General features: G+C 67.9%; 189 protein-coding genes and 3 pseudogenes (1 of these 192 only partly in view). 94 read left to right on the top strand and 98 right to left on the bottom strand.

What is annotated here, in order from left to right; all coding sequences use genetic code 11:
* The 4 genes from BLV94_RS28830 to BLV94_RS28815 all read left to right on the top strand — a co-directional run.
* A protein-coding gene (locus BLV94_RS28830; protein WP_072945037.1) for a non-ribosomal peptide synthetase crosses the window boundary here: on the top strand, positions 1-20,559 show its 3' portion. It extends 5,100 nt beyond the left edge of the window; 20,559 of the gene's 25,659 nt are visible here — the last part of the coding sequence; its start codon lies beyond the left edge, outside the window; its stop codon occupies positions 20,557-20,559.
* Entirely contained in the window at positions 20,556-21,578 is a 1,023-nt protein-coding gene (locus BLV94_RS28825) for an alpha/beta hydrolase (protein ID WP_072945035.1), read from the top strand. Before BLV94_RS28830 ends, BLV94_RS28825 begins: the two co-directional genes overlap by 4 nt.
* A 387-nt stretch (positions 21,579-21,965) precedes the next feature.
* The gene (locus tag BLV94_RS50040) at positions 21,966-22,265 is read left to right on the top strand and encodes a hypothetical protein (protein ID WP_244163681.1); all 300 of its coding nucleotides are present in this window, start codon (positions 21,966-21,968) and stop codon (positions 22,263-22,265) included.
* The gene (locus BLV94_RS28815) at positions 22,189-22,542 is read left to right on the top strand and encodes a helix-turn-helix domain-containing protein (RefSeq protein ID WP_072945033.1); all 354 of its coding nucleotides are present in this window, start codon (positions 22,189-22,191) and stop codon (positions 22,540-22,542) included. The genes BLV94_RS50040 and BLV94_RS28815 overlap by 77 nt, the downstream gene beginning before the upstream one ends.
* 297 nt (positions 22,543-22,839) lie before the next feature.
* Here the strand turns inward: BLV94_RS28815 and speB are convergent, their stop codons facing one another.
* The gene (gene speB, locus BLV94_RS28810; RefSeq protein WP_072945031.1) at positions 22,840-23,856 is read right to left on the bottom strand and encodes an agmatinase; all 1,017 of its coding nucleotides are present in this window, start codon (positions 23,854-23,856) and stop codon (positions 22,840-22,842) included.
* 108 nt (positions 23,857-23,964) lie between these two features.
* Between speB and BLV94_RS28805 the strand changes: the two genes are divergently transcribed.
* The 4 genes from BLV94_RS28805 to BLV94_RS28790 all read left to right on the top strand — a co-directional run bounded on the left by BLV94_RS28805 (position 23,965) and on the right by BLV94_RS28790 (position 28,618).
* Complete coding sequence (locus BLV94_RS28805) at positions 23,965-24,585, top strand: helix-turn-helix domain-containing protein (RefSeq protein WP_072945029.1); 621 nt, start codon at positions 23,965-23,967, stop codon at positions 24,583-24,585.
* Between the two features lie 93 nt (positions 24,586-24,678).
* Positions 24,679-26,136, top strand: coding sequence for an amino acid permease (locus BLV94_RS28800; RefSeq protein WP_072945027.1), 1,458 nt, complete (start codon positions 24,679-24,681; stop codon positions 26,134-26,136).
* Entirely contained in the window at positions 26,133-26,933 is an 801-nt protein-coding gene (locus BLV94_RS28795; RefSeq protein WP_072945024.1) for a carbon-nitrogen hydrolase family protein, read from the top strand. The genes BLV94_RS28800 and BLV94_RS28795 overlap by 4 nt, the downstream gene beginning before the upstream one ends.
* Positions 26,930-28,618 carry a flavin monoamine oxidase family protein gene (locus tag BLV94_RS28790; RefSeq protein ID WP_072945022.1) on the top strand — a complete coding sequence of 563 codons (1,689 nt, stop codon included), beginning with the start codon at positions 26,930-26,932 and terminating at the stop codon, positions 28,616-28,618. Before BLV94_RS28795 ends, BLV94_RS28790 begins: the two co-directional genes overlap by 4 nt.
* Before the next feature lie 52 nt (positions 28,619-28,670).
* Here the strand turns inward: BLV94_RS28790 and ggh are convergent, their stop codons facing one another.
* The 3 genes from ggh to BLV94_RS28775 all read right to left on the bottom strand — a co-directional run bounded on the left by ggh (position 28,671) and on the right by BLV94_RS28775 (position 31,394).
* Positions 28,671-30,008 (bottom strand): glucosylglycerate hydrolase, encoded by a 1,338-nt coding sequence (ggh, locus tag BLV94_RS28785; protein WP_072945021.1) that lies wholly within the window; start codon positions 30,006-30,008, stop codon positions 28,671-28,673.
* A gap of 66 nt (positions 30,009-30,074) precedes the next feature.
* A complete protein-coding gene (locus tag BLV94_RS28780; protein ID WP_072945113.1) occupies positions 30,075-30,398 on the bottom strand; it encodes a ribbon-helix-helix domain-containing protein in 324 nt (107 codons plus the stop codon).
* Positions 30,399-30,566: 168 nt separating this feature from the next.
* Positions 30,567-31,394, bottom strand: a complete 828-nt coding sequence (locus BLV94_RS28775; protein WP_072945019.1) for a class I SAM-dependent methyltransferase — start codon at positions 31,392-31,394, stop codon at positions 30,567-30,569.
* Between the two features lie 236 nt (positions 31,395-31,630).
* Here BLV94_RS28775 and BLV94_RS28770 point away from each other — a divergent pair, with 236 nt between their 5' ends.
* The 6 genes from BLV94_RS28770 (at position 31,631) to BLV94_RS49665 (ending at position 37,698) form a co-directional block, all read left to right on the top strand.
* Positions 31,631-31,837, top strand: coding sequence for a heavy-metal-associated domain-containing protein (locus BLV94_RS28770; RefSeq protein ID WP_072945017.1), 207 nt, complete (start codon positions 31,631-31,633; stop codon positions 31,835-31,837).
* 30 nt (positions 31,838-31,867) lie between these two features.
* Positions 31,868-32,758: a hypothetical protein gene (locus tag BLV94_RS28765; RefSeq protein ID WP_072945015.1), complete on the top strand. Its 891-nt coding sequence runs from the start codon at positions 31,868-31,870 to the stop codon at positions 32,756-32,758.
* Entirely contained in the window at positions 32,758-35,028 is a 2,271-nt protein-coding gene (locus tag BLV94_RS28760) for a heavy metal translocating P-type ATPase (protein WP_072945013.1), read from the top strand. Before BLV94_RS28765 ends, BLV94_RS28760 begins: the two co-directional genes overlap by 1 nt.
* Positions 35,025-35,339, top strand: a complete 315-nt coding sequence (locus BLV94_RS28755) for a metal-sensitive transcriptional regulator (protein ID WP_072945011.1) — start codon at positions 35,025-35,027, stop codon at positions 35,337-35,339. The genes BLV94_RS28760 and BLV94_RS28755 overlap by 4 nt, the downstream gene beginning before the upstream one ends.
* 37 nt (positions 35,340-35,376) lie before the next feature.
* Complete coding sequence (locus BLV94_RS28750; RefSeq protein ID WP_072945009.1) at positions 35,377-37,449, top strand: heavy metal translocating P-type ATPase; 2,073 nt, start codon at positions 35,377-35,379, stop codon at positions 37,447-37,449.
* A gap of 72 nt (positions 37,450-37,521) precedes the next feature.
* On the top strand, positions 37,522-37,698 hold the full coding sequence (locus tag BLV94_RS49665; protein WP_167372188.1) for a hypothetical protein: 177 nt from the start codon (positions 37,522-37,524) through the stop codon (positions 37,696-37,698).
* A gap of 102 nt (positions 37,699-37,800) precedes the next feature.
* Here BLV94_RS49665 and BLV94_RS28745 read toward each other — a convergent pair whose 3' ends face one another.
* The 5 genes from BLV94_RS28745 to BLV94_RS28725 form a co-directional block, all read right to left on the bottom strand.
* Positions 37,801-38,433, bottom strand: a complete 633-nt coding sequence (locus BLV94_RS28745; RefSeq protein ID WP_072945007.1) for a sigma-70 family RNA polymerase sigma factor — start codon at positions 38,431-38,433, stop codon at positions 37,801-37,803.
* A gap of 488 nt (positions 38,434-38,921) precedes the next feature.
* Positions 38,922-39,746 carry an ABC transporter permease gene (locus BLV94_RS28740; protein ID WP_072945005.1) on the bottom strand — a complete coding sequence of 275 codons (825 nt, stop codon included), beginning with the start codon at positions 39,744-39,746 and terminating at the stop codon, positions 38,922-38,924.
* Positions 39,743-40,669: an ATP-binding cassette domain-containing protein gene (locus BLV94_RS28735; protein WP_072945003.1), complete on the bottom strand. Its 927-nt coding sequence runs from the start codon at positions 40,667-40,669 to the stop codon at positions 39,743-39,745. Before BLV94_RS28735 ends, BLV94_RS28740 begins: the two co-directional genes overlap by 4 nt.
* A gap of 284 nt (positions 40,670-40,953) precedes the next feature.
* A complete protein-coding gene (locus BLV94_RS28730; protein ID WP_143051430.1) occupies positions 40,954-42,180 on the bottom strand; it encodes an MFS transporter in 1,227 nt (408 codons plus the stop codon).
* A 4-nt stretch (positions 42,181-42,184) separates the two neighbouring features.
* Positions 42,185-43,561: an NAD(P)-binding domain-containing protein gene (locus tag BLV94_RS28725; RefSeq protein ID WP_072945001.1), complete on the bottom strand. Its 1,377-nt coding sequence runs from the start codon at positions 43,559-43,561 to the stop codon at positions 42,185-42,187.
* A gap of 103 nt (positions 43,562-43,664) precedes the next feature.
* Between BLV94_RS28725 and BLV94_RS28720 the strand changes: the two genes are divergently transcribed.
* The 6 genes from BLV94_RS28720 (at position 43,665) to BLV94_RS28695 (ending at position 47,988) form a co-directional block, all read left to right on the top strand.
* Positions 43,665-44,528 (top strand): helix-turn-helix domain-containing GNAT family N-acetyltransferase, encoded by an 864-nt coding sequence (locus tag BLV94_RS28720; RefSeq protein ID WP_072944999.1) that lies wholly within the window; start codon positions 43,665-43,667, stop codon positions 44,526-44,528.
* A 25-nt stretch (positions 44,529-44,553) separates the two neighbouring features.
* Positions 44,554-45,084: a DinB family protein gene (locus BLV94_RS28715; RefSeq protein WP_072945109.1), complete on the top strand. Its 531-nt coding sequence runs from the start codon at positions 44,554-44,556 to the stop codon at positions 45,082-45,084.
* 101 nt (positions 45,085-45,185) lie between these two features.
* Positions 45,186-46,028 (top strand): class I SAM-dependent methyltransferase, encoded by an 843-nt coding sequence (locus tag BLV94_RS28710; RefSeq protein ID WP_072944997.1) that lies wholly within the window; start codon positions 45,186-45,188, stop codon positions 46,026-46,028.
* Between the two features lie 78 nt (positions 46,029-46,106).
* Positions 46,107-46,496, top strand: coding sequence for an ArsR/SmtB family transcription factor (locus BLV94_RS28705; RefSeq protein ID WP_072944995.1), 390 nt, complete (start codon positions 46,107-46,109; stop codon positions 46,494-46,496).
* Positions 46,493-47,584, top strand: coding sequence for an ACR3 family arsenite efflux transporter (gene arsB / locus BLV94_RS28700; RefSeq protein ID WP_072944994.1), 1,092 nt, complete (start codon positions 46,493-46,495; stop codon positions 47,582-47,584). The genes BLV94_RS28705 and arsB overlap by 4 nt, the downstream gene beginning before the upstream one ends.
* The gene (locus tag BLV94_RS28695; RefSeq protein ID WP_072944992.1) at positions 47,581-47,988 is read left to right on the top strand and encodes an arsenate reductase ArsC; all 408 of its coding nucleotides are present in this window, start codon (positions 47,581-47,583) and stop codon (positions 47,986-47,988) included. Before arsB ends, BLV94_RS28695 begins: the two co-directional genes overlap by 4 nt.
* Before the next feature lie 96 nt (positions 47,989-48,084).
* Here the strand turns inward: BLV94_RS28695 and BLV94_RS28690 are convergent, their stop codons facing one another.
* The 3 genes from BLV94_RS28690 to BLV94_RS28680 all read right to left on the bottom strand — a co-directional run bounded on the left by BLV94_RS28690 (position 48,085) and on the right by BLV94_RS28680 (position 52,001).
* On the bottom strand, positions 48,085-49,749 hold the full coding sequence (locus tag BLV94_RS28690) for an FAD-dependent monooxygenase (RefSeq protein ID WP_072944990.1): 1,665 nt from the start codon (positions 49,747-49,749) through the stop codon (positions 48,085-48,087).
* Positions 49,750-49,785: 36 nt separating this feature from the next.
* Positions 49,786-50,748, bottom strand: coding sequence for an MBL fold metallo-hydrolase (locus BLV94_RS28685; protein ID WP_072944989.1), 963 nt, complete (start codon positions 50,746-50,748; stop codon positions 49,786-49,788).
* Between the two features lie 197 nt (positions 50,749-50,945).
* Positions 50,946-52,001, bottom strand: a complete 1,056-nt coding sequence (locus BLV94_RS28680) for a YeiH family protein (protein ID WP_072944987.1) — start codon at positions 51,999-52,001, stop codon at positions 50,946-50,948.
* A gap of 101 nt (positions 52,002-52,102) precedes the next feature.
* Between BLV94_RS28680 and BLV94_RS28675 the strand changes: the two genes are divergently transcribed.
* Complete coding sequence (locus BLV94_RS28675; protein WP_072944985.1) at positions 52,103-53,008, top strand: LysR family transcriptional regulator; 906 nt, start codon at positions 52,103-52,105, stop codon at positions 53,006-53,008.
* Positions 53,009-53,015: 7 nt separating this feature from the next.
* On the opposite strand, the gene BLV94_RS28670 is transcribed toward BLV94_RS28675, so the two are convergent.
* Genes BLV94_RS28670 through BLV94_RS28660 form a run of 3 tightly spaced genes read right to left on the bottom strand, consistent with a single transcriptional unit; the run spans position 53,016 to position 56,286 of the window.
* Positions 53,016-53,747 (bottom strand): sulfite exporter TauE/SafE family protein, encoded by a 732-nt coding sequence (locus tag BLV94_RS28670; RefSeq protein ID WP_072944983.1) that lies wholly within the window; start codon positions 53,745-53,747, stop codon positions 53,016-53,018.
* A gap of 50 nt (positions 53,748-53,797) precedes the next feature.
* Positions 53,798-54,874 (bottom strand): phosphotransacetylase, encoded by a 1,077-nt coding sequence (locus BLV94_RS28665; RefSeq protein WP_244163680.1) that lies wholly within the window; start codon positions 54,872-54,874, stop codon positions 53,798-53,800.
* 41 nt (positions 54,875-54,915) lie between these two features.
* Positions 54,916-56,286: an aspartate aminotransferase family protein gene (locus BLV94_RS28660; RefSeq protein WP_083395694.1), complete on the bottom strand. Its 1,371-nt coding sequence runs from the start codon at positions 56,284-56,286 to the stop codon at positions 54,916-54,918.
* 219 nt (positions 56,287-56,505) lie between these two features.
* Between BLV94_RS28660 and ald the strand changes: the two genes are divergently transcribed.
* From ald to BLV94_RS28635, 4 genes and pseudogenes are all read left to right on the top strand, one after another.
* Complete coding sequence (gene ald, locus BLV94_RS28650; RefSeq protein ID WP_072944981.1) at positions 56,506-57,627, top strand: alanine dehydrogenase; 1,122 nt, start codon at positions 56,506-56,508, stop codon at positions 57,625-57,627.
* Between the two features lie 103 nt (positions 57,628-57,730).
* Complete coding sequence (pdxR, locus tag BLV94_RS28645) at positions 57,731-59,200, top strand: MocR-like pyridoxine biosynthesis transcription factor PdxR (protein ID WP_072944979.1); 1,470 nt, start codon at positions 57,731-57,733, stop codon at positions 59,198-59,200.
* A 312-nt stretch (positions 59,201-59,512) separates the two neighbouring features.
* Positions 59,513-60,118: a dihydrofolate reductase family protein gene (locus tag BLV94_RS28640; RefSeq protein WP_072944977.1), complete on the top strand. Its 606-nt coding sequence runs from the start codon at positions 59,513-59,515 to the stop codon at positions 60,116-60,118.
* A 360-nt stretch (positions 60,119-60,478) separates the two neighbouring features.
* Positions 60,479-62,460, top strand: a pseudogene (locus tag BLV94_RS28635) (Tn3 family transposase).
* Positions 62,461-63,056: 596 nt separating this feature from the next.
* On the opposite strand, the gene BLV94_RS28630 reads toward BLV94_RS28635, so the two are convergent.
* Positions 63,057-64,070, bottom strand: coding sequence for an AraC family transcriptional regulator (locus tag BLV94_RS28630; protein WP_072944975.1), 1,014 nt, complete (start codon positions 64,068-64,070; stop codon positions 63,057-63,059).
* A gap of 91 nt (positions 64,071-64,161) precedes the next feature.
* Here BLV94_RS28630 and BLV94_RS28625 point away from each other — a divergent pair, with 91 nt between their 5' ends.
* Genes BLV94_RS28625 through BLV94_RS28615 form a run of 3 tightly spaced genes read left to right on the top strand, consistent with a single transcriptional unit; the run spans position 64,162 to position 67,348 of the window.
* On the top strand, positions 64,162-65,421 hold the full coding sequence (locus tag BLV94_RS28625) for an acyl-CoA dehydrogenase family protein (RefSeq protein ID WP_072944973.1): 1,260 nt from the start codon (positions 64,162-64,164) through the stop codon (positions 65,419-65,421).
* A complete protein-coding gene (locus tag BLV94_RS28620) occupies positions 65,418-66,182 on the top strand; it encodes an SDR family oxidoreductase (RefSeq protein ID WP_011595757.1) in 765 nt (254 codons plus the stop codon). The genes BLV94_RS28625 and BLV94_RS28620 overlap by 4 nt, the downstream gene beginning before the upstream one ends.
* Positions 66,179-67,348 (top strand): phosphotransferase family protein, encoded by a 1,170-nt coding sequence (locus BLV94_RS28615; protein WP_072944971.1) that lies wholly within the window; start codon positions 66,179-66,181, stop codon positions 67,346-67,348. Before BLV94_RS28620 ends, BLV94_RS28615 begins: the two co-directional genes overlap by 4 nt.
* A 190-nt stretch (positions 67,349-67,538) precedes the next feature.
* Here BLV94_RS28615 and BLV94_RS28610 read toward each other — a convergent pair whose 3' ends face one another.
* From BLV94_RS28610 to BLV94_RS28575, 8 genes are all read right to left on the bottom strand, one after another.
* On the bottom strand, positions 67,539-68,147 hold the full coding sequence (locus BLV94_RS28610; RefSeq protein WP_011595759.1) for a TetR/AcrR family transcriptional regulator: 609 nt from the start codon (positions 68,145-68,147) through the stop codon (positions 67,539-67,541).
* Positions 68,148-68,526: 379 nt separating this feature from the next.
* Positions 68,527-69,636: a saccharopine dehydrogenase family protein gene (locus BLV94_RS28605; RefSeq protein WP_072944969.1), complete on the bottom strand. Its 1,110-nt coding sequence runs from the start codon at positions 69,634-69,636 to the stop codon at positions 68,527-68,529.
* A 237-nt stretch (positions 69,637-69,873) separates the two neighbouring features.
* Positions 69,874-71,205: a YhgE/Pip domain-containing protein gene (locus BLV94_RS28600; RefSeq protein ID WP_244163677.1), complete on the bottom strand. Its 1,332-nt coding sequence runs from the start codon at positions 71,203-71,205 to the stop codon at positions 69,874-69,876.
* A 536-nt stretch (positions 71,206-71,741) separates the two neighbouring features.
* Positions 71,742-72,695 (bottom strand): alpha/beta hydrolase, encoded by a 954-nt coding sequence (locus BLV94_RS28595; RefSeq protein ID WP_072944965.1) that lies wholly within the window; start codon positions 72,693-72,695, stop codon positions 71,742-71,744.
* A 212-nt stretch (positions 72,696-72,907) separates the two neighbouring features.
* The gene (locus BLV94_RS28590; RefSeq protein WP_072945100.1) at positions 72,908-73,879 is read right to left on the bottom strand and encodes an NAD(P)H-quinone oxidoreductase; all 972 of its coding nucleotides are present in this window, start codon (positions 73,877-73,879) and stop codon (positions 72,908-72,910) included.
* A gap of 197 nt (positions 73,880-74,076) precedes the next feature.
* Positions 74,077-75,669: a succinic semialdehyde dehydrogenase gene (locus BLV94_RS28585; RefSeq protein ID WP_072944963.1), complete on the bottom strand. Its 1,593-nt coding sequence runs from the start codon at positions 75,667-75,669 to the stop codon at positions 74,077-74,079.
* 50 nt (positions 75,670-75,719) lie between these two features.
* The gene (locus BLV94_RS28580; RefSeq protein ID WP_072944962.1) at positions 75,720-76,634 is read right to left on the bottom strand and encodes an acetoacetate decarboxylase family protein; all 915 of its coding nucleotides are present in this window, start codon (positions 76,632-76,634) and stop codon (positions 75,720-75,722) included.
* Positions 76,635-76,702: 68 nt separating this feature from the next.
* The gene (locus tag BLV94_RS28575) at positions 76,703-77,314 is read right to left on the bottom strand and encodes a TetR/AcrR family transcriptional regulator (RefSeq protein ID WP_016882070.1); all 612 of its coding nucleotides are present in this window, start codon (positions 77,312-77,314) and stop codon (positions 76,703-76,705) included.
* Positions 77,315-77,421: 107 nt separating this feature from the next.
* On the opposite strand from BLV94_RS28575, the gene BLV94_RS28570 reads away from it, so the two are divergent.
* Positions 77,422-78,699 carry an NADH:flavin oxidoreductase/NADH oxidase family protein gene (locus BLV94_RS28570; RefSeq protein WP_072944960.1) on the top strand — a complete coding sequence of 426 codons (1,278 nt, stop codon included), beginning with the start codon at positions 77,422-77,424 and terminating at the stop codon, positions 78,697-78,699.
* Between the two features lie 193 nt (positions 78,700-78,892).
* Complete coding sequence (locus BLV94_RS28565; protein ID WP_072944958.1) at positions 78,893-79,618, top strand: type 1 glutamine amidotransferase domain-containing protein; 726 nt, start codon at positions 78,893-78,895, stop codon at positions 79,616-79,618.
* A 221-nt stretch (positions 79,619-79,839) separates the two neighbouring features.
* On the opposite strand, the gene BLV94_RS28560 is transcribed toward BLV94_RS28565, so the two are convergent.
* The gene (locus BLV94_RS28560) at positions 79,840-81,174 is read right to left on the bottom strand and encodes an MFS transporter (RefSeq protein ID WP_072945098.1); all 1,335 of its coding nucleotides are present in this window, start codon (positions 81,172-81,174) and stop codon (positions 79,840-79,842) included.
* A gap of 182 nt (positions 81,175-81,356) precedes the next feature.
* Between BLV94_RS28560 and BLV94_RS28555 the strand changes: the two genes are divergently transcribed.
* Positions 81,357-82,622 carry a PucR family transcriptional regulator gene (locus BLV94_RS28555; protein ID WP_482822427.1) on the top strand — a complete coding sequence of 422 codons (1,266 nt, stop codon included), beginning with the start codon at positions 81,357-81,359 and terminating at the stop codon, positions 82,620-82,622.
* 87 nt (positions 82,623-82,709) lie between these two features.
* Here the strand turns inward: BLV94_RS28555 and BLV94_RS52175 are convergent, their stop codons facing one another.
* A complete protein-coding gene (locus tag BLV94_RS52175) occupies positions 82,710-82,919 on the bottom strand; it encodes a recombinase family protein (RefSeq protein WP_072944954.1) in 210 nt (69 codons plus the stop codon).
* Positions 82,920-83,168: 249 nt separating this feature from the next.
* Between BLV94_RS52175 and BLV94_RS28545 the strand changes: the two are divergent.
* Positions 83,169-83,552 (top strand): annotated as a pseudogene (locus BLV94_RS28545) (hypothetical protein); the annotation flags it as partial.
* Positions 83,553-83,635: 83 nt separating this feature from the next.
* Positions 83,636-84,163, top strand: a complete 528-nt coding sequence (locus tag BLV94_RS28540) for a hypothetical protein (RefSeq protein WP_244163675.1) — start codon at positions 83,636-83,638, stop codon at positions 84,161-84,163.
* Positions 84,164-84,549: 386 nt separating this feature from the next.
* On the opposite strand, the gene fdhA is transcribed toward BLV94_RS28540, so the two are convergent.
* The 3 genes from fdhA to BLV94_RS28525 all read right to left on the bottom strand — a co-directional run bounded on the left by fdhA (position 84,550) and on the right by BLV94_RS28525 (position 87,959).
* Positions 84,550-85,767, bottom strand: coding sequence for a formaldehyde dehydrogenase, glutathione-independent (fdhA, locus tag BLV94_RS28535; protein ID WP_072944952.1), 1,218 nt, complete (start codon positions 85,765-85,767; stop codon positions 84,550-84,552).
* Positions 85,768-85,873: 106 nt separating this feature from the next.
* On the bottom strand, positions 85,874-86,836 hold the full coding sequence (locus tag BLV94_RS28530; RefSeq protein WP_072944950.1) for a PDR/VanB family oxidoreductase: 963 nt from the start codon (positions 86,834-86,836) through the stop codon (positions 85,874-85,876).
* A 1-nt stretch (position 86,837) separates the two neighbouring features.
* A complete protein-coding gene (locus tag BLV94_RS28525; RefSeq protein WP_072944948.1) occupies positions 86,838-87,959 on the bottom strand; it encodes an aromatic ring-hydroxylating dioxygenase subunit alpha in 1,122 nt (373 codons plus the stop codon).
* Positions 87,960-88,086: 127 nt separating this feature from the next.
* Here BLV94_RS28525 and BLV94_RS28520 point away from each other — a divergent pair, with 127 nt between their 5' ends.
* Positions 88,087-88,692, top strand: a complete 606-nt coding sequence (locus tag BLV94_RS28520) for a PadR family transcriptional regulator (protein WP_072944946.1) — start codon at positions 88,087-88,089, stop codon at positions 88,690-88,692.
* A 320-nt stretch (positions 88,693-89,012) separates the two neighbouring features.
* On the opposite strand, the gene couM is transcribed toward BLV94_RS28520, so the two are convergent.
* Genes couM through couN form a run of 3 tightly spaced genes read right to left on the bottom strand, consistent with a single transcriptional unit; the run spans position 89,013 to position 91,318 of the window.
* A complete protein-coding gene (gene couM / locus BLV94_RS28515) occupies positions 89,013-89,486 on the bottom strand; it encodes a p-hydroxycinnamoyl-CoA hydratase (protein WP_072944944.1) in 474 nt (157 codons plus the stop codon).
* Between the two features lie 33 nt (positions 89,487-89,519).
* Entirely contained in the window at positions 89,520-90,410 is an 891-nt protein-coding gene (gene couO / locus BLV94_RS28510; RefSeq protein WP_072944942.1) for a 4-hydroxyphenyl-beta-ketoacyl-CoA hydrolase, read from the bottom strand.
* Positions 90,407-91,318 carry a 4-hydroxyphenyl-beta-hydroxyacyl-CoA dehydrogenase gene (gene couN / locus BLV94_RS28505; protein ID WP_072944940.1) on the bottom strand — a complete coding sequence of 304 codons (912 nt, stop codon included), beginning with the start codon at positions 91,316-91,318 and terminating at the stop codon, positions 90,407-90,409. The genes couO and couN overlap by 4 nt, the downstream gene beginning before the upstream one ends.
* 99 nt (positions 91,319-91,417) lie before the next feature.
* Here couN and BLV94_RS28500 point away from each other — a divergent pair, with 99 nt between their 5' ends.
* Together BLV94_RS28500 and BLV94_RS28495 are read left to right on the top strand one after the other, a co-directional pair.
* Entirely contained in the window at positions 91,418-91,888 is a 471-nt protein-coding gene (locus tag BLV94_RS28500; protein WP_072944938.1) for a MarR family winged helix-turn-helix transcriptional regulator, read from the top strand.
* A 343-nt stretch (positions 91,889-92,231) separates the two neighbouring features.
* A complete protein-coding gene (locus BLV94_RS28495; protein ID WP_072945094.1) occupies positions 92,232-93,806 on the top strand; it encodes an FAD-binding oxidoreductase in 1,575 nt (524 codons plus the stop codon).
* Positions 93,807-93,867: 61 nt separating this feature from the next.
* On the opposite strand, the gene BLV94_RS28490 is transcribed toward BLV94_RS28495, so the two are convergent.
* The gene (locus BLV94_RS28490; protein WP_244163674.1) at positions 93,868-94,371 is read right to left on the bottom strand and encodes a MarR family winged helix-turn-helix transcriptional regulator; all 504 of its coding nucleotides are present in this window, start codon (positions 94,369-94,371) and stop codon (positions 93,868-93,870) included.
* A 177-nt stretch (positions 94,372-94,548) separates the two neighbouring features.
* Between BLV94_RS28490 and BLV94_RS28485 the strand changes: the two genes are divergently transcribed.
* The 4 genes from BLV94_RS28485 to BLV94_RS28470 all read left to right on the top strand — a co-directional run bounded on the left by BLV94_RS28485 (position 94,549) and on the right by BLV94_RS28470 (position 99,939).
* Positions 94,549-96,033 (top strand): aldehyde dehydrogenase family protein, encoded by a 1,485-nt coding sequence (locus BLV94_RS28485; RefSeq protein ID WP_072944934.1) that lies wholly within the window; start codon positions 94,549-94,551, stop codon positions 96,031-96,033.
* 52 nt (positions 96,034-96,085) lie between these two features.
* On the top strand, positions 96,086-97,201 hold the full coding sequence (locus tag BLV94_RS28480; RefSeq protein ID WP_072944932.1) for an NAD(P)-dependent alcohol dehydrogenase: 1,116 nt from the start codon (positions 96,086-96,088) through the stop codon (positions 97,199-97,201).
* Positions 97,202-97,276: 75 nt separating this feature from the next.
* Positions 97,277-98,839, top strand: a complete 1,563-nt coding sequence (locus BLV94_RS28475) for an acyl-CoA synthetase (protein ID WP_072944930.1) — start codon at positions 97,277-97,279, stop codon at positions 98,837-98,839.
* A gap of 122 nt (positions 98,840-98,961) precedes the next feature.
* Positions 98,962-99,939 (top strand): AraC family transcriptional regulator, encoded by a 978-nt coding sequence (locus tag BLV94_RS28470; protein ID WP_083395691.1) that lies wholly within the window; start codon positions 98,962-98,964, stop codon positions 99,937-99,939.
* A gap of 73 nt (positions 99,940-100,012) precedes the next feature.
* On the opposite strand, the gene BLV94_RS28465 is transcribed toward BLV94_RS28470, so the two are convergent.
* Positions 100,013-100,696, bottom strand: coding sequence for a PAS and ANTAR domain-containing protein (locus BLV94_RS28465; protein WP_072944927.1), 684 nt, complete (start codon positions 100,694-100,696; stop codon positions 100,013-100,015).
* Between the two features lie 271 nt (positions 100,697-100,967).
* On the opposite strand from BLV94_RS28465, the gene BLV94_RS28460 reads away from it, so the two are divergent.
* The 6 genes from BLV94_RS28460 (at position 100,968) to BLV94_RS28430 (ending at position 108,075) form a co-directional block, all read left to right on the top strand.
* Positions 100,968-101,909, top strand: a complete 942-nt coding sequence (locus tag BLV94_RS28460) for a recombinase family protein (protein ID WP_072944925.1) — start codon at positions 100,968-100,970, stop codon at positions 101,907-101,909.
* Between the two features lie 968 nt (positions 101,910-102,877).
* Entirely contained in the window at positions 102,878-103,129 is a 252-nt protein-coding gene (locus BLV94_RS28450) for a hypothetical protein (protein ID WP_072944923.1), read from the top strand.
* Positions 103,130-103,312: 183 nt separating this feature from the next.
* Entirely contained in the window at positions 103,313-104,071 is a 759-nt protein-coding gene (locus tag BLV94_RS28445) for a ParA family protein (RefSeq protein ID WP_072944921.1), read from the top strand.
* Positions 104,071-104,583, top strand: coding sequence for a hypothetical protein (locus BLV94_RS28440; RefSeq protein WP_072944919.1), 513 nt, complete (start codon positions 104,071-104,073; stop codon positions 104,581-104,583). The genes BLV94_RS28445 and BLV94_RS28440 overlap by 1 nt, the downstream gene beginning before the upstream one ends.
* A gap of 397 nt (positions 104,584-104,980) precedes the next feature.
* Complete coding sequence (locus BLV94_RS28435) at positions 104,981-106,522, top strand: alpha/beta hydrolase (protein WP_072945091.1); 1,542 nt, start codon at positions 104,981-104,983, stop codon at positions 106,520-106,522.
* A complete protein-coding gene (locus tag BLV94_RS28430; protein WP_072944918.1) occupies positions 106,522-108,075 on the top strand; it encodes a serine hydrolase domain-containing protein in 1,554 nt (517 codons plus the stop codon). Before BLV94_RS28435 ends, BLV94_RS28430 begins: the two co-directional genes overlap by 1 nt.
* Before the next feature lie 85 nt (positions 108,076-108,160).
* Here the strand turns inward: BLV94_RS28430 and BLV94_RS28425 are convergent, their stop codons facing one another.
* Positions 108,161-108,724, bottom strand: coding sequence for a dihydrofolate reductase family protein (locus BLV94_RS28425; RefSeq protein ID WP_072944916.1), 564 nt, complete (start codon positions 108,722-108,724; stop codon positions 108,161-108,163).
* 250 nt (positions 108,725-108,974) lie between these two features.
* Between BLV94_RS28425 and BLV94_RS28420 the strand changes: the two genes are divergently transcribed.
* A complete protein-coding gene (locus tag BLV94_RS28420) occupies positions 108,975-109,556 on the top strand; it encodes a dihydrofolate reductase family protein (protein WP_072944914.1) in 582 nt (193 codons plus the stop codon).
* Between the two features lie 2,093 nt (positions 109,557-111,649).
* On the opposite strand, the gene BLV94_RS28410 is transcribed toward BLV94_RS28420, so the two are convergent.
* Positions 111,650-112,729 (bottom strand): IS110 family RNA-guided transposase, encoded by a 1,080-nt coding sequence (locus BLV94_RS28410; protein ID WP_244163556.1) that lies wholly within the window; start codon positions 112,727-112,729, stop codon positions 111,650-111,652.
* A gap of 108 nt (positions 112,730-112,837) precedes the next feature.
* On the opposite strand from BLV94_RS28410, the gene BLV94_RS28405 reads away from it, so the two are divergent.
* Positions 112,838-113,179 (top strand): barstar family protein, encoded by a 342-nt coding sequence (locus tag BLV94_RS28405; RefSeq protein ID WP_074933818.1) that lies wholly within the window; start codon positions 112,838-112,840, stop codon positions 113,177-113,179.
* A gap of 18 nt (positions 113,180-113,197) precedes the next feature.
* Positions 113,198-113,635, top strand: coding sequence for a hypothetical protein (locus BLV94_RS28400; protein ID WP_072942472.1), 438 nt, complete (start codon positions 113,198-113,200; stop codon positions 113,633-113,635).
* 342 nt (positions 113,636-113,977) lie between these two features.
* Here the strand turns inward: BLV94_RS28400 and BLV94_RS28395 are convergent.
* From BLV94_RS28395 to BLV94_RS28380, 4 genes and pseudogenes are all read right to left on the bottom strand, one after another.
* Positions 113,978-114,252, bottom strand: a pseudogene (locus BLV94_RS28395) (DNA ligase-like domain-containing protein); the annotation flags it as partial.
* Positions 114,253-114,347: 95 nt separating this feature from the next.
* Positions 114,348-115,964, bottom strand: a complete 1,617-nt coding sequence (locus tag BLV94_RS28390) for an amidohydrolase (RefSeq protein WP_072942475.1) — start codon at positions 115,962-115,964, stop codon at positions 114,348-114,350.
* Positions 115,965-117,458: a sodium:solute symporter family protein gene (locus BLV94_RS28385; RefSeq protein WP_072942476.1), complete on the bottom strand. Its 1,494-nt coding sequence runs from the start codon at positions 117,456-117,458 to the stop codon at positions 115,965-115,967. It abuts the gene before it with no gap.
* On the bottom strand, positions 117,455-117,712 hold the full coding sequence (locus tag BLV94_RS28380) for a DUF3311 domain-containing protein (RefSeq protein ID WP_072942478.1): 258 nt from the start codon (positions 117,710-117,712) through the stop codon (positions 117,455-117,457). The genes BLV94_RS28385 and BLV94_RS28380 overlap by 4 nt, the downstream gene beginning before the upstream one ends.
* 175 nt (positions 117,713-117,887) lie before the next feature.
* Between BLV94_RS28380 and BLV94_RS28375 the strand changes: the two genes are divergently transcribed.
* The 4 genes from BLV94_RS28375 to BLV94_RS28360 all read left to right on the top strand — a co-directional run bounded on the left by BLV94_RS28375 (position 117,888) and on the right by BLV94_RS28360 (position 122,767).
* A complete protein-coding gene (locus tag BLV94_RS28375; RefSeq protein WP_072942480.1) occupies positions 117,888-119,069 on the top strand; it encodes a PucR family transcriptional regulator in 1,182 nt (393 codons plus the stop codon).
* A gap of 100 nt (positions 119,070-119,169) precedes the next feature.
* Positions 119,170-119,952 carry an IclR family transcriptional regulator gene (locus tag BLV94_RS28370; RefSeq protein ID WP_244163672.1) on the top strand — a complete coding sequence of 261 codons (783 nt, stop codon included), beginning with the start codon at positions 119,170-119,172 and terminating at the stop codon, positions 119,950-119,952.
* A 179-nt stretch (positions 119,953-120,131) separates the two neighbouring features.
* On the top strand, positions 120,132-121,403 hold the full coding sequence (locus BLV94_RS28365; RefSeq protein WP_072942483.1) for a hydroxyacid-oxoacid transhydrogenase: 1,272 nt from the start codon (positions 120,132-120,134) through the stop codon (positions 121,401-121,403).
* Positions 121,400-122,767, top strand: coding sequence for an MFS transporter (locus tag BLV94_RS28360; protein ID WP_072942485.1), 1,368 nt, complete (start codon positions 121,400-121,402; stop codon positions 122,765-122,767). The genes BLV94_RS28365 and BLV94_RS28360 overlap by 4 nt, the downstream gene beginning before the upstream one ends.
* A 52-nt stretch (positions 122,768-122,819) precedes the next feature.
* On the opposite strand, the gene BLV94_RS28355 is transcribed toward BLV94_RS28360, so the two are convergent.
* Together BLV94_RS28355 and xsc are read right to left on the bottom strand one after the other, a co-directional pair.
* The gene (locus BLV94_RS28355) at positions 122,820-123,575 is read right to left on the bottom strand and encodes a sulfite exporter TauE/SafE family protein (RefSeq protein WP_072942486.1); all 756 of its coding nucleotides are present in this window, start codon (positions 123,573-123,575) and stop codon (positions 122,820-122,822) included.
* A gap of 162 nt (positions 123,576-123,737) precedes the next feature.
* Positions 123,738-125,546 (bottom strand): sulfoacetaldehyde acetyltransferase, encoded by a 1,809-nt coding sequence (xsc, locus tag BLV94_RS28350; protein ID WP_072942488.1) that lies wholly within the window; start codon positions 125,544-125,546, stop codon positions 123,738-123,740.
* A 198-nt stretch (positions 125,547-125,744) separates the two neighbouring features.
* Between xsc and BLV94_RS28345 the strand changes: the two genes are divergently transcribed.
* The 4 genes from BLV94_RS28345 to BLV94_RS28330 are packed head-to-tail and all read left to right on the top strand — an operon-like array spanning position 125,745 to position 130,007.
* A complete protein-coding gene (locus tag BLV94_RS28345; RefSeq protein WP_072942490.1) occupies positions 125,745-126,578 on the top strand; it encodes an IclR family transcriptional regulator in 834 nt (277 codons plus the stop codon).
* A 10-nt stretch (positions 126,579-126,588) separates the two neighbouring features.
* Complete coding sequence (locus tag BLV94_RS28340) at positions 126,589-127,557, top strand: AAA family ATPase (protein WP_072942491.1); 969 nt, start codon at positions 126,589-126,591, stop codon at positions 127,555-127,557.
* 10 nt (positions 127,558-127,567) lie between these two features.
* The gene (locus BLV94_RS28335) at positions 127,568-129,280 is read left to right on the top strand and encodes a cobaltochelatase CobT-related protein (RefSeq protein ID WP_072942493.1); all 1,713 of its coding nucleotides are present in this window, start codon (positions 127,568-127,570) and stop codon (positions 129,278-129,280) included.
* A gap of 43 nt (positions 129,281-129,323) precedes the next feature.
* The gene (locus BLV94_RS28330) at positions 129,324-130,007 is read left to right on the top strand and encodes a phosphonatase-like hydrolase (RefSeq protein WP_072942495.1); all 684 of its coding nucleotides are present in this window, start codon (positions 129,324-129,326) and stop codon (positions 130,005-130,007) included.
* 48 nt (positions 130,008-130,055) lie between these two features.
* Here the strand turns inward: BLV94_RS28330 and BLV94_RS28325 are convergent, their stop codons facing one another.
* Both BLV94_RS28325 and BLV94_RS28320 read right to left on the bottom strand, forming a co-directional pair.
* A complete protein-coding gene (locus BLV94_RS28325; RefSeq protein WP_072942497.1) occupies positions 130,056-131,081 on the bottom strand; it encodes a glutamate ABC transporter substrate-binding protein in 1,026 nt (341 codons plus the stop codon).
* A 37-nt stretch (positions 131,082-131,118) separates the two neighbouring features.
* The gene (locus BLV94_RS28320) at positions 131,119-132,666 is read right to left on the bottom strand and encodes an amino acid permease (protein ID WP_072942499.1); all 1,548 of its coding nucleotides are present in this window, start codon (positions 132,664-132,666) and stop codon (positions 131,119-131,121) included.
* 295 nt (positions 132,667-132,961) lie between these two features.
* Here BLV94_RS28320 and BLV94_RS28315 point away from each other — a divergent pair, with 295 nt between their 5' ends.
* A complete protein-coding gene (locus tag BLV94_RS28315; RefSeq protein ID WP_072942501.1) occupies positions 132,962-134,569 on the top strand; it encodes an SLC13 family permease in 1,608 nt (535 codons plus the stop codon).
* Between the two features lie 93 nt (positions 134,570-134,662).
* Positions 134,663-136,258: an alpha/beta fold hydrolase gene (locus tag BLV94_RS28310; RefSeq protein WP_072942503.1), complete on the top strand. Its 1,596-nt coding sequence runs from the start codon at positions 134,663-134,665 to the stop codon at positions 136,256-136,258.
* 21 nt (positions 136,259-136,279) lie between these two features.
* Here BLV94_RS28310 and BLV94_RS28305 read toward each other — a convergent pair whose 3' ends face one another.
* The 6 genes from BLV94_RS28305 to BLV94_RS28280 all read right to left on the bottom strand — a co-directional run bounded on the left by BLV94_RS28305 (position 136,280) and on the right by BLV94_RS28280 (position 141,405).
* Positions 136,280-137,038, bottom strand: coding sequence for an SDR family NAD(P)-dependent oxidoreductase (locus BLV94_RS28305; protein WP_072942505.1), 759 nt, complete (start codon positions 137,036-137,038; stop codon positions 136,280-136,282).
* Positions 137,035-137,808 (bottom strand): SDR family NAD(P)-dependent oxidoreductase, encoded by a 774-nt coding sequence (locus BLV94_RS28300; RefSeq protein ID WP_208613717.1) that lies wholly within the window; start codon positions 137,806-137,808, stop codon positions 137,035-137,037. The genes BLV94_RS28305 and BLV94_RS28300 overlap by 4 nt, the downstream gene beginning before the upstream one ends.
* A gap of 45 nt (positions 137,809-137,853) precedes the next feature.
* Entirely contained in the window at positions 137,854-138,642 is a 789-nt protein-coding gene (locus BLV94_RS28295) for an amino acid ABC transporter ATP-binding protein (RefSeq protein ID WP_072942507.1), read from the bottom strand.
* Between the two features lie 52 nt (positions 138,643-138,694).
* On the bottom strand, positions 138,695-139,429 hold the full coding sequence (locus tag BLV94_RS28290; protein WP_072942509.1) for an amino acid ABC transporter permease: 735 nt from the start codon (positions 139,427-139,429) through the stop codon (positions 138,695-138,697).
* Positions 139,430-139,440: 11 nt separating this feature from the next.
* Entirely contained in the window at positions 139,441-140,289 is an 849-nt protein-coding gene (locus BLV94_RS28285) for a substrate-binding periplasmic protein (RefSeq protein WP_072942510.1), read from the bottom strand.
* 387 nt (positions 140,290-140,676) lie between these two features.
* Positions 140,677-141,405: a GntR family transcriptional regulator gene (locus tag BLV94_RS28280; RefSeq protein WP_083395689.1), complete on the bottom strand. Its 729-nt coding sequence runs from the start codon at positions 141,403-141,405 to the stop codon at positions 140,677-140,679.
* Positions 141,406-141,673: 268 nt separating this feature from the next.
* Here BLV94_RS28280 and BLV94_RS28275 point away from each other — a divergent pair, with 268 nt between their 5' ends.
* The 11 genes from BLV94_RS28275 to BLV94_RS28225 all read left to right on the top strand — a co-directional run bounded on the left by BLV94_RS28275 (position 141,674) and on the right by BLV94_RS28225 (position 156,326).
* A complete protein-coding gene (locus BLV94_RS28275; RefSeq protein ID WP_072942512.1) occupies positions 141,674-142,939 on the top strand; it encodes an NAD(P)/FAD-dependent oxidoreductase in 1,266 nt (421 codons plus the stop codon).
* Between the two features lie 44 nt (positions 142,940-142,983).
* A complete protein-coding gene (locus BLV94_RS28270; protein ID WP_072942513.1) occupies positions 142,984-143,691 on the top strand; it encodes a GntR family transcriptional regulator in 708 nt (235 codons plus the stop codon).
* A gap of 18 nt (positions 143,692-143,709) precedes the next feature.
* Complete coding sequence (locus BLV94_RS28265) at positions 143,710-144,612, top strand: dihydrodipicolinate synthase family protein (protein ID WP_072942515.1); 903 nt, start codon at positions 143,710-143,712, stop codon at positions 144,610-144,612.
* Positions 144,613-144,629: 17 nt separating this feature from the next.
* Positions 144,630-145,742 carry a proline racemase family protein gene (locus BLV94_RS28260; protein WP_072942516.1) on the top strand — a complete coding sequence of 371 codons (1,113 nt, stop codon included), beginning with the start codon at positions 144,630-144,632 and terminating at the stop codon, positions 145,740-145,742.
* Positions 145,742-147,235 (top strand): gamma-aminobutyraldehyde dehydrogenase, encoded by a 1,494-nt coding sequence (locus BLV94_RS28255; RefSeq protein WP_083395688.1) that lies wholly within the window; start codon positions 145,742-145,744, stop codon positions 147,233-147,235. Before BLV94_RS28260 ends, BLV94_RS28255 begins: the two co-directional genes overlap by 1 nt.
* A gap of 143 nt (positions 147,236-147,378) precedes the next feature.
* Complete coding sequence (locus tag BLV94_RS28250; RefSeq protein WP_072942518.1) at positions 147,379-149,304, top strand: APC family permease; 1,926 nt, start codon at positions 147,379-147,381, stop codon at positions 149,302-149,304.
* Entirely contained in the window at positions 149,301-149,897 is a 597-nt protein-coding gene (locus BLV94_RS28245) for a short chain dehydrogenase (protein ID WP_072942519.1), read from the top strand. Before BLV94_RS28250 ends, BLV94_RS28245 begins: the two co-directional genes overlap by 4 nt.
* Before the next feature lie 300 nt (positions 149,898-150,197).
* Entirely contained in the window at positions 150,198-151,613 is a 1,416-nt protein-coding gene (locus tag BLV94_RS28240) for an amino acid permease (protein ID WP_244163858.1), read from the top strand.
* Positions 151,614-151,757: 144 nt separating this feature from the next.
* On the top strand, positions 151,758-153,104 hold the full coding sequence (locus BLV94_RS28235) for a hypothetical protein (protein ID WP_083395939.1): 1,347 nt from the start codon (positions 151,758-151,760) through the stop codon (positions 153,102-153,104).
* The gene (locus BLV94_RS28230) at positions 153,104-154,114 is read left to right on the top strand and encodes a glutamate ABC transporter substrate-binding protein (protein WP_072942523.1); all 1,011 of its coding nucleotides are present in this window, start codon (positions 153,104-153,106) and stop codon (positions 154,112-154,114) included. The genes BLV94_RS28235 and BLV94_RS28230 overlap by 1 nt, the downstream gene beginning before the upstream one ends.
* 40 nt (positions 154,115-154,154) lie before the next feature.
* Entirely contained in the window at positions 154,155-156,326 is a 2,172-nt protein-coding gene (locus BLV94_RS28225) for a serine/threonine-protein kinase (RefSeq protein ID WP_072942524.1), read from the top strand.
* 8 nt (positions 156,327-156,334) lie between these two features.
* On the opposite strand, the gene BLV94_RS28220 is transcribed toward BLV94_RS28225, so the two are convergent.
* A complete protein-coding gene (locus BLV94_RS28220) occupies positions 156,335-156,550 on the bottom strand; it encodes a hypothetical protein (RefSeq protein ID WP_072942651.1) in 216 nt (71 codons plus the stop codon).
* Between the two features lie 206 nt (positions 156,551-156,756).
* Between BLV94_RS28220 and thiG the strand changes: the two genes are divergently transcribed.
* Positions 156,757-157,524: a thiazole synthase gene (gene thiG / locus BLV94_RS28215; RefSeq protein WP_072942526.1), complete on the top strand. Its 768-nt coding sequence runs from the start codon at positions 156,757-156,759 to the stop codon at positions 157,522-157,524.
* Positions 157,525-157,565: 41 nt separating this feature from the next.
* The gene (locus BLV94_RS28210; protein WP_072942528.1) at positions 157,566-158,375 is read left to right on the top strand and encodes an MBL fold metallo-hydrolase; all 810 of its coding nucleotides are present in this window, start codon (positions 157,566-157,568) and stop codon (positions 158,373-158,375) included.
* Between the two features lies 1 nt (position 158,376).
* Here the strand turns inward: BLV94_RS28210 and BLV94_RS28205 are convergent, their stop codons facing one another.
* Together BLV94_RS28205 and BLV94_RS28200 are read right to left on the bottom strand one after the other, a co-directional pair.
* The gene (locus tag BLV94_RS28205) at positions 158,377-159,270 is read right to left on the bottom strand and encodes a class I SAM-dependent methyltransferase (protein WP_072942530.1); all 894 of its coding nucleotides are present in this window, start codon (positions 159,268-159,270) and stop codon (positions 158,377-158,379) included.
* A gap of 116 nt (positions 159,271-159,386) precedes the next feature.
* Positions 159,387-160,265 (bottom strand): alpha/beta fold hydrolase, encoded by an 879-nt coding sequence (locus BLV94_RS28200; protein ID WP_072942531.1) that lies wholly within the window; start codon positions 160,263-160,265, stop codon positions 159,387-159,389.
* Positions 160,266-160,351: 86 nt separating this feature from the next.
* Between BLV94_RS28200 and BLV94_RS28195 the strand changes: the two genes are divergently transcribed.
* Positions 160,352-162,274 (top strand): AfsR/SARP family transcriptional regulator, encoded by a 1,923-nt coding sequence (locus BLV94_RS28195; RefSeq protein WP_072942533.1) that lies wholly within the window; start codon positions 160,352-160,354, stop codon positions 162,272-162,274.
* 33 nt (positions 162,275-162,307) lie between these two features.
* Here BLV94_RS28195 and BLV94_RS28190 read toward each other — a convergent pair whose 3' ends face one another.
* Together BLV94_RS28190 and BLV94_RS28185 are read right to left on the bottom strand one after the other, a co-directional pair.
* The gene (locus tag BLV94_RS28190; protein WP_072942652.1) at positions 162,308-163,306 is read right to left on the bottom strand and encodes a PHP domain-containing protein; all 999 of its coding nucleotides are present in this window, start codon (positions 163,304-163,306) and stop codon (positions 162,308-162,310) included.
* A 45-nt stretch (positions 163,307-163,351) separates the two neighbouring features.
* Positions 163,352-164,227, bottom strand: a complete 876-nt coding sequence (locus tag BLV94_RS28185; RefSeq protein WP_072942535.1) for a LysR family transcriptional regulator ArgP — start codon at positions 164,225-164,227, stop codon at positions 163,352-163,354.
* A gap of 72 nt (positions 164,228-164,299) precedes the next feature.
* Here BLV94_RS28185 and BLV94_RS28180 point away from each other — a divergent pair, with 72 nt between their 5' ends.
* The 5 genes from BLV94_RS28180 to BLV94_RS28160 all read left to right on the top strand — a co-directional run bounded on the left by BLV94_RS28180 (position 164,300) and on the right by BLV94_RS28160 (position 167,172).
* Complete coding sequence (locus BLV94_RS28180) at positions 164,300-164,920, top strand: LysE/ArgO family amino acid transporter (RefSeq protein ID WP_072942537.1); 621 nt, start codon at positions 164,300-164,302, stop codon at positions 164,918-164,920.
* Between the two features lie 46 nt (positions 164,921-164,966).
* Entirely contained in the window at positions 164,967-165,548 is a 582-nt protein-coding gene (locus BLV94_RS28175) for a hypothetical protein (protein WP_072942539.1), read from the top strand.
* Positions 165,548-165,952: a TIGR03668 family PPOX class F420-dependent oxidoreductase gene (locus tag BLV94_RS28170; protein ID WP_072942541.1), complete on the top strand. Its 405-nt coding sequence runs from the start codon at positions 165,548-165,550 to the stop codon at positions 165,950-165,952. Before BLV94_RS28175 ends, BLV94_RS28170 begins: the two co-directional genes overlap by 1 nt.
* 56 nt (positions 165,953-166,008) lie before the next feature.
* On the top strand, positions 166,009-166,677 hold the full coding sequence (locus BLV94_RS28165; RefSeq protein ID WP_072942544.1) for an SDR family oxidoreductase: 669 nt from the start codon (positions 166,009-166,011) through the stop codon (positions 166,675-166,677).
* 153 nt (positions 166,678-166,830) lie between these two features.
* A complete protein-coding gene (locus tag BLV94_RS28160) occupies positions 166,831-167,172 on the top strand; it encodes a hypothetical protein (protein WP_072942546.1) in 342 nt (113 codons plus the stop codon).
* A gap of 3 nt (positions 167,173-167,175) precedes the next feature.
* Here BLV94_RS28160 and BLV94_RS28155 read toward each other — a convergent pair whose 3' ends face one another.
* A complete protein-coding gene (locus BLV94_RS28155; protein WP_072942548.1) occupies positions 167,176-167,826 on the bottom strand; it encodes a maleylpyruvate isomerase family mycothiol-dependent enzyme in 651 nt (216 codons plus the stop codon).
* Positions 167,827-167,975: 149 nt separating this feature from the next.
* Between BLV94_RS28155 and BLV94_RS28150 the strand changes: the two genes are divergently transcribed.
* From BLV94_RS28150 to BLV94_RS28140, 3 genes are read left to right on the top strand one after another with little or no spacing between them, the layout of a single operon-like run.
* The gene (locus BLV94_RS28150) at positions 167,976-168,845 is read left to right on the top strand and encodes a TIGR04222 domain-containing membrane protein (RefSeq protein ID WP_072942550.1); all 870 of its coding nucleotides are present in this window, start codon (positions 167,976-167,978) and stop codon (positions 168,843-168,845) included.
* Positions 168,842-169,687: an MbnB/TglH/ChrH family RiPP precursor modification enzyme gene (locus BLV94_RS28145; RefSeq protein WP_072942552.1), complete on the top strand. Its 846-nt coding sequence runs from the start codon at positions 168,842-168,844 to the stop codon at positions 169,685-169,687. Before BLV94_RS28150 ends, BLV94_RS28145 begins: the two co-directional genes overlap by 4 nt.
* On the top strand, positions 169,684-170,007 hold the full coding sequence (locus BLV94_RS28140; RefSeq protein WP_371851553.1) for an SCO6045 C-terminal-like domain-containing protein: 324 nt from the start codon (positions 169,684-169,686) through the stop codon (positions 170,005-170,007). Before BLV94_RS28145 ends, BLV94_RS28140 begins: the two co-directional genes overlap by 4 nt.
* Here the strand turns inward: BLV94_RS28140 and BLV94_RS28135 are convergent.
* Positions 169,988-170,950, bottom strand: a complete 963-nt coding sequence (locus tag BLV94_RS28135) for an alpha/beta fold hydrolase (RefSeq protein ID WP_072942556.1) — start codon at positions 170,948-170,950, stop codon at positions 169,988-169,990. The genes BLV94_RS28140 and BLV94_RS28135 overlap by 20 nt on opposite strands.
* A gap of 122 nt (positions 170,951-171,072) precedes the next feature.
* Here BLV94_RS28135 and BLV94_RS28130 point away from each other — a divergent pair, with 122 nt between their 5' ends.
* Positions 171,073-171,828, top strand: coding sequence for a GntR family transcriptional regulator (locus BLV94_RS28130; protein ID WP_072942558.1), 756 nt, complete (start codon positions 171,073-171,075; stop codon positions 171,826-171,828).
* Between the two features lie 93 nt (positions 171,829-171,921).
* On the opposite strand, the gene BLV94_RS28125 is transcribed toward BLV94_RS28130, so the two are convergent.
* Both BLV94_RS28125 and BLV94_RS28120 read right to left on the bottom strand, forming a co-directional pair.
* Complete coding sequence (locus tag BLV94_RS28125) at positions 171,922-172,623, bottom strand: phosphonatase-like hydrolase (protein ID WP_072942559.1); 702 nt, start codon at positions 172,621-172,623, stop codon at positions 171,922-171,924.
* 49 nt (positions 172,624-172,672) lie between these two features.
* Entirely contained in the window at positions 172,673-173,815 is a 1,143-nt protein-coding gene (locus BLV94_RS28120; RefSeq protein ID WP_072942561.1) for a TIGR03364 family FAD-dependent oxidoreductase, read from the bottom strand.
* Positions 173,816-173,999: 184 nt separating this feature from the next.
* Between BLV94_RS28120 and BLV94_RS28115 the strand changes: the two genes are divergently transcribed.
* Positions 174,000-174,809, top strand: coding sequence for a CPBP family intramembrane glutamic endopeptidase (locus tag BLV94_RS28115; protein ID WP_072942562.1), 810 nt, complete (start codon positions 174,000-174,002; stop codon positions 174,807-174,809).
* A 9-nt stretch (positions 174,810-174,818) separates the two neighbouring features.
* On the opposite strand, the gene BLV94_RS28110 is transcribed toward BLV94_RS28115, so the two are convergent.
* The 7 genes from BLV94_RS28110 to BLV94_RS28080 form a co-directional block, all read right to left on the bottom strand.
* Positions 174,819-175,922, bottom strand: a complete 1,104-nt coding sequence (locus BLV94_RS28110; RefSeq protein ID WP_072942564.1) for a DUF6777 domain-containing protein — start codon at positions 175,920-175,922, stop codon at positions 174,819-174,821.
* Positions 175,923-175,992: 70 nt separating this feature from the next.
* A complete protein-coding gene (locus tag BLV94_RS28105) occupies positions 175,993-176,367 on the bottom strand; it encodes a nuclear transport factor 2 family protein (RefSeq protein ID WP_072942565.1) in 375 nt (124 codons plus the stop codon).
* A 161-nt stretch (positions 176,368-176,528) separates the two neighbouring features.
* Positions 176,529-177,938, bottom strand: coding sequence for an MFS transporter (locus BLV94_RS28100; protein WP_072942567.1), 1,410 nt, complete (start codon positions 177,936-177,938; stop codon positions 176,529-176,531).
* A gap of 74 nt (positions 177,939-178,012) precedes the next feature.
* Positions 178,013-178,741 (bottom strand): enoyl-CoA hydratase/isomerase family protein, encoded by a 729-nt coding sequence (locus BLV94_RS28095; RefSeq protein WP_072942569.1) that lies wholly within the window; start codon positions 178,739-178,741, stop codon positions 178,013-178,015.
* 4 nt (positions 178,742-178,745) lie between these two features.
* Positions 178,746-179,945: an acyl-CoA dehydrogenase family protein gene (locus BLV94_RS28090; protein ID WP_072942570.1), complete on the bottom strand. Its 1,200-nt coding sequence runs from the start codon at positions 179,943-179,945 to the stop codon at positions 178,746-178,748.
* 19 nt (positions 179,946-179,964) lie between these two features.
* On the bottom strand, positions 179,965-182,037 hold the full coding sequence (locus BLV94_RS28085; RefSeq protein WP_072942572.1) for an acetate--CoA ligase family protein: 2,073 nt from the start codon (positions 182,035-182,037) through the stop codon (positions 179,965-179,967).
* Positions 182,034-182,867, bottom strand: coding sequence for an SDR family NAD(P)-dependent oxidoreductase (locus BLV94_RS28080; protein ID WP_072942574.1), 834 nt, complete (start codon positions 182,865-182,867; stop codon positions 182,034-182,036). The genes BLV94_RS28085 and BLV94_RS28080 overlap by 4 nt, the downstream gene beginning before the upstream one ends.
* Before the next feature lie 254 nt (positions 182,868-183,121).
* On the opposite strand from BLV94_RS28080, the gene BLV94_RS28075 reads away from it, so the two are divergent.
* Together BLV94_RS28075 and BLV94_RS28070 are read left to right on the top strand one after the other, a co-directional pair.
* Positions 183,122-183,751: a TetR/AcrR family transcriptional regulator gene (locus tag BLV94_RS28075; RefSeq protein WP_005249163.1), complete on the top strand. Its 630-nt coding sequence runs from the start codon at positions 183,122-183,124 to the stop codon at positions 183,749-183,751.
* A gap of 36 nt (positions 183,752-183,787) precedes the next feature.
* Entirely contained in the window at positions 183,788-184,687 is a 900-nt protein-coding gene (locus tag BLV94_RS28070) for a DMT family transporter (protein WP_072942576.1), read from the top strand.
* Positions 184,688-184,708: 21 nt separating this feature from the next.
* Here the strand turns inward: BLV94_RS28070 and BLV94_RS28065 are convergent, their stop codons facing one another.
* From BLV94_RS28065 to BLV94_RS27995, 15 genes are all read right to left on the bottom strand, one after another.
* Positions 184,709-185,071 (bottom strand): hypothetical protein, encoded by a 363-nt coding sequence (locus tag BLV94_RS28065; RefSeq protein ID WP_072942577.1) that lies wholly within the window; start codon positions 185,069-185,071, stop codon positions 184,709-184,711.
* Complete coding sequence (locus BLV94_RS28060) at positions 185,068-185,310, bottom strand: hypothetical protein (protein WP_072942579.1); 243 nt, start codon at positions 185,308-185,310, stop codon at positions 185,068-185,070. The genes BLV94_RS28065 and BLV94_RS28060 overlap by 4 nt, the downstream gene beginning before the upstream one ends.
* 179 nt (positions 185,311-185,489) lie before the next feature.
* Entirely contained in the window at positions 185,490-187,238 is a 1,749-nt protein-coding gene (locus BLV94_RS28055; RefSeq protein WP_072942581.1) for a sigma-54-dependent Fis family transcriptional regulator, read from the bottom strand.
* Between the two features lie 189 nt (positions 187,239-187,427).
* Complete coding sequence (locus BLV94_RS28050) at positions 187,428-187,748, bottom strand: hypothetical protein (RefSeq protein ID WP_072942583.1); 321 nt, start codon at positions 187,746-187,748, stop codon at positions 187,428-187,430.
* Positions 187,745-189,115 (bottom strand): FAD-binding oxidoreductase, encoded by a 1,371-nt coding sequence (locus BLV94_RS28045; RefSeq protein WP_072942585.1) that lies wholly within the window; start codon positions 189,113-189,115, stop codon positions 187,745-187,747. Before BLV94_RS28045 ends, BLV94_RS28050 begins: the two co-directional genes overlap by 4 nt.
* Before the next feature lie 48 nt (positions 189,116-189,163).
* Entirely contained in the window at positions 189,164-189,490 is a 327-nt protein-coding gene (locus BLV94_RS28040; RefSeq protein WP_072942586.1) for a putative quinol monooxygenase, read from the bottom strand.
* Between the two features lie 112 nt (positions 189,491-189,602).
* On the bottom strand, positions 189,603-191,252 hold the full coding sequence (gene groL, locus BLV94_RS28035; protein ID WP_072942588.1) for a chaperonin GroEL: 1,650 nt from the start codon (positions 191,250-191,252) through the stop codon (positions 189,603-189,605).
* 46 nt (positions 191,253-191,298) lie between these two features.
* Positions 191,299-192,324 (bottom strand): NAD(P)-dependent alcohol dehydrogenase, encoded by a 1,026-nt coding sequence (locus BLV94_RS28030; protein ID WP_072942590.1) that lies wholly within the window; start codon positions 192,322-192,324, stop codon positions 191,299-191,301.
* Positions 192,321-193,064 (bottom strand): iron-sulfur cluster assembly protein, encoded by a 744-nt coding sequence (locus tag BLV94_RS28025; RefSeq protein ID WP_072942591.1) that lies wholly within the window; start codon positions 193,062-193,064, stop codon positions 192,321-192,323. The genes BLV94_RS28030 and BLV94_RS28025 overlap by 4 nt, the downstream gene beginning before the upstream one ends.
* Positions 193,061-194,113, bottom strand: coding sequence for an amidohydrolase family protein (locus BLV94_RS28020; RefSeq protein WP_072942593.1), 1,053 nt, complete (start codon positions 194,111-194,113; stop codon positions 193,061-193,063). The genes BLV94_RS28025 and BLV94_RS28020 overlap by 4 nt, the downstream gene beginning before the upstream one ends.
* Positions 194,114-194,178: 65 nt before the next feature.
* Positions 194,179-195,225 (bottom strand): zinc-binding dehydrogenase, encoded by a 1,047-nt coding sequence (locus BLV94_RS28015; RefSeq protein ID WP_072942595.1) that lies wholly within the window; start codon positions 195,223-195,225, stop codon positions 194,179-194,181.
* 118 nt (positions 195,226-195,343) lie between these two features.
* Positions 195,344-195,685, bottom strand: coding sequence for a propane 2-monooxygenase effector subunit MimD (gene mimD, locus BLV94_RS28010; protein WP_072942597.1), 342 nt, complete (start codon positions 195,683-195,685; stop codon positions 195,344-195,346).
* A complete protein-coding gene (locus BLV94_RS28005) occupies positions 195,682-196,788 on the bottom strand; it encodes an aromatic/alkene monooxygenase hydroxylase subunit beta (protein WP_072942598.1) in 1,107 nt (368 codons plus the stop codon). The genes mimD and BLV94_RS28005 overlap by 4 nt, the downstream gene beginning before the upstream one ends.
* A gap of 51 nt (positions 196,789-196,839) precedes the next feature.
* Positions 196,840-197,883 carry an FAD-binding oxidoreductase gene (locus BLV94_RS28000; RefSeq protein ID WP_072942600.1) on the bottom strand — a complete coding sequence of 348 codons (1,044 nt, stop codon included), beginning with the start codon at positions 197,881-197,883 and terminating at the stop codon, positions 196,840-196,842.
* Positions 197,884-197,968: 85 nt separating this feature from the next.
* Positions 197,969-199,603 (bottom strand): ferritin family protein, encoded by a 1,635-nt coding sequence (locus tag BLV94_RS27995; protein WP_072942602.1) that lies wholly within the window; start codon positions 199,601-199,603, stop codon positions 197,969-197,971.
* Positions 199,604-199,901: 298 nt separating this feature from the next.
* Between BLV94_RS27995 and BLV94_RS27990 the strand changes: the two genes are divergently transcribed.
* Positions 199,902-201,374: a catalase gene (locus BLV94_RS27990; RefSeq protein ID WP_072942603.1), complete on the top strand. Its 1,473-nt coding sequence runs from the start codon at positions 199,902-199,904 to the stop codon at positions 201,372-201,374.
* On the opposite strand, the gene dmpG is transcribed toward BLV94_RS27990, so the two are convergent.
* Genes dmpG through BLV94_RS27975 form a run of 3 tightly spaced genes read right to left on the bottom strand, consistent with a single transcriptional unit; the run spans position 201,357 to position 204,168 of the window.
* A complete protein-coding gene (gene dmpG, locus BLV94_RS27985) occupies positions 201,357-202,388 on the bottom strand; it encodes a 4-hydroxy-2-oxovalerate aldolase (RefSeq protein ID WP_072942604.1) in 1,032 nt (343 codons plus the stop codon). The two genes, BLV94_RS27990 and dmpG, sit on opposite strands and share 18 nt — an antisense overlap.
* Positions 202,385-203,356, bottom strand: a complete 972-nt coding sequence (locus BLV94_RS27980; RefSeq protein ID WP_072942606.1) for an acetaldehyde dehydrogenase (acetylating) — start codon at positions 203,354-203,356, stop codon at positions 202,385-202,387. The genes dmpG and BLV94_RS27980 overlap by 4 nt, the downstream gene beginning before the upstream one ends.
* A complete protein-coding gene (locus BLV94_RS27975; RefSeq protein ID WP_072942608.1) occupies positions 203,353-204,168 on the bottom strand; it encodes a 2-keto-4-pentenoate hydratase in 816 nt (271 codons plus the stop codon). Before BLV94_RS27975 ends, BLV94_RS27980 begins: the two co-directional genes overlap by 4 nt.
* Before the next feature lie 87 nt (positions 204,169-204,255).
* Here BLV94_RS27975 and BLV94_RS27970 point away from each other — a divergent pair, with 87 nt between their 5' ends.
* Positions 204,256-205,050, top strand: a complete 795-nt coding sequence (locus BLV94_RS27970; RefSeq protein WP_072942609.1) for an IclR family transcriptional regulator — start codon at positions 204,256-204,258, stop codon at positions 205,048-205,050.
* An 81-nt stretch (positions 205,051-205,131) separates the two neighbouring features.
* Here the strand turns inward: BLV94_RS27970 and BLV94_RS27965 are convergent, their stop codons facing one another.
* The 3 genes from BLV94_RS27965 to BLV94_RS27955 all read right to left on the bottom strand — a co-directional run bounded on the left by BLV94_RS27965 (position 205,132) and on the right by BLV94_RS27955 (position 207,445).
* Positions 205,132-205,776, bottom strand: coding sequence for a dihydrofolate reductase family protein (locus BLV94_RS27965; RefSeq protein ID WP_072942611.1), 645 nt, complete (start codon positions 205,774-205,776; stop codon positions 205,132-205,134).
* Positions 205,777-205,865: 89 nt separating this feature from the next.
* Positions 205,866-206,699, bottom strand: coding sequence for an aldo/keto reductase (locus BLV94_RS27960; RefSeq protein ID WP_072942612.1), 834 nt, complete (start codon positions 206,697-206,699; stop codon positions 205,866-205,868).
* The gene (locus BLV94_RS27955) at positions 206,696-207,445 is read right to left on the bottom strand and encodes an SDR family NAD(P)-dependent oxidoreductase (protein WP_072942614.1); all 750 of its coding nucleotides are present in this window, start codon (positions 207,443-207,445) and stop codon (positions 206,696-206,698) included. The genes BLV94_RS27960 and BLV94_RS27955 overlap by 4 nt, the downstream gene beginning before the upstream one ends.
* Positions 207,446-207,610: 165 nt before the next feature.
* Between BLV94_RS27955 and BLV94_RS27950 the strand changes: the two genes are divergently transcribed.
* Complete coding sequence (locus BLV94_RS27950; RefSeq protein ID WP_072942615.1) at positions 207,611-208,768, top strand: dihydrodipicolinate synthase family protein; 1,158 nt, start codon at positions 207,611-207,613, stop codon at positions 208,766-208,768.
* Between the two features lies 1 nt (position 208,769).
* Positions 208,770-209,573 (top strand): sugar phosphate isomerase/epimerase family protein, encoded by an 804-nt coding sequence (locus tag BLV94_RS27945; RefSeq protein WP_072942617.1) that lies wholly within the window; start codon positions 208,770-208,772, stop codon positions 209,571-209,573.
* A gap of 45 nt (positions 209,574-209,618) precedes the next feature.
* On the opposite strand, the gene BLV94_RS27940 is transcribed toward BLV94_RS27945, so the two are convergent.
* The 10 genes from BLV94_RS27940 to BLV94_RS27895 form a co-directional block, all read right to left on the bottom strand.
* Positions 209,619-210,629 (bottom strand): LacI family DNA-binding transcriptional regulator, encoded by a 1,011-nt coding sequence (locus BLV94_RS27940; RefSeq protein WP_072942619.1) that lies wholly within the window; start codon positions 210,627-210,629, stop codon positions 209,619-209,621.
* 37 nt (positions 210,630-210,666) lie between these two features.
* Positions 210,667-212,100: an MFS transporter gene (locus BLV94_RS27935; protein ID WP_072942621.1), complete on the bottom strand. Its 1,434-nt coding sequence runs from the start codon at positions 212,098-212,100 to the stop codon at positions 210,667-210,669.
* Positions 212,101-212,146: 46 nt separating this feature from the next.
* On the bottom strand, positions 212,147-212,983 hold the full coding sequence (locus BLV94_RS27930) for an enoyl-CoA hydratase/isomerase family protein (protein ID WP_244163671.1): 837 nt from the start codon (positions 212,981-212,983) through the stop codon (positions 212,147-212,149).
* Positions 212,980-214,599, bottom strand: coding sequence for an acyl CoA:acetate/3-ketoacid CoA transferase (locus BLV94_RS27925; protein WP_072942623.1), 1,620 nt, complete (start codon positions 214,597-214,599; stop codon positions 212,980-212,982). The genes BLV94_RS27930 and BLV94_RS27925 overlap by 4 nt, the downstream gene beginning before the upstream one ends.
* Positions 214,600-214,678: 79 nt before the next feature.
* The gene (locus tag BLV94_RS27920) at positions 214,679-215,725 is read right to left on the bottom strand and encodes a LacI family DNA-binding transcriptional regulator (RefSeq protein WP_072942625.1); all 1,047 of its coding nucleotides are present in this window, start codon (positions 215,723-215,725) and stop codon (positions 214,679-214,681) included.
* 401 nt (positions 215,726-216,126) lie between these two features.
* Entirely contained in the window at positions 216,127-216,927 is an 801-nt protein-coding gene (locus tag BLV94_RS27915; protein ID WP_174705500.1) for a TetR/AcrR family transcriptional regulator, read from the bottom strand.
* 38 nt (positions 216,928-216,965) lie between these two features.
* On the bottom strand, positions 216,966-218,549 hold the full coding sequence (locus tag BLV94_RS27910) for an FAD-dependent monooxygenase (RefSeq protein ID WP_072942628.1): 1,584 nt from the start codon (positions 218,547-218,549) through the stop codon (positions 216,966-216,968).
* Between the two features lie 158 nt (positions 218,550-218,707).
* Positions 218,708-220,405, bottom strand: a complete 1,698-nt coding sequence (locus BLV94_RS27905) for a (2,3-dihydroxybenzoyl)adenylate synthase (protein WP_072942630.1) — start codon at positions 220,403-220,405, stop codon at positions 218,708-218,710.
* A gap of 40 nt (positions 220,406-220,445) precedes the next feature.
* On the bottom strand, positions 220,446-222,770 hold the full coding sequence (locus tag BLV94_RS27900; protein ID WP_072942631.1) for a hydantoinase B/oxoprolinase family protein: 2,325 nt from the start codon (positions 222,768-222,770) through the stop codon (positions 220,446-220,448).
* Positions 222,771-222,782: 12 nt separating this feature from the next.
* Positions 222,783-224,885 carry a hydantoinase/oxoprolinase family protein gene (locus BLV94_RS27895; protein WP_072942633.1) on the bottom strand — a complete coding sequence of 701 codons (2,103 nt, stop codon included), beginning with the start codon at positions 224,883-224,885 and terminating at the stop codon, positions 222,783-222,785.
* Positions 224,886-225,162: 277 nt separating this feature from the next.
* Between BLV94_RS27895 and BLV94_RS27890 the strand changes: the two genes are divergently transcribed.
* From BLV94_RS27890 to BLV94_RS27870, 5 genes are all read left to right on the top strand, one after another.
* The gene (locus BLV94_RS27890; protein WP_072942635.1) at positions 225,163-225,921 is read left to right on the top strand and encodes a maleate cis-trans isomerase family protein; all 759 of its coding nucleotides are present in this window, start codon (positions 225,163-225,165) and stop codon (positions 225,919-225,921) included.
* Positions 225,922-225,944: 23 nt separating this feature from the next.
* Positions 225,945-226,589 carry a VOC family protein gene (locus tag BLV94_RS27885; RefSeq protein WP_072942654.1) on the top strand — a complete coding sequence of 215 codons (645 nt, stop codon included), beginning with the start codon at positions 225,945-225,947 and terminating at the stop codon, positions 226,587-226,589.
* Complete coding sequence (locus BLV94_RS27880; RefSeq protein ID WP_072942636.1) at positions 226,586-226,831, top strand: hypothetical protein; 246 nt, start codon at positions 226,586-226,588, stop codon at positions 226,829-226,831. The genes BLV94_RS27885 and BLV94_RS27880 overlap by 4 nt, the downstream gene beginning before the upstream one ends.
* Positions 226,828-228,063 (top strand): alpha/beta hydrolase, encoded by a 1,236-nt coding sequence (locus tag BLV94_RS27875; RefSeq protein WP_072942638.1) that lies wholly within the window; start codon positions 226,828-226,830, stop codon positions 228,061-228,063. Before BLV94_RS27880 ends, BLV94_RS27875 begins: the two co-directional genes overlap by 4 nt.
* Before the next feature lie 67 nt (positions 228,064-228,130).
* The gene (locus BLV94_RS27870) at positions 228,131-229,444 is read left to right on the top strand and encodes an MFS transporter (protein ID WP_095865423.1); all 1,314 of its coding nucleotides are present in this window, start codon (positions 228,131-228,133) and stop codon (positions 229,442-229,444) included.
* Between the two features lie 184 nt (positions 229,445-229,628).
* Here BLV94_RS27870 and BLV94_RS27865 read toward each other — a convergent pair whose 3' ends face one another.
* Entirely contained in the window at positions 229,629-230,648 is a 1,020-nt protein-coding gene (locus tag BLV94_RS27865; protein ID WP_244163670.1) for an AraC family transcriptional regulator, read from the bottom strand.
* Positions 230,649-230,686: the final 38 nt, after the last annotated feature.

Genomic DNA, 230,686 nt, shown 5'->3' with positions numbered 1-230,686 from the left:
ATGCCGCTGTTCGTCAAGGACTTCCTGCTGCTGTACGCGTCGGACGCGCCGATCGCGGCACCCGCGCGCCCCTACCGCCGGTATCTGTCGTGGCTCGCCGGACAGGACCGCGCCGGCGCGCTCGACGACTGGGCCGCCGCCCTCGAGGGAGCCACCGAACCGACCGTCCTCGCCCCGCAGCACACGGGCCAGGGGTCGACTCCCCGGGACGTCGACATCCCGGTCACTGCTGAGGTGGCCGAACAGCTAGTCCGCATCGCCCGCGAGCACGGCGTGACCGTCAACACGGTGATTCAGGCAGCGTGGGGAATCCTGCTGGGCGGATTGCTGTCCCGTGACGACGTGGTGTTCGGCGCCACCGTCTCCGGACGTCCGGCCGACCTCCCCGGCGTCGAGGAGACGCTCGGGTTGTTCATCAACACCGTTCCCGTCCGTCTGCGCCTCGATCCGGACGAACCCGTGTCGTCCCTCCTGCGCCGGCTGCAGGACGAGCAGGTGCGGCTGCTCGACCGGCACCACGTCGGTCTCACCGAGATCCAGTCGGTCGCCGGTCCGGGCAGCGTGTTCGACACCCTCACCGTGTTCGAGTCGTACCCCGTCGACCGCGCGGCACTGGACCCCGATACCGACATCGACGGACTGCGGATCCGTGGTATCGACGTCACCGACGCCACCCACTACCCCCTGGCGCTCGTCACGGTGCTGGAGCCGGAACTGCATTTCACGCTGGAGTATTCGGCGGATGCGTTCGGCGCGGACGACGCCCACCGGGTCTCGGAGCGGTTCGCGCGGGTGCTGACGGCGATGACCCGGCCGCACACCCCGGTCGGCGCCGTCGATCTGCTCGGGGACGCCGAACGCGCTCGCACCCTGCAGGCGTGGAACGCGACCGATCACGCGATCGACGCCCTCACCCTCGTCGATCTCCTGGGCGACGCCGCGCTCCGCACACCCGACGCGGCGGCGGTCACGTTCGGGCAGGAGACGCTGTCGTACACCGAGTTCGACTGCCGGGCGAACGCCACTGCTCGCCATCTGATCTCGCAGGGGGTGGGCCCCGAATCCATCGTGGCCGTCACGCTGCGCCGGTCGCTCGATCAGCTCGTCACCCTCCACGCCGTCGTCCGCGCGGGCGGGGCCTACCTGCCCGTCGACCCCGACCATCCGCAGGCCCGCATCGCCCACGTACTCGGCAGCGCCCGCCCTGCGCTGGTGCTCGCGACCGCGGCCGACACCGGGGTCGTCCCCGACGGCCTGCGCACGGTGCGGGTGGACCGGCTCGACCTGTCCACCGTCGCGACGACACCGCTGTCCGACGCGGAGCGTCTCGCCCCGCTGCGCCCCGGCCACCCCGCGTACGTGATCTATACGTCGGGTTCGACGGGACGCCCGAAGGGTGTGGCAGTGTCGCACGCCGCGATCGTCAACCGGCTGCTGTGGATGCAGGACAGCTACCCCCTCGAAGCGCAAGACGTGGTGCTCCACAAGACCCCGGCCACGTTCGACGTATCCGTGTGGGAACTGTTCTGGCCGTTGCTGACCGGCGCCCGCACCGTGATCGCCGAGCACGACGGGCACCGGGACCCGCACTACCTGTCGCGGCTGATCCGCGACGAGGGTGTCACGACGCTGCACTTCGTCCCCTCGATGCTCGACGTGTTCCTCGAGCACGCCGACACCGCGCTCTGCACGACCGTGCGGCAGGTCTTCGCCAGCGGTGAGGCGCTGCCGCGCACCACCGTCACGCGCTTCCACCGCCGGTTCGGTGCCGCGCTGCACAACCTGTACGGGCCGACCGAGGCCGCGGTGGACGTGACGTTCCACCGCACCGATCCGTCGGCGACCGGTCCGGTGCCGATCGGCGCCCCCGTGTGGAACACCCGGGTGTACGTCCTCGACTCCCGGCTCCGCCCGGTGCCCGTCGGTGTTGCGGGCGAACTGTATCTGGCCGGCACCCAACTCGCCCGCGGGTACGTCGGACGCCCCGACCTGACATCCGACCGGTTCGTGGCCGATCCGTTCTCCGCAGGCGGTGCCCGCCTGTACCGGACCGGCGACCTGGTGCGCTGGACCGACGGCGGGGAGCTGGAGTATTTGGGCCGCACCGACTTCCAGGTGAAGCTGCGTGGACAGCGACTCGAACTCGGCGAGATCGAGGCCGTACTCCTGAACCATCCCGACGTGGCGCAGGCGGCCGTCCTGGTGCGCGGGGAAGGTTCTGCCGAACGGCTCATCGGCTACGTCGCTCTCCGGTCCGGAAGCACCGCGGACCCCGAGCGGCTGTCCGCTCACGCGGCTGCGGAGTTGCCCTCCTACATGGTGCCGTCGGCGTTCGTCCTCCTCGACGCGCTGCCCCTGGGTCCCAACGGCAAACTCGATCGCCGGGCACTGCCCGAGCCCGCACTCGCGACCGCCACATTCGAACCGCCGGCGACGGCCGCGGAGATCGCCGTCGCCCGGATCTTCGCCGACGTCCTCGGCGTCACGGACGTCGGCGCCACCGACAACTACTTCGACCTCGGCGGCAACTCGTTGACCGCCACCCGGGCGGTCGCCCGGATCAACGCCGAACTGGGTTCCGCGCTCGGTGTTCGGGAGTTGTTCGATGCTCCCACCGTCCGCGCTCTCGCGGCAGCGTCGACCGCGGATCCCGGGCACACCCGTCCCGCCCTCGTCGCCGGCAGGCGCCCGTCGCGGCTGCCGTTGTCTCCGGCGCAGTACCGGATGTGGTTCCTCAACCGTTTCGACACGACGTCCGGCGCCTACAACATCGCCGCCGCGCTGCGGCTCACCGGAGAGCTCGACGTCGACGCGCTCGGCGCGGCCGTCGGCGACGTCATCGCGCGTCACGAGGTCCTGCGCACCGTCTACCCCGATTCCGCCGACGGACCGCACCAGGTGGTGCTCGACAGGACCACCGCTGACCTGGCGCCGGCCCCGACCACGGAGCAGGAACTTCCGTTCGCCGTCGAAGACCTCGTGACCCGTGGCTTCGACGTGACGGCGAACGTTCCGCTGCGCGTGGCCCTGCTCCGCGTCACGCCGGACGAGCACGTGCTGGTTCTGGTGACCCACCACATCAGCGCCGACGGCTGGTCGATGGGACCCCTGGCCCGGGACGTCATGTCCGCGTATGTCGCCCGCGCGGCGGGCACCGCACCCGAGCAGCCACCGCTGCCCATGCAATATTCCGACTACGCCCTGTGGAAGCTCGACGTCCTCGGCGACGAGGGCGACGCCGGATCGCTCGCCGCCCGACAGATCGACTATTGGACGAACACCCTCGCCGGGTTGCCGGAACGGATCGAACTCCCCACCGACCGTCCGCGACCGCACGTCGCGTCGCACCGCGGTGACACCGTCGACTTCGCCCTCGACCCCGAGACGTACGGCGCGATCACCGCACTCGCCCGCACCGTGCGGGCGACCCCGTTCATGGTGCTGCACACCGCCCTGTCCGTGTTGCTGTCCCGGCTGTCCGGTAGCACCGACGTCGCCGTCGGCACCCCGGTGAGCGGCCGCGGGGAGGCCGCACTCGACGACGTGGTCGGCATGTTCGTCAACACTCTGGTCCTGCGCACACAGGTCGACCCGGCGCTGACGTTCGGCGCGCTCGTCGAGCAGACCCGCGGCACCGACCTCGCCGCCTACGCGCACGCCGACATCCCGTTCGAGCGCCTGGTGGAGATCGCGAACCCGGCCCGCTCGACCGCCCATCACCCGCTGTTCCAGGTAGTGCTGTCGATCGACGACGTCGCGCCGCCGAGCATCGACCTCCCTGGACTGACCGTCGCGGCTCTTCCGCTCGACGAGGCCGTCGCCAAGTTCGACCTGCAACTGTCGGTGACGGAGAACGCGGACGGGTCCGGCGCCCGGGGCAGGTGGACGTTCGCCACCGACCTGTTCGACCTCGCGACCGTCGAGGCGTTCGGGCGCAGGCTCGTCCGGATTCTCGCCGCCGCGGTGTCGGAACCCGCCCTCGCGGTCGGTGACATCAACCTTCTCGACGACACCGAACGCGCCGCTCTCGTCACCCGCACCGCCATCCGGAACCCCGGAAGCCGCACGCTTCCAGAGATTCTCGCCGACGGTGCCGCTGTGGGCGGCACGGCGCTGGTCACCGAGGACGGGGAACTGTCCTATGCGGAACTCGATGCCCGCTCGAATCGCCTCGCCCGGGCTATTCTCGCGCGGGGCGCGGGCCCCGAAACGGTGGTCGCGGTGGCGCTCACCCGCTCCGCGCTGTCCGTGACCGCGGTGTGGGCGGTGGCCAAGACCGGTGCCGCGTTCGTGCCCGTCGACCCGGACTACCCCGCGGATCGCATCGAGCACATGCTGACCGACTCCTGCGCGGCTCTGGGCCTGACCGACTCCCACACGTCGGCGACCCTGCCCGGAACCACCGACTGGCTCCTCGTGGACGACCCGGAACTGGGTGCGGGCGCATCGGCCGATCCGATCACCGATGCCGACCGGACGCTGCCGTTGCGTGCCGAACACCCCGCCTACCTGATCTACACGTCGGGTTCGACGGGAATCCCCAAGGGTGTCATCGTCACCCATGCCGGTCTCGAGGCGTTCGCAGCCGAGCAGGTAGAGCGATACGCACTCGACCCTCTCAGCCGGACGCTGCATTTCGCGTCACCGAGTTTCGACGCGTCGATTCTCGAACTGCTGATGGCGTTCGCCGCAGGCGCGACGCTCGTGATCGTGCCGACCGCTGTGTACGGCGGGGAGGACCTCGCATCCCGGATCCGCGACCGGCGGGTGACCCACGCCTTCGTCACTCCCGCCGCGCTCGCCACCCTCGACCCGAACTCGCTGCCGGATCTCGGGACCGTGGTGGTGGGCGGCGACGCCTGCGATGTGTCTCTGGTGGAGAAGTGGGCACCCGGCCGCCGGATGTTCAACGCGTACGGGCCCACCGAGTCGACGATCATGGCAACCCTGTCGGGTCCGATGACGGCGGGCGACCCGGTGCGGATCGGCGCGCCGATCCGGGGAACCACTGCGCTGGTGCTGGATTCGCGGTTGCACCCCGTTCCCGACGGTGTCGTGGGTGAACTCTGTCTGGCGGGGCCCGCGCTGGCCCGCGGCTACCACGACCGTCCCGCGCTCACCGCCGAGCGTTTCGTGGCGAACCCGTACGCCCCCGGGCGCCTGTACCGCACCGGCGATCTGGTGCGATACACCCCGAACGGTGAACTGGAGTACCTCGGCCGCGCCGATTTCCAGGTGAAGATCCGCGGCTTCCGCATCGAACTCGGCGAGATCGATGCCGCGGTCGCGGCGCACCCGAGCGTCGAATTCGCGGTCACCACCGCGGTAGCCGTCCGAAACGACGCGACGGCGCTGGTTACCTACGTGCTGCCCGCCGACGGATCTGCTGTCGACCCTGTCGAGGTGGCGGCGCACGCCGCCGGCCTCCTGCCCGGCTACATGGTGCCGTCCACCGTGATGGTGCTCGACCGGGTTCCGCTGACCCCGGCAGGCAAGGTGGATCGCACGGCCCTGCCCGAACCCGTCTTCGCGGTTCGCGCGTACGTGGCCCCGCGCACCGACACCGAACGGCTGGTCGCGGCCGCCTACACCGACGTGCTCGGTGCCGAGATGGTAGGAGCCGAAGACGATTTCTTCGACCTCGGCGGCAACTCGCTGAGTGCCACCCGGGTGATCGGCCGGGTCAACGAGTCGGCGGGCACGTCGCTGGCAGTGCGGGTGATCTTCGAGGCGCCCGGCGTCGCCGCCCTCGCCGCGGTGATCGACACGGCCGAGCGCGGGGACCGCCCGGTGCTCGCCGGCATTGCACGGCCGGATCGTATTCCGCTGTCCGCGGCGCAGTCCCGGATGTGGATCCTCAACCGCTACGACCCCGAGTCGGTGGCCTACAGCATCCCGCTCGTGCTGCGCCTGTCCGGCGACCTGGACACCGCCGCCCTCGATGCGGCACTGCGGGACGTCCTGGAGCGCCACGAGGCGCTGCGGACCGTGTACCCCGAGTCGGCCGACGGTCCGTACCAGCGGATCGTTCCCCTGGGCGACCTCGTCGTGGATCTCGAACCGCGCCTGGCCGAGGACGAAGACCAGCTGTTCGCACTGCTGACCGCCGAGCTGTCGACCGGATTCGACGTGACGACGGCGGTCCCGTTGCGCAGCAGCATCTTCCGACTGTCACCGGACGAACACGTCCTCGTCGTGGTGGTGCACCACATCAGCGCGGACGGTGCGTCGATGGGGCCGCTCGCCCGCGACCTGATGCTGGCGTACACCGCACGCGCCGGGCACCGGGAACCGGAATGGTCACCGCTCGCGGTCCAGTACGCCGACTACAGCGTGTGGCAGCGGCAGCTTCTCGGCGACGAGACGGATGACCGCAGTGTCGCAGCGCGTCAGGCCGCGTACTGGCGTCAGCAGTTGCGCGGTGCCCCGGAGCTGCTCGAACTTCCCACCGACCGGCGACGCCCGGCCGTGGCGTCGCTGCGCGGGGAGGTCGCGACGTTCCGCCTCGACAGCGCACTCGTCGAGCAGGCCACCGCATTCGGAGGCAGCCACGGCGCCACCCTGTTCATGGTGGCGCACGCGGCCCTCGCCACCCTCCTCGCGCGCCTCGCCGCCACCACGGACGTGGTGGTGGGCACTCCCGTCGCGGGCCGCGGCGAGCAGGCGCTCGACGATCTGGTGGGCATGTTCGTGGGGACACTCGCGCTGCGCACCCACATCGATCCGGCGCACTCGTTCGCCGAGGTGCTGGGACATGTCCGGGAGACCGATCTCGCGGCGTACGACAACGCCGACCTGCCGTTCGAGCGGCTGATCGATCTGCTGCAACCGGCTCGCTCGCAGGCGTATTCGCCGATCTTCCAGGTGGCGCTGTCGCTCGAGGACCAGACCGTAGACCAGCTCGCCCTGCCCGGGTTGTCCGTGTCCGCCATGGATCTCGGTGTGGTGCCCGCGAAGTTCGATCTGCAGTTGACCCTCCGTCCCGACGGCACGGGGATGGCGGCGTCGTGGATCTTCGCCACCGATCTCTTCGACCGCGCCACGATCGACTCGTTCTCCGTCCGCTTCGAGCGGATCCTGCGGGTCGCGATCACCGAACCGGGGCGCGCGGTCGGCGACCTGGACCTGCTGGACGCCGCCGAACGCGCCACACTGACCGTGCTGCCCGCACCCTCCGCCGTGGCCGCGCGGACGTTGCCGGACATCTTCGCTCGCGGAGCCGAACACGGCGGGATCGCACTCGTCTCGGAGGAGGGCGAACTCTCCTACGCCGACCTCGACGCGCAGTCGAACCAGTGGGCGCGCGTGCTCATCTCGCACGGCGTCGGGCCGGAAACGGTGGTGGCGCTGGCACTTCCGCGGACGGCGCGGGCCGCACTCGCCGTGTGGGCCGTGGCCAAGACGGGCGCCGCGTTCGTGCCCGTCGATCCGAGCTACCCGCGCGAACGCATCGAGCACATGCTCGCCGACTCGGGTGCGACGCTGGGGTTGACCGACACCGCCACCGCGGCGGTGCTGCCCACCGGCGCCGAGTGGCTGTTGCTGGACGACTCCGCACTCGTCGCGTCGGCCGCGCCGGTCACCGACCGCGACCGCACGACGCCGCTGCGCCTGACACACCCGGCGTACTTGATCTACACGTCCGGCTCCACCGGAACTCCCAAGGGCGTCACGGTCACCCACACGGGTCTGAGCGCGTTCACGGCGGAGGCGCGCCCCGAACTGGGTACCACGCCGCAGTCCCGCGTGCTCCGGTTGTCGTCGGCGAGTTTCGACGCCTCCGTGTTCGAGATGATCCAGGCGTTCAGCGCCGGGGCCACCCTCGTGATCGCACCGCCGTCCGTGGTCGGCGGCGAAGACCTCACCGCCCTGCTCCGCGACCAGCGCATCACCCACGTGCTCACCGCCCCGGCGGCACTGAGCACCGTCGACGCCCGTGCACTCGACGACCTGCGCACCGTCGTCGTCGGGGGCGAGGTGTGCCCGCCGCAACTGGTCGAACAGTTCGCCCCGGGTCGTCGCTTCTTCAACAGCTACGGACCCACCGAAACCACCATCGTCGTCACCATCGGTGAACCGCTCACCCCGGGCGACGACATCACCATCGGCAGCCCGCTCGACGGCGCACAGGCACTCGTCCTCGACTCCCGGCTGCGGCCCGTGCCGCGCGGTGTCACGGGTGAGCTGTACCTGTCCGGCCCCGGCCTCGCCCGCGGCTACCACGCCCGGCTCGGCCTGACATCGGAACGGTTCGTCGCCAATCCCTTTGGATTCCAAGGATCCCGGATGTACCGGACCGGCGACCTCGTGCGGCTGCGCACCGACGGGCAGCTCACCTATGTGGGCCGCGCCGACGCCCAGGTCAAACTGCGGGGCCTGCGCCTCGAACTCGGCGAGGTCGAGGCCGCGCTGTCCCGGCATCCCGATGTGGTCGCCGCGGCAGCGTCCGTCCACCACCACCCTCGGCTCGGCGATCAACTCGTCGGCTACGTCGTGCCCGCGCCGGGCACCAGCCCCGACGTCTCCGGCATCCTGGCGGCGGCGGCCGAACTCCTGCCCCGCGCGCTCGTGCCGGCGACCGTCACACTGCTCGACTCCATTCCGGTCACCCCGGCCGGCAAGATCGACCGCCCGGCGCTGCCCGCCCCGACGTTCGCGGCGCGGACGGAGTTCCGGGCGCCGTCGACCGCGTCCGAACTACTGGTCGCGCAGGTGTTCACGGATGTTCTCGACGTCGAGCGGGTGGGCGCCGACGACAGCTTCTTCGAGATCGGCGGCAACTCCCTGTCCGCCACACAGGTGATCGCCCGCCTGCGCGCTGCCACGGGCACGTCCCTGTCCGTGCGGTCGCTGTTCGACGCACCCACCGTCGCGGCGCTGGCCGCCGCCGTGGACACCGCCGGACAGTCCGACCGTCCTGTCCTCGAGGCACGTCCGAGATCCGATCGGATTCCGCTGTCCCCTGCGCAGGCGCGGGTGTGGTTCCTCAACCGGTTCGACCCGGCCTCTGCCGTCGACAACCTGCCGCTCGCCCTCCGCCTGACCGGAACGCTCGACGTCTCCGCGCTGCGGACAGCTCTCGGCGACGTCCTCGAACGGCACGAGGCGCTGCGCACGATCTACCCCGATTCACCCACCGGGCCGCACCAGGTCCTGCTGTCCACCGAATCGGCGCTCCCGGACCTGACCGTGCTCGCCGTGAACGAGGACGAGGCACTGCAGCGGGCCCTGGAGTTCGCGACCACCGGATTCGACCTTGCCATGGAAGCACCGCTGCGCGCGGGACTGTTCGCGGTCTCCGAGAACGAGCACGTTCTCGTCGTGGTGGTCCATCACATCGCCGCCGACGGATTCTCGCTCGCGCCGCTGGCCCGCGACGTGATGCTCGCCTACACCGCCCGCGCGCAGCAGGACGTGCCCGCGTGGTCGCCGCTCCCGGTCCAGTACGCCGACTACAGCCTCTGGCACCGCGAACTGCTCGGCGACGAGCACGACCCCACGTCGCTCGCGTCCCGCCAAACCGACTACTGGGCACGCACTCTCGCCGATCTGCCTGACGAGCTGCCCCTGCCCACCGACCGGCCGCGCCCGCGTCGACAGTCGCACCGCGGCAGGGAACTGACGTTCACCGTCGACGCCCACACCCACGGGTTGCTGCGCGAACTCGCGGCCGCCCGCGACGCCAGCCTGTTCATGACCGTGCACGCCGCATACGCACTGTTCCTGAGCCGGTTGTCGAACACGGCGGACATCGCGGTGGGGACTCCGGTCGCCGGTCGCGGCGAGCAGGCCCTCGACGACGTCGTGGGCATGTTTGTCAACACCCTGGTCCTGCGGGCACAGATCGACCCGGCGGCCACGTTCGAGGAACTGGTGGAGCGCACCCGCGACGCCGACCTCGGCGCGTTCTCGCATGCCGACGTTCCGTTCGAGCGGTTGGTGGAAGTACTCGATCCCGTCCGCTCCCAGGGGCGGCACCCGCTGTTCCAGGTGGCCCTGTCCTTCCACAATCTCGCCCCCGCCACGTTCGACCTGCCGGGACTCGAGGTCTCGACCGTCCCGGCCGAGCTGCAGACCGCCGAGTTCGATCTGCATCTGACGCTCACCGAGCAGGCCGAGGGCGGTATCCACGCGTCGTTCACCTACTCCACCGACCTGTTCGACGCCTCGACCGTCGCCACGTTCGCCGAACAGTTCACGCGCATCCTGCGGGCCGTTGCCGCCGACCCGTCCACAGCGATCGGTGATGTGTCGTTGCTCGATTCGGGTGAGTACGACGAGCTGGTCGACATTCGCAACCGCACGGTCCATCCGCTGCCCGAGGCCCTGCTGCTCGATGCCTTCGCCGATCAGGTTCGCCGGACCCCGGACGCAACGGCGATCGTCTTCGAGGGCGAATCGCTGACCTACCGGGAGTTCGCGGCCCGGGTCAACCAGGTCGCGCGGGTCCTGATCGCCGAGGGTGTGGGTCCGGAATCGTTGGTGGCGTTGGCCATGCGCCGCTCCGTCGACCTGGTCGTCGGCATGTACGCGGTCCTGACCGCCGGCGGCGGCTACGTGCCCGTCGACCCGGACCACCCCACCGACCGCATCGGCTACATCCTCGACGCCGCCGACCCGACCTGCGTCCTGACCACCACCCGGGACGCCTTCACGAGCGACAGGCCCGTCCTCCTTCTCGACACCCTCGATGTCGACGGCGTTTCCTCGGCGCCGCTGACGAATTCGACGGTGCACCCGGACGGTGTGGCGTACGTGATCTTCACGTCCGGTTCCACCGGCAAACCGAAGGGCGTAGCAGTCACCCACCGCGCCATCGTGAACCAGATCGCGTGGATGGCGAACCAGTATCCGCTGGGCGCCGGCGACGTGTACCTACAGAAGACGGCGACGACGTTCGACGTGTCGCTGTGGGGCTTCTTCCTGCCGCTCCGGGTCGGTGCCACCCTCGTGGTCGCGACCCCGGACGGGCACCGCGACCCGCAGTACCTCGCCGAGTTGATCGACCAATACGGCATCACCGCAACCGACTTCGTCCCGTCCATGCTCTCCGTGTTCGCGGGGTCCGTGGATCCACAGCAGATCACGTCCCTGCAAGACGTGTTCGTGATCGGGGAGGCCCTGCCCGCCGCCACCGTCCACGACTTCACCGACATCTCACCGGCCCGGGTCCACAACCTCTACGGACCCACCGAAGCCGCCGTCTCCATCACCTACGCCGACGTCACCGACACCCCCGAGGGCGGCGCCGTCACCATCGGCACCCCCGAATGGAACAGCCGCACCTACGTCCTCGACTCGAGACTGCACCCCGTCCCCGCCGGAGTCCCCGGCGAGCTCTACCTCGCCGGCATCCAGTTGGCCCGCGGCTACCACGGCCGCGTCGACCTCACCGCCGACCGCTTCGTCGCCGACCCCCACGGCGCACCCGGCGAACGGATGTACCGCACCGGCGACCTCGTCCGCTGGACCACCACCGGCGAGTTGGATTACATCGGACGCACCGACTTCCAGGTCAAATTCCGCGGCCAACGCATCGAACTCGGCGAAATCGAAACCGCCCTCCTCACCCACACCGGCGTGTCGCAGGCCGCGGTCCTCGTCGTCCCCACCCCCACCGGCGACCACCTCGCCGCCTACATCGTCCCCACCACCGGCACCGACCCCGACACGAACACTCTGCGCACCCACATCGCGCACTCCCTGCCGACCTACATGCTGCCCGAAACCATCCTCGTCCTCGACAGCTTCCCCCTCGGCACCTCCGGCAAACTCGACCGAAAAGCCCTACCCACACCAACATTCCAGACCCGCACCTTCCGGGCCCCGACCACCCCCGCCGAGACCTCCGTCGCTCACACCTTCGCCGACGTCCTCCACCTCGACCGCATCGGCCTCGACGACGACTTCTTCGCCCTCGGCGGCAACTCCCTCATCGCCACCCAGGTCGCAGCCCGACTCGGCCGCGCCCTCGACACCCGCATCCCCGTCCGCGAACTCTTCGAAAACCCCACCGTCGAAGCACTCGCCGCCCGCGTCGCCGGGCTCGCCGGCACGGGTGGCGGGACGGCACTCGAGGCGGCCCCGCGTCCCGAGCGAATCCCGCTGTCGCCGGCACAGAACCGGATGTGGTTCCTCAACCGCTTCGATCCCGAGTCGGCCGCCTACAACCTTCCGCTCGCCATCCGGCTGACCGGAATCCTGAACGTCGCGGCCCTCGACACCGCCGTCCACGACGTGCTGGAGCGTCACGAGTCGCTGCGTACCGTGTTCCCCGACGACGGGGACGGCCCCGTGCAGGTGATCCTGCCCGCAGACCGGGTCGACCTCGATCTCACCCCGGTCGACGTGACCGCCGACGAACTTCCGGACGAGGTTCGCCGCACCCTGCACGGCGGCTTCGACGTGACCGCGGGAATCCCCATCCGGGGAAGGCTTCTGCGCACCGCCGTCGATGAATACGTGCTCGTGATCGTCGTGCACCACATCAGCGGCGACGCCGTGTCCATGGGCCCGCTCGCCCGCGACGTCATGGTCGCCTACACCGCCCGAAGTGCGGGCCGGGCGCCGGACTGGTCACCGCTGCCGATGCAGTACGCCGATTTCGCGATCTGGCAGCATGCGGCACTCGGCTCCGAGACCGACCCGGAATCGTTGTCCGCACAGCAGATCCGGTACTGGACCGAAACGCTGTCCGGGCTCCCGGACCTGCTGGAGCTGCCCACCGATCGTCCCCGCCCGGCCGTGCCGACGCAGCGCGGCGACACTGTGCGCTTCGACATTCCGGCGGCGACCACCGTGGCACTCGAGCAGACGGCCCGCGATCACGGCGCCACCGTGTTCATGGTGCTGCACGCGGCGCTGGCGATCGTGCTGTCGCGGCTGTCGTCGACGTCCGACATCGCCGTCGGCACCCCGGTCGGGGGTCGCGGCGAGCAGCACCTGGACGACCTGGTCGGGATGTTCGTCAACACCCTCGTCCTGCGCACGCACGTCGCGGCGCACGAGAGCTTCACCGAACTCCTGACACGGGCGCGGGACACCGACCTCGGCGCGTACGGGCACGCGGACATCCCGTTCGAGCGGCTCGTCGACGTCCTGGCCCCCGCCCGCACGCAGGCCCACACACCGCTGTTCCAGGTGGCGCTGTCATTCGAGCATCGCGGCGTCACGCGATTCGAATTGCCGGGTGTGACCGTGGAACCCGTTCCGTTCGAGGCGGACACCGCCCAGTTCGACCTCGCGTTGGTCGTTTCCGAGGGCGAGTCGCCGGCCGGATTGTCGGGCGCGTTGCGCTTCGCCACCGACCTCTTCGACCGCACGACCGCGGAGGACTTCGCCCGGCGGTTCGTCCGTGTCCTCGACGCCGCCGTGTCCGACCCTGGCGCGATCGTCGGCGACATCGACCTCCTGGATCCGGCCGAGTGGGCCGCGGTCCCCGTTCGAGGTGTGCCGTCGGCGCCCCCGGCCACCCTCGCGGGCCTGATCGACGCCGCCGTCCGGACCGATCCGGAGTCGTCCGCGCTGAGCTGGAACGGTCGGGAGTACACGTACCGCGAGGCGGACGAGTGGTCCACGCGGCTGGCCCGGGTGCTGCTCGCGCACGGTGTGGGCCCGGAAACGTTCGTGGCCCTGGCCCTCCCGCGTTCGCTCGAATCGGTGCTGTCCGTGTGGGCGGTCGCCAAGACGGGTGCCGCGTACGTGCCGGTGGATCCGACGTACCCGGCGGATCGCATCGCGCACATCCTCACCGACTCGGGCGCCACCCTCGGTGTCACGCTGTCCGGTGAGCGGGCCGCGTTGCCGGACACCGTTGTCTGGCTGACCCTCGACACCGCCGACGTGGCCGCCCGGCACGAGTCCGCGAGCTCCGAACGGATCACCGACAGGGACCGGATCCGCCCGGTCCGCGTCGAGAATCCGGCGTACATGATCTACACGTCGGGCTCGACGGGTCTGCCCAAGGGCGTCGTCGTCACCCACGGCGGCATCGCGAACCTCGCCGCCGAACGTCGCGAGCACTACCGCATCGAACAGTCGTCCCGGTTCCTGCACAAGGCGTCGCCGAGCTTCGACATGGCGGTCGGCGAGATGGTGTCGGCACTGAGCGCCGGCGCCACGCTGGTGATCACACCGACCGAGATCGTGGGCGGCGACGAACTGTCCGGCCTCCTGGACCGTCAGCGGGTCACGCACGCGCTGATCACCCCGGCGGTGCTGGCCACGATGGATCCGGGTGGACACCCGCAGTTGCGGGTGCTCGGTGTCGGTGGCGAGGCGTGCACTCCCGAACTGGTGGCCCGCTGGCAACCCGGCCGCACCATGCTCAACGGCTACGGGCCCACCGAGGCCACCGACATCTCCACGGTCGGCGACCTCGTATCCGGTGCACCCGTCACGATCGGGCACCCGGTCCGCGGCTTCGAGATCATGGTCCTCGACACCCGGCTGCGCCCCGTCCCCGCAGGCGTGCCCGGCGAGCTGTACGTCGCGGGACCGGCACTGGCCCGCGGCTACCACGCCCGGCACGGCCTCACCGCCGAACGGTTCGTCGCCAACCCCCACGGCGCACCCGGCGACCGCATGTACCGCACCGGCGACGTCGTCCGCTGGACCGGAACGCACGGACTCGAGTACTTCGGCCGCGGCGACAGCCAGGTGAAGATCCGCGGCAACCGGATCGAGCTGGGGGAGATCGAGTCGGCGGCGACCCGGCACGACACGGTGGCTCAGGCCGCCGTCGTCGTCCACGACACCCCGTCGGGTCAGCGTCTCGCGGCCTACCTCGTGCCTGCCGCCGGTCAGGCACTCGATACGGACACGATCCGCCGCCACCTCGAGGATGCTCTGCCGGCGCCGATGATCCCGGACGCCTACGTGGTGATCGAGGCGCTGCCGGTGACGGTGAACGGGAAACTCGACCGCGCGACGCTGCCCGAACCCGTGTTCGTCACCACGTCCGCGCGGTTCCGGGCACCGGTCACCGACACCGAGAAGGTCCTGGCGGCCGTGTTCGCCGAACTTCTCGGCGCCCCGACGGTCGGCGTCGACGATTCGTTCTTCGGCCTGGGCGGCGACAGCATCGCGTCGATCCAGCTGGCATCGCGGGCGAAGGCCCACGGTCTGGTCATCTCGCCTCGGGACGTGTTCGAGCACAAGACCGTTGCCGCCCTCGCACAGGTCGCGGCCCGGGCCACCGACACCGAACCCGTCGTGCTCGAGGAACTTCCGGGTGGCGGTGTCGGCCCGCTGCCGCTCACCCCGGTGATGCGGCTGGTCACCGAACGGGGTGGCACGCTCGACCGCTACTCGCAGTCGGTCGCGCTCGAGTTGCCGGTGGGCATCGACCGGGCAGGTCTGCTCGCGACGCTGTCCGCCGTGATCGATCAGCACGACATGCTGCGTGCCCGTCTCGTCGGCGAAAACACGCTGGAGGTGGCACCGGCAGGCGCCGTCGACGTCGCCTCCCTCGTGCACCGGATCGACTGGGATCCGCGTGTCGATCCGACGGAACCGGCACGCCAGGAACTGGATTCGGCGCTGGGCCGCCTGAATCCGCGGGCCGGCATCATGCTGCAGTTCGTCTGGCTCGATCCGGTGGGCACACCGGGACGCAGCGGCCGTCTGATCGTCGCCGCCCATCATCTCGTGGTCGACGGCGTGTCCTGGCGCATCCTGATTCCGGATCTGATCGCCGCCTGGGCGCAGATCTCGTCCGGTGGAGCCGCGACGCTCCCGCCGGTCGGCACGTCGATGCGGCGATGGGCGCACGCCCTCACCGAGGATGCACGCAGCACGGAACGTGTTGCGGAACTGCCTCTCTGGCAGCGGATTCTCGACGGTCCCGATCCGACGCTCGGAACCCGGCCGTTCGACCCCGCCGTCGACGTCCTGGCGACGGTCGACCACGTGCGCGTCGAACTCGACGCGTCCGTGACGCGATCACTCGTGACCTCCGTTCCGGCTGCCTTCCGCGGCGGTGTGGGCGACGGGCTGATCGCCGCGTTCGCCCTGGCCGTGAGCGCCTGGCGACGACGCCGGGGCATCGAGGAGCCGTCGCTGCTCCTGCAACTCGAGGGCCACGGACGCGAGGAGCAGGCGGCGCCCGGCGCCGATCTCTCCCGCACGGTCGGGTGGTTCACCAGCGTGTATCCGGTCCGTCTCGACCTCGGCGGCATCGACGTCGACGCCGCCCTGGCGGGGACGGCCGACACCTCCCGTGCCGTCAAGGCCGTCAAGGAGGACCTGCTCGCGGTGCCCGCCCGCGGACTGGGCTACGGGCTGCTGCGCCATCTCAACTCCGAGACCGCCGCCGCGCTGCAGCAACTCCCGACCCCTCAGATCAGCTTCAACTACCTGGGCCGGGTCTCCGAGGCCGACATCCCGGAGGAGTTCGCGCACCTGGGCTGGACCCCCGCCACGGACATCGACGACCTCCGGGGCGCCGGCAACGACGACATGCCCGCCGCCGCCGTTCTCGACGTCAATGCGATCGTCACCGGCGTGGACGGCGAATCCCGGCTGACCGCCACGTTCTCGCATCCCCGGGAACTGCTGTCGGATACGGACGTCCGGGAACTGGCCGACCTGTGGACGCGCGCGCTCACCGCGGTCGCCGCGCACGTGGACAGCGGGACCGCGGGCGGGCTCACCCCGTCGGACGTACCCCTCGTCCTGGTGGGGCAGCGCGACCTGGAACTGTGGGAAGAGCAGTTCGAGGCGCTGTCCGACGTCTGGTCGCTGTCGCCGTTGCAGCACGGGCTCGCGTTCCACGCACAGCTCGCGCAGGACACGGTGGACGTCTACACGACGCAGACGGTGCTCGAACTCGGCGGCGTCGTGGACGCCGACCGGATGCGTGCGGCGATCTCCGCGCTGCTCGATCGGCACCCGAACCTGCGCACCGCGTTCGTCGGCGCGAGCACCGGCGAGCTCGTCCAGGTGGTCCTCGACCGCGTGCAGATTCCTTGGCGCACCATCGATCTCGGGGCCATGGACGAGGCCGCCCGGGTGGCTGCGCGGGACGAGGCGCTCGCCGCCGACCGCGAACGCCGATTCGACCTCGCGTCGCCCCCGCTCCTGCGGTTCACGCTGATCGACGACGGCGACGGCCACCACGCCCTCGCCGTGACGCTGCACCACATCCTCGTCGACGGCTGGTCCATGCCGCTGCTGCTGAAGGAACTCCTGGTCCTGTACGCCACCCGGGGTGACGCGTCCGTGTTGCCACGGGTGCCGTCGTACCGCGCGTTCCTGTCGTGGCTGGCGTCGCGCGACCGCGCCGCGTCCCGGCAGGTGTGGGCCGACGCGCTGACCGGCGTCGAGCAGCCGACGCTCGTCGCCTCCGACGGTCCCGGACTACCGGGACCCGCAGAGGTGGCCGCGGTGGACGCGGACGCCGGACCCGGCCTCTCCGCGCAGCTGACCGCGCTTGGCGCGGAACTCGGTGTCACGCTCAACACGCTCGTCCAGGCCGCGTGGGGAATCCTGCTGTCCCGCATGCTCGGCCGCGACGACGTCGTGTTCGGGGCGACGGTGTCGGGCCGGCCGGCGGAGCTCGAGGGCGTCGAGTCGATGGTCGGCCTGTTCATCAACACCCTGCCCGTGCGGGTGCGCGTCGACCCGGACGAGTCGGCGGCCGGCCTCCTGATCCGCGTGCAGCGGGAACAGGCCGCCCTGCTCGATCACCACTACCTCGGCCTGAGCGACGTGCAGCAGACCGCGGGCAGCGGCGCGCTGTTCGACACGCTGACGGTGTTCGAGTCGTATCCCGTGGACACCGCGGCGCTGGCCGAGGTGACGTCGATCGACGGTATGACCGTCCTCGGCGTGTCCGGCGAGGAAGCCACCCACTACCCGCTCACCCTCACGGTGTTCGACGAAAAGGGGTTGCGGTTCACGCTGAGGTATCGCACCGACGTGTTCGACGCGACGTACGTGACCGCGCTCCGCGCACGGCTGTTGAAGGTGCTCGCCGCGCTGGTCGCCGACCCCGCCGCAGCGATCGGCGGGATCGAGATCCTCGACCCCGAGGAACGCACTGCCCTCGCCCCGGTCCGTGGTCTGCCGACCGCAGCGCCGGCCACCCTCGCCGGGATCATCGACGCCGCCACGACTTCCGCGCCGGACGGGATCGCGCTGTCCTGGAAGGGTCGTGACTGGACGTACCGCGAGGCGGATGCCTGGTCGAACCGTCTGGCGCGGCTGCTGCTCGCGCAGGGCGTGGGACCCGAAACGTTTGTCGCGGTCGCGTTGTCGCGGTCGGTGGAATCGGCGCTGTCGGTGTGGGCGGTGGCCAAGACCGGTGCCGCGTACCTCCCGGTCGATCCCACCTACCCGATGGACCGCATCGACCACATGCTGTTCGACTCCGGCGCCCACCTCGGCATCACCGTCGCCGGGGAGCGGGACGCCCTGCCGGACAGCGTGTCCTGGATCGTCCTCGACGAACTCGCGGACGCACTCGAAGCCGCGCCGGCCACCCCGGTGACCGACGCCGAACGCGCGCGGCCCGTGCGCGTCGAGAATCCGGCGTACATGATCTACACGTCCGGCTCCACCGGGCGGCCCAAGGGCGTCGTGGTCACCCACGGCGGGCTGGCGAACCTCGCGACCGAACGTCGCGAGCATTACCGCGTCGAACAGTCGTCGCGGTTCCTGCACAACACCTCACCCAGCTTCGACATGGCGGTCGGCGAGATGATGTCTGCCCTCTCCGCTGCAGCGACTCTGGTGATCACCCCGCCGAGCGTGATCGGTGGGGACGAACTGGCGGCCTTCATCCGCGGTGAGCACGTGACGCACGCGCTGATCACCCCGGCGATGCTGTCGTCGATCGACCCTGCGGGCCTGGAGGAACTGCGCGTCCTCGGTGTCGGCGGCGAAGCATGCACCCCCGAACTCGTCGCCCGCTGGCAGCCGGGCCGCATCATGCTCAACGGCTACGGACCCACCGAGGCGACCGACATCTCCACCGTCGGCGACCTCGCAGCCGGGCAGCCGATCACCATCGGGCACCCGGTGCGCGGATTCGAGGTCATGGTCCTCGACGCGCGACTGCGTCCCGTCCCCTCCGGGGTTTCCGGCGAACTGTACGTCGCGGGACCGGCACTGGCCCGCGGCTATCACGCCCGGTACGGCCTCACCGCCGAACGGTTCGTCGCCAACCCCGACGGCGCACCCGGCGACCGCATGTATCGCACCGGCGACGTCGTCCGCTGGAACGCGGCGGGAGAATTGGAGTACTTCGGCCGCTCGGATCACCAGGTGAAGGTCCGGGGCTATCGCATCGAACTCGGCGAAATCGATGCCGCCGTACTGGAACACCCCGACGTCGACTACGCGATCACGCTCGGCCGCCGCGGCCCGTCCGGCGACACGGTGCTCGTGTCGTATGTGGTGCCTGCCGCGGGATCCGCCCCGGATCCCGCGCGGATTCGAGCGTTCGTGTCCGAGTTCCTCCCGACGCACATGGTGCCGTCGGCGGTGGTGTGCATCGATTCCGTCCCGCTCACGCCCACCGGGAAGCTCGACGTGGATGCGCTGCCCCGCCCCGATTTCGTTGCCGCCAAATACCGTCGGCCTGCCGAGGGGCACGAGAGCGCGATCGCGACGGTCTTCGCCGAAGTCCTCGGGGTCGACCGGGTCGGCGCCGACGACAACTTCTTCGACCTCGGTGGCACGTCGCTGTCCGCGATGCGGGCGGTGAGCCGTCTGCGGGCGAGCAGCGACGTGACCGTGTCGCTGCAGTGGCTGATGACCGAACCGACACCGGCCGCGATCGCCGCGCGCATGGACGCGGCCGACGGCGACACCGCGGACACCGCCCTCGACGTGGTCTTCCCGATCCGGGCCGACGGCGCGGGTACGCCGATGTTCTGGATCCACCCGATCAGCGGACTGTCGTGGTGCTACACGGGATTCGCCGAGCACATCGACAACGACCGGCCCGTCTTCGGCATCCAGACCCCGGCCGTCGCCGGGGAGGTGCTGCCCGGCTCGATCGAGGAACTCGCCGCCCGGTACCTCGCCGAGGTGCGGAGGATCCAGCCGGACGGTCCCTACGATCTGGCCGGCTGGTCGATCGGCGGCGTCATCGCCCACGCGATGGCGGTGCAACTGCAGGAGTCCGGACACGCGGTCGGCTCACTGGTGATGCTCGACAGCTTCGCGGAAACGCAGCAGTCGCAGGAGATCACCGAACAGCCGGCACCCGGGGACGGCGAGGACACGGCCGCCGTGCTGTCGGCCCTGAGCCCCGAGCACGTGCGCCGCCTGACCGCGGCCGCGCACCACAACGCGGGCCTCATGCGCGACTACCGGCCGGGACTGTTCGACGGGGACGTGCTGTTCTTCACGGCGGCGCACGACGACCCGACGCTGCGGCGAGCGGTCGGCACCTGGCGTCCCTGGGTGAACGGGCGGATCACGAATCACCCGGTTCAGTCGAATCATTGGCAGATCACCGAACCGGCCGCGGTCCGGGTGATCGGCCCGCTGCTCGCCGACTACCTCACCGACGGCGCGAATCACGTTTCGAGAATGGAGATCGACCGATGAGACTGTTCACCGCGGGCGTGGCCACCGTGGCCGCAGCGTTGCTCCTGGGCCTGCCCGGCCCGGTGGCGACGGCCGAGCCCGCCGACGGCGGTGCGGTGGTGGCGCCGAGCGCGTCCGGCAGCCTCGACCGGATCGAGAAGATCGACGATCGTCGCTGGAACGTCTTCGTGTACTCGCCGTCGATGAACGAGGTCGTGGAACTGCAGGTGCTGCGCCCCGCCGACACCAGCGTCCCGCGTCCCACGCTGTATCTGCTGAACGGGGCCGGAGCCGGTGAGGACGGCGCCAACTGGATTCGGCAGACCGACATCGTCGACTTCTTCGCCGACAAGAACGCGAACGTCGTGATCCCCGTCGGCGGCTACATCAGCTATTACACCGACTGGCGGAACGACGACCCCGTCCTCGGGCGCAACAAGTGGCAGACGTTCCTCACCGAGGAACTGCCGCCGGTGCTGGACACCGCGCTCGGCGCCAACGGTGTGAACGCGATCGGCGGACTGTCGATGTCGGCCGGCTCGGTGATCGACCTCGCGGTCCAGGCACCGGGCCTGTACCGGGGTGTCGCGTCGTACAGCGGTTGCGCGATGACCAGCGACCCGATCGGTCAGAACCTGGTCCGGCTCGTGGTCGAGGTGGTCGGCGGCGGCAACACCGAGAACATGTGGGGCCCCACCGACGACCCGGCCTGGACGGCGCACGACCCCTACGTCAACGCGGACAAACTCCGCGGGCTCGAGTTGTACATCTCCAACGCCAGCGGACTGCCCGGACCGTACGAGACCCTCGACGCCGTCCGCCCCGCCGCGGCGCCGCCGCTCCCGGACCAGATCGTGATCGGCGGCGTCATCGAGGCGGCGACGAACTACTGCACGCACCGGCTGGTCGACCGGCTCGACACCCTCGGCATTCCCGCGACCGTGAACTTCCGGGACACCGGCACACATTCGTGGGGCTACTGGCAGGACGCCCTGCACGAATCGTGGCCCGTCCTCGCCCGGGCCCTCGAACTCACCTGACACCAGCCGTATGTCCTCGTCGTCGAGCGGAGTATCGGCGGCCATGCACTGTGTGAACCGACGGCGAAGACTTGGTGCCCGAGTTGCACTTCTGATGGCAGGCTTTTGCGCGAGCACGAAGCCGCCGAATTGCGGCTCGGACTCGACCCCTTCCGGATCTCTGGACGTCGCTCGAGACTGCTCTGCATTCCATTGACGGACTATTCCATCAATGGAATACTCTGTGGGTGATCGTCGACATGCCGGAAGACTTCTTCGCCTACCTCGATCGCCTCGAGGAGCAGGCGGAGCGTGGGGACGCTCACGCGGGGCAGGTGTTGGCACATGTGACAGCCGCGTTGGCGGATCTGGCCACCACCATCGGTGGATCTGCCGGGATTGAAGCGGGTGCGTCAGTCCAGGCGGTATCCGGTGTGGCGGACCTCGCACCCGTTCGACGAGGGTGTCGCGGTCCGGGTGATCTGCTGGTTCCCGCTGGGCACCGACGTCGTGGTGGTGGCGCTGTTCGCGGGGGACAAGGCGCAGATGGGGGATGTGTTCTACAACAGCGTCGGTTCTCGTGCCGATGCGGCGATCGAGCAGTGGCTCTTCGAAACCCGAGGTGAGGATCATGACCGACAAGCGCACGTTCAGGCGGGCGAACGAGAGGATCGCAGAGCTGACGGCGCACTCCGCCATCACCAGTGAGGTGGAGCGTGTCCGTGCGGAGACGGCGGAAATGAACCGGGTCTACGTGCAGACTCTCGCCGACATCCGTAGGGCCGGTGATCTCACGCAGACCGAGGTGGCGAAAGTGCTCGGCGTGGAGCAGGCGGCGGTGTCGAAGATCGAGCGGCGCGACGACTTGCTCCTCTCGACGCTGCGGCAGTACCTAGCGGCGACCGGGGCCGAGCATCCGCGGATCGTCGTGGAGAAGAATGGGATCGAGGTCAGCCTGGACCTGGACACCTTCTCGGGCACATAGCCGTGCAGTTTGTGGCGAGGTTGTCCTTACACATACGTTGGCCCCCGCGCCTGCCTCGAACAAGCAACTCGAATTAGTCCAACACGGTGAGTCCGTCCCGCGGGGACGCGTCTTGGACCATTACTCTCGCCGTCTGACGAAAAGGCGAAAGCGGCAGTGCTGCAACCCTGGCCAGACGAACATCTCGGCGAACGAGTACGGCGTGGCGACGGGTATGGAATGCGCTTTTCGCACCGTTCGAGTACCCGACCGGATTGCCCCGGTTGACGCTCGCGCGATTGACCGGGGCCGGCGGCGTCACTTCGTCACATACGCCGCCTGCCGGAGTGCCTCGCCGCGGCCTGCCCGTCCGGGAGCCGACGACGCGTTGATCGCGAGCACCGACAGCAACTCGTACGCGACGTGCGCTGCCGCGATGCCGGTGATCTCGGCGTGGTCGTATGCGGGCGCGACCTCCACGATGTCGGCGCCGACCACATTGAGGCCGACGAGTCCGCGCAGCGTGTTCAGCAGTTCGCGGGACGTCATGCCGCCGGCCTCGGGTGTGCCGGTGCCCGGCGCGTGCGCGGGATCGAGGACGTCGATGTCCACGGACACGTAGACCGGACCGCCGTCGAGCCGTCGACGCATCCGTTCGACGATGCTGGCGACGCCGTCCACCTCGTAGTCGTCGGACCGGATGACCTGGAAGCCGAGAACGGCATCATCCTCGAGGTCCTTCTTGCTGTACAGCGGGCCGCGGATGCCGATGTGCTGCGACCGCTCGAGGTCGATCAGCCCCTCCTCGCTGGCCCGCCGGAACGGGGTGCCGTGCGTGAAGGGGGCGCCGAAGTAGGTGTCCCACGTGTCGAGGTGCGCATCGAAGTGCAGGACGGCGATCGGACCGTGGTCGCGGGCGAGGGAACGCAGGATCGGCAGGGCGATGGTGTGGTCGCCGCCGAGCGTCAGCACGGTCGAGCCGTCCTTGCGCAGGTCGGTGACGGCACCGTCGACGGTGGCCAGGGCTTCCTGGATGTCGAACGGATTGACGCCGATGTCACCGAAGTCGGCGACCTGCTGCGCACCGAAGGGGTGCACGTCGAGTGCGGGGTTGTACGGGCGCAGGAGCTTCGACGCGGCGCGGATGTGGCCGGGGCCGAAGCGTGCGCCGGGACGGTAGCTCACGCCGGAGTCGAACGGAACACCCAGCACCGTGACGTCGGCGCGGGAAACCTCGTCGAGCCGGGGGAGGCGGGCGAACGTGCTGGGTTCGGCGTAGCGCGGGGTGCGGGTCGCGTCGACGGGGCCCTTTATTGCGTCGTGGTCTGTAGTCATCGGAATCCTTCGGTGTGTGCCGGAGACGTGGCTTCGTCGTATCGTTTCCTTGGAACGCATTCTTGTCAACACCTGTTTCCTATACGAGACACAACGAAGGATCGATGCATGGCGAACGACCTCGCAACCGAAGGTGCGTCGGGCGTCGACGCGCCCAGGATCGGCCCCCGGCTCAAGGCGGCCCGGCAGGCACAGCGCCTCACGCTCGACGAACTTGCCGCGAGCTGCGGCATCACCAAGGGCTACCTGTCGAAGATCGAGCGGGACCACGCGAGCGCGTCCGTCGCCACGCTGGTGCGGATCTGCGCCGCCCTGAACATTCCCGTCGGGTCGCTGTTCGAGAGCTCCGCCGCAGGTGAGGTGGTACGCGCCGACGCCTACCCGCCGATCAGCTTCGGCGGGGAGCGCATGGCCGAGTTCCTGTTGACCCCGTTTGGTGAGCGCCGCGTCCAGTCGCTCCTGAGCCGGATCGAACCCGGCGGCGGGAGCGGCTCGGAAACGTACGAACTGCCGGTCGACGTCGCCTTCGTCTACGTCGTGTCGGGCGAGATCTGCATTTCCTTCAACGGCCCGGGGGCAGGCGAGGACGTGTCGCTCGCGACCGGGGACGCGTTCACCTTCTCCCCGCAGTTGCCGCACAGCTTCCGCGCGCTCGGCGACGACACCGCGACCGTTCTGTGGATTCTGGCCCCAGCACTACCGGACGACGTCCGGCCCACCTCCCGCTAGGAAACTGTCAAGCGGTTTAGGAAACATGTGTTGACAGTCACGGCTCGCCCGTTCATTGTTGTGCGCATCACTCCACCGCTCAGGAGCTCAACGTTGGACATCACCAAGATTTCTCCGCGCCCGCCCGGACTCGCCGGCGCACTGCGCGCCCGCAAATCGGTCGACGCTATCGTGGCGCGCAACGACCAAGAACCCGGTCACGGTCTCAAGAGGTCGATGGGCCTGGTGCACCTCACCGCACTGAGCATCGGTGCGTCGCTGGGCACGGGCATCTTCGTCATCCTCGGCGAGGCGACACCCAAGGCCGGCCCCGCCGTCGTCCTCGCCTTCGTGCTCGCGGCGTTCACCGCCCTCTTCTCCGCCCTCTCCTACGCCGAACTCGCGGGCAGCATCCCCGTCTCCGGCAGCTCCTACTCGTACACCTACGCGACGATGGGCGAACTGTTCGCATGGATCTGCGGCTGGTGCCTGATGCTCGAGTACGGTGTCTCGGTCGCGGCCGTCGCCGTCGGCTGGGGCGAGTACATCAACGAACTGCTCCACGGCATGTTCGGCATCGCGCTCCCCGCCGCGATCAGCGAATCACCGGGAGCGGGCGGCATCGTCAACGTGCCCGCCATCGTCATCGTGCTCGTCGCGGTGGTCCTGCTGACCCGGGGAGCGTCGGAGAGCGCCCTGGTGAACACGGTCATGGTGGCCCTGAAGATCCTCGTGCTCGTGTTCTTCTGCGCGGTCGCGTTCACCGCGTTCCGCGCCGGGAACTTCGCACCGTTCATTCCCCTCGGCGCCGCAGGCGTGACGGCCGCGGCCTCGCAGGTGTTCTTCGCCTACATCGGGTTCGACGCCGCGTCGACCGCCGGCGACGAGGCGAAGAACGCGAAGCGCGACCTTCCCCGCGCCATCATCCTGTCGCTCCTGATCGTCACGATCCTCTACTGCCTGGTCGCGATCGCGGCCGTCGGGGCGATGCCCTGGCAGGACATCGCGGGTGAGGGCGCCGCACTCGCGACCATCCTGAATGCCGCCACCACCAGCACCTGGCCCGCCATCTTCCTGTCCGCGGGCGCGGTGATCGCCATCGCCAGCGTCGTCCTCGCCGTGATGTACGGGCAGACCCGCATTTTGTACGCGATGTCGCTCGACGGCCTCGTTCCGCGGATCTTCTCCCGCGTCAACCGGCGCACCCGGGTACCCGTCGTCAACATCGTGGTCGTGGGAGGCATCGTTTCCGCGCTCGCCGGGTTCGTGCCGCTGGGCGAACTCGCCGACGCGACGAGCATCGGCTCGCTGTTCGCGTTCATGCTCGTCAACATCGCCGTCATCATCCTGCGCCGCCGCCATCCCGACCTGCACCGCAGCTTCCGGACCCCGCTGTTCCCGCTGATGCCGGTCCTCGGCGTCGTGTTCTGCGCGCTGCTGCTGTTCGGCCTCGGCGTCTCGACGTGGGTGGCGTTCGCGCTGTGGATGGCAGTGGGGCTCGCGATCTACTTCGCCTACGGCGTCCGCAAGTCCGAACTCCGCAGCAGGCCGGAAGAGGTCGAGGCGCGATGAGGGCGGCGCTGTTCCAAGGTCCCGAACTTTCCTTCGACGTCGCGGCGAACCTCGCCGCCATCGCCTCCGCCGCGCAGACGGCAGCGGGCGCCGGGGCGTCCATCCTGGTCTGCCCGGAAATGTCGGCCACCGGCTACAACATCGGATCCCTCATCGCTGAGCGGGCCGAACACGCGGACGGACCGATCGCGGCACGGATCGCGGAGATCGCTCGCGAGTCCGGGATCACCGTCGTCTACGGCTACCCCGAGGCGGACGGCGACGTCGTCTACAACAGCGTGCAGGCTCTCGATCCGTCCGGGAACTCGCTGGCGAACTACCGCAAGACGCACCTGTTCGGCGACCTCGACCGGTCGCACTTCGCGGCCGGCGACGAACTGGTGGTCCAGTTCGACCACGACGGCATCCGGTGCGGACTCCTGATCTGCTACGACGTCGAGTTCCCGGAAGCCGTTCGCGCCCATGCCGACCGGGGAACCCAGTGGCTCGTCGTCCCCACCGGTCTGATGAGTCCGTACGAATTCATCGCGGAGAGCGTCGTCCCCACCCGGGCGTACGAGAGCCAGATGTTCGTCACATACGTCAACCGGTGCGGCACCGAGGCCGACCTCGACTACTGCGGGTCCAGTTGCGCGATCGCACCCGACGGCACCGAACTCGCCCGGGCGGGCCGCCACGAAGAACTGGCCGTCGTCGACCTCGAACTCGACGTCCTCCGCCGATCCCGCCGTGAGAACACCCATCTCGACGACCGACGCGTCGACCTCTACCCCTTCCCGCAGGAGAAGACTTCATGACGATCCCCGTCACCCCGGACAGCACCGCCACGGACACCGACGTCCCGCCGCTGACGATGTTCGGTCCCGACTTCCCGTTCGCTTACGACGACTACGTCACCCACCCGTCGGGCCTCGGTGCGGTGCCCACCGGCCGGCACGGCACCGAGGTGGCGGTCATCGGCGGCGGACTGTCGGGCATGGTCACCGCGTACGAGCTGATGAAGCTGGGCCTGAAACCGATTGTCTACGAGGCGGATCAGATCGGTGGCCGGATGCGGTCGCAGCCGTTCGAGGGACACCCCGGTGTGGTGGCCGAGATGGGCGCGATGCGGTTCCCACCGTCGTCGACCACCCTGTTCCACTACCTCGACGCCACCGGGCTGCGGACCGAGGCGTTCCCCAACCCGCTCGCCGACGCCACCCCCAGCACGGTCATCGATCTCAAGGGCGAAAGCTACTACGCGCAGCACCTCGACGACCTGCCGCCCGTGTTCCGGGAGGTCTCCGACGCGTGGCAGCGCACGCTCGAGGACCACGCCGAACTGATCCCGCTCCAGCAGGCGATCCGCGACCGTGACACCGCCGAACTCAAGCGCATCTGGAACGACCTGGTGGTCCGGTTGGACGATCAGACGTTCTACGGCTTCCTCGCGTCGTCGAAGCACTTCGCGTCGTTCCGGCACCGGGAAGTGTTCGGGCAGGTCGGTTTCGGAACGGGCGGCTGGGACACCGATTTCCCCAATTCGATCCTCGAGATCCTGCGCGTCGTCATCACCGCCGCCGACGACCATCACCGCGGCATCGTCGGCGGGTCGCAGCAACTGCCGCTGCACCTGTGGACGGACACCCCGACGGGGATGGCGCACTGGCCGGACGGCACGTCGGTGCGCTCGCTGAACGGCGGGGAAACCCGTCCCCGCGTCACGGAGGTCCGGCGCACTGCACCGCACCAGGTGACGGTCACCGACTCGTCCGGCGAGATCCGCACCTACCCGGCCGCGGTCTTCACGGCGCAGAGTTGGATGCTGCTCAACAACGTTCACTGCGACGACGACCTGTTCCCGATCGACCACTGGACCGCCATCGAACGCACCCACTACATGGGTTCGACGAAGGTGTTCGCCCTCGTGGACCGTCCGTTCTGGAAGGACAAGGACCCGGTCACCGGCCGCGACCTCGTCAGCATGACGCTGACAGACCGGATGAGCCGCGGCACCTACCTCCTCGACCACGGCGACGACAAGCCCGGCCTGATCTGCCTGTCCTACACGTGGTCCGACGATTCGCTCAAACTCCTGCCGCTCGACGCGACGGAGCGGATGAATCTCATGATCAAATCGCTCGAGGAGATCTACCCGGGCGTCGACTTCCGCAGCCACATCATCTCGACACCCGTCACGCTGTCGTGGGAGACCGAGCGCGACTTCATGGGCGCGTTCAAGGCGAACCTGCCCGGCCACTACCGGTACCAGGAGCGGCTGTTCAGCCATTTCGTGCAGGACGAACTCGACCCGCGGCATCGCGGCATCTTCCTGGCCGGCGACGACATCTCGTGGACCGCGGGCTGGGCGGAGGGCGCCGTGCAGACCGCGCTCAACGCCGTCTGGGGAGTGATGCACCACCTCGGCGGCGCCGCCCCCGCCGACAACCCCGGCCCCGGCGACCGGTACGCCGAACTCGGCCCGATCCGCTTGTGCGACTAGCGCCCGTGAGTACTTATTAACCACGGGCGGTTAATAAGTACTCACGGGGGCGTCAGCCCAACCAGTCCAAAACCGCAGCGGCCGTCCACGACTGCTGCATGCTGCCGAGGGGCTGCCCGGTGAACGGCTCGTAGTATTCGGCGAAGCTGCCGTCGCTGGCCTGCCGCAGCCCCTCGGATCGCAGCAGGTGGGCGCGCTCGGCCCACCCGCGCCGGGCGAACGCCCAGGAGAACAGCCACGTCATCACCGGCCACACCGGACCGCGCCAGTATTCACGCGGACGGAAGTCTCCCGAGACCGGCGACGTCGACGGCGGCACGGCGTACCGGAGGTCGGGGTGGCCGCAGAATTTCGGCCCCTCGAACGTGCGGATCAGGGCACGTTCGGCGTCGCGGCTCAGGCCTCCGCACAGGAGCGGGGAGAACATGGCGAGGGTTTCGGTGGAAATCCACCGGCCGCTGCGCAGATCGAAATCGCGTGCCGCCCCCGACCTTTCGTCGGTAGTCGTGAGGACGCCCTGCCGGAACCGGGCCGCCCACCCGTGCAGTTCCCGGACGTCGGAGTTCGGCATCGAATGTTCCTCGCCGATGGTCGCGAGCACCTCGCACGCCATCGAGAACACAGCGCTGACGAACACGTCCTCCACCGCGAAGCTCATCGCGGTGGCCAGTTCCGCGTCGTCGTAGCGGACGGTCTTCATCTCCTCGAGCAGCCACAGGTAGCGGTCGTACTCGCCGTTCGACGGCCGCTGTCCCGTGTCGGCGACGTGGGACAGGTCCTCGCGCAGATATGCGGGCATCGCCCCGGCCACGACGTTGGCGTACGAGTGGTCCCAGCGCGGCGAATTGTCCATCCCGGATTCCCAGCCGTGATACAGCGCGATCCGGCCGTTGCCGTCGAGGTCGCGGGCGTGGGCGAGCCAGCGGTGCCAGCGCACGAGGTCGGGCCAGCGCCGGTCGAGAAACTCCTCGGCGACGGCGCGGGTGCTGCGACCGTGCCTGCGCGAGTGGTCGAGGATGCGCTGCACGGCGATGGCGTGCACGGGCGGCTGGGTGATCCCCGACGTCTGGGTGCCGCTCGGCGCGTGCGCCGCGAGGGTCCCGCACTCCCACCGCCCGGGGCCGGGGAAGTATCCGTCGACGCCGTTCGCGAACACGATGTGCGGGATCATCCCGTTCTTCCACTGCGCCGACAGCAGGGTGTCGAGTTCGACGACGGCCCGCTCCACGCTCAGCGGCGCCAGTCCGACCGCGACGAACGCGGCGTCCCAACTCCACATGTGCGGGTACAGGCGCGGCGCGGCGCTCGTCATCGTGCCGAGGTCGTTGCCGCGAAGCAGGTACGCGGCACGTGCCGCGAGCTGTGTGGGGGTGAATCCGCGGTCCGCCATTGCACCATTCTGCTGCGGGTCGGCCCACACCGCTCGTCGGATGGGGTTCAGGGGCGCGGTCTCGACCTAGCCGGAGTGCGCCTCGAGGTACTCCTCGACCGCCTCGCGCATGACGTCGCTGGGCTTCCTGTGCTGATTCTCGGCGAAGCGATCGAGTCTCTCACTCAACGGACGCGGCAGCCGGACCTGCCGGCGAGGCGATTCGCCGCTCACACCATCGGCCTGCCCCAAGGACGGACGGCCCGCCCCGACCCGGTCCAGCAACTCCCTGCCGTCTGCGGCAGCGTCCTGGCCTCTCTTTGCGGTTGCGGAGTTCTCGGGCAACTTCATGTCACGCTCCGCCCACTCGGCGAGCCGGCCGAAATCGGGCTCCTCGTTTTCAGTGTTCATCTGTGTCATCCCTCCGGGTATGTTGCGCTGCGGTCACCTCTTCAGCGGCCCACATTCGGTCGGCCCCACACTAATTTTGTACGACATAATTGGTCGACCGCATCTATAACATGGCGCGCCTGGAGCACTAAGCCTGCAATCGAGAGTGCGAGCGTCCACTGCGTGCACTCAGCCCGCGAATCCGCACAGAGTCAGCGTCGGGCGCGAGTCGCGCAGCGGCCGCAGATCCGACAGCCGGCGGAGGAAAGCCGAACCCCACAGGCCCCGGCCGAGCGGTAACGCCACCTCGCGGGTGAATGCGACGTCCGGGATCCGTGCGGGCAGTTCCGCGGCCTCGCCTGCGGAGAGGTGGAACGGCATCGGCGGGACGGTGTAGTCGCCGTGGATCCGCAGGCCCTTCTGCGTCTTACGGCTGAACCATTTCGGCACCGAGTCGAACATCATCCGGCCGCCGGGGAAGCGCCGCGCGCACTCGCCGATGAGCGACAGCGACTCGTCGGGTGGCAGATACATCAGCAGGCCCTCCGCCGAGACGAACACACCCCGGCCGGTGTCGACGTGGTCCATCCACGACCGGTCCAGCGCGGACACCGCGAGGGTGGTGACGTTCGGCTCGTCCGGCAACAGTTGCCGGCGCAGCGCGACCACCTCGGGCAGGTCGATCGACAGCCACCGGACGTCGGGGTCGCCCATACGCCAGTAACTGGTCTGCAATCCCTCACCGAGCGCGACGACGGTTCCGCCGGGGTGGCCGGCGAGGAACGCCCGGATCTCGACGTCGAAGGCCTGCGCGCGCAGGGCGTGGGATTGGCTGGGTTTCCCGAAGTTCTCGTACGGATAGTCGAGGGTCTCGTAGAGACCCACGGCAAGCGGGTCCGCGAACGCGGTGTCCGGGCGCGCCGCCTCGACGGCACGGTTGCGGAGCGTCCACATCATCGTCGCGGGAACACCGGTCAGGGTGGTGGCGTCCACCCGTTTCCGGCGGTCGTCAGGCATTGCGCACCGGGTCGGGGTTCTCGGTGAGCGGTGTGCGGCGCAGCGTCTGGGTGCGCAACGTGTCCATCGACATTGCCAGGCTCCGTTCCCGGTGAGATGCGGTACTCGACTCAATCACCTTTTCGGGCCCGCGTGGGCGAGGGAACACGGACTCGGCACACGCTTGCGGGAATACGGTAGGGGGGTATGGTAGTTCTCAGAGAAGACATCGATACCCCGAAGAGAGGCGAACCCCCGTGAGCACCTCCAGCGTCACCGTCACCGGCATGACCTGCGACCACTGCGTGTCCTCGGTCACCGAGGAGATCAGCGAACTCCCCGGCGTCACCGCCGTGAACGTCGATCTGGCCACCGGCACGGTCGTCATCGAGAGCACCACCGACCTCGACCCGGGCGCCCTCGCGGATGCCGTCGAGGAAGCCGGATACTCAGTCGCCGGCTGAGCCGGCAAACTCCAGCACAGGAGCCCCATCATGAACGCAACCGGCAAGTTCGCCGGATTCACCGTCGGCCTCGTCGTGATCTTCGGTGCCGCGCTCGCCCTCGGGTCGGTTGCCGGCCCGGACGTGGCCGAGCCCGCCGCGCACACGGCCGGGGACGACGCGCACGGCGCGGCGGGTCATGACGCCGTCGCCGACTCGACGCCGGGCGGACTGTCGCCGACGGCGGACGGCTACACCCTCGAACTGGCATCCGACCAGGTCGCCGCCGGTGCCGCGGTCCCGGTGCAGTTCCGGATCACCAACCCCTCGGGGGTATCCGTCACGGACTACACCCCGGAGCACGAGAAACTGCTGCACCTGATCGTCGTCCGCCGCGACCTCGCCGGGTTCCAGCACGTGCACCCGACCCTCGACGCGACCGGAACGTGGAGCGTCCCCCTCGATCTCGGCGGCGGCGGCGACTATCGCGTGTTCGCGGACTTCACCCCGGCCGGCGGAGAGGGCGTCACGCTCGGCACCGACCTGCGCGTCGCCGGCACCTACGACCCACAGGAACTGCCCGCACCCGCGCCGACCACCATCGTGGACGGCTACACCGTCACGCTCGACGGCACGCTGCGACCGGGCGAGACGTCGAACGTCACGCTCTCCGTGAGCCGCGACGGATTACCCGTCACCGATCTGCAGCCGTACCTCGGCGCATACGGTCACCTGGTGGCGCTGCGCACCGCCGACCTCGGCTACCTGCACGTCCACCCCGACGGACATCCCGGCGACGGCGTCACCGCGGCCGGTCCCGGGATCGACTTCGCCGTCACCGCACCCAGCGCGGGCGACTACCGGCTGTTCCTGGACTTCCAGCACGCCGGCGTCGTCCACACCGCGGAATTCACCGCCACCGCCGGACCGGAGGAGAAGTGATGACCCACGCGGCCGACATCGCGGCACCGCCCGATTCCCAGATCGAACTGGCCATCGGCGGGATGACGTGCGCGTCGTGCGCCAACCGCATCGAGCGCAAGCTGAACAAACTCGACGGCGTCACCGCGACCGTCAACTACGCGACGGAGAAGGCCCGCGTCCACTACGACGCCGCCGACGTCTCGCCCGAGGATCTCGTCGCGACGGTGGAGCAGGCCGGATACACGGCGCGACTGCCCGAGGTGAAGCCGCCGGCCCCGGAGGAAGAGGACCCGGCGGCGGCACCGCGGCAGCGGCTGCTCGTGTCGGCGGTGCTGACGGTCCCCGTCATCGCGATGGCGATGATCCCGGCGCTGCAGTTCACCAACTGGCAGTGGCTGTCGCTCACGCTCGCGGCCCCGGTCGTGGTGTGGGGTGCGTGGCCGTTCCACCAGGCCGCGTGGACGAATCTGCGGCACGGCACGGCGACCATGGACACGCTGGTGTCGATGGGCACGCTGGCCGCGTTCGGCTGGTCGCTGTACGCGCTGTTCTGGGGCACCGCCGGCATGCCGGGGATGACGCACCCGTTCGAGCTGACGATCGCGCGGGTCGACGGCACCGGCAACATCTATCTGGAGGCCGCGGCGGGCGTCACCACGTTCATCCTCGCCGGCCGCTATTTCGAGGCCCGCGCCAAGCGGCGGGCCGGTGCGGCGCTGCGGGCGCTGCTCGAGCTGGGCGCCAAGGAAGTGTCGGTGCTGCGGGACGGCACCGAGCAGCTGATCGGGATCGACCAGCTCGACGTCGGTGACCTGTTCGTGGTCCGCCCCGGCGAGAAGATCGCCACCGACGGCGTCGTCGTCGAGGGCTCGTCGGCGGTGGACGCGTCGATGCTGACCGGCGAATCCGTGCCCGTCGAGGTCTCGCCCGACTCCGAGGTGGCCGGCGCGACGGTCAACGTCGGCGGCCGGATCGTGGTTCGTGCCAGCCGAATCGGAGCCGACACCCAGCTCGCGCAGATGGCGTGGATGGTCGAGGACGCGCAGACCGGCAAGGCCGAGGTGCAGCGCCTGGCCGACCGGATCTCCGGCATCTTCGTCCCGATCGTGATCGCGTTGTCGGTCGCGACCCTCGGCTTCTGGATCGGAACCGGCGGTGCGGTCGCCGCCGCGGTCACCGCCGCCGTCGCCGTCCTGATCATCGCGTGCCCGTGCGCGCTCGGACTCGCCACCCCGACCGCCCTCATGGTCGGCACCGGACGGGGCGCCCAGCTGGGCATCCTGATCAAGGGCCCCGAGGTTCTGGAATCGACCCGGCGCGTCGACACCGTTGTGGTCGACAAGACCGGCACCGTCACCACCGGCACGATGTCGCTGCACGACGTGATCGCCGCCGACGGTCAGGACGAGGAACAGGTTCTCCGGTTCGCCGGGGCACTCGAGGACGCGTCCGAGCACCCCATCGCCCGGGCGATCACCCGCGGCGCGAAGGAGCGACTGACGACCCTCCCCGACGTCGAACAGTTCACCAGCGTCGCGGGACTCGGCGTCCAGGGCATGATCGACGGTCACGCGGTGGTCATCGGCCGCGCGAAACTGCTCCGCGACTGGTCGCTGCACCTCACCACCGAACTCCAGCGGGTCGTCGAGGCGGCGGAGGCGGACGGCAAGACCGCGGTCGGGATCGGCTGGGACGGACAGGCGCGCGGCGTGCTCGTCGTCGCCGACACCGTCAAGCCGACGTCCCGCGAGGCGGTGGCGCAGTTCCGGGAACTCGGCCTCACCCCGATCATGCTCACCGGCGACAACAAGTCCGCGGCCCGGGCCATCGCCGATCAGGTCGGCATCGGCGAGGTGATCGCGGAGGTGCTGCCGCAGGACAAGGTGGACGTGGTCAAGCGTCTGCAGGCCGAGGGCAAGGTGGTCGCGATGGTCGGCGACGGGGTCAACGACGCCGCCGCGCTCGCGCAGGCCGACCTCGGTCTCGCCATGGGCACCGGCACGGACGTGGCCATCGAGGCCAGCGACCTCACGCTGGTCCGCGGCGACCTCCGGGCCGCCGCCGACGCGATCCGGTTGTCGCGCAGAACGTTGAGCACGATCAAGGGAAACCTGTTCTGGGCCTTCGCCTACAACGTCGCGGCGCTGCCGCTGGCGGCGGCGGGTCTGCTCAACCCCATGCTGGCCGGTGCCGCCATGGCATTCTCTTCGGTGTTCGTCGTGAGCAACAGCCTGCGACTGCGCCGGTTCCAACCGCTGACCACTCCCACCCGAGGGGAACAATCATGACCGAGCAACCGCACACCGACCACGAATCCGGCCACGGATACATCAGCGCCAAGGACGACTACCTCAAGCGACTGCGCCGCATCGAGGGCCAGGCGCGGGGACTGCAGCGGATGGTCGAGGACGAGAAGTACTGCATCGACATCCTCACCCAGGTCTCGGCGATGACCAAGGCGCTGCAGGCGGTGGCGCTGGGTCTGCTCGAAGACCACATCAGCCACTGTGTCGTCGACGCCGCCGTCGCGGGCGGCTCCGAGGCGGACGCGAAGATCAAGGAAGCCACCGACGCCATCGCACGACTGGTGCGTTCCTGAAAACCTGACCACGAGAGCAGCTTCCGAGGGAGCAGGCATGTCTCACGATCATCAGAAGGAAATGGAACAGGTCCGGCACACCGGACACGATCACGACGCCCACACCGATCGGCACGCCGGCCACGGCGCGCACGGTGAGGTGTTCCGGCAGAAGTTCTGGATCAGTCTCGCGCTGTCGGTGCCGGTGGTGGTGTTCAGCCACATGTTCGCCGACCTCCTCGGCTACACCGTCCCCGACTTTCCCGGGGCGTCGTGGATTCCGCCGGTGGTCGGTACCGCGATCTTCTTCTACGGCGGCGCACCGTTCCTCACCGGCGCGTGGAGCGAATTGAAGTCGCGGCAGCCGGGCATGATGCTGCTGATCGGGATGGCAATCACGGTCGCGTTCCTCGCGTCGTGGGTGACGACCCTGCAGATCGGCGGGTTCAACCTCGACTTCTGGTGGGAACTGGCGCTTCTCATCGTCATCATGCTGCTCGGTCACTGGCTGGAGATGCGGGCACTGGGGTCGGCGTCCGGGGCCCTCGACGCGCTCGCCGCGCTGCTCCCGGACACCGCCGACAGGGTCACCGACGACGGCGTCACCGAGGTGCCCGTCTCCGAACTCGCCACCGGCGACCTGGTGCTGGTGCGGGCCGGCGGTCGCATTCCCGCTGACGGTACCGTCGAGGACGGCCGCGCGGAGGTCGACGAATCGATGATCACCGGCGAATCCACCCCCGTCCCACGGTCGGTCGGCGACCCCGTGGTCGCGGGCACCGTCGCCACCGACAGCGCGCTGCGGATCACCGTCGGCGCCGTGGGGGAGGACACCGCGCTCGCCGGCATCCAGCGACTGGTCGCCGACGCGCAGTCGTCCTCGTCCCGCGCCCAGGCCCTCGCCGACCGCGCGGCCGCGTTCCTGTTCTATTTCGCCTCGATCGCAGGACTTCTCACGTTCGTGGTGTGGTCGCTGCTCGGCAACGTGGACGAGGCCGTGGTGCGGACCGTCACCGTTCTGGTGATCGCCTGCCCGCACGCCCTTGGCCTGGCGATCCCCCTCGTGATCGCCATTTCCACCGAGCGGGCCGCGAGGGCCGGTGTGCTGGTGAAGGACCGGCTGGCTCTCGAACGCATGCGCGGCGTCGACGTCGTGCTGTTCGACAAGACCGGCACCCTCACCCAGGGCAGGCACGCGGTGACGGGCCTCGTCGCGACGGCCGGTGTCACCGACACCGACCTGCTCGCGCTCGCCGGCGCCGTGGAGGCCGATAGCGAGCACCCGGTCGCCCGCGCGATCGTCGCCGAGGCTGCCGCGAAGGTTCCCGCCGAGTCCCGCCGCACCGCCACCGAATTCCGGTCGTTGCCCGGACGCGGCGTCCGCGCCGAGGTCGACGGCGAGGAGGTCGCCGTCGGCGGACCGGCAATGCTCGCCGAACTGAACGTGACGGTCCCCGACGACGTTGCGGCGCACACGAAACGGTGGGTCGAGCGCGGCGCCGCCGTCCTCCACGTCGTCCGCGACGGGAAGGCGGTCGGCGCGGTGGCGCTCGAGGACGCCGTCCGCGAGGAGTCCCGGCAGGCGATCGACGCCCTGCACGCACGGGGCGTGAAGGTCGCGATGATCACCGGCGACGCCCGGCAGGTCGCCGACGCCGTCGCCGCCGACCTCGGGATCGACGAGGCGTTCGCCGACGTCCTGCCCGAGAACAAGGACGCACAGGTGGCGGCACTCCAGGCCCGCGGCCACCGCGTCGCGATGGTCGGCGACGGGGTCAACGACGCCCCCGCGCTCGCCCGCGCCGACGTGGGTGTCGCCATCGGAGCCGGCACGGACGTCGCCATCGAGTCGGCGGGGGTCGTCCTCGCCGCCGACGACCCCCGTGCGGTTCTGTCGATTATCGATCTATCGCAGGCGAGCTACCGCAAGATGTGGCAGAACCTGGTGTGGGCCACCGGTTACAACATCATCGCCGTCCCGTTGGCCGCGGGCGTCCTCGCGTTCGCCGGGGTCGCGATCTCCCCCGCGGTCGCGGCGATCCTGATGTCGATCTCCACCATCGTCGTCGCCCTCAACGCGCAGCTGTTGCGACGACTCGATCTGGATCCGGAACGGCTGAGCCGGCACTGACCGGGGTCTGCGTCCATTCCCATTCTCCTCCGTCTGTTCGGGTACCCATCCCCACGGATCAAGGAGTTCACCATGAGCAACCCGAACGAGTTCGAGACCCCGGCGACGGATCGGACGGACACGACACCGCAGGCCGCGGCGCCGACGTGTTGCAGCACCGAACGGCAGACCACCTGCTGCGATCAGAGCGAGAAGTCGACGTGCTGCGGTCCGGCGGCAACGGCCGACGGCGGGTGCGGCTGCCAGTAGTCCTTACCCGGCGGTGCGGTGCGAGCGTTGGGCTCGCACCGCACCGCCGTCTGTGCGTGGTGTCGCGCGATCTAGGGGCGCCTCTCGAGCGGGTGTGCCTGCCTACTGGTCCGTCGTGGGTGTGGCTCCGCAGGCGCAGGATCCGCCGCTGCGGGGCTGGTAGTCGTGCACGTGCCCGGCGCGATCCTGGCTGATCTCACAACACGCGTGCAATTGGGCCTGAAGGGCGGCGCGGCCTCGCTGGACCCGGGATTTCATCCCGGACACCGAGATTCCCGCCTCACCCGCGGCCGCGGCGTGGGTTCGGGCGTCGAGGTCGACCATCTTCACCGCCGCGGCCTGCTCGGCGGGCAGCCCGGAGAGCATCGGCACCAGACAGGAGGCGAGTTCCTTCTCCGCCGCCTCGTCGACATCCGATTCGCCGTCCGGTGGAGTGTCGGGGACGGCGTCGACGACCAGCTCACGCCGGTGCGGCGCGGAGCGGTAGAAGTCGGTGATCGCGTTGCGGGTGATGGCATACATCCATCCGAGGAGGCGGTCCTGATCGCGCAGATTGTCCAGGCTCTTGGCCATCCGCAGGAACACGATCGACAAGATGTCGTCGGCGTCCTCGGGGCGCGAGACCCGGCGGGCTATGAAGGCCCGCAAATCGCTCGAGAAGCTGCGCCAGAGCTGTTCGAGATCAGCTGGCTCCTGATGGGGTGCGGTCGCGGTGGTGGTCGATTCCTCGCTCATGATCCGTGGTTCCTTTCCGTTTCCAGCATCCCCGTCCGGCGGCGCGGTGGCGACCCCTGGGAACGACCTCTCCGGTACCGACGGCGGCGGCCGCAATCGGACGCACCCGCGATAGAACGCAGTCTGCGTCCGAATCCGGTTTGCCTCGTCTGTATGGGTGTCGATGTCGATGACGGGTTCTCCGATTCGACGTACCAGTAGAAGCGCGGTGAGGAGGTGAGAGCAATGTTGACCACACACCTGTTTTCGGGTCTGACCAGCGAAGAGGTCGATCTGATCGTGGCGGAGGAACTGCATCTGCTCGACGCCGCCGCATGAGCGCCGTCGACGCCCGCACCGGGCGTATCCGCTGACCACAGCGCTCTCCCAGCCTCTACCCCCTCTGCGGGTAGGGGCCAGAAGGGTGCCCGGCTCCGGGTAGGCGCCGCACACAAAGCCTGCCCTGTCCCTCTCCTTACTCGGGAGGGACAGGGCAGGTTCGTCGTTGTTCAGCGGCCGCGGGCCGACCGAATCAGGCGGGTGAGGACGGGGACGGCGGTCACCGCCGCCCACAACCCGACCGCCGCGACCAGGGCGGCGGCGGTGTCACCGGCGGTGGCGGTGCCGAGGACGTGCCCGCGCAGGGCGTCGGTGGCGTGCGCGACCGGATTCACCGTGGCCATTGCCTGCATCCAGCCGGGCATGGTCTCGATCGGGGCGAACGCACTCGAGACGAACATCAGCGGCATCATCACCATCATCCCGGCGAACTGGACCACGTCCGGGCGCCGCAGCCGATCCCCGATCAGTCCGAACAACGCGCTCATCGCCCCCGCCAGCACCACCAGCACCACGACCGCGGACACGACATCGACGGCACTGCCGTGGAACTCGAAACCCAAAGCCACGGCGGCGATCCCGAGCAACGCAGCCCGAGCGAGTGTGAACACGGCCTCATTGATGGTGCGAGCGATACCGGGTAGGCCTGCGCGCATCGGCAGGGCCGCGAAGCGGTCATGCAGGCCGTTGGTGTGATCGATCGCGGCGGACACTCCGGCGTTGGTGCCGGCCATCACCGTGGAGACGGCGAGCATCGCCGGGGTGAGGAAGACGATGTAGCTGACCCCGGCCGGAAAACCGGGTCCGGCGGCGACGCTGCGAAACACCTGGCTGAACAGCACCAGCATCGCCATCGGCATGGTCAGCGAGAACATCAGCAGCTGCGGGACGCGGGCGCTGGTACGCAGGTTCCGGACGGTCAGGGCGGCGAGCTGGTCCAAGGCCGTGGGGCGCCCGACCAAGGCGGTGACTGTGGTGGTGCGGATGGTGGTCATCGGTGTGCTCCGGGGGTGTGGGCGAGGTGGGTGAAGACGTCGTCGAGGCTCGGGGAGGTCACGTCCAGGTCGGTGACCTCGATGCCTCCGCGGTGCAGGCCGGCGACCAGGGCGGTCGCGGCGGGGGCGTCGTCGACGGTGACCGACACCCGAACCCGGTCGCCGTCGACCCGGTCCGTGTCCGGGATGAACGGCAGACTTCCCAGTTGGTGGGTGGGGACGGTGGCGGTCAGGACCTTGCCGCCGACGATCCGTTTCAGCTCGGCGGGGGTGCCACGGGCGGCGACCCGGCCCCGGGCAAGGACGACGATGTGGTCGGCGAGCCGGTCGGCCTCCTCCAGGTATTGGGTGGTGAGCACGACGGTGGTGCCTGCGGTCGTGAGTTCGTCGACGACGTCCCACAGTCCGGCGCGGGCGATCGGGTCCAGGCCGGTGGTCGGCTCGTCCAGGAACAGCACCGACGGGGATCCGACGAGGCTGGCGGCCAGATCGATTCGGCGGCGCGAGCCCCCGGAGAGTTCCCCGACCCGTCGGGTCGCGTACTCGTGCAGCCCGAGCCGGTCGATCAGCGCGTCGGCCCGCGCCCGAGCGGTGCGGCGCAGCCCGGTCAGTCGGCCGATCAGCTCCAGATTCTCTCGGGCGGTGAGGAATTCGTCGAGTCCGGCGTATTGGCCGGTCACCCCGATCCGGCGGCGCACCCGGTCGGCGTCGGCGATGACGTCGAGGCCCTCGATCTGCACGCGGCCGACGGTGGGGCGCACCAGGGTGGTGAGGGTGCGGATCAGGGTGGTCTTGCCGGCACCGTTGTGGCCGAGGACCCCGAGCGTGGTCCCGGCGGCGGCTTCCAGGTCGACGCCGTCGAGGGCCCAGGTTGTGCCGTAGGCGACGTGCAGGTCCTCAACGAGGACGGCGGGGGCGGTCATTTCACACCCCCGCCGTGGCCGCCGGCCGCGTGGCCGGTTCCGGGGGGAGAGAACGGGTGGGTGGACATCGGAGGATTCCTCTCGAAGAAGGGCGTGCTCCCACCCGATGTGGATGGGAGTTACCTCCTCAGACGAACCACCCGCGAGAGGGACGCACCCGCCGTCGAATCAGCTCCCTATCGGACGCGGCTGAGCCTGCTCACCAGGTGGTGGGAGTCGCGGCCCACCATGCGCAACGACGCCGATGACAGCGAGCGTTGCCACTCCAAGACCGACCCAAGTTTTCAAGAAGGATTGGCGGCCTTGCTGTGGTGGGGGATGCTGGCGGCCCCGATGAGGGCGGCGACCACAGCAAGTGCGGCGAGGATGAGGTAGGCGTGGGCGTAGCTGCCCGTCCACGCCGACAGGGCGGTCCCGGCCCAGGGGGCGAGGGCCATGACGATGACGACCGGCGCGGACATCAGCCCGTTCAGGCGCCCGTAGTGGGTGGCGCCCCACCGGTCGGTGATCGCGGTGGCCTGAATGAGGGTGAAGATCCCGCGGACCAGCCCCGCGCCGATGGCGACAGCAATCAGCGCGACCACCGAGGTCACGATCCCGAGCAACGCGGTGCTCGCGGCGGTGGCGGCGAGGATCACCACGATGCGGGTGCGGGCGGTGGTCCGGGCGGCGATCGGGAGGTAGCCGAGGCGGCCGAGAACCTGCCCCGCACCGCCGAGTCCGAGCGTCAGGGCGGCCAGCGCCGGGGAGAAGCCCTGCTCGATCAGCAGCGGCACCAGGTTGAACACCCCGGCGAACGCGGTGAACGCCCCGAGACTCAGGGCCGCAACGAGGGCCGCGAAGGCGAGGCTGCGGGAGGCGTCCCGGTGATCGACCGGATGGTCCCCGGCCGGGGCGGGTGGGTGCGGCCACCGCCCCCGCAGCCCCAGCAGGTGCCCGGGCACGGTGATGATCGCCAGGATCGCGGCGAGGACGAGATACGTGGCCCGCCAGTCGTACCGGTTGACCAGCGCGGCGGTCAGCGGGGCGAAGACGGTGCTGGCCAACCCGGCGGCGAGGGTGAGGATCATCAGGGCTTTGACGTATTTGTCGCCGTACCAGCGGGTCAGCGCCGCGAACGCGGGCGGATACAGCACCGCGCCCATCGCGACCCCGGCGGCGAGCCACCCGGCGTAGAACACCGGCAGGTTCGGTGCGGCCGCGACCACCAGCAGGGACGGCACGGCGAGGACGGAGCCGGCGGTCATCACGACCCGCGGCCCGATGCGGTCGATGATCCGTCCCACCGGGATTCCGGTCAGGGCTGCGGCGAGTTGGGAGAGGGAGAAGGCGGCGGTGAGCACCGGCAGCGACCACCCGGTGTCCGCCGAGATCGACACCGAGAGCACCGGAAACGCGTAGTAGAGGATGCCCCAGCTGGTGATCTCGGTCAGGCACAGTACCGCCAGCACCCGCCGCAGACCGGTCTCGTCGAGGGACGCGGTCTGCGGCAGGGTCCGGGTGCCGGTCACCGGGTTATCCGCCCGCGCGGGTGGACAGGGTGATCAGCTGCGGGTCCGGGGCGGCGCAGCACCCCACGGAGTCTTCCGCTGCCGCGGGTGTGTCGGGGTCGTCGAACACCCCGGCGCCGCCGCAGACTCCGGTCTCCGGCAGGGTCAGCTCGACCCGGGCGGCGGCCTCGTGGTCCCCGGCCAGGGCGGCGGCCTCGTGGTCCCCGGCCAGGGCGGCGGCGATGCTGCGGACCTGCTCGTACCCGGTCATCGCCAGGAACGTCGGTGCCCGCCCGTAGCTTTTCATCCCGACCAGGAACACATTCGGCTCCGGATGCGACAGTTCGGCGACCCCGTGCGGGTAGACGGTGCCGCAGGAATGCACGTTCGGATCGATCAGCGGCGCCAACTCGGTGGGGGCCTGCAGCACCGGATCGAGGCCGAGGCGGATCTCCGACAGCCAGGACAGATCGGGCCGGAACCCGGTCAGCACCACCACCCGATCCACGTCCTCGATGCGGGCTCCGGTGTCCGACACCAACACCACCCGACCGTCCGCACCGTCGGGTTCGATGGTGGCGGTGCGGAACCCGGGAACCACCGTCAGCAGTCCGTCGTCGACCGCGGCCTTGGCGCGCAGGCCGAGGGCGCCGCGGGCGGGCAGCTGGTCGTCCTCGCCGCCGCCGAAGGCTCCGCCGACGTCGCCGCGGCGCAGCACCCAGCTGATCCGGGTGCCCGCCGCCTGCTTCTCGAGATTGGCCAGGGCGACGATGGCGGTCAGCGCGGAGTGCCCGCTGCCGGCGATCACGATGTGCTTGCCCGCGTACCGGGCGCGCACCTCGGGGTCGTCGACGTTCGGGACCCGGTATTCGAGGACGTCGGCCGCTGCTTTCTCGCCGAGCGCGGGCAGGCCCTCGCCGCCGAGCGGGTTGGGGGTGGTCCAGGTCCCGGAGGCGTCGATCACGGCCCGCGCAAGAATGCGGTCCTCGGTGCCGTCGGCACGGCGCAGGTGCACCGACAACGGTTCGGTGTCGCGGCCGGCGTCGACGACCCGGTCCCGCCCGCGACGGGCCACGCCGACCACTTCGGTGCCCAGTTTCACGATGTTGCCGAGTGCGGCGGCCAGCGGGACCAGGTAGTCCTGGGTCCAGTCCTGGCCGGTCGGATACGCCTCGTCGTCCGGGGCCGTCCAGTCGGTGGTCTCGAGGAGGCGGCGGGCGGCCGGGTCGATCAGCTCCCCCCACCGGGAGAACAGCCGCACGTGGTTCCACTCGGCGATCGCGGCACCGGCGCTGTCACCGCGTTCGAAGACCAGCGGGGTCAGGCCGCGTTCACGCAGCTGGGCGGCGGCGGCGAGGCCGATCGGTCCGGCGCCTACGACGACTACGGGCATGGTGGTCATCTCGAAAATCCTTCCATCGACGTTCATCGATCTTCTGCTATCGGAGAGTATCGACGTGCGTCGATGAATGCAACCATCGATGGATATCGATATAGTGGTGGGCATGACTTCCCTGGACATGCCCACCGTCCGCACCCCCGGCGAAGTGGATGCGTTGGCGCCGGAGGACGCGGCCACCTACGCCGGGTGGTTCGCCTGCCTGGCCGATCCGACCCGGGTGCGGCTGCTGCATCAGGTCGCCTCCCGTCCGGCCGGGATCACCGTGGGCGAGCTCGCGGAGGCCTTGGGGATCGGGCAGCCGACCGTCTCGCACCACGTCCGCAAGCTCGCCGATGTCGGTTTCGTCTCGGTGCACAAGCGGAGCACCAGCACCGTCGTCATGGTCAACCCGGCGTGCTGCACCGGGTTGCCGCACGCCGCGGACGCGGTGATGGGGGTGCTGACCCCGCGCCCGTGCTGCCCGGACGACCTGCCCGACGACGTCACCGTCCGCCCCATGGCCGAGCAGGATTGGGACGCGGTGCGCCGGATCTACGGCGAGGGCATCGCCACCCGCACTGCCACCTTCACCACCGAGGTCCCCCTCCAGACCGCTCTGGACGCGCAGTGGCTGCCGGGGCATCGGTGGGTCGCCGAGATCGACGACATTGTGGTCGGCTGGGCCGCGCTGTCCCCGACCTCCGGACGGGACTGCTACGCCGGGGTGGCCGAGAACTCCGTCTACGTCGCCGACGGCATGCGCGGGCGAGGCGTCGGAAAGGCACTGCTGCGTACCCAGGTGATCGCCGCGGACGAGGCCGGGTTGTGGACGCTGCAGACCTCGATCTTCCCGGAGAATCGGGCCTCCATTGCCCTGCACCACTCCGCCGGGTTCCGCACCCTCGGAGTCCGTGAACGCATCGCCCAGCTCGACGGGATCTGGCGGGACACCGTCTTCCTCGAACGCCGTTCTCCTGTCGCCGGATAACCTCTCGAAACAGTTGGGGCACATGATGTCCGAGCCGCCACCGGTTGATCGGGCCGCGATCGCCGCCGATCTGGAGCGGGCCCGGGTCGCGTTGCACGAGTTGGTCGACGGCGCGAGTACCGAGCAGCTCGCTCGGCGCTCGTCCGGCACCCGCTGGACCAACGAGCAGCTGCTGTTCCACATGGTGTTCGGCTACATGGTCGTCCGGCGGCTGCTGATCCTGGTCCGGGTATTCTCCCGGCTGCCCGACCCGGTCGGCCGAGGGTTCGCCCGCGCCCTGAACGCCGCGACACCGGTGTTCCACCAGATCAACTATTTCGGCTCGTGCGCGGCGGCCACCGTCTTCAACCAAAGGCGGATGGGCCGCCAATGCGACCGCGTCATCGCGAAGCTGCAACGCTCCCTCACCCGGGAATCCGAGACGAACCTACGGCGCAGCATGGCGTTCCCGGTGCGCTGGGATCCGTTCTTCACCGAGACCATGACCCTCGAGCAGGTCTACCGATACCCGGGCAAGCACTTCGACTTCCACCGCGCCCAGCTCACTGTCGGCTGACGCATTCCGCCGAAAATCAGCTTGCGTGCGTCCTTCCGGGCCGGCCGTCGTCTATTGGTATGCCGACATCCGGCACCCACCATCGAGGACGAGGAAACGACATGACCACCATTCCCACCGATACAGGCACCGACCGCGCGCTCAAGGCCAAGCACCGGGCGTTGTGGGCCTCCGGCGACTACCCGACCGTCGCCGCCGAGCTGATTCCGACCCTCGGCGAGGTGCTCGTGGAGGCAGCCGATATCCGCGCCGGCCAGCGGGTGCTCGACGTCGCCGCCGGCAGCGGCAACGCCGCGATCCCGGCCGCAGCGCGCGGCGCCACCGTCGTCGCGTCGGACCTGACGCCGGAACTGTTCGACGCAGGGCGAGCGATCGCCGCCCAGCGCGGCGTCGAGCTGGACTGGGTCGAGGCCGACGCCGAGGCATTGGCGTTCGACGACGACAGCTTTGACGCGGTCATCTCGGTCGTCGGGGCCATGTTCGCGCCGCACCATCAGCAGACCGCCGACGAGATGCTGCGCGTCTGCCGACCCGGCGGCACCATCGCGATGATCAACTGGACACCGCAGGGTCTGATCGGCAACCTGTTCAAGACCATGGCACCCTACGCACCGCCCCCGCCGCGCGGTGCGACCCCGCCGCCGTTGTGGGGCGACGAGCAACACGTCCGCGACCTGTTCGGCGACCGGGTGACCGCGCTCGACGCGCACCGCCAGTCGCTCGCGATCGACCGCTTCGCAGACCCGACCGAGTTCCGGGAGTTCTGGAAACGCAACTACGGCCCGACGATCGCCGTGTACCGCCACAATGCCGCGGATCCGGATCGGATCGCGAACCTCGAGCGGGACTTCCTGCAATTCCTCACCGCGTGGAATCGGGCCGATGCGCCCGGTCGGACACACTACGACGCCGAGTACCTGCTCGTCACCGCGCGCAAGCGGTAGCCCGCATCGGCCCTCGGTCACCGGCAGCGCATCGCCTGTTGGGTTGCCTCCTGATTCGACACCTGTCAATATCGACGTATGTCGAATCAAAATTCGGAGAGCGGTGCCTGTTGCTCACCCCTGGCACGCGAACCGTTGACCGAGGACTGGGCCGGGGATCTGGCCCGGATGTTCAAGGCCCTGGGTGATCCGGTCAGGTTGCGCCTACTGTCGCTGATCGCCTCCCACGCCGGGGGTGAAGCCTGCGTCTGCGACATCTCCGAAACGTTCGACCTGTCGCAGCCGACGATCTCGCATCACCTGAAGGTGTTGCGCTCGGCCGGACTGCTGGATTGCGAACGCCGCGGCACCTGGGTGTACTACTGGGTGATCCCCTCGGCCCTGCAGCAACTGTCTGCCGTGCTGCTTACCGAGGGCGGACCGGTCGTCCCGTCCGAGGCCTGCACCACCACGGAGGTGCCGGCGTGAGCGAGGCCACCACCGCACACCAGCACCCGGCCGTCGTCGGCAAGCTCTCCACCCTCGACCGGTTCCTGCCGGTGTGGATCGGCGTCGCCATGGTCGCGGGTCTGCTGCTCGGCCGGATGATCCCCGGCCTCGGCGACGCCCTGAGCGCCGTCGAGATCGACGGCATCTCGCTGCCGATCGCCCTCGGCCTGCTGATCATGATGTATCCGGTGCTCGCGAAGGTCCGCTACGACCGACTCGACACCGTCACCGGCGATCGCCGCTTGCTGATCGGTTCCCTGGTCCTGAACTGGGTCCTCGGCCCGGCGCTGATGTTCGCCCTGGCCTGGCTGCTGCTGCCGGACCTGCCGGAATACCGCACCGGCCTGATCATCGTCGGCCTGGCCCGCTGCATCGCCATGGTCATCATTTGGAACGACCTCGCCTGCGGCGACCGCGAGGCCGCCGCCGTCCTCGTCGCGATCAACTCGGTGTTCCAGGTGATCATGTTCGCCGCCCTCGGCTGGTTCTACCTGTCCGTGCTACCCGGCTGGCTCGGCCTCGAGCAGACCACCATCGACACCTCGCCGTGGCAGATCGCGAAGTCGGTGCTCATCTTCCTGGGCATCCCCCTGCTCGCCGGCTACCTCACCCGCCGTTTCGGGGAAAAGGCCAAGGGCCGCGAATGGTACGAGTCGACATTCCTTCCCCGCATCGGGCCGTGGGCGCTGTACGGTCTGCTGTTCACCATCGTGATCCTCTTCGCCCTCCAAGGCGACCAGATCACCTCCCAGCCGTGGGACGTCGTCCGGATCGCGATCCCGTTGCTGGCGTACTTCGCGATCATGTGGGGCGGCGGCTACGCCCTCGGCGCCGTCATGGGTCTGGGCTACGAACGCACCACCACCCTGGCGTTCACCGCCGCCGGCAACAACTTCGAACTCGCCATCGCCGTGGCCATCGCCACCTACGGCGCCACCTCCGGGCAGGCCCTGGCCGGTGTCGTCGGACCGCTGATCGAGGTCCCCGTCCTCGTCGGCCTGGTCTACGTCTCGCTCGCGCTGCGCTCCCGGTTCCGCACATCCGCCACGGAAGGTTCGCTCTCATGACCACCCCCAGCGTGTTGTTCGTCTGCGTCCACAACGCCGGCCGCTCCCAGATGGCCGCCGGATTCCTCACCCACCTCGCCGGCGACCGGATCGAGGTCCGCTCCGCCGGGACCGCCCCGGCCGAGACCGTCAACCCGGCCGCCGTCGCGGCAATGGCCGAACTCGGCATCGACATCTCCGGCCAGTCCCCGAAAATCCTCACACCCGACACCGTCGAAAGTTCCGACGTCGTCATCACCATGGGCTGCGGCGACACCTGCCCCGTCTTCCCCGGCACGAGCTACCGGGACTGGGCCCTCGACGATCCGGCAGGCAAGGGCGTCGAGGCGGTGCGACCGATCCGCGACGAGATCAAGGCGCGGGTCGAAGCCCTGATCGCCGAACTCGTCCCCATCGCGCCTTGACGGGAAGTATCCATCTGCGCCCTCCCCGGCTGGCGAGAGGAATGGCGCCCCTCTACGACGCCCGAGGCGAGGACATGGTCGGTGCGGCCGTCGCACTCAACGTGCAGCTGTTGCGAAAACTCGATCTGGATCCGGAACGGCTGAGCCGGCACTGATCACGTCGACGACGGGTTCGGTGATCCTGTGCAGCGCGGACACCAGCCGGTCGACCGTGTCGGTGACCGCCGCGACGTAGGCGTCGGGGCGGATGACCCACACCTCGCCGGGTTTCGCGTCCAGCGCGGCGGTGAGGACACCGGTGGTGTCGATCTCCGACAGCCGGACCAGACGGATCGGTGTGTGCACCGCGCCGAGGGCCGCCGTGCGCATCTCGTCGGCGTCCACGCCGTCACCGAGCAGCAGCAGGATGCCGTTCCTGGCGATGTCGCGGAGCCGGGTGCCGCCACCGTCGCGCAGCATTACCGGGGTGTCGGGCACGAGGATTCCCGGCGCCGCGGCCGGTGTGCATCCACGATCCGGACGCCCGGCGAAGATTCGTCCCGGATCGTCTGTGGTCAAGGGTGATTCGACGTACCAGAACGGCTCGGCGAGGCGGCCGCTGTCGACCTGCGCCCGCGCCTGCGTGTCGGTGACCGCCGCGGTAAGCACGTCGCGGCGGTGCCGGTGCTGCTCGTCCGACTGCGGGACGAGGAAGTCCATCGTCGCCGTCGTGACGGCGATGTTCTCGACCGCCGCCGCGTGCCGCTCGGTGTGATACGTCTCGAGCAGCGACTCGTCCGCCCAGCCGCGCAGGACGAACGCCAGCTTCCAGGCGGCATTCTCGGAGTCGGCAACACCCGAATTCAGACCGCGGGCGCCGAACGGGGACACGATGTGCGCGGCGTCGCCGGCGAGCAGCACCCGGTCGACGCGCATCCGGTTCGCGACCCGGGAGTGGAAGCGGTACACCGATTTCCACACGATGCGGTAGTCGGTGTCGCCGATGATCTTCCGGATCCGCTCGTCCAGCGCCCCCGACCGTTCCTCGGCCTCGAGGTCGTAGTCGCCGGGCACCTGCCAGTCGATGCGGAACGTGGAATCGGGGCAGGGGTGGATGAGCACCTGCCTGCCCGGGTTCCACTCGGGGTCGAAGTAGAAGCGGCGCTCGTCGGCCCAGCCGGGGATGTCGGCGGCGATGTCGCAGATGAGGAACTTGTCGTCGAACGAGCGGCCGTCGAACGTGACCCCCAGCTGCTGCCGGATCGCGCTGCCCCGCGACCCCACCGCGACCACGGCGTAGTCGGACTCGACCACCCGGTCACCGTCGTCGGTGCGGCATGTGATGGTCACGCCGGTCTCGTCCTGGTCGACCGACGTGGCCTCGTGTCCCCACCGGACGTCGATCGACGGTGTGGCCGCGATCCGCTCGTCGAGCAGTTCCTCCGTGCGGGCCTGCGAGATGTTGACGAACGGCGGGAACGACGAGATGCCGCGGTCGACGAACGTCTGCGCGAACAGTTCGTGGTCGCGGTGGAACGTGCGGGCGCACCCCCACGTCACGCCCTCGTCGGCCAGCTGACGGCCGACGCCGATCGCGTCCCACACCTCGAGAACGTCCCGCTGCTGGCAGATGGCCTTCGACCCGATCGGATCGCGTTCGGCCCGGGCGTCGAGCAGCGTGACCGGTATGCCCCAGCGGGCCAGCAGCAGCGCCGTCGTCTGCCCCACCGGGCCGTTGCCGACGACGGTGACGGTACCGCCGCGGGTGTGTCGTCTTCCCATGATCCTCGCCTTGTCAGTGTGAAACGGTGACGGATTTCAGCCCTGCAACTGGTCCCAGACCTCGCGGTCGCGCTCGGCGGTCCAGATGACGGGCCGTTCGATGCCGGAGAGTTCGTCCCACACGCGGGAGACGTCGAACGGGAGGCAGTGCTCGAAGATCGGCCAGTGCCCGTACTTCTCGTTCAGTGCGGCGTGGGTGGCTTCGAACGCCTCCTTCAGGGTGCCGCCGCGCTGCTGCACCGCACCGACCTCGGCGAGCATGACCTCGATGAAGTGGCGGGTCTGCTCGATCGCGGCGTCGACGGCCTCCCGGCCGTGGGAGACGGCGCCGCGTCCACCGATCAGGACCTCGGCGCCCAGCGCCTTGATCCGGTCGAGGGTGCCGGTCGACCAGTCGCGGTGGAAGGCGTCGCCGGTGTAGAGCGCGGCCTGCGCCTCCACGAGGTCGCCGGCGAAGAGGATCTTCTGCTTCGGCAGCCACGCGGTGATGTCACCTTCGGTGTGCCCGCGGCCGAAGTGCTGGAGCACCAGGTCGCCACGCCCGCCGCCGAGGTCGATGGTCAGCTTGTCGGCGAACGTCAGGGTGGGCCACGTCAGTCCGGGCACCGAGTCGGCGGCCTTCGCGAGGCGCGGCATCCGACCGAATTCGCTTGCCCAGTCTTCCTTTCCACGCTCCTCGATGAGGGCGCGGGTGGTCTCGTGCGACACGATGGTCTCGGCGTCGAACGCGGACGCACCGAGCACGCGGACGGCGTGGTAATGCGAGAGCACCAGGTAGCGGACGGGCTTGTCGGTGTGCTCGCGCAGCTTGCGCAGCCAGTCCTGAGCGGCCACGGGGGTGGCGAGCGCCTCGAAGCAGACGACGAAGTCCTCGCCCTCGATGGCGCCGATGTTGGGATCACCCTCGGCGGTCAGCGCGTACACGCCTTCGGCGAGAACTTCCAGGGTCTGTTCCTTCTCGCCGAGGTCGGCCGAGGACGCGAAGCTTGTCGGGCTCATGCGATGCACCTAACTAATCAAAGGTTTGATTGATGGTGACCACAGTAACCCGGCTCACAAAATAATGAAAGCCTTGATCAAAATTTGTCCGGGATTTCTCCGCCCTACCCCAACCCGCCGCGACGAACGGGACGCTCGTTGCATCTGACGCAACGAGCGTCCCGTTCGTCGCGGAAGGGGAGGCGGTGGGGACGTGCTCACCCCGCGAGCAGCACGCCCACCAGCGCGATCGAGGCCACCCAGACGGTGGAGATCGTGGCGAGGACGAAGGGGCGGGCGCCGACCTTCTTGATGGTGGCGATCTGGACGCCGGCGCCGAGGGCGAACATCGCGGCGGTGAGGAGCGCGGTCTGCAGGATCTTGGCGTCGGCGAGCAGACCCGCGGGCAGCAGGCCGGACGACCGGAGGCCGACGCAGGCGAGGAACGCGACGACGAACAGCGGGACGAGCGGCGGGCGCTTCACGTCGGCGTCGTTACCGGCGAGGGAGCGCTGCCGCACGCTGAGCACGGCCATGACCGGTGCGAGCATGAGGACGCGGGCCAGCTTGACCACCGCGGCGACGCCGAGGGCGGCACCGCCGATCGCTCCGCCGGCCGCGACGACCTGCGCGACCTCGTGGATCGACCCGCCCGCCCACAGGCCGGCGTCGGTGTCCGAGAGCCCGAGCGCCCGCGACAGCAGGGGGATCGCGGGGATCATGAGGGTGCCGAAGATGACGACGAGCGCGACCGCGGTGATCACCTCTTCCTCGTCGGCGTCCACGACCCCGTCCACCGCCGCGACCGCGGCCGCACCGCAGATCGAGAATCCGCAGGCGATGAGCAGCCGTTGCGTCCAGCTGAGGCCGAGCAGTTTGCCCGCGAACATCGTGCCGACGATGCCCAGGCAGACGATCGAGACGACCACGACGATGACGCCCCAGCCGAGTCCGAGGATGTCGCTCAACATCAACTGCAGCCCGAGGAGGGCGATGCCGACCCGGAGCAGTTTCTTGGCGGAGAACTGCAGTCCCGGGCGGAGGCGCTCGGGCAGTCGCGCGACGTTCGACAGTACGGCGCCGAGCACGATGGCGATCAACAGTGGGCTCACCGTCGGCAGGAACCTGCCGATGCCCATCGCGAGGGCGGTGGCGGCGGCGCACAGCGCCAGGCCCGGGAGGAGAGTCGCCGTGGCGGTCTGCAGTCGCGGCAGCGTTCCCGTGCTCTCGACGCGCTGTTCCTCGGACTTCGATTCGCTCAGTTCGGTGCTCATACTCCTACGGTCCGTCACTGCGGCGCTTTGCGATAGCCGTCATTTCGGCATGAACACATATCAATCAGATATGTCTTGCGGCAGGGTCATATACTCGGTGCATGTCCCGCAAATGGCCGGAGTTTCCGGTGCTCGAGTTGCTCGTCGGTGTCGACGACCACGGAAGCCTCAGCGCTGCCGCCAGACTCGCGGGCATGGCGCAGCCGAATGCGAGTCGCGCCATCAAGCAACTCGAGCGCCAGTTCGGCATGACCCTGCTGCAGCGCAGCCCGACGGGTTCGATACTGACGCCACAGGGCACGGTGATCGCGCACTGGGCGCGCCGGGTGCTGTCCGATGCGTGCAGGCTGCTCGATGTGGCCGAGGGGCTGCGCGCGGAACGCTCGGCCGAGTTGACGGTGGGCGCCAGCATGACGGTGGCGGAACATCTGATGCCGGGGTGGCTGGGACAGTTCCGCCGGTTGCACTCCGACGTCACCATTCATCTGCAGGTGCACAACTCGACTCAGGTGTTCGAGCGCATCAACAACAGGATCTGCGACGTCGGGTTCGTCGAGTCGCCGACGGTGCCGCGTCCGTTGAAGAGTCTCACGGTGGCGCGCGACCGGCTGGTCGTCGTCGTTCACCCCACCCATCCGTGGGCGCGGCGGCGAAAAGCACTGTCCGTCAGCGAGTTGGCGCTGACGCCGCTCCTGGTCCGGGAACCGGGATCGGGCACCCGGACTACCCTCGACGTGGCGTTGCAGGAATACGAACGGGCGGCACCACTTCTCGAACTGGGCAGCGCCGCCGCGATTCGCACCAGCGTGCTGGCCGGGGTCGGACCGGCGGTGATGAGCACCCTCGCGGTCGCCGAGCAGGTCGCCGCCGGGGAGCTGAAGGTGATCGACGTCGACGGCCTCGAACTCGACCGGGTTCTGCGGGCCGTGTGGCGGGGCGCGCGTCAGCTCGACGGTCCCGCAGGCGAACTGGTGCGCCTGGTCCGCCGGGTCGGGGCGGAGAACTGACCGGCGCTCAGCCGAGCAGGAACGTTGCCGCGCCGGCCGCGATCACCAGCACGATGACGGCGGACCGAAACACGCCCGGCGGCAGTCGCCTGGCGATCGCCAGTCCGGCGACATTGCCGATCACCGCCGCCGTCACGAAGATCGGGAGACGCGGCCAGAACATCGACTCCGTGATCTCGTCGTGGAACCACAGGACACCGAGCGCCATCACGTTGGCGACGATGAAATAGCCTGCGAGATCGGCGATGAACGCCAGCGGTGGCAGCCGCGCACGCATCAGCAACAACACCGGGGGCGGTCCGTTGAGGGAGGTCGTGGTGCCCAGATAGCCGCCCACGGAGCCGGTGAGGACATGTGCGGTGGTGGAGGGGGTCCGGGTGGTTTGGGTCCGGGTCGGGAGTGCCATCGCGACCCCGCACAGCATGACCACGACTCCCGCCGCCGGCTTCAGATACTGTTCCGGCACCAACCCGAGGGTGACCGCACCCAGCCAGGCGCCGGGCAGACTGCCCCCACCGAGCAGTGCCACTCGTCCCCAGCTGATGTGTTCGCGCAGGTGATACGCCGCGCCGATGCGGGTGATCAGCCCGGCGACGAGATTGACGAATACCACTTCGGGAACGGCGAATCCGATCATCAGCATCACCGGCGTCGCGATCAGGGCCGTCCCGAACCCGGTGGCCCCTCCGATGACGGAGGCGATGCCGATGCACAGGGCACCCACGAGGAGCATCGTCATCGCGACTCCCTTCTCGATCCGGTGGCACGGTCCCGTGCCTGGTCCGCCGCTCAGATGGCGAGGGATTGGACTGCGCTCACCAGCGCCATCAATTCGATGTCGCTGCCGGTGCATCCGCGGGACAGGTCGTTCCACGGCGCGGCCAATCCTTGCAGGATGGGCCCCAAGGCTATTGCACCGCCGAGCCGCTGGGCAATTTTGTACCCGATGTTGCCGGCGTCGAGGTTCGGGAACACCAGGACGTTCGCGCGGCCGGCGACCCGGGACCCGGGCGCCTTGGACGCGCCGATCTCGGCCACCAGCGCGGCATCGAACTGGAGGTCTCCGTCCACGTGCAACTGCGGGTCCCGGACGCGCACCCGTTCCGCGGCCTCGCGGACCTTCTCCACGCGCGGATGGCTGGCGCTGCCCTGGGTGCTGAACGACAGCATCGCCGCGATCGGGGTCTGCTCGGTGAGCTGGAAGTGAGTGGCACTGGCGGCGAGCGCGATGTCGACCAGTTCCTCGACCGTCGGGTCGGGGACGACGGCGCAGTCGGAGAACGTCAGCTGCCTGCCGTCCGGCAGCAACATCAGGATCGCACTGGACAGGGTGCTCGAACCCGGTGCGAGTCCGACGATGCGCAGTCCGGCGCGCAGCACGTCGGACGTCGGTCTGCTCGCACCCGCGACTCCGGCATCGACCACCCCGGCGCGCAATGCCGCCGCGGCCAGGCACACCGGGTCCGACAGCGCCGACTCGATCCGGTCCGGATATTTCGCGAATCCCGATTCGACGGCGTCGCGGATCGCGGGGTCGGTGGCGGCCTCGTCCAGGTCGACGACGAGTTCCTCGGCCAGCGGAATGCCTGCGGCCTCCGCGATGCGCCGGATGACGTCCCGCCGCCCGAACAGGCGCGGGGCGACGACACATTTGTGGTGCAGATGGTGGGCCGCACGGATCGCGCGTTCGTCCTCTCCGTCCGCGAGCGCGACGGTCCGGTTCCGGCCGCTCAGGGTGGCGGTCCAGTGGTCGATCAGAGACGAATCATTCAGTCGTGCAATGTCGGTGAGTGGTGCAGTGGTGGCGCCCGGGGCCATGGCCTCGCTCTCCCGTCGATACGAAGAGGGGTGGCGGTCGTCGATCACGACGACCGCCACCCGCTGGAACTCGGGGAAGGTGCCCTTCCCTACGGCTGGATTGCCTTCTCGATGTCGGTGAGCATGCTGTCGATGCCGTGCAGCAGTTCCGACAGCACCTCGTCGTCGGCGACGAGCGGCGGGGAGATCATCAGCATCGTGGCACCGCGATCGTCGCCGCGGAGGATCACCTTGGTGCGGGCGAACGCCTCCGGCAGCACCTTGCGCAGCACCGTCAGCGACTCCTGTTCGGTGAACTCGCGGCCGCTGTTGCTGTCCGCCATCAGTTCGATCGCGTAGAAGAATCCGGTGCCGCGGACGTCCTTCACGCAGCGGTGCGAGCGCATCAGCGAATCGAGTGCCGTCTTCAGCTTCGGGCCGCGTGCGGTGACGTTGCCGAGCACGTTCTCGTCGCGCATCGCGGTGATGTTCGCGACCGCGACCGCCGTCGACACCGGGTGCCCGCCCCACGTCGCGCCGTGGGTGAACACGCCGCCCTTGGGCGAGTCGTAGAGTTCGCGCACCAGCTGCTCACGCACGATCAGACCGCCGAGCGGGGCGTATCCGGAGGTGGAGCCCTTCGCGAACGTGATCATGTCCGGCACCACACCGGTGAGCCCGTGTCCGAACCAGTGTCCGAGGCGGCCGAACGAGCAGATCACCTCGTCGGAGACCAGCAGGATCCCGTGCTTGTCGCACAGCGCGCGCAGCGCAGCCCAGTATCCGTCCGGCGGGACCAGGGCGCCGCGCCCGTTCTGGACCGGCTCGGCGAACACGGCGGCGATGGTCTCGGCGCCCTCTTCCTCGATGACAGCCTCGATCGCGGCGATGCAGTCGAGTTCGTTCGCCGGGCCGCAGTCACCGAGGTAACCGAGCGTGTTGGGTACGGAGCGGACCCCGGGCAGCAGCGGGCCGAACGGATCCTTGATCTTGGGCAGCTGCGTCACCGAGAGGGCGCCGAGAGTGGTTCCGTGGTAGGCCATCTCGCGGCTGATGATCTTGGTTCGCTGCGGGTTGCCCTGGCTGCGGTGGTACTGCCGGGCGAACTTGACGGCCGTCTCCACGGCCTCGGAACCCGAGTTGACGAAGAACGTCGTTCCGAGGTCACCGGGCGCCAGATCGGCGATCAGCGCGGACGCCTCGATCGCGGGAATGTGGGCGCTGCCCCAGTTGGACGCGTACGCCAGCGTCCCGATCTGCTCGCTCGCCGCCTTCGCGATGTCGTCGCGGCCGTGACCGATGTTCACGCAGAACAGACCAGCCAGACCGTCGAGGAAACGGTCTCCCTCGGTGTCGATCAGATAGCTACCCTCACCCCGAACGAACACCGGAAAGTCGCTTTCCCAGGTGTCCTTGCGGGTGAAATGAGGTCCGAGGTGCCGACGGGCCCGTGCTCGCAATTCGGTGACGTCCACGACCATCTCCTTCGTTGTCGAATGGCTGTGATCCACACCATACCGACGAGGCGGACCGCAGGTCAGAACCAGAAGCGCGGTATTCGATGGGTCCAGACTGGTCCCCGCAGACGGTCCCCAACTGGTCCTTCTGGTCCCATGCCAGAGTGATCCAGACTTCGGTATCGCTCGGCACCACGGCATGTGGCCGGAGCGGCGAACAGCCCCAGCTAACGGAGGTCTCAGATGAGGATCGGTATCCCCAAGGAAGTCAAGAACCACGAGTACCGGGTGGCGGCCACTCCCGCCGGTGTCCACGAGATGGTTGCCCACGGGCACGACGTGTTCGTGGAACGCGGTGCGGGGGAGGGCTCGTCGATCGGCGACGACGCCTACGGCGCAGCCGGCGCGAAGATCCTCGACAGCGCCGACGCCGTGTGGCAGAGCGCGGAACTCCTGCTGAAGGTCAAGGAGCCCATCGCGGAGGAATACCACCGGATGCGTTCGGACCTCACGCTGTTCACCTACCTGCATCTCGCCGCCGGCGAGGAGTGCACCCGGGCCCTGCTCGCCGCCGGTACGAATTCGGTTGCGTACGAGACGGTTCAGCTTCCCGACGGTTCGCTGCCGCTGCTGTTCCCGATGAGTGAGGTCGCCGGCAGGCTCGCTCCCCTCGTCGGTGCGCAGGCACTCATGCGCCCGGAGGGTGGCCGGGGTGTGCTGATCGGCGGCGTGTCCGGTGTGTCCCCGGCGCGGGTCGTCGTGATCGGTGCCGGCGTATCGGGCATGAACGCCGTCGCCGTCGCCGCAGGCACCTGGGCCGACGTCGTCCTGTTCGACAAGAACGTCGACAAGCTGCGCGCGGCCGACCGCATGTACCAGGGGCGGATCCGGACCCTCGCCGCCAACGCCTACTCCATCGAGCAGGAGGTCATGCAGGCCGACCTCGTCATCGGCGCCGTGCTCGTCCCGGGCGCCAAGGCACCGAAGATCATCTCGAACTCGCTGGTCTCACGGATGAAGCCGGGCAGCGTCCTCGTCGACATCGCGATCGACCAGGGCGGCTGCTTCGAGGACTCGCGGCCCACCACCCAAGCGGACCCCACGTTCAAGGTCCACGACTCGGTGTTCTACTGCGTGGCGAACATGCCGGGAGCGGTGCCCCACACGTCCACGTACGCGCTCACCAACGTGACCCTGCCGTACACGCTGCAGATCGCGGAGAAGGGCCTGGCCCGCGCGGCCCGGGAGAACGCCGCACTCCGCGCCGGCGTCAGCACGATCTCCGGACGCCTCACCAACGATGCCGTCGGTGCCGCACTCGGGATCGAGTCGGTCGGCGTCGACGACGCGCTCAACCTGGTTTGATTTCGCCGCCGGCCCGGCATACTGAGAAGTGCTCGTTCGGGAACTTCTCGGCGTGCCGGGTCGGCCTACATCTGGCCACTCTTGGATCCACAGGAGGCGATGCGTGCCGAGAACACTGATCGAGGTCGACCGCAATTCCGCCGAACCGCTCTACCGGCAGGTTCGACGGGCGATCGAACACGGCATCGCCAACGGACTGTTCGATCCACGCCACCGCCTCCCCAGTTCACGGGAACTGGCGGTCGATCTCGCGATCTCCCGGAACACGATCAACCTGGCCTATCAGGAACTGATCGCCGAGGGACTCGTTCAAAGCCACCAGCGCTCGGGCATGTTCGTGAATCCCGACATGATCGAGACGCTTGCGACGGACGCCCGCGCCACCATTCCGCGCATCGACTGGTCGTCCCGCATCCGGCGGTACCCCGACGCCGACGTTCCGCACATCGAGAAGAACGTCGACTGGCACAGCTACCCGTATCCATTCCTGGCCGGGCAGATCGACATCCGCAGCTTCCCGGCCCGCGCGTGGGTCCGCTGCCTGCGCGACGCGCTGTACCAGCCGCATGCCTACGCCAGCCTGCAGGACAGTGTCGGCGCGGACGATCCGATGCTGATCGACATGATCCGCCAGCACCTGTTGCCGTCGCGCGGCATCGAGGCCGGTGCGGACGAGGTTCTCGTCACCGTCGGTTCGCAGCAGGGACTGGACCTCGTCGGCCGCGTACTCCTCGGACCCGAACACCGCGTCGCGATCGAGAACCCCGGTTACCTCGATGCGCGACACATTTTCCTGCGCACCGGCGCTCAGGTGTACGGCATCGACGTCGATGCGCACGGTCTGCGCCCGCCGGAGACGCTGCGCGGCACGGACCTGATGTATCTGACCCCGAGCCATCACCATCCGACCAACGTGACGCTCGGCATCGACCGCAGGCAGCGTCTGCTGCAGCTCGCCGCGGAATCCGGCACCGTGATCGTCGAGGACGACTACGACAGCGAGTTCCGCTATCACGGCAGTCCCAGCCCGGCGCTCAAGGCCCTCGACTCCAGCGGCGATGCCGTGTACCTCGGCACCTTCTCGAAATTCCTGGCCCCCGGTCTGCGCCTCGGCTACCTCGTCGGACCCGCGGATCTGGTGCGTGAGCTGCGCAAAGCCCGCCGGTACGTGCTGCGCCACCCACCCGGTCATCAGCAGCGGGCGCTGGCGATGCTCATCGACAGCGGCGAGTATCACCGCGCGCTGCGCCATCACCGCACCCAGATGAAACACAAATGGGAACGCCTGTGCGCGGCCGTCGACAAGTACCTCCCCTGGCCGCAGGAGCCGTACCCGCCCGGCGGGGTCAGCCTGTGGATGACCGGTCCGGAGAATCTCGACTGCCGGGTGCTCGCGCGGGAGGCCGAGGCCCGCGGCGTCCTCATCGAACGGGGCGACATCTTCTTCACCCAGCCGGTACCGCCCCGCAACCACTTTCGCATCGGCTACGGGGCGATTCCCCTGCGCTCCATCGAGGAAGGCATCGCCCTCCTCGGCCAGGCGTGCCAGGCGAGTTTCCGCTTTGGCAGGTAGACCCCGACAACACCCGCGGCCCGGCCGCACCATTTGACTAACGATGGCCGGCACGTCCCGAAAGTCGGCCGTTGCCGGAACGAGCTGCGCCGCAGAGGTCCCGATAGCTCCGTCCGGTGACGAATCCCGAATCGGGGCGACAAACGGGACATCAGACGATCTGCTCTGGATAGTTGTGCGCTGTTTTGGGTGTCTCCCATTCGACGGTTTCTGATCCATGGCCGACCTATCATCGAAACAACCGAACGGATCCGATGAGTTCGTCGCCCGCGGCCGGTCCAAACTCGTAACACCCGAGGAAAGGACACCGCCATGTCAGAACTTCTCGTCGACTTCATCACCTCCCTCGACGGCAACGCATCGGGAGAGGGCTGGCCCGGGTTCTGGGGCCTCGAGGGCCCGGAGTACCTCGCTTGGCTCGGCGAGCAGCCCGAGGTCACCTACCTCATGGGAGCGAACACCTACCGCCTCATGTCAGGCTTCGCCGCCGGCGAGGTCCCGAATGGCCAAGATGAGTTCAGGGCCGAAGAAGAGGCGTCCGTCGACGAGCTCACGCAAGCGTCCAAGGTGGTGTTCTCCTCCTCGCTGGAGGAGCCACTGACGTGGGCCAACTCCACGCTCGTCCGCGACGACGCCGTCGAGACGGTCCGCGCCATGAAGTCGAATGGCTCGGGGCTCCTCAGCACGATCGGCAGCCTCAGCCTGTGCCGGTCCCTGCTACGGGCCGGACTCGTCGACCGCTTCCGAGTCGTGATGTTCCCGGTGATCACCGGGGCTACGGGCGCAGAACGCATCTACGAGGGCTACCCGGACGTCGCCCTCGAGATGATCGCGCACCGGACCTTCGACGGCCGCATCCAGCTGGTCGAGTACAAGCCACGCGTGCTCGAGCACCCGCCGCTCGGCGCCCCTGCGTGACGTCGCCCCGTCCGCTTCGTACGAACACCTGGCCTTGGCCGAGCTATGAGTCCACTCGACAAGGGTAGGTGATCGCACGCTCCGACTCCGTCCTTCTCCGCAATGCCGAGAAGGTTGGGACCCGCTGACCAGCGGACTGAACAATGTGGCAACGCAGCCCGGCGGTGTTCCTTCCATATTGATGAGGCGGGCAGGGCGTATAGCGACGTACCCGGGTCCCGGTAGTAATGGCGCAAAAAACAACGAAGTTCGCGTAGTGCCTGGTCGGCGGCGATTTCTCGGTTCGGGCTGCGAGCCGGGGTGGTTGGTGCTTGGCTTGGCTGCCGATGAGGTTGGTCGGCGTGTTGGAGGCTGAGGTTCGTGGCGACGCGGGTATTCACGAACGAGGAGTTGCAGCGCCTGCGGGAGTTCCCGGAGATCAGTCGTGAGGAGTTGTTCCGGTACTTCACGCTGACCCCGGCGGATCTGGCGTTCGTTGCTCCGCAGGGCAGGGGCCCTGCGGTCCGTCTGGGCCTGGCGGTGGCGCTGTGCACCTTGCCGTGGCTGGGGTTCGTGCCGGACAAGGTGCCGTCGGCGCCGCCGGTGGCGGTGGCCCGACTGGCGGATCAGCTGAATATCGATGCGGCGCAAATTCGTTCGTATGGCAAGCGGGCGCAGACACGGACCGAGCATGTGCGGCTGGTGGCCCAGTATCTGGGGTGGCGGCCTGCCGGGGCGATGGGCTGTGCGTGCTGCTGGGGCTGCGCGACGGGTTGCGCAGCGGGGATGTGTTCGTGCCGGGGTCACGCCGCTACGCCGACCCGGCCGCGTACCTGCTGACCCCGCAGGCGTGGGAGCCGCAGCGCGACGAGTTCTGTCGCCTGGTCGGCAAATCCGCTGATCCCGCTCGCGCGCTGGCGACCGCCACCGACGAGCTCGACGACGCTATGGGCGAGTTGGAGAAGGTGCTCGCCGACGGCGACGGGCCGGTCCGTCTCGATGAAGCCGGTGACCTGGTGATCTCACCGCTGACCGCGGAAGACGTACCGGCGGAGGCGACGGCGCTCAAGGCCGAGCTGACGGAGATGCTGCCGTTCGCGCCGATCGTGTCGCTACTGATCGAGCTGGACAAACGCACCGGCTACCTGGACTGCTTCACCCACGCCGGCGGCAAGCAGGCCCGCAGCCCGGAGGTGAAGCGCAACCTCATCGCCGTCCTGCTGGCCTACTCCACCAACCTCGGGCTGACCCGAATGGCCGAGGCGTCGGGCCTCTCCTACGACATTCTGGCCTGGACCAGCGAATGGTATGTGCGGGAGGAGACGCTGCGGGCGGCGAACCTGACGATCATCGACTACCACCAAAGGCTGCCGCTGACCCCGGTCTTCGGCGCCGGCACCCTGTCGTCGAGTGATGGGCAACGGTTCCCGACCCGCGGGAAATCGGTCACCGCCAGAGCGTTGAGCCGCTATTTCGCGACCGAAGGACTGAGCACGTATACCCATGTCACCGATCAGCACGCCACCTACGGCACGAAGGTCATCGTCGCGACGAGACGTGAAGCTCACTACGTGCTGGACGAAATCCTCGGAAATGCAACGGATCTGCCGATCACCGAGCATGCGACCGACACGCACGGCGTCACCCTGGTGAACTTCGGGCTGTTCGACCTGCTCGGGTTGCAGCTCTCGCCCCGCATCCGGGACCTGGGCCGGATCACCCTGTACCGGGCGGCGCCGCGGGCCCAGGTCGAGTCCGCGTCCCCGCACGCCGGGCCGCTTTTGACCCGGAAGCTGAATCTGGATCTCATCGCCGAGCACTACGACGACCTGCTCCGGCTGGCCGGGTCGCTGAAGTTCGGGCACGCCACCGCGTCGCTGCTGGTCGGCAAGCTCTCCGCGTCGGGCCGGCAGAACGCCCTCGCGGCGGCGCTCAAGGAATACGGGGCGCTGCGGCGCACGATCTACGCCGCCCGGTATCTGTCCGACCCGGACTACCGGCGCAAGATCTCCCGCCAGCTCAACAAGGGCGAATCCCTGCACGCGCTCCGCCGCGACCTGCTCTACGCGCACGAAGGCGCCGTGCGCGCGAGGCACCTGGAGGGACAGACCGAACAGGCATGGTGCCTCACATTGGCGACCAACGCCGTCATCGCCTGGACCACCGAGTATTACGGGCTGGCGACCGAACAAATGCGGCGGGCCGGGCGGCGGATCGACGACGAGGTGCTGGCGCACATCTCCCCGGCCCACAGCGAGAACATCAACTTCTTCGGTGCCATCGAGGTCGACATCGACGCCGAACTCGCCCAGCTCGGCCCCACCGGGTACCGGCCGCTGCGCGTACGTGACACCTTGTTCTGACCGGGGGAAACCGAGTGATGCGATGGACCCGATGGCCCCGGCCGCGAGCCTGAGTCACCCCGTCGCGCCCGATTCCGAACGCCTCGACACCTTCCGGGTTCTCGCCGACCCCACCCGGATGCACTCGCCGCCCGCACCGCACACCCGCCCGACTGACACCGGCGGCGGCCCAGGGTCATTGGCCCGAGATTTGTGTCGGCGCCGTCCTTGACCTCACCGGTAACAGCACCGCCCGAGCCGGGAGCGGAGGGAAACCATGGTCGCCGCCATGCCGATGCTGCCCGGGAAATCCTGGGCCGAGGGTTTCAATCAGGTCGAGGCCGGTTGTGGTGGTCAGGTATTCGCTCTGCTCCTACGGCGCAAAGAGGCGCTGCCGGGGTGCTCAACTGTCGCGAGCAATGATGCCGGCTTTTGCCGACTCGACGAGCGTTCGACCCGGGGACGACATTGTCCTCACCGCGCCTGCTGCTTGCCTGACACCGGGCCACTTGATCGCCCAACTCCCTTCTCTCACAAGGTCATCGCCAGCGGGGGTAGGGCGGAGCAGGATCGCCGTCCGATACAGGTTCGTGGCGTGGTCGCTTTCGGCGTGAGATTCAGGTGGAATCCGATGCTGTTTGCCGCTTCTGGCGGGCGGTGGTGTTCCACCAACGGCGGGCGTACCTGCTGAGGGTTGCTTGGTTGTCCAGCCCTATGGTCGCGGCGATCTGTGTGAGTGGCAATCGGGTCTCGGTGAGGAGGGTCGCGGCGCGTTCGCGTCGGACGTCGTCGAGGATTGTGCCGTAGTTCGTGCCCTCGCTATGGAGGTGCCGTTGAAGTGAACGTGTCGACATGGCAAGGAGGTTCGCGGTCGCCTCGATGCTGAGGTGGCTGGTGCCGAGGGACTGACGCAGGAGGGCCTTGGCGCGCGTGGTGACGGTTAGGTCGGGAGGGCTGAGGTGCTGTTCGAGGTAGGTCAGTGCCAGGTGTCGGGTGGTGCGATCGCCACCGGCAATGGGTTGTCGGGACAGCGACCGGGGGACACGCAGCACGGCGGCGTCGCGGTTGAATGTGACGTGGGTGCCGAACAGCGACTCGTATCGGGCAAGGGGTGCGACCCCAGCATGGGGCAATTCGACGCTGCGGAGTCCGTAGCTGCCGCCGTTGAGGTAGAGGAGCGTGCGGTGGAGGAAAAGGAGTCCCATGTCGATGCTCTGGGGTGGGGCGCTGACGCCGGGCGGGTATCCGTAGCGGCAGCCGACGACACCGCGGACGCCGCGCGGGTCGGGGACGAGTGCGACGCTGAGGCCGCGCGCGTGGACGAAGAGGTATTTGGCAGTGCAGTCGAGTGCTTCAGCGATCGATCGGGAATTGCGAACGGCGATTGCCAGGGGGCCGAGCAGGTTGAGATCTTGGCGCAGCGCTACCCGCAGTCCCATATCGGAGCAGTTCAGTTTCTGGGCCGCGAGTTCGAGCATCGCGGCCATGGCTGTGTCTCTGACCAGGAGTTCGTCGCTGTCCAGGGAGGCAAGGGGGAGTCCTGCACGGGTCGCGAGTTCATCAGCGTCGCCGCCAAGTTCCTCGATGACGTGGCGGACGCCACGCAGGCCTGCAGATCTCACCCACGCCATAGCGAAGAGTGTCGCGGCCGTTGGCGTGATCAGTCAAATTGTTGGCGCGATTCGTCAAGTTCGATGGACGGCGCGTCCATACGTTGGGGCCATGGATTTCACACCTTCGGCACGCGCCCAGGAGCTGACCGAGGCGGTCTCCGGGTTCATTGCCGAGCACATCGCCCCGATCGAGCACGAGTATCACCAGGAGGTCGCGCAGCTGCGGGCCGGCGGTGGCGACCCATGGATCCCGTTGCCGATTGTGGCGGAGTTGCGGTCGCGGGCCCGGGCGGCGGGATTGTGGAACTTGTTTCTTCCCGCGGGGCATGAGCGGGACTATGCCGAGCGGTACGGCACCTGCGGTGGAACCGGCCTGAGCAACGTCGACTACGCGCCGGTCGCCGAGACGATGGGCCGCTCGTTCCTGGCGCCGTACGTCTTCAACTCCAACGCGCCAGATACCGGCAACGCCGAGGTACTGCTCAAATACGGATCCACTGAGCAGCAAGCGCGGTGGCTCGATCCCCTGCTCGCGGGAGAGATCCGCAGTGCGTTCTGCATGACCGAGCCGGGTGTTGCCTCGTCGGATGCGACGAACATGGAGCTTTCGGCGGTCGTCGACGGCGACGAGGTCGTCTTGAACGGCCGTAAGTGGTGGTCGACGGGTGTCGGTCATCCGGACTGTCAGATCTTGCTGGTGATGGGGGTGACTGCGCCCGAAGCCGACCGCCACCGCCGCCACTCGATGGTCCTGGTGCCGGTCGCAACGCCCGGCGTGAAGGTGGAGCGCCTGTTGGACACCATGGGCTTTCAGGATGAGCCCTACGGACACGGGGAGGTCAGCTTCACCGACGTCCGGGTGCCGGTCGAGAACATCATCGCCGGGCCGGGGCGCGCTTTCGAGATCGCCCAGGGGCGACTGGGTCCGGGACGGGTGCATCACTGCATGCGCCTGATCGGTTTGGCTGAGCATGCACTCGAGCTCGCATGTCGCCGTGGATTGGAGCGCACCGCGTTCGGAAAGCCACTGGCGAGCTTGGGTGGCAACCGCGAGCGCATCGCCCAGGCCCGGATCGCGATCGACTCGGCACGCCTGCTGGTGCTGCACGCCGCGTGGAAACTCGACCGAGGCGGGGCACTGCACGCGCTGTCGGAGGTCTCCCAGATCAAGGTGGCGGTGCCGAACATGGCCCAGCAGGTCATCGACTTCGCCATTCAACTGCACGGCGGCGCCGGTCTGAGCAGCGACTTTCCGCTGGCTGGCGCCTGGACCGCCGCCCGAGCGGTCCGGCTCGCCGACGGCCCCGACGAGGTGCACCTGGGCATGGTGGCGCGAGTCGAGCTCGGCAAGTACGGGGCCAGCCGATGAGGGCGGGGCAGCAGCGGCGCGGTTCGATCGTCATCACCGGCGCCAGTTCAGGTTTGGGGGCGGAGATGGCCCGCCAGTTCGCCGCCCTCGGCTACGACCTCGGGTTGGCGGCGCGGCGGGTGGAACGACTCGCCGAACTTCGTCAGGAGATTCTCGCCGCCCATCCCGATCGTCGAGTCGAGGTTGCCGCGCTCGATGTCACCGATGGTGACGCGGTGCATACCGTCGTGGCCGAGCTCGATCGGCGCCTCGGCGGTATCGACCGACTGATCGCGAACGCCGGCAGCGGCACGGGGGCCGCGCTCGGCACCGGCGGCTGGAACGCCAACAAGATCACGGCCGAGACCAACTTCGTCGGAGTACTGGCTCAGGCCGACGCCGCTATGGAGGTCTTCCGGAGGCAAGGGCGTGGACACCTGGTACTGATCTCATCGATGTCGGCGGTTCGAGGTATGCGCCGGGCAATGACCACCTACGCCGCCAGTAAGGCTGGCGTCGCCGTGGCTGCCGAGGGGCTGCGCGCCGAAGGACTCAGCGGCATCGATATTTCGGTCATCTACCCCGGCTACATCGCCTCGGAGATGAACGCACATGTCCGCGACCGCACCCCGTTCCTGGTTGACACGGCCACCGGCGTCCAGGCGATGGTCACCGCGATCGAGAAGCGCCGCAAGAAGGCTTACGTACCGGTCTGGCCGTGGGTTCTCGTGGGTGCCGCGATGCGGTTCCTGCCGCTCGCGGTGGTCAGGAAACTGTCATGAGCAGGCGCGCCCGCGAGCACACGCAGCACCACCGCCGACCCGAGGCCGCCGGCGATGTTCGCCGCGAGGATGCTTTCGACGTCGACGCCCTCGCCGGTTGGCTGCCCGAGCATGTCGGCCCGCAGTGGGCGACGGAACTGTCGGGCACCCCGCGGGTCACGCAGTTCTCCGGGGGAGCCTCGAACCTCACGTATCTGCTGAGGTTTCCGTCAGGACGAGAGGTGATCCTGCGGCGCCCGCCTGCGGGAACTAAATCCGACGGGGCCCACGATATGGGGCGGGAGTACCGGCTGCAGACCGCACTGCGTCCACATTTCCCGCTCGCTCCGGAAACTATCGCTCTGTGCGAGGACTCGGGCGTGATCGGGAGCCCGTTCTACCTCATGGAGCGCGTCGATGGGCCGATTCCCCGCAGGCATCTTCCCCGAGAAAACGCGGAGGCACCGGAGCAGGTGAGCAGGCTGTGTCACCGGGTGGTCGACGTGCTCGTCGATCTGCACTGTGTTCCGATCGAGGGGACCGAACTCGCGGCACTGGGCAAGGGGGATGGCTATGTGAGTCGGCAGGTCGAGGGCTGGGCCAAGCGCTACACCGCGGCCCGCACCCGCAACGTCGGGTCCTTCGCCCGGGTCATCGACTGGCTGCGGGTGAACCAACCCGCCGACCGTGCCGCGGTACTGATCCACAACGACTTCCGACTCGACAACATCGTCCTCGACCCGGCGGACCCCACCGTCCCGGTCGCGTTGCTGGACTGGGAAATGGCCACCATTGGTGACCCACTCATGGACCTGGGAAGCGCGTTGGCGTACTGGGTCCAAGCCGACGACGGCTGGCTGTTCCGGCAGTTCCGCCGCCAACCCACCCATGTTCCCGGCATGCTCACCCGACGCGAGGTCGTCGCCCACTACGCCGAACGGACGCGAATCGACGTCACCGAGGAACAATGGGCGTTCTACGAGGTCTTCGGCCTATTTCGACTTGCCGGAATCTGTCAGCAGATCTACTACCGCTACTACCACCGTCAGACCACCAACGCCGCCTTCCGGACCTTCGGGATCGCCGTCGTCGCCCTCGAACTGCGCTGCCGCCGAATCATCCGCGAGATCGAACGCCGCCGTCGAGCCGGAACCGCTGCACGGCGCATCGGGTTGGAGCGGTCGTGAGCGCGCCGCGATCCCCCGGCCGAGTGCCTATCCCACACACAGATGGTCGTCGCAGTACCGCGGCCCGTCGGCCAGGTCGGCATCACCGAGGCGTCCGACCGAATGCAAACAGATCAACGTCCGGTATGCCCTCACAGAGTTGACTGCCCCGACTGATCGTCGCCTCAATTCGGCAAATGAACAGGTGGTGTCAGGGCTGTGCGGCGGGCGGGGCTGCGAACGAGCCCGACGCCCCGAGGATCGCGTGGACCGCGGCGCGGACTCGCTCGGCGACGGCCCCGGTGGAGATGGCATCGAACTTGCCGTCGAGGTGCAAGAACGCCAGACCATGCACCAGCGCCCACACCGCATCAGCCATCGCATCCGGGGCGGCAGTGGGAAATGTCTGCTGCACAATAGATTTGACGTACTCGTGAATCGCCGTTGTCGCGGCTACCCGTTCAGGGTTGGTCGGGTCGCACGGTTCGGCGAACATGACACGGAACAGTCCGGGGCGTGCGAGCGCGAACTGGACGTAGGCGATGGCGATCGCGGCGAGGTCGTCTGCGGTGGTCGGGGCGGGATGGGCTGCGGTCAGCCGGCCGGCCAGGTCTTGGTAGCCCACCGCGGCGACGGCGGACAGCAGCGCATCGCGGTCGGAGAAATGCCGGTAGGGCGCGGCCGTGGACACGCCGGCGCGTCGAGCGGCGGCGCGGAGCGAGAGTTCGGCGGCTCCGTCTTCCTCGAGGAGTTCCACCGCCGCGCGCACCAGCGCGTTGCGCAGATCGCCGTGGTGATACGGCTGGGTCGTCGTTGCCATAATCTCAATTTAGCAAGTGTTGACAACGCTTACATACCCGCCTGGTGTTAGTGACGCAACGCATGGTGTGATCATCGTCAGCAGGGCGCTGGCAGGTAGCGTGTCCTCGAGGCGCGGCACAGGCACGCGGCAGCCTCGGTGCCGTGATCGCGGTGGACGGTGTCGTGACCGCGGCGGCATCTGTCGGAGCGGGCGCGCCGGGCAGAATCCACCGATGAGCGCCCCAGCGCTCACGCAGGATCCGGTGCCAAGGTCCGAAGCCGATGCCGGTGACCTGCATCCCTCTCTCCTGCGCCGCGTACTCAGCTTCGCGCGCCAAGTCCTTCCGGACGACAACATTGTCTATCTCCTATCGGCGAGTAGGGCCGAGGCCGTCCAGTCAGATGCGCGCGAGGCCGACCTCGGCGCAGGCGGCGGGGAACTCGTCAGCGCCGAGTCCGTCGATCGGGCCGACGACACCGGGGGTTCGTCCCAGACCTAGAGCCAGGCGGTGTGCTGCCATTGCCATGAGTTCGGCAGTGACCGTGTACGGGGATGGGCCTTCCACCTCCACTTCGGCCAGGACCTTCCCGGACGACGCACGGGCGACTGCGACCGCGAGTCCCCGGGTCTTGGCGCGCTCTGCCGCGTCTGGACCGCCGGCCGGGCCGGCCATCCGTGCAAAGGCACCGTCGAGCACGCGGCGTCCGAGGGCGGTGCGGGACAGGGTGGTCGCCAGGAGCGAGGCGGCCTGCATGGGTCGCGCGAGCTCGGGGAACCATCCGTTGAACACCCGCACCTGGCGAAGCCCCGGGTACCGGGCCGGCAGCTGCAGCACCTCGGTGCCGGATGCGAGGATTGCGTTCCGCGTGGCACCGCGCACCGTGAAGCGCCTGACGTCCTGGGCGGCGCGCCGGTCTGCCAGTGCCCCGTCCCGGTACATGGTGACCGGGAGGGTCATCCCCTCTGCGACCGTCTTCCGGGTTCCCTGGCTCAACCCCTTCCACAGAGGTCCGGTTGCGAAGTAGCCGATGTCGAGGGACCACGTTTCCGCGCCGCCTTGTTCGGCGGCGAGCGCACCGGCGAGCACCCCGGGAACGTAGTCGTAGCCGAAGGCGGGAAGCATTACCGATCCGGTCTCGCGGGCAAGGGCGTCGTGGCGGCGGTGGAGTTCGCGCACGAACCCGATCTCGCCGGTGGAGTCGACGTAATGCGCGCCGGATCGGGCGGCAGCTTCGGCCGCGACCCATCCCACCCGCTCGAACGGTCCGACACCGGTTACCAGCACCTCGCCCGGCTCGATCAGTGCCTGCACGCTGGCGGGGTCGGAGACGTCGGCGACCCGGTACTCGAGGCCGCCGTGCGCGGCCGCCAAGTGTGCGAGCTTGTGTTCCGATCTGGCGGCGAGCACTGGTCGCAGGCCTCGCCGCACGAGCGCCTCGACGGCCAGGCCACCGGCGTATCCGGTGGCCCCGAAGACGACGATCCGGGTTGGCGCGTTCTCTGTCATGGTGGAGTCTCCTTCGAGTTCGGGTCGGTGTGCCTGGCCGTGCTGGGGTTGGTACCTCGGGCGGCCCCGGTGTTCGGTGTTCAGCTCAGCGAGCCGAATTCGGTCCGGTCCAGGCGTCCGCGGTGATCCGCAATCGTGCGGCCCCGGCGGCGTACGGACGACCGCCAGTCGGCGCTCCCCGGGCGGCGGTCCTCCTTTCCTACCGGCGCAGGTAATACCGGTGATTGCCGGCTGCTCTCAGGCGGTGAACTGGTGCACCTCTGTGCGCTGAGCCTTGTCGACGCTGCGAGACGCACCGTCGTCTGGAAGCCGGGTGAAGGCTGGGAAGCGGTCGAAGACGCGGGTCGCTATCAGCCCGGTCGCGATGCTGATCGCGGCAAGCACCAGTAGGTACCACCAGGCGGGCTCCATTCCTGAGCCAGGCGTCGAGTCGAAGTAGAGGATCGAGCGCAGTCCGTTGACTACTGCACGCATCGGCTCGAATGGGGCGATCGCACGGAAGAAGTCCGGGGTGGCTTGCAGTGGGATGGCCCCACCCGACGACGTCATCGCCAATGCCACGAAGAAGAAGGTGTTGACGAGCGGACCGAAGGATCCGAACAGAGCGAAAACGGTCAGCCCACCGACGCCGACCGCGGCGACGGTAGCGGTCGCGAAGAGCCATAGTGTGAGCGGTGAGATCAGCGGCATACCGAGCCACGGCCCGGCGACGAGGAGGATCGCGGCCGTCGTTGGTGGAGTGGCAGCCAGCATCACGAGCCACTTGAGGATCAAGGTGCGGGTGCGGGAAAGATGGCGGTACGGGTTGCGACGGACACGGGGGCCTGTCTCCTGAGGGATGAACCCGATCACGGTGTCAATGAGTGGATGTACCGCGGAGGCGCCGATGAATGCCACGATGATCAGGACGATTGCCAGGTAGAAGACGCTGGTGCCTAGGCCGGTGTGGGAGGGCAGCGGATCGAGTGGTGCGATGGCAATGGCGAACGGAGTCGCCAGGGCGGTGGCGGTGGCGGTGTCAACAGGTGCTCCACCAGTGGCCATGAGCTGCCGGCCGAGTGCAGTGCGTACGCCCTCGACAACCGGGCCGACGTTACCGGTGAACAGGCCGGCGGTCATCGCACCGGACCGGGACGTGGTGTCCAAGTGGACAACCGGATGTGTCGGCGCACCCGGGCCGGGACGGGTCAGCGCGCCCACCTGGGCATTGAAGTCATTCGGGATTCGGATGATGCCGACGATGTGCCCGTTTCGCATCTGGTGGTCGGCTTCATCGGTGGACATCGACGTCAGCGTGATCTTGTTGTCGTCGACGTGTTGCTCGATGCCGTCGGCCACAGCGTCGGCGGGGCTGGCGGCTCCGAGTTGCACGGTCTGCGGCTCCACGACCAGCGCTACGGGAAGGTCCTTCAGGTCACCCTGCGGGTCGATGGTGCCGCCGAGGTAGACGGCGGGGAGCGTGAACCCGAGGAGGATCAGGATCGTTACGGACGCTATCCAGGTACGCGGGTGCCAAAGGAATCGCCGCGTGACGGGTTCGGCGACTACCGAGGGAGATACTTCGGGCACTGCGTGTTTCGTGGTCCGGGCTGCTGGGCTGGGTTCGCTCACTGCGCGACTCCTCGGTCATTCGTTGAGTAGGTGGTGACGCTGAATGGGATCGGACGCCGCGTTGCGCGCGCCGAAGCCGAAGTCGGTCGAAGTTGCGCATAGGGCGACTTCAGACGCCTACGAGGTATGCGGCTGACTGATCTGTGCCCGGATCAGGTCTTTCGAGGGAGGACGGCGGCACTGAAGTCGAGCTGTGCGGTCGGTGGGTTTCCTTGCGCGGTGGTGGTGCGTCTGTGGCGCACATTCGACCGGTCGGGTGCGGGCGTGACCGCGGAACCTCGCCTTGACGCCGTGTGTCGCGGACGGGTTATCCGGGCGAGCTGGGTACAGGGCCGCACGAGATTGTCTGATGTGGCGGTCATTTCGGCCCCGGACGTACGAGGTGGACGCGGGACTCCGCGTGACTGTCGATGCGGATCGGTGAAACAGCGGATGCCGCGGTGCAGCGGTTTGGTGGTCGCTCGACAGGACGGCGAGCGACCACCGGTAACCGATCAGTGCAGGGCGGTTCGGAGAGTGTCCTGCGCCAGCTTGATGGCGGCGGCCGCACCCTGGGTCGAGCGAAGCGCGTTGAGCATCATGAAGTCGTGGATGACGCCACCGACACGAACGTGGGTGACGGGGACCTCGGCCTCGCGGAGCTTGGCGGCGTAGGCCTCACCTTCGTCGCGAAGCACGTCGGCCTCGGCGGTGATCACCAGGGCTGGGGGCAATCCGCGCAGTTGGTCGACGGTCGCGCGCAGCGGAGAGGCGTAGATTTCGGCACGCTGGGACTCGTTGCTGGTGTACTGGTCCCAGAACCACTGCATGCCTTCGCGAGCGAGGAAGTAGTGCTCGGCGAACTGGTGGTACGAGGGGGTGTCGAATGCACCGTTGGTCACCGGGTAGAGCAGCACCTGCTGCGTGATGTGCACATCGCCGCGATCCTTGGCCATCAGAGTCAGGACGGCGCTCATGTTGCCGCCCACCGAGTCGCCGGCGACCGCGAACCGGGTGGCATCGAGCCCCTTTTCGGCGCCGTGCGCGAACACCCACTGGGCGGCGGCGTAGTTCTGTTCGATCGCCGTCGGGTACTTCGCTTCCGGGGACAGGTCGTAGTCGGGGAACACCACCGCGGCGTCGGCGCCGACGGCGAGCTCACGGACCAGTCGGTCGTGGGTGTGCGCGTTGCCGAACACCCAACCGGCCCCGTGGATGAAGAACAGGACCGGAAGGGTGCCGGTGGCGCCTGCCGGTTTCACGATGCGCACCTTCACCGATCCGGTCGGACCGCCCTCGACGGTGATCCACTCTTCGTCGATCGCCGGTTTGTCGATCTCCCCGGACTGGACCTCGTCGACCGTTTTGCGCCCCTTGGCCGGTGGAAGCTGGAACAGGAACGGGGGCGTGTCGGTCGCCTTCGCGAATTCGGCGGCCTCGGGCTCGAGGACGGGCTTGATGTCGGTCATGTCACTCTCCTGTCGCGGGTTCCGGCGCTGCGGGGTGCACTGCCGGTATGCGAATCACCGTGGGGCACGGCCCCATCGTCGGTGCTACCTGTTTCGGCTCGACCAGTAAATTCTGGGCAAGCCGGGATGGTTCCTGCCTCCTTTCTTCGCGAGAAGTCCTGTGCCGTCGGTGGTCGGTGCATCCTGCCGTCGACGGCACCAGTTCGTGGGGGTCAGGATTGGGTGGGAAGCAGTAGCACCTTGCCGACCGAGTCCTTCGAATCGAGCATCGCCTGTCCGCGTTCGGCGTCGGCCAGTGGCAGCTTGGCCGAGATGACCGGCCGCACGAGCCCCTGGGTGACCAGTGGCCACTCCTTCTCGGCCACCGCGGCGACGATCTCGGCCTTGGATCCGGGACCGGTCAGCGGCCGGTTCCGGACGTTGAGGCCGATCACCCGGGCGCGCTTGCCGATGAGTGCTCCGACGTTCAGTTCGCCGGTGAGGCCGCCCTGCATGCCGATGATCACCAGTCGTCCGCCGATCGCGAGCGCGTCGACGTTGCCGGGTACGTACTGGCCGCCCATGATGTCGAGGATGACGTCGACCTGTCCGGCGAGCTCGGTGGCGAAGTTCTGCTCGCGGTAGTTGATCACGATGTCGGCTCCGAGCTCGCGGCAGCGGTGCGCTTTGGCCTCCGAGCCGACGGTCACCGCCACCGTGGCGCCGAGTGCCTTGCCGACTTGGATGGCGTGGGTGCCGATGCCGCTGCCGCCGCCGTGCACCAGCAATGTTTCCCCGGCCTTCAGGCCGGCGTCCATGACGATGGTCGACCACACGGTGCTCGCCACCTCGGGCAGCGCGGCCGCGTCGACGAGGGAGAGCCCGTCCGGGATCGGCAACAGCTGGGCAGCCGGGACGACGACGTACTCGGCGTATGCTCCGCCCGCGATGAGAGCGCACACCTCATCGCCCGGCCGAAACCCGTCGACTCCCGCGCCGACCGCGCCGACGGTCCCGGAGGCCTCCATGCCCATGATGTCGGTGATTCCGGGCGGCGGCGGGTAAAGGCCCTGGCGCTGCATCAGGTCGGCGCGGTTGATGCCGGCTGCGGCGACCTCGAGCAGGACCTCGCGAGCGGCGGGGGTCGGTGTGGGGACCTGCTCGATGTTCATGTTCTTGTCATTGTCGACGACGATGGCCCGCATGGTGTCGGGAACGGTGTCGGGGGTGGTCATGTCAGTGCCTTCCGTGCAACCGCGGCGGCAAGGCCGGGGAGGCCGGGCGCGCTGCGACTGCGATGAATAGTTGGGTCGTCCGATGACCGGCGGATCCCGATGTGCGGCAACAGGATGCGTCTTGGTCCGGATCGCGGGTTCTGAGGGATGAGGGATGCGGAGAGCGGTCAGCGGGCGCCGATCAGCTTCCAGACGCGCAGTACCGCGGTCAGCGCCGGCACCCATGTGGTCCACGGGATGCGTGCGGGCGGGGTGAAGCCGAGGGCGCGTTGATGGGCGACGGTCTGCGGTTCGGTGTATTTGAGGATGCCGTCCTTGCCGTGGCGGCGTCCCACGCCCGAGTCACCCATTCCGCCCATCGGGGAGTCGATGCTGCCCCACGCCGCGGCGAAGGCCTCGTTGACGTTGACGGTGCCGGCGTGCACCCGGGCAGCCACCGCACGTCCGTGGGCGCCGTTGCGGCTCCACACGCTGGCGTTCAGCCCGTATGAGGTGGCGTTGGCCTGCGCGATGCCCTCCTCGACGTCGGCGAAGCCGTAGATCGAGACCACTGGACCGAAGGTTTCGTGCGCGTGGAGGGTCATCTCGGGGGTGACGTCGGTGAGGATGGTCGGCTCGTAGAACAGCGGACCGAGATCGGGGCGGGCGTGCCCGCCTGCCAGCACTGTGGCGCCCTTGCCGACGGCGTCGGCAACGTGCGTGGTGACGGTGTCCAGCTGGGACGCAGTGGTGAGGCTTCCGACGTCGGTGCTGTAGTCGTAGGCCGCGCCGAGCTTCAGTTTCTTCGTCCGCTCCACGAACTTGGTGACGAACTCCTCGCGCACCGATTCGGCGACGTAGATGCGCTCGATCGAGACGCACAGTTGCCCGGCCGACGGGAACGCGGCGGCGACGGCGCCGTCGGCGGCACGATCGAGGTCGGCATCGTCGAGCACCAGCATCGGGTTCTTGCCGCCCAGCTCCAACGAGGCTCCGATCAGACGTTCGCCGGCGTCCCGGGCGATCTGGCGGCCGGTGGCGGTGGACCCGGTGAACATCACGTAGTCGGCGTTATTCATCAGCGGCTCGCCTATCGAGCTGCCACGGCCGACCACCATCTGCCACACGTCGGCGGGAAGCCCCGCCTCGTACATCAGATCCATGGCCCACAACGCGGTGAGCGCGGTCTGGGTGTCGGGCTTCTGTACCACGGCGTTACCGGCCAGCAGGGCGGGAATCGCATCGCCGGCGGCCATCGACAGGGGGTAGTTCCACGGCGAAATGATCGCGACCACGCCCTTGGGATGGTGCAGCTCGGTGGTACGGGTCAGGATCGGGATCGCTCCGCGCCGGCGCTGGGGGGCCAGCAGCTTTTCGGCGCTGCGCGCGTAGTACCGGGAGGTGATGGCGGTGTCGGTGATCTCCAGGAACGCGTCGCGACGGGTCTTGCCGTTCTCCGCCTGCATCAGGTCCAGGCCTTCGTTCTGGCGTGCGAGGACCAGGTCGTGGAACCGCAGCAGCACCTTGCGGCGCTCACCGATCGGGGTGGCTGCCCATGTGGCCTGGGCGCGACGAGCCCGGACGAAGGCTTCCTCGACGTCGCCCGGGGTGGAGACCGGGAATTCGGCGAGTGGCCCGCCGGTGTAAGGGGCGGCGGTGGCGACGCGGGTGGCGTCAGCACTGGCGGCGACCCGACCGGTCAGACGCTCCCGCAGCTGGGCAGTCAGCGAGGACGGGAGGCCGGCGGTCGTCGTCACTTTGTCGGGGGTGTAGATGGACATGGTGGGGACTCCGTTGAGGGTGTCGGATGTCGGCGTGGAGGCGTGGCCGATTACCGGCTGCGGACCGAGAACGGGACCGGCATGTGCAGCGCGGCCTGCGCTTCGGTGCTGACGTCGAACGCGATGGTGCGGATCGGCTTCAGTGCGCGCAGGTCGTCGGCCATGCGTCCGGTGCCGACGGTCAGGTCGACCCCGCGCGGGAACATCGAGGTTCCGCTGGCCAGCACGTTGGTCTGGTTCAGGGTGGAGTACCAGGCGTCGTCGACCTTCGTGTAGGAGGTCAGGGTGGATACCTTCTCGCCGCTCCGGGTGCGCTTCTGAGTCGGTGTCGGGGCGGAGAAGGCGAGGTCGACGCCGCCGTCGGCGTTGGCGATCCGGGCGGTGGTCCGGCGGTCGTCGATGTTCACGTCCAGCTCGGTGACCCATTTCGGGAAGCCGTAGCCGTGGCGGCCACGCACCTGGGCGATGTCGGTGTTCACCGGCAGCGAGAGCACGTACGAGTGGAGGTGGTCGTTCGCCAGCGCGGACGCGACGTCTGCAACGGGAATTTTGCCGTGCCGGGCGGGGCGCACCGCAACCCCCACCGCAGCCTCGGTGTAGAAGTCGATGTCGCAGACGTCGTAGCGGAAGAACATCACCGACACCAGGCCGAGACCGGGAGCGATCTCCAGTGGGGCGAGCTCACCCGGGATCCGGTTCCGGATCGCCTTGCTGGGCGCGATCATGGTCAGACGTGCCGACGACATCGCGTAGTAGAAGTTCGGAGTCAAGGTGGGCCCGATCCGGGACTCGACCCGGGTCTTGGGAAGGGTCCGGAAGAAGTCGACTCCACCGACCCGCGGATCGCGCGCCACCTCGTCCAGGTCGGTGTCCATCCGGAAGCGCTCGAACAGGCCGCCGGCGGGGACTGTGACGGTGTGTCCACCCAGGTCGACCTCGATGGTGTTCTGCTTTGTTGAAGTCATGTGTCGGTCCTTCGCCATCGGTATGTGTGCACTGCTTACATGAGGCTAGACCGATGATGTAAGCAATGTCAACACCTCGTGGGTTCTTGGGGTTGGGGTGAGCGTTCTCGATGCGGGCCGAGCGTGGCGTGCACGACCCCACGAATCCGGGCCCTGAGATCGGGGGTCGAGCTACCGGCGTACTTGCCGTCCAGGTGCAGGAACGCCAGGCCGTGCACCAGCGCCCAGACTGCGGTGGCCATCGCCGCGGGGTCGGCGGACGGGATGGCGCGCTGCACCAGCGTCTGCAGGTAGCCCTCGATCTCGTCGGCGGCGCCCTGCCGCTCGGCGTCCGCCGGATGGCACGGTTCGGCGAACATCACCCGAAACAACGCCGGCCTGGCAAGCGCGAACTGCACATATGCCACCGCGATGTCGGCAAGGTCGCCCGGGGCCTCGGGCGCCGGGTGCGCCCCCTCCAGGGTGGTGACGAGTTCCCGGTAACCCACGGCGGCCACTGCGGATAGCAGTGAGGTGCGGTCGCTGAAGTGGCGGTACGGAGCCGCCGCCGAGACGCCTGCGCGGCGTGCGGCCGCGCGCAGCGACAGGCCCGACGCGCCACCGTCTTCATCGAGCAGTTCGATGGCGGCACGCACGAGCGCATCGGGTAGGTCGCCGCGGTGATAGGGCGTGACAGTCATGTACTCAACCTCCTCGGTTGTTGACGCCGCTTACATTCCAGCTTAGTGTAAGCGGCGCTTACTTGCTTTCGGGGTCGCCCGGAAGCCTTTGACCGAAAGGGTTCGAGGTGTCCAAGGAAATATTCGCCACCGACTTGTTCCAGCCGATCACGTTGCGGTCCGGGCAATTGCTGCCCAACCGGATTGCGAAGGCCGCGATGGAGGAGGGGATGGCCGCCATGGGGCAGCTGCCCACCGAGGGGCTGATCGAGTTGTATCGCCGGTGGGGCGCCGGCGGGGCCGGCGTGCTGATCACGGGGAACGTGATGGTGCACGCGGAGGCGCTCACCGGCCCCGGGGGTGTGGTGCTCGACGAGGGTTCGCCGCTGGGACCGTTTGCCGCCTGGGCGAAGGCGGGGAAGGCCGGCGGTGCCGCCATGTGGATGCAGATCAGCCACCCCGGTCGGCAGATCCAGGCGAACATGCCCGGTGTCATCTGGGGGCCGTCCGACAAGGCGGTGGACGTCGGCAAGCACTCGAAGAACTTCGGTCGTCCTACCGCCATGACACCGCAGCAGATCCACGACACCGTGGCCCGCTTCGCGACCACCGCGCGGCGAGCGGAAGCGGCCGGGTTCGACGGTGTCGAGATTCACGCCGCACACGGCTACCTGCTGTCGCAGTTTCTCTCGCCGCTGGTCAACACCCGCACCGACGAGTGGGGTGGTTCGCTCGAGAATCGGGCGCGAATGCTCCTCGACATCGTGCGGGAGGTGCGCTCACAGGTCTCGCCCACCTTCGCGGTCGCGGTCAAACTCAACTCCGCCGATTTCCAACGCGGCGGGTTCGACGCCGCCGACGCCCGCACCGTGATCGCCATGCTGGCCCCACTCGGCGTCGACCTGGTCGAGATCTCCGGCGGTAGCTACGAAAGCCCGGCGATGTCCGGGCGCCCGGTGGACGGGCGCACCGCGGCCCGGGAAGCCTACTTCCTGGAACTGGCGGCCGAACTGGCCCAGAACAGCCCCGTACCGCTCATGCTGACCGGGGGAATCACCCGCCGCGAGACCGCGGAGCACGTACTCGCCAACAACGTCGCACTCGTCGGCATCGGCACCGCCCTCGCCGTCACACCCGATCTGCCGGCGCGCTGGCGCGCGGGAACCGACGCCACTGCGTCGCTCGAGCCGGTCACGTGGAAGGACAAGCCGCTCGCGTCCCTCGCCGGCATGGGCATGGTGCGCTATCAGCTGCGCCGGTTGGCCCGCGGGAAGCAGCCCGCGGTCGGCGTCGGCCCGGCCCGCGCTCTCGTCGCCGATCAGCTGGTCAAACGCCGCGCGCTCCGGCAGTACTCGAAGTGGCTCGCTTCCCAGCCGCGCAGCGAGACCGGCGCCTCCCGCGTGTGATCCCGCGCTTACCTCTCCATCCAGCGCGGCGAACCTTCCACTACTCCGCGCCCTGCCCCTCGCGGCAAAGGCATCCACCTGTTGACGCGCGCACACCACCCGCATAATGTAAGCAGTGTGCACATTCGGCGGTGTGCCGAGACCGAAACCATCCCACGTGGCCCGGTGACGCCCCGTTCGAGAGGAACACATCATGACGAAGGTCCTATTCGTAGTAACCGCAGCCGACCGGTGGACCCTCAACGACGGCACCGTGCATCCCTCGGGATACTGGGCCGAGGAGCTCGCGGTGCCCCACCGCATCTTCACCGAAGCCGGATGGGACATCACCGTGGCCACCCCCGGCGGCAAGGCACCGACGCTCGATCAGCTCAGCCTCGGCATTTCCGGGGGAATGCCGTGGAAGCGCCGCGATGTGAAGAACTACCTCGACAGCATCGCCGACGTACTCTCCCACCCGGCGTCGCTGAATTCGGTGGATTCGGACGAATACGACCTGGTGTTCTACCCGGGCGGACACGGCCCGATGGAAGATCTCGCCTACGACAAGACCTCCGGCGAACTGCTGACCCACCGTCTGGCATCGGGTAAACCGCTGGCCCTGCTGTGCCACGCGCCGGCCGCGGTCCTGGCCGCAACCAACCCCGACGGCACCTCGGCCTTCGCCGGTTACCGAATGACCGGGCTGTCCAACCGCGAAGAACTGCTGAACCGATTCGCCAAGAAGGCGCCGTGGCTGTTGGAGGACAAACTGAAAGAAGTTGGCGCCGAGTACTCCAAAGGACTGATCCTGCTGCGCCCACATGTGGTCGTCGACCGCAACCTCTACACCGGTCAGAACCCGCAGTCCTCGGAGAAACTGGCCACCCAGCTCGTCGACGTTGTTGTCGGCGCCGCGAAAGGCTCCGCGACCGGGTAGGGCCGTCGTGCTCGCATCTCGGTGTCGGCCTGGTGCCGAGCATTTCCCGACTGCCGCGGAGCGATTGTGGGCACTGGCGTCATCGTGCATCCAGTCGCCGGTGTGTGCGCCGCCGATCTCGAGTGCTGCGTTCCCCCCGGCACCACCAATGGGATCGGCTCGCCCGTGCACCGGCCGGGGGATCGGTGCGGCGCTGGTTGCAGCCGTCCCCGAGGCGTTCTTCACTCGTCGTCCATGGTTTCGCCCAGCGGCTCCTTGAGCGCAATCAGGCAGGCCGTGCTGACGACGGCGAGGGCAGAGAGGAACCCGGCGATGCCCGCCTTGCCGAAGGCGTCGACCAACCGGTCGGCGAGGAGCAGCGGCACGGCACCGCCGAGGATGCCGGCCAGGTTGTATGCCATGCCGGCACCGCTGTAGCGGTAGCGGGCATGGAACAGCTCGGGCAGGTAGGCGGCGGCCGGACCGTAGGGGATGCCGAGGGTGATCATCAGTACCGCCATCGCCATGAAGAACGAGACCGCGTTGCCGGGCTGCATGACCGCGAAGGCGAGCGGTCCGGCGACGATGCCGAAGCAGGTGCCGGTGAGCAGGACTGCACGGCGCCCGAACCGGTCGGACAGGATCGCCGACGCGACGACGACAACGCACATGACAAGGGCAGCAAGGATATTGACCACGAGAATCGACCGCTGAGGCAGACCGAGGACGCCGACCTCCGGCGCGGCGCTGGCATAGCCGGTGAGGAAGACGATCGAGATATAGAAACAGCCGAATGTCATCGACAGCATGCCACCGCCGAGCAGAATCTGCCGCCACTGATCGCGGATCGCGTCGAGGAACGGGAGCTTGAGCTGCTGCCGACCCTCCACGACCTTGGTGAACGACGGCGTCTCGGCAATATTGAGTCGGACCCACAGGCCCACGCAGACGAGCACGGCACTGATCAGGAACGGAATCCGCCAACCCCACGCCGCAAACGCGGCACTGCTCATGGTCAAGGAGGTCAGCAGGAAGGTCGCACTCGACAGCGCGACGCCGATCCCGGGGCCGAGCTGCGGGAACATGCTGTACTTCCCGCGCTCGCCGGAGTCAGCGTATTCCGAGGTCAGCAGCGCCGCTCCCGCCCACTCGCCGCCGAGCGCAAGGCCCTGCAGAACGCGCAGAAACACCAGCATCAACGGCGCGGCAACCCCGATGGTGTCCGCGGTCGGGACCAGACCGATCGCGAAGGTCGAGCCGCCCATGACAACCAGGCTGGTGACCAGCGTGCGCTTGCGGCCCAGCCGATCTCCGTAGTGGCCGAACACGATCGCGCCCAGCGGGCGCACCACGAACGCAATTCCGAAGGTCGCAATCGCCGCCACGGTCGCCGCGCCCGGACCGAACGAGGGAAAGAACAGCGGGCCGAACACGAGAGCCGCAGCGGTGCCGTAGATCAGGAAGTCGTAGAACTCGATCGTCGTACCGACCAACGAGGCCGCAGCGATGCGAGCCATCGGACGTCGGAGGGCGGAAGACTGCCCCGGGGCCGCGCCCCGGCTGGTTCTGATCGTCATGAATGCCTCACTGGTCGAGCCGCTGCCGCGGCGTTCAGTCATCGGCGGGCTCAGTCGAGCTCCCGCCGTCCCTCAGAACAGAACTGTCCTCGGACGTGACCCCGGACACACGATGGGCCAGTCACAGGATCTTCCGAAAACCCTTGTGGTCGAACCACACACAAAGTGAGTGAGCGAGTGTCGTGAACGTGCCAGCAACCTCCCCAGCCGACCCGCGGGTCGTACGAATCGCCGAGCGGGTGCATGGCTCACTCCAGGAGATCGTGGAGTCGTCCGTGCAGCGCACCTGGGACGAAGTGGGGGCATATTCCGCAAGTCCCGACGCGAGTCTGCGGGACGACCTTCACCGCCACATCGACGCGGTCTTTCGGGTGGTGCTCGACACCCTGCGCGAAGGCCGCGCCGCGAGGCCCGAGGACTTCCCGATGACCGCCTCGCAGGCCACGCGGCGGGTGCGTCAGGGCGTCGGCCTCGCCGACTTCCTACGTGCCTACCGACTCAACCAGGAGAATCTGTGGCACGGCATCGTCACGGCCTGCGGCGGGGATCGGCAACTGCGCGACGCGGCGCTCGGTCAGGTCTCGCACGTGATGCAGGTAATCGAGGCCGGAGCCTCGGTCGCCGCCCAGACCTACCTGAAGGCCCAGCAGCTGGACGTCGCCGACGGCGACCGGGCGCGCCGCGACCTGCTCGAGGATCTGCTGGCCGGGCGGGAGCCGGCTGCGGGGCCCCGACGGGGCCTGCTTCGCGAAGTCGGCCTCGAGACCTCGACACGCCTGGTCGTAGCCTCTGCCGTGCCGGCGCAGTCGCTGGCCCCGGGCCAGAGCTTGCGCGAGGCGCTGATTACGCTGCACAGCGCCTTCGGAACCGGAAACCGTGGACTCACCGTCGTCCGCCAAGACGAGTTGATCGGTGTCTCGCCCGTGGTGGGCTCGGTCGACGCGCTCATCGATCGGCTCACTCGCGCGCACGCGCAGCTGAAGCGTGCCGGCCTGAGCTTGTGCCTCGGTGTCTCGACCGAGCACGCCGGCCACGGCTCGGTGTCCGACGCATACGCCGAAGCGTGTGTCGCCCGCGACGGATTGGCCCGCGAGCCCGGGATCCGGGCTATGCCGCGGCTGTCGACCTTCGACTACCTGGTAAGCCGACCCGACCCGACAGTGCACCGCCTGATCCGCCCAAAGCTACGGATGTTCGTCGAGGACGACCTACGTCGTGGCGGTGTTCTGATCGCGACACTGCTCGCCTACATCGACGCGGACCTGAACGCAAAGATCGCGGCCGAACGCCTGCACACCCACGTGAACACCATGTACTACCGACTCGACCGTATCGCCGCGCGCACCGGATATGACCTGCGGCGAATTGTCGACGTCCAGGAGTTGCTGATCGCGGTCCGACTGCTGAGCGGCGCCGACGGTGGCCATGCGGGCTCAACCGTGGCCTGACGCCCAAGGTTACAGTGCAATCACACTGCCGACTTCGCTCTCAAGCTGTCGAGAATCCACGTCGACCACGCGGGCGGGGCGAAAGCGTCACGCCCTCAACTCGATCTGGTGCTGGCGCGGCTCCGCGCCGACGACGTCCTGGTGATCACCCTTCAGCCCGATGCCGCGCTCGCGCAGGTCGGCGCCGAGGGTGATCAGGTGCAGCGTTGACCGCCCGAGCCGGTCGAGGCGGTGATTTGGCTCCATCCCGATCCCGACCACCGCGGAACGGTCATCGGCCGACACCACTGTCGGCATTGCGAACCCGGGCAACCGGCATTCGACATCGCCTGCAGAATCTGCGGCGACGGCCCCATCCTCGCCGGCAGACTCGCTGAGCTGGCCGAAAAAGGTGATCTGACCAAGCCGGTCCAGCGATGGCTCACCGCCGCCGGATGGACCGTCACGCCTGATCTTCTATGCCCGGACCACGCGTGAGACGGGACCCGGAGCCGCTGCGGTGGGGGATGGAATACGACACCTTTCGAATATCGCACCCCACCAGTCTTCCGTGCCGCCAGCCTGCCCGGACCCTCGCGCCGTGGCACCGTTCCCGCGCATCTGTTCGCGTACCAGCTCGAGTACGGCGTCATTCCGCGGCTGGGGTGGTCCGGCGCCGACGACGCGGTGCTGTGCCATCAGTGCGATTTCGCCGGCTGCGTCAACCCACAGCACATGCGGCTGGGCACCAACACAGTCAACCGCACCGAGTACCACCTGCGGCGCCGCAATCTCGCCAGCCCGCTTTCCGACGTCCGCGGCCCGGGCGGGCGCATCCGCGCAGTCGCGGCCGCCATCCGCACCGGCATCGGGCGCGGCGACGACACCAACAGGATCGAAGAGCGGATCCGGTGTGCCGAAGCGGCAGGCCTTCCGCTCACCCTCTGGTAACTGGTCGGGTAGCGCAAAACTGTCGCGACCCAATGCCTTAGCAGGACCTGCGATAACCGTGTGGCCTGCGAAGGTTGTCGCGAGTGGGTGAGAGACTGCTCCGCGTGCATGCGTTCATCGACGAATCCAAGCGGGGTGAGTACGCCCTGTGCGCGGTGACCGTGGCGACCGGCGATCTGGCGGCTCTTCGGAAGCAGATGAACGCGCTCCGCCCGCCCGGGCACTCCCGCATTCACATGACCGGTGTCGGGAAGAAGTTGGCACCGAAGATTGTCGCCGAGGTTGCCCGGCTGGAGGCGACCAGCCGGATCTATGTGATGAGCTCGCGGAAGGTCAACGAACGCCAGGCCCGCGACGTCACCTTGGCTGCCGCGGTGCGGGATTTGGCGCAGATGCCGGTGACGAACCTGGTCATCGAGTCGTGCGATCAGGACCACGAGGACAACCGGATCATTCGCGACGAACTCGGCGCCGGGGCCCCGTTCCGGTACACCCACGACCGACCCTCGAATCCACTCTTATGGTTGCCCGATGTCCATGCCTGGGCCTGGGGCCGAGGCGGCAGCATGCGGGCAAAGATCGCGCACCGCATCACCGTCGTGCGGGTGTAGAAACACGAGAACGCCCCTCTGCGAGGGGCGTTCATCGTATGTGGGTGGGCGCGCAAGGCTGGAAACCGCTGGGTGGGGCTGCCTACAGGGGTACTTACGCCCCGGAGACCTCCTACACGAACCACTTCCCTCGGCTACTGCCTCAGGCACTCACATTATGTCGGTGCCGGTTGCGTCGACGCAACCGCGATCCTCCTGGCCTGCACGGAAGGTACACACCCGACGCCGAGGGTGTGAGCGGATCCGCATGCAACGGATGCCGCCTCATCCCGCGGCGGGGTGGAAGCCCCCGCTGACTAGGCCGGTTGGGCAGCGCCTGTCAGTGTGCCGCCACGCTCAACTCGAACCTGGCGGCACGACTCTGATCATTCGGAAGCCGGGCGAGTTCAGGCGGAGATGAGCCCGTGCGGGTCGAGGACGAACTTCGTGGCGGCACCGGAGTCGAAGTCGGCGTAGCCCCGGGGGGCGTCCTCGAGGCGGATCGGCTTCGCGTTGACGGCTGTGGCGATGTGGACCTTGTCGTGGAGGATGGCCATCATCAGCCGACGGTGGTAACTCATCACCGGGCACTGACCGGTGGCGAAGGACAACGACTTCGCCCATCCCGTGCCGAGGCTCAGGGAGAGGGCGCCGACCTTGGCGGCCTCGTCGACGGCCCCGGGATCGCCGGTGACGTAGAGGCCCGGGATGCCGATCGCGCCTCCGGCGGCGGTGAGTTCCATGAGTGAGTTGAGGACGGTCGCCGGTGCCTCCGCCGCCGCACCATGGCCGTGGCCGCGGGCCTCGAAGCCGACGGCGTCGACACCGCAGTCGACCTCGGGCACGCCGAGGAGTTGCTCGATCTGATCCTTCGGGTCACCCTGGCTGACGTCGACGGTTTCACAGCCGAAGCTGCGCGCCTGAGCGAGCCGGTCCTTGTTGAGGTCACCGACGATCACCACCGCGGCGCCGAGGAGTTGCGCGCTGGTGGCGGCCGCGAGGCCGACCGGGCCGGCACCGGCGATGTAGACGGTGGACCCGACTCCGACGCCGGCGGTGACGCAGCCGTGGAAGCCGGTGGGGAAGATGTCCGAGAGCATGGTCAGGTCGAGGATCTTCTCCATTGCCTGGTCCCGGTCAGGGAATTTCAGCAGGTTCCAGTCGGCGTAGGGGACCATGACGTACTGGGCCTGCCCGCCGACCCACCCGCCCATGTCGACGTAGCCGTAGGCGGCGCCGGGCCGGTCGGGGTTGACGTTCAGGCAGATCCCGGTCTTGCCCTCCTTGCAGTTGCGGCAGCGGCCGCAGGCGATGTTGAACGGGACCGAGCACAGGTCGCCGACCTTGACGAACTCGACATCCGGTCCGACCTCGATCACCTCACCGGTGATCTCGTGGCCGAGGACCAGGCCCTCGGGTGCGGTGGTGCGGCCACGGACCATGTGCTGGTCGCTGCCGCAGATGTTGGTGGAGACGACCTTGAGGATGACGCCGTGCGGGCACTCGCGTCCCACACTGGCCGGATTGACTCCGGGGCCGTCCTGCAGGGTGAAGGAGGGGAAGTCGACGTCGACGACGTCGACCTTTCCGGCGCCGGCGTAAACGACTGCTCTGTTGTCGGACATGCGGGGATGACTCCATTCGAGAGAGCGAGCAAAGACTTGACGGTGGCTGCAGTGCGGGCGCGGACTCGTGGGTCGGTTCACGATCCGGCCGGCTCCGTTCCTGTGGTCAGGGAAGGCCGAGGCTGACCGTTCCCCTGCCCCCGGAGATGCGGGAGACGCACGAGCACAGCTTTTTCGAGCGTTCCTTCTGCTGTTCGCTGAAGAACACGTCGCGGTGATCGACGGTGCCGTCGATGGCGAGGACGTCGACTTGGCACAGGCCGCATTCACCTTTGCGGCAGTCGAACATCATGTCCGCGCCAGCGCGCTCGAGGGCGTCGAGCAGGGTTTCACCCGATCCGACGGTGGTCTCGATACCGAGCTGCGGGATGGTCACCGTGAACTGCTCGGCCTGGAACCAGCCACTGTTGCCGAATGTTTCGTAACGCAGATTCGGTAGCTGGAGGTCGCGTGCCATCCAGGCCCGGCGGACGGCGTCCATCAGCCGGATCGGCCCGCACATGTACATCTCGGTGTCCGTGTCGATCCCCGCGACGAGGGCCTCGACGTCCAGCCCGGTGCCTTCGTCGTCGATGTGAACGTCCAGGCGGTCCCCGTGCAATGCCCGCAGTTCCGGGAGGAACGCCATCGCGGCTCGGCTGCGTGCGACGTAGACGAAGCGGTAGTCCGCGCCGACTCGGCGCAACACCGCGGCCATGGCCGCCATCGCGGTGATGCCGATGCCGCCGGCCAGCAGGACATAGCGCGGCGCACCGATGCGGAGAGGGAAATTCTGCAGGGGGGCGGTCAACTCGATCTCATCACCCGGACGCAAGGTGTGCATGTACCGGGATCCGCCTCGGGAGGTGGGCGACAGGTGGACCCCCAGGGTGACGCTGTGCCCGTCGGCTCCTGCGGAGACGATCGAGTAGGACCGCACGGCACCGCTGTCGACGCGGACGTCGATGTGCGAGCCCGGGGGCGCGCGGTGCGCTCGTTCGGTGGCGATCTCAATCTTGGCGATACCGTCGGCTGCGGCCACGACGGACGTGATCCGGCCGCGCTGCCACACGATCTTGTTGTCCGTCATCTCAGCTCACCGATCCGTCGGCGAGGGCGTCGATGTTCGCGGTGTGGGTGCGCTCGGCCTCGATCATGCGCTGGATGATGCGGCGAACCCACATCCCGCCGGCGTCGATGTTGAGGTTGTAGAACTCGTGACCCGGATTGGCTTCGATCGCGGCCTGTTGCGCGGTGAGCATCGCCTCGTCCTCCGCGAACACCCCGTGCACGCCGTCGCGCAGCTGGGTGGTGATCAGCTGACTTTCGAGGCGGTAGTTGCGCTGGAATGCCCAGAAGTACAGCGCCGTCTTCTCGTCGACCGGGCTGATGGTGTTCATCACGAAGCCGTTGACACCCTGGCTGCGATCGCCCTCGGGTGCACCGGTACCCGCCTTGGCGACACCGACGTCGATACGGATCGTGCCCGGTGCCTGGAATTCGATGATCTGCCAGCGATCGACCTTGCCCTCGAAACCAGGAAACTTGTCGCGCATGTTCTTCAGCCAGAACGGCGGCGCGTCGATGTTGTGCATCCACCGGGTCACGGTGACCGTGCGCTCGTCGTGGGTGACCACGAAGTCGGACTCGCTGAGCTCCTCCTGCCCGATCGACGACGAATGGACGAATTCCTCGTGGGTGAGGTCCATGAGGTTGTCGAGCACCAGCTGGTAGTTGGCCTGCACGTCGATCGTGCGACCATCGCCCGCCCACTCGGGTGAGTCCATCTGGAACATGTCCGGGATCAGATCGGGGTCGGCCAGGGTGGGATCTCCGGGCCACACCCACAGGTATCGGTGACGTTGCTCGACCGGGTAGGACGCCACCATGGCCGAGGGGTTGATCGTCTCCTGGGCGGGCATCTTGGTGCACCGCCCGGCGGAGTTGAACCGCAGGCCGTGGTACGGGCACTGCACCTCGTCTGCACCGACCCGGGTGCCGAGCGAGAGCGGGGCGAGCCGGTGCCAGCAGGCGTCGGCGAGGGCGACGGGACGGCCCTCGGTGGTGCGGTAGAGGGTCATCGGCTTGTCGGCGATCCTGCGGGCAAGGAGTGTCGCGGAGGTCACTTCGTAGTCCCACGCCGCGACGTACCAGGCGTTGAGGGGGAAGGCCATGTTCTTGGCGGTCGCGCCGCCCGGTCCGAGATCGGTCATGCGATGTCCTTGGGATCGTCATTTACAGAGATCCTCAATAACTATGCCCATAGCTATTGGGTGATGTGACGCACACTCTATCTATGGATATAGTGATTGGCAAGATCGGCCCGACGGACGAGGAGACATGAGCCTTCGCTACGCACTGCTGGCCCTGCTCACCGCCGGCCCGCTCACGGGATACGACGCCGCCAAGCGGTTCAACGGTTCGGTCGGGCATGTGTGGCATGCCCCCGACTCGCAGATCTATCCGGAACTGCGCCGCATGCAGAAGGACGGGTTGATCGAGGGGCAACAGGTTCGGTGGGGGCCGCGGAGCACGAAAACGCAATATGAGATCACCGACGGCGGCCTCGCTGCCTTCCGGACGTGGATGAACACCCCGCTCGACCACGCCCCCGAACGCGACGCCCACCACATGCAGGCCGCCTACTTCGAGTGGGCCGACCCCGACCGGGCGCGGGAAATCCTGCGGCGGCACATCGAGTACTACACCACCCAGGTCGAGTTGCTCACCGCCGTCCGGGACGGAATCAAAGCCGGCACGGATCCGGCGATCGTGCGGCGTCTCGCCCACTACCCGGAGCGTGAGCACGCACGGATAATCGCGTACAAGGCATATACCTACGGCGGGATGATTTCCCGAAGTCAGGTCGAGATCGATTGGGCGGTAAGGGGACTCGCGCTTCTGGATGAGATGTCGCTCACCGGGGAGCCGAATTTGTGCCCGTGACCTCTCGCGGGACCGCGGGCAGGAGGGGATGCCGGTGCATCGGCGGCCGGTGGTTCTCGATGACGGGCGGCGGGTTGTCGCCGATCGATGATCTCACCGTTGATCCGTCACCCCGCAGCTTCACAGCGAAATAGGGCACGCCCCCTGGGGTTCCGCCACCTCGCGCGGATGTGTGCGATCGAGACCGGGCACCGACCCCGCGACCGTGGAACGTCACGCCCGCGAACACCACTCGTGGTTCGAGATCGTGCTGTGCGGGGAGACTGCTCCACAGTCGCGGACGCCGGTAGGCCGCGCCGATGTCGGATCGGTGGTCGTGCCTATTCGAAGAAGCGGTACACGGCCTCGACCACTACCGCGGGACGCTCGCTGCCCTCGAGTTCGATCTGCCCCGCGACCGTCACCTGGACGCCGCCCTTGGGCAGCTGTTCGACGGACTGCAGCGTCGCGCTGAGCCGGACGCGTCCCTCGGCGGGCACGGGGTTGGTGAACCGGACCTTGTTCAGCCCGTAGTTGACGGCCATGGTGACGCTGTCGACGGTCAGGATCTCGTCCCACATGGGGATGATCAGCGACAACGTGAGGTAGCCGTGGGCGATGGGTCCGCCGAACGGGCTCTCGGCCCGGGCGCGTTCGGGGTCGACGTGGATCCACTGGTGGTCGTCGGTGGCGTCGGCGAACGTGTCGATCCGCTGCTGCGGGATGTCGATCCACGAGCTGGTGCCCAGCGGCTGGCCCTCGAGTGCGGCGAGGTCGGCGAGGGTGGCGACATGGGTGGTGGTGGCGGTGGTCACGATAGGTCTCTCCTGGTGTTCGGTGGGGCCGGGTCAGTGTTTGATGCCGAGGACGCGCAGCGCGTTCTGTTTGAAGATCAGCGGTTCGACCTCGGGTTTGATGTCGAGGTGTGCGAAGTCCTTGATCCAGCGGTCGACCTGGATGACGGGGAAGTCGGACCCGAACAGCACCTTGCCGCGGAGCATGCTGTTGGCGGCCTTGACCAGCTGCGGCGGGAAGTACTTCGGCGACCATCCGGACAGGTCGATGTAGACGTTGGCCTTGTGGGTGGCGATGGAGATCTGCGCGTCGACCCACGGTACGGCCGGGTGGGCCATGATCACGGTGAGGTCGGGGAAGTCGGCGGCGACGTCGTCGAGGAGCATCGGGTCGGAGTAGCGCAGTTTGATGCCGTGGCCGCCGGGCAGGCCGGCGCCGATCCCGGTCTGGCCGGTGTGGAACAGGGCGGGGACCCCGGCCTCGGTGATGGCCTCGTAGAGCGGGTAGAACCGGCGGTCGTTCGGCTCGAATCCCTGCATGCTGGGGTGGAACTTGAACCCCTTCACCCCGTAGTCGTCGACGAGGCGGTGGACGCGGCGGACGGCGGCCTTGCCCTGCCAGGGGTCGACGGATCCGAACGGGATGAGGACGTCGTTGTGGCGGGCGGCGCCCTCGGCGATCTCCTCGACGGAGTTGGCGGCGTGTCCGCTGGCGGAGGCCGCGTCGACGGTGAACACGACCGCCGCCATGTTGCGGGCACGGTAGTGGTCGGCGATCGCGTCGATGGACGGGGTGCGTTCCTCGCCGGACTTGAAGTACTTCTCCGAGGCGGCCATCAGTTCGTCGTCGAGGGACCGGTGCCCGCAGCCGTCGATCTCGACGTGGGTGTGGATGTCGATGGCGTCGATCGTGTCGAAGTCGATGCCGTACTCGTAGCGGCTCACTTCGCCACGACCTCCTCGGGGAACTTCTCGCCGACGCTCTCGAGCGCTTCGCCGAAGGTGGTCGGCCATTCGGCGGCGATGTCGTCGGCACCGAAGCCGCCGTCATGGAAGGCGGTTGCGGTCAGCTGCGGGTGCGACCACAGTGCGAGTCGGTCACCGCCCACCGAAAATGCCTGGCCGGTAACGTCCTTGGCTTCGTCGGAGGCAAGGAACGTCACGATGCCCGCGGCGTCGTGTGGATCGCCCATTCCCACCTCGCGGCGGATGACGGGGGGCAGTGTGCCGGTGCGCTTGGCCTCGTCGATGAAGGGGGCGAAGATCGGGAGTGTCTCGGTCATCGCCGTGACCGCGACCGGGCAGACGGCGTTGGCGGTGATGCCCGCGCGCTGGAGCTCGAGCGCCCAGGTGCGGACCATGCCGACGATGCCGGCCTTCGCGCCCGAGTAGTTGGTCTGCCCGAAGTTGCCGCGCTGGCCGGCGGGGGAGCCGATGCAGATGATGCGACCACCGTCGCCCTGCTCGCGGAACCGCAGGACCGCTTCGCGGACGCACGTGAACGTGCCGCGCAGATGCACGCCGACGACGGCGTCGAAGTCGTCGTCGCTCATCTTCCACAGCACCTTGTCGCGGAGGATGCCGGCGTTGGTGACCATGACGTCGAGCCGGCCGAAGGCCTCCACCGCAGCGGTGACCAGTGCCTGCGCGGTCTCGGTGCTGCCGACCGGGGCAACGACCGGAACGGCACGCCCACCGGCGGCGGCGATTTCGGCGACGGCGGCGTCGGCGGCGGTCGCGTTGACGTCGTTGATCACGACCGCGGCGCCGTGGCGTGCCAGGTCCTTGGCGTAGGCGAGCCCGAGGCCCTGTCCGCTGCCGGTGACGACGGCGACTTTGTTGCTGAGATCCACGAGAGCCTCCAGAAGAGATGTAGTCGGGACGATTCCCTGAAAACAGGTGACCACCTATCGTTGAAAATGTCAATCGTTGATGATTTCAGAAAGGCTGTCATGGTGCGCCCCACCGTCGACCACGAGCTCGGCTTTCTCCTGGCGCGGGCCAGTGCGATCCTCGTCCGCTCCACCAACGCGGCACTGAGCCGGCATGGGCTGCGGGTGCGCTCGTATACCGCCCTGTCGCTCGTGTGTGACGCGCCGGCCGGTGTTCACCAACGACGGGTCGGTGCCGTCATGGGACTCGACCCCAGCCAGCTCGTGCTGCTGCTCGACGAACTCGAAGGCGACGGATTGGTGGTCCGCACCGCCGATCCGAGCGATCGCCGGCACAAGCTCATCGTGGCCACCGAGGCCGGACACTCCGTGTGCGCGCAGGCGCGGCACAGCAGCGATCACGCATGCCGGCAGCATTTCGGAGGCGAGGACGAGGATCTCGCACACCGGATGCGGGAGGTTTTGCATCGCGCCGTATTCAGCGCCGACCCGGCCGGCACGAGCCGACACGGCGGCGGGGAATTCGGGTAGGCGGGGCGGCGAGCAGGCGCCTGCGGGACACCCCTTTCGGGCCGCTGACGGTCCAGGCCCGGCGAAAGCGATGCGACCGGGGCGTGTTTGTCCGTTAACCGAGCCGGCCCGTGCGTTTTTCGGATAGAGCCACTCCGGCGTCGTGGAATGTCCTGGTCAAACGGTCGCGGCGTGACCGTGGCGAATTGCGCGTTTAACGGATTGCGCCGTTCTCGTGATGGGAGTCACAATTGATTCATCAGGAACCCTGATCATCTGGATGGGTTCCGGCACCGCGATCACCGGTCGCGAACGCCACGTACGCCCCGCACTCGGGGCATTTCGATTGAGGAGTGAGCAGAACATGGTGCGTACCCTTCCCCCGGGCGTCTCCGAGCAGGACTTCGATGCCGCTCTGGCCCGTTTCCGCGATCTTCTCGGGGACAAGTGGGTGCTGTCGACCGCAGACGAGCTCGAAGCGTTCCGCGACCCGTACCCGGTCGGCGCCGCCGAGGCCAACATGCCCTCGGCCGTCGTCTCACCGGAGTCGACCGAGCAGGTTCAGGGCATCGTCCGGATCGCCAACGAGTACGGCATCCCCCTCTCCCCGGTCTCGACCGGAAAGAACAACGGCTACGGCGGCGCCGCTCCGAGGCTGTCGGGTTCGGTGATCGTCAAGACCGGCGAGCGGATGAACAAGATCCTCGAGGTCAACGAGAAGTACGGGTACGCACTGCTCGAACCCGGGGTCACCTACTTCGACCTGTACGAGTACCTGCAGAGCCACGACTCCGGCCTGATGATCGACTGTCCCGACCTGGGATGGGGCAGCGTCGTGGGCAACGCCCTCGACCGCGGCGTCGGGTACACCCCGTACGGCGATCACTTCATGTGGCAGACGGGACTGGAAGTGGTTCTGCCGCAGGGTGAGGTGATGCGCACCGGGATGGGCGCACTACCCGGCAGCGACGCGTGGCAGCTGTTCCCCTACGGGTTCGGCCCCTTCCCGGACGGCTTGTTCACCCAGTCCAATCTCGGGATCGTCACCAAGATGGGGATCGCCCTGATGCAGCGGCCGCCCGCATCGCAGTCGTTCCTGATCACCTTCGACAAGGAGGAGGATCTGGAGCAGATCGTCGACATCATGCTGCCGCTGCGCATCAATATGGCTCCGCTGCAGAATGTTCCGGTGCTGCGCAACATCTTCATGGATGCGGCCGCGGTGTCGAAGCGCACCGAGTGGTTCGACGGCGACGGGCCGATGCCGGCCGAGGCGATCGAGCGGATGAAGAAGGACCTCGACCTCGGATTCTGGAACTTCTACGGCACCCTGTACGGCCCGCCGCCGCTGATCGAGATGTACTACGCGATGATCAAGGAGGCGTTCGGCAAGATTCCCGGTGCCCGCTTCTTCACGCACGAGGAACGCGACGACCGCGGTGGACACGTGCTGCAGGACCGGCACAAGATCAACAACGGCATCCCCAGCCTGGACGAACTGCAACTGCTGGACTGGGTGCCCAACGGCGGGCACATCGGATTCTCCCCGGTGTCGGCGCCGGACGGCCGGGAGGCGATGAAGCAGTTCGAGATGGTCCGCAACCGCGCCAACGAATACAACAAGGACTACGCGGCGCAGTTCATCATCGGGCTCCGCGAGATGCACCACGTGTGCCTGTTCATCTACGACACGGCGATCCCCGAGGCCCGTGAGGAAATCCTGCAGATGACGAAGGTCCTCGTCCGCGAGGCCGCCGAAGCGGGCTACGGCGAATACCGCACCCACAACGCCCTGATGGACGACGTGATGGCGACGTTCAACTGGGGCGAAGGTGCACTGCTGAAGTTCCACGAGAAGATCAAGGACGCCCTCGACCCGAACGGGATCATGGCGCCCGGCAAGTCCGGTATCTGGCCCCAGCGATTCCGTGACCGTTAACTCCGGCTCCATCGCGGCTCCGGGCGGCGGCCACCGCCGCCGCCCGGAGCCGGTGCGGCGCTCAATGCGCCGACGTCTCGGCCAGCCCGGTACGGCAGGAGTTGAGGTACTGGCGCAGGGTCTCACGCTGGCGGACACTGAGCCGGCCGACCATCTGGCTCTCGAGGGCAACGAACGCGGGGTCGTAACAGTCGAGCAACTCCAGCCCGGCCCCCGTCACGCTGGTGAGCATGCGCCGGCGATTGTCCGGATCCACCCGGCGGCTGACCAGGCCACGACGCTCGAGGGCGGCGATCATCTCACCCATGGTCTGCGCGGTGACGAACGAGTTGCGGGCCAGCTCGGCCGACGACAACCCGTCCCGGCGCCGCAGCACCGTCAGCGCGGTGTACTGCAGCGCGGTGATGCCGGTCGGCCGCAGGATCGTATCCATCCGGGCCCGGATCGCGAGTTCGACCTGCTTGATCGCGTAGAGCAGGCTCGGGCCGACCGTCTCGGGATCGGCCTCGGTGGCCAGGGGGATCATCTGCTCGCTCAACGACGGCGCCTCTCCAGAATCGACCAACCAGCCACAATCTCAGGGTTCCTGATCATTCTAGAAGGTGTCGGACCGCATCCGCACCACCCGCCACCGCCGAATCGCGTGGGCTGCCGCCAGCTCTGACCGACATCCCCGTTTCCCCTCCGCCGGTTGCCGACCGTGACCTCGGCCCCGACGAACACGACGAATCGAGAAGCCATCATGACCGTCACCGACGACCACACCACCCTCACCCGCCCGCACCTGGGCCCGCGTCAGCTGTTCATCGACGGGCAGTGGCGCGAATCGGTGAGCGGGGCGCGCACCGACATCGTCGACCCGTCGACCGGCGAAGTCATCACCTCGGTCGCGGACGGCGACGTCGCCGACCTCGAGGCCGCGGTCGCCGCCGCCCGCACCGCCTTCGACGACGGCCGCTGGTCCGCACTGCCCGGCCGTGAGCGGGCCCGGATCCTGCACCGGGTCGCGGATCTGGTGCGCGAACGCGCCGACGAGCTGGTCGCCGTGGAAAGCGTCGACGTGGGCAAGCCGATCTCGCTGTGCCGAGCGGTCGACATCATCACCATCGCCGAACAGTACGAATACGCCTCCGCCCTCGCGCAGACCCTCGGCGGCGCGAACCGGGAAACCCCGCTCGACGCCCACGCCTACACCCGCCGCGAACCCCTCGGGGTCGTCGGCGCGATCACCCCGTTCAACTTCCCGCTCATCCTCAGCAGCTCCAAAATCGCCCCCGCCCTGGCCGCCGGGAACACCGTGGTCCACAAGCCGGCCGAGGACACCCCGCTCAGCGCGCTGCTGATGGCGGAGATTCTCACCGAGGCCGGTGTCCCCGCCGGTGTCGTCAACGTCGTCACCGGCAAGGGGTCGACCGTGGGAGAGGCGCTGCTGCAGCATCCCTCGATCGACAAGATCGCCTTCACCGGCTCCACCGGCATCGGCCGGCACGCCGCGAGTGTGGCCGGGCAGAACCTCAAGCCGGTCACCATGGAGCTCGGCGGCAACGCCGCGCACATCGTGTTCGAGGACGCCGACGTCGAGAAGGCGATCGGCGCGATCATCAAGGGTTTCGTGTTCAACACCGGCCAGTTCTGCATGGGCGGTCCGCGGTTGCTGGTCGCCCGCCCGCTGTACGAGACCGTGGTCGGCATCCTCGCCGACGCCGTTCCCGGTGTGCCGGTGGGTGACCCGTTCGACCCGGCCACCGTCGTGGGGCCGATGGCCGCGGACAAGCACGTGCGGAAGGTCGAGGAGTATGTCGAGATCGCCCGCGCCGACGGTGGCCGCATCGTCGCCGGCGGTGAGCGCCTGGACCTGAACGGCGGCTTCTACTACAAGCCCACCGTAATCGCCGACCTGCCCAACACCTCCCGCGTCGTGCAGGAGGAAATCTTCGGACCGGTGCTGACGGTGCAACCGTTCGACACCGAGGACGAGGCGATCGAGCTCGCCAACGGCACCGAATACGGGCTCGCCTCGGGCCTGCAGACGGCGAACGTCGCACGGGCCCACCGCGTCGCGGCCCGGCTGCAGGCGGGCATCGTGTTTGTCAACGACTGGGCCATGCTCGACCCGGCGGTCCCCTTCGGTGGGGTGAAGAACTCCGGATTCGGCCGCGAATACGGCGCCGAGGCGCTCGAGTCCTACACCAAGGTCAAGTCCGTGATCATCTCCCTCGCCGACTGACCTGACCTGGCCCTGCCCGCCACCACTTCTCTCATCCCGAAGGGAACCCGTGATGACCAGTACGACCACCACCACGAACGCCGCCGTCGTCGAATCCGGTGGTGCCAAGTTCACCCACGCCGACGTCGACCTCGACACCCCCCGCCCCGACGAAGTCCTCGTACGGATGGTCGCGGCCGGGCTCTGCCACACCGATCTCGGCGTCGCCTCCGGTGCCCTGCCCTTCCCCCTGCCCGGGGTGCTCGGACACGAGGGCGCCGGGATCATCGAAGCGGTCGGCGACGCCGTCACCCGGGTCACGGTGGGAGACCAGGTGCTGTTGTCGTTCACCTCCTGCGGACACTGCGGCAACTGCCGCGACGGGCACCCCGCCTACTGCGGAAGCTGGCTGCCGCTCAACCTGATCGGCGGCGGACGGGCCGACGGCACCAGCCCGATCAGCCGCGACGGCACCAGCCTGGGCGGGCACTTCTTCGGCCAGTCCTCCTTCGCCCGGCACGCCATCGTCGACGAACGCTCCGTGATCAAGGTGGCCGCAGACGCCCCCCTCGATGTGCTGGCGCCGCTCGGCTGCGGCGTGCAGACCGGAGTCGGTGCCGTCTGGAACGAATTACGCCCCCGCCCCGGGCAGAGCCTCGTCGTCACCGGCGCCGGCGCGGTCGGGCTGTCGGCGATCATGGCCGCCACCCTCACCCCTGCCACGACGATCATCGCCGTCGACCGGGTACCCGCCCGCCTCGAGCTGGCCCGCGAACTCGGCGCCACCCACGTCATCGACGCCACCACCGAGGACACCGCCGCGGCGATCGCCCAGATCACCGGCAATGCCGGCGTCGACGGCGCCATCGAGACCACCGGCAACGTCGGGGTGCTGCGCACCGCCGTCGACGCCCTCGCCGCGCGCGGCACCGCGGTGATCGTGGGAGCCCCCGCGTTCGGCACCGAGGTCGCCCTCGACGTCAACGCGATGATCCCCGGCCGCCGCGTCGTCGGCCTGACCCTCGGCGACAGCGAAACCGAAACCCTCATCCCGGTGCTCGTCGACCTGGTCCGATCCGGCCGGATGCCCCTGGACCGGTTGATCACGCACTACGCGTTCGAGGACATCAACACCGCCGTCGCCGACATGATCAGCGGAGCGGCGATCAAACCGGTCCTCCGTTTCTGACTCACACCAACACCATTGCACCGCAACGAATTCAGGAGCATCTGTCGTGAACATCATCAGTACGCGAGCGAAGGCATGAACGCCGACGTCGGCCTCGGGAGTTGGCCGTGGCGGCGCGCCCGCATCACCCCCGAGCGCATCGCCCTGACTCGCGACGACCGCACCCTGACCTACGCCGATCTCGCCGCCCGCACCGAGCGGCTCGCCGCAGCCCTGATCGGTGCGGGCGTACGGGCCGGCGACCGGGTCGCCTACCTCGGTCCCAACGACATCGAGACGTTCGAATCGCTGTTCGCGACCGGACTGCTCGGGGGTGTGTTCGTGCCACTGAACACCCGGCTCTCGGCCCGCGAGATCGCCTACATGCTCGACGACTGCGCCGCACGCGTGCTCGTGGTCGCCCCCACCCATCACGAACTCGTCGCCGCACTCCCGTCCGTTCCGGGCGACCTACTCGTGGTGGCGCTCGAGGCCCCGACCTGCCCCATCGCGTGCACCGGCTACGAGCAGTTCCTCGGCGCCGGCGACGACTCGGCGGAGGTGTTTCCCCCGGTCGGCCTCGACGATCCGTGCCTGATCCTCTACACCTCCGGAACCACCGGAAAACCCAAGGGCGCGATCCTCACCCACGGCAACGTCACCTTCAACACCATCAACCAGCTCGCCCACGTCGACGTGCTCAGCACCGACAAGTCCCTGTGCCTGGCCCCGATGTTCCACGTCAGCGGACTCGGGCAGATCACCCTGCCCACCCTGTTCAAGGGCGGGTCCGTGCAACCGGTACCCCGTTTCGACGCCGGCGAGGTCCTGGCCGCCATCGACCGCGAGCGCATCACCGGCTTCTCCGCCGTCCCCACCATCCTGCAGATGCTGTGCGAACACCCGGACTTCGCGGGCACCGACCTCAGCTCCCTGCGGTACATCGTCTACGGCGGTTCCCCCGTCCTCGAGCGAGTCGCCACCGCGTGGCTCGACCGCGGCGTGCAACTGCTGCAGGGCTACGGGATGACCGAGGCCGCCGCCGGGGTGTACATGGCCATTCCCGACGGCGCCGCCGAACACCCGGTCTCCGTCGGGTTCCCACACTTCTACACCGACGTCGCCCTCGAGACCGGCGACCACACCACCCCGATCACCCCCGGAACGACCGGCGAATTGCTCGTCAGGGGCGCCAACCTCTTCGCCGGCTATTGGAACCGTGACGAGGACACCGCGGCCAGCTTCACCGCCGACGGATGGTTCCGCACCGGAGACGTCGTCGCGACCGGCGAGGACGGCTGGGCCCGGGTCGTCGACCGCGTCAAGGACATCATCATCTCCGGCGGAGAGAACATCTACCCCGCCGAAGTCGAAGCCGTCCTGACCCGCCACCCCGGTGTCGCCTCCGCGGCCGTCGTCGCCATCCCCGACAACCAATGGGGCGAAGTGGGCCTGGCCTACGTCGTCACCACCGGCGACACCAACCTCGACGCCGAGACGATCACCAGCTACCTCGCCGAACACCTCGCCCGATACAAGATCCCGAAACACTTCCGGTTCGTCACGGACCTACCGCGCAACGCCACCGGGAAGATCCAACGCGCCCAACTCCGGGAACTGGCGGCCACCACCCCCGACACCAACCCCGTGACGGCCTGACCGGGCAGCGAGACCTGCTACGGGGGCGATGGGCCTGTTCCCCTCACCGATCGCACCCGTAGCACCCCTCAAGAAAGTAAGGATTCCTTGCATTTGTAGCGTGATGCTGGTCTCATGGAAGGGTGAGCAATGCAGCGATCGAACCTCGAGTGTCGGTACGTAGCCGGGACGTCGACGAGGCACGCGAGGTCGGGAGCGCGATCTACCACCCCCACGGCGTCCAGGTCTTCGGTGACCGGGGCGACTTCGAGATGAGACTCGACGCCGCACGCATCGGCCCGCTCACCCTGGGATGGATCGACTACGACACCGAAGTGCGCATCGAGACCGGCGAACTCGGCAACGCCTACCAAGTCAACATCCCCTTCGCGGGCACCCTGGACACCGGATCCGGCCCGGAACGCACCCTGGCGACCGAGCGCCGCGCCGCCGTGTACCGGCTCGACCGCAACTCCTATCTGCGCGGCTGGGGAAACGGCGCACGCATCCTGGGCCTCAAGATCGACCGCCTCGAACTCGAAGACCAACTCGCCGGCATGATCGACCGACCCGTCACCTCGCCCATCGAGTTCGAACTGTCGATGAACCTCGGCACCAAGCACGGCGCCCAATGGCTCGACGTGGTCAAGGTCCTGGCCGCCCACCTCACCGACAGTGACTCCCTCGTGCGGCACCCACTCCTCGCCGCGCCCCTCGCTCAAAGCGTGATGGCCGGCCTGCTGCTCGCCTCCGAACACAACTACAGCACCGACCTCAGCCGGACCCCGGCACGCACCCGTGGCTCCGTCGTCGACGACGCGATCGACTTCATCACCGCCAACGCCGACAAACCCCTCACCGTCGACGACATCGCCCGCCACGTCGGAATCGGCCCCCGCGGGCTGCAGCAAAGCTTCCACGCTGCGCGCGGCATCAGCCCCATGCGGTACCTGCGCAACATTCGGCTAGAACGGGCCCATCAAGAACTCCTCGTCAGCGAACCCCGGGCCGGAGCGGTGTCCGACATCGCCCACCGGTGGGGCTTCGTCCATCTCGGCCGCTTCGCCGAGCAATACCACCAAACCTACGGCGAACACCCCTCCGTCACCCTCCACCAATGACCCGTCTGGCGCCGGCGGACTGCACCCTGCCGTGGATAGTCGGAGACGCCGTCGACTTCTGGGACCGCGTCGGTCAGTCCTGTGCCCCCGACTGTGTGTCGGGGTGCTCGTGTGCGGTCAGGAGTAGGTGGTCGAACCGGGCGCGAGACGACGCGGGGAGGGCCGCCTCGGCGGTGAGGGCGTCGACGAAGTGCTCGGCGAGGACGCGGAGTTTGGTGTTGGTCTGCTGGGAGCGCCAGGTGAGGATGCCGAAGGCGCGCTCGGAGGAGATGCCGTAGACGAGCATGAGCGCCCCCTTCGCCTGCTCGATCACCGCCCGCGATTTCTCGAGTTCGGCGACGGCCTCGTTGAGCGCCGCGTTGAATTCGCGGGGGTCGGTCTCCAATGATTCCGTGACGTCGATGTAGTACCCGGATGTGCCGATGACCTGGCCGTTCTCGTCGACCATTCGATCGCCGACCACGATGACGTGGTGGATGCGGCGGTCGGTGTCGATGATGCGGTGTTTGCTGCTGAACGGTGCACCGGCGTGGATCATCTTGTCGAAGAGTGCCGCGACCTGCGCGTGGTCGTCGGGATGTTTGTGGGAGAGCAGAAGATCGGTGGTGGGGGTGATTTCGCCCGGTTGGTATCCGTGCATGCGGGCGACCGGGTCGGACCATTCCCAGCGCTGGCCGTCGAGGTAGAACCGGAAACTTCCGCCCTGTGGGGGTGCATTCGAGCCGAGGAGCTCATCACTGTCCACCGCTACACCCACTGCCCTCTGCACTGGGGCACCCTCGGCTCGGATGCCATTGCCACAGTATGCCGAGCACTCACATCGCAGTACGCACAAATCCGCGAACGCCGCTGCGCTACCGACTCACCCTCAACGAGCCCCCCGAAACGGTCCACAAGACCGAGGCATGTGACGGAAATCGATCCTTTCTCGACAAGCTGGTCGAGACCGTGTTTACGCAGGTCAGTGACGTCGAAAACTCGCGTCGGGAAACTATGTTGAAAAACCTCTGCCGAGGTATTGTCGACACATGCTGATCGGCTACGCACGGGTCTCCGGACCAGACCAGAACCCCGACCACCAGGTCGATGCGCTGCGCCGCGCCGGGGTGGCCGCCGAGAACATCCACATCGACCACGCGGGCGGGGCGAAAGCGTCACGCCCTCAACTCGATCTGGTACTGGCGCGGCTCCGCGCCGACGACATCCTGGTGATCACCCGGCTCGACCGGCTCGGACGGTCCATGCTGCACCTGATCACGCTCGGCGCCGACCTGCGCGAGCGCGGCATCGGGTTGAAGGTGCTCGAGCAGGGCATCGACACCGCCACCGCCGAAGGCCGCGCGATGTTCGGCATGTTGTCGGTCCTGGCCGAATTCCAGCGCGAGTTGATCGTGGCGAACACCCGCGACGGGCTGGCCGCGGCTCGGGCCCGCGGCCGTAAGGGTGGCCGACCGTCGAAGCTGAGCTCGGATCAGAGCGAACTGGCTCAACGCCTGTACGACGCAGGCGATCACACCGTCGCCCAGATCGCCGACATGCTGAAATTGCCCCGAACCACCGTGTATGGGCACCTGAACAAACGAGCCGTGAGTCATCCGGACAAGCCGGCAACCGCTGATGTTGCGGATCCTCCTGCAGTGGTGAGGGCGCCACGAGCTTGTCCCACCTGTGGGCATGAACCGACCACGCGCGCCGAGGCCGCGCACCAACGCGCCGACCTCGCAGTCACCTGGCTCCACCCGAACCCGGACCATCTCGGGACGGTCATCAGCCGCAGCCATTGCCGCCATTGCGAACCCGGGCAGCCAGCATTCGACATCGCTTGTTCGGTCTGCGGTGACGGCCCCATCCTGGCCGGCGCACTCGCCGAATCCGCCGACAATGGAGGCCTTCCCGAGTCAGTCCAGCGATGGCTCACCGACGCCGGATGGCGCACCACCCCGAAACTCCTCTGCCCCGACCACTCTTGACGGCCGTCGTCGGGTGCATCGCGAGACCACACAGCATGACCATGTGCTGCCGGGCGAGCCCCGGGTACTCGGCACCCAACCGCCACCGCCGTCGCCCGCGGCCGGTCCTGCCGTAGTCCGGTCGCATCCTCTACGGCCAGTAGGCCCGCGCCGTGCCGATGCCGCCACCGCGACGAATGGGCCCGGCACCGGTCGGGATCTGCACGAACTTCGGCATTCTGGCCTGACGCATGGCGAGGCCGGTGTCAGGTGGAGCTGATGACAAAGTCCCGCCACCGCAACCCGAGAACCTACGTCCGCTACTTCAAACCTCACCGGCAGCCATGCGCGGCATCACCAGCCTCATCGGCCCCCGACCACAGCCACCAACAACGAGCATCCGTCTACCCGCTGACCAGGCACTACGCGAACTTCGTTGTTTTTTGCGCCATTACTACCGGGACCCGGTACCCTCCACCCGAAAACGCTCGGTTGTCCTGACTGTCGACTTCAACTTGATTACAAGGAACCCGAACTTGCCCAGGCGCTTTGGCAATGCCTCAGACGTGTAGGTTCCGACGCTTCGTGTCGGTTGCTCAGTCCGGTGCGTCGGATTCCTCATGCGCCAGTACAGGAGCCGCTCTGCCATCCAGTCTTTGACCTGCGAAAACGTGCCTGGTTCGGGTGTCCTACCGACACGAAATGTGGAAACCGACACCGAAACGTGGAACCTGCAAGACGCTGTTCCGGAGCACTCTCACAGCCCCCTTGGCGGCTTACTTCCGGTTTGTGCGCGCGGTTGGTGACGAGAATTCCGCTTCCCGCACCGCCTTCCGGGAAGCCGGTAGGTCAACGTGATACGCCGCGGTGAGTATTTCCTGTTGTCGAGTTCTCGGGCACTGCACGCGATGCCCGGCCGCGAGAAATTCTGGGGGGGGGTGCGGTGTGGCGGTTAGGTCGTTCGACTTTCTGGTCCCAGAATTGCGGGTATGGCCGAGATCGTTGCTTCCCGCCGCCGAGGGCGGCCCAGTAAGGGAACCCGTGCTGTGGTCAAGGCGCTGGTGCCTCCGGAGCTCAAAGAAGCAGCTGCCAGCGCCGCGAAGGCACATGGCATGACCGCGAACGACTACATCACGGCGCTTATCGCGGCCGACACCGGACTGACCGAGCTGCTGGCATCGATTCGGGAGAAGCAGACCACCACACAACGATCCGCGGAATCCTGCAGATCAGGACCGTGACGGATCACCGGTCTGGGCAGTGAGTGGCGACCTGTGTGCTCGTCGCGATAGTGACAGTAGATCGTCCGCCGTCAGCGATGATCGCAGGACTCCGCCGGAACGAGAAACGTCAACGCGACACTGAACGCCCCCGACGGATCAGTGCACGTTACGGCACTATTTATTGCACGAAGGGACAGGCCCATGACCCGCACCATCGCGGTGGTCAACCACAAAGGTGGTTCCACCAAAACCACGAGCACCGTCAACCTCGCCCAAGCCCTCGTCGAAGCCGGCTACACCGTCCGTGTCGTCGACCTCGACCCGCAATGCAACGCCACCACCTGGCTCGGCGCCACGCCCGAGGCCGTCGACAATGATGTCCTGTCGGTACTCATGATGGTGGCGAGCATCGAGGATGCCACCACCATCACCGCGTCCGGGATCCACCTCGTTCCTGCCACCAAGGAACTCGATTCCGTCGGGCCCTACTTCCTCAAGAAGCCCGGTGCGCACGGCGTCCTGCGCAAAGCCCTCGCCGGCGCCCCCGACGTCGACTTCAACCTCCTCGACTGCCCCGGAGACTTCGACCACCTGACCATCAGCGCACTCGTCGCCTGCACCGACGTGCTCGCCGCTGTCATGACGGGAGCGATGGAACTCGAAGCGCTCATGCGGATCGAGAACTACATCAGCGAGCAGGTCGAGTTGCTCAACCCCACCGCGCGGCTCAATCACATTCTGTGTGGCCGCGTCGAACTCGGCCAGATCATCGACCAGCAGGTCCTCGCCGCGCTCCGCGAGACCTACCCCGATCAGACGATGCGCACCATCATCCCGAAGTCGGTCCGTGTCAGCGAAAGTTACAGCGCCGAAGAACCCGTCGTCAGGTGGGCACCGTCGTCGTCGGCGGCACGCGCCTACCGCGACGCCGCCCGAGAACTCGTCGAAAGGATGTCCTGATGAGCGCGACACGTAAACCCGGCCTCGCCAGCAACCCCCTCGACCGACGTCCCCAGCCTCGCGCAGGCGCCCATCAGGTCGGGACGTGCTCGAGAACTCGTCGAAAGGATCTCCTGATCAACGTGACCCGTGAGTCCGGACTCGCCAACAGCCCCGCCGAACGCAAGCGGCGGCTGCCGAACCTCGTCGAGCAGGGCGTGGACGTCGCACGAGAAGCGGCCACCAACGGCGAAACCCAGCAGGGGCCGGTGGCCCTCGACGAGGAAACGACCACCAAACGGGTACCCGCGGACAAGACGCTGGAATCCATCTATATCAACCGCGCCAAGGTCGAAGGCGGCAAGAATGCTGTCGCCGCGATCGGCCATATCGCCGGCGCCCCCGACAGTTGGTCCGACCTCGTCGACGAGGCCCTCACCCGCTACCTCGCCGTTCTCGAACGCGAATACAACGATGGCGAACCCTTCCCGCCGCGCAACGCCGAACGCGTCCGGGGATCACGCATCAACTAGCCCGCCCAGGCGATCGGTGCGCTCGGTTCTGCATGGCCTTAAGCGCATTCGTGACGCCCAGAGCGTGCCCGCCGGGGCGCATCGTTGAACGGTACTGACAAGCAAGGTTTTCCGATTGGGCAATATATTGGGTGAACCAATGGATATCGAATCGCAGGGTCTGCGAATGCGAGTCTGCCACGACAACGGCCACACCCACGCCGACAGCAAACTCGACGCCCTCACCAAGGCGACGGCGGTCCTCACCGAGGTATCGAGGCCGATTTCAACGGCCTGTGTGGCTGCTTCACCGGTAACGGCGCTCCCAATGCTATGGGTGTGCCAGGATTTATCCGAGTAGATACTCGGACCGAGCCCGAACACAAGGTTCGGGCGGTCGCCATTCAGGGTGGTTGACATGCGGTTTGTGAACCAAGTAACGGCGATTGCGTTTGTCTCGATTCTCGTCAGCTCGGCGTGTGGCAGCAATTCCGATCCGTCCGGTTCGCCACCGACGACTGTGGCTCATCCGCCGGCGGAGTTTGTCGAGGGTCCGTGCGCGCAGACGCCAAATCCGGTCCCACTGCTGGAGAATGCTCGCTGCGGGGAATTGGTGGTACCGGTGAACCGCACCAGAGAAGACAGCGGATCCTTGCGCTTGGCAGTTGCGATCGTTCCGTCGGAAACGCAGCCGCCGGCCAAGGCTCCGATCGTCTTTCTCATGGGCGGGCCCGGTCAGGATGCAGTCACCGATCCCCCGGTCAACCCAGACGTGCCGCTGAACCGTGATCGCGATCTGATCCTGATGGGACAGCGCGGCAACATCACGTCCAGCTCGCCGTTGCCCTGCCCGGAGATTTTCGAGTTTTTTGCCCACCGGATCGGAATGGCGTGGAACGCTGAGTCCACACGGGATGCGTACGTAGAAGCGGTGAAGGGCTGCCACGACCGCCTGGCTCCCACCGTTGACCTCTCGGCGTTCAATTCGACCGAGAGCACCTATGACCTGATTGATTTACGCAAGGCACTCGGCCTCGAGAAGTGGAATGTGTTCTCCCACTCGTACGGTACCGACCTTGCGCTGATCTACATGCGTCAAGACGCCGACGCCATCGAGTCGATCGTGTTCGACGGAGTGACGCCTCCATCGGCTGGTGCCCTGGGGTGGACCTGGGCCAGCGCTCGCCAAGCATTCGACAACATGGTCAAGGCGTGCGAGGACCAGCCAGCATGCAAAGAGCGCTATCCCGACCTGGGGGCAACGTTCATCCGGCTGGTCAATGAGCTTGAAGCGAAGCCCATTACCACGACGGTCAACGTTGCGGGGGTAGGAGAGACGAAGGTTGTCGTCGACGGCGGAATGCTGCTGAACTGGTTTGTCCCCGTGGCTACCCATCTACCGAACGAGTTCCCGTCAACGGTCGATGAGCTCGCACACGGGAATGCGCAGCCCATTGCGTCGCGGTGGGCCGAGGTGTGGGGGCATCCGGAGAGGGGCGTCCTCCATTGGGGCCTCACCCTGAGCATTTGGTGCCGTGAATGGATCCCGTTCGAGACCGTCGAGCAGTCACTGCAACAGGCGGAACAGGAATTCCCTGGACTCCCGGAGTCCGTTCGGGCCCAAGCGCCACAGCTGCCGTTCCTGCGCGACGCCTGCGAGGTGTGGGACGTGCCGAAGGCCCCTGACTCGATCCGGGACATCACTGTCAGTGACATCCCGTCGCTTGTGCTGTCGGGTACCTACGACGGGCAGACCGGAGCGGTGTGGGGCGACTACATCGCGAAGGATCTCTCGCAATCCATAGTCGCGGTAGTGCCCGGAGCTGCACACGGTGTGTATGCAGAGCCACCGTGCGGAGCCGAGATAATCGCGTCGTTTTTCGACAATCCGGAGAAGCCGGACACATCCTGCACGGACACGACGCCACTGCCGGCATACGACATTCTCCCGCCACGCTGATGACGACCGAGGTGTTCGCCGTCGGTGGCCCCGAGGTGTCGCGCCGAGCGGTGCTTGGCGGGGCGGTCGCCGGGTTGGCGGTGCTCGTGTCGCCGGCATGTTCGTCGGAGGAGTCGACCTCCACAGCGACGAGCGTTCCGGCGAACGCGAAGGACGCGTTCAACGAGCTCGACGCCAAGATCGACAAGGCGATGCGGGACTACGCGATCCCCGGGGTTGCGGTCGGCGTCATTGCCGACGGTGACGAGTACATCAAGGGGTACGGGGTCACCAATGTCGACCACCCGACCCCGGTGGACGGCGACACCCTGTTCCGGATCGGCTCCACGACGAAGACGTTCACCGGAACGACCGTGATGCGCCTCATCGACGAGGACAGGGTCGATCTGGAGGCACCGATACGCCAGTATCTGCCCGATTTCGCGGTCGCCGATCCAGACGCCAGCGCCACGGCGACGGTGCGACAACTGCTCAACCACACCTCGGGTTGGCTCGGTGACGATCTCCAGGACTTCGGTCGAGGTGACGACGCGATAACCAAGTTCGTGGCGTCGATGACCCGGCTCCCACAAAAGACCCCGCCGGGCGCGGTCTTCGCCTACAACAATGCGGGGTTGGTTGTGGCGGGCCGGATCGTCGAGGCCGTGACCGGATCGGTCTACGAGGACGCCGTCCAGAAGATGCTGCTGGACCCGCTCGAGTTGAGTCACACCCGCTTCTTCTCGGACCAGATAATCGGCCAAAATATCGCCGCCTCACACAACGTCGACGACGGAAAAGCCGTTGTGGATCCGGGCTTCTGGTTCTTCTCGCGCAGTTGCAACCCGACCGGATCGTTGATTTCCAGCGTGCGGGATCAGTTGCGCTACGCGCGCTTCCACCTCGGCGACGGCACTACACCCAAGGGAGATCGGTTGATGAGCAAGGACTCGCTCATCGCCATGCGTTCGAATCCAGGCGTCGGCGGCACGCTTCAGGTCGAACTCACCGGCGTAGGAGTGACATGGATGCTGCGGCCGTCCGCGGAGAACGAGACGATCGTCCAACATGGCGGGACCTGGGCGGGTCAACGATCCGGGTTCTTCATGGTGCCCAGCCGTAACTTCGCCATGACCGTGCTCACCAATTCCGAGGGTGGAGGGAAACTGCTCAACGAACTGTTCGCCGAGGACTGGTCGCTTCGCCGCTTCGCCGGAATCAGTAACCTGCCCGCGACGCCCCAGAAGTTGAGCACGGCCGAGTTGGCGCCCTACGAGGGGGTGTATGCCACTGACGACATCGATCAATCGGGCACCCTGGGGACCGTCGTGATCCACTTCCGCGGCAAAGACGGCCAGCTCGTCGGCAACATGAGCGACGCCCCGGATGGTACCTACCTTCCGGATGAGCAGACAGTCCCGAATCTCGGTCTTGCGCTTTACAAGACCGACTATGGGCTTGACCTTGGCCCCGACCTCGAACCCACCGGCACCCGATCCAACTTCGTTCGGGGGTCCGATGGGAATGTCGCCTGGTTCAGCAACCACGGACGGCTCTACCGGCACCTGCAGTAAATAGCCACCCCGGGAACGCCGGTGGCGCAATGCGAAATTTGAATCAGTGCCGGCCCGAAGCCCACGCCGATCCGAGGGTGGGTACTCAGCGCCTGGTCTCGTACCTGGTCAGGACCACGCCGTCAGGGAACGTCCCGGTCTCCACCAGGGTCAGGCTCACCCAGTTGTCCAGGGCCGCAAAGAACGGCGTGCCGCCACCTACCAGGACCGGGTGGGTGACGATCGCGTACTCGTCGATCAGCCCATCACGCATGGCCACTGCAGCGAGTGTGGCGCCGCCGATATCCATGGGGCCGCCGTCCTCGGCCTTGAGCCGGGCAATCTCGGTGACCGCGTCGCCGGTGACCAGGCGGGTGTTCCAGTCGACCGTGCTGGTCGTCGAGGAGAACACCACCTTCGGCATGTCCCGCCAGCGGCGGGCGAACTCGATCTCCGCCGGTGTGGCACCCGGCTGCTGGTCGGCGGTCGGCCAGTGGGAGCTCATCGTCTCCCACAGTTTGCGCCCGTACAGCGCTGTGCCTGTCGCCCTCACCCGGTCGGACCACCACTGGAACAGCTCGTCGCTCGGCACACTCCAGCCGAGGTCGTCGCCGGGTGCGGCGATGTAGCCGTCCACGCTCACGTTCATGGCGAAGGTCAGTTTCCGCATGGTGTCAGCCTCCCGTGAGTCGGTACTCGGTGTACAGACCAGCACGGCGCGAAGCAATCATCGGTCAGGCCACACCGAGGGCAGTTCCACCACGCCAAGCGGATGTGCGTACGGAGTCCGGCGGCAGTTCCTGCGCGAACATCCCGGCCACGTGCTGGACAGCTGGCCGCGGCCAGCCGATTGATTTCCTACAAGAACGACAGCTCACGACACGCTAAATTTGGGGCACCCCAAAGCAGAGGAGCGCCCCATGGGCAAGGTGGTCATGTACAGCTCGGTGTCGGTGGACGGCTTCATCGCGGACGAGAATGACCAGCCCGGACCGCTGTTCGACTGGTTGTCCAGCGGTGACGTCCCGGTGGACGAGAGCGGCGAGGTGAAGGTGTCACAGACGTCCTACGACTACACCCGGCCGTACTGGGACCAGATCGGGGCGACACTCGTCGGCCGCCACGTCTTCGACATGACCGACGGCTGGGACGGAAAGCCTCCGAGCGGGATCAACCACGTGGTCGTCGTGACGCACCGGCCGGAGCCCGAGGGCTGGGACCCCGAGACGCCGTTTCACTTCGTCGACGGCGTCGAGGCAGCCGTGGCCAAGGCGCAGGAGCTTGCGGGTGACCGCATCGTCGAGGTCGCCGCTGGCGACGTCGGTGGCCAGGTGCTTGCCGCGGGCCTGGTCGACGAGGTGCGCATGGACGTCGTACCCGTCGTGTTCGGGTCCGGCAAGCGCTACTTCGGGTCGGTCCACGCGCAGCACCTGTTGGAGGATCCTGATGTGGTGATTCAGGGCAACCGGGTCCTTCACCTGCGCTATCGGGTGCGCCGTTGAGCGATCTGAGCGGGTACGCGAGGAGCCCCCTGCGAACGGTGACAGAAGATCGGGCCCCCGACTGCGTTTGCGCATCGCTGTCCCTGGTCGGGCAGCCGACGCCGATCCGCCCCGGCACCTCAACTGCGGCAAGTTCAACAAGATCACTGGTTGCCGGTTTCCGTCGTATCTTGGCCGACCCCCGATAGGTTTGTGCGGATCGGGTTCGTCACGACGACCTGACGAATCGGCAGGTTATGAGGAAACTTCATTGAAGCCGGCAGACGAAGCAGCCATCCGTGCAGGTCAGACCAACTTCGGGAGTCCGGGGCCTCATCGGCCGGACTCGGTAACAGCTGACTGGCGAATAGCGGGATTGTCGGCTACTGCGTACCGCGGGAGTGGGTGACGCGGACACAGTCGATGGAACGTGACGGGTGTCGTCGGACGCGTTAATCCAGGTCAAGGAACTGCCCAACACCAGCGCCCGGTAACAGCGTGGCGGGGGTGCCAGGGTAACCGGGCGCACCGCCCGCGGTGAAGAGGGCAACCACTTTCCCGGAGCCAGTCTGGGCGACCCCCTGGAAGGTCCGCACAAGAGGTCCGCAGCGCCACTCGCGCCGGTCGATATGTTGCGCCAGTGGACGACAAAATCGCAGTAGAGGAATGCGCCGCAACGGAATCGAGTGATCCCCGGCTCGTCTGGGTCTGTCCGGACAGTGATATCCGTACTGGACGGCGAGTTGGTGAATCCAGTCGGTCCGTTGGTCAGTCCCGCGAACGGGATCGCCAGGACCGTGTCGGTCGGGGCTGCGCTCACCGGCGGAGCGGCGAGCAGCAGCACTACGAGTGCAGTCCCGGCGACAGTAGTCATGCTGCGGGGCATCAAAGCGGTTCGGAACATGGGTCCACCTCCTGCAAGGCGTCGAGCCGAGCCGAGCCCCGGACGGATCCGCTGAGGGTGTCCGCGCGCAAAACACCTGCGCCGTCGCGGGAAATGTAGGTTCCACGGCTTGGCGTCACTTCTCTGAATCTTTGACCTGCGGGGTTCTCAACATCGTGTCAGTGCCCGATTCTCACGAGCTTGTCGGAATCCTCAATTCGGTCCCCATCCCGTCAGCGGGATCGTTGACCGTCGCCGATCCTGCAGAGTGCCTGGCGTCCTTGATGTGTGGGGCTCGGTTGACAGGGCCGGCTAGCTGGGCGAACGTGGACGTAGGTCGGGTGGCCGCGAGCACTTGCCGTGCGATCGACGAGAGGATTCCCGATGTCCCCTTCCCCGATGTGGTACTGGCTCGGTGACCATTACTGGTACACGGTGTACCCATTGGTAACGATCTTCGGCCCGATCTTCGGCTGATGGTGATGGCCGGATTCGGTGACGGTACACCCCCATGCCGTCCCAGATCGCAGACCTCAGATGGAGGAAGTCGCACCGTTACAGGATCCATGACCGGCGACAACGAGTCGTCTATTGGATCTGTCAGATTCATCAGACGCATAGGCTCTGAGAATGGCGCGCAGAGCGGTGTTCGATCCTACCGACAGGGACCTGTTCAACGAGCAACGACAACGCTTCGACTGGAGTCTGCTGCAGAACGGCGCCGTGTTCCGGTACGACACCCGATTCCAACTGGATAGCGCCTGCGACCGACTCACCGGGCTCGGCTACCTGATATGTACGCCGGTTTGTCAAGGGCGCAGGGTGAGGCGGCGTCCAGGACCGTCGTCGTGGGCGCCGCCTCTGTGGGCCCGGTCGATCTGGGTGGTGGCGAGCGTGTCGGTTTCGACGCGTGGTCAACTCTGATATGCGCGGGTTGGGTACCGCAGGACGGTTGTTCGGCTGGAGTGGGTCGCTGTCTAGTGTCGAGCGTGATCCCAACGCGCAGTTGAGGATTGCTCATAGGTAGCTCGCGGATCACTCCCAGGCGCTGCCGTCACCACCGCGTGATTCGTCCGGACGTTGTGGGTTTTCCGTTCCGGCCCTTGCTCGCCGGTCGTCGGCGATGAGGGGCAAAGTGGAGTCCCCGCAGCGCAGCGAGGAGAACCGACCTTGCCACCCGACGAGTGGACGACCATACTCGCAACCGGATGCGGAACGGGGAACCGGCTTTTCAGGTATCCAGCATGGCCAGCGACCAACACCAGCCGGCGAGTTCGCGGGCGATCGCGGTATTGGCCAGCGTGGGGCGTTTACGACGGGCGTCGAACCCGGCCCAGCGGGCGTGCAGGCGCCGGTTTGCTTGCTGACCGCGAGCCCGAGCCGCAGGACTGGCCTGCTCCCACCGGCGCCGCAGATCCGCTCCGGGACGATACCGGGGTCGATGGTGCCAGGCGGCCTCGACCAGAAGCCGCCGCGCGTGGCCGTTGCCGGTCTTGGTGATCGATCCCTGCGAGCGCGTCGCGCCGGATGAGTGTTCGGTGGGCACGAGCCCGAGGTAGGCGCCGATCGAGCGTCCGGTCAGGCGCTGCCAGTCGCCGATCTCGACGGCCAGCCCGAACGCGGTCAGCGTGGACACGCCGCGCAGGCAGCCGAGCCGAGTCACCACCGGGGTGTAGTCGCTGTCGGTGGCCATCGCCGCGATCGCCACATCCAGCCGATCCCGCCGGTCCACCGTCGCGAGCATGGTGTCGTAGGCGGTCTCGTACGCCAGCTGCAGACCGGGTGCGTCGAAGTGCTGGGTGCGTAACCAGGTGTCGTGCACCTTCGTCCACGCGTGGCCACCGTAGTAGACGATGCCGTGCCGCAGAAGTAGTTTCGACACGCGGTGGCGGGCCGCCATGAGATCCCCGCGACAGTCCTCACGGGCACGGACCAGATCACGGGCCGCCTCCTGCTCGACGCTGGGCACCGCCACCTCGACGATCTGCCCGAGGTGCAGCAGTCGGGCCAGATGCCGCGCATCGCGCGCGTCGTTCTTGACCCGGTCGCCGGGCGGGCGCTGCAGCTTCGACGGTGCCGCCACCAGACATTCGATGCCCGCCGTGGCCAGGAACCGGGCGAGCCCGAATCCGGTAGGTCCGGCCTCGTACGTCACTTTCACCGGATCCGGCAGCGACCGGATCCACTCGAATATCTCGCGATGAGCGGGCGTCAATCGGCGCTCGAACAGCTCACCGGTCCGACCGTCGAGACCGCACGCGACCACCGATCGTGCGTGCACATCCAATCCGATACTCGTACGCTGATTCATTGCTGGGGCCTCCCACATCTGTGGCTCTACCGGCCAGGACCCGTTTCCTGTCCGGCAACCCCACGTTCACATGTGGGAGGCCCCAGCCCAAGCCCCTCATATCGTCTAGTGCAACGGATCGACGCGCACGAATGGTCCTCGGTGGAAGACATGTTCGATGCCTTCGCCGAGGCGATGGGATACCAGCGGGCCTACGGCGGCAGCACCAGCGCGTTCAGTGATGTGTTCGCCGACGTGGGCACGTTCGATTTCGGCAGTGATCCCGATTCCACGGGAACCGTCCTGGCGATCGCCGGGTTCGACACCTTGATGAGCCTCGACGACCGCACCGCGCACCTGATACTGGACCACTTCGCCCGTGAGGCCCGATTGGCAGGACTGTATGCCCATCCGATGCTGTGCCTGATCGAATCCGCTGCCGACCACCGCCTAGAACCGGTCGGCGGATAAAACGTCCTGCGCGGAAGTGTGTGGGACAGTGAGCCAGACCTGCCGTGGCCATTTCACGACACCGACATCGTCGAATACGTGTTTCGGATCTACGCAACAGACGCCGGCGCCGTCGAGTACATCGCCGCCCTGCGCGCCCTCTTAGCCGACGCGCTCGCAGACATCGGGCGCTGGCAGATCCTTGGACCCAGCCCGGCATCCGAGGCCGCCGCAAAACTCAGCGAGGAACACCGTCCCGAGCCACTTCCCGCCGGAACGCACCTGCTGGATGTATCGATTGGCATCCGAGGAGAAGGGGACCATACGACCCTCGGGGATTCGCTGGTCCACCTTCTCCAAGAGGTCGGCGGCCTTCGTTTCGACTACATGTTCTCGGCCTTCTATCCCGCAGGCACCGAATCACGAGAGAAAGCCATGCGGCGATACCAGGCGCTGGCCGACTCACCGGACCAATAACCGAACCCTCACCCGGGCTCGTTCCAATTGCCGTCCTGTGACTGGAACTCGCTGACCTGCGACGTCCCGTAGAGGTCGTCCGATGAAGAATCCCGAATTGGAGCGTCAAACGGTGCAGAAACCTGCGGGTCGCTGCGCTCAACCGACGAGTACCGGAATCCGGAATCCACAGCACTCCGCGGATTGCGTTTCCTCCTCCAACACTTCCATGAATCTCATCAGTCTCTGGGGGAGATTTCGAAACTGGTTTGCAGACTGATTCCCTCGACCGAGGCCATACCCTCCACCAGCAAGGGCTCGACACGACGGCGGTGGTCAATGGTCAACTCAGAAGTGTGGCTACAACGCACCCTCCATCCCGGAATTTCTGGCGGTCTCCAGAATGACGGCACCGTCCACTCCTTCCCAGTGCGGCAAGATCTGCACGGGCACGCCGACCCCGGGCAGCGCGTGACCGAGGTCGGAGAGAGCTGCACGGCGCTCCAGATACGGCGCCGCCATCAAATCGGAACCGTCGGCAGAGAGAACGTCGAACGGAAGGTAGGTGACCGGCCCCTGACCGCCGCCGAGAGGCGGCACCCGTCGTACTTCATTTCCGCCGCCCAGTCGCCGCTCAGTGCCTCCGGGAGCTCCCGGAGCTTCCGCCGGCAACGGGAACCCGCCCTCACCTGATCGGCGAAGACGGGTTCCAGTTCCATTGCAGCTGAATCACTTACACCCGGGCTGGGTGCATGTCTGCCGCTTCTCCGTCGATCATCACCATTGCCGGACGGGGTGTGTCGACGGTGCCGTCGCCGAGATCGCCGAGGCTGCCGTCGAGCGCCACCAGGTCCGCGCGACGGCCGGCGGTCAGGGTGCCGACGCGAGTCTCGTCGTGGACCAGGTACGCGCTGTCGACGGTCATCGCCCGAATCGCGCGATCCACTCCGATCCGCTGGTTCCCGCCGAGCACCGTGCCGCCCCGTGTCATCCGGGTGACCGCGGTGCGGATGGTCGCCAGCGGGTCCATCGGGGTGATCGGACAGTCCGAATGCAGCCCGAATCGCAGACCCAGTTCGTCGGCGCAGGCCAGGGGATCCATGTCGGCGGCCCGCTCGGCGCCGAGGAAGCGGTCGCGGTGGCGATCGCCCCAGTAGAAGACGTGGTTGACGAAGAAACTCACCCCGAGTTCGGCGTCCCGGATCGCGGCGAGGTCGCTCGGTGCGCTCACCTGGCAGTGTTCGATGCGGTGCCGTCCCACCCGGCCGTCGGTGGCCTGCGCCCGCCGCAGCGACGTGATCGCAGCGCCGACGGCCGCGTCGCCGTTGGCGTGCACGGCGACCTGACCACCCGCGCGGTGCACCCGCAGGATCATCTCGTCGAGTTGCTCCTGCGGGTAGAGCAGGTCGCCGTGATGAGCGGGGTCGCAGGCGTACGGGGCGCGGAGTGCGGCGGACAGTCCCTGGATCGATCCGTCGGCCCAGAATTTCGCGCCGGCCAGCCGGAAGTGCGCTCCGGCCGCGGGTGCGTGCTCGAACGTGACTCCCCGGTCGTCGACGGCCTGCAGCGCGAGGTCGCCGCGGAGGAACCCGACGACGTGGACCGGTAGCTCACCCGATACGTCCAGTGAGCGGTAGGCGGCCAGCTCCTGCTCGCCCGCCGACAGACCCACCCCGAGATCGTGGATCGTGGTGATTCCCCGTGCCCGCGCCGACAGCAGGCTGCGGAGCAAGGCACCGTTGACCTCCTGCTCGGTCAGCGCGGGAACCGCCGCGGTGAGCCTCGACACCGCATCGATTTCCCACGCCATCCCGGTCAGCCGGCCGTCGTCCCCGCGGGGGAAGAGCGGGTCGTCCATCGGCACCGTCGACTCGTCGATGCCCGCCGCCGCGAGTGCGGCGGTGTTGGCGACGGCGAAGTGCCCGCAGATGTGCAGCACGATGACCGGCCTGTCGATGCTGACCGCGTCGAGATCCGTCCGCGTCGGGTGCCGTCCCTCGGCAATCTGGGTGTCGTCGTAACCCCACCCCCGGATCCAGCCGCTGCCGCCGGCCGAGGCACGCAGCGCCTGCTGAATGTCGGCGATCGACCGGCACGGTGGCGTCCGGCAGTCCGCCCAGCCGTCGGTGAGACCGGCGTACGTGGGGTGGATGTGCGACTCGATGAGTCCCGGGATCACCGTGGCGCCGGGCAGGTCGACGCGGCGGGCGCCGATCCCGGCGCAGTCGGCCATGTCCTTCCTGGTGCCGGTCGCGAGCACGCGGTCGTCGGCTATGACCAGCGCTTCGACGGTCGGCGACGACGGGTCCTGGGTGTGGATCGCATCGGCGGTGAGCAGTGTTCGGGACATTCAGGCACCTACTTGGCTGGGAGTGGCCGTGGATTTCACGGCGGCGGGTGTGCGACCTTCGGTGCGAAGGCCGCGGACGGGGTCGGTGGCCGGCCAGAACAACCTCGTCGCCACCACGAACAGGATGTTGAGGACCAGTGCGGCCGCGCCGAGGTTGACACCGTGCTCGGCGAGCCACACGGACACGGGGCCGTGCTTGTCGAGATACAGCCACAGCACCACGACGTCACCGAGCACCACGCCCATCGCGAGGGCGGAGGGGCGCAGTTTCCAGCCGAAGACCATCGTCGCGAACACCACGGCGGCCTGTGTGACGCCGTAGTACGCGGTGTTGACCAGGGTCAGCAGGAGCTGAGGTGTCGCGAGGGTGAGCAGGAGCGAGATCGCCAGATACGCCACGACGACTCCGCGCACCCAGATCCGTTGGCGGGATTCGGGGATCCCGGGAATGATGTTGCGCGACACGATCGCACCGATGCCGAGGGCCGCCCCGCACAGCACCACGATCGCGCAGAGGGCCGCGCCGCCGGCGACGACGCCGGTCAGCCAGTCGGGCAACAGTTGTCGCGACAACTGCAGGAGCACCTGGTCGGATTCCGTGCCCTCGAGCTTCGTCGGCAGCAGCGTGATCGCCCCGAAGGCGGCAGCGACGAGGAACGGGTACATGAGCATGTACAGGGGATTGAACTTGGCGACCCGCTTGATCGTCGCCTCGGACTTCGCCGCGAGCACGGCCTGCACGATGATCGGGAAGATGAAGAACCCCACCGATTGGAACACGATCGTCGTCAGTACGAAGGTCAGTGACGACCCGGTGACCGTGGAGTGCGAGGTCGAGCCGCCACCACTGGCCGCCGCCGCGGCGAACAGCTTCTCGGTGCCACCGGTCTCGATCACTGCCGCCAGTCCGATCAGGACGGCGCCGAGCAGCAGGGCGGTGTCCTTCACGTAGGACACGAATGCGGGGGCGCGCACCCCGGACAGCATGAGGAACAGCAGCGCGAGGGCCGCGCCTGCGAATACGGCGACGGTGGGATCGATGGAGATCCCCAGACCGGTCAGCGCGATCTGCAGACCGGCGAGCTGAAGCTGACCCCACGGGATGAGGAATACGACCGACGCAATGGCGATCGTCAATTCCAGCCCCCGCGACCGGAAGTGGCGTCCGGCCACATCGGGCAACGTCATGGCGCCGTACCGCTTGCCCGCCCGCCACAGGTAGGGCGCGAAGAAGTACCCGATCGGGTAGGCCAGCAGGATGTACCCGATGAACCAGACGCCGTAGCTCGCGCCGTGCGCGTACACGCCGCCGGGGAACCCGATCAGGGTGCCGATGCTGTACGCCTCACCCGCCCCCAGGATGAAGACCAGCAGCGGACCGAACGACCGGCCACCCACCAGGTAGTCGGAGATCTCCTTCTTGCTGCCGCGCCGCGACAGCACGCCCGCCCCGAGGGCGAGGATCAGCACGAGCGTGAAGAACGCCGCGGTCATGACTGTTCTCCGATCCCACTGCCCGCAGCGGCGGATTCGGCACGTTCGGCAGCTTCGAAGTCTTTGCGGTCGAATAGCTTCCAAGCGAGATGGAGGCACAGCGAGGTGAGCGGCATCCACAGGAACAACCACGCGAACAGGATCGGAACTCCGAAGACCGCGGCCGTGGATCCGGACAGGACCACGATGCCGCCCAGAACCCCGGCGAACGGGACACCTATCGCGAGTAAGGCGCTTTTTGCCTCGTTGGACATGATTGTTGGGCTCCTATTCTGACTGCGTCGACCGGCGTCGCGGTGTGGTCCGGTGCCTGGCGACGTGCACTCTGGCACTAGTGTGGTCCGAGTCACTCCCCGCGGGCCATGGGTGAATCCCGGAAAACGCCGAAGCGGTTCGTGAATTTCACGGGAGTGTGGAATGCGAGGGAAAGTGCCCGAGTCCGCGGGTGAAGACACGATCCAGCGGTTGTGCCGGCAGGTCTCGGAGGAGATCGAGTCGGTGACCGACCGATCGGTGCGTCAGATTCGCGCCGAGTTGCAGTCGTACGCTGCCGTTCCGATCGACGAACAGCACGAGTACATCGCCCGGCAGCTCGCGGCGACGCTGCGCGCCCTCGCGGAGAGCGAACCCCTCGCCGACGACGTCCTCGAGCGTTCACGTCAGCTCGGCCGGCGCCGGGCGATGCAGGGATTACCCCTGTCCGATGTCATCGAGACGTACCACATCGCGTCTCGCGAACTGTGGGACACGATGGTCGCCAGAGCGGCCGAACCGACAACCGACCTGTTGCGTGCAGGCGGAATGATGTGGGATCTCGTCCACACCGCCACCAGCGCGGTCGCCGTCGGACACACCGACGCGACCCGAAGCGAACAGGCCATCCGCGCGGGCGTGCGGTACCGGTTCTTCGAGGCACTCGCGAGGTCCACCGACGGCGACGACCGTGACGTGCGGGAGCTGGCGGAGGCGCTCGGGTTCACACCGCAACACGGGTTTCGGGCGGTGTGCGTCGCCGCGGAGGAGTGGTCGGAAGCGCAGCTCGAGCGGCTGCAACGCACCCTCGACACGATCCCGGGCACCACTCAATGCAGCGGGCACGGCACCGTCATCGTCGCCCTGAGCCAGCACGCACCGGTCGACGACATCATCCGCGAGGTCCGGCTCGGTCACCCGGGCACCACCGTCGGTGTCGGATTGGACCGCCCCGGCCTGGCCGGTGCGGCGATGAGCATCACCGACGCGCGGCGGGTGCTGCAACTGGCGTCCCCCACCGGCGCCGTGGTCCGATTCGCCGACGAATGGGTCGCCGCCACGCTGGCAGACCATCGCGCCGAACTCACCACGCTGTTGGAACCGGGGGCCACCGTCGCCGCCGACCACCCTCACCTCGTCGAGGCGGTGTCGGCATTCGCCCGCAACGGCTTCTCCATCAGCGCGGCCGGCCGGGACATCCACCTCCACGCGAACTCCATCACCTACCGGCTCGACCGCTGGCAACAGTTGACCGGCTGGGATCCCCGGACCCTCGACGGCCTGCAGCTCTCGGTGTTGAGTCTCGGACTGTTCCACCGCGATTCGGGCGACACGGCCCCCGACACCGCGGGGGAATAGCGGTCTACCGGCCCGAACTGCGACGAGATCTGGGCCTCGGTCATCGGCCCAGCGGGTAACATCGACTCGCCGGCAGGTCGGACGAAGATGGGATTGCGTGGTGAGCGAAGAACTGCCCGCGGGCACACAATCCGTCGGACGTGCGCTGGCCGTGCTCAAGTTGCTCGCATCGTCACCCGACGAACTCACCGGCAGTGCTATCGCGGCGGAACTCCGGTTGTCGTCCGGTACGGCCAACAGACTCATCCGAGCCCTGATCGCCGAGGGTCTCGTAGCGCGGAATCCGATGTCCGACAGCTACTACCTCGGCAGTGGAACGGTACTGCTCGGCCAGGCCGCCCAGCGTGGGTTCGGCATGGACAAGGCGCTACCCATCCTGGAGCAGCTCAATTCCGAGACCCAGGAATCCGTGAACCTCTCCATCCGTCAGGGGTCCGAATCGGTGGTGATGATGCGGGTGCAGTCGATGCTCCCGTTGCGGTTCGAGCAGCACACGGGCGCCCGGTTTCCCCTGTACACGACGGCGTCGGGCAAGGCGATCCTGGCGTTCTCGCCACACGCCGAGACGTACGTCGAGTCGCTTCCGGCCACGCTCGCCAAGGTCACCCCGCACAGCTTGAGCACTCCCCGTGAACTGTCGGAGCAACTCCGGGAGATCCGGGTCCGCGGGTACAGCATCGACGAGCAGGAGAACGTCGAGGGTGTGCGTTGCGTCGGCGCACCCATCCTGGACGCGGACGGGTACGCGCAGGCAGCGCTGGTGATTCAGGTCCCCACCGTCCGCATGCCCAAGTCGAGGGTACGGACGCTCGGAGACCGCATTGTCCAGGCGGCGAAGGAAGTATCCCAATTCGTCCCGGTCAACCGGGCGATGTCTCACTGACCCTAGGCCCACGGCCCGGGTGTTTGTCACGGCCTCCGTTCGGTGGCGTCGCGATCCGCTCTGTGCTGGATCCCTCGAATTCTTCTTGTGAGGCACTTCACATATCCACGTTGCTGGCCTATCGTCGGTTCACAGTGTGGGGACTATCCCTACATTGTGACAGCGAAGGAGTCTCAACGATGTATCGATCGAACGAGAACGAGAGCGTCTTCACCTGGGCAGCACCCCCATTGAAATTCGGTATCGGCGCTTTGGACGAGGTCGGGGCCGAGCTGTCCGCACTGGGATCGGAATCCTGTTTGGTGATCACCGACCCGGGCGTTCGAAACACCGGGATCCCCGACCGCATCCGCGATCAGCTGATCGCCGCAGGCATCAAGTCGGACGTATTCGACGGCGTTGCAGTGGAACCCACAGATCAGAGCATCGACGAGGCCGTCTCTTTCGCCCGCGAACGGGAGTGGGACTCCTACATCGCAGTCGGCGGAGGTTCCGCGATCGACACCGCGAAGGCTGTCAACCTCCTCACCACACACCCCGGGGAACTTCTCGACTACGTGACCCCGCCCATCGGCGGAGGTACGGCACCGTGGCTTCCCCTCAAACCCCTGATCGCCATACCGACCACCGCGGGCACCGGATCGGAATCGACGACGATCTGCGTCATCGACTTCCTCGGCCTGCACCTGAAGGCCGGGGTCAGTCATGCCAAGTTGCGACCGACGCTCGCAATAGTCGATCCCCTGACCACCGTCACGCTGCCCTCGCAGGTCACCGCCGCGAGCGGGATGGATGTGCTCTCCCACGCTCTCGAGAGCTACACCAGCGTCCGGTTCGACGCCAAACCTGCGCCCGAAGACCCGATGAAGCGCCCCGCCTTCTGCGGTTCCAACCCCATCAGTGACACCTGGTGTGAGCAGGCACTGTCGTTGGTGGGGAAGTATCTGCGACGCGCGGTGATGAACGGGCGGGACCTGGAAGCTCGCTACCAGATGGCGCTGGCCTCGACCTCGGCCGGAACCGGGTTCGGTAACGCGGGCACCCACCTGCCCCACGCCAATGCGTACCCGGTCGCCGGCGCCGTCGAGAACTACCAGGCCGAGGGTTATCCTGCGATGCCCATGGTGCCGCACGGGCAGGCCGTATCCGCCACTGCCGCGGCAGTTTTCCGATGGACCTACCCGAGCGACCCCGGCAGACACCTGCGGGCGGCCGAGCTCCTCTCCGGCCGGACGTTCACAGCCACCGATGGAGCGGACGCGCTCGCGCACGTCCTGAGCGAGCTGATGGCCGACATCGAAATGCCTTCGGGATTGCGAAGCTTCGGCTACGGGGAAGAGCACCTGGCAACGCTGGTCGATGGCACGATGAAGCAGACGCGTCAGCTGGCGGTCGTGCCGCGGCCGGTGACGAGGGACGCCCTCACACACATATTCCGGGAGTCGTTGTGACCACTCCGCGAGACACCGACAAGGAACCCTCGAAGTCCGAGATCCGTACCGTCGTCGCCTCGAGCATCGTCGGAACGACAGTGGAGTGGTACGACTTCTTCCTCTACGGCATCGCCGCCGGCCTGGTGTTCGACAAGCTGTTCTTCCCCAGTTCGGATCCAATCGTCGGCACCTTGCTCGCGTTCGCCACGTTCGCGATCGGATTCATGGCCCGGCCGTTCGGCGGTCTGATCTTCGGTCACATCGGCGACCGCATCGGCCGGAAGAAGACCCTGGTCGCGACCATGATGATCATGGGTGTGGCGACCTGTTTGATCGGACTGGTCCCCACGTACGCGACGATCGGAATCGCCGCGCCGATTCTGCTGGTGGTGCTCCGGCTCGCGCAAGGAGTCGCAATCGGCGGCGAATGGGGCGGGGCCGTCCTGATGGCCGTCGAATACGCACCCCGCGGTAAGCGCGGATTCTACGGAAGCCTGCCGCAGATCGGTCTCGCAATCGGCCTGATGTTGGGCACGGGTGTCTTCGCCGCACTCAACTCGACCCTGTCCGAAGCCGCATTCCTGGACTGGGGTTGGCGGATCGCCTTCATGCTCAGCGCGATCCTGGTGGCGGTCGGCCTGTTCATCCGCCTCAAGGTCATGGAGACTCCGGCCTTCCGGAAACTCGAGACGGTGGAGGAGAAGGCCACCGTGCCCGCTCTGGAACTGATCAAGAGCCCGCAGTCACGGCGAAACATGGTGCTGGGAATGGGCAGTCGATGGGCCGAGGGTGTGGCCTTCAATACGTGGGCGGTATTTGCGATCGCCTACGGCACCGGCACGCTGCACCTCAGCCGTCAAACCCTGCTTCTGGCAGTGATGGCGGCGGCCGCGACCATGATCGTCTTCATTCCCGTCTTCGGAAAGTTGGCCGACCGATACGACCGCAGACACATGTTCGCGGCGGGCAGCGTGATCCTCACGGCTGCAGCCTATCCCGCTTTCGTGCTCATCGGCACCGGAGATACCGCCGTCATCGTCATCACGATCGTGCTGGTTCTCGGCGTCCTCTATCCGATCGTCTACGCCCCCGAGTCCTCGCTGTTCGCGGAACTCTTCCCCACCCGAGTCCGCTACAGCGGAATCTCCGTCGTCTACCAGCTGTCGGGAATCGTCGCCTCCGGTCTGACGCCGCTCGTGCTCGCGTCCCTCCTCGGCTCGGCGAGCGGAGGACTCTCCCTGATCATGGGATACATCGTTGCGGTGGGCGCCGTCAGCACGCTGTGCACGCTCGCAATCCGCCGCCGGGACCTCTACACGGAGGACCAGGACGGCAGTTCACACCCTGACAACGCCGCCATGTCGCACACACCCGCGACCTGACACCAAAGCTGCTGTGGCCCCGCCTCGGTCTTACCGGGAGCGGGGCCTCGGTCTACCGCAACGCCACCTGCACGAGGACGGCGGCGCCGAGGAAGCCGAGCAGCCACAGCACGCGCTGGCGGACCTGGTGGGCGGTGGTGCGGTCGAACATCCATTTCCCCGCGGCGGCGCCGAGCATGCAGAGCGGTGTGAACAGGGCGATCTGTGCGAGGACGGGCAGCGTGAGGAGGCCGCCGGCGGCCGAGCCCGCTGCTCCGAAGGCGTCGATGACGAGGAAGAACACGACGAGCGAGGCGCGTCCGGCGGCGACGTGGGTGGACGCGGAGAAGTACATGAGAACGGCGGGCGGGCCGCCGAGGGCGAAGCCGCCGTTGAGGAGTCCGGACGCCATGCCCGTCGCGGCGGTGACGCCGGGGCCCGGCAGCGACTGCCGGTCGGGGACGGCGGCCATGGCCACGGCCGATCCGATGATGGCGACACCGAGCAGTACGCGCACCAGGTCACCGGACAGTTGCGTGAGCGCCCACATGCCGACCGGCATTCCGATCAGGGTGCCTGCGAACAACCAGCGCAACGACTTCCAGTGCACCTGTCGCCACACCTGCGGCAGCATCGCGGCGCTGGCGACGACCTCGAGGACGAACACGGTGGGAATCACGGACGTCGGCGGCAGCAGGACGACGAGTCCGGCGACCCACACCATGGCGCCACCGAAACCCCCGAAGCCGCGGACGACGCCGCCGGCCACCACGATGCCGAGGGCTAAGAGGAGGGCGGGCAGCGACAGATCCCACACCGTTGCCGCCATACCCTGTTGCACCGCTTCCGTTCGTCGTGGTCTCCGTCAGAAGTGTGGGGGTCGCGGCGGTGAAGCGACAGATCCAGACCGCGTCGAATCGTCGGTACCAGGACCGCACGGGACGTGGCCCCCGGCGTGATCGCCGGAGGCCACGTGCTCGCCATAGTGGAACTACACGTAGTCCTTGTACTTGTCGAGCAGGCGCACGGGCTTGGACAGCGCGTCGCGGCGGAAGGGGTCGCCGAGTTCGCGGGTGCACATGATCTCGATGACCGTGGTCTTGCCCTCGTTCATCTGTGCGGCGACCGCGCGCTGCAGCGCGGGACCGACCTCTTCGAGTTTGTCGACGACGATGCCCTCGGCACCCATCGCCTGCGCGATTCCGGCGAAGGATTCGCTCTCGAGTTCACCGGCGACGAAGCGGCGGTTGTAGAAGTCGACCTGGTTCTTCTTCTCCGCGCCCCACTGCCGGTTGTGGAACACGACGGCCGTGACGGGGATGTCGTGCCGGACGGCCGTCATGACCTCGCCGAGGCTCATGCCCCAGGCGCCGTCGCCTGCGTAGGCGATGGCGGGCCGTTCCGGTGCCGCGGCCTTGGCGCCGATGACGGTCGGCAGTGCGTAACCGCAGTTGCCGAAGCTCATCGGGGCGAGGAAGCTGCGCGGCTTCTCGAAGCGGAGGTAGCTGTTGGCGACGGAGTTGATGTTGCCGATGTCGGTGGAGACCATCACGTCCTCCGGCATCGCCTTCTCCAGCTCACGCAGCACTTGACGCGGGTGCAGCCAGTTGCCTTCCTCGCCTTCCTGTTCGGCGATCATGTCGAGGCTGAACGGGTCGCGCTCGTGGGTCCACTCGTCGAGTTCCTTCTCCCACGCCGCCTTCTCGGCGTCGATCTTCTTGCTGCGCTCCTCGCGGTTGGCATCACACGCGAGGGCCTTGCCCTCGAGCCGCTCGGTGAGTGCGACGGCCGCGGCCTTCGCGTCGCCGCAGATTCCGACGGAGACCTTCTTGACCAGGCCGAGCATCTTGTGGTCGGCGTCGATCTGGATGATCTTGGCGTTCTTCGGCCAGTAGTCCATGCCGTGCTGCGGGAGGGTGCCGAAGGGGCCGAGGCGGGTGCCGAGGGCGAGCACGACGTCGGCCTGGCTGATCAGCTTCATCGCGGCCTTCGAGCCCTGGTAGCCGAGCGGTCCGGTCCACAGCGGGTGGCTGGCGGGGAACGAGTCGTTGTGCAGGTAGCTGTTGACGACGGGGGCACCGAGACGCTCGGCGAGCGCCTTGCACTCGTCGACGCCGTCGGCCATCACCACGCCGCCGCCGGAGACGATGACCGGGAACTTGGCCTGCGCCAGCAGTTCCGCCGCCTCGTTCAGGCTCTTCTCCCCGCCGGGGCCACGATCGAGGCGGGTGGGCTGCGGGATCTCCGTCTCGATTTCGCCGTAGAAGAAGTCGCGGGGAATGTTCAGCTGCGTGGGGCCCATCTCGGACATCGCACGGTCGAAGCAGCGGCCGGTGAACTCGGCCATGCGCTTGGGGTTGTTGACGTGGCCCTGGTACTTCGTGAACTCCTGGAACATCGGCAGCTGGTTGGCTTCCTGGAAGCCGCCCAGGCCCGTTCCCATGGTGCCGGCCTCGGGGGTGACGATGACGACGGGACTGTGCGCCCAGAATGCGGCGGCGATCGCCGTGACGCAGTTGCTGATGCCTGGGCCGTTCTGCCCGATGACCATGCCGTGACGTCCGCTGACCCGGGCGTATCCGTCGGCCATGTGTCCGGCGCCCTGCTCGTGCACGACTGGGACGAGCCGGATTCCGGCGGGAGCGAAGATGTCCATCGCGTCCATGAAGGCCGATCCCATGATGCCGAACATGTCGGTTACGCCGTTCGCGACCATCGTCTCGACGAACGCCTCCGACGGTGTCATCTTCTGTACGCCGGAAACAGCGGTGCGATCGGCACCGTTCTTCTTCTTGGTCATGTGTGATCCTCCTTCAGGGGCGCGCCGGAACCGGCCGAGAATGTCAAAAATCGGAACGTTTCGTTCGTGATTTTGTGATCTGCAGTGACAGTAGGCCACGTCACACGGTTCGTCAATGAATGTTCCTAAAACCGGAACCAGATGTATGATTTTTCGATACATGATGCGAATGCGTCGCCGTTCTGCCTAGGAGGAACCGTGGGTGAGATTCACCGGATCGACGAGTCGAACGGACACCCGACGACGGAGCTACCCGGAGACACACCGACGCTCCGCCTGTTCGCCCTGCTCGAGATGATCGCGTCCAAGGACCAGCTGTTCACGTTGCAGGGGCTCGTCGAGGAGACGGGCATGGCCAAGCCGACCCTGCACCGCATGCTGCAGCAACTCGAGGGGGCCGGACTCCTCACCCGGCAGAACAACGGCAGGCACTACGGCACCGGTGTGCGCCTGCGCCGCTTCGCCGAGAACCTGCTGCTCAACGACACCCACCACGGGGCGCGGCACGCCATCCTCCGCAACCTCGTCGCCGAACTCGGCGAGAGCTGCAACGTCACCACCCTGTCGGGTAGCGAGGTGGTGTACCTCGACCGCGTGGAAACCTCCGAACCCCTTCGGTTTACACTCCATGCGGGGTCGCGGGTGCCCGCGCACTGCTCGGCGAGCGGCAAGATGATCCTGTCGCAACTCAGCCCCGCGCAGCGCCGGCGACTCCTCGGGCGGATGCCGCTCGAGCGGTACACCAACAAGACGGTCACCGACGTCGAACTCATCGAGACCGAACTCAAGCAGGTCCGCCGCGACGGCTACGCCATCGACGACGAGGAGTTCCTGCCCGGCCTCGTGTGCGCCGCGGTGCTCGTCCCCTGCGCCACAGGTAATTCCAATCTCTGCATCGCAGTCCAGGCCCCGGTCATGCGACTCACCCCCGACAAGGCGCTCAAACTGCTACCCGCGTTGCGGCGGGCCGCCGACGCCATCGGTGAGATCGAGAACGAGGTCCAGGACGACGGAACGGCAGACCTGAACTGAAGGAGGGCGCATGCCCGAAATGACCACTGCGGCACCCAGCCACGTGCTCTCCGCGCGTGAGCTGTTCGGACTCGACACCGACCTGACGGTTCGGGCCTTCCGGGAACCGGTCGACCACGTCCCCGACGTCGACCACGCGTACCGGTTCGATCACGCGGTGACCACCGCCCTGCTCGCCGGGTTCGACCGTAACCGCCGGGTGATGGTGCAGGGACTGCACGGCACCGGCAAATCCACGCACATCGAGCAGGTCGCGGCGAGGCTCAACTGGCCGTGCGTGCGGGTCAACCTCGACGGCCACCTCAGCCGGCTGGACCTGATCGGCAGGGACGCGGTCGTGCTGCGAGACGGCAAGCAGGTCACCGAATTCCAGGAAGGCATCCTGCCCTGGGCGCTGCAGCGTCCCGTCGCCCTCATCCTCGACGAGTACGACGCCGGCCGCCCCGACGTCATGTTCGTCATCCAGCGCCTCCTCGAACGCGACGGCAAACTCACCCTGCTCGACCAGAACCGGGTGCTGTCTCCGCATCCGGCGTTCCGGTTGTTCGCCACCGCCAACACGGTCGGACTGGGCAACCTCAACGGGATGTATCACGGTGCGCAGCGGCTCAATCACGCGCAGATCGACCGCTGGAACATCGTCGCGACGCTCGATCATCTCCCCGCGGAACAGGAGATCGAGATCGTGTCCGCGCGGGTGCCGTCCGTGGGGCGGTCGCTGATCGCGTCGATGGTGGCCGTGGCGAATCTGACCCGCAACGGTTTCCGGCTCGGCGACCTGTCGACGCTGATGTCGCCGCGCACGGTGATCACCTGGGCCGAGAACATCGAGATCTTCCACGACCCGGCGCTGGCATTCCGGTTGTCGTTCGTCAACAAGTGCGACGAGGCCGAACGACCCATCGTCGCCGAGTACTTCCAGCGATGCTTCGACGAGGAACCCGAGTGGTCGGCGATGCTCGCGGCGAGCACGGCCTGAGCGGGCGGTCATGGCAGAACTGCCCGTGTGCCCCGAATCGGTCCGTCGTCGGCAGGAGGTTCGTGAACTCTGCGCCACCAGCATCCGCGCTCTGACCGGTCAGGGTGAGTTGCATTTCCGCGGAACGGAACTTCATCGCGGACATCGGCGCGTGCCGATGCCCGCCCCGCACCTGCACCCGTCGTTCGGCCGCGCCGACGTCGCCTCCTTCCGCGGCGCGGGCGACGGCATGGCGCTGCGACTGCTCCACACCGATCCCGCCCTGCACCGGAGCCTGTGCCCGGAAACCACGCCGAGTCGGCTGATCTTCGAGACCCTCGAACAGTTCCGCGTCGAATCGCTGGCCGCCGGCGCGTGGGACGGGGTGCGCGCAAATCTCGCCCACCGATTCTCGCGGTGGTCGCAGGAGTTCGTGGCGTCCGGCCTGACGGAGACCGTGCACGGCATGCTGCTGTTCACGGTGATACAGATGTGCCGGGCGCGGATCACCGCCGAGCCGATACCCGAGTCCACGCAGGATCTGATCGAATCGACCCGGTTCGGCCTCGCCTCCGTTCTCGGTGACCAGCTTCCGCAGCTACGCCGAACCCGGCACTCGCAATCGGATTTCGCGGTGCATGCGCTGGCAGTCGCCGACGTGATCGGCCGACGGTTGGAGCAGGCCGCGGACGCGGACGAGTCGGACGACACGAGGCGCGACGACCGCGCCGCGACCTTCTCCCTGCTCTTCGACTTCGAGCCGGACGAGAACGACACGTTCGCGACGGCCGCGTCGGGGCACAGCCGCGCGCTGGGTGACGGCGGAGACGGCTACCGCGTGTTCACCCGCGCCTACGACGAGACCCGGCAGATCACGTCCCTCGTCCGGCCCGAACTGCTCCGGGATTTCCGCCTGCGCCTCGACGTCGGCATCGACGACAATCGTCTCAACGTCCGAAAGCTCGGACGGCAGCTGAAGACCCTGCTGTCCGAGCCCGACCGCGACGGCTGGGAGGGCGGGCGCGACGAGGGTTACATCGACGGTCGCCGGCTCGCGCAGCTTGTCACCTCGCCCACCGAACGCAGACTCTTCCGGGCCGAACGCACCGAACCGCGGAACGACGCGACGGTGACGTTCCTCATCGACTGCTCCGGTTCGATGAAGAAGTTCAGCGAACCGGTCGCCGTCCTGGTCGACGTGTTCGCGCGGGCGCTGGAACTGGCCGACGCCCGGTGCGAGATCCTCGGCTTCACCACCACCGCGTGGAACGGCGGCCGGGCCCGCAGGGACTGGCTCCGGTCCGGCCGTCCGGACGATCCGGGACGTCTCAACGAGGTCCGGCAGCTGGTGTTCAAGGACGCCGAGACCACCTGGCGCCGAGCGCGTCCCGCCATCGCGGGACTGCTCAAGGACGACCTGTTCAAGGAGGGCGTCGACGGCGAGGCCGTCGACTGGGCGTGCTCACGGATGCGCGACCGCGGCCCGGGCAGGAGGCTGCTGTTCGTGATCTCGGACGGCAGCCCACTGGACGGCGCCACCGCGCTGGCCAACGACGAGTTCTACCTGGACCACCACCTCCAGGTCGTGGTCGAACGGCACGAGGACGAACGCGCGGTCGAGGTCTACGGCCTGGGCGTCGGGCTGGATCTGAGCCCGTACTACGACCGTTGCCGGACGCTCGATCTGACGCACGGAACCAACAGCGACGTCATCGCCGACGTGCTGTCGATGATCGCCCACTGACAGGCGCGCCTGTGAGTGGCTCAACTGTGAAGGAGTCACCCCCATGACCGAACCCCGGGTTTCGCTGGTTACCTTGGACATTGCCGGCACGAGCGTCGACGAGGGCGGCGCCGTGTACGTCGCGTTACGCGACACCGTCGAGAAGCACCTCGGCGAGCCGCTTCCGGACGACCGCTTCGACCGGTGGAAGGGCACGGGCAAGCGGCAGGCCATCGAGGGACTGCTGCGCGAGAGCGGAGCCCCGGCCGACACGGCCGTTCTCGACTCCGTCGAATCCGAGTTCACCGCAATGCTTCTGGACGCGTACCGGAAGACGCCTCCGACCGCACTGCCCGGGGTTCACGACGCGTTCGGCACCCTGCGGCAGCGCGGCGTCAAGATCGTTCTCCAGACCGGATACTCGCGCGAGATCGCGGAACCGCTGCTCGAGCAGGTCGGGTGGGAGATCGGGCGGGACATCGACGGTGTGATCACCAGCGATCAGGTGCGGATGAGCAGGCCGTCGCCGTATCTCATCTTCCGTGCGATGGAACTGGCGGGCGTGCAGAGTGTCGACGAGGTCCTGGTCGCCGGCGACACCCCCAACGATCTGCGCGCGGGCACGAACGCCGGGGCGCGGTACGTGGTCGGCGTTCTGACCGGCGCCCACGACGCCGCGACGCTGCGCCCCGAGCCTCACACGCACATCCTGGAGAGCGCCGCGAAGATTCCCGAACTGCTGGGCTGATCGACGAGTGCGGTCCGGTCCTGCCGCGCAGGACCGGCCCGTGACCCGTCAGTCCCGGTAACTCGGCGCCGGTGGACCCGCCGTCGGCCCCAGCAGGCCCAACCACCGGTCGTACAGGCGATTCCACGTCCCGTCCTCGCGCATCCGTTCCAGGGTTCCGTTCACGAAGCGCACCAGAGCGTCGTTGTTCTTGTTCGCGACGACGCCGTACGGCTCCAGTTCCAGATTCGGCCCGACGATTTCGAGGTTCGGATCCTGCGCCGCGAGGCCGGCGAGGATGGAGTTGTCGGTGGTCGCTGCGTCTGCCTGGCCCAGTTGCAACGTGGTCAGGCAATCGTCCCAGTCGGGGACAGCCACGATCGTGGCTTCGGGTGCCACCCGCTGGATCGTGGCGAGGGACGTGGTGTCGATGAAGGTGCACACACGTTTGCCGGCCAGGTCCGCGGGAGAGGTGATGCCGGATCCCTCCGGTACGAGCAGTCGCTGGAACGCCTCGAAGTACACGGACGAGAATCCGACCCGGGTGGCGCGCTCGCACGTGATGGAGGTGGCGTGAACAACCAGGTCCACGTCGTTTCGTTCCAGTGCATCGAAGCGGCCGGCCGACGTCAGCAGACGGAATTCCACCTTGTCCGGGTCGCCGAAGAGGTCGCGGGCGATCTCGCGCGCCAGGTCTACGTCGAACCCCGACAGCGTGCCGGTCGACGGGTCCCGGAAGCTGAACAGGTTCGTGTTCTGGTCGGTTCCGACGATCAGCCGTCCCCGCGCGACGATCGCGGCCAGCGCCGACCCCGGCGGCGCCGTCTCCGGCCGCAGACCGGGATCGGGCCGCAGACTCGACAGCGCGCCGCACGAGGAGGGATCCGGTGGGAGCGGCGGAACGACAGCCGTGGGCGGCAGGATCTCGGCACCGTCCGGGAGCGAGTAGTGCGAATAGTCGCCGGCGAGGGGTGGGGGCAGCGCCGAGGGGGCCGCGCACGCCACACCCATCACACACAGAGACACTGCCGCGACGAGCGCCGCCCGGCACCGCAGGAGCGGGCCGGCCGGGGTTCGTCTCCACGATCTCGTCATCGGCCGTTACAGTTCGATCAGGTCACCGCAGGGGTGTTCACGACTGCCTCCGGTGGTGGCGATGAGAATTCGTCTCCTGTTGCGCCGCTGCGGCCAGCTCGATGTCCGAGCCGCCGAGCGTCTCCACCGACTCGATGCGCTTCTCAGCCTGCGAGACGGACTCGTCCGCCGAACCGACCAGGGGAGCGGCGGAGAGCGATTCGTCGTCGACACCTGCCTTGCCGAGCCACTTGCGCACCTCGTAGCTGATCAGGATGGCGATCAACGTCAGACCGCTCATGAGGAACTGCGAGCGGGTGCTCGGGAGGAAGGCCATCGCGAGGATGACCGTGGCCATCAGCGCGATGGTGGCGTAGCTCAGCCAGGGGAACAACCACATCCGGAGTTGCAGTGCCGCGGGATCTTCGCGCTCGAGGCGCCGGCGGAGCACCACCTGGGAGACGGCGATCAGCAGGTACACGAACAGCGCGACGGCGCCGTAGGAGTTGACGAGGAAGTTGAACACGATGTCGCCCCACACGTACGTGCAGGCGACGGAGATGTAGCCGATGGTCGTGCCGAGCAGAATCGCGCGACGCGGCACGCCGTTGCGGGAGAGCTTGGTGAAGAACTTGGGCGCATCCCCGTTCCGGGTGAGCGCGAACAACATTCGCGACGTGGTGTACAGCGCGGAGTTGAGGCAGGAGAGTACCGCCGTGAGGACGATGAAGTTCATGATCGTGGCGACGCCGGGAATCCCGAGCACCTCGAGCACCGACGCGTACGGACTGACACCGACACTCTCGGTGTCCCATGGCTGGATCGTGACGACCACGAGAATCGACCCGACGTAGAACGTCACGATCCGCGCCACGATCGACCGCATGGCCCGGGCGACAGCACGTTTCGGTTCCTCCGACTCGGCGGCGGCGATCGTCACGATCTCGGCCCCGGTGTAGAAGGCGACGCAGGGGACGACCGCGGCGAGCACCGCGCCCCAGCCCAGCGGGGTGAATCCGCCGTGACTGACGAGGTTGCCGAGCCCCGGCGTCGAATCGGGCCACAGCCCGGTGATCCAGAGGGCGCCCATCCCGAGGAACAGGACGATCGCGACCACCTTGATCGAGGAGAACCAGTACTCGAACTCGCCGTAGGAGCGGGCGGACACCATGTTGGTGGCCGTCAGCAGCAGCATCAGCCCCAGGCTCAGCATCCACAGCGGCACCATCGGGATCCAGAGTTGCAGGATCCGGCCGCCGGCGATGGCCTCGACCGCAACGACGATGACGAAGAAGTACCAGTACATCCACCCCGTCGCGAACCCGGCCCGACGCCCCAGCGCCTGGCGGGCGTAGACGTAGAACGATCCGACCACCGGCCTGGCCACCGCCATCTCCGCCAGCATCCGCATGATCAGCAACGTGATGATGCCCGCGATGAGGAAGGAGATGATCGCGGCAGGTCCCGCACCGCCGATGACGACGCCGCTGCCCACGAACAGGCCGGCACCGATCACGCCACCGAGGGCGATCAGGTTCATGTGCCGGCGTTTCAGGCCTTTTCCGAGACCGGAACTGTCGGTGTGTTCGGGAACGGTACTGTCCACATTTCCTCCAGAGGGCGTTGACCGAGCGCGCCGGCTGCCTGCGGCCGTCCGACGCCGGACGGTGGTGCAGGGCGGGCACCGAGCAGGTGTGATCCACATCACTCATTTGGTGAGTCACCTCACCTTACGACTCGGAAACAGCGACCGCCCAGAGCCAGATTTGCGGGGAGGAGAGGGACCAGAGGTTGTACGGATCCGAGGTCGGCGGTGGTCGGGCCCGGGTCGCGCGGAGCGCATAACGCCCCTCCCGACGGGTACTACTTCGGTACCGATCCACGTCGCCGCGGGAGGCGCCATGACCACCGACAACCAGGGCGACCGAACCGACGTCGACAAGGCGTTGCTCGGACACTCGACGTACCGCAGCCTCGGCGAGCAGCACCTCTCGCCCGCGGAGGAGCGATTCGAGAAGGGCCGCCGCACGATCGGGCTCTTTCTCGCCCCGCTGATCACGATCGGATTCCTCGCGCTTCCCCTCGAGATTCCGCCGAACCAGCAGACGCTGGCGGGCGTGCTGCTCGGCGTCATCGTGCTGTGGGTGTCCGAGGCGGTGCCGATCCCGATCGGCGGGCTGCTCGGTGTGGCCGTCGTGGTGTTTCTGGGGGTGGCGCCTGCCGACGAGGTCCTCTCGGCGTTCGGTTCGTCGACGATCTTCACGTTCATCGGCGCGTTCATCCTCGCCCAGGCGATGCTCGAGCACGGCGTGGCGCGGCGGTTCGCGTTCCGGATCCTGACGCTGCCACGGGTCGGCCAGTCCACCACCGGGGTCATCGTCGCGTTCGGCGTCATCACGTGCGGGCTGTCGGCGTTCGTGTCCAACACCGCGACCGTGGCCATGCTGCTGCCCACGGCCCTGGGCATCCTCGGCGTCATCGCCAAGGTGATGCAGCACCGCGGTGTGGTCGCTCCGGACTTCGACCCGTTGCGGCTCCGCGTCGGCGCCGCGATCATGCTGATGCTCGCGTACGGCGCCAGCGTGGGCGGCCTGCTGACGCCGGTCGGGAGCCCCCCGAACCTGATCGGACGGGGGCTCATCGAGGAGGCCACCGGGGAGCGGATCACCTTCGGGCAGTGGGTGGCCATGGCCGTCCCGATCTGCTTGGTGATGTTCATTGCGCTCACCTTCATCCTGCTGCGCCTCAACAAGCCGGAGATCCGGCGCATCGAAGGCGTCTCCGACTACCTGGCGGAGCAGCGCGCCGACATGGGCCCCCTGTCCCGTGCCCAGAAGAACACGCTCATCGCGTTCGGGGTCACGGTGTCGCTGTGGATCCTGCCCGGCGTCGTCGCGGTGATCGCCGGCAACGACTCCGACCTCTACGCGACGATCAGCGACCGCCTCGACGAAGGCATGGTGGCGGTGTTCGGGGCGGCGCTGCTGTTCCTGCTGCCGACCGACTGGGAACAACGCGAGTTCACTCTGCGCTGGCGGGACGCGGCGCAGATCGACTGGGGCACGATCGTCCTGTTCGGCACCGGTATCATCTTCGGGTCGCTGCTCGCCGACACCGGTCTCGCCGAGACGATCGGCACCTCGGTCGCCGATTCGCTGGGCCTGACGAGCGTCGTCGCCATCACGATCTTCGCCGTGCTCCTGGCCATCGCCGTGTCGGAGACGACGAGCAACACGGCGTCCGCGGCGGTCGTGGTGCCGATCGTGATTCCGGTGGCGATCGCGGCCGGGGTCAACCCGTTCGTCCCGGCCCTCGCGGCCACGTTCGCCGCGTCGTTCGGCTTCATGCTGCCGGTGTCGACGCCGCAGAACGCCGTGGTCTACGGCTCCGGCGCGGTACGGATCACTACGATGATCCGAAGCGGGATCACGTTCGACATCATCGGCGGAATCCTCATTATCGTCCTGCTGCCACTGATGGTCGCCGTGGTCGGTCTCGGCGCCGGCTGACGCACGGACGCGGTCGCACATCCCGCTGCGGTGGACGAGATCTGAGAGACTGGCCGCGGAACGATCGCGAGACCACGAGGGGGCAGCGGGAGTATGCGGGGGATCTTCGGACGAGCGGCCCTGGCCGTCGGCATCAGCGTCGTCGTCGCGGCGGGGGTCACACCGATCGCCGCCGCGCAGCCGGCGCCGAGCGACGAACTCGACTGGGGGCCCTGCCCGGCCGAATACGAACTCGATCCGGCGTCCGAGCAGTGCGGGTCGGTCACCGTGCCCCGCAACTATGCGGATCCGGCCGCCGGCACGATCGACGTCCTCGTCACCCGCCACCGCGCCGAGGATCCCGCCGCGCGGCGAGGCGTGCTGTTCACCAATCCCGGTGGGCCGGGCGGAGACGCGATCGGCTCGAACAGCATGTTCGTCGACGTGCTGCCCGACGCCGTCCGCGCACAGTGGGACGTGATCGGTGTGCAACCGCGCGGTCTCCCGTACGCCGGTGCCGTCGACTGCGCCCTGTCCCCCGAGCAGACGACGGCGATGGGCCTCGGCTTCGGCGGCGCCGCAACGCGTGCCGCGTGCGAGTCCGCGGCGCCGGGCACCACGGCGCACCTGACGACCGAGAACACCGCGCGGGACTGGGAGCAGGTCCGGGCGGCACTCGGCGAGGACGTCATCGACATCTACGGCCTGTCCTACGGCACCATCCTCGGATCCACCTACGCGACGCTGTTCCCGCAGCACACCGGCCGGATGGTCCTCGATTCCGCGGTCGACCAGAAGTGGCTGTGGAACGACGTGCTGTGGCAGCAGAACGACGGTTACAAGGAACGCTTCTACGACCTCATGGACTGGGTCGCCGCCCACGACGACACGTACGGGCTCGGCGACACCCCGCTGAAGGTCTACCAGCGGTGGTCGGACCGGATCGTCGAGGAGGCGGGCGGCAACCCGACGCTCGCGCCGCCGCCCGCCCAGGTCGGTGACGTACCGCCCGGCCTGGAATCGCTCGCCGACGCCTACCGCGGCGGGGTCGATCTGACCGGGCCTGCCCGGGTCCAGTTCGAGGCCTTCATCCGTGGCATCGCAAATCCGTCGCACACCCAGACGTCGTCCAGCATCTACGTGATGACACGGCAACTGCTTCCCGCCCGGAACAACTGGCCGCTCCTGGCCCGGGTGGTCCGCGACGGACCCGGCGCGATCCCCGAGGGTGCCGGGCTGAACGACCTGACGGAGCAGGAGTACGCGCGACTGCTCCAGTCCCAGACGATGCAGACGCTCGTGCTGTGCAACGAGAACACCGTCGCGGCGCGGCCGGACCGCATCCCCGGCTGGCTGTTCTCCACGTTCGTCACCGGAGATCTCTTCGACCTCATCGGGTACGGCTACAGCTCCGGAACGTTCTGCGCCGGCGCGCCGCCCGTCGTCGCGCCGCCCGCGTTGAGCAACCGGGGGCTGGCGACGCCGCCGCTCGTCCTGCAGGGCCTGCGCGACCCGCAGACGCCCTATCAGGGCGGAGTTCGACTCGCCCACGACATGGGGGCGAACCTCGTCACCGTCGGGGGTGGAGATCACGGCGCCGGGATCCAGGGCGGCAACGCCGTCGTCGACCAGGCCGTCACCGAGTACCTCGAGACCGGGCACACGAACGTCACGGAGGCACCCGAGGCGCCGATCACCGCACCGCTGTGAACCCGGTCCGCGTCCGGACTGTCAGCGAACGTAGTCGGCTCCCGTGATGTCGACGGTGGCCCCGGTCGCGTGACGGGCACGACCGGACGCGAGGAACGCGATCGTCTCGGCCACGTCCTGCGGCGGTGTGACCTCGCCGAGGGGTAGCGCGGCGGCGGCGCCGCTGGTCACCGCGTCGTCGGCGAGATCGGTGGCCACCCATCCCGGTGCCACCGCGTACGCGAGGATGTCGTCGCCGGCGAAGCCGCGGGCGACACCTCGGGTGAGCGCCAGGATCGCGCCCTTCGCGGCACCGTACGCCAGATGGTCGGCGTCGTCACCCCGATGGGAGGAGCGGCTGGCGACGGTGACCACGGCGCCGCCGCCGTGTTCGCGGAAATGCGTGATCGCGTACCGGGTCAGATCGGCGGGCGCGGTGAGGTTCAAGGCGAGGTTGCGAGTCCACCCCTCGTTCCACTCGGACTCGTCGTCGATCGGGGACGCGATCCAGGCACCGGCGTTGTTGACCAGCACGTCGATCCGCCCGCACACACGCACCGCCTCCGCCCACACGTCGCGGGTGGCGGCGGGGTCGGTGAGGTCCCCCTGGACGAGGTGCACCCGAGTGCCGCCGAGTTCCTCGGCAAGGTTCTTCGCAGCGCGCTCATTCGACGCGTAGTGCACGACGACGGTGCCACCGTCACGGTGGATCACGCGGGCGGTGGCCGCACCGATACCCCGGGACGCACCGGTCACCAGGACAGCCCTTCCTGCGAGCGGACCTGCCGCGAGGATGTTCACGAGACAGCCTGCGCGCCGGTGATTTCCACGGCCGCACCGCAGAGGAACGGGGCCTCGTCCGACGCGAGGAACGCGACGAGCGCGGCGACCTCCTCGGGTCGCCCGATCCTCCCGAACGGGACCTTCGCGTCGAGATCGGCGACCGTCAGGCCCTTGCGGGCCAGGCCTGCCTCGAGCATCGGGGTACGAATCTCTCCGGGGCACACGGCGTTGACCCGGATGTTGTGCGGGGCGTAGTCGCGGGCGAGGTTCTGGGTGAAGGAGACCACCGCGGCCTTGGAGACGTTGTAGGCGACGTGCCCCGGGGCCGGGTACAGGCCCCACTGGGACGCGGTGTTGACGATGGCGCCCCCGCCTGCCCCGATCATCGTCGGCAGGACTGCGCGGCACAGGTGGAAGAGGGCGTCGACGTTCACGGCGAACGTGGCGGACCAGTCGTCCTCGGTCAGCGACAGAAGGTCGCCGCGGCGGTTGATGCCCGCGTTGTTCGCCAGGACGTCGATCCGGCCGTGGCTCTCGACGACGTCCGCGGCGAGTGCCGCGCACGCGTCGGGGTCGGTGACGTCGAAGACCCGGGCCTCGGCGAGCAGACCCCGCCCGGCGAGTTCGTCGGCGACGGCCTTGGCAGCTGCGTCGTCGGCGTCGCACACGAGGACGCGAGCGCCCTCGCCGGCGAACCGGGCGCTGATCGCGGCACCGATGCCGCCGCCGGCGCCGGTGACGATCACGACGTGGTCGTCGAACCTGCGAATGGTCTGGGTTGGGCTCATGGTCTAGCGGCTCCCGTTCGATCGGAGTGTCGGGGGGTGGTGCGGTCAGAACCGGACGGCGTCGATGAACTTGTTCAGCTCTTCGTTGTCGGACCTGGTGAACGCGAGTTCCGGCGTGGTGTTCACGGCGATCTCGCCGTCCTGGAAGAACACCAGGCGGTCGGCCGCCTTCGACGCGAAGGCCATGTCGTGGGTGACCAGTGCGATGGCGATGCCCTCCTCGGCCTTCAGGCGCCGCAGCACCTCGAGCACCTCGGCGGCCACCGGCGGGTCGAGCGCCGACGTGATCTCGTCGCACAGCAGCAGTCGCGGCTTCATCATCAACGCGCGGGCGATGGCGACGCGCTGGCGTTCACCGCCGGACAGCTGGGTGCACCGGCTGAGGATGTGCTGCTTCATCCCGACCTCCGCGAGCGCGGACTCGGCGCGGTCCCGTGCCTCCGAGCCGGACATGCCGAGCCGTTTGCGGGGCGCGAGGGTGAGGTTGTCGAGGACGTTCATGTGCGGCCAGAGGGTGTACGTCTGGAACACCATGCCGACGTGAAAGCTCTTGTCCGCCCACGCCTCGGTGCGCTGCTGGTCCTCGAAGACGCGGACGCCGTCGAAGTCGATGGTTCCCTCGTCGGGCTCGGTGAGACCGGCGAGCGCGCGCAGCATGGTGCTCTTGCCGGATCCGCTCTTGCCGATGATGACGGTGATGTCGCCGGCGTGCATGTCGAAGTCGACGTTGCGCATGATGGTGCGGCCGTGGAAGCTCTTCTGCAGGCCGCGGGCGGAGACGAGGACGCCGCCGATTTCGGTGTGGAACGGTGCGGTGGATTCGAGGGTTTTCATCGCTGGCCTCTGGTTCGGTTCGTGCGATCGGTGGGGGTGCGGTGGTCTGTCGTCATGCCGTCGCCACCCGTCGCCCGGGAATCATGCGGCTGAAGAAGCTCTGGCTGCCCGTTGCCCCGCGTGCCGAGTTCTGCTGCATGCGTCGTTCGAGATTGCTGGTGGCCAGGGAGACCGGGAACGCGACCGCGAAGTAGATCACCGCGGCGAGGGTGAAGACTTCCAGCGAACGGTACGTCTCGGACGAGATCGTGTTGGCGACGAACATCAGGTCCGCGACCGCGATCGTCGACACCAGGGCCGAATCCTTGAAGATCGAGATGTTCAGCGAGAGGATGACCGGCGTCTGCTGCCGAATCGCCTGGGGAACAATGATGTAGCGCAACTGCTGCAGTCGCGTCAGGCGCAGCATCTTGCCGGCTTCGACCTGCTCGACGGGCACTGCCTGGAATCCGCTTCGGTAGGCCTCGGCCATGAATGCGGTCAGGTTCGCCGACAGTGCGATGATCGCCGAGGTGAATCCGGAGATCGTCAGACCGGTGAGGGCGGGGAGTGCGTAGAAGATCCAGAAGAGCTGGACGAGCATCGGGGTGCACCGGAACACTTCGATGTAGGCCTGCGCCCCCCAGCGGACCAGTTCGATCTCCGACATCCGCGCGACCGCGACGGGCACGGCGAGGACCATGCTGATCGCGATGGTGACGACCGTGAGTTCGAGCGTGACGACCAGGCCCTCGAGCATCAGGGGAAACGCGTCGGCGACGATGGTCCAGTCGAATTCGTAGTTCATGGCTGCCGCCCCTACTTCTTGACCAGGTCGCCGAGATCGTCGATCTCGTGGTAGTCGACGTCGGCGTAGGCGCGGGCGAGTTGTCCGCTCTCGCGTGCACGCTCGATGGCGATGTTGATGATCTGCAGCGACCGCGTGTCGGTGTCGGCGGGGATACCGTACGCGGCCGACGCGGAGTAGATCGGCGGATTGGGCACGACGATCTTCAGGCTGGGATCGGCGAGGGTCTGGGCCTCGGCGGTCGGCAGATCGGCGAACTCCGCGATCACGCGACCTGCCTGGAGGGCGGAGAGCGCGTTGGAATAGTTGTCCACCGGCATGACGGTCAATCCTGTTTCCTGAACCGCCTTTTCAGGAGCGGAGCCCTGCGCGGTCGCGACGGCACCCCCGTCCGCCCTGATCTGTTCGGCGGTGGTGTGCGGCGAGTCGGCCTTCACCACGTACACCGCCTGGTACTCGTAGACCGGATCGGTGAACTGGATGGCCAGCGACCGTTCGACGGTGTAGTCGAGGTTGGCGGCGAAGTCGTAGCGATCGGCCTGCAGTCCCGCGACGATGTTCTTCCATTCGGCGGCCACCGGCTTCAGTTCCACCCCGAGTTGGTCCGCCAGCGCCCGCAGTGGGATGAGGTTCGGTCCCCCGAGCGTTCCGTCGGCGCCCTGGACGGTCATCGGCGCGGCGATTGCCACACCTACCCGCAGTTCCCCCCGATCCTTGATGTCGTCGATGAACGAGCCCTGCGGACCCCCGACGCCGCCGGACTCCGATCCGCTGCTCAGGCCGGCGCCGACGTAGCCGGATGCCGCGGCGACGACGCAGATACCGGCGACGCCGAGAACTCTCTTGGTGCTTTTTTGCATGACTGCCCTCTTCGTGTGCAGGGTGCAGGCGCCGTGGGGTGCGGCGGCACTGGGTCCGAATTCCGAGTTCGGTGAGGCGATTCGAGCGAAGCGCGTGTGTCTCCATGGCTCGGCTGGTGCGGAAGTCGGCGAAAGTGTGATCCACGCCGCATTTCCTCCTACGTAAGATTGTCAAACAATCAGACGGAGCGCAAGAGGTCGCGGAAGGTTTTCGAGACTTCGGTCGATCGGCGTCACCCGGACGAAACAAAACCATCGTGCGCAGAGGAGCCCACGGGCAGCTGAGCTGGGGATTGTCCGGTCGCGCCTGCGCCGGTGCGCGTCAGCCGACGGTGTGTAAATTTCGGGTTATCTCGGCGGCCGCAGCCTTCCGAAGGGGCCCGAAGCTCAGTCCGAGACCTCGGCGGCCGCCATCAGTGCGACGAGTTCTTCGGCGCTGTCGATGGTGTGCGCGACGAAAGCCGCCCGGATCTTGTCGAGGTTGCGCGTGCGAATCGCGTCGACCAGCCGCTCGTGGACCTCGAAGGCACGCTGAGGGTCCGACCGGGTGAACTGGTCCTGCGCGAGCGCGATCGTGATGTGGGCCTCGGTGACCGGCCACAGCTTCAGCAGCAGGTAGTTCTCCGACGCCGCCCAGATGCTGCGGTGAAATCGCAGGTGGGCATCGTGCTGGACGAGCGGGTCGGGGTCGAAGGCGAGCCGCGCGTACTCGCGCCAGCTGGCCATCACCATCTCGAGGCGTCGGCCGGAGCCGTCGGCGAGGATCGCGGTCATCGCCTGCATGTCGATCGCGACGCGCGCCTCGGCGATGTCGAGGAGGGCCTTGGCGTCGAGAGACGCCACCCGCAGGCCGCGGTACGGCTCCTGCACGAGCAGCCCCTCCTGGGCCAGCTGGTTGAGGGCTTCGCGGACGGTAGGCCTGCTCACGCTCAGCGAAGACGACAGCTGGGCCTCGGTGAGCTTCTCGCCGGGCTGCAGGGCGCCGAGCACGATCGCGCGCTTGATCTCGGCGATGACGCCGTCGCGGCGGGTGGTCGAGGCGACCGGCAGCAGCGCCGAGGCACTGCTCGGTGCGACTGCCGCCGTGCCGTCGGCCGTGGCCGGTGACTTCGCCATGATCCGCCTTGTCGAGTGGGGACTTCCTTGAAACCCATTATGCATATTGCCTGACAATCCCGGACCTGGGACCCATATGGACGTAGAGAAGCCCCGTTCGATCACGGGAGGGACGCCAATTTTCCCCAGCCGTTGACAGCGGGTCGACGGAGTGCTTAGTGTTGCCCATCACAAGCGCAGATTGTCTGACAAACTGCATCTCACATTTTTCGCGACCCACCGGTTGCATCGAAGCGCCGGTCGGCGCTGTCAGGAGGCTGAAGACATCATGCGAATCGTTGTTGTCGGAGGTGGTGTCGTCGCCTTGGCGAGTGCGTACCGTCTCGCCAAGGCCGGCTGCGAGGTCGTCGTACTGGAAGCCCGGACCGCGGGGTCGGCCGCCACCCACGGGAATGCCGCGAAGATCGCGCTGGCCGAGAGCGGGCCGGTCCCGGCGCCGGGCGTCATCCTGCAGGGACTGCGGTGGATGCTCAAGCCCGACAGCCCGCTCTACGTGAAGCCTTCGGTGGCACCGGATTTCATCAAGTTCATGCTGACGATGGCGCGGCACTGTAACGCCCGGGACTTCCGTTTCGGGCTGGAGACACACCTGCGGCTGGCGTCCGACGCGAACGACCTGCTCGACGAATACACCAAGGACGGCATCGAATTCGAGATGCACAAGGCCGGTGTACTGCTGGCGTTCGAGACCCGGGAGCGCTACGAGGAGCACTGCGGATCCCTGCAGATCTTCGAGGGCTTCGGCATGCACCCGACCCACCTGGACAGCGACGGCGTCCAGGAAACCGAGCCCGCGCTCAACCACCGGATCAAGCACGGCCTCTTCTTCGCCGACGACCGCCAGCTCGAACCGGACTCCCTCACCCGTGCGCTGGTCAAGCGCTGCGAGGAACTCGGGGTGCAGATCCGGGAGAACACCAAGGTGGGCCGGTTCCTGCGCCGGGGCTCCACCGTGACCGGTGTCGTCACCGACACGGGCGAGCAGATCGACGGCGACGCGCTGCTGCTCGCGGCAGGCGTGTGGAGTGGCCCGCTGTCGAAGGAACTCGGCGCCCCGATGCCGATCCGTCCGGGCAAGGGCTACAGCGTCGACTACAGTCCGGCGCCGATCAAGCTGAACACCTCCCTGACACTCGAGGACGCCCGCGTGGCGGTCACCCCGCTCGACGGCATGATCCGGCTCGCCGGAACCATGGAGTTCGGCGGCTTCGAGGAGAGCGTGAACCAGACCCGGGTCGCCGCCATCCAGCGTGCGGCCGCCGAGAACTTCGACGGCTGGGACAACCCGCCCGGAGCGGCGGCGCCGTGGGCGGGACTGCGTCCGATGACCCCGGACGGCCTGCCGATCGTCGGCAAGTTCGGGAACCTCGACAACGCCTACATCGCCTCCGGGCACGGCATGCTGGGCCTGACTCTGGCGCCGGGTACCGCCGAGATCATCACCGAAACCATTGTCAATCATCGTGTTCCGGAGATCGCCACCTCGATTTCGCCCAACCGCTTCCTATCCCGGCGCGCCCTGCGCCGCGCCTGATCGGCCGTCTCGGCAGGCGCCTTCCGAGAAAGAAACCTCACGCCATGACGATCGCACAACCGGCTACCGGCACCGGCGTCGTCCGCGGTCTGCAGCCGATCAGCAGCGGCACGCGCCGGGAAGAAGTGGCCGACTCGATCCGCCGGGCCCTCCTGACGGGGGAACTGCAACCCGGCCAGCGGATCAAGGAAGTCGAACTCGCCGCCGTCCTCGGCGTCAGCAGGCCCACCCTGCGCGAAGCAGTGCACGTGCTGATTCACGAGGGAACCCTGATCCAGGAGCCGTACAAGGGGATTCGGGTGGCGCAGACCAGCCCGCACGCGTTGCTCGACCTCGCCGAGGTCCGTGTCTCGCTGGAGACCACGGCGGCGCAACGGCTGGCCGCCGACCCCACCCGCGGCGGACTCGACACCCTGCGGCAGGCACTCGACGCCCACCGAACGGCGATCGCCTCCGGCGACGTGGTGGCGTCCGACCTGACGCACCTCGAGTTCCACCGCACGCTGTGGCTGGCGTCGGGCAACGAGATGCTGATCAAGATCTGGCCTCTCGTGGCGGCGCAGATCCGCATGGCCATGACGGTCGACCAGGCCACCCGTTACGACCCCGACCGCGACCTCGCCATGCACGCCCGGCTGGTCGACGTCATCGAACTGGGGGACCCCGACATCATCCGGGCCGAAGTGACCCGGCACATCCGAAGCAGCGCAGAAGAAGTCGTCTCGATCATCGGCGACTCCGACCACCCCTGACACACAAGGAGACAATTCATGAGCACGCAGTTCAGCGGAATCCTCGCCGCGGTCGTCACCCCGTTGACCGCCGACGGATCGGCCGTCGACCCCGACGGCATCAAGCGTCAGGCCGAGCACATCATCGGCGGCGGTATCAACGGCCTCGTCCCCGGCGGTAGCACCGGTGAGTTCACGACCCTGTCCACCGACGAACGCAAGCGGGCGACGGAGCTGTACATCGAGGCCGCGGCGGGCCGGGTCCCCGTCGTCGCCGGCACCGGCGCACTGAGCACCGCCGAGACCGTCGAGCTGAGCAAGCACGCCGCCGACGCCGGCGCCGCCGCGGTGATGATCGTCCCGCCGTTCTACGACACCCCGTCCTGGGACGAACTGCTGACGCACTACAGCGCGGTGTCCGACGCGGTCGACATCGACATCATGTACTACAACCTCCCCTCCGCCACCGGGGTGGACCTGGCGCCGGCGCAGTTCGCCGAACTGGCACGCAAGACCCGCGTCAACTCCTACAAGGACACCGGCGGAGACGCGGCGAAGTTCGCGTCCGTGCTGAACCACCACGCCGCGGACATCACCGCGCTGAACGGCTGGGACACCCTCTCGTTCGCCGGGCTCGCCGCAGGCGCGAAGGCGTCGGTGTGGGGGACCGCGAGCGTCATCCCGCAGCTGTGCGCGGACTTCTTCGACGCCCTCGCCGTCCGCGGCGATCTGGTTGCCGCCCGGGAACTGTGGACGAAGATCTTCCCGATCTGCGAATTCCTCGAAACACACAACTACGCTTGCGCTATCAAGACCGGCCTCGAGCTCGTCGGCCAGGACGCGGGCCCGACCCGCCGCCCGGTGCTGCCACTGGCACCGGAGTTCCGGGACGAGTTCCGCCGCCTCCTCGTCGCGGCCGGCGTCAGCGTCGTCGAGAACTAGAACCGAAGGACGAGACCGTGATCCCCAGGCAGACCATCAACGCCGTCGACGTCCACGCCGCCGGCGAGCCCGGACGGGTGCTCATCGGCAGCCACCTGCACGTCAAAGGCGCCACCATGGCCGACCGGCTGCAGTACTGCCGTGAGCACCTCGACGATCTGAGGTTGCTGATGCTGCACGAGCCGCGCGGCTATCCCGGACTGTGCGCCGTCCTGGTGCTGCCCCCGGTCAACCCGGACAGCGACTTCGGCATGGTGGTGCTCGAACAAGGGGGATTCCGGCCGATGTCCGGGAGCAACCTCATCTGCGCCGTCACCGCGCTCCTGGAGACCAGCACCCTGCCGGTGCAGGAGCCGGTGACGAAGCTGAAGGTCGACACCGCCGTCGGTGTCGTGCACGTGCGCGCCGACATCGCCGGCGGCAGGGTCGTGCGGGTCACCTTCGACAACGTCCCCGCGTTCGCCGTGGCCATCGACCATCCGCTCGAGTTGCCCGAATACGGCACCGTCCCGGTGGACATCGTCTTCGGCGGGCAGTTCTTCGTCCAGGCCAAGGCCGCCGACCTCGGTGTCGAACTGGTGCCCGGCGCCGCGAAGGACCTGGCCCGCGCCGGGGCCGTGCTGCGCACCGTCGCGCAACGCGATGTCGCGGTCCGGCACCCGTTCAACCCGGACATCGACCACGTCGCACTGACGATGATCCACGGCCCGTCCCCGACCCCGGGGGTCTCCGGGCGCAACACCGTCGTCCTGCCCAACGGCACCGTCGACCTCGACGACCCGACGACGTGGACCGGCGCGCTGGACCGGTCGCCGTGCGGCACCGGCACCTGCGGGCGGATGGCCGCCAAGCACGCGCGCGGCGAACTGGCGCTCGGAGAGCAGTTCGTCCACGAGAGCCTGCCCGGCACCACGTTCACCGGCACACTCACCGACATCACCGACGTCGGACCGCACCGGGCGGTGCTGCCGTCGGTCAGCGGTCGCGGCTGGATCACCGGGTTCAACCAGTACGTCCTCGACGCGGACGACCCGTTTCCGCGCGGCTACACCCTGGGCGACCTGTGGGGCCCGGAGTCCCAGGGCGACGACGCCCGGCAACTACTCGACCAACTCGATCTGGAGAATTGATGACCACCCACGAGAAGCTGCAGTTCATCGCCGGGGAACGCCGGCACGGCAGCTCCGACACGGAGCTGACGATCATCGACCCGTCCACCGGTGAGCCGATCACCACCGGCCTGGCCGCGGCCACCGGGGATGTCGACGCCGCCGTCGCGGCCGCTCGCGCCGCGTTCCCGGGCTGGTCCCGCACCACGCCCGCCGAACGCTCGGACATCATGCTGCGCTGGGCCGAGGTCCTGCGGTCCCGCAGCACGGAGCTGACCGCCCTGGAGAGCCGCAACGGCGGCAAGGCGATCAAGCTGGCCGACGGTTTCGACATCCCCGGGGTCATCGATAACGTCACGTTCTTCGCCACCACCGCCCGCAATCTGGAGGGCAAGGCGAGCGGGGAGTACTCCGGCGATCACACCTCGTCGATCCGGCGCGAGCCGATCGGCGTCGTCGGGTCGATCTCGCCGTGGAACTACCCGCTGCAGATGGCCGCCTGGAAGATCCTGCCCGCGGTCGCCGCAGGCAACACCATCGTCCTCAAGCCCTCCGAGCTCACCCCGCTGACGTCGCTGCTCTTCGCCGAGACCGCGAAGGAAGCCGGCGTGCCGGACGGCGTCGTCAACATCCTCACCGGAGCCGGACGGATTGCCGGACAGGCTCTGATCGAGCATCCCGATGTGGACATGGTCTCGTTCACCGGGTCGACGCCGGTCGGCAAGCAGGTCGCCGCGGCCGCGGCCGGCAGCGTCAAACGGGTCCATCTGGAACTCGGCGGCAAGGCACCGTTCGTGGTGTTCGACGACGCCGACATCGAGGCGGCCGCCCGCGGCGCCGTCGCCGGTTCGCTGATCAACGCGGGCCAGGACTGCACCGCCGCCACCCGCGCCTACGTCCAGCGTCCGCTCTACGAGAACTTCGTCCGGCGGGTCGCCGAACTGATGGACGAGGTGAAGGTCGGCCCCGCCGACGACACCGACACCGACATGGGTTCGCTGATCTCCTTGAAGCAGCGCGACCAGGTCGCGGCGATGGTCGACCGGGCCCGCGACTCCGGCGCGAAAGTGGTTCGCGGCGGCCGTATCCCGAAACACACCCCGACCGCGGGCGCGTACTACGAGCCGACGCTGATCGTCGACGCGACGCAGGACTCCGAGATCGTCCAGCAGGAGATCTTCGGCCCCGTCCTGGTCGTACTGCCGTTCGACACCGACGACGAGGCCATCACCCTCGCCAACGACACCCCCTACGGCCTCGCCGCATCCGCCTGGACGCAGAACGTGTACCGGGCGCAGCGGGCCACCCGGGAAATCCAGGCCGGGTGCGTGTGGGTCAACGACCACATCCCGATCATCAGCGAGATGCCGCACGGCGGCTACAAGGCCTCCGGATTCGGCAAGGACATGTCCACCTACTCGTTCGACGAGTACACCAACGTCAAGCACGTCATGTCCGACATCACCGGAGAGGCACACAAGGGCTGGCACGACCTCATCTTCGGCAGACACTGACCCCGAACACTTTTCAGCAACCCACCGGGGCGGGGTCGATCTCTTCTGCCGAGGAGGTCGACCCCCGGACACGATGGTCCCCGGCGCCCGCCGAAACCTCACGCCAATGAGAGCGGGCACCTGAATCCCCAAGGAGGATTCACATGAGCACATTACCGGATTCACCTTCTGCGCCCGGGTCCCCGGACGCTCCCGATCACAAACTGAAGAGAACCCTCGGGCTCTGGCAGCTGACGTTGCTGGGGGTCAGCACGCAGATCGGCTCCGGCTGGTTGTTCGCGGTGCTGTCGTCGGCGTCGGTCGCAGGCCCGGCCGCCATCCTGTCGTGGATCCTCGGCGCGGGCCTGTTCATCGTCGTGTCGCTGACCTGGATCGAACTGGGCACCCTGTTCCCGAGATCGGGTGGGATCGTGCGCTATCCGGCGCTCTCTCACGGTGCATTCGCCGGGTGGATCACCGGCTGGGGATACTGGATCGGGACCGTCTGCCTGCCCGCCATCGAAGCGCAGGCCGTCCTGACCTATCTCGGTGGCCGCTTCCCCCATCTCGGCCTGGTGAAGGTGGAGCAGGGCACCACCATCCTCGCCTGGCCGAACGGAATACTCTGTGGCATCGGCATTCTCGCGATCTTCTTCGTCCTCAACCTGTTCGGCGTGAAACTGCTGGCGAAGGTCAACACGTATGTGACGATGTGGAAGCTCGTCGTCCCGTGCCTGACGTTCCTCCTGTTGTTCTTCGCGTTCAACTCGAGCAACCTCACCGTCGGCGGCGGCTTCCTCCCCACCGGCGCGGGCGGCATCGTGCACGCTCTCGCGATCGGCGGGATCGCGTTCGGCTACCTCGGCTCCCGGCAGGTGCTCGACTACGGCGGGGAGGCGCGAAACCCCAAGCGCGACATCCCCTTGGCGATCGTGCTCTCCATCCTCATCCCGATGGTCGTGTACATCGGCCTGCAGATCGGCTTCCTCGGCGCACTCGACTGGTCCGACGCCGGGATCTCCGTCGGAGACTGGGCGGGTCTGCGGACCAGCGACTGGGCGTCGGCCCCGCTGTTCCAGGCTCTCGGCGCGGCCGGATTCGGCGCCTTCGCCACCGTCCTGCTGATCGACGCCGCCATCTCCCCGGCGGGCAACGGCTGGGTCACCCTCGGCAGTGCCGCCCGGGCCTCGTTCGCGTTCGGCATAGACAAGTACGCGCCGAAGGGTCTCGCCAAGGTGAACCGGTACGGCATCCCGTGGGTGTCGCTCGTGGTCGCGATCGTGGTCAGCGCGCTCTTCATGCTCCCGTTCCCGAGCTGGTACCAGCTGGTGTCGGTGGTGTCGGTCTGCCTGGTGCTGAGCTACCTGATGGGCAGCGCGATCGCACCGGTGCTCCGCAAGACCGCACCCCACGCGGACCGCACCTGGCGGCTGCCCGCAATCGGTTTCTGGGCGCCCGCCGGCTACGCGGCAGGCCTGTTCATCGTCTACGCCGCAGGCTTCGCGTCCCTCGCGCAGCTCCTGGTCATCGCATTCGCCGGGGTGAGCATCTACGGCGCCTACACGTCGGTGAACCACGGCTGGGTTCGCAGGCCCGCCGGGTGGTCCATCTCGGCGGTGTTCCTGGTCGTGTGGATCTACGTCAGTTCCCGCGGCGGATGGTTCATGAACACCACCGAGGTGCAGCGGGCCGGCAGCTGGTCGTTCCCGGTCTACTTCGCGGCGATGACCGCGGCACTGCTGGCCTTCGTGCTCGCGCTGCGGGTGGTGAGCACTCCGGCCGGCCGTCGTCACCTCGACGCCGGTGTCTGGCTGATCGCCACCCTCCTCGCGACGCTGCTGGTGTCCTACTACGGCGAATTCGGTCCTCTCGACGAACCGCCGCTCGCCGACTACTGGGACCTGCTGGTCGTGATCACGCTGGCCCTGGTCAGTTACGTGTGGGCCGTCCGCAGCGGTTTCCACACCGAACAACTCGACGCCGCGCTCGCCGACTCCGGATTAGCGGTCGAACCCGCCGCACCCACCCGCACACCGGCACACCGGGCGACACCGGTCGCCGCCGTGCACGGACAGGAGGTCAACTCGTGAAGGTTCTCGTCGTCGGAGGCACCGGCCGCATCGGCACGGCGGTGGTGGACGCCCTGACACCCGACCACGACGTCGTCGTCGCATCCCGCTCCACCGAGGTCGCGGTCGACCTCCGGGATGCCGCGTCCGTCACCGCGCTGTACGAACGGGTCGGGACGGTGGACGCGGTGGTCAGCACCGCGGGTGTCACCCCGTTCCCTGCCTTCGGCGACACCACGACCAGCGACTTCCGGCAGGGTTTCGACGACAAATTGCTCGGGCAGATCGAACTGGTCCTGCGCGGGCTGCCGTTCGTCGCCGACGGCGGCTCGTTCACCCTGGTCACGGGGGTGCTCGCCCGCGAACCCATTCGCTCGGGTGTGGTCGCGTCGACCGTCAACGGGGCCCTGGAGGCGTTCGTGAAAGCGGCCGCAGCCGAACTTCCGCGCGGCATCCGCATCAACGCGGTCAGCCCGAGCGTCGTCACCGAAGCACTCGACGTCTACGGCGACTTCTTCCCCGGATTCGCGCCCGTTCCCGCCGCCGACGTCGCGCGCGCGTTCGTCAAATCGGTGGCCGGGATCCACACCGGCCGCGTCTACGAACTGGGGTAACGGCAGCAGCCGTCAAACCTCACAATCTGGACCTCAGAGGCGCTCCGGAACTGGCACTGTGCTCCCCACCGCACCCTCCATACAGTGTTGTGCATCACATCAACAGTTCAGTTCGCGGTGGATCGTCTCCTCTTTCTCCGCCGGCACTGTTCTCCGTTCCAACCGCCGGTGATCCGACCCGGATCGCGATGGCGACCTGACGTTTCCGGTCAGCGCACAGTGGAGGAAAACGTGACTGCAACACCACCCCCGGCCCAATCCCAGGACTCCGGTCTCGGGAAGGGTCTGAAGAAGCGGCACATGAATCTCATCGCCCTGGGCGGCGTGATCGGTGCCGGATTGTTCGTCGGCAGCGGTGTCGTCATCGAGAGCGCGGGCCCGGCGGCGATCGTGTCGTTTCTCATCGCGGGGGTCATCACGCTCCTGATCATGCGGATGCTGGCGGAGATGGCCGTGGCCAAGCCGGTGGTCGGATCGTTCTACGTGTACGCCAGGGAAGCGCTCGGCAATCGCGCCGGATTCTCCGTCGGCTGGATGTACTGGTACTTCTTCGTCATCGTCGTCGCCGTCGAAGCCATCGCCGGTGGCCGAATACTCCAGCTCTACCTGCCGTCCGCGCCGCTGTGGATCCTCAGCCTCGGCCTTCTCGTCATCCTGACCTGCACCAATCTGGTGTCGGCCCGGTCGTTCGGCGAGTTCGAGTACTGGTTCTCGTCGATCAAGGTGATCGCGATCGTCCTCTTCCTCGGTCTGGGTGCCCTGTGGATCACCGGACTGTGGCCGGATTCGACCCCCGGGGTGGCGAACCTCGTCGATCACGGCGGATTCGCTCCGCTCGGCTGGGGCGCGGTACTCGCCGCGGTCGTTCCCTGCGTCGCCTTCTTCACCGGCGCCGAGATCGTGACCATCGCGGCCGCCGAGTCCGCGGAACCCAAGAAGGCCGTCGCCCGGGCGATGCGCTCCATCGTGGTCCGGATCATCACGTTCTACGTCGGATCCATCTTCGTGGTCGTCGCCGTGGTGCCGTGGAGCGCCGAAGCCGTCGGCGTCAGCCCCTACGCGGCGGCCCTGTCCGCCCTGCACATTCCCGGGGTGGCCACGATCATGAACGTCGTCATCCTCACCGCGGTGCTGTCCTGCCTGAACTCCGCCCTGTACACGTCCTCGCGGATGCTCTTCGCCCTCACCCGCAACGGCGACGCCCCGCACATGTTCACCCGCCTGTCGGGTGGCGGAGTGCCCCGGCGCGCCATCCTCGCCGGGACGGTGATCGGATACGCCTCGGTGATCGCCGCGTTCGTCTCCCCGGATCTCGTGTTCTCGTTCCTGGTCAACTCGTACGGCGCCGTGGCGCTCTTCGTCTACCTCATGATCGCGATCTCCCAGGTCGCGCTCCGCCGGAAGCTGGAGGCGCAGGATCCCGGGGCCCTCACCCTGAAGATGTGGCTGTTCCCCTGGCTCAGCTACGCGACCATCGCGCTGATGGGGACGGTGATCGCGGCCATGGCCGTGCTCCCCACCACCCGTTCGCAGTTCTGGCTGAGTGTGGTGACTCTGGCCTTCATCCTGATCGGCTACGAGTTCCGCCGGCGCAGCCGCACCAGCGCCGAACGCCTCGACACCGTCACCCCGCCCGCGGAACCGGCCGCCGAACCCGCCGCCACGGGTGTCGAAGCGGAACAACTCGTCGGAATCGTGACGCGCGAACAACACTGACACACGCCTTGTCGAAGAGGGGCAGGGACCGCACCGGCGGTCCCTGCCCCTCTTTTGTGCCCCCGATGCCACATCGGCTTTTTCCGGCACGACCCGCCGCGAATCGGGGCACACTTGCAGAAGACCTCGGCGGAGGAGGACACCGTGTTCCACCGCGGAGACGACGTCGTCACCGAAGAACACTCGCTCGACGAGTCGCTGCTCGTCGAGCCCGACTCCCGGCGCCGGCCGTGGCGGGAATTCCTCGTCTCGACCCCGGGACGGCTGTCCGTGCTGGGAATCGTGCTCGTCACCGCGGCGCTGGCGACCGGGGCGGTCACGTCGGCGGCGATCGGCGCCCGGCAACAACGCATCGAGACGCTGCGGACGCACACCGAACCCCTCACCTACGCGGCCGAACGGCTCTACAGTTCGCTGTCCATCGCCGACGCCGCGGCGGCCACGTCGTTCATCTCGGGCGGCGTCGAGCCGATCGCCGTCCGCAATCGGTACAACCAGGCGATCGGGGACGCGTCGAATGCGCTGGTCACCGCGTCGAACGGGGTCGACTCGACCGACGCCGCCGCCCTCGCCCAGTTGTCCGAGGTGTCCCGGAACCTCGCCGCGTACACCACCCTGGTCGCGACGGCCCGCGCCAACAACCGATCGGGCAACCCGGTCGGCGTCGCCTATCTCAGCGACGCGTCCTCGATGATGCAGGACACGATCCTGCCCGCCGCCGAGCGTCTGTACTCGGAGCAGTCGAGGGCCGTCGCCGACACTCAAGTCCTCACCGGGCGGCTCCCCAGAGTCGCGTTCGCCGCCACCGTCGCCCTGCTCGTCGCGCTCCTCCTCGCGCAGGTGTACCTGGCGCGCAAGAGCAAACGCCGCATCAACCCCGGCCTCGTCGTCGCGTCCCTGCTCGCCGCCACCCTCCTGGTCTGGCTGGCCGGCGCCACCCTGGTCTCCACCGCGGCCACTGATCGGGCGAGAACCGAAGGGGCGCAACCACTCGCGACGATCACCCAGGCGAGGATCCTCGCTCAGCAGGCCCGGGCGGACGAGACCCTCGCGCTGCTGCAGCGTGGCTCCGACGAACAGTCCGAGATCGACTACGCCCACCGCTCCGCCGCGCTGGCCGAGGTCCTCGCGGGCCTGCAGGGCGGTTCTCACGAACCGGACGCCACGCAACCGATCGACGAGGCGGTGACGGCACTCGGCGACTGGCGGCACGCGCACGACATGCTGGAGCAGAGGCTGGAGGTGGGGGACTACCCGGGGGCGACGGCCGTCGCGATCGGCCCCGCGGACTCCGCGTCTCCCGCGACGTTCGCGGCCCTCGACGAGGCGCTGCAGCACGGTATCGACAGCTTCCGCGGCGAGGAAGTCGACGGAATGACCGAGTCCTTTCGCTCGTTGTCGCTGCTCGCGGTGGGTAGCATGGTGATCGGCGTGCTCTGCGGGTTCGCCGTCGGTGGGGGGATCTGGCCCAGACTGAACGAGTACCACTGATGACGCGGGTGAGGCGACCGAGACGGCGCACGTGCCCGCGCGCCCTCATCCTTTCGGCCGCCGCGGCCACCGTTCTCGCGGCCGGATGCGCCGCCCCGCAACCCCTCACTCCCATCGCCAGCGGTGATTACTCCGAACAGCCGTTGACGAACGGGCTTCAGATCCATCCGCCGACCGGCGACGTGCCCGCGGAACCACCCGCACCCGACTCCTGCGGCGCGCTGGCGAGCCTCCGCCCGGTCACCGCGCCGGACGTCCGGGCGCCGGGAAGCGCGCTGGCCGAGATCACCGCGCGCGGCAGGCTCGTCGTCGGGATCGACCAGAACACCAACCTGTTCAGTTTCCGGGACCCGACGACCGGCATGCTGATGGGATTCGACGTCGACGTCGCGGGTGAGATGGCGCGGGACCTGTTCGGCGACCCCGGCAGGGTCGAGTTCCGCCTGCTCACGTCCGGCGACCGTTTCGACGCCCTCGAGAAGAAGGCCGTGGATCTCGTCGTCAAGAGCACGACGATCACGTGTGAACGGTCCGAGCGCGTCGCCTTCTCCACCGTGTACTTCCAGGCGTACCAGCGACTGCTGGTGCCGAAGGTCTCCGGTATCTCCGGCCCGGAGGATCTGGCGGGCAAGCGCGTCTGCACCGTCGCCGACACCACCTCACTGGACACCGTTCGCCGGGTGCAGCCCGAGGCCACGATCGTGACGGTGCCCGACTGGGACGACTGCCTCGTGACGCTCCAGCAGCGTCGGGCCGACGCCGCGAGCACCGACGACTCCATCCTGGCCGGGCTCGCCGAGCAGGATCCGAATCTGGAGATCGTCGGCCCGCCGCTGCAGTCGGAGCCGTACGGTATCGGGGTCAACAAGGGCAACGAGGATCTGGTGCGCTTCGTGAACGGGACGCTGGATCGGATGCGCGCAGACGGAACGTGGATGAGGCTCTACGACAGCTGGCTGACGGTACTCGGACCCGTCACGGGACCGCCGACCGCCACCTACCGGGACTGAGGTGTCACCGACCGTGAGCGACGAGACCAGGCGAACCCCGATGGACGAACCGGAATCCACACGCGGAGTGCGGTTCGATCCGTTCGCGGACGACGACGAGGACGAAGTCCCCTCGTCCCGCACGGTGCCGGACGCCGCGCACACCTCCGACCTGTCGATGCTCCTGACCAATCCCGTTCTCGCCGAGCACAAACGGTACTGCGACCGCTGCAAGCGGCCGGTCGGACGCTCCACCGCGGCCCGGCCGGGCGACACGGAGGGGGTGTGCACGCACTGCGGGACCGTTTTCTCGTTCGCCCCCCAACTGGAGGCGGGCGAGTTGGTGGCGGGTCAGTACGAGGTCCTCGGGTGCCTCGCCCACGGCGGCGTCGGCTGGATCTACCTCGCGCTCGACCACAACGTCAGCGACCGCTGGGTCGTCCTCAAGGGCCTGCTGCATTCGGGCGACCCCGAGGCCCAGGAAGTGGCGCTCGCCGAACGCCGGTTCCTCGCCGAGGTGACGCACCCGAGCATCGTGAAGATCTACAACTTCGTCGAACACCCCGGGATGGACGGCAATCCCGTCGGCTACATCGTCATGGAGTACGTCCGGGGCCGGACCCTGCGGGACGTGCTCACCGAACTGAAGGAGGAGGCGGCGCCCGACGACCCGAAACCGAGGCTGCCGGTGGAGCATGCCATCCGCTACCTCCTCGAAGTCACGCCTGCGCTCGGATACCTGCACTCGATGGGGCTGGTGTACAACGACCTCAAACCCGAGAACATCATGATCGGCGACGACTACGACCAGCTCAAGCTCATCGACATGGGCGCGGTCGCCAGGATCGGCGATCACGGATACATCTACGGCACACAGGGTTACCAAGCCCCCGAGATCGCCACCACCGGGCCCACCGTCGCCTCGGACATCTACACCGTCGGGCGGACGCTCGCCGTGCTGACCCTCGACATGCCCACCGCCGGGGGCTGTTACGTCGACGGCCTGCCGACTCCGGAGGCGGCGCCGCTGCTGGCGGAATACGAGTTCTACCAGCGGCTGCTACTCCGGTCCATCCACCCCGACCCGGCCAAGCGTTTCGCGTCGGCCGACGAGATGTCGACGCAGCTCCAGGGTGTTCTGCGAGAGGTGCGCGCGCAGCGGACCGGAAACCCGCAGCCGGGACTGTCCCACCGTTTCAGCCCGCAGCGCACGACGTTCGGGACCGACCTCACGATCAGCCGCACCGACGTCTACGTGGACGGGCATCGCCGGGACGAACGCATCAGCGCGATGAGCATCGTTCGGGCACTGCCGATTCCGCTGGTGGACCCGGACGATCCGGCCGCCCCGCTGTTGTCCGTCGTGCACAGCAGACCGCGGGAACTCCTCGATTCGCTGCACCGGGCGAAGGAGGTGGCGGCGAAGGAGGGCGTGGAGTCCACGAGCATCGAGATCCCGCTCGCCGAGGTGCGCGCGCACCTCGACCTCGGGCAGCCGCGTGATGCCACCACCATCCTCGAATCCCTCGACCACGAACTCGAGGACACGTGGCGCGTCGACTGGCACACCGGGCTGTGCGCTCTGGTGGGCGGCGACTTCGAGGAGGCGTTCACCCGCTTCGATTCGGTCCTGACGGCGCTACCGGGCGAGGAGGCCCCGAAACTCGCGCTCGCGGCGACGTCCGAGATGTGGTGCGAATACCGCGCCGCCGAGAACCTCGGGCGGTGGCGCGGGACCGCCGAGAAGTACTACCGCACGGTGTGGCGCACCGATCACGGCGCGGTCAGTGCCGCGTTCGGGCTGGCACGGCAACTCGAGCACCGCGACGACCGGGTCAACGCGGTGGAGGCGCTCGACGAGGTGCCGCCGACGTCCCGGCACTACGCCGAGGCGCGGTTGACGAGTGTGCTGATGCTCGTCCACGATCGGCCCCTCGCGGAGGTGAGCGAACTGGATCTGCAGGAGGCGGCCCGCCGCGTCGAACTGCTCGCCCACGACGAGCGACGCGCGCTCCAGACCCGCGTGCTCGTTCTCGGGGTGGCCGTGGACTGGTTGCATGCCGGCGGTGTCCCCGAGGCGACGAGGATCCTCGGTGTGCCGTTCACCGAGCGCGGTCTGCGCACCGGGGCAGAGGCGGCGCTCCGTGCCCTCGCCCGCAAGGCGCCCGAGCGCAGGCACCGGTACACGCTGGTGGATCTCGCGAATCTGATCCGCCCGACCACGTGGCTGTAGCGCCGGTGTCAGAGGCCGCCGAATCCGACGGATTCACGGCCCCACCGGGCATTCCACGCCATCACCTGCATCCGGTCGCTCAAAGCGTCACGACTGCGCACTGTTTCGGCGAGCTGCCCCATGAGTTCGATGATGCGACGCCGGGCATCCTCCAATTCCGCGGCCAGGCGCTGCTCCTCCCTCGACCTCGCGGTGCGGTTCCTGCCGGCGACCATCGTGTTCATGCCTGCTCCCATCGTGACGTCGCGGCGTGTGCCACTCAGCTCATCTGACCGACAACTCTGCGGCATCTGGTACGGGTCCAGAAGATCCAGAAGAACGGCGGCGCAGGGGTCCAATCTGGACCTATGACACAGCACACAAGTGGCTCTGACGTCGGAGACGGTTCGACCGTACGGTTCGAGTACTCAACCCGATCGGAGAGGTACCTATGCGCAATCACACCGACGCACTCACGATCGCGGGCCGGGACTTCTCGTCGCGGCTGGTCATGGGTACCGGGGGTGCGGCCAACCTGGCCGTTCTCGAAGAGGCGCTGATCGCCTCCGGCACCGAACTGACCACGGTCGCGATGCGCCGGGTGGATGCCGTGGGGAGAACCGGCCTGCTCGAACTGCTGGATCGGCTGGGCATCGCGTTGTTGCCGAACACCGCCGGCTGCCGCGGCGCCGCGGAGGCGGTCCTGACAGCACAGCTGGCCCGGGAGGCACTGGGCACCAACTGGATCAAGCTCGAGGTGATCGCCGACGAGCGCACCCTCCTACCCGACGGGATCGAACTCGTCTCGGCAGCAGAACAACTCGTCGACGACGGCTTCGTCGTGCTGCCGTACACCAACGACGACCCGGTCCTCGCGCAGCGTCTGGTCGACGCCGGGTGCGCCGCCGTGATGCCCCTCGGGTCGCCGATCGGCACCGGGCTCGGCATCTCCAATCCCCGCAACATCGAGATGATCGTCGCGCGCACGGACATCCCGGTCATTCTCGACGCCGGGATCGGCACCGCGAGCGATGCGGCGCTGGCGATGGAACTCGGCTGCGACGCCGTCCTGCTCGCCTCCGCGGTGACGCGGGCGTCGGACCCGCCGCTGATGGCGGCGGCGATGGCCGGGGCGGTCACGGCCGGACGCCGCGCCAGGACCGCCGGGCGGATACCGAAACGGTTCTGGGCGCAGGCGTCGTCCCCGGTCGCGGTGTAATCGGGCGCCCGCGAACGCCGACTCGGCTAGCGTGAACGCCCATGCGGGTACACCACCTCAATTGCGGCTCGTTCTCCTCGGCGCTCATCGGGCGGTTGGTGTGCCACGTGCTGGCATGCGAAACCGACACGGGCATCGTGCTCGTCGACTCCGGTTTCGGACTGGCGGATGTCGCCGACCCCACCGGTCGCGTCGGCAAGTACGCGAAGTTGACCGGCGCCCGGTTCCGCGAGTCGGAGACGGCGGTCCGCCAACTGGGCAAGCTGGGGCTGGATCCCTCGGACGTGACCCACATCGTCGCGACGCACCTCGACTTCGACCACATCGGCGGGGTCGCCGACTTCCCGAATGCCACCCTGCACACCACCGCCGCGGAAGAGGCTGCGTCGGAAGGACGTTCGTCGTTCCGGGAGAAGGTGCGGTACCGCCCCGCCCAGCTCACCCCGCGGCCGAGGACGCACACCTATTCGGGGCCGGGCGAATCCGTGCTCGGTTTCTCCGGCGCCCACCCGATCGACGGGGTCGGCGACCGCATCGTGCTCGTCCCGATGCCCGGGCACACCCGCGGTCACGCGGCGGTGGCCGTCGACACCGGCGACCGCGGTTGGCTGCTGCACGCGGGCGACGCGTTCTACCACCGCAGCACCGTCGCCGCCCCCGGGCAGGTGTCGCCGGGAACCGCCGGTCGCGCGCTGCGGGTGATGGAAGAGCTGATCGCGGTGGACCGTTCGAAGATCCGCGGAAATCACCGCCGGCTCCGGGAACTGAACAATCAGGTGGCCCCGCGGGTCCGGGTCTTCTCCGCCCACGACCCGACGCTGTTCGAGGAACTCGCCGCCGAGCGGGGCTGACTCAGCCGCCGGTCTTCACTGCCGTCAGGTAGGTCGCGCGGTCGGCCAGGTCCGCGAGTTCCTCCGGGAGTTCGGGCGCGGGCCTGCCGTACGACTCGGCCAGCGCGAACGGAGAATAACTCCGCACCGACCAGCCGTGCTCGGTCAGCCAGTGCTCCGGGTCGGCGCGCTCGTCGCCGTAGAACAACTGGGTGATGTCGAGGTCACCGAACGGGTCCTTGTCGAAATACTTCTTCCTGATCTCGTCGAAACGCTTCGCGTCGGTGCCCGGCGCGAAGTTGTCCACAGCGATGTGGCTACCCGGGCTCGACAGTTCGTCGATCCGCTCGAACAGCGCGTCGTGCGCCGCGCCCGGCAGGTACGCCAGCAGTCCCTCGGCCGACCACGCGGTGGGCTTGCCGCGGTCGAGGCCTGCGGCGTCGAGGGCGGCCGGCCAGTCGTCCCGGAGATCGACCGGCACCGCGCGGCGATCGGCCTTCGGCCGCGCACCGTGCTCGGACAGCACTTCCCCCTTGAACTCCAGCACCTTCGGCTGATCGACCTCGAACACCGTCGTGCCCGCAGGCCAGTCGAGGCGATACGCCCGCGCATCCAACCCCGCTGCGAGGATCACCGCCTGCGACACTCCGTCCGCCGCGGCCGTCAGGAAGAATTCGTCGAAGAACCGCGTCCGGAACCCCATGAACCCGGAGAACGGTGTGTCTCCCAGCGAGGACGGGTCGGCCAGCAGCCCGGTGAAATGCGGTTCGCCCGCCGCCTCCACGAACCATGGCGCATAGTCGTCGCGGATCAGGGCATCGGGACGGCCGGTTTCCAGCGCCCGGAACGTCGCCACCCCCAGGGCCGTGAGCCCCACGCTGCTGACAATGTCCCAGGAATCACCGTCGGTGCGCATGAATACCTCCCGATCGTGCCGAAGTGTCGGACATGACGACCGACCAGGCTCCCCGGCGATTCTACGCCGCCACACTCACTGCATCTATCATGTTGCCGTACAACCCGTTTCGACGTCTACCTCTTCACAAGCGCACGCAGCGCGTCGACGATGTCCCCAGGCGCTTCCTCCGCCATGAAGTGACCCGCGGCGAGGGTGTCGTGCACCAGGTCGGGTGCCCAGGCCCGCCAGAGGCCCGCGGCGTCGTAGCCGAGCACGCTGCCCCAGTCCTGCTGGACGACGGTGACGGGCATCCGCAGGTGGTTCCCGGCAGCCCGGTCCGCCCGGTCGTGCTCGACGTCGATGCCCGCCGACGCCCGGTAGTCGGCGACGATGGACGGCACGGCGTCACGGGACGCCCGGAGGTACTCGGCACGCACGTCGGCGGGCATCGCGTCGGGATCAGCGGTCCAGGCGTCGAGGAAGTGGCCGAAGAACGCGTCGGCGCTCGCGCCGATCATCTGCTCCGGCAGTCCGGGTGGCTGCGCCATCAGGTAGAGGTGGAACGCGACCGCGGCGTCTACTCCGTGCAGGATGTCCCACATGTCCAACGTGGGCAGCACGTCGAGCGATGCGAGATGGCTGATCGCATCGGGGTGGTCGAGTCCGGCGCGGATGGCGACCAGCGCGCCGCGGTCGTGCCCGGCCAGCGCGAACCGGTCGTGGCCCAGTTCCTTCGCGAGCGCGACGACGTCGGCGGCCATCGTCCGCTTCGAATAGACGGTGCCGTCCGTCTCGGCAGGTTTGCCGCTGGCGCCGTAGCCGCGCAGGTCCGGGCAGATGACGGTGTGGTCGGCGGCCAGGTCGGTGGCGACGTGCCGCCACATCAGGTGGGTCTGCGGGAAGCCGTGCAGCAGGACGATCGGGCTGCCGGAACCGCCGACCGCGACGTGCAGGTCCACGTCGTCGGCGACGGTCACGCGCTGGTAGTCGAATCCGGGGATGACTGGGGTCATGGGTGGTGGCCTTCCGTGCTCGGGGTGGTTCTCGTCCAGTCTCGGGGCGGTCGATGAGCATTCGATGAGCGCTATACCGTGGCGGAGTGACTCCTACGTTCGGTGTGCTCGGGCCGGTGGTCGCGTGGGACGAGGCGGGGGTTCCCGTCGAGCTGAAGGGACCGCGTCACCGGGCGGTGCTCGCCCGCCTGATCGTCGCCCGCGGACGGGTCGTCCCGGTCGGCGTCATCGTCGACGACCTCTGGGTCGACCCACCCGCCGGAGCGAAGGGCGCAGTCCGGACGTTCGTCTCGGCGCTGCGGCGTGCCCTCGAGCCGCAGCGCGCGGCCCGTACCGCCGCGAGGCTGCTCGTCACCGACGGTCCCGGGTACGCGCTCCGGGCCGGCCCGGAGTCCGTGGACGCATGGCGGTTCGAGCACACGGTCGCCGAGGCCGCGACCGCCGCACCGGGGCGGGCACTCGAGCTGTTGGAGGAAGCGCTGGGGTGGTGGCGCGGCCCGTCGTACGCGGAGTTCGCCGGGGAGTCGTGGGCCCACGCCGACAGGACGCGGCTCGAGGAGTTGCGACTGTCCGCGGTGGAGCGGCGGGCGGAGGCCCGGCTGGCCGTCGGGCTCGCCCCCGAGGCCGTACCGGACCTCGATGCCTTTGTGGCCGAACACCCTTGGCGGGAAGGGGCGTGGCGGCTGCTGGCCCTCGCCCTCTACCGCTGCGGCCGCCAGGGTGAGGCACTGGCCGTGTTGCGCCGGGCGCGGGAGCTGCTCGCCGAGGAACTCGGAATCGACCCGAGCCCGCAGCTGACGTCCCTCGAGACCGACATCCTGCGCCGCGACGACCGCCTCGAACTCGACCCCGACCGGATGTGGGAGCGCGCGGCCGCCGCCTACGACCGCACGGTGGCGTCCGGTGCCCGGGCGCGACTCGAATCGACGGTCGGGCTGCTGCGCAGCCTCGCCGTGGCCGGCGGCAGCGGTCTCGCGGCGGCCCGGGAGCAACGGCTCGCGACGATCGTCGCCGCCGAACGACTGGGCGACCCAGAGCTGACCGCCCGCGTGATCGGGGCCTACGACGTTCCCGGCATCTGGACCCGGTCCGACGACCCGCAGCAGGCGGCGCTGATCGTCGCCGCCGCCGAACGCACCCTCGCACGGCTGTCGCCCGGCGTCCACGACACTGCCCGTGCTCGGTTGCTGGCCACGATCGCCCTGGAGTCCCGCGGGACACCGCGCGACCGCGGGTTGCGGGCCGCCCGGGAGTCCGAGGCGATCGCCCGCGCACTCGACGACCCGGCGCTGCTCGCATCCGCGCTGAACGGCGTCTTCATGCACACGTTTCACCGCTCGGGCCTCGCTCCCGAGCGGGACGCGATCGGCCGGGAACTGATCACACTGTCGGTGCGACACGGGTTCGTGAACTTCGAGGTACTCGGGCATCTCGTTCGGCTGCAGGCGCTCGGGGCGCTCGGCGACTTCGCCGGCGCCGACGAGCACGCCGCCGCCGCGGACGACCTGGCCGAGCGGCACGAGCGACCGCTCGTCGCCGTGTTCACGACGTGGTACCGGGCGATGCGCGCGGCGGCGACGGGTGCGTCCGACGCGGACGCCGAGGCCGGCTACCGGGCGGCGGCGAAGCTCCTCGACGGCAGCGGGATGCCCGGCCTCGAGCACGGGATCCTCCCGCTGGCGCTGCTGTGCCTGCGGGTGTCGCGGGGCCTGCCGGCGACGTTCGACGCCGACACCGAGTGGGGACCGTACGAACCGTGGGCGCGGCCCCACCTCCTGCTGGCGGACGGTCGCCCGGACGACGCGGCGGCCGCCCTGCGCCGGGCACCCGATCCGCCGCGCGATCTGCTCGTCGAGGCGCTGTGGTCGCTGATCGAACACGCCGCGGCCGCCGTCGGCGACGCTCGGCTGATCGAACGGGCCCGAGACGAATTAGCAACCGCCGCAGGCGAAATCGCGGGGGCGGGGAGCGGGATGCTCACGATGGGCCTTCGGCCCGTGCGTGGTTGACGAGTCCCTGCACTCGCTAGCCACGCACAGGCGTCACTTGGCCCACTCCAGCAGGTCGTCGGCGGACCACGTGTTCACGACGCGGTCGGCGTCGACCCCGCACCGCATCGCGCGCTCGCATCCGTAACCCTGCCAGGCGAGTTGGCCCGGGGCGTGCGCGTCGGTGTCGATGGAGAACAGACACCCCAGATCCATGGCCAGATCGATGAGCCGGCTCGGGGGGTCGCGGCGCTCGGGACGGCTGTTGATCTCGACGGCGGTGCCGTGGTCGCGGCAGGCCGTGAACACCTGCTCGGCGTCGAACGTCGACTCCGGCCTGGTCCCGCGCCCGCCCTCGACGAGCCGGCCCGTGCAGTGACCCAGCACGTCCACCAGCGGATTCTCGACGGCTCTGACCATCCGCCGGGTCATCGCCCCGCGCTCCGCCCGCAACTTGGAGTGCACGCTGGCGACGACGATGTCGAGTTCGTCGAGCAGGTCCGGATCCTGATCGAGCGAACCGTCCTCGAGGATGTCGACCTCGATGCCGGTGAGGATGCGGAACGGCGCGAGTTCCTCGTTCAGCTCGGCGATCACCTCCAGCTGAGACCGCAGCCGCTCCGCCGACAGCCCGTTCGCGACGGTCAACCGTGGGGAATGGTCTGTCAGAGCGCAATATTCGTGGCCGATGAGGGCCGCGCTGCGCATCATCTCGTCGATCGGGCTGCCGCCGTCGGACCAGTCCGAATGGGTGTGCAGATCGCCCTTGAGCGCCTGACGCAACGCGCCGCCGCCGATCGGCTCCGCATTCTCTCGCAGTTCCGCCAGATAGACGGGCACCCCGTCGAGCGCCTCCCGGATCACCGTCGCCGTCTTCGGCCCGATGCCCGGCAGGTCCTTCCAGCTGTCGGTACGCCCGCGGACGTCCCGCTGCTCGTCGGACAGTTCGGCGACCACGTCGGCCGCCCGCCGGTACGCCTTCACACGGTGCGTCTCCGCCCGCGACCGTTCGAGCCAGAACGCTGTCTCTCGCAGGGCCTGCACCGGGTCCATCGGGCTGTCGGCGTCCATGACTCCAGTGTTGCGCCCACCCGGACGTCACCGCAACGCTTCGCGCGCCCCGTCCCGGACCGCGGTCGTGAGCGCCGCGAGAATGGGCGAATCCAGCTTCCACCGCTGCCAGTACAGCGGAACGTCGATCGGACGGGACGGGTCGAGTTCCACGAGACGGTGGTCGTCGCCGGTGTGCAATTCCGGCAGCAGTCCCCAGCCCAGTCCGTAGCGGACGGCGTCGGAGAACGCCGAGGACCCGGGCACGAAATGTCGCGGCGGCTGCAACCGGCGCCGGGTGAATCCGCGCAGGAACCGGGCCTGCAGTTCGTCCTTGCGATCGAAGTCGAGCATCGGTGCCACCGCGAGGGCGTCCGCGGTCGGGCCGTCGGGAAGCCAGCGTTCGGCGTAGTCGCGGCTGCACAGCGCGCGGTACCGCATCGACCCCAGCTTCTCGACGGTGCAGCCCTGCACCGCCTCCGGAACGGACGTCACGGCGGCCATCACCGTGCCCTCCCGCAGCAGGGTGGTCGAGTGGAATTCGTCCTCCCGGTGCAGGTGGAACAGCGCCCGGTACTCCGGCGCCAGCCGGGCGAGAGCCGGAATCATCCACGTGGACAGCGAATCCGCGTTGACGACGAGCGGCAGCGTGCTCGTCGCCGCCTGTTCGGGATTGAGCGAAGACATGGCCTCACGCTCGAGGTGCGCCATCTGGCGGGCGAGCGTGAGCACGACGTGCCCGGAGTCGGTGGCCCGGACCGGCTTGGCCCGCTGCACCAGGACGCGTCCCACCTGCTGCTCGAGCGCCTTGATCCGCTGGCTCACCGCTGACGGCGTGATGTGCAGTACCCGGGCCGCGGCGTCGAAGGTGCCTTCGTCGATCACGGCGGCGAAGGTGCGGAGAGCGGCCAGGTCCAGATCCATATGAAGCGATGCTAATGGCAATGAAGGATAATTAGCTGGATTGATGACGGTGGGGTTCGTAGCGTGGTTCCCATGCACCTCACCCCTGCCCTGCTCACGGCGGCGGCCGGCTTCGGCACCGGCCTGTCGCTGATCGTCGCGATCGGCGCGCAGAATGCGTTCGTCCTGCGACAGGGGATCGTCCGCAGGCACGTCCTGCCGGTGGTCGTGCTGTGCGCGGTGTCCGACGTCGCACTCATCGCCGTCGGGATCAGCGGAATCGGGGCCGTACTCGCCCACGCTCCCGCCGCCGTCACCGTGATCCGCTGGGCGGGAGCGGCATTCCTCGTCTCCTATGCCGTGCTCGCCGCCCGTCGCGCTCTGCGCCCCGGAACGCTGGACGCCACGATGGAAGTCGGATCGGCGACCCTCGCGACGTCGATCCTCACCTGCCTCGCGCTCACGTGGCTCAACCCGCACGTCTACCTCGACACGGTGCTGATGCTCGGCTCGGTGGCCAACAACCAGGGCGATTCGGGGCGGTGGCTGTTCGGTCTCGGCGCCGCCACCGCGAGTGTCATCTGGTTCCTCGCACTCGGCTACGGCGCCCAGTTCCTGCATCGCGTGTTCGCCCGCCCGAACGCGTGGCGCGTGCTCGACGCCGGGATCGCCGCGCTGATGCTCGCCCTCGGCATCACCCTCGTCACCAGCTAGTCAACTTTTTGTTGACAGAGCACATCTGTCAACCAATACTTGACAGATGTCGGATGTCGCGCTCACCCAGCTGCTGTCGGACGCGATCGCCAAGGCGGACCCCCGGATCGACCCGGGGCTCGACCACGACCCCGCCGCCTACCTGGCCCTCGTCCGGCTCACGTCGCAGGCGCGGGACTCGGTCGACGAACTGCTGATCTCCGCGATCTCCGCCGCACGCTCCGCCGGCCACAGCTGGGACACGGTCGGCGCCGCCCTCGGCATGTCGCGGCAGGCGGCGCAACAACGCTTCGGCAAACGGATCGGCGACGCCCCCGACCCGGACCCGGACGGCCGCACCCGCCGGCTCACCCCACTGACCGCGTTCAACGAGATGCGCATCCTCAACCGCGCCGGCTCGTACGGCTGGCACTCCGTCGGATTCGGCACCCTGTTCCACACCGTCCGCAAGTCCGACGAACAGTGGGAGCACACCCGGGCGTCGGCGCTCGCGAGCCGCGAGAAACTCGAGGCCGACGGCTGGCAGAAGGTCGGGACGCTGTGGTTCCCGTGGGCGTACTTCAAGCGCCCGCTGGGCATCCCCGCGCTCCCCGAACCGGTGAGCGGCGACTACCTGATGGAACCGTGATGGACGCCGTCGCACGATTCGCGGCCGCCCGCGTCGCCCGGCTCGCCACGGTCGGGGCGGACGGGGTGCCGCACCTCGTCCCGCTCGTCTTCGCGCTCGACTCCGACGCCATCTATTCCTGCGTCGATCACAAACCCAAACGCACCACGGCCTTGCGGCGCCTGAAGAACATCTCCGGCAACCCCGCCGTCACCCTGCTGGTGGATCACTACGACGAGAACTGGGACCACCTGTGGTGGGTGCGGGTCGACGGCCGGGCCCGGATCCTCGACCCGGACTCCGACGAGGGCGCCGCCGCGCTCGACGTCCTCGCCGCGAAGTATCCGCAATACGTCGACCGCCGCCCGGACGGGCCGGTGATCGCGATCCGCGACCTGAGGTGGCATCACTGGTCCGCCCTGTGAGTACTTGTTAACCGCCGGCGGTTAACAAGTACTCACAGGGCGATAGCCTCTTCCGCATGCCCACAGCCCTGATCACCGGCGCCAGCCGTGGCCTCGGAGCCGCCATCGCCCGCGAACTCGCACCGACCCACGACCTCCTGCTCGGCGCCCGGTCGGCCGGGTCGCTGACCGGCATCCTCGCCGAGCTGCCGGGCGCGAAACCCTGGCCGGTCGAGCTGACCGACTACGACGCGGTGGCGGCGGCGTGCGCACCGATCGACCGGCTCGACGTCCTCGTCCACAACGCCGGCGTCGCCGACCTCGCGACCGTCGCGGAGTCGACCGTCGAACAGTGGCGGCACACGCTCGAGGCGAACGTGATCGCGGTGGCCGAACTGACGCGACTGCTGCTGCCCGCTCTGCGCGCCGCAGGCGGCCACGTGGTGCTCATCAATTCGGGTGCCGGCATCCGCGCGAACGCCGGCTGGGCGTCGTATGCGGCGAGCAAATTCGCGCTCCGGGCGTTCGGGGACGCGCTGCGGCTCGAGGAGCCGTTACTGCGCGTCACATCTGTTCACCCCGGTCGGATCGACACCGATATGCAGCGTGCCATCGTGGCCGGCGAGGGCGACGAGTACCGGCCGGAGAAGTACCTGCAGCCGTCGACCGTCGCAAAAGCCGTGCGTACCGCGGTGGAGACGCCGCGTGACGCGCACCCCACAGAAGTCGTGCTGCGGGTGCGCTGACAGCGGAGAAACCTGCGTGAGATACATCACAGATTGATCTCACAGAAAGGCTTTAAGCTGCTCACAATCAGTCGCCCTACAGTTCTTCTCATCAGCAGAGATCGCAAACGCGAGTCGGCCGCAGCGAGCTGACTCCCAGGAGGTATCCCCACGATGAACACCGAACAGCGTATGCACAGCGACACCGTCGTCGCGGTCGACGGCGACGTCTTCGCGACGATGTTCACTCTCGATCTCGGTGATGGCGAGGTCGATCGCGACGCGGTCGAGCGGATTCACGGCGGCGACTTCGACGAGTGGATCGAGGCGGCAGCGCGGTCCGGTCTGTTCACGCCGCAGGCGGTCGCGGCCCTGGTTCAGCAGTGGCAGGAGAACCCGAAGTCCCTGTTCGACGCGCTCCTCGTCGATGCCGACGAGATGACCCACAAGCGCTACGCGATCATCTGGGACGCGCTCGACGACGTCGACACGTTCGAGAGCGTCGAATACGCCTGACGGTCAGAACGGCCACGCGGGGACGGGCGGCAGGCCCTCCCGCGTGGGGCGTCCGACGACCCAGGCCAGCAGTTCGGTGCGCGGAAGTTCCGGCGCCCGGACCTCCGGATATCGGACGGCCAGCTCGGGCAGCTCCGATTCCAAGGTGTGCTCCACGAAAAGTTCCGGCCAGTCGGCCGCCGTGTAGTCGAGGCCGAGGTCCACGTGGTGGATCTCGAGTTCACGCCATCGCAGCACCGGCACCTGACGCGCCGGCACCCGCTGACGCCAGTTCACCGGCGTCTCGTACAGATCTTCGGTGATCCCGCGCAGCGACTCGATCACCCGCCGTCCCGCGAAGCGGAAATCGGCCACCAGTAGTTCCGCCGGACGCCCGGCTCCCTCCTCGATCGCCGCGGCCCGTGCGGCCGGACCGCCCGGGTACATCTCGGGCGCGGCCTCGCCGGTGAGCACCCCGACGGCGAATCGGTGGAGCGCATCGGCGTTCCTCGCGAGGTGCGTGACGACGTGTCCCCGGCTCCATCCCGGCAGCAGCGACGGCCCCCGCGCCTGATCGTCGGTCAACCCCGCCAGCGCGGCCTCCACCGTCCGGTGTGATTCGGCAACAGCATCGAGCAGTTCGGCATACGACAGTGCGGGCCCCGGTGACGTCATGCAGACGATGCTCCCACAACTCGACCACGGCGAAGTCCCAGGATCCCGATAACGGAACGGTGACGATCGGCTTCCGGCGGGTGCATCTGGGACAATCGTACTGATACTGAGATCGACTGTCGGACAACGTGGTTGAAAGGTGGTGTGTGATGTACAACGAATCCGCTACGTGGGGGATACCGAGTGAGACCTTCCTGGTGATCTACATCGCCGCCGCCGTGCTCTCGGTCGAGCTGGCTCTGTTTCTCCGTTCCCACGGCAACCCTCCCGCGCCGACCGCCGGTGTTCGCCTCGACCCGGTGCAGACCGGCATGCTGACCAGCGACGATCGCGCCGTCGCCGCATCCCTGACGCTGTTGCGGGGAGCCGGCATCATCTCCGACGACGGCACGATCCTGCGGGCGTGGGGAGTCCCCGACAACGCCCTCGGGTGGTTCACGCGCGCCGTCTACGACGAACTCGCCTCCGGGCGCGGCGCCCTCGGCAACCTTCGGCTCCCAGGCCGGTTGCGGGCCCCACTCGACGAGTTGCGGACCATCCTCGTCGCGCAGGGACTGCTCACCGGAGCCGAGCAGAAGGCGTGGAACCGCCGGGCGACCATCCCGATCCTCGTCGTCGTGGCCATCGGCGTCGCACGCCTCGTCGCCGGGTTCGCCGCGGGCAAGCCGATCGGATTCCTGCTGGTCGCGGTGGTGCTGCTCTCGGCCTCACGTGAGCTGGTTCGACGGACCGGCCGCAGGACGCGCCAGGGGACGGCGGAATTGCAGCGACTGCGCCGCGAACACTCGTACCTGTCGCCGCGGATGCGCCCGTCCCTGTCCGCATACGGTCCGACGCCGATCGCGTTGTCGACGGCACTGTTCGGGATGGGTTCCGTCGCCCTGTTCTCGCCGGGGTTCGCCAGCGCGGCCGGCATCTCCGACAGCAGCAGCGGCGGCGGCGACAGTGGCGGCGGGGACAGCTCCTCCTCCTGCGGCGGTGGCGGTGGCTGCGGCGGCGGAGGCGGGTGCGGGGGATGACCGCCCTGATCGAGCCGGGCCTCGGCATCGGCTGGCGGCCGGAGATCTGTGGGATCATCGACCGACTGGACGGCCTGCGGTTCTGCGAGGTGGTCGCCGAATCGCTGCCCACCCGCCGACGCGGGGTCGACGTTCCGGACGAGCTGCGATCGCTGGGGGTTCCCGTCGTCCCGCACGGCATTTCACTGTCGCTGGGTGGCGCCGAGCCCGTCGAGCAGCACCGGATCGAGCACCTCGCGCGGTGCGCCGACGCGCTCGGTGCGCCGCTCGTCAGCGAGCACGTCGCGTTCGTGCGGGCGGGCGGTCTCGAGGCCGGGCATCTGCTGCCGGTGCCGCGCTCGGCGGAGGCGCTGGACGTGTTGGTGCGCAACGTCCGGCGCACGCAGGAGTGTGTGCCGGTGCCCCTGGCGGTGGAGAACATCGCGGCCCTGTTCGACTGGCCGGACGACGAGTACTCCGAGGGTGAGTTCCTTGCCGAACTGGTCGAACGCACCGGGGTCCACCTGCTGCTGGACGTCGCGAACGTCTACGCGAACGCCCGCAACCGCGGCCGCGACGCCGCCGAGGAACTCCGGCGGCTCCCCCTCGAACGCGTGGCGTACTGCCACGTCGCAGGCGGATCCGAACGGGACGGCGCGTACCACGACACCCACACCGACCCGGTGCCCGTCGAGGTGCTGGACCTGGTCCGGGAGTGGGCATCCGGGGGCGCCCCCGCGATGATGCTCGAGCGCGACGGGAACTATCCGCCCGCCTCGGAGTTGTTCGGCGAACTGGATGCGATAGCGGACGCGGCCGGTTTCGAGCGGATCACCCGGGGCGCCGAATGGAGCCTGTCGTGACAGGGCTGGCCGATCGGCAGGCGGCGCTGGTGCGGGCTCTCGTTGCGTCGGGGGAACCGCCCGAGGGATTCGACCGCGACGCACTCGGCATCGCATCGAAGGCATTGCTGCGCAAGCGGTCCGGCGAGGTGGGTGAGTGCATTCCGCACGTCCGCGCAGCATGCGGCGAACGATTCGTCGTGCTGTTCACCGCCTGGGCGGAGGGCAGGCCGAAGGTGAGCACGCGCGCCGACGCCGCGGCGTTCACCGCGCACCTCGAATCGATCGGCGAACTGCCCGCACCGACGCGGCGGCGCCTGTTCAGCCTGCGGCGAAATTGAGCAGCAGCTCGTTCACCTCTTCGGCCCGTTCCAGCTGGACGAAGTGGCCGGCGCCGTCGAGGAGGTGCACGCCGCGCAGGTCGGGGACGGTGTCGCGCATCCGGTCGAGTGCCTGCGCACCGCTCATCGCGACGACGGGATCGTTCGCACCGGCCACGAACAACGTCGGCACCTCGATCTGGGCCACCCCGACTCTCGCGGCGCGTTCCCAGTTGGCGTCGTAAGCCCGGTACCAGTTCAGGCCGCCGGTAAATCCCGTCCGGGTGAAGACCTCCACGTAGTGCGCGAACTCGTCCTCCGTCAGCCACGACCACGGCAGGGGTGGGGCGTCGGGCAGCACGTCCAGGTACCCGTTGCCTTCCGACGGGTGCTGCCAGATGTCCAGGTAGCGGTAGTCGCCCGACAATGCGTAGAACACTCGCTGCAGGAAGCCACGGGGGTCGCCGTCGAGTTCGCGGTCGGCGACACCCGGTTCCTGGAAGTAGTGGATGTGCAGGAAGTGCTTGCGCGCCAGCGACGCATAGAGTTCCGACGGGCGCAGTGGGAAACGATCGGGCATGTAGGGAACGGACAGCAGCACCAGCCCGGACACGCGTTCGCGGTGACGCAGCGCGACGGTCCAGGCCACCGGAGCGCCGAAGTCGTGGCCGACGAACACGGCACGGTCGAGTCCGAGGGCGTCGAGCAGACCGATCAGTGCGTCCGACACCCGCTCGTTGGTGTAGTCGTCGATGTCGCGGGGCACGTCGGTGCCGCCGTAGCCGGGCATGTCCGGGGCGATCGCGCGGTACCCGGACGCCGCGAGGGCCAGCATCTGGTGCCGAAAGCTGTAGCCGAGGCCCGGGAACCCGTGGCACAGGATCACGGGCGGACCGTCACCCAGTTCGCTGATTTGCCAACGGAATCCGTCGACCGTGATCGATCGCTCCGTCGACGTCGCCATGCTCCGAATCCCTCCACCGGCTGGAACGCGTTCTCGCAGTGTACCGTAACGGCGACGCCACTAGAATGCACTTGATTCGCAGTGGTAACCGTCGACCGACCGGGGAAGTGGAGTGATGCGCAATGGTGGAGGCACGCTCCCGCCATGAGTTCGTCGCGGTCCAGCTCCGGCAGCGCATCATGCAGCGGCAGTACGCGGTGGGAGAGTCTCTGCCGAGTGAGAGCATGCTGTGCGCAGAATTCGAGGTGTCGCGCGGCCCGGTGCGCCAGGCCCTCGCGACGTTGAAGAACGAGGGGCTCATCCAGCTGTCCCAGGGCAAGCCGGCCGTGGTCCGCAGCCACGACATCACACAGACGCTGGACACGTTCACCCCGTTCACCCAGTGGGCGCGGCGCACCGGCCGCACCGCGGGGAGCCGCACGCTCGAGATCTCCCGCCGCCGGGTGTCCGAACCCGCCGCCGCCGCATTGGGAGCGGACCCGGACGACTTCGTCGTCGAGGTTCTCCGCGTCCGACTGCTCGACGGCGAACCGACGATGCTCGAGCGGAGCACGTTCACCGACCGCGTCGGCTCCCTGCTGTTCGAGTTCGACATCGACTCCGGGTCGATCACCGACTACCTCACCTCCCGCGGCGTCCGGTTCGAATCGATGGAGCACGTACTCGACGCCGTCGCCGCCGCCGAGGCCGAGGCCGAACATCTCGGCATCGCCCCCGGCAGCCCCTTGCTGCGGGAACGCCGGACGTCGCGGGATCAGCACGGCGACATCTTCGAGTACGCCGACGACCGGTACCGGCCCGACCTCGTCGCCTTCAGCATCGTGAACGCCCGGACCGTCGACCCGCGGGTCCCGCCGGGCGACAGCAACGGCCTCTAGTCGGCGGCCGGCAGGCGATTCCGGTGCGACGAACGGGACGCTCGTTCGATCTGACGCAACGAGCGTCCCGTTCGTCGCGGAGGCGGGGGCGGATCAGGCGCTGCGCAGCCGGTCGAGCAGACCGGGCAGGTCCGCGACGCTGTCGAGGACGTGGGTGGCCCCGGCCTCGGACAGCTGGGTGGCGTCGTGGGCGCCGGTGAGCACACCGACGGAGGCGCGGGCTCCGGCGCGCAGGCCGGTGGTGATGTCCGACGTGGTGTCGCCGAGCACCACCATGGACTGCACGGACGGGGCGCCGGCGCGCATCAGCGCGGTCAGCGGCATGTCGGGGAAGGGGCGGCCGCGGACGCCGTCACCGGGACAGAGCACGACGTCGGCGACGTCCTCCCAGCCGAGCGCGCGGATGATCGACATCTGCGTCTCGTGGGCGAACCCGGTGGTGAGCGCCGTCTTGATGCCCTGCTCCCGCAGGGAGCCGAGGAGTTCCTCGGCGCCGGGAACGGCGCTGCACCGGCCGTCGTCGACGAGTTGCGCGTAGCAGCGTTCGAATTCCTTGTTCGCCGCCTGCGCCTGTTCCTCGTTTCCGCCGCTGAGGTGGCGGAAGACGACGATCTTGGACTGGCCCATGGTGTCGGAGACGTACTCGAGCATCCGCCGCCGATCGTCGTCCGTCTTCGACAGCCCGGCATGCGCGTCCGCGGCGAGGAAGGACTGCTGCACCAGCCCGCTGTCCTCCACGGTGGTGCCTGCCATGTCGAAGACGACGAGGCTGATGTCCCGGTGATGTGTTCCCATTGTCGTGGTCCTCTCGAATCTCGGTGAATGTGCTTGTGGGATAACTTGTTCAGTGCTCTGATGCGACTTCGCGGCCGAAGAGGTGGTCGATCCGGTCCTTCGCCAGACCTATGCCGGTCGTCATGCCGATGCCGGTGGTGACGGTGACGATGTGCACCCCGTCGAGGGGCTCCTCGATCAGGAACTCCGAGTCGGGGGCCGAGCTGTACACGCCCTGCCAGCGCGCGGTGACGGTGACGTCCGGGACGCCGAACAGGGCGGCGGCCTCGCGGATCAGCACCTCGAACCCCTGCTCCGCCTGGAACGGCTCCGCCGAAATATCACGGATGTGGGTGTCTCCCAGCAGGGTCGAGCCGTCGGGCTGTGGGGTGTACATCTGGTGGAGGTCGAGGTCGGCGCAGTCGGGGTGCTCCGCGCGCAACCGCGCCGCGAGTGCCGCCGTCGTGGGCAGTTCCGCGAAACCGCTGTACCGCACGAGCGACCAGCCGGTGAACAGCGGCCCGGGCAACGGTGCGGGCAACGGCATCCTCGCGCGCAGCATGTGGAGCCGGCACCGCAGGAGCCCCCGCCGCTCGGCCTGCTCCGGGAACAGGCGGTCGATGTCGTGGTTGACGGTGACGAACACCGTCTCCGCATGCAGATCGCCCCGCGAGGTGTGGACCACTCCGGTGCCGAATCCGGCTGCGGCGGTGCGCCAGAAGAAGTCGACGCCGGACGCGTCGAGCCACCGCGCGATGGCGGGGGCCGCCTCCCTCGGGTCCACCTGGAGGTCGCCGGCCAGATACATGCCTCCGACGACGCGATCGCCGGAGACGGGGAGCGCGGCGAGGATCCGCTCGCGCGGCAGCAGTTCCACCTCGGCAGGTCCGCGCCTGTCCGCGAACTCGGTCATGACGGCCATTTCGTCGTCGTGCCGTGCCACACAATATGTTCCGGACTCGGAGATCCAGAACCCCGCCTTGCGCGACAGGTCGAGCCAGTGCTCCCGGCCGGCCAGCGCGTAGTCGCGGGCGACACCCGACTGGGCGGTGATGCAGACGTGGCCGAAGTTCTGGACGGATGCGCCGGCGACGCGGTCGGCATGATCGATCACCGCTACCGACAGGCCGCGGTCGAGCGCGTGGTAGGCGTGCGCGAGACCGAGGATTCCGGCGCCGACCACCACCACGTCGTAGCGTCGTTGTTGTGTCATGAGTTCCACCTTGACCCCCGGACATTCAACTTGTCAATACAAGTGGTTCGAATTCACCACAGGTATAGATAAGTTTCCGTCCGTTCACCGTCCGTTGCGAGTCTGTGCGGGCGCGCCGGGTGGCACCGGCAGGCGGTTGCTGCGAAAATTGCCTCTCGCGTCCACCCACCGCAGAGGGGCGAATATGAGTGGTGCTTCCGGATCCAGCGCAGCCCCCGTCTACGAACCGGCGTCGCCCGGCGACCGCTTCGGACCCCTGATCGAACGCCGCGACGACACCGACTTCCCGTTCTACAACGGGACGCCCACAGCGCTGTCGACGCGGCAGTGGATCCTGATGTGGGTGTCCGTCGTTGTCGGATTCGCGGCCCTGGTCCTCATCCCGCAACCCGGCAATCTCGTGGCGCTGATTCCGCGGATTCTGTTCGTCGGCATCCCACTCGTCGTGCTGGCGATGGTGACGCGGGAGCACTGGACCGCACTGTTCCGGAAGGTGCACGGCCGGGACGTTCTCACGATGATCGGCTTCGCGGTACTCAACCTCGTGGTCACGTCCGCGCTGGCGCTGATCGTGCAGGCCCTGTTCGGGGTGGCGTCCAACGAAGCCGTCGAGGATGCAGGCAAGGGTGGCGTGCTCGACACGGCCGCGTTCTACGTGGGAACCGGGATCCAGTTGGTGGGCGAGGAAGTCTTCACCATCGTCCCGTTCCTCGCGTTGCTGTATTTCCTGTACGCCAAGGCGAAGCTGTCCCGCAAGACGGCGATCGTCCTCGCCTGGCTGCTCAGCGCGGTCTGGTTCGGCGCCGCGCATCTGCAAACCTACGACTGGAACTTCGCTCAGGCGTTCATCGTGATCGGCGGGGCCCGGCTGGTGCTCACGCTCGCGTACATCCGCACCAAGAATCTGTGGGTGTCGACCGGCGCGCACATCATCAACGACTGGACGCTCTTCACCCAGGCGATCGTGATCAACGCCGCGCTCGTCACCCTGTAGGCGAGGTCGTCAGTTCGGAATCGGGATGACGATCGGCGGCAGACCCGGTATCTGCACCTGAATCTGTTGCGGCGGAGCGGGCACCGGCGCGGGAGCCGGCGGCGGGTTGTACACCGGCGGCTCGGGTGCGGGCGGCGGCACGGCGACGGGTGCCGGCGGCGGGGGAGGTGGTGGCGGCGGCGGTGGCGGAGGCGCGGGTTCCGGGGAGGGGACAGGCGCGGGCCGGGGAGCGGCCTGCTGCACCACGGCGGGCGGCGAATCGACCACCGGCGCCTGGGCTTCCACGGGGGCTACCGGATTCGGGCGCTCCGCGGGCTGCTGCGGACCGGAGCCGATCGGCACCGACGACAATCCGCCGGTCATCAGGTCGACCACGGCCACTTCGGTCATCGCCAGGTTGGAGGGCTGCACGACGTACAGCCGGTCCTGCTGGAAAGTCGGCCACGGATCGCCCTCGAGTTTCGCGTCCTGGTTCACCACCGGGGACAGCAGCGGGCTGCCGCGCATGCACCGGACGCGGGGAACGCCGTGGTCGTCGATCAGCACGATGGTCCCGGCCTGGAGCACCGACTGGAATGCCGTCGCGTGGCCGTCGTCGAAGCCGTGATTGGTGACGCGGGTGTCCGCGCGGAGCAGGACGGGGGTGAGGGTCCGGACGTAATTGCGCACGTCATCGACCTGGAACACACTCGACCAGGCCTCCAACCTCGCCGGATCCCCCTCGAGGTCGTCGACGAGACGCTGCCGGTCGCAGAGCACCCGGTCGGGGCTTCCGCCGTAGAGTCCGGCGCGGTCACCGATCACCCGGATACCGGCGGCCCGGGGCTCGCCCGGCAGGTCGGTTCCGGGCGGGCCGAACGGGACCGTCGTCGGCGTCTGCGGCGGGAGCAGCACCTCGGTCCACGGAAGTTGTCCCTGGTCGGTGGCCCGATCGAGGTCGATCGGGTCGGGGTTGCCCCCGGAATCGGAGGAGCATGCCACGGTCACCGCCGCGGTCAGGGCTCCGAGCACCGCCAGCCAGCTACGCGGTGCGCGCCCGGGGCGCGTACCGGCTCGAACGACTCGTCTGCGTCGGGCACGCCGTGCAGCCGGCCCGGCGTCGTCGGTGGCCACCCCGCCATCGTAGGCACAGTCGCTGATCGGCCGGGCCGTATTGCGGTGTGGTTGCCGGCCCGGCCGTCGGTCAACCGGTGATCATGTCCTCTTGCGACCAGAACGCCCGCATCGACGTGATCTTGCCGTCGTCGTCGAAGGTCATGACGTCGATCGGCGCGATCTCGAGCTTCTGCTCACCGAGGTCGGTGACGAGGGAGAAGTGGAACGCCGCCGAGTTGCCGGCGATCTTCAGCGTCAGGAGTTCGCCGGTCTGCTTCAGCGGTTCGATCACCCCGTAGAACTCGTGCAGCGATTCCACCGAGGTCCGCGGCTCGGTGCCCACCGGGTCCTCCACGGTGGCGCCCTCGGCGTACAACGCGACGACGTCGGCGGCGGTCCCGGTGGCCACCGCCTCGATGTACCTCTCGACGGTCTTGCGGATGTCTTCTGCGGACGGTGCCATGATGCGACTCCTCAGTCGAATAGAACGTGTTCTAGCCGAGAGAGTAACGCAGCACTGCGCCGGTGGGGAGCCCCTTCTCCCAGGCAGCGGGACGTGACCGCGCAGGGGTCCGCCCCTGCCGACGGGAGCGAAGGTCGGCAGGGGCGGAGGAAGGCGATCTCTCAGGTTCGCGGCGCGGACGCCTCCTCCAGCTTCTCCAGCCGCGGAGCGCTCCTCCCCGTCACCGGCGCCGCGGACACGGACGACACCTCCTCCAGCGACTTGCCCTTGGTTTCGGGCGACATGGAGAAGCAGATCACGAACGCGACCGCCGTCAGGACCGCCCCGAACAGCATCGTGGTGCCGGTGCCCAGCGAGGAGATGCTCAGCGGCAGCAGGTAAGTGCCGGTCGCAGCGCCGAACCGGCTGACGGCGGTGGCGATTCCCACGGCCGTAGCCCGGAACTCCGTGGGGAAGAGTTCGTTCGGGTAGATCCACACCAGGATGCTCGGGCCGCCGGAGATGAACGCGTACGCGCAGAAGGCGGCGACGACGAACCAGAGCGGTCCGTCCGCCCACAACCACAGCCCGGCCAGCGGAATCACCATCAGCGCCAACGGGACCACGGCGATCGGGCGCCGGCCCCACTTCTCGACCAGGAACAGCGCGGGAATGGATCCGGCGACGATGAGCCCGATGATGACGGTCTCGACGATGAGCCCCGCGGAACCGTCGCCGGAGATCGAGAAGCCGGACAGGATCGTGGGCAGGAACGTCAGCAGCGCGTAGAGCGGGGTGACGACCGCCAGATACAAAGCGCTGCACATGATCAGCCGGGCGAGGTACTGGCCCCGGAAGTAGATCTTGATGTCCGCCTTCGGCTTGTCGGCGGTGTCTTCGACGGTGACGGTGCTCAGATCCAGCTTTTCGCCGTAGATCTGCTCGACCACGGCCTCCGCGTCCGCGACCCGGCCGTTCTTCAGGAGCCACCGCGGCGACTCCGGGATTCCGCGCCGCACGAGGATCACGATCAGACCCAGAACCGCACTCGACGCGAGCAGCAGACGCCAGTGGTCGTTGCCGCCGGAGATTCCGACGACGAGCGCCCCGACCACGTAGGCGGCCACGGCGCCCGCCGACCATGCGACGGCGGACATCCCGACCATCGCGCCGCGTTTCCTGGTGGGGGTGAACTCGGTGAGGAGCGAGGTGGCGATGGGGTAGTCCGCACCGATGGCCGCGCCGATGACGAACCGCAGCACGATCAGCTGCCACGGCAACTGGACGAACACCGACAGCACGCACGCGACAACCAGCACCACCAGGTCGAGGGCGTACATCTTCTCCCTGCCGACCCGGTCGGTGAGGAAGCCGAACACGGTGGCGCCGAAGAAGATACCGATCAGCGAGGCCGCACCGATCAACCCCGCCTCGGCCGTCGTCGGGTGTAGCTGCTCGTGCACGCCGAGCAGGGCCACGCCGATGATGCTCATGACGTACCCGTCCAGGAATGGTCCGCCACAGCACGCGATCAGGAGCTTGGTGTGGAACCCGCGTTTGGCGGGTCTGTCCATCACGTCGAAGGAACTCATGTCGTCTCCACTACGTAGATTGGTGCCGTCACCCTCGGGGTGGCGGTCGAGTCGGCCGTACTCGGCCGGTACCGCTAAGGGGTTGTCTTGTTCAGCGCCGAGTAGGCGAGTTGCTCGAGCAGCAGCGACGCGTGGTGCGGGGCGTCCGCACTGACATCCAGCACCTGCTTGGTGATGCTCAGCGCCAGAGGCGAATACGCCGCGAGTTCGTGCGCGATGCTCAGGGCCTGCTTCACGTGCTCCGCCGGAGGGGCGATCTCGCTGACGACGCCCCAGCGTTCGGCGTCCGCGTGATCGAAGCGCCGACCGCGCAGGACGAGGTCGCGGGCACGGCCGGCCCCGACGATGCGGGTGATGCGGGTGACGCCGCCGGAGCTGGGGAGGATCCCGATGCCGATCTCCGGGAACCCGAAGACCGCGGCCGGATCGGCGACCCGGATGTCGGTGGCGAGGGCCAGTTCGAGGCCGCCGCCGAGGCAGTAGCCGGTGATCGCGGACACCGTGGGCTGGGGGAGCGCCGCGAGCGCCTCGTACACCGACCCGGAGGTCCGGTAGTACTCGGCGATCGCCTCCGGCGTCATCTCCCGCAGTTCGGTGACGTCCGCGCCGGCCGAGAACACCGAGTCGCCCCCGGTGACGACCACGGCCCGACTGGACTTCACCTCGGGTGAGCCCAGCGCGGCGAGCAGTGCGGCTTCCATGTGCGTGGACAGCGCGTTCCGCTTCTGTTCGCGCCGGAGGGTGACGACGGCGACGTCGCCGTCCCGGCGCACGTCGACGGTTCCGATGTTCTCGGTCGGCATCGTGTTACTTCTCCCCGGCCTCGTAGCGGAAGGACAGCAGGTTCTCGAGACCCCGCTTGTTGGCCTCGTTCGCGATGACCAGGCGCTGGATCTCCGACGTGCCCTCCCAGATGCGGTCGACGCGCAGTTCGCGCCACAGCCGCTCGACGGGGTAGTCGCGGATGTAGCCGCGGCCGCCGAAAATCTGGACGGCCCGGTCCACCACCCGGTTGGACGCCTCGGAGGCGGCGAGCTTCACCGTCGCGGCCTTGGCGTGCAGGGTCTTTCGCAGATCGGCATCGTTCGGGTCGGCCTGGTCGAACTCCCACGCCACCTGGTGGGTGAGCGCCCGGTTGGTGGTGATGTCCACGACGGAATCGGCGATCATGCCCTGGATCAGCTGACGGTTGATCAGCGGCTCGCCGCCCTGCACCCGCTCCCGCGCCCAGTCGACGGCCAGGGTCAGCGCCCGCTCGGCCGCACCGATCGTGCGTGCGCCGATCATCAGCCGCTCCTCCGTGAACCAGTCCCGGGTGAGGTCGTGGCCCTGCCCGATGCCGCCGAGCACGGCGTCCGCGCCGACGCGCACGTTCTCGAACGTGAACTCGGGGTGCTCGTAGACGAACGTGTGCGTGTAGCGGGGGATGTGCTTGATCTTCACGCCCGGCGTGTCGACGTCGATCAGGAAGATCGTCGCGGCGTGATCGGGTTCGACGTTGGCCAGCACGATGAGGTAGTCGGCGACGTCACCGACCGTGACGAACCACTTCTCGCCGTTGATGATGTAGCCGCCGTTGCCGTCGGGGGTCGCGGTGGTGCTCGCCGCGGAGAAGTCCGAACCGGCGTTGGCCTCGGAGATCGCGACGGCGTCGCGGCGGTCGCCGCGGGCGCCGGGGATCAGGTAGCGCTCCCGCTGTTCGGGGGTCGCGTGGGTCAGCGGGTTCGCCGGCCGCCACACCGTGTCCCACAGCGCATTGGTGAGCTTGCCGAGTTCGTCCTGCACGACGGCCTGCTCGAGCACCGTCAGTCCGGCGCCGCCGTATTCGACGGGGGTGTTGATCGCCTGCAGTCCCGATGCGAGGACGGCCGCCTTGATGGTGGCGTGGGATTCGTCGGAGATCCCGTTGTTGCGTTCGCACTCGTCCTCGAACTGCATGATCGTGTCGGTCAGGGCGCGGGCGCGCTCCTTGAGGTCGGCGAGGCGGGGGCTGTATGCGAATTCCATGGTTCAGAACTTCCTTGTGTCAGTTGGTTTTCGATGAGTTCAGGACGATGCGCGCGTCGAGTCCGAGGGCTTGCTTCGGGGTGACGAGCAGGGGGTTGATCTCGAGTTCCGCGATCTCGGGGTGTGCGGTGGCCACGGCCGTGATCGCGGCGACGGCGTCCGCGGCGGCGTCGATGTCGATCGGCGGCCTGCCGCGTACCCCTCGGAGCAGGGCGGACGCCCGCAAGTTGTCGAGCAGACCGCGGGCGGTCTCCGCGTCGACCGGCGCCAGCGCGAAGGACACGTCGGCGAGGACCTCGGTGAAGATGCCGCCGAGACCGACCATGGCGACGGGACCGAACCGCGGGTCGGTCTGGACCCCGACGATGAGTTCGACGCCCTCGCTCAGGTCCGCCATCGCCTCGACGCAGTAGGCGGACGCTCCGAGCGAGGCGTCCATGCGGGTGAACGCGTCGGCGAGTTGTTCCGCCGACCCCAGACCCAGGGCGACCCCGCCGGAGTCGGACTTGTGCAGCAGGCCCATCGCTTTCAGGACCACCGGGAATCCGACGGTTTCGGCCGCCGCCACCGCCTCGGCGCAATTCCGCACCAGACGTGCCGCGGGGAATTCGACGCCGGCGCCGCGGAACAGCTCGCGCGAATCCCAGTACGCGTCGCTGGTCACCGGCGCGGACGGCAGACTGTCCGTACTCGACTGATGTTGCGGCGCAGTGGTTTCGGCGATGACACCGAGCGTCCCGGCGGCATCCTCCACCGCGCGGAAGACGGGGACCCCGCTGTCGGCGAGCACCCTCGCCGCGGCACTGTCGGGATGCATCGTGTGCACGACGACCGGCTTGCCGTGGGCGCGGGCCGTTTCCGCCATCGCGCGGGCGGTCTCGATCTCCTTGCGCGCCAGGTTCTCGCCGTAACTCCCGTAGCCGCCGAAATATCCGGTGAGAAGCACGGAATCGACCGCCGGGCTCTGCAGGATGATGTCGAGGACCGAGACGAACGAGGTGATGTCCTGTTCCCCGGCGCCCGCGAGGTCGACCGGGTTGGTCACTCCGGCGGACGGCGGCAACAGGTCGCGCAGTGCGCCGCTGATGTCGGCGGGGAACTCCGGAACCGTGAGTCCGGCCGCCTCCACCACGTCGGACGCGACACCCGCGTGCCCGCCGCCGTCGGCGACGACACCGACCCGGCGCACCTCCGCCGGTCCGTACCCGAGGAGTGTCGCGGCGACGTCCGCGAGTTGCCGCGGGCTCGACACCCGGTACACCCCGGCCGCGCGGCAGGCCGCGTCGATGACCGCGCTGTCGGAGGTCAGCGATCCCGTGTGGGACTGCGCCCCACGGATGGAGGCCTCGCTGCCGCCCACCGTCAGCAGCAGCACCGGCTTCCCTGCCCGCGACGCCTGAGCGGCGGCATCGACGAACGCTCGCCCGTCGCCGAAGTCCTCGCAGTACACGGCGATGAGTTCGGTCTCGTCGTGCTCTACGCACGAGCGGATGAGGTCGGCGGCGCCGAGGTCCGCCTGGTTCCCCAGCGAGGCGAACCGGGAGAACCCGTGTCCGCGAGCCTCGAGGAACTGGCTGAGTTCGAGTGCCATGTTGCCGCTCTGCGAGAGCAGCGCGACCCGTCCGGCGGGCAGCGGGTTCGACGCCAGCGTCAGCGCGGTGCTCGAATCCAGCACACCCAGGCAGTTCGGCCCGAGCAGGACCGCTCCGGCCGCCCGCACCCGCGCCACCACCCGATCCTGCACCGCCTTTCCGGCAGCGCCGAGTTCGGCGAAGCCGGCGGTGACACCGACGATCGCGGTGGCGCCCGCCGCGAGGGCGTCGTCGACGGCCTCCTCGAATCCCTGTGCCGGAACGGTGATGACGACGAGGTCGACCCGTTCGTCGAGTTCCGACAGGCTCTGGAGCGACGGCTGACCGAGGATGCGCTCGCCGCGCCGGTTGACGAGGTGGACGGACCGGTGGCCCGTCATCCGGAGCGCCTGGACGCTGATCCAGTTGCCGTACTTGGTCTCGTCGTTGCTCGCACCGAGGACCGCGACCGAGCGCGGATCGAACAGTGCCGTGAGGTCGCGGCCGGTGATCGTGCTCATCGGGTCTCCTCGACCTTCGGTGCGGGGTGGCCGGTGCCCCAGGCGTCGGCGCCGCCGTCGATCACCAGCGTGGTCCCGGTGACGTAACTGCCTGCGGGCGAGGCGAGGAACGTGACGACCCCGGACACGTCCTCGGCCGTGCCCAGGCGTCCGAGCGGCACCGCCGACGTCCACTGCGCGCGGGCCTCTTCCGTGTAGTTCTCCTCCATGCCCTCCGTGGCGATGGTGCCGGGGGCGATGCAGATCGACCGGATTCCGTACCGGCTCCACTCCAGCGACAGTCCGGAGGCGAGATTTTCGAGGGCCGCGCGGGCCGACGTCGCGTGGACCATCGATGCGATCCCCCTGCGCGGGGAGAACGCCATGAAGAAGATGCATCCCGACCGCTGCGGAATCATCGCTCGGACGGCGACCTCCCGGGTGACCGCCCACGTGGCGTCGACGGCGAGACGGTGAACGGCGCGCCACCCCTTGCTCGTGATGTCCTCGGCCGGCGCCGCGAACTGACCGCCGGCGTTGTTGACCAGAATGTCGATGCGTCCGAACCGCTCCAGGGCCCGATCGACCAGGGCGGTCACCTGCTCTTCTTCGCGAATGTCCGCGGGCACGGCGAGCGCCCGTCCGCCCAGTGCCTCGATCTCGGCGACGGTCTTCTCGAGGGGCTCGGGCCTGCGGCCGCTGATCACGACGTCGGCTCCACACCGCGCCATGTCCAGTGCGATCGCGCGCCCTATCCCGGTGCCTCCACCGGTGATCAGTGCCACCCGCCCGCGATGGACGTCGGGGCGCAGCACCTGCCCGGCGCCTCCACCTGGGTTCTCACATTCCATCGAGCGTTCGCCTCTCGTCGCTACTGTTCCGACCAATGGGGTCTGACTGATGCATCAGTTATACCGTGATCCAGCCCACAGATGTCAAGGGTTGCGTCGAAACTGATCCGACGATCAGATGTGAATTTAGCGTGATTACCACCATTTACCTGCTCTTATGCGCGTTCAGATCGGCCGTTGGCGATTTCCGGGTCCGGATAGAGCGGTCTGACTGATGCGTCAGTTTGCGGCGTATGATTTGATGGATCAGTCAGATGACAATCGAAGGAGGGACAGTGACCGCTCAACTCACCGAGGACGCGCGCCGAACGGCGATACTCGATGCTGCGGCTCAACTGATCGCCGAGCGCGGATACCACTCGGTCCGCATCTCCGACATCGCCCAGGTCGTCGGCACCAGCACCGGGGCGGTGCACTACTACTTCCCCGGCAAGAGCGACGTCCTGACCGCGGCCCTCCGCCACGCCATCGACAATGCCTTCGACCGGCAGAGCCGTGAACTCAAGGCGATCGACAACGCCCACGAACGACTGCTCCGCCTGATCGACATGCAGTTGCCCCGAGTCGGGCCGCTGCGCGACGAGTGGTCCATCTGGTTGCAGTTCTGGGCCGAGGCAACCCTCCGGCCCGAACTCCGCCCCTTCCACAACACGTACTACGCGCGCTGGCACGAGACCGTCGTCAAGATCGTCCGGCGCGGACAACGGCAGGAAATCTTCCGCACCGACGTCGACCCGGAGACGATCGCGCAGCGGCTGACCGCGCTCACCGACGGGACCGCCATCCAGGTCCTCACCGGCGCACCGAACATGACCGTCGCCGCGATGAAAGAGGTACTCGTGCAGTTCGTCCACGACGAACTCGTCGCGCCGCGCACATGGTGACCCGGCCTCCACGGGCCGCCCGGCGCGTTCGGGCCCATGGTCGCTAGCACCACGGAACGGCGGACGCGCGGCGGCGGTGCGGTCGCCTGGGGATGCGGTGCGGCCTCCGCGATCGCGTACGGACTCACCCCCACGTTCGCCGCGATCGGCTACGCCGGCGGCGTGTCACCGGCCGTCCTCGTCTGCCTCCGCAGCCTCGTCGGTGCCGCACTGCTGTTCCTTCTCGCCTGGTCCACCGGAAGGCTGAAGGGCGTCACCTGGAAGTCCGCCGTCGGACTGTGCTGCGTCTGCGGCCCGCTGTTCGGCATCCAGTTGCTGTGCTTCTTCGCCGCGGTGCGGGTCACCGGTGCCCAGATCGCGGTCGTGATCGTCCACATCTACCCGCTGTTCGTGATGGCACTCGTCTGGGTGGTCACCCGGAACAGGATCAACCGCGGTCAGCTGGTGCTGGCCGTCGCGATGTCCGGCGGCATCGCACTCGTCGCGGGTGCCGGCACCTCCGCGGTCGCCGTGAACGGGGCGGTGCTCGCCCTCCTCAGCGCCGCCGGGTACGCGCTGTACCTGGTAGTCGGGGAACGGTGGGTGCACCAGGTCAGCCCCGTCGCCGCGGGCGCACTCGCATCACTCGGCGCCGGAATCGCCACCGGCGCGATCGCCGTCGTCGACGGACAGTCCTGGACGTTCGCACCCAGCGGGTGGGGGTCCATCCTGGTCCAGGGACTCCTCTTGATGCCCATCGGGATCGGCTGCTCCTTCATCGCCGTGCGCGCACTCGGATCGGCGTCCGTCGCCCTCCTCGGGCTGCTCGAACCGGTGGTCGGGGTGCTCGCCGCACAGGCTCTGCTGGGCGAGCAACTGTCCCCACCGCAGTGGGCGGGGATGGCCGTGGTCCTCCTCGCATCCGCGGCCCTGCCCGCGTGCGCTCCGCGCCCGTGAGTACTTATTAACCGCCCGTGGTTAATAAGTACTCACGGGGGCGAAGCCCAAACTGGCACGACAGGCGACCACCAGACGCGCGGTGGCCGGGCTGCCACCGTCACCGCAGGCCGGGCAGACCATCGTGACCGTCCGGGTCACCTCGTCCACGGTCACCGTGAGCGGCACGGCGCATCGACGGCACCAGCGGTGCCGGGTGATTGCGTTGACGTGGACCGGCGAGGCGACGCACTGGTGGATCCACCGCCGGTGCAACGGACACGTCGTGCGGTCGTCCGGGGACAGGCGCTGCGCGTCCTCGGCGGCGTCCTCCCGCGCGAGTTGATCATTCAGTGTCGCGTGGCGAAGGCGCGGGGCCGGCCGGATCGTGCAGGGGGTTGTCATGGGGTCACCTCGACGAGATCGAACCGGGAGTGCAGTTGCGCCCACGTCGTGCGACGCCGGCCGTCGGGAGTGCGGTAACCGCTGCCCGGCTCCGGAACCCAGGTTCGCATGAGATCGTCACGTACGGCGGGACGGTCGGCGGGTTCGGACGTGTGCGCCAGCCCGGCGACCAGCCACACGCGGGCGGTCTTACAGTGCGATTCCGAGCGGGTCACTGCGCCAAGCGGATTCGTGTTCATGGGTCGTCCTAGTCCACTCCGGCCGCGGATCCGTACCCGAAAGGGGTTGCTCGTCGACGAGTCGAGATCCGCGTGGGTTTTTCTGTCTGACCTCATGTTCCGCCGACTGCGGCGCGGTGACTGTCTCATTTCCTGACACGAACGGAGGGATGACAATAGGTTGTCTGACGAACGGCGCGTCACACGTCGATGCCGAATTCCTTGATCTTGCGGTAGATCGTGGCGCGCGAGATGCCGAGAGCTGTTGCCGCGGCCTTCTTGTTGCCGTGGTTCTCTTCGAGGCTGCGCACGATAGCGTCGCGTTCGAGGGCTTCGATCTGGGTGAGGGTGTGCCGGCTCAGGGCCCGGCACATCGGGGGCAGCTGCTCGACTTCGACGACGCCGGAGCGCTGACGTTGGACGACCTCGTGCAGGACCTGCCGGAGTTCGGTGACGTTTCCGGGCCAACTGTACTTGCAGAGTTGGCGCATCGCCGCAGGCGAGAGGGACAGCTCCGCGCCGCGACCGAGTTGTCGTAGCAGATGCGGTACCAGACTGTGCAGATCGTCGATGCGATGCCGCAGGGCCGGCATCGTGACGGTGTGGCTGAAGTGGGGAAGAAGCAGTGCATCGAGATCGGTGTTGTGATCGGTGCCGCCGATGGTCGCGCCGATCCATCCGGCATGTTCGCGCCCTTGGATCAGGCCGGCGACAACCCGCTGCTGTGGCTCGCTGAGCAGGTCGATGTCGCGCAGGATCACGCTGAATCGTTCCTGGTCGAGTTCCTGTTCGAGGGCCGGCAGCGCGGTTCCGTCGTCGGAGAGCTCGGCTGCCGTGAAGATCCGGGTTCGAATGGGAATATGCTCGACGGCAACAGCTTTGAGAGCGGATCCGCGACCACTTCCGGGCTCACCCGACACGATGACCCACTGCTGCTCGCGTGCGCAGCGAGCGATCTGCTGGCAAGTGCGGCGCCAGGACGCGCTAGTGCCGGTGACGCCGGGAAGCACGGCGCTTGCCGGTGCAGAGGCGACAGATGATGTGGGGACGTCGAGGAGATGTACGTAGAACAAGGCCATCGGCCTGCGGGCTCCGAGCCCGAAGTCCTCGATCGAGGACAACCTGGCCGTCTGACCGCTGGGCAGGGCGACGATATGCCGATAGGTGGCGTTTACGCTGCTCAGGTCGACGGCGTGTTCGAGTAGCGCTGCCTGATCCTGGGCGTCCAGCGCCACCCGAAGTCGTCGGTTGACGAGGACGACATCGTCTCCGAGCGCAAGCACCCCGGTCTGCGGCGATCGGCGACACGCCTTGAGATACGCGTTGAGCAACGAGGTCTGGTCGGCGCTGGCCTGCGCCAGGAGACGGCCTTCGATCTGAGCCGTGGCGGATTTGGCGAGCGTGGCCAGCAACGGGCCCCCGTCCTCTACCCAGCCGGTGAGATCGAGTGCACCCACGAGAGTGCCGGACATCGGATGGGTGATCGGGACACCCGCGCAGGCCAGTTGTCCGAGGCAGTCGGCATAGTGTTCGGCGCCCGTGACGAGGGTGGGCTGGCGGGTTTCCAGGGTCGTGCCGATGCCGTTGGTGCCGGCGAACTCTTCCGAGTAGCTGTATCCGGGTATCAGTTGGACGTCGTCGAGGGTGCGATTGAGTTGCCGGCTGGCGGTGATCCTGGTCAGGATCACTCCGTCAGCCGACGTCAGGATCACGCTGACCGGTTCGTCGACCAGGCCGTCCGCTAGTTGTCGCAACACGGGTTCGGCGGCCGCGACGAGAGGACAGTCCAGATTCGGCTCTCGGACGAACGGGAGGTCGAGCTGATCGGGGCTCACCTTGAGCGACTTCGATCGTTGCCAGGAGAACGAGATGGGTTGGCGAACGGAGCTGTCGAGATCGTTGTCGGCGAGAAACAGCTCTCGCGCCTTCTGCAGGTCCTTGGTGGTCATGCCGTGTTTACGCCCCGTTTCTCCACAGGTCTATGAACCTGAGCGTACGTCGTCTCGATGTGAGACGCGTCTCAATATGAGACGGTCCGTCGGGGGTGTTCGACCGCTGCCCGGGTACCGGTCAGTACTTCGAGGACGCTGGCGAGGTCGGCCGGAGTGAGGGTGCCCGGAACCGGAGGAGGGCCGGGTTCAGTGCGGGGACGGCCGCGCCGCCGTCCGGGGTGCGCTGTCATGGTCGGGGCCTTTCGTCGCGGGGTGGGGCGGATGATCGATCTGCTGTAGGCGCTCGGCGCAGACGGCGAGAAGACGGTGCCGGAGTGAGGCGTCGAGGGGCGAGAACCGGCGCCCGGCCAGGACCTGCAGTCGTCGGAAGTACCGCGCCTCCGTCCAGCCGAAGGTCACGAAGATGTCTTCGGCGCCGCCGCCGCCGAACACCGCCCACCGTGTGCCGAATTCCAGGACCAGGTCGTCGTCCCGCGTCGACCGGGCATGCAGGGTCGTGGTCGTCATATCGCGCGGCCCGGGTTCAGAATTCCGGTCGGGTCGAACGCCGCCTTGATGCCTGTCATCAGGGATCTCTCCACCGAGCCGATCATGGGTTCGAGGTAGCGGCGTTTGAGGCTGCCGACGCCGTGCTCGCCCGTGATCGATCCGCCCAGCGCCAGACATCGGGTCACCATCTCGTCGAAGGCCCGATGGGCCCGGTCGGCGGAGTCGGGGTCGGCCGCGTCGAACACGATCGTGGGGTGGAGGTTCCCGTCGGCGGCGTGCCCGAACGTGCCGATGAGCAGTCGGTGGCGGTCGGCGATCCGGGTAATGGCCTCGAGCATGTGCGGTAGCCGGGGGACCGGCACGGCCAGGTCGTCGAGCAGGGTGCTGCCGCGGCGTTCCAGGGCGGTCAGTGCCACACGGCGCGCCTGCATGAGGGCGTCACCTTCGGCGGCGTCGGTGCTCACGTACAACTCGGTGGCCGCGGCGGCGCGGCAGGCGTCCGCGCTGCGCTGGGCTTCCGCCTCTGCGGCGTCACCGTCGCACTGGATCAGCAGCAGCGCGCCGGCCGTCTCGTCGAGACCCATGTGGGTCATGTCGTTGACGGCCGCGATGGTGGTGCGGTCCATGAGTTCGACCAGGCTCGGGTCGGCCACCGCCTGAATCGCCAGCACCGCGTCGACCGCCTGGACGGTATCGGGGAAGGCGGCGGCGACGGTGGCCGTGTGCACCGGCGTCCGGCGCAGCCGCATGGTCGCCTCGACGATCACCGCCAGGGTGCCCTCGGACCCGACCAGTAGTCGAGTCAGGTTCAAACCGGCCACATTCTTGCGGGTGACGGCGCCGGTGTGGATGATCCGGCCGTCGGCGAGGACCGCCTTGATCCGGGCGACGTGGTCGCCGGTGACCCCGTATTTTGCACAGCAGGCGCCGCCGGCGTCGGTTGCGAGGTTCCCGCCGATCGTGGAGATGGCGCGACTGCCGGGGTCGGGGACGTACCACAGTCCGCGCGCTGCCGCCGCGGTCGCGAGGTCACCGTTGATCACTCCCGCCTCGACCGTGGCGGTGCGGGACTGTTCGTCGACGGCGAGGATGCGGTCGAGTTTCTCGGTACTCAGCACGAAGCAGCCGTCGATCGCGTTGGCTCCGCCGGCCAGCCCGGTGCCCGCACCTCTCGTTACGACCGGAATACCATGTCGGTGCGCTGTTTTCAGAGTCGCGACGACATGGTCGACGGTCCGGGCGCGGACGACGGCGAGCGGAAGCCCGGACGGGCAGAGTAACGCCTGATCGCGGGTGTAGGCGATCATGGTGTCGCTGTCGGTTACCGCGGCATCGCCCAGTTCCGCGATCAGATCCGCGACGGGGCCGCTCGTCACGACCGTCATGCCTTGTCCTTCCCTGCCGGCCGGATGTGATGCGCCGGCTCGGATCGATTACGAGGTGATTTCCAGTTCGCCCATGCGGGACCAGTCGGTACCGGGTAGGTCGGTGTGGATGATGCGCGGTGTCTCACTCAGCGCGGGACGCATCGCGTCCAGTCCCTTCCGGAAGTGGTCGGCGGCGACGTGGTCAGAACCGGCCTGCCCGTCCCGGAACGCCTCGATCAATACGAATTCGGCGGGGTCGTCGGCGCTGCGGTGCCACTCGAACCACAGATTGCCCGGTTCGGATCGGGTCGCGTCGGTGAACTCCTTGGTGACGAGCAGCCAGTCGTTCTGATGCTTGTCGAGGACCTTGAACTTCACCACGATGAAAATCACGATGCTTCACTTTCTTTCGGGCATACGGGCGCCGGAGGGGTGGGTTTGCGCGAGCAGGGAGAGCGGGTCACCGCCTCGTCAGACGGTCGTGGCGGCGACCCACTCGGCTGCGTCAGTAAATGTTCGACGGGCGGACCATGCCTTCGGCGAGATCGCCGAAGCCGGGCGCCATGATGGCGCCGGGATTGCCGATGATCTCCTCCACCACAGCGGTTTCGGTGGTGATCAGCAGTGCCGCGATCGAGGCCGCACTTTCGAGTGCGGCGCGGGTGACCTTGAACGGGTCGATCACCCCGTCGTCGAACATGTCTCCGTATTCACCGGTGAGCGCGTTGAATCCGTGCCCGAGCGGGAGACCGGCGACCACCTCGACGACTTCGTCGCCGTCGAATCCGGCGTTGATCGCGATCCAGCGCAGCGGTTCGGCGAGGGCGCGCCGTACGACGTCGCACCCGATGGCCTCGTCTCCGGACAGGTCGAGGTCGGAGAGTGCCCGGTGTGACTGTGCCAGCGCGGTGCCACCACCGGAGACGATGCCCGCCTCCACCGCCGCGCGGGTGGCGGCCAGGGCGTCCTCGACGCGCAGCATCCGCTCCTTGAGTTCGACACTGGTCGCGCCGCCGACGCGGATGACGGCGACCCGCCCGGTGAGCCGGGCGATACGCAGTTCGAGGCTTTCCTGATCTGCCTCGATCTTGGCGCGCTCGAGCTGGGACTCCAATTGCGCGATGCGCGCGTCGAGGAGGCGCTGGTCGCCGTGGCCACCGACGATCGTGGTCTCGTTCTCGGTCACCGTGATCCGGTCACACGAACCGAGATGCTCGACGCTGACCTCGGACAGTTCGATCCCGGTGTCCTTGGCGATCACGTGCCCACCGAGCGCCACCGCGAGGTCTTCGAGCTCGGCGACCCGACGGTGCCCGAAACCGGGGGCCCGAACGACCACCGACTGCATCGTCTTGTGCATGTTGCCGCCGACGAGCAGTTGCAGGGCCGGTCCGTCGACCTCCTCGGCGAGCACCACCAGCGGCCGGTCGGCGCGCTTGGCGACCTCGACGGCCGGCATGATCTCCTGGACCTGGGTGATCTTCTTGTTGGTCAGCAGGATCAGCGGATTGGTGTGGACCGCTTCCATCCGCTCCGGGTCGGTGACCATGTACCCCGAGGTGTAACCGTGGTCGAACTCGATGCCGTCGACGATGTCGACCGACAACCCGAGGGTGTCGCTTTCCTCGGTGGTGACCACTCCGGACTTGCCGACGTAGTCGACGGCCTTCGAGATGGCGTGTCCGATCACGTCGTCGTCGCTGGCGGCGAGCGTCGCGATGCGTTGCAGATCGCTCTGGCCGCCGATCTGCGAGGCCTGCTCGCGGAGGGAGTCGACGACGACGGACACGGCTCGTTCGATGCCGCGTCGGACCCGCATGGGGTTGGCTCCGGCCTCGACGGAGCGCAGCCCCTCACGGACCATGGCCTGGGCGAGCACGGTTGCGGTGGTGGTGCCGTCGCCGACGACACCGTTGGTCTTCATCGCCACCTCCTTCACCAGCTGGGCGCCCATGTTCGCGAACGGTTCGCGGAGCTGGATCTCGCGCGCGATGGTCACGCCGTCGTTGGTGATGGTCGGCGGCCCGGTGAGTTTCTCGAGCACCGCGTTGCGCCCCTTGGGGCCGAGGGTCACCTTGACCGCGTCGGCGAGGGCGTTGACGCCGTGTTCGAGTCGGGCTCGGGCGTCCGTGTTGTACCGCAGCTCTTTTGCCATGGCTGATGGTCCTTTCCTACTTTTCTTGTGCGGAGAATGCGGCGTGCTACGGGACGAGAATCGCCCGGCCGCGCACCCGCCCGGCATCGAGATCGTCGAGGGCTTGCTGGAAGTCCTCGAGCCGGTACCGGGTTGTGTGCAACGTGACCTTGCCCTGGGCGGCAAGGGTCATGAGCTCCTGGAGGTCGTTGTAGGAGCCGACGAGGTTTCCGATGAAGTTGATCTCGGTGGAGATCACATCGATGGTCGGGACGTCGATGTTCTCGCCGTATCCGACGACGTAATAGTTCCCGGCGCGGCGCAGCATCGCGATGCCTTCCCGGGTGGCGCCGCCTTCGCCGACGAAGTCGACGACGGCCTCGGCGCCGTGTCCGCCGGTCAGGTCGAGTACCTGCTGGATGTGGGTGCCGTCGGCGACGATGCCGTGGTCGGCACCGATCTTCACGGCCAGTTCGACGGCTTCGGGGTTGCGGTCGAGCACGACGACGGTGACGCCGGAGATGGCTTTGAGGACCTGGATGCCGATGTGGCCGAGGCCGCCGGCCCCGATCACCACGCAGACGTCCCCGGGCCGGGTCGTGTTCGCGGCCTTGGCAACCGCGTGGTACGCGGTCAGGCCGGCGTCGGCGAGTGCGGCGACGTCCGCCGGTTCGAGCGTGTCGTCGATCTTCACGACGCTACGGGCGGTGGTGCGCAGGTACTCGGCGTAGCCGCCGTTGACGTCGATACCGGGGAACTGGCTGTTCTCGCAGTGGACGTCGTCACCGAATCGGCAAGCCCGGCACAGCCCGCACGTGATCAGGGGGTGCAGGATCACCTTGTCGCCGACCGCGACGTTGGTGACGGCATCACCGACAGCGTGGACCCAGCCTGCGTTCTCGTGGCCGATCGTGTACGGCAGCGCGACACCGGATTTCTCCTCCCACTGCCCCTCGAGGATGTGCAGATCGGTGCGGCACACGCCTGCGCCGCCGATGCGCACGACGACGTCGAGGGGGCCCTCGACCGTGGGTTCGGGAATGTCGGTGAGCTGCAGTTTGGTGTGGTATCCCACCACTTGCACGGCCTTCATCGCGGGCTCCTGGTTCTGAGGTTGGTGATTCGCGGTGCGGCGCCGACGGATTCGGTGTCGGCGTAGCGGGTGGCGAGCAGGCCGCGGCAGAAGTGGGCGTTGCCCTCCATCGAGATGCGCACCGACTTGGCGAAGCGCAGTCGCAGCGGCACCGATTCCGGGGGGATGCGCTTGCCGTCGTCGTCGACGAACACCCGACTGGCCGGGCAGATGCTCAACCCGATGCCGATCCGGCGGCGCAGCAGCGCGGCCTTGGATTTTCCCGAAGCGAGGTCGCTGAGGGTGAGCCGGTAGATCTCGTTCACACCCAGATCGGTGGTCTTCAGGTGCGCCTCCACGCAGCGTTCCATCGCGGCGGCGTGCGCCTTGGACCGGAACGTTCGACGCAACTCGTGCAGACTGTCCTCCGCCTCGGAACCGAACGTCCCGACGTATCCGGCGTCGGCGGCGAGGCCGGCGTTGATCTTGTCGCTGTCGTGATGGTCGTCGAGCAGCACCCGCACCTCACCGATGTCCTCGATCAGACGCAGCGCGTCGAGGGAATCGGAGGCCATGAGGTAGGCGAAGTTCGGCGAGCAGAACGCGGTGGGCAACCGCAAGTGCACGGTGACCCCGTCGTCGTCGAGGGTGACCGACCGGACGAACCCGAGATCGGTGATGGGTTCGTCCAGTTCCGGGTCGGTGACCGTCGACAGGGCCATCAGGACATCCTCTTCGGTGCAGACGACGGTGGCGGTCATGACGGCACGGATTCCGGCTCTCGCGCCCCGGCGGCGGCCTCCACACCTTCCTGCCCGGCCGGTTCGGCAAGTTGCAGGTCGGCGGGAACGTCGATGTCGTACAGCGCTGCCGCGTTGAGGCCGAGAATCTTCTGCTTTTGCTCCACGGTGATCGGGGCGTACTCACTCTGCATGTCCTCGGGGATCTGGAAGTCGACGAACTTCTCGATCAGCCACTTCGGGGTCCACAGCGCGTAGTCGCTGCCGAAGAGGATCTTGTCCTCGCCGATCCAGTAGAGCAGTTCGCCGATGATCTGGGCGAAATAGCGGGGCCGGGTGTGGATGAACGGCAACGCCACTGCCAGACCGCCGTACACATTCGACTCCTGGGTGGCGATCCAGCAGAAGTCCTCGAGCCGCGGCAGACCCACGTGCTCGACGACGAATCGCAGGTCCAGGTAGTCGGTGGCGACCTTGTCGACGTCGGAGACGTCGAACGCATCGCGGTCCAGGGGACGGATCGTCGGGCCCTTGTGGACGTGAATGTTCTTGATCCCCAGCGTGATGCACTCTTCGAGGTAGCGCCGCGACCACGGATCGTCGAGTTTGTAGCCGCGGGAGTCGCCGTGCCATTCGGCGGTGTAGAGCTTGACGCCCTGCAGGTTCATCCGGTCCGCGTCCCTGCGGAGCTGTTCGAGACCGGCTTCCTCGTGACGCGGGTCGTAGGCGTGGTTGTAGGTGAGCTTGCCCGGATTCTTGGCGACCAGGGCCAGCGCTTCGTCCGTCTGCCCGAATCCGTTGTGGTAAAAGTCGCTCAGCAGGGTGGCCTGGAAGATCGCGTGGTCGACGTATCCGTCCACGAAGAGGTCGCGCTCGAAGCGTTCGCTGCCGTAGTACGTGTAGGTGTCGTAGTCCCACACGACCTCTTCGGGGCTGAGGTTCTTGTGGTAGTCGTAGAAGCAGTCGATGAACTGTTTGCCGTGCACGTTCTTCTGGTTCGACTCGCGGCCGTCCCAGATATGCACGTGCCCGTCGACGATGAAGTATTTTTCGCCGTTCTTCTCATACATGCTGGAGTCTCCAATGCTCGGGAACTATTGGTACAGAACTGACTACGGAACTCCCGTAGCGGCATTCATCGGCTGATGGTCACCTTCAAGGCATCGTGTGAGTCCGCGTGCGCGAAGACGTCGTACGCGTCGATCATCTGGTCGAGACCGAAGGAATGAGTGCTGAAGGCGCCGGCGTCGAGTTTGCCGTTGGCCAGCAGGTCCAGCAGGGTCGGAATGGTGGTGCCGTTGACGAGTCCCGTGGTGATCGTGATGTTGTTGATCCACAGGTCTTCGAGATGCAGGTCGACGGGTTTGCCGTGCACACCGACGTTGGCAATGCGACCTCCGGGACGCACCAGCGTTGTGCACAGTTCGAAGGTCGCGGGAATTCCGACCGCTTCGACCACCACATGTGCGCCCAGACCATTGGTGAGTTCGAGAACTCGGGCGCGGACGTCCTCGGTGCCGCTGTTGATCGTCTCGTCGGCACCGAAACTCAGTGACCGCTTCAGTCTCGCCTCGGAGAGATCGACCGCTACGACGGTGGCGGCGCCGTAGAGACCAGCGGTACGGATCGAGGCGAGCCCGACCGGTCCGACACCGACGACGACAACGGTGTCACCGGGTTGTACGTGACCGTTCTGCACACCGATCTCGAATCCGGTGGGCAGGATGTCGGCCAGGAAGATGGCCTGCTCGTTGGCGACGGCGTCGGGCAGCACGTGGACACTGGTCTCGGCGTACGGCACGCGAACGTACTCGGCCTGCGTGCCGTCGATGAGGTGTCCGAAGATCCAGCCGATACCACCGACCGAGGCGCAATGTGAGGGCATGGCGGTCTTGCAGGGACCGCACTTGCCGCAGGAAGTGATGGCCGGCACCAGTACTCGGTCCCCGATCGCGAGCGACGTCACCGCCGACCCGACTTCGGTGATGACGCCGACCGCCTCGTGCCCGAGCACGCGGCCGGGGATGACGGCGGGCACATCTCCCTCGAGAATGTGCAGGTCGGTACCGCAGATCGTGGTGGTATCGACGCGGACCACTACGTCAGTGGGGTCGATCAGGCGTGCGTCGGGCACATCGGTCCACGACATCGCGCCCGTGCCTTGGAACACAAGTGCTTTCACAGTGATCTCATTCTCTGAGGGGTTGGCGAAGCAGCCACCGCTTCCCGGGTTGCCTCTCGGTCAACCGGCGCCGCCCACCACTGTTCGGTCGGCGGCGTCGGCCCCGGACAGCTGCGGTCTAGTGCTCCGTGAGGTCGAATCCGATGTACTCGGCGGCATCCTCGGGGCTGGCGAACAGCAGGGTCTTCTCGTCGAGGTGGACCATGCGCCCGTAGTGGGTGGAGCTGATCTCCTCGAAGATCGAGCCGTCGAAATCCTGCCCCAGGGCGTCGGTCAGTTCCTCGTAGTCGAAGTCGAGCAGCTTCTGGCCGTCGACGCGGATCATCGACGGGTACTCGGTCAGCTCCACACCGTCCTTCGCGCCCATCACCTCCGCGACGACCCGGCCGATCGGGGTGTTCATCAACGTGACGCCGCACATGTTGGAGAACTCGGTGGACGATCCGAATTGCATGCTCACTGGTCCAACTCCTTGGGGATGTCGAGCCCGATCTCCTCGAGCAGGGAACGGAACTTCGCCGTGGCGGCGTCGAGACTGTCGGCGAAGGTGACGGCCTTGTCGGCGGGCTGCGACCAGATCGGTTGCAGCGCGCGGGCGGCGTCGAGGCAGCGGGGCACCCAGGTGGCCAGCCACGTGCCGAACAGTTCCTTGTTCGACTCACCGTGCTCGGGGTCGCGGGTGAGCAACCGGAACAGGTTACGGGTGTATGCGAGGTCGCGGTCGTAGTCGTGCTCACCGGTGCCGACGATCGTGGGGGTGATGTAGTCGCCGTTGCCTGCGGCGATCTGCATGACCAATTCCGTGCGGAACAGCGAACCGACCAGCTGTTCGAAGACGATGTTGGAGCCGAACAAAAGCTCACACCAATCCGGAACGGCGGTGAGCCGCTCGACGACCTCCCGGGTCGGCTGCCACTCGGGCGCCGACTGCCAGACGGCCTTGTGCGCGTCGCCGTCGAAATCCTCGGTGGCCTCGGACAGGTCCAGGTTGAACAACGCCAGGTCCTGGGCGAAGCGCATCTTGTGGGCGGCATTCACCGCGACGGCCGTGTTGATCATGTTGGTCGGCCCGGACCGCTGGATGGACGTGAAGACATGCAACGCCAAACCGTTCTCGGCATGCATCCACGCGCCGAGATTGCGGGAGATGAACGTCAACCAGGGGGTGTTCCAGGCGTCGTAGACGCGGGCGCGCTTGGCGTTGGAGAGGCACAATTCGACCTGGTGGACGACCTTGGAGTTGTTGCGAAAGATCGTCTGGTCCCACTCCTCGTTCGGGTCGAGGAAGGCATGCCAGTTCGACGACTTCGCGACGGTCCAGTCCTGCGGATATCCGCCCGGTCCATTGCCGAATCCGTAGATCCACCCCTGGGAGAGGTGGCGGTCCGGGTCGGGTTGGACGTCGACGGTCACGTCCTCGTACATCGTGGACCGCTTCTTGGCCGGCGTGTAGTAGTTGAACGTGCGGCTGCGGGAGCTGGGGAACTCCAGCGCACCGGCTTCGGAGTCGGTGAACTCGATCTTCGGAAAGCTCCGCTGCTTGGGCTCGGAGGTTGCGGTCATCTCGTTTCTCAGTTCTGTCGGGGAAAGAGGGCTGTGAATTCCTGTGGTGGGCTACTCGAAGGCGGGGCTGGTGAACTTGTCGTAGAAGATCTGATCGCTCGGGGTGCCGGTGGCCTCGAGCAGGGCGAGCGCCGCGTCGACCATCGGTGGTGGTCCGCAGAGATAGACCTCGGTCTTGCCGATGTCCGGTTCGCGGCGGCTCACGACGTCGGTGACATTGCCTTCTTCGACGACGATCGACCCCGCCGGCTGTGGGACCATCGATTCCGACAGGCAGGCCACGAACGTGAAATCCGTGAGTCCCTCTCCGAGTCGGAGAATCTCGTCGACGTAGAACAGGTCGGCGGGCGTCCGGGCACCGTAGTAGAAGTGCACCGGTCGGGTATTGCCCGTCTCGCTCATGTGCCGCAGGAGTGAGAGGACGGGGGCCATTCCGGCTCCGCCGCCGATCAACACGATCGGCAGGACGTGACCTTCCTTGAGGGTGAACGACCCGTAGGGACCGGTCAAGCTGATCTCGTCGCCGACCGAGATGGCATTGTCGAGCAGCCCGGCGAACTTTCCGCCCGGATACTTCTTGATGAGGAATTCGATATGGCCGGGTGTCGACTGTGTCGTTGCCATCGAGAAGGACCGATGTTCCTCGGTCCCCGGGATCTTCAGGTCCGCGTACTGGCCGGGCCTGAACTCGTAGGCGGCGGGTTCGACGGGCTGCAATCGCAGCGAGACGATGTCCTTGGTCATCGACTCGATCCCGGTCACCTGGGTGCGTACATCCTGGATGGGGACACCGCCGAGGAGTTCGTCCTCGTCGAAGTTGAGCAGCTCGATCGTGCAGTCGCTGTATGCGGTTGAGCGGCAGAGCAATACCATCCCCTCGTCGACCTCGGATTCGTTGCACGCAAATGTCGAGTAGTTCTCCATCTGGATGTCGCCGTCCAGGACGAACGACTTGCAGGCCGAGCACCGCCCCTCGCGGCAGCCGTGCATCAGGTGGATGCCTTGCCGGAATGCGGCGTCGAGGATGTACTCGTCTTCGCCAACTTCCATCTCGATGTCGACGGGCTCGAAGTTGATACGGTGCTTGTCGGCCACGGGGGATTCTCCTGGGCTTGTGAAGTGAATGGTGAAGCGATGGGTGGCGCCGGAAGTGGCCGCGGCGCCACCCACCGAGCCTGGATCAGGCAGGAACGGTGCTGCCTGCGCGGTACGCGGCGATGTGAGCGTCGCGTTCGGCGTCGGACATCTGGTTCAAGAGCACGTTCGGGCTCTGGAAGGTGTTGCCCCGCACGTCGTCGAGGGTCCACAGCTTCTTCGGGTCGTCCAGATCGAGGTGCGGCTGACCGACCAGGGTCTTGCCGTCGTCGCGGACGTAACCGAGATCGGAGACGATGTCGGCGAGGTCCTTGCCGTGGTGCAGGGTCTCCCATTCACGGAACCCGGTGAGCCGTCCCATGTTCGGGGTCGGCTTACCCTGGTATTCCTCACGGAACGCGACGGCGTCGGTCCAGTAGCAGGTTTCCGAGCAATAGGTCCGCCACTGGTTGTCCACCTTCTCGACGACCATGTCTTCGCGGATGAGGGCGGGCACCATGCAGGTCCAGCACCGGTGCGGGTACTGGTACCCGACCTCTTCGAATGCGATCGGCTTGTTGCGACCGGGGTAGGCGAGCCGGTTGTACTCCTCCCACCACTTGCCGTACTTCGAGTACCAGCCCGGGTACTTGTGCTCGAACCACTCGAAGTCCTTGTCGGTCATGGCATCGATACGCCAGTAGTTGACCGGCCAACCGGTGGCGAAGAACCGGGCCACCTCGTGGACGTAGCCCTTGTCCGTGATGCGCTTCCACGCCTCCTCGACCAGGTCGTGCGGAATCGTCAGGCCGTACTTCTCGAGCGGGATGAGGTAGCTGCGGTAGTAGTCGTCGTAGATCCAGCGACGCCACATTTCGGCGTAGCTCTCCCGGTCCTTGCGGCGGTCCTTGGTGCCGTATTCGATGAAGGTGCCGATTGCGGCGTCGACGACGCAGTGGTTGTTCCACCATGCGTACCGCAGGTCGCGTTCGAGCAGTGGGCGATTCCGCTCGTCGGCGAGGGCCATCAGCAGGATCGAGTAACCGTTGGAGATGTGCCGCGACTCGTCGGACTGCACCGAGTGGAAGACGGTCGGCAACAGGTAGTCACCGTTGGCGGCGGCCTCGTCGGGCATGGCGACGAACAGGGTGTTCGTGAACGCGGTCTCGGCGACCACGGTCAGGTAGATGTTGGCCGAGGTGATCGCGTCACCGGTGATGAATCCTTCGCCGAACTGCCGGCCGATGGTGCCCGCGTAGTTGTTCGCGAACGCCTTCTCCGTCATGTCGAACCCGGCCGGGTCGATGTAGTTGTTCATGTACAGCTTCTTGAGGTTCATCTGAATCGTCGAGTGACGCACCTCGTCGATCATCTGCACCGCGAGACCGTTGTGGATCTCCGGGTTGGGGACGGCGTCGATGGCCATCGGCATCGCTCGGGCGGCCGAGATCTCGGGGAACGGAATGATCGACAGGAACAGCTTCTGCCATTCGAGCCACCGTTGCTGCACCTGGCGGAACATGTTGCCGCGGATGGCACCGTCCATGGCGCCGTACACGCGGTTGTCCTTCTCCTCCTCCATCGGGAAGTAGGACCGCATGATCTGCTTGAGAGGATCCTTCTTCGGAGCCTTCTCGAAGGTGTAGTCGGTGCCGAACCGGGTGGCCGGGGTTGCGAATGTCGGATCCCAGGACAGTTCGGTGATCTTCGCGTGGGCCTTTGTCAGGCTTTGCCTACTCAATGTGCGCCTCCTGGATCAAGAGCCGGCCGGGTGCCGGCTGCGGGGGACGTTGTGCAATGAATTGAACCGTGTGACCCAGCTCTCGACCGTCTCAGTGTGAGACGGCTATCACATCCAGGCGTGGCGGGTGACGGGCGACGGGCGACGATCTACCGCACGATCCGCGAGTTCGGCATCGTGTTCCGAACGGGCTCACCGGGGGATGTCAAATTGAGACGCCATCGCGCTCGGTCCTGAGGGAAGCTCTCGCCGAACCACATTCACCCGACCAGCGCCGGGTGACAGACAGGAGAAATCGATGACCAACCCGAACGGACTCACCACCGTCGCCGGTGCACCGGTACCCGACAACCAGAACAGTCTCACCGCCGGCGCGCGCGGTCCGATGCTCTTGCAGGACGTCTGGTTCCTCGAGAAGCTCGCGCACTTCGACCGCGAAGTCATCCCCGAACGCCGGATGCACGCCAAAGGCTCCGCCGCCTTCGGCACCTTCCGCGTCACCCACGACATCACCGCGCACACCAATGCCGACGTCTTCTCCGAAGTCGGCAAACAGACCGAGATCTTCCTGCGATTCTCCACCGTCGCGGGCGAGCGCGGCGCCGCCGACGCCGAACGCGACATCCGCGGCTTCGCCGTCCGCTTCTACACCGCACAGGGCAACTGGGACGTCGTCGGCAACAACACCCCCGTCTTCTTCTTCCGCGACCCCCTCAAGTTCCCCGACCTCAACCACGCGGTCAAACGCGACCCGAAGTCCAATCTTCGCTCGGCGCAGAATAACTGGGACTTCTGGACCAATCTCCCCGAGGCCCTGCACCAGATCACCATCGTGATGTCCGACCGCGGCATCCCCGACGGCTACCGGCACATGCACGGCTTCGGCTCACACACCTACTCGTTCGTCAACGACGCCGGGGAACGCTCCTGGGTGAAATTCCATTTCCGCACCCAGCAGGGCATCAAGAACCTCACCGACCAAGAAGCCGCCGTCGTCGTCGCCGGCGACCGCGAGTCGGCGCAGCGCGACCTCTTCAACGCAATCGAGGAGGGCAACTACCCGAAGTGGACCCTCTTCGTCCAGATCATGCCCGAAGCGGACGCCCAGACCTACCGCTACCATCCCTTCGACCTCACCAAGGTGTGGTCGAAGAAGGATTACCCCCTCATCGAGGTCGGCGAACTCGAACTGAACCGCAACCCGGAGAACTACCACGCCGACGTCGAACAGGCGGCGTTCTCCCCGGCGAACATCGTTCCCGGCATCGGATTCTCCCCGGACCGCATGCTCCAAGGCAGACTGTTCTCGTACGGCGACGCCGCCCGCTACCGCCTCGGCGTCAACCATCACCAGATCCCGGTCAACTGCCCGAGAGGCGCAGCGCACGTCAATTCCTTCCACCGGGACGGTGCCATGCGAGTGGACGGCAACCAGGGCAGCATCCCGAGCATCGAACCCAACTCCCACGGCCGGTTTGCCGACCAGCCCAGCTACGCCGAACCGCCGCTCGGAGTGGGTGCCGTCGCCGACCGGTTCGACTACCGCGCAGACGACGACAACTACTTCGAACAGCCCGGGAACCTCTTCCGCAGCATGAACGCCGAGCAGCAGACTGCGCTGTTCGAGAACACCGCCCGCGCCATCACCGGGGCGTCGGTGGCCGTCATCGAACGCCACATCGCCCACTGCACCCAAGCCGATCCCGCCTACGGCGAAGGTGTGCGCCATGCGCTCCGCGCCCGTGAGTACTTATTAACCGCCCGTGGTTAACAAGTACTCACGGGTGCGAAGCACATCGAGGGCGATGTCGGTGATCATGTCTTCCTGTCCGCCGACGAGGCCGCGCTTGCCGACTTCTTGGAGGATGGTGCGGACGTCGATGCCGTAGTTCTTCGAGGCGGTTTCGGCGTGCCGGAGGAAGCTGGAGTAGACACCGGCGTAGCCGAGGGTGAGGGTTTCCCGGTCCACGCGGACGGGCCGGTCCTGCAGGGGCCGGACGAGGTCGTCGGCGGCGTCCTGCAGCGCGAACAGGTCGGACCCGTGCTCCCAGTCGTGGAGGTTGGCGACGGCGATGAACGCTTCGATCGGGCAGTTGCCGGCGCCGGCGCCGTGCCCGGCGAGGGAGGCGTCGACGCGGGTGACGCCTTCTTCGACGGCGACGACACTGTTCGCGACGGACAGCGACAGGTTTTCGTGGGCGTGGATGCCGATCTGGGTGCCGGGGTCGAGGATGTCGCGGTAGGCGCGGACCCGGTCGCGGACACCGTTCATGGTGAGCCGGCCACCGGAGTCGGTGACGTACACACAGTGCGCCCCATACGATTCCATCAACTTCGCCTGCTTGGCGAGGTTGTCGGCGGGGGTCATGTGGCTCATCATCAGGAACCCGGAGACGTCCATGCCGAGTTCGCGGGCCTTGGTGATGTGCTGGGCGGCGACGTCGGCCTCGGTGCAGTGGGTGGCGATCCGGATGGAGCGGACCCCGAGCTTGTGGGCCTGTTCGAGTTCGGCGATGGTGCCGATACCGGGCAGCAGCAGGGTCGTCAGGGTGGCGTGGGTGAGGTTGTCGGCGGCGGCCTCGATCCACTCCCAGTCGGTGTTGGAGCCGGGCCCGTAGTTGAGGGAGCCGCCGGCGAGACCGTCGCCGTGCGCGACCTCGATGGCGTCTACCCCGGCGGCGTCGAGGGCGGCGACGATCCGGCCGACGTCGCTTGGGGTGATGCGGTGCCGGACGGCGTGCATGCCGTCACGCAGGGTGACGTCCTGGATGTAGAGCTTGGTCATGGTGCGACCTCCGCGGGGATCGTGTTCTGGATGCGTCGGGCGATGGATTCCGCGGTGCGCAGGGCGGCGGAGGTCATGATGTCGAGGTTGCCGGCGTAGGCGGGCAGGTAATGGGCGGCGCCCTCGACCTCGAGGAACACCGACACCTTGGTGGTGACCGGTCCGGTGCCGTCGGGGAGCAGGGTGTGGACGGGTTCGCCGTCGGGGATCGGGGTGAACTGGACGTCCTGCTTGAGCCGGTACCCGGGCACGTACTCCGCGACGCGGGCGGCCATCTCGGTGATCGAGGCGCGGATGGCGTCGTGGTCGGCGTCGCCGATGAGGGCGAGGACGGTGTCGCGCATCAGCAGGGGTGGTTCGGCGGGGTTGAGGACGATGATCGCCTTGCCGCGGGCCGCGCCGCCGACCTGTTCGATGGCGTGCGACGTGGTTTCGGTGAACTCGTCGATGTTCGCCCGGGTGCCGGGGCCGGCGGACTTCGACGCGATGGACGCGACGATCTCGGCGTAGGCGACCGCGGTGACGGCGGAGATGGCGGCGACCATGGGGATGGTGGCCTGCCCGCCGCAGGTGACCATGTTGACGTTGTCGACGTCCCCGTCGAGGTGCTGCTCGAGGTTGACCGGCGGCACCACGTACGGGCCGATCGCGGCCGGGGTGAGGTCCACCAGCTTCTTCCCGTAGGGGGCGAGGGCGGCGACATTGGCCCGGTGGGCCCCGGCGGAGGTGGCGTCGAAGACGATGTCGATGTCGGCGAAGGTGTCGAGGGCGATCAGACCCCGGACGCCGTCTGCGGTGGTCGGGACGTTCAGGCGGGCGGCGCGGGCGAGGCCGTCGGAGTTCGGGTCGATGCCGACCATCGCGCCCATCTCGAGGATGTCGGAGTTGCGCAGGACCTTGATCATCAGGTCGGTGCCGATGTTGCCGGAGCCGATGATCGCGACCTTGATCGTGGGGGTCTCGCTCATGAGTGGGTGCCCTTCGAGAAGGTGGCGGTGACGGTGCCGAGGGTGGACAGTTCGGCGCGGACGGTGGTGCCGGGTGGGGTGGGGACCATCGGGCCGAGGGCGCCGGAGAGGATGACCTGCCCGGCGCGCAGCGGTTGCCCGTACTCGCGGGCGGTGCGGGCGAGCCAGGCCAGGGCCTGTAGGGGGTCGCCGAGGCAGGCGGCGCCGGTGCCCTCGGAGACGAGTGCGTCGCCCGAGTACAGCCGCATCACGACGTCGCGGGGTTCGAATTCGTCCAGGGTGAGCCAGTTCTCGCCGAGGACGTACAACCCGGAGGAGCCGTTGTCGGCGACGGTGTCGGTGATGGTGATGTCCCAGTCGGCGATCCGCGAGTCGACGATCTCCAGCGCGGCGGCGGCGCGGGCCACGGCGGCACGGATCTGGGTGTCGTCGAGGTCGCCGTCGATCAGGTCGGCGCCGAGCACGAACGCGATCTCGGCCTCGGCCTTCGGTTGCAGCAACCGGCCGCTGGGCACCTCGGGCAGGGCGGTGACGTCCATGTCGGCGAACAGCACCCCGAAATCGGGCTGGTCGACGCCGAGCTGCTGCTGCACGGCGGGGGAGGTCAACCCGATCTTGCGGCCGGTGACCGTCCCCCCGGCGGCGAGACGCCGGTCGGTCAGCAGCTGCTGCACGGCATACGCCGCGCCGATGTCGGTGGTCCCGAGCAGGTCCCGCACGGGCGCACACGGTCGTGCGGTCGCGGCCGTGAGCCGCTCCGCGGCGGCCTGAATCGACGAATTCGGGAGGGCCGTAGAGGTAGTGGGTGGCATCGATGACCTCGCTGTGGGCTGGTTCGAGTGGGACGTTGCGCGCGTTGCTGCTTGTACTGTGCTGGGCCGAATGGGGATACTCAACGAATGAGTCCCGTAGAACGGAACACTTCGGCAGCGGGTGACGAGCCGACGTCGGTGGTCCGGCGGATATCGGATCTGCTCGCGGCGTTCGGTCCCACCGACACGACGCTGGGTGTCAACGAGTTGACCCGGCGCACCGGGATCCCGAAGGCGACGGTGTCGCGGCTGGTGAAGGAGATGGAGGGCGTCGGGTTTCTCGAGCGCAGCGGCGTCAAGGTAGGGCTCGGACTGCGGCTGTTCGAACTCGGGGAACGGGCGTCGCGGCGACGTTCGGTCCGGGAGGTGGCGCTGCCGTTCCTCGCCGACCTGCGGGAAGCGACACGGCAGACGGTGCACCTGGCGATCCTCGACGGGGCCGAGGTGGTGTACGTCGAGATCCTCCCGGGGCGGGATGCGCCGTGGCTGCCGTCCGGCGTGGGTGGGCGTCTCCCCGCACACGCGACGGGGGTGGGCAAGGCTCTGCTCGCGGGATCACCGCCCGCGGCGTTCGAGGCCGTGGTCGCGGCCGGGCTGTCGCGGGTGGGTCCGCGCACCATCACCGCGCCCGGAGCGCTGGTACGTCAGTTGCGGCGGATCGCGTCGACCGGCATCGCGTACGAGCACGAGGAGTCGGCACCCGGCGTCGCGTGTGTCGCCAGTGCCGTCCGCGTCGACGACGGTCCGCCGGTGGCCGCTGTCTCGGCGTCCGGGTGGATCGGCAAGGTCGACATCCGGCGTGTCGGGCCCGCCGTGCACACCACCGCACTGAGCATCACACGAGCGCTCACCGAGGTCGGGGATCGAAGTACCGGTCGGTGAGGTCGGCGCTGGAATCAGCCGGCCGGCGACAGCAGGACGAGTAGGGCCCTCATCCCTCGGCCATATCGAAGTGCGCCTGTGTCACTTCCGCCAGAACAGGTGGTGGGTCACGCCGCTCGGGCTGGGCACGACGTCGCAGTGGAACCGGCCGAGCAACTCGTCGGGAGATTCCCAGAGTCGCGCCCCGGATCCGAGTTCGATCGGTGACACCACCACGTGCAGGGTGTCGACGAGGTCGGCGTCGAGGAACTCCCGGATGGTGGTGGCCCCGCCGCCGAGCCGGACGTCCTTACCCTGCGCCGCCTCCCGCGCCTGCTCGAGGACCGTGGCCGGATCGGTGTCGACGAAGTGGAACGTGGTGTCGGAGAGCGTGAACGACGGACGGACGTGGTGGGTCAGCACGAATACCGGGGTGTGGAACGGGGGTTCGTCGCCCCACCAGCCGCGCCACTCGTAATCCGCCCAAGGCCCGCGATGCGGACTGAACTTGTTACGGCCCATGATCTCGGCACCGATATTGCAGTCATAGTCGCGGATCAAGTAGTCGTCGAGGCCGCGGCTCCCGCCGGGGCCGGTGCGCATGTGCCAACTCGCCGTGGCACCCGCCCACGCGAACAGGACACCAGGGTCGGCGTGACCGAACGGCCTCTCGAAGCTCTGGCCGTCACCGGCACCGAACCCGTCACGCGACACGTTGAAGTTCTGGACCCTCAGCAGTTGACTCATTCGGTTCCTCCTGCGCTCTCGACGATGGTAACGAGGAAGAGACTCCGAGGGCAGGACAAACTCATCGGCGCGGGTTCCTGGGGCCTGGTTCAGTGGACGTCGTCGGGGTGAGGTCCTGTTCGCTCGTTCCGGTCCAGTGCCGTGATCTGCGCGATCTCGTCGGCGTCGAGCGCGAAGTCGAACACGTCGATGTTCGCGCGCATTCGTTCCGGTGAAGACGATTTCGGCAGAGGGATTGTGCCGCGCTGCAGATGCCACCGCAGCACGAGCTGAGCGAGGGACACGTCGTGCCGGCGTGCGAGTTCGGTGAGTACCGGATTCTCCTGCAGCCGGCCACGGGCGAGTGGTGCCCATGCCTGGGTGTGGATGCCCAGGCTCCGGTGCAGTTCCACCATCGGCTGCTGGGGGAGCAGTGGATGTATTTCGATCTGGTTCACCATCGGACGCACGGCGGCGACCTCGAGCAGCCGGTCCAGGTGATCGGCCTGGAAGTTCGAGACTCCGATCGCCCGGATCCGTCCGGCGGCGTGGAGTTGTTCGAGTGCCCGCCACGTGTCGAGGTACGCCCCACGAGCGGGGGCGGGCCAGTGGATCAGGCACAGGTCGACGTAGTCCAGGCCGAGGCGGGCAACGCTGCTCTCGACGGCGTCGAGGGTCGACTGGTAACCCTGGTCCTCGTTGGAGACCTTGGTGGTCACGAACAGTTCCTCGCGGGGCACACCGGAATTGGTGAGAGCACGACCGAGGGAGCGTTCGTTGCCGTACATCGGAGCGGTGTCGAAGGCCCGGTACCCGGCCGCCAGTGCGTGCCGGACGGTGGTGCACATGGCGTCGTCGGGAATCTGAAACACCCCGAATCCGATGGCGGGCATCACGACCCCGTTGCTCAGGGTGACCGACGGAATCGTCGTTGCCTCGGTCATGTGATCGAGTACCCGCCGTCGACGGGCAGCACGACGCCGGTGACGTAGCGGGCGGCGCCGGAGACGAGGAAGAGCACGACATCGGCGACGTCGTCACCGTCGGCGAACCGCTGCAACGGAATCCGGCTCAGCTTCTGGGCGCGGAACTCCTCCTGGCCGAGCACCTCGGCGGTCATCGGGGTTTCGATGTAGCCCGGCGCGATCGTGTTCACGCGCACGCCCTGCGGCCCCAGTTCGACCGCCAGGCCCTTTCCGAGTTGGGTGAGCGCCGCCTTGGTCGCACCGTAGGGCACGATGCCGGGCACCGCGCGGTCGGCGGACAGCGAGGCGATGTTGACGACACTGCCGCCCGACGCGATCAGCGATTTCATCGCCTGCCGGGTCAGCCGGTACACGGCCGACAGGTTCACGTCGACCAGCCGCTGCCAGCCGTCCTCCTCCACATCGATCGCGGGGGTCCGCAGCTGGATGCCTGCCGCGTTGATCAGAATGTCGAGGCTTCCGGCCACTTGCTGGGCGAGGTCGACGGCGGATGCGCTGAAGGCTGGATCGGTGAGATCCCCGCACAGCCCGTGCCCGCCGATCCCGTCCATGACCTCGGTGATCTTCGGGTCGGCGTCGACTCCCACCACCACGACGCCCTGCGCCGCGAGCGCCCGGGCGATAGCGGATCCGATCCCTCCGGCCGCGCCGGTGACGATGGCGGCCTTGCCCTTCAGTTCGGTGACCTGTGTTGATGCGCCCACGGTGTGGCTCCCTTCGGGTGGCGCGGCGACGGCAAACTGCTGACCCAGTCGCGCCGGAAAATGCTTTCAGTGAGTGAACTGAGACCCAATACGGTCTAGACCTTGCTATTCATCACAGTATATCGTGATCCATACTTCAGCAAGAAAGCGATTTCAGGAGATTTCATGGCCTCGATTGTTCTTCCCGACCTCGATCGTTCGACCGGCACGCTCGTGCTCGGTGAGCCCGCCCGGCTGGACACCCGGTCCGCGGCTCCGACCAGCAGGGCGGTGTACGCGGCCTCGCACGTGGTCGCCGATCCGCTGCGCGCGTCCGCCGAGAACGCCGCGGACCAGATCGACTGGGACGCCACCCTGCAACTGCGCCGCGACCTGTGGTCGCTGGGACTCGGGGTGGCCGAGTCGATGGACACCGCGCAGCGGGGCATGGGGCTCGACTGGGCCGGCGCGCGCGAACTCGCGGTCCGCACCCTCACCGAGGCGAAGTCGGTCGGCGGCCGGGTAGTCGTCGGTGTCGCCACCGATCAGTTGAAGACCGATTCGCCATCACTGGAGGAGATCCGCGACGCCTACCTCGAGCAGGTCGAGGCGATCGAATCCGCCGGTGGCGAGGTGGTGCTGATGGCCAGCAGGCACCTCGCCCGGGCGGCGAGCGGCCCCGACGACTACCTCTCCGTCTACGACGCGGTGCTGTCGGCGGCCACCCGGCCGGTCGTGCTGCATTGGCTGGGTTCGGTGTTCGACCCCGCACTCGACGGCTACTGGGGATTCTCCGACCCGTCAGCGGCGATGGACACCGTTTTGCAGATCATCGACAACCACCGCGAACGGGTGCGTGGCATCAAGGTGTCGCTGCTCGACCCCGCCCTCGAGATCGCCCTGCGGCGGCGGATGCCCGACGGTGTCCGGGTATTCACCGGCGACGACTACAACTACGTCGACCTGATCGCCGGCGACGGCACCCACACCAGCGACGCGCTCCTCGGTGCGTTCGCCGCGCTCGGCCCGTTCGCGTCCGCCGCGTTCGCCCGCCTCGACGACGGCGACGAGCAGGGCTTCCGGAACATCCTCGGCCCCACCGAAACCCTGAGCCGGCTGCTGTTCGCCGCACCGACGCAGTACTACAAGGTCGGGGTGGCGTGGCTGGCGTACCTGGGCGGCAAGCAGGACCATTTCCGGATGATCGGCGGCTTCGAAACCGGCCGCAGCCTGACGCATCTCGCCGAACTGGTCCGCGCCGGCGACGCGATCGGCCTGTTCACCGATCCGGACTTCACCGCCGCACGCGCCTCTGCGTACTTCGCGGTGCACGGGATCCGCTGACATGGACCTCGCGCGGTGCAGCCTGAATTCCGTCACCGTCAAGGGATCGGGATTCACGGAGGTGGCCGACCTCGCCGAGATGTGGGGGTTCGGCGGCGTCGGCCTGTGGCGGGACGTGCTCGAGGACCTGGACCTGACCGCGGCGGCCACCCGGCTGCGGCAGTCAGGCCTGCGGGTCAGCAGCGTCTGCCGCGGCGGGATGTTCCCGCAACCGACCGCCACGCTGCGGCGAAAGACCATGGACGACAACCGGGTCGCCGTGGATCAGGCGCACGCCCTGGACGCGGAATGCCTCTACCTCGTGTGCGGCGCCGCCTACGGCGACCTCGCAGGCGGCCGCAGGCAGGTCTCGGACGGCATCGCCGAACTCGAGCCCTACGCGCGAGCGGCCGGTGTGCGGCTCGCCGTCGAACCGATGCACCCGATGATGGCGTCGAGCCGATCCGTCATCACGTCGCTGCAGGAGGCGAACGATCTGGTCGAGTCCATCGACTCCGACCTGGTGGGGATCGGGATCGACTCGTATCACGTGTGGTGGGACGCGGCGCTGCCGGAACAGATCGCCCGGGCCGGCGACAAGCTGTTCTCGGTCCAGCTCGCCGACTGGGTGACCCCGATCCACGGGGAGTTGAGCAGCCGCGGCATGCCCGGCGAGGGCTGCATCGACATGACCGGATTCGTCGCCGAGTGCGAGCGCGCCGGTTATCGGGGACTCGTGGAGGTCGAAGTCCTCAGCGACCGCTGGTGGGCCGAGACCGCCCTGGCAGCCACCGAGGCCGCCACCGAAGGCCTCGCCCGCATCTGAGCGTCCGAGCGTCGGCCTCGGGTGAGGCCGGCGCTCGAACCGGTGTCACTTCGCCGGGCCGGTGGAGTCGCGGATCACCATGTCGGCGGACAAAAGCGGGGGCGAGGTGCTGGGTGCGGACGCGAGTGCCGCGTGCATCAAGGCCCACGCCTGGTCGCCGAGCCGGGACTTCGGGCTCACCACGGTCGTCAGGCGAGGGTCGATGTGCCGGGCGACGGCGATGTCGTCGAACCCCGTGACCGAAATGTCTTCGGGCACGGAAAGTCCGAGCCCACGTAGCTTCGAGATCGCCCCGAGGGCCGACAGGTCGTTGAAGCAGATCAGTGCGGTCGGCTCATGGGTGAGCGCCTCGTCGACGGCGGTGTACGCGCCCTCGATGGTGCCGTCCGAGGCCACCTCGACCGCGTCGATCCCGAATGCCCTCGCCATCTCGAGGCCGCGCCACCGTTCCCGGTTCTGCCACGACAGTTCCGATCCCGCGAGGTAGACGACCCGGCGGTGACCGAGCCGGGCCAGGTGCCCGCACAGCTGCATCATGGGGGTGAAGTTGTCGATCGCGACCATGGGCAGGTCGATTCCGCGTTCGATCCGATTCACCAGCACCACCGGAGCCGGCTGCCGGGCCAGTTCCGTCAGTCCCGCCAACGGAATTCGCGAAGACAGCAGAACGAGCCCGTCGACCTGGCCGAGCAGGTCGAGGGCGGTGGCGTATTCGTCGGCCGCCGTACCGGAGTAGTCGGCGACGAGCATCCGGTATCCGTCTTCGGTGGCGCCGTGATGCATCTGCTTGACCACGTCGAAGAAGTACGCGTTCGCCAGGTCGGGCAGGATCACACCGACACTGCGCATCGACCCCAGCACCAGGCCCCGGGCGGCGCTGCTCGGGCGGTAGGACAAGTCGTCGGCGGCCTTGTGCACCCGAGCAGCGAGATCCGGTGTCACAGCGGAGCTTCCACTCAGCACCCGGGAGACAGTCGCGGTCGACACCCCGGCGGCCTTCGCCACCGTGATGATCGTCGGACGACGGCTCGCTGACGCTCGGGTCCGCTGTGCCACCGGATTCCCCTGTTCTTCGACGGGTCGCGTCGTACGGTCAGTTGCGGGCGGCAGAGACCGCGTCGAGGGGGTCGTCGAGGTCGCGGTTGATCGGGTCGGGGGTGATGTACGTCGTGCCGATCGTGATGAGGGTGAGGATGCACAGGTATCCGGCGATGAACACCCACGATCCCAGCCCTGCGCCGGGCACCTCCTTGCCGCCGTCGGCGGCGACGACCATCGCGATGATCCAGGCGCCGATCAGCGGTGCGATGCCGCCGGAGGGTACCGCGGAGACCTCACGGGCCACCGACACGCCGAGGTAGCGCTGACGGGACCCGAACAACTCACTCATGAAGGCGCTCTGGGATCCGAACATGCCCCACGTGCCGATGCCGAGCGCGAGGGAGATCACGACGATCGTCAGCACCACGCTGCCCTGGCTCAGTGCCCACCAGATCGGGAAGGCGGACACCAACTGGAAGTAAGCGAAGGCGCGGTAAGTCTTGACCCGGCCGAAACGGTCGGAGAGTTTGCCGGCGATCGGAATGACGATCGATCCGAGGGAGGCGGCGAACACCAGCGAGAGGGCGCCGATGGGGCCCTTGATGCCGACGGCGGCACTGGTCACGTATGCGACGGCGAGGGCCTGGTACATCGAGGAGGACCCGTTCTCGGCGAGCCGCAACCCGATGCCGCGCAGCAGGGAGGGACGCGAGTGCTTCAGCAGGTTGTGCAGCGGACGCTCGTCGATCTGGTCCTTGGCTTCGAGTTTCTTGAACGTCGGCGATTCCTTGAGGTTGACCCGCAGGTACATCGCGACGGCGAGGATGACGACGCTGGCCAGGAACGGCACCCGCCAGAGCCAGGTGTCGGTGATCTCGCTGTGCCCGCGGTAGACGAGGAAGTACACCAGGGCCGCAACGACCGTGCCGACCTGCACACCAAGGAAGGGCAGCGAGGCGTAGAAGCCGCGTTTCTTCGGCGGCGAGTACTCGGTCATCAGGATCGACGCACCAGCCATCTCGGCGCCGGCCCCGAGGCCCTGGGCGATGCGCAGGACGATCAGCAGGATCGGCGCGAGCATTCCGACACCGCCGGAGTACCAGTCGCCCTCGCTGCCGTAGTAGGTCGGCAGCAGACCGATGCAGGTGCTGGCCACACCCATCAGGATGATGGTGGCCATCAGTACGAACTTTCGGCCCAGCCGGTCTCCGAGTCGGCCGAAGAACACCCCACCCAGCGGGCGGACGGCGAAGCCGATGAAGTAGGTAGCGAAGCTGAGCACCAGGCCCGTCGCGGGATTGTCGGTCGGGAAGAACAGGGGCCCGAACACCAGCGCGGACGCCAGGCTGTAGAGGGCGAAGTCGTAGTACTCGAGCGCGCTGCCTGCGGAGGCGCCCCAGGCGGCCTTGCGGAGGTCTTCCTTGGTGACCACCGGGACCTGGGTGTCTGCGTCGGGGTCTGCCGCGGGGTGAGGATCAAGGGTCATGGATCTGCCAATCCGTTCGAGGGGATCGCTGCGGGAGGTGCGGGGGTCAGGAGTTCGTGAAGGTGGGGGTGGTCTTGTTCTGGAATGCCGTGACGCCGATCGCGAAATCGTCGGTAGCCGCGGTGAACCCACTGGCGAGCGCCTCGAGGATCGAGGACGGGGCGCCGGCGGCGGCCGCGTCGACGAGTTGCTTGCTCACCTGGACGGCGGTGGGGGCGCCTTCGAGGATGCGGTCGACCATCTCTGTCGTCACCGTGTCGAGGTCGTCACGTTCGGCGACCGCGTTCAGCAAGCCCCACCCGAGGGCGGTGTCGGCGTCGAGTTGGCGGCGGGTGAAGATCAGTTCCTTGGCACGGGCCGCGCCGACCACTGCGGTGAGCCGTTCGGTGCCGCCCCACCCGGGGATGGTGCCGAGGCTGGTTTCCGGCAACCCCAGGCGCGCCGTGCCGGCGCCGACCCGCAGATCGCATGCCAGGGCGAGTTCGAGTCCGCCGCCGACGGCAATCCCGTCGACGACGGCGATCGTCGGCTGACGCAACCGGGCCAGGTAGTTGAATACCCGGTGCCCTTCGGCGATCCACCGCTTCCACATGTGCGCGGGCGTGAAGTGCGCGAACTGAGTGATGTCCGCTCCGACGCAGAATGCCTTCTCGCCCGCGGTCTTCACCACCACCACCCGGGCGTCGGAGTGCTCGATCGCCCGCAGTTCGGTGTAGAGGTCGTCGAGGAGCTCGAGGGTGAGGGCGTTGAGTTTGCGGGGGCGGTCGATCAGGACGGTCGCCATCCGGCCCTCGTGGGAGTAGCGGACGGTGATCCGGCCGGTGTCGGTGCGGACGTCGGTGGGAGTCATGTGATGGTCCTCGGTCGGGGTGGTTGCGGTCATGCCCACACCGCCTGCACGCGCGGGTGCTCGGGCAGCGGGGCCAGGGTCAGGTTCTGCGGCTGCGGGCGAAACAGCTCGGCCGCCATGGTTTTCAGGTTCGGGTCGACGCGCAGCTCGAACTCGGATTTGTCGAGAACGTCCCGCTGCAGGTCCACACCGGGGGCGATCTCGATGACGGTCAACCCTTCCGGTCGCAGTTCGAGCACTGCCCGCTCGGTGACGTAGAGAACCTTCTGCCCGGTGGCCAGCGCTCGCTTTCCGGAGAAGGTCGGGGAATCGACCTCCTTCACGAATTTGGTGTGCGGGCCGTCGGCCCGGATCTGCAGGGCGCCGTTCTCGATGCCGATGTCGCGGCGGCCTGCCGTGAACGATCCGACGAACACGATGGACGGGGCGGCGGAGGTGATGTCGGCGAACCCGCCGACTCCGGCGGTGACGTGCCTGCGCTTGGGCAGACTGTGCACGTTGACGTTGCCGTGCTGATCGATCTCGAGGAACGACAGCAGGGAGTGCTCGAACCCGCCGCCCTGCAGCAGGGTGAATTGATCCGAACTCTGCATGATCGCATCGGGGTTCTGCGCGACACCGAAGACGAAGTCCAGCAACGGTACTCCGCCGACGGGGCCCTGTTCGATCACCCAGGACACCGCGTCGGCCAATCCCTCCTCGACCAGAACGTGCGGCACCAGCGCGGAGACACCGAAGCCGAGGTTGGCGATCTCCCCGGACTGCAACTCGGCCGCGGCGCGGCGGGCCATGATCTTCTCGAGGGTGAACGGCACCGGCTCGAGGGTGCTCAGCGGACGTCGCATCCCCCCGGAGATTGCCGGGTCGTACTCGGTCTGGGTGGTCTGCAACTGATCCGGCGCCAAGACCAGGGCGTCGACGAGGATTCCGGGCACCTGCACCGCCTGCGGGCTCAGGCTGCCGCCCTCGGCGAGGTACTTGACCTGGGCGATGACGACACCGCCGTTGTTGTGGGCCGCGTAGGCCAGGTCCAGGGCGCCGAGCGGGGACGCCTCCTCCTCGAACGTGAGGTTGCCGTGGGTGTCGGCGGTGGTGGCGCGGATGATCGCCACGTTCGGGACCAGAGCGTCGTAGAACAGCCATTCCTGGCCGTCGAGTTCGTGCACGCGGACGAACGCGTCCGGGGTGACGGTGTTCATCCGGCCGGCGCTGATCCGCGGGTCGACGAAGGTGTCCAGACCGACCTTCGAGAGCACACCCGGCTGCTTCGCGGCGGCGGCCCGGTGCAGCTGATACAGCACCCCGGACGGGAAGTTGTAGGCCTCGATCTCGTTGTTCTCGATCATCTGCCAGATCCGCGGCGGCTCCGCCGACGACGGCCCGGACGGGTACGACCCGGCCACCACCCGGGACAGCAGACCGGGCCGAGCGATGTGGTCGATCCCCTTGATGCCCCACATGTCGCCGGCGGCGATCGGGTGAATGCTGGTCAGGTTCTTCGGCGACCGGGTTTCCTCGTACCGCTGTCCGAGACCGGCGAGCACGGCATCCGGGCAGCCGAGCCCGGACGACGAACTGACGGTGACGATGTCGCCGTCGTGGACGAGGTCGGCGGCCTGGCGGGCGGTGAGTACGCGAGGGGTGTGCATCGGAAAATCTCCTTGAAAGCGCTTACTTGGCGGGTATAGTTGCAGCGGATCCGTGCTGGTCTACGCGGAAGGGGTCGCGCTACGGGCGACGAGGCCGCCAGGCAGCGGTGGAGGCACGCACCCGAAGTGCGGGGGCGACGAGGTGATGGCTGTGCGCGGGCGGGGAGCCGGCACCGTTCGGTGTCAGCGATTGGCCGATCCGGTCGAGGATCAGTTCGCCGCACTTCTCACCGATCTTGGTCGGGAAGGTGGCGACGGTGGTCAGGGGTGGGGTGCGGTGCGCGGATCCGGCGATGTCGTCGAAGCCGCCGACGGCGATGTCGCGGCCGGGTTCGAGTCCCCGGCGGGTGAGTTCGGCGTATACGCCGACGGCGACGATGTCGCTGTACGCCACGATCGCGTCGGGAATCTCGCCGCGGTCGAGAAGCCGGCGGGTGGCGTCGGCGCCGCCGTCCGGGGTGGCCTCCCCGAACAGGCCCTCGGTCGGGGACATGGTCATGTCCGACCCCGCGATCGCGTCGAGGAAGCCGTCCTCGCGCTCGCGGCGAGCCGAGGTGTGCTGAGGACCGCCGACCATGGCCACCGTCCGCACGCCCATTGCCCGCAGATGGCGGCCGAGCAGGCGTCCGGCCTCGACGTTGTCGGCACCGACGTAGTCGTGGCTGAGATGGAAGTGCCGGGCGAGCAGCACCAGCGGGATGCCACTGGACGCGAGTAGTTCGTCGATCTCAGCGGCCTGTGTGTCCCCGGCCGGGAGCAGGATCAGGCCGTCGATGCTGCGTTCGACGAAGCGGTCGAGCAGTCTGCGCTGTCGAGCCGGATCGTCACGGCTGTAGCCGATGAACACCGCGTAGTTGCTGCGATCGGCGACGTCCTCGAGCGTCATCGCGAGTTCGGCGAAGTAGGGGTTCTGCACCTCGGTGACGACCAGCCCCAGGGTCATCGACCGCTGATTGCGCAGCATCGCCGCGTGCCGGTTGTAGACGTAGCCGAGCGCTTTCATCGCCTCCCGAACCTTGCGGGTGGTTTCCGGTGCGACGCTCGGGCTGTCGTTGAGCACCAGGGACGCGGTCGAGCGGGACACTCCGGCATGCCGACTGACGTCGGTGAGGGTGACTCGGCCCATGTCCGGCCCCTTTCTGCTGATCGGTGTGAGCTGCGATACAGACCATACCGCACAACGCTGGATCGATCCAAGAGGCAAATGGACCACGTCAGGCGAAGATATGCCGATTCAGGTCCCCGAAACTGCGGCGATCAGGGAAAACATTGCTGGATCGATCCAAAACATTTTGTCCGGTCCGTTCCGAAAACAAGGGCCCGACGACGAGGGAACTGGGTGTTGGAGCCGACCAGGCGCGCATGACCCAGGCATGTTCCTATCCGGAGGCCTGCACCGCGGCGCGGGCGGAGCAGCGAAATCGACTTCCTCCGAATGCCTTCCGGCGAGACGCTGATGAACCGACTCGGCCACTCGGCCTCACCGCACCGCTCGAAGGCGCAGCGCTCTGCCAGACGGGTCGCTGCTCAGCCGTCCGCGTCGTCGCTCGGGCTTTTCGGCGTGCTCTCGAGTAGTCGTTCGAGGTAGTTGAGGTCCTGCCGGAGCAGTGCGATCGCCCGTGCGGGTCCTTCGAGCCCGGTCGGGGTGGACTCTTCGTGAACGACGGCGCGCAGTGCCATGTCCGCGAGTTGAGCGGCGACGGCGCGGTCGTCGTCCTCTTTCCCCGGCTGGTGCCACCAGGCGATCCAGTTGAGCATGCCGATGATGCCGAGTGCCGAAGTCCGCGGATCGACCGGACGCATCTCGCCGGCTTTGATGCCGTCTTCGATGACGGTGATGAATTCCTTCAGCACGTGCCGTCGGCTCTGCTGGTACCTGCGCGCGATGTCTTCCGGAAGTTCCGCTTCGGATCGGATGATCAGCCTGAACCGGTCGGGGTTCTCACCTTGGTGCATGGCGATGGCGACCGCCATTTCGCGCAGTTTCTCGGTGGGGCCGAGTTCGGTGCGCTCGTTGATCTCGTGCAGCAGGGCGGCGGGAGTCTCGGTGCTCTCGCTGACGAGCCGTGAGAGCAGTTCGTCCTTGTTGGCAACGTAGTGGTAGAGGGCGGGCCGGGTCAGACCGGTGGCGTCGGCGATGTCCTGCAGGGTGGTGCTGGCGAATCCCCGCTCGGCGAACAACCGGGTGGCCTGCTCCATGATCTGCTTCTCGACCAGCTCGCGGCGGGGATTGCGACCGGCTGCGCTGTCCTCGGAGGGCTGCGCTGCCGGGCCTGCCGATGCCTTGCCGCGGCCTCGCCGGCTGGGCGTGGCCTGCTCACGTGTCATGTCCGAAGGATAGTGGGAGCCGGATGCGGTCCGCGCGGTCATGTCGGCGCTCCGGTGCCGGACATGACCGGCTCGGGTTCCGCGGACGCCGGTTCGGTGAAGAACGCGAGGTGCGCTCGTGCGCTCGCCAGGCCGGCCGCCACATCGGCGCGGTGGGTCTCGGGGGCCTCGACGACGACGGTCGCCGAAGTGGCCCGGAGTAGACGTTCGGCGAGGTCGAGACGGTTCAGCACGGCGACGCGGGAGTCCGGTCCGGTGAGCCAGAGGATCTCCGCCTGCGGTGCGTTGTCGACGACGGTGTCGGCCTCTGCGTCCCAGGCGGCGGTCGATACGACGTCGAGCTTCGCCGTCGTGGGTGCGTCGCGCAGGTCTGCCGGCGCGATCCTGGTGGCGAAGTCCGCACCGTGGTGGGCCAGTGGTTGTGCGAGGATCCAGTCCGTGATGTCGGTGGGGGACACGGTGCCGGCGGGCCGGCTCGCGTAACTCGCGAGGCCCTGGGACACGACGGTCGGCGCCGACTCGGCGAACCGGTCCAGACCGACCTTTCCCGCCCGGGTCATGTACGCGATCATCAGCTGGTCGACGGGTAGGTCCATGCGCTGCGGGAACGATTCCCACCAGAGTTCGCTGCGGTGGGCGATCTGCTGAAGGTGTTCGACGGCGGGGCGACGGATCCGCTCGTATTCGGTGAGGGCATCGTCGAGGTTCGCCGCGCTCGTCAGGGCGTGGTCGAGCGCGATGGCGTCCTCCATCGCGAGTTTGGTGCCGGACCCGATCGAGTAGTGCGCGGTATGGGCGGCGTCGCCGAGGAGCACGACGTTGCCACTGTGCCAGCGCGTGCAGCCGACGGTGCGGAACCGCATCCACTTCGTGCGGTTTCCGATGAGCCGATGATGCTGCAGGGTCTCCGCGAACGCGTCCTGGAGGTACTGCAGTGAGACCTCGTCGCTGTCCTGGGGTGCGGTGCGATCGGTGGACGCGTCGAATCCGGCTCGCCGCCAGGTGGCTTCATCGGTTTCGATGAGGAAGGTGCTGCGGTCCGCCGCGTACGGGTAGGCGTGGGCGACGAACGTGCCGTGTTCGGTGATGACCGGGACGAAGATGGCGCTGGGGAGAGCGAAGTCGGTCCCGCACCACAGATACAGTCCGGCACCGGTGTCGATTCGCGGTTCGAACTCGTCGGTGAGCTGCGTGCGGGTGGCGCTGTTGATCCCGTCCGCCGCGATGACGAGGTCCGCGTCGAGATCTGCGGCCTCGCGCCGTTCGCCGAAGCGCAGGTGCACGCCGGCATCCTGGGCGTGCTGTTGCAGCACCGCGAGCAGCGTCGTGCGCGCGATCGCGAGGAGATCGCCGTGCGCGAGCCGGGCGACCTCGCTCCCGACCTGCATCGACATCTCGTGCGGGTGAGCGGCGGCCACGATCGCGTCCAGCGACGCGGCGTCGGCGTCGCGGAGGTTGCGCTGGGTTCGGGAAGCCAGACCGACACCGAATCCGAATGTCGTGTCCGGAGAACTCTGTTCGTAGACGGTCACTTCGGCGTCCGGGTGGCTTCGCTTGAGCAGTCTCGCGGCGTAGAGACCGCCGGGGCCGCCGCCGATCACTGCGACTCGCTCGAGGTTCATGGGCTGACTCCAGTCTGTGTGACGTTTGTGTTGATTATTCTACGTATATGTCGATTGGTCAATCCAGTGGCGACGAATAGGGGTGAACGACTTTCGGGGCACACCTGTGCAGGCATGCCCCGAAAGTGGTGATCCGCAGTCGATTCGCGCTGCGGTCCCTACACGACCGCGCGGGGCGCGTCCGCCTCGGCGAGGAGTTTCGCCGCGATCTCGGCACGCAACCGCTTCTTGTCGATCTTGTTCACGTTCGTGTGGGGCAGGGAGGGTACCCACTCGAGTCGTTCCGGCCACTTGAACTTGGCGACGCCGAGTTTCGCGAGGTGCTCCTGAATCTCGGTGAGCGGCACATCTTCCCCATCCCTCGCGATCAGATACGCACACGTCTTCTCCCCGAGGCGGGGATCGGGCATGGCGACGACCGCGACATCCGCGATGCCGGAATGCTCGAGAAGGAGTAGTTCGAGTTCCTCGGCGTTGACCTTCTCACCGCCCCGGTTGATAAGGTCCTTGATGCGGCCCTCGATCGACAGATAGCGCCCGCCGTCGACGACGGTGATCGCGGCGAGATCTCCGGTGCGGTAGAAGCCGTCGGGAGTGAAGGCGGCCGCGTTGTGGTCGGCCGCGTCGAAATAGCCGGGAATGGTGTACGGCCCACGGCAACACAATTCACCCACCTCACCGTCGGCGAGTTCCCTCTCGCCGCCGGGTTCGAGGATGCGAATTTCGTCGTCGGAGGCGATCGGTGTGCCCACCGTGGTCAGGCGGGCCCGCGCGGGGGAGTCGAGCGGGGTCACCGTGAACAGTCCCTCGGACATCCCGAACAACTGCCCCGCCCAGTGGCCGGCACCGTCGTCGACGCGGTCGAACAATTCGGCGGGGACCTTGGCACCGGACAGGACGACGCGACGCAGCGTCTCCCGTGCCTTGTCGAAGTCCGGGCCCAGCACCGCCTGGTAGTGGCCGTGTCCGATGAGGACTTCGGTCGCCTGCGCCTTCGCCATCAACTCGAAGGCCGTCGGCGCATCGGCGGTGGCCAGCACCAGGCACGCGCCGACCGAGTGCGCCGCGTGCAGCCCACACGAGATTCCGGCGTTGTGGATGATCGGAATCAGGTGCGCCACCCGGCTGTCCTGGTCCCATCCGAGCCGCTGCGCGTACATCCGGGCGTTGTTCCAGTACTCGGCGTGGATCCGCGGAATGACCTTGGGGACACCGGTGGTGCCCCCGGACAGCTGGAACGCGGCGACGTCGAGCGGATCGGTGTGCGCCTCGATCTCCTCGACGGCGGCCCGGGCCGCACCGGGATCGGCGCCGGCCCCGAGATCCTCGAGTCGAATCACGTCCGGCCCGCCGGAGCCCGCCCCGTCCCCGACGGTGATGACGTGCCGGATGCTGGGGTGGCCGTCGGCGTGCTCACGGGCGAAGTCGACGAGGTCGAACGTGGGCAGTCCGGCCTCCACGACGTGGGCGACGGCGCCGACCGTGCGGCTCACGTGCCCGATCTCGTGCATGCGGTGCGCGGCCAGGGTGGCCACCGGGACCAGCCCGGCCTTGATGCATCCGTACCACGCAAGGACCGTCTCGAGCCGATTGGTCAGCTGAAAGATCACCGGATCCAGTCGGCGGAGTCCGAGCCCGATCAGCCCGGCCGCGATCTCGTCGGTGCGCCTGTCCAGCTCGGCGAAGCTCATCGAGCCTTCCGCGCTGATCACCGCCGGCCGATCCGGGAACCGGATGGCGACCTGATGCAGCCGCCGCCCGGTGGGGTCGTCGCTCCACGCCCCGCTGTCGCGATAGCGGGCGGCCCGGTCGCCGGGGAACGTGACGAGGCGTCCGCCCCAGTCCGAGAATGTCACCGCGGTCCTCCTTCCCTCCATTGTGCGATTACCCGGAAAGTCACCGCTCCGCCACCGCGGGCAGGAGCCGGGCCACATCGAGGGCGTGATCGGGGTGATCGGCGGGCACGATGCCGGAGTAGACGGCCGTCCAGCAACCGGGGCAGCACAACTGCCGGAAGACGACCGGGGCGTCCACGTACTCTGCCGGATCGGACGTGACCTGCGGCCCGGCCGTCGACGACGGGCCCTCGAACCGCGCCAGATCGAGGGAGGTGCTGTTCTTCTCGTCGCCGAGGAGGCGTCCGCACTGGGCGCACGCGATCACCCGGGTGTCTCCGACGGTGACCTCGGCCAGGTTGTCGTCGAGCCTGCGCGCCCCGGCGAGGTCGACCACGGGGGCGTCCGGCAGGGTTCCTCCGGAGCGATTCCGGCGCTCTGTGCGCATCGCGTCCCGCCGATCCGAGGTCCGGATCTCATCGGCGTCACCGTCGGCGAGGACGACACCGTAGACGGTCTCGGCACCGTGCTCGGTGACCTTGCCCTCGCGGACGTCGGCGGCCACCGCGGCCGGATCGCGCAGCAGGGGGTCACCGTATCCGCCGCCGCCCTGCCAGTGCATGTAGAGCACTTCGCCTGGGGCGACATAGCTTTCGGCGTAGCAGGCACCGAATTCGCGACCGCCGCCGAGGTCGTCCAGCGAGCCCGGGATGCGGCCGGCAGCGAACTGCTCGACCACGCCGGTGTCGCGGGCGAGGACTTCCACCCCGGTGTTGCCGGGGTAACCGCCTGCGAGTCCGTTGTTCTGGGCGACGGCCTTGCCCGCGGACGCCAGGACCAATCCCATCGGCAGGCTGGTGCCGTACGGGGTGACGGCGATCGAGGCACTCACACCGCCGCGCTGGCGTCCCGGCCCGCCGGAGTCGGGTTCCTCCCGGCGCCACAGCGTCAGCAGCGGGTAGAGGAATTCGGTCATCTCGGTGTCCGGGATCCGGCCCATCGGAATACAGAACAGGCCACCGGTGTCCATGCCGTCGGCGGTCGGGCGGGCCCCGTACCCACCGGACATGGGTTCCATCATGATGTTCAGGAACGGCACCGACTGCTCGGGCCGCTCATCGAGACCGGCGATCACCGCGGTGTCCCACGTGCCGCAGCACGCGGCCTGAACGCTCTTGCCGAGATCGACGGAACGGTCGAGCATCTGGGACAGGCACTCGGCGATCAGCGTGCCCGTCAGCCAGGCCGGTCCGATCGGTCCGCGGCTGACCGCGGCGGGGAACGTGGCGTTGTTGATCGTGCCCTCTTCCGAGACCAGATCGAAGCAGCGCATCAGCCCGCCGGCGGACCACGGGATGTCACCCGCGAGGATCGGCAGGAGGGCGAGCATCACGCCGCCCCGCATGCCGGCGTACGTGCAGTTGATGACACCGGTCTGCGGATCGGTGCCGGTGAAGTCGAAGGTGAGATGGTCCGCGGTCTTCGTCATCGCCACGGTGATCTTGTGAATTCCGCGGTCACCGGTATGGGACTGGTCCTGGTAGCCGGTGGCCTTCCACGTGCCGTCCGGCAACGAGTCGAGTTTGCCGCGCAGACGCCCCTCGGCGTCCGCCATCATCCGCTTCATCACGGCCTTGACGGTGTCGGCGCCGTACTGCTCGATCACCGCGAGCAGACGGTTGCGACCGACGGTGTTGGCGCCGATCTTCGCGCGCAGGTCGAGGCCGACGAGCATCGGCACCCGCGACCGCCGCACCCAGGCGTCGGCGACGTCGCGCTGCAGTTCGTAGTCGCGGACCACCTTGATCGGCGGGGTGGGCAACGACTCGGAGAAGACGTCCTTCGCCGACGGGTCGAACGAACCGAGCCCGGACCCGCCGAGGTCGGGTTCGTGGCAGATGGCGCTGGTCCACCCGAACAGCTTGCCGTCGTAGAAGACCGGCTGGTAGACGATCACGTCGCTCTGGTGCAGGCCGCCCCCGACCCACGGGTCGTTGCACAGGAACATGTCGCCCTCGGTGATGCCCGGGTTGGTGGCGCGGTGCCGGAGGGTCCAGTAGATGGCGAGGTCGACGGCGCCGACGAGCATCGTGTTGTACAGGCCGACCTGGACTTCCTGGCCGATCTCGTCGCTGATCGCGAAGTCGAAGTCGTTCGCGTCGGTGACGATGGGGGAGCCGGACATCCGTTTGAGGGCCTCGCCCATCTCGTCGGTGACCGACCACAGCCGGTGCCGGATGACCTCGTAGGTCAGCGGGTCGAGTTCGTCGATCTGTTCCTGGGTGACGCTGTGGACGGGCAGCGACGGCGGCAGTGAGCGTGAGAGTTCGTCGGGGTCGATCGGTCGGCTCGAGAAAATTTCGGCGCCGGGAATTTGCATGGTCATCTTCGGGTGCTCCTACTGGGCGACGATGTTGAGGTTGCCGAGGCGGTCGACGGTGCCGGTGGTCTCGTGCGGGACGACGACCGTCGTGGTGGGGACCTCGACGATCGCGGGGCCCTGGAGGACGTGTCCGGCGAGCAGTTTGCTGTAGTCGTAGACGTCGGTGTCGGTGTAGCCGATCCGCCCGTCCAGGCACACCTTGCGGGTGCCGATCTTCGCGGCGGACGCGTCAGCCGAGTCCGCAGATTTCAGTTCGGGCAGGGTGGGGGAGAAGGGCAGGACGCCGGTGACGCGCACCCGGTAGGTGATCGCCTGGATCCCGGCCTCCCGGAATCCGCTGTCCTGTCCGTAGAGTTCGGCGTAGCGCTGCTCGAACAGGTCCGACGCCCGGGCGACTCCCTCGGCGTCGAGGCTTCCGGCCGGAACCGGTGTCGCCACCTCCGCCAGCTGCATGGTGTAGCGCATGTCGATTTCCCGTTCGACCTCCACGCCGGTGAACTTCAGCCCCTGCCGGTCGAGCGCTGCCCGGACCTGGTGCTCGAGTTGGTCGAAGTTGCGTTCGGCCCGGACGGGATCGAGTGGCATCGCGGCCGGGTCCGACAGCTCGGCGGCGAGCACGATGTTCGACGACGCCAGACCGTAGGCGGAGAACGCGGAGGCCACCTGGCCGAGCGGGACGACGACCTCGCGGACCCCGACCTCGCGGGCGTAGGCGGCGCAGTGCGCTGGGCCGGCACCGCCGAATGCGTAGAGCACGAAGTCGCGAGGATCGTGTCCGGCCTCGACCACGGTCTTGCGGAGCAGGTCACCGGTCTGGGCGTTCTGCACCGCGTAGATCGCGGCGGCGGCGTCCTCGATCGACAGGCCCAGGGGTTCGGCGATCCTGGTGCGGATCGCTTCCCGTGCGAGTTCTTTGTCGAGTGGTTTGCGGCCACCGAGAAGGCCGCGTTCGGGCAGGATCCCGAGCACCAGGTTCGCGTCGGCGTTGGTGGGTTCGGTGCCGCCCTGCCCGTAGCAGGCAGGCCCGGGCACGGCCTGCGCGCTGTGCGGGCCGATCTGCAGGTTGCCGCCCTGGTCGACCCAGGCGATCGCGCCGCCGCCGGATCCGATGGCGTGCACCTCGAGGGTGGGGACGTTGATCGGGTGATGGTTGATGATCGTGCTGGACGCGCGCACGGGCTCACCGTCGACGACGAGTCCGACGAGGAAGGTGGTGCCGCCGACGTCGGTGGCGATGATGTTGCGGTGCCCGAGCTGGGTGCCGAGCGACACCGCTCCGACGACGCCGCCGGTGAGCACCGATCCGACGGTGCTGATCGCGTTCTTCGGCGCCTCGGCGGCGGCGACGGCGCCGCCGTTGCTCTGCATCACCAGCAGCGGTCCGGCGAGCTTCCGGTCACGCAGCTTCGTCTCCAGTTCGCCGAGGTAGTCCCGCAGCCCGGGGCCGATCTGGGTGCTCATGATGGTGGTCGCGTTGCGGGCGAACTCGCGGATACGCGGGCTCACCTCACTCGACAGGGACACGAACATCGTCGGGTCGATCTCGTGGACGAGTTCGCGGATCCGCTGCTCGTGCGCCGGGTTGCGGAACGACCAGAGCAGCGAGACCGCGATGCCCGACACTCCGTCGTCGACGAGGGCGTGAATCGCCTCGCGGGCGGAATCCTCGTCCAGTGCCACGACGATGTTGCCGTCGCGGTCCAGGCGCTCCGTCACCTCGAGGGCATGCTTCTTCGGTACCAGGCCGTGAGACTTGCTCTGCCCCATCACGTTCTGCAGCTGCTCCGGGGAGCTGCCCAGATACCGCCCCTCGACGTTCATGATGTAGATCGAGTCGCGGTGACCCTTGGTGGTGAGGAACCCCACCGGCGGCACGTTCCCCATGACCAGGGCATTGAGCGAGGACGTGGTCCCGTGCGCGATGTGGTGTGTGTTCGCCAGCATCTCCTCGACCGGACACCCCAGTTGCTCGGCGAGCACGTCGAGGACGTCGATCACGCCCTGCGAATAGTCCGGCGGGGTCGAGGGAGCCTTCGCGGCGAGAACTGTGCCGGCATTGTCGTCCAATACCGCATCCGTGAACGTGCCACCGACGTCCACTCCGATCACATATGCCATTACCTCTGCGCTCCTTCGAAATGAGGTGGAAGTTCCCGACCGGTGCGAGGTCGTCCTCCAACACCGTCTTACGTCAATGTCGAGTATTCGACGTGTCTGATGACATGTCAAGAGCAGGCTGTGAGAGCAGTCACGTCCCGGGCGCTGCCTACGGGCCCGGACGTGGGGGCTTGACGAATTGTCGCGAACGTCGAATACTCGGCATGAGCGTAAATCACCGCGCGCCGGGGTGCTCACTCCCCCGCTTCGCGACAAATCGACATCAGAAGGGCACACCATGGGGATTCATCGCATCGGACTCGTCGTCCCGAGTTCCAATGTGACCGTCGAGACGGAGATGCCGGCGCTGCTCGGTCAGCACGCCGACGCACAGTTCTCGTTCCACTCGAGCCGGATGCGCATGCAGGCCGTCTCGCCCGAGCAACTGCGGGCGATGAATGCCCAGCGTGAGCGGTGCATTCTCGAACTCGGCGACGCCGGAGTCGACGCCGTCCTCTACGCCTGCCTGGTCGCGCTGATGTCGGTCGGACCGGGTGAGCATCAGCGCGTCGAAGGGCTGGTCGCCGAACAACTCGCCACCGGCGGCTCCGAGGCGGCGGTCCGCTCGAGTGCCGGCGCGCTGATCGAAGCGCTCCGGGCGATCGGGGCCGAGCGCATCGCGCTCGTCACCCCCTACCTGCGCCCCCTCGCGGAGCAGGTCGTCGCGTATATCGAGGCCGAAGGCATCCAGGTCCACGACTGGCGCGCACTCGAGGTCGCCGACAACGCCGAGGTCGGATGCATCCCCGGCGACCGGGTGATGGACGCCGCCCGATCCCTGGACCTGCAGGGCGTGGACGCACTCGTGATCTCCGCCTGCGTGCAGATGCCCTCGCTTCCCCTGGTGCAGGCCGCCGAGGACGAGTTCGGGTTGCCCGTCCTCTCCGCCGCCACCGCCGGCGCTTACAGCCTGCTGCGCGCCCTCGACCTCACCGTCGACATCCCCGGCGCCGGCAGTCTGCTCCGCGCCGACGCACCGGCCGCCGCCCGTCAGTAACCCCGAACCCCTTGGAGTTCACCATGTCCGAACTGCAGCACACCGTCAAAGGCGTCGATCACGTCGCCTATCCGACCTTCGATCCGGCCGGCACCGTCAAGTTCTACCGCGACGTGCTCGGGTTCCCGGTCGTCCACTCGATCTGCGCGGCCGGGTGGGGACCGGAGAAGCACCCCGACTTCATCCACTTCTTCTTCGACATCGGCAACGACGACCGGCTGGCCTTCTTCTACTACTTCGGTCTCGAACCCTTCGACGGCGGACCGCAGGGTGACTCGTACTCCCGCTTCGCCGAGGACGTCCCGATCTTCTTCATCCGCTCCCGGCACCTCGCCATCCACGTCGACAGCGAGGACGACCTGATGGAATACCGCCACCGCCTCGACGGCAGCGCGTGGCCGGTGGAGATGCAGATCCAGCACGAGACGATCGAGTCGATCTACACCCACGACCCCAACGGCTACATGATCGAGATCACCCGGGCGCTGCGCCCGGTCACCCCGCAGGAAGACCTCGACGCCAACCTCACCATCGACGCCCTCGTCGACGTGGTGACCGGGCCCGACCCCAGCATGGACGCCCTGCTGACCCGCAAGGCAGAACTGATCACCGAACGCGCCGCCGCCTGGCAACAGCAACAGGAATCGAAGGAGATGGCGACCCGATGACCACCCTGTTCGTCCTCGACGTCCCCGAGAACACTGCGGTCGCGGAGGTCGCGGGCCGTGATCCGGCGGTCACCGTCGACCACGTCGGACCCTACTTCCGGATCGTGTCCGACTCCGACATCGTCATCGACCGGCGGACCACCGGCTGCCGTCACGCCGTCTGGTACAGCAGCGTCGCCGGACTGGCGCAGTCCCGGATCACCCAGTGGGACAAGGACGCCATGCGGATCGAGCCGCGATGAGCGCGGACACCCGGCGGCTCGGCGCCGGCCGGTACATCGACGCCGCGCAGGCGCCGGACAGCACCGTCACGTCGGTGCACGAACTCGCGACCGCGGACGGGGCGAAAATCACCGGTGTGCTGCGGGTCGTCCCCGGCGCCCGTACCGTCGTCGCACTCATGCACCCCCGCCAGGACCTGACGCACCACGTGCTTGTGCCCGAACTGCTCGCCCGCGGTTACGCGGTGTGGACGCAGGGCACCCGCTCGGTCAACAACGACGTCGCCCTGGTGCACGAGCAGGCTCTGCTCGATGCGGCGGCCGGTCAGGTCTTCTTGCGCGAGAAGAGTTTCGAGCACGTCGTCACCCTGGGGCACTCGGGCGGCGGCACCTTGTTCGCGTTCTATCACCAGCAGGCCGGTCTGCCCGGGGCGGAGCGGTTGGCCCACACTCCCGCCGGACGACCGATCGATCTGGCCGGGGCACAGATGCCGCTGCCCGACGGCGCGGTGTTCATGGCCCCGCACCCCGGGCAGGGCGCCCTGCTGCTCCGATTGATCGACCCGTCCGTCGTCGACGAATCCGATCCGTTGACGGCCGATCCCGAGCTGAATCCGTTCGATCCGGCCAACGGATTCGCCGAACCCCCACACAGTTCGGCGTATGCACCCGAGTTCGTCACCCGCTACCGGGCAGCGCAGCACGACCGCGTCGCCCGCCTCGACGAGATCGCCCGGCAGCGTGTCGACGAGGCCGCCGACGCGCGTCGCCGGTACAGGGGCACCGCCGAACCGGCCGACCGACGCGCCGCGCTCGTGCCCCGCGTCCTCACCGTCTACCGCACCGACGCGGACCTGCGGTTCACCGACCTGTCCCTGAGCCCCAACGAGCGCCCCTACGGGTCGCTGTTCGGCCGGCGGCCGGATCTGACCAACTACGGTCTCGTCGGCTTCGGCCGCTTCGCCACCCCCGATGCCTGGCTGTCGACGTGGTCCGGACTCAGCACCAACGCCGACTTCCTGCGCTGCGCGCCCGCCGTGACCGCCCCCGCCCTGTTCGTCGAACTCACCGCCGACCAGGCCTGCTTCCCCGACGACGCCAAAACCATGTGCGATGCCCTCGGGTCGGCGGACAAGACCCACGTCCGGGTCGCCGGCACCCACTTCGGCGGACCCATCGCCGAGGGCGCACCCACCGGGGCAGCCCTCGCCGCGGCCGACATCGGCGCCTGGCTGTCCGACCGATTCTCCTGACCCCCTTTACATCCGGGCACCCGATACCGCGTCGCGGTCGTCGGGCGCCCGGTCGAGCGGAGTACACATGACTGCCCGCCCCACCACCGCCCCCGTCATCAGTCTCTGCCTGTTGGCGCTGGTCCTCGAGGGGTACGACCTGCTGATGTACGGCACCGTCGTTCCCTCCCTCCTCGCGTACGCGCCCTGGCAACTCGACGCCACCGACGTCGGCATGCTCGGCTCCCTCACCGGCGTGGGAATGCTCGTCGGCGCGCTGGTCGCCGCCGGCGTCGCCGACCGCTGGGGCCGCCGCCGCACCCTCCTCGCCGCGGTCCTGGTGTTCTCCGCCGCGATGGGTGTCTGCGCACTCGCGCCCACCCCGGCGGTATTCGGTGTCGGCCGGATGGCGGTCGGAGTCGGCGCCGGCGTCCTCATGCCGACCGCTGCCTCCACCTTGATCGAGTTCTCCCACAGTCGAACCCGGGCACGCTCGGTCGCGATGGGATTCGTCGGCACCAGCATCGGCGGAATTCTGGCCGGCGTGCTGTCGCTGTGGCTCGTGCCCACGTTCGGATTCCGGGCGATGTTCGTGGCCGGGCTGGTTCCGGCACTGCTGTTCCTGCCCCTGATGCTCCGGTATCTCCCCGAATCGCCCGCATACCTGACCGCCCGCGGCCGCACCACCCCGGCCACGGCGATCGCCGCCCGGTACGGGCTCGAACCCGAGCCCGCCACCTCGACCGGTCCGCACTCCGAACACCGACTGCGTGCACTGTTCGGCAGCGAACGGACGACCGCGACACTGCTGTTCTGGGGCATGACCCTCGTGTGTCTGCTGGTGCTCTTCGGTGTCGCGACGTGGCTGCCCGCCCTGATGAAGTCGGCCGGATATCCACTGGGGGCCGCGCTGTCCTTCCTGCTGACCCTGAACGTCGGCGGCGCAGTCGGAGCCCTCGGCGGCGCCGCACTCGCCGACCGGTACGGGATCAAACCCGTCACCGCACTCGGATTCCTCTGCGCCGCAGTCTCACTGATCCTGATCGCCACCGGTCCGCCCATCGCCGTCGTCTACCTGCTGGTGCTGCTCGCCGGCGTCGGCACCACCGGAACCCAGATCCTGCTCAACACGTTCATCGGCGGTCACTACCCCGCGGCATGCCGGACGACCGGCATCGGAATGGCACTCGGAGTCGGACGCATCGGGGCGATCATCGGACCGACGTACGGCGGCTTCTTCGTCGCCGTCGGAGCGGGCACCACCTGGCAGCTGCTGGCCTTCGCCGCCCCGGCCGTCGTGGGCGCAGCACTGGCCGCACTCGTACCACTGCGAAGGGACGACGTGAACCCGACACCGGCCGTGTCGGCCACCGACCCCACCGACCGCGAAGCTGTGCGATGACCCTCGGCGCGATTTCCGGATTCGTTGCCGCGCGCCACGGTTGGCGACTGATGCGATCCATCGAACCCGTCAGCTCGAACACGAAGCCGCCACGCCATTCAAGTCGGAAGCTGACAGGGCTTGTCCCCGACTTCGCTCGAAACTGAGGGATTCCCTGAGTTCCGACTGGAAATCCGCGTGGTGTTCATCGGCGCAGTGTATGGGAGGGCGGTTCGCCGAACTTTTGCTGGTAGAACCGGGCGAACCGGCCGAGGTGGTTGAAACCCCATCGGTAGGCGATGTCGCTGACGGTGGCCGTGTCGTCGGTGGCGGTCAGAAGGTCGGACCGCACGCGTTCGAGGCGTACACTCCGCACGTACACCGAGGGGCTCATGTCGTATCGGTCCCGGAAGAGTTTTTGCAGTTGGCGTGCGCCCACACCGGATACGCGAGCCAGGTCGGTGATGGTGTGCTGGGCGCCGGGGGTGCTCTCGATCAGTTCGACGACCTTCTGCAATGCCCTCGGATTCTCCGGGGTGTCGTCGGCGTGGAGTGCTTCGGTCAGGGAGTGGCTGTGGTTGAGCAGCAGCCCGGTGATGAGAGCGCGTTCGAGGAGGTCGACCTGGGCGGCGAGGACCCGACGGGGGATCGGGCCGGGGTCGTTGATGGTGTCGACGAGAATCTGCAGTGTCGACCACCACCGGCGTCCCGGTGGTGTGGTCAGGTCGAGACCGATGTCGAACTTCACTCGCCGATCGAGGGGCCGCCCCAGGATGTGGGTGAGTTCGGTTTCGAGTGTTCCGCGGTCGATCTTGATGCAGATCTGGGTGGCGTCTGCGCTCCACGAGGGCAGGATGGTGTGCTCGTTCGGGGTGAAGACGGCGGCATGTCCTGGGGTAGCGATGGTCTGCTGCGCACCGCATCGGGAATCCACTGCCCCGGACAGGGGGATGTTGATGTGGTAGCCGCCCACATCGCCGGGGTCGATGAGTACCTCGGCGCCGAAGTGCACGATTCCCAGGGTGAGGTGGCTCAGTCGCACGGCGGAGAGCCGGGCGTGCGTCAGGTGTGTATGCGGCCTGACCAGGTCGAGGCGAGCGGGGTAGAAAACACTGTTGACGCCGGCCCGGTAGACGTCGAGATCGTCCGATCGGTACACCGTGCCGCCCGGCAGCTCGACAGGGAAGACCGGCGCCGTGTCCGGTGGGTCCTGAGGATCGATCACACGCATTACGTCCTTTTCTCACTGTTCGAGCACCCTCG

This window comes from Rhodococcus koreensis (assembly GCF_900105905.1).
GTDB lineage: Bacteria > Actinomycetota > Actinomycetes > Mycobacteriales > Mycobacteriaceae > Rhodococcus_F > Rhodococcus_F koreensis.
The sequence above is the reverse complement of the archived record's forward strand: the minus strand, read 5'-3'. Positions and strand labels throughout refer to the sequence as shown.

Bases quoted from the DNA above. Each gene is read 5' to 3' on its own strand.
- BLV94_RS28825 (WP_072945035.1), top strand. From the start codon at position 20,556: ATGAGACTGTTCACCGCGGGCGTGGCCACCGTGGCCGCAGCGTTGCTC.
- BLV94_RS28815 (WP_072945033.1), top strand. From the start codon at position 22,189: ATGACCGACAAGCGCACGTTCAGGCGGGCGAACGAGAGGATCGCAGAG.
- speB (WP_072945031.1), bottom strand. From the start codon at position 23,856: ATGACTACAGACCACGACGCAATAAAGGGCCCCGTCGACGCGACCCGC.
- BLV94_RS28805 (WP_072945029.1), top strand. From the start codon at position 23,965: ATGGCGAACGACCTCGCAACCGAAGGTGCGTCGGGCGTCGACGCGCCC.
- BLV94_RS28795 (WP_072945024.1), top strand. From the start codon at position 26,133: ATGAGGGCGGCGCTGTTCCAAGGTCCCGAACTTTCCTTCGACGTCGCG.
- BLV94_RS28790 (WP_072945022.1), top strand. From the start codon at position 26,930: ATGACGATCCCCGTCACCCCGGACAGCACCGCCACGGACACCGACGTC.
- ggh (WP_072945021.1), bottom strand. From the start codon at position 30,008: ATGGCGGACCGCGGATTCACCCCCACACAGCTCGCGGCACGTGCCGCG.
- BLV94_RS28780 (WP_072945113.1), bottom strand. From the start codon at position 30,398: ATGAACACTGAAAACGAGGAGCCCGATTTCGGCCGGCTCGCCGAGTGG.
- BLV94_RS28775 (WP_072945019.1), bottom strand. From the start codon at position 31,394: ATGCCTGACGACCGCCGGAAACGGGTGGACGCCACCACCCTGACCGGT.
- BLV94_RS28765 (WP_072945015.1), top strand. From the start codon at position 31,868: ATGAACGCAACCGGCAAGTTCGCCGGATTCACCGTCGGCCTCGTCGTG.
- BLV94_RS28760 (WP_072945013.1), top strand. From the start codon at position 32,758: ATGACCCACGCGGCCGACATCGCGGCACCGCCCGATTCCCAGATCGAA.
- BLV94_RS28755 (WP_072945011.1), top strand. From the start codon at position 35,025: ATGACCGAGCAACCGCACACCGACCACGAATCCGGCCACGGATACATC.
- BLV94_RS28750 (WP_072945009.1), top strand. From the start codon at position 35,377: ATGTCTCACGATCATCAGAAGGAAATGGAACAGGTCCGGCACACCGGA.
- BLV94_RS49665 (WP_167372188.1), top strand. From the start codon at position 37,522: ATGAGCAACCCGAACGAGTTCGAGACCCCGGCGACGGATCGGACGGAC.
- BLV94_RS28745 (WP_072945007.1), bottom strand. From the start codon at position 38,433: ATGAGCGAGGAATCGACCACCACCGCGACCGCACCCCATCAGGAGCCA.
- BLV94_RS28740 (WP_072945005.1), bottom strand. From the start codon at position 39,746: ATGACCACCATCCGCACCACCACAGTCACCGCCTTGGTCGGGCGCCCC.
- BLV94_RS28735 (WP_072945003.1), bottom strand. From the start codon at position 40,669: ATGACCGCCCCCGCCGTCCTCGTTGAGGACCTGCACGTCGCCTACGGC.
- BLV94_RS28725 (WP_072945001.1), bottom strand. From the start codon at position 43,561: ATGACCACCATGCCCGTAGTCGTCGTAGGCGCCGGACCGATCGGCCTC.
- BLV94_RS28720 (WP_072944999.1), top strand. From the start codon at position 43,665: ATGACTTCCCTGGACATGCCCACCGTCCGCACCCCCGGCGAAGTGGAT.
- BLV94_RS28715 (WP_072945109.1), top strand. From the start codon at position 44,554: ATGTCCGAGCCGCCACCGGTTGATCGGGCCGCGATCGCCGCCGATCTG.
- BLV94_RS28710 (WP_072944997.1), top strand. From the start codon at position 45,186: ATGACCACCATTCCCACCGATACAGGCACCGACCGCGCGCTCAAGGCC.
- BLV94_RS28705 (WP_072944995.1), top strand. From the start codon at position 46,107: ATGTCGAATCAAAATTCGGAGAGCGGTGCCTGTTGCTCACCCCTGGCA.
- BLV94_RS28695 (WP_072944992.1), top strand. From the start codon at position 47,581: ATGACCACCCCCAGCGTGTTGTTCGTCTGCGTCCACAACGCCGGCCGC.
- BLV94_RS28690 (WP_072944990.1), bottom strand. From the start codon at position 49,749: ATGGGAAGACGACACACCCGCGGCGGTACCGTCACCGTCGTCGGCAAC.
- BLV94_RS28685 (WP_072944989.1), bottom strand. From the start codon at position 50,748: ATGAGCCCGACAAGCTTCGCGTCCTCGGCCGACCTCGGCGAGAAGGAA.
- BLV94_RS28680 (WP_072944987.1), bottom strand. From the start codon at position 52,001: ATGAGCACCGAACTGAGCGAATCGAAGTCCGAGGAACAGCGCGTCGAG.
- BLV94_RS28675 (WP_072944985.1), top strand. From the start codon at position 52,103: ATGTCCCGCAAATGGCCGGAGTTTCCGGTGCTCGAGTTGCTCGTCGGT.
- BLV94_RS28670 (WP_072944983.1), bottom strand. From the start codon at position 53,747: ATGACGATGCTCCTCGTGGGTGCCCTGTGCATCGGCATCGCCTCCGTC.
- BLV94_RS28660 (WP_083395694.1), bottom strand. From the start codon at position 56,286: ATGGTCGTGGACGTCACCGAATTGCGAGCACGGGCCCGTCGGCACCTC.
- ald (WP_072944981.1), top strand. From the start codon at position 56,506: ATGAGGATCGGTATCCCCAAGGAAGTCAAGAACCACGAGTACCGGGTG.
- BLV94_RS28640 (WP_072944977.1), top strand. From the start codon at position 59,513: ATGTCAGAACTTCTCGTCGACTTCATCACCTCCCTCGACGGCAACGCA.
- BLV94_RS28630 (WP_072944975.1), bottom strand. From the start codon at position 64,070: ATGGCGTGGGTGAGATCTGCAGGCCTGCGTGGCGTCCGCCACGTCATC.
- BLV94_RS28625 (WP_072944973.1), top strand. From the start codon at position 64,162: ATGGATTTCACACCTTCGGCACGCGCCCAGGAGCTGACCGAGGCGGTC.
- BLV94_RS28620 (WP_011595757.1), top strand. From the start codon at position 65,418: ATGAGGGCGGGGCAGCAGCGGCGCGGTTCGATCGTCATCACCGGCGCC.
- BLV94_RS28615 (WP_072944971.1), top strand. From the start codon at position 66,179: ATGAGCAGGCGCGCCCGCGAGCACACGCAGCACCACCGCCGACCCGAG.
- BLV94_RS28610 (WP_011595759.1), bottom strand. From the start codon at position 68,147: ATGGCAACGACGACCCAGCCGTATCACCACGGCGATCTGCGCAACGCG.
- BLV94_RS28605 (WP_072944969.1), bottom strand. From the start codon at position 69,636: ATGACAGAGAACGCGCCAACCCGGATCGTCGTCTTCGGGGCCACCGGA.
- BLV94_RS28595 (WP_072944965.1), bottom strand. From the start codon at position 72,695: ATGACCGACATCAAGCCCGTCCTCGAGCCCGAGGCCGCCGAATTCGCG.
- BLV94_RS28590 (WP_072945100.1), bottom strand. From the start codon at position 73,879: ATGCGGGCCATCGTCGTCGACAATGACAAGAACATGAACATCGAGCAG.
- BLV94_RS28585 (WP_072944963.1), bottom strand. From the start codon at position 75,669: ATGTCCATCTACACCCCCGACAAAGTGACGACGACCGCCGGCCTCCCG.
- BLV94_RS28580 (WP_072944962.1), bottom strand. From the start codon at position 76,634: ATGACTTCAACAAAGCAGAACACCATCGAGGTCGACCTGGGTGGACAC.
- BLV94_RS28575 (WP_016882070.1), bottom strand. From the start codon at position 77,314: ATGACTGTCACGCCCTATCACCGCGGCGACCTACCCGATGCGCTCGTG.
- BLV94_RS28565 (WP_072944958.1), top strand. From the start codon at position 78,893: ATGACGAAGGTCCTATTCGTAGTAACCGCAGCCGACCGGTGGACCCTC.
- BLV94_RS28560 (WP_072945098.1), bottom strand. From the start codon at position 81,174: ATGACGATCAGAACCAGCCGGGGCGCGGCCCCGGGGCAGTCTTCCGCC.
- BLV94_RS52175 (WP_072944954.1), bottom strand. From the start codon at position 82,919: ATGCCGACAGTGGTGTCGGCCGATGACCGTTCCGCGGTGGTCGGGATC.
- fdhA (WP_072944952.1), bottom strand. From the start codon at position 85,767: ATGTCCGACAACAGAGCAGTCGTTTACGCCGGCGCCGGAAAGGTCGAC.
- BLV94_RS28530 (WP_072944950.1), bottom strand. From the start codon at position 86,836: ATGACGGACAACAAGATCGTGTGGCAGCGCGGCCGGATCACGTCCGTC.
- BLV94_RS28525 (WP_072944948.1), bottom strand. From the start codon at position 87,959: ATGACCGATCTCGGACCGGGCGGCGCGACCGCCAAGAACATGGCCTTC.
- BLV94_RS28520 (WP_072944946.1), top strand. From the start codon at position 88,087: ATGAGCCTTCGCTACGCACTGCTGGCCCTGCTCACCGCCGGCCCGCTC.
- BLV94_RS28500 (WP_072944938.1), top strand. From the start codon at position 91,418: ATGGTGCGCCCCACCGTCGACCACGAGCTCGGCTTTCTCCTGGCGCGG.
- BLV94_RS28495 (WP_072945094.1), top strand. From the start codon at position 92,232: ATGGTGCGTACCCTTCCCCCGGGCGTCTCCGAGCAGGACTTCGATGCC.
- BLV94_RS28485 (WP_072944934.1), top strand. From the start codon at position 94,549: ATGACCGTCACCGACGACCACACCACCCTCACCCGCCCGCACCTGGGC.
- BLV94_RS28480 (WP_072944932.1), top strand. From the start codon at position 96,086: ATGACCAGTACGACCACCACCACGAACGCCGCCGTCGTCGAATCCGGT.
- BLV94_RS28475 (WP_072944930.1), top strand. From the start codon at position 97,277: ATGAACGCCGACGTCGGCCTCGGGAGTTGGCCGTGGCGGCGCGCCCGC.
- BLV94_RS28460 (WP_072944925.1), top strand. From the start codon at position 100,968: ATGCTGATCGGCTACGCACGGGTCTCCGGACCAGACCAGAACCCCGAC.
- BLV94_RS28450 (WP_072944923.1), top strand. From the start codon at position 102,878: ATGGCCGAGATCGTTGCTTCCCGCCGCCGAGGGCGGCCCAGTAAGGGA.
- BLV94_RS28445 (WP_072944921.1), top strand. From the start codon at position 103,313: ATGACCCGCACCATCGCGGTGGTCAACCACAAAGGTGGTTCCACCAAA.
- BLV94_RS28440 (WP_072944919.1), top strand. From the start codon at position 104,071: ATGAGCGCGACACGTAAACCCGGCCTCGCCAGCAACCCCCTCGACCGA.
- BLV94_RS28435 (WP_072945091.1), top strand. From the start codon at position 104,981: ATGCGGTTTGTGAACCAAGTAACGGCGATTGCGTTTGTCTCGATTCTC.
- BLV94_RS28430 (WP_072944918.1), top strand. From the start codon at position 106,522: ATGACGACCGAGGTGTTCGCCGTCGGTGGCCCCGAGGTGTCGCGCCGA.
- BLV94_RS28425 (WP_072944916.1), bottom strand. From the start codon at position 108,724: ATGCGGAAACTGACCTTCGCCATGAACGTGAGCGTGGACGGCTACATC.
- BLV94_RS28420 (WP_072944914.1), top strand. From the start codon at position 108,975: ATGGGCAAGGTGGTCATGTACAGCTCGGTGTCGGTGGACGGCTTCATC.
- BLV94_RS28410 (WP_244163556.1), bottom strand. From the start codon at position 112,729: ATGAATCAGCGTACGAGTATCGGATTGGATGTGCACGCACGATCGGTG.
- BLV94_RS28390 (WP_072942475.1), bottom strand. From the start codon at position 115,964: ATGTCCCGAACACTGCTCACCGCCGATGCGATCCACACCCAGGACCCG.
- BLV94_RS28385 (WP_072942476.1), bottom strand. From the start codon at position 117,458: ATGACCGCGGCGTTCTTCACGCTCGTGCTGATCCTCGCCCTCGGGGCG.
- BLV94_RS28380 (WP_072942478.1), bottom strand. From the start codon at position 117,712: ATGTCCAACGAGGCAAAAAGCGCCTTACTCGCGATAGGTGTCCCGTTC.
- BLV94_RS28365 (WP_072942483.1), top strand. From the start codon at position 120,132: ATGTATCGATCGAACGAGAACGAGAGCGTCTTCACCTGGGCAGCACCC.
- BLV94_RS28355 (WP_072942486.1), bottom strand. From the start codon at position 123,575: ATGGCGGCAACGGTGTGGGATCTGTCGCTGCCCGCCCTCCTCTTAGCC.
- xsc (WP_072942488.1), bottom strand. From the start codon at position 125,546: ATGACCAAGAAGAAGAACGGTGCCGATCGCACCGCTGTTTCCGGCGTA.
- BLV94_RS28340 (WP_072942491.1), top strand. From the start codon at position 126,589: ATGCCCGAAATGACCACTGCGGCACCCAGCCACGTGCTCTCCGCGCGT.
- BLV94_RS28335 (WP_072942493.1), top strand. From the start codon at position 127,568: ATGGCAGAACTGCCCGTGTGCCCCGAATCGGTCCGTCGTCGGCAGGAG.
- BLV94_RS28330 (WP_072942495.1), top strand. From the start codon at position 129,324: ATGACCGAACCCCGGGTTTCGCTGGTTACCTTGGACATTGCCGGCACG.
- BLV94_RS28325 (WP_072942497.1), bottom strand. From the start codon at position 131,081: ATGACGAGATCGTGGAGACGAACCCCGGCCGGCCCGCTCCTGCGGTGC.
- BLV94_RS28315 (WP_072942501.1), top strand. From the start codon at position 132,962: ATGACCACCGACAACCAGGGCGACCGAACCGACGTCGACAAGGCGTTG.
- BLV94_RS28310 (WP_072942503.1), top strand. From the start codon at position 134,663: ATGCGGGGGATCTTCGGACGAGCGGCCCTGGCCGTCGGCATCAGCGTC.
- BLV94_RS28300 (WP_208613717.1), bottom strand. From the start codon at position 137,808: ATGAGCCCAACCCAGACCATTCGCAGGTTCGACGACCACGTCGTGATC.
- BLV94_RS28295 (WP_072942507.1), bottom strand. From the start codon at position 138,642: ATGAAAACCCTCGAATCCACCGCACCGTTCCACACCGAAATCGGCGGC.
- BLV94_RS28290 (WP_072942509.1), bottom strand. From the start codon at position 139,429: ATGAACTACGAATTCGACTGGACCATCGTCGCCGACGCGTTTCCCCTG.
- BLV94_RS28285 (WP_072942510.1), bottom strand. From the start codon at position 140,289: ATGCAAAAAAGCACCAAGAGAGTTCTCGGCGTCGCCGGTATCTGCGTC.
- BLV94_RS28280 (WP_083395689.1), bottom strand. From the start codon at position 141,405: ATGGCGAAGTCACCGGCCACGGCCGACGGCACGGCGGCAGTCGCACCG.
- BLV94_RS28275 (WP_072942512.1), top strand. From the start codon at position 141,674: ATGCGAATCGTTGTTGTCGGAGGTGGTGTCGTCGCCTTGGCGAGTGCG.
- BLV94_RS28270 (WP_072942513.1), top strand. From the start codon at position 142,984: ATGACGATCGCACAACCGGCTACCGGCACCGGCGTCGTCCGCGGTCTG.
- BLV94_RS28265 (WP_072942515.1), top strand. From the start codon at position 143,710: ATGAGCACGCAGTTCAGCGGAATCCTCGCCGCGGTCGTCACCCCGTTG.
- BLV94_RS28255 (WP_083395688.1), top strand. From the start codon at position 145,742: ATGACCACCCACGAGAAGCTGCAGTTCATCGCCGGGGAACGCCGGCAC.
- BLV94_RS28250 (WP_072942518.1), top strand. From the start codon at position 147,379: ATGAGCACATTACCGGATTCACCTTCTGCGCCCGGGTCCCCGGACGCT.
- BLV94_RS28240 (WP_244163858.1), top strand. From the start codon at position 150,198: ATGAATCTCATCGCCCTGGGCGGCGTGATCGGTGCCGGATTGTTCGTC.
- BLV94_RS28230 (WP_072942523.1), top strand. From the start codon at position 153,104: ATGACGCGGGTGAGGCGACCGAGACGGCGCACGTGCCCGCGCGCCCTC.
- BLV94_RS28225 (WP_072942524.1), top strand. From the start codon at position 154,155: ATGGACGAACCGGAATCCACACGCGGAGTGCGGTTCGATCCGTTCGCG.
- BLV94_RS28220 (WP_072942651.1), bottom strand. From the start codon at position 156,550: ATGAACACGATGGTCGCCGGCAGGAACCGCACCGCGAGGTCGAGGGAG.
- thiG (WP_072942526.1), top strand. From the start codon at position 156,757: ATGCGCAATCACACCGACGCACTCACGATCGCGGGCCGGGACTTCTCG.
- BLV94_RS28210 (WP_072942528.1), top strand. From the start codon at position 157,566: ATGCGGGTACACCACCTCAATTGCGGCTCGTTCTCCTCGGCGCTCATC.
- BLV94_RS28205 (WP_072942530.1), bottom strand. From the start codon at position 159,270: ATGCGCACCGACGGTGATTCCTGGGACATTGTCAGCAGCGTGGGGCTC.
- BLV94_RS28200 (WP_072942531.1), bottom strand. From the start codon at position 160,265: ATGACCCCAGTCATCCCCGGATTCGACTACCAGCGCGTGACCGTCGCC.
- BLV94_RS28190 (WP_072942652.1), bottom strand. From the start codon at position 163,306: ATGGACCCGGTGCAGGCCCTGCGAGAGACAGCGTTCTGGCTCGAACGG.
- BLV94_RS28185 (WP_072942535.1), bottom strand. From the start codon at position 164,227: ATGGATCTGGACCTGGCCGCTCTCCGCACCTTCGCCGCCGTGATCGAC.
- BLV94_RS28180 (WP_072942537.1), top strand. From the start codon at position 164,300: ATGCACCTCACCCCTGCCCTGCTCACGGCGGCGGCCGGCTTCGGCACC.
- BLV94_RS28175 (WP_072942539.1), top strand. From the start codon at position 164,967: ATGTCGGATGTCGCGCTCACCCAGCTGCTGTCGGACGCGATCGCCAAG.
- BLV94_RS28170 (WP_072942541.1), top strand. From the start codon at position 165,548: ATGGACGCCGTCGCACGATTCGCGGCCGCCCGCGTCGCCCGGCTCGCC.
- BLV94_RS28165 (WP_072942544.1), top strand. From the start codon at position 166,009: ATGCCCACAGCCCTGATCACCGGCGCCAGCCGTGGCCTCGGAGCCGCC.
- BLV94_RS28160 (WP_072942546.1), top strand. From the start codon at position 166,831: ATGAACACCGAACAGCGTATGCACAGCGACACCGTCGTCGCGGTCGAC.
- BLV94_RS28155 (WP_072942548.1), bottom strand. From the start codon at position 167,826: ATGACGTCACCGGGGCCCGCACTGTCGTATGCCGAACTGCTCGATGCT.
- BLV94_RS28150 (WP_072942550.1), top strand. From the start codon at position 167,976: ATGTACAACGAATCCGCTACGTGGGGGATACCGAGTGAGACCTTCCTG.
- BLV94_RS28145 (WP_072942552.1), top strand. From the start codon at position 168,842: ATGACCGCCCTGATCGAGCCGGGCCTCGGCATCGGCTGGCGGCCGGAG.
- BLV94_RS28135 (WP_072942556.1), bottom strand. From the start codon at position 170,950: ATGGCGACGTCGACGGAGCGATCGATCACGGTCGACGGATTCCGTTGG.
- BLV94_RS28130 (WP_072942558.1), top strand. From the start codon at position 171,073: ATGGTGGAGGCACGCTCCCGCCATGAGTTCGTCGCGGTCCAGCTCCGG.
- BLV94_RS28125 (WP_072942559.1), bottom strand. From the start codon at position 172,623: ATGGGAACACATCACCGGGACATCAGCCTCGTCGTCTTCGACATGGCA.
- BLV94_RS28120 (WP_072942561.1), bottom strand. From the start codon at position 173,815: ATGACACAACAACGACGCTACGACGTGGTGGTGGTCGGCGCCGGAATC.
- BLV94_RS28115 (WP_072942562.1), top strand. From the start codon at position 174,000: ATGAGTGGTGCTTCCGGATCCAGCGCAGCCCCCGTCTACGAACCGGCG.
- BLV94_RS28105 (WP_072942565.1), bottom strand. From the start codon at position 176,367: ATGGCACCGTCCGCAGAAGACATCCGCAAGACCGTCGAGAGGTACATC.
- BLV94_RS28100 (WP_072942567.1), bottom strand. From the start codon at position 177,938: ATGAGTTCCTTCGACGTGATGGACAGACCCGCCAAACGCGGGTTCCAC.
- BLV94_RS28095 (WP_072942569.1), bottom strand. From the start codon at position 178,741: ATGCCGACCGAGAACATCGGAACCGTCGACGTGCGCCGGGACGGCGAC.
- BLV94_RS28090 (WP_072942570.1), bottom strand. From the start codon at position 179,945: ATGGAATTCGCATACAGCCCCCGCCTCGCCGACCTCAAGGAGCGCGCC.
- BLV94_RS28085 (WP_072942572.1), bottom strand. From the start codon at position 182,037: ATGAGCACGATCACCGGCCGCGACCTCACGGCACTGTTCGATCCGCGC.
- BLV94_RS28080 (WP_072942574.1), bottom strand. From the start codon at position 182,867: ATGGAATGTGAGAACCCAGGTGGAGGCGCCGGGCAGGTGCTGCGCCCC.
- BLV94_RS28075 (WP_005249163.1), top strand. From the start codon at position 183,122: ATGACAATCGAAGGAGGGACAGTGACCGCTCAACTCACCGAGGACGCG.
- BLV94_RS28070 (WP_072942576.1), top strand. From the start codon at position 183,788: ATGGTCGCTAGCACCACGGAACGGCGGACGCGCGGCGGCGGTGCGGTC.
- BLV94_RS28065 (WP_072942577.1), bottom strand. From the start codon at position 185,071: ATGACAACCCCCTGCACGATCCGGCCGGCCCCGCGCCTTCGCCACGCG.
- BLV94_RS28060 (WP_072942579.1), bottom strand. From the start codon at position 185,310: ATGAACACGAATCCGCTTGGCGCAGTGACCCGCTCGGAATCGCACTGT.
- BLV94_RS28055 (WP_072942581.1), bottom strand. From the start codon at position 187,238: ATGACCACCAAGGACCTGCAGAAGGCGCGAGAGCTGTTTCTCGCCGAC.
- BLV94_RS28050 (WP_072942583.1), bottom strand. From the start codon at position 187,748: ATGACGACCACGACCCTGCATGCCCGGTCGACGCGGGACGACGACCTG.
- BLV94_RS28045 (WP_072942585.1), bottom strand. From the start codon at position 189,115: ATGACGGTCGTGACGAGCGGCCCCGTCGCGGATCTGATCGCGGAACTG.
- groL (WP_072942588.1), bottom strand. From the start codon at position 191,252: ATGGCAAAAGAGCTGCGGTACAACACGGACGCCCGAGCCCGACTCGAA.
- BLV94_RS28030 (WP_072942590.1), bottom strand. From the start codon at position 192,324: ATGAAGGCCGTGCAAGTGGTGGGATACCACACCAAACTGCAGCTCACC.
- BLV94_RS28025 (WP_072942591.1), bottom strand. From the start codon at position 193,064: ATGACCGCCACCGTCGTCTGCACCGAAGAGGATGTCCTGATGGCCCTG.
- BLV94_RS28020 (WP_072942593.1), bottom strand. From the start codon at position 194,113: ATGTATGAGAAGAACGGCGAAAAATACTTCATCGTCGACGGGCACGTG.
- BLV94_RS28005 (WP_072942598.1), bottom strand. From the start codon at position 196,788: ATGACCGCAACCTCCGAGCCCAAGCAGCGGAGCTTTCCGAAGATCGAG.
- BLV94_RS27990 (WP_072942603.1), top strand. From the start codon at position 199,902: ATGACCAACCCGAACGGACTCACCACCGTCGCCGGTGCACCGGTACCC.
- dmpG (WP_072942604.1), bottom strand. From the start codon at position 202,388: ATGACCAAGCTCTACATCCAGGACGTCACCCTGCGTGACGGCATGCAC.
- BLV94_RS27980 (WP_072942606.1), bottom strand. From the start codon at position 203,356: ATGAGCGAGACCCCCACGATCAAGGTCGCGATCATCGGCTCCGGCAAC.
- BLV94_RS27975 (WP_072942608.1), bottom strand. From the start codon at position 204,168: ATGCCACCCACTACCTCTACGGCCCTCCCGAATTCGTCGATTCAGGCC.
- BLV94_RS27970 (WP_072942609.1), top strand. From the start codon at position 204,256: ATGAGTCCCGTAGAACGGAACACTTCGGCAGCGGGTGACGAGCCGACG.
- BLV94_RS27965 (WP_072942611.1), bottom strand. From the start codon at position 205,776: ATGAGTCAACTGCTGAGGGTCCAGAACTTCAACGTGTCGCGTGACGGG.
- BLV94_RS27960 (WP_072942612.1), bottom strand. From the start codon at position 206,699: ATGACCGAGGCAACGACGATTCCGTCGGTCACCCTGAGCAACGGGGTC.
- BLV94_RS27950 (WP_072942615.1), top strand. From the start codon at position 207,611: ATGGCCTCGATTGTTCTTCCCGACCTCGATCGTTCGACCGGCACGCTC.
- BLV94_RS27945 (WP_072942617.1), top strand. From the start codon at position 208,770: ATGGACCTCGCGCGGTGCAGCCTGAATTCCGTCACCGTCAAGGGATCG.
- BLV94_RS27935 (WP_072942621.1), bottom strand. From the start codon at position 212,100: ATGACCCTTGATCCTCACCCCGCGGCAGACCCCGACGCAGACACCCAG.
- BLV94_RS27930 (WP_244163671.1), bottom strand. From the start codon at position 212,983: ATGACCGCAACCACCCCGACCGAGGACCATCACATGACTCCCACCGAC.
- BLV94_RS27925 (WP_072942623.1), bottom strand. From the start codon at position 214,599: ATGCACACCCCTCGCGTACTCACCGCCCGCCAGGCCGCCGACCTCGTC.
- BLV94_RS27920 (WP_072942625.1), bottom strand. From the start codon at position 215,725: ATGGGCCGAGTCACCCTCACCGACGTCAGTCGGCATGCCGGAGTGTCC.
- BLV94_RS27915 (WP_174705500.1), bottom strand. From the start codon at position 216,927: ATGACACGTGAGCAGGCCACGCCCAGCCGGCGAGGCCGCGGCAAGGCA.
- BLV94_RS27910 (WP_072942628.1), bottom strand. From the start codon at position 218,549: ATGAACCTCGAGCGAGTCGCAGTGATCGGCGGCGGCCCCGGCGGTCTC.
- BLV94_RS27900 (WP_072942631.1), bottom strand. From the start codon at position 222,770: ATGACCATGCAAATTCCCGGCGCCGAAATTTTCTCGAGCCGACCGATC.
- BLV94_RS27895 (WP_072942633.1), bottom strand. From the start codon at position 224,885: ATGGCATATGTGATCGGAGTGGACGTCGGTGGCACGTTCACGGATGCG.
- BLV94_RS27890 (WP_072942635.1), top strand. From the start codon at position 225,163: ATGGGGATTCATCGCATCGGACTCGTCGTCCCGAGTTCCAATGTGACC.
- BLV94_RS27885 (WP_072942654.1), top strand. From the start codon at position 225,945: ATGTCCGAACTGCAGCACACCGTCAAAGGCGTCGATCACGTCGCCTAT.
- BLV94_RS27880 (WP_072942636.1), top strand. From the start codon at position 226,586: ATGACCACCCTGTTCGTCCTCGACGTCCCCGAGAACACTGCGGTCGCG.
- BLV94_RS27875 (WP_072942638.1), top strand. From the start codon at position 226,828: ATGAGCGCGGACACCCGGCGGCTCGGCGCCGGCCGGTACATCGACGCC.
- BLV94_RS27870 (WP_095865423.1), top strand. From the start codon at position 228,131: ATGACTGCCCGCCCCACCACCGCCCCCGTCATCAGTCTCTGCCTGTTG.